This window comes from Neorhizobium sp. NCHU2750, assembly GCF_003597675.1.
Taxonomy (GTDB): Bacteria; Pseudomonadota; Alphaproteobacteria; order Rhizobiales; family Rhizobiaceae; genus Neorhizobium.
In genome coordinates, this window is record NZ_CP030827.1 from 897140 (window position 1) to 1122112 (window position 224973).

Annotated in this window: 223 protein-coding genes, 1 tRNA gene, 1 riboswitch and 1 other annotated feature (1 of these 226 running past the window's edge); of the genes, 91 read left to right on the plus strand and 133 right to left on the minus strand. The window is 61.6% G+C overall.

What is annotated here, in order from left to right:
* The first annotated feature begins 192 nt into the window (after positions 1–192).
* Positions 193–1131, plus strand: coding sequence for a diacylglycerol/lipid kinase family protein (locus NCHU2750_RS04445; RefSeq protein WP_119942927.1), 939 nt, complete (start codon positions 193–195; stop codon positions 1129–1131).
* Positions 1132–1166: 35 nt separating this feature from the next.
* Here NCHU2750_RS04445 and NCHU2750_RS04450 read toward each other — a convergent pair whose 3' ends face one another.
* The 3 genes from NCHU2750_RS04450 to NCHU2750_RS04460 all read right to left on the minus strand — a co-directional run bounded on the left by NCHU2750_RS04450 (position 1167) and on the right by NCHU2750_RS04460 (position 5935).
* On the minus strand, positions 1167–3536 hold the full coding sequence (locus NCHU2750_RS04450; RefSeq protein WP_162939488.1) for a mechanosensitive ion channel family protein: 2370 nt from the start codon (positions 3534–3536) through the stop codon (positions 1167–1169).
* Positions 3537–3674: 138 nt separating this feature from the next.
* The gene (locus NCHU2750_RS04455) at positions 3675–4418 is read right to left on the minus strand and encodes a GGDEF domain-containing protein (protein WP_119939362.1); all 744 of its coding nucleotides are present in this window, start codon (positions 4416–4418) and stop codon (positions 3675–3677) included.
* Between the two features lie 185 nt (positions 4419–4603).
* Positions 4604–5935 (minus strand): glutamine synthetase family protein, encoded by a 1332-nt coding sequence (locus NCHU2750_RS04460; RefSeq protein WP_119939363.1) that lies wholly within the window; start codon positions 5933–5935, stop codon positions 4604–4606.
* Positions 5936–6014: 79 nt separating this feature from the next.
* Here NCHU2750_RS04460 and NCHU2750_RS04465 point away from each other — a divergent pair, with 79 nt between their 5' ends.
* Positions 6015–7397 carry an aspartate aminotransferase family protein gene (locus NCHU2750_RS04465; protein ID WP_119939364.1) on the plus strand — a complete coding sequence of 461 codons (1383 nt, stop codon included), beginning with the start codon at positions 6015–6017 and terminating at the stop codon, positions 7395–7397.
* Between the two features lie 9 nt (positions 7398–7406).
* Here NCHU2750_RS04465 and NCHU2750_RS04470 read toward each other — a convergent pair whose 3' ends face one another.
* The 3 genes from NCHU2750_RS04470 to NCHU2750_RS04480 are packed head-to-tail and all read right to left on the minus strand — an operon-like array spanning position 7407 to position 11478.
* Positions 7407–8948, minus strand: coding sequence for an ArnT family glycosyltransferase (locus tag NCHU2750_RS04470; RefSeq protein ID WP_119939365.1), 1542 nt, complete (start codon positions 8946–8948; stop codon positions 7407–7409).
* Positions 8949–8969: 21 nt separating this feature from the next.
* Positions 8970–10475 (minus strand): ArnT family glycosyltransferase, encoded by a 1506-nt coding sequence (locus tag NCHU2750_RS04475; protein WP_119939366.1) that lies wholly within the window; start codon positions 10473–10475, stop codon positions 8970–8972.
* Positions 10459–11478: a glycosyltransferase family 2 protein gene (locus tag NCHU2750_RS04480; protein WP_119939367.1), complete on the minus strand. Its 1020-nt coding sequence runs from the start codon at positions 11476–11478 to the stop codon at positions 10459–10461. The genes NCHU2750_RS04475 and NCHU2750_RS04480 overlap by 17 nt, the downstream gene beginning before the upstream one ends.
* A 96-nt stretch (positions 11479–11574) precedes the next feature.
* On the opposite strand from NCHU2750_RS04480, the gene NCHU2750_RS04485 reads away from it, so the two are divergent.
* Positions 11575–12555: a lysylphosphatidylglycerol synthase domain-containing protein gene (locus NCHU2750_RS04485; RefSeq protein WP_119939368.1), complete on the plus strand. Its 981-nt coding sequence runs from the start codon at positions 11575–11577 to the stop codon at positions 12553–12555.
* 5 nt (positions 12556–12560) lie between these two features.
* On the opposite strand, the gene vapC is transcribed toward NCHU2750_RS04485, so the two are convergent.
* The 6 genes from vapC to NCHU2750_RS04515 form a co-directional block, all read right to left on the minus strand.
* Entirely contained in the window at positions 12561–12950 is a 390-nt protein-coding gene (gene vapC / locus NCHU2750_RS04490; RefSeq protein ID WP_119939369.1) for a type II toxin-antitoxin system VapC family toxin, read from the minus strand.
* The gene (locus NCHU2750_RS04495; RefSeq protein ID WP_119939370.1) at positions 12947–13186 is read right to left on the minus strand and encodes a type II toxin-antitoxin system VapB family antitoxin; all 240 of its coding nucleotides are present in this window, start codon (positions 13184–13186) and stop codon (positions 12947–12949) included. The genes vapC and NCHU2750_RS04495 overlap by 4 nt, the downstream gene beginning before the upstream one ends.
* Positions 13187–13242: 56 nt before the next feature.
* Entirely contained in the window at positions 13243–13521 is a 279-nt protein-coding gene (locus tag NCHU2750_RS30900) for a type II toxin-antitoxin system VapB family antitoxin (protein ID WP_119939371.1), read from the minus strand.
* Between the two features lie 60 nt (positions 13522–13581).
* Entirely contained in the window at positions 13582–15084 is a 1503-nt protein-coding gene (amn, locus tag NCHU2750_RS04505) for an AMP nucleosidase (protein WP_119939372.1), read from the minus strand.
* Between the two features lie 87 nt (positions 15085–15171).
* A complete protein-coding gene (locus NCHU2750_RS04510; RefSeq protein WP_162939489.1) occupies positions 15172–15342 on the minus strand; it encodes a hypothetical protein in 171 nt (56 codons plus the stop codon).
* A 174-nt stretch (positions 15343–15516) separates the two neighbouring features.
* Positions 15517–15858, minus strand: coding sequence for a DUF2147 domain-containing protein (locus NCHU2750_RS04515; protein WP_119942929.1), 342 nt, complete (start codon positions 15856–15858; stop codon positions 15517–15519).
* Between the two features lie 508 nt (positions 15859–16366).
* On the opposite strand from NCHU2750_RS04515, the gene NCHU2750_RS04520 reads away from it, so the two are divergent.
* Positions 16367–16633: an SEL1-like repeat protein gene (locus NCHU2750_RS04520; RefSeq protein ID WP_119939374.1), complete on the plus strand. Its 267-nt coding sequence runs from the start codon at positions 16367–16369 to the stop codon at positions 16631–16633.
* Positions 16634–16749: 116 nt separating this feature from the next.
* Here NCHU2750_RS04520 and NCHU2750_RS04525 read toward each other — a convergent pair whose 3' ends face one another.
* Entirely contained in the window at positions 16750–17874 is a 1125-nt protein-coding gene (locus tag NCHU2750_RS04525) for a pyridoxal phosphate-dependent aminotransferase (RefSeq protein WP_119942931.1), read from the minus strand.
* 214 nt (positions 17875–18088) lie between these two features.
* Here NCHU2750_RS04525 and NCHU2750_RS04530 point away from each other — a divergent pair, with 214 nt between their 5' ends.
* Positions 18089–18370: a sunset domain-containing protein gene (locus NCHU2750_RS04530; RefSeq protein ID WP_119939375.1), complete on the plus strand. Its 282-nt coding sequence runs from the start codon at positions 18089–18091 to the stop codon at positions 18368–18370.
* Positions 18371–18413: 43 nt separating this feature from the next.
* Here NCHU2750_RS04530 and NCHU2750_RS04535 read toward each other — a convergent pair whose 3' ends face one another.
* Entirely contained in the window at positions 18414–18761 is a 348-nt protein-coding gene (locus NCHU2750_RS04535) for a hypothetical protein (RefSeq protein ID WP_119942933.1), read from the minus strand.
* Positions 18762–19007: 246 nt separating this feature from the next.
* Here NCHU2750_RS04535 and NCHU2750_RS04540 point away from each other — a divergent pair, with 246 nt between their 5' ends.
* The 7 genes from NCHU2750_RS04540 (at position 19008) to NCHU2750_RS04570 (ending at position 27997) form a co-directional block, all read left to right on the plus strand.
* The gene (locus tag NCHU2750_RS04540; RefSeq protein ID WP_119939376.1) at positions 19008–20225 is read left to right on the plus strand and encodes an NAD(P)/FAD-dependent oxidoreductase; all 1218 of its coding nucleotides are present in this window, start codon (positions 19008–19010) and stop codon (positions 20223–20225) included.
* Positions 20226–20290: 65 nt separating this feature from the next.
* Positions 20291–21091, plus strand: a complete 801-nt coding sequence (locus tag NCHU2750_RS04545; protein WP_119939377.1) for an aldolase/citrate lyase family protein — start codon at positions 20291–20293, stop codon at positions 21089–21091.
* Positions 21092–21308: 217 nt separating this feature from the next.
* Positions 21309–21399 (plus strand) — tRNA-Ser (locus NCHU2750_RS04550).
* Between the two features lie 506 nt (positions 21400–21905).
* Positions 21906–22994: a porin gene (locus NCHU2750_RS04555; RefSeq protein WP_119939378.1), complete on the plus strand. Its 1089-nt coding sequence runs from the start codon at positions 21906–21908 to the stop codon at positions 22992–22994.
* A 1108-nt stretch (positions 22995–24102) separates the two neighbouring features.
* Positions 24103–25173, plus strand: coding sequence for a porin (locus NCHU2750_RS04560; RefSeq protein WP_119939379.1), 1071 nt, complete (start codon positions 24103–24105; stop codon positions 25171–25173).
* A gap of 303 nt (positions 25174–25476) precedes the next feature.
* On the plus strand, positions 25477–26583 hold the full coding sequence (locus NCHU2750_RS04565; RefSeq protein WP_119939380.1) for a porin: 1107 nt from the start codon (positions 25477–25479) through the stop codon (positions 26581–26583).
* A 313-nt stretch (positions 26584–26896) separates the two neighbouring features.
* Positions 26897–27997: a porin gene (locus NCHU2750_RS04570; protein ID WP_119939381.1), complete on the plus strand. Its 1101-nt coding sequence runs from the start codon at positions 26897–26899 to the stop codon at positions 27995–27997.
* Between the two features lie 220 nt (positions 27998–28217).
* Here the strand turns inward: NCHU2750_RS04570 and NCHU2750_RS04575 are convergent, their stop codons facing one another.
* Entirely contained in the window at positions 28218–30338 is a 2121-nt protein-coding gene (locus NCHU2750_RS04575) for a lytic transglycosylase domain-containing protein (RefSeq protein WP_119939382.1), read from the minus strand.
* A gap of 242 nt (positions 30339–30580) precedes the next feature.
* Here NCHU2750_RS04575 and dapA point away from each other — a divergent pair, with 242 nt between their 5' ends.
* The 3 genes from dapA (at position 30581) to NCHU2750_RS04590 (ending at position 33544) form a co-directional block, all read left to right on the plus strand.
* Positions 30581–31465, plus strand: a complete 885-nt coding sequence (gene dapA / locus NCHU2750_RS04580) for a 4-hydroxy-tetrahydrodipicolinate synthase (RefSeq protein ID WP_119939383.1) — start codon at positions 30581–30583, stop codon at positions 31463–31465.
* A 162-nt stretch (positions 31466–31627) separates the two neighbouring features.
* The gene (gene smpB, locus NCHU2750_RS04585; protein ID WP_119939384.1) at positions 31628–32104 is read left to right on the plus strand and encodes an SsrA-binding protein SmpB; all 477 of its coding nucleotides are present in this window, start codon (positions 31628–31630) and stop codon (positions 32102–32104) included.
* A 459-nt stretch (positions 32105–32563) separates the two neighbouring features.
* Positions 32564–33544, plus strand: coding sequence for a lysylphosphatidylglycerol synthase transmembrane domain-containing protein (locus NCHU2750_RS04590; RefSeq protein ID WP_119939385.1), 981 nt, complete (start codon positions 32564–32566; stop codon positions 33542–33544).
* A 102-nt stretch (positions 33545–33646) separates the two neighbouring features.
* Here NCHU2750_RS04590 and NCHU2750_RS04595 read toward each other — a convergent pair whose 3' ends face one another.
* Positions 33647–34225, minus strand: a complete 579-nt coding sequence (locus tag NCHU2750_RS04595) for a LabA-like NYN domain-containing protein (RefSeq protein ID WP_119939386.1) — start codon at positions 34223–34225, stop codon at positions 33647–33649.
* A gap of 451 nt (positions 34226–34676) precedes the next feature.
* Between NCHU2750_RS04595 and rpoZ the strand changes: the two genes are divergently transcribed.
* Both rpoZ and NCHU2750_RS04610 read left to right on the plus strand, forming a co-directional pair.
* The gene (gene rpoZ / locus NCHU2750_RS04605) at positions 34677–35081 is read left to right on the plus strand and encodes a DNA-directed RNA polymerase subunit omega (protein WP_119942935.1); all 405 of its coding nucleotides are present in this window, start codon (positions 34677–34679) and stop codon (positions 35079–35081) included.
* A 136-nt stretch (positions 35082–35217) separates the two neighbouring features.
* Positions 35218–37464, plus strand: a complete 2247-nt coding sequence (locus tag NCHU2750_RS04610) for a RelA/SpoT family protein (RefSeq protein ID WP_119939388.1) — start codon at positions 35218–35220, stop codon at positions 37462–37464.
* Positions 37465–37555: 91 nt separating this feature from the next.
* Here NCHU2750_RS04610 and NCHU2750_RS04615 read toward each other — a convergent pair whose 3' ends face one another.
* Entirely contained in the window at positions 37556–37939 is a 384-nt protein-coding gene (locus NCHU2750_RS04615; protein WP_119939389.1) for a VOC family protein, read from the minus strand.
* Positions 37940–38041: 102 nt separating this feature from the next.
* Complete coding sequence (locus NCHU2750_RS04620; protein ID WP_119939390.1) at positions 38042–38746, minus strand: helix-turn-helix transcriptional regulator; 705 nt, start codon at positions 38744–38746, stop codon at positions 38042–38044.
* Between the two features lie 90 nt (positions 38747–38836).
* On the opposite strand from NCHU2750_RS04620, the gene NCHU2750_RS04625 reads away from it, so the two are divergent.
* Complete coding sequence (locus tag NCHU2750_RS04625) at positions 38837–39235, plus strand: VOC family protein (protein ID WP_119939391.1); 399 nt, start codon at positions 38837–38839, stop codon at positions 39233–39235.
* Between the two features lie 110 nt (positions 39236–39345).
* On the opposite strand, the gene NCHU2750_RS04630 is transcribed toward NCHU2750_RS04625, so the two are convergent.
* A complete protein-coding gene (locus NCHU2750_RS04630; protein ID WP_119939392.1) occupies positions 39346–40341 on the minus strand; it encodes a YiiG family protein in 996 nt (331 codons plus the stop codon).
* A 753-nt stretch (positions 40342–41094) separates the two neighbouring features.
* Between NCHU2750_RS04630 and NCHU2750_RS04635 the strand changes: the two genes are divergently transcribed.
* From NCHU2750_RS04635 to NCHU2750_RS04675, 9 genes are all read left to right on the plus strand, one after another.
* Positions 41095–43026: a methyl-accepting chemotaxis protein gene (locus NCHU2750_RS04635; protein ID WP_119939393.1), complete on the plus strand. Its 1932-nt coding sequence runs from the start codon at positions 41095–41097 to the stop codon at positions 43024–43026.
* A gap of 427 nt (positions 43027–43453) precedes the next feature.
* Positions 43454–45403, plus strand: coding sequence for a methyl-accepting chemotaxis protein (locus NCHU2750_RS04640; protein WP_119939394.1), 1950 nt, complete (start codon positions 43454–43456; stop codon positions 45401–45403).
* A gap of 371 nt (positions 45404–45774) precedes the next feature.
* On the plus strand, positions 45775–45930 hold the full coding sequence (locus NCHU2750_RS04645) for a DUF3563 family protein (RefSeq protein ID WP_119939395.1): 156 nt from the start codon (positions 45775–45777) through the stop codon (positions 45928–45930).
* Positions 45931–46170: 240 nt separating this feature from the next.
* Complete coding sequence (locus tag NCHU2750_RS04650; protein ID WP_119939396.1) at positions 46171–46746, plus strand: DUF2062 domain-containing protein; 576 nt, start codon at positions 46171–46173, stop codon at positions 46744–46746.
* Positions 46747–46762: 16 nt separating this feature from the next.
* Positions 46763–47170 (plus strand): holo-ACP synthase, encoded by a 408-nt coding sequence (gene acpS, locus NCHU2750_RS04655; RefSeq protein ID WP_119939397.1) that lies wholly within the window; start codon positions 46763–46765, stop codon positions 47168–47170.
* A 139-nt stretch (positions 47171–47309) separates the two neighbouring features.
* A complete protein-coding gene (lepB, locus tag NCHU2750_RS04660; RefSeq protein ID WP_119942937.1) occupies positions 47310–48059 on the plus strand; it encodes a signal peptidase I in 750 nt (249 codons plus the stop codon).
* Complete coding sequence (gene rnc / locus NCHU2750_RS04665; protein WP_162939490.1) at positions 48059–48775, plus strand: ribonuclease III; 717 nt, start codon at positions 48059–48061, stop codon at positions 48773–48775. The genes lepB and rnc overlap by 1 nt, the downstream gene beginning before the upstream one ends.
* Positions 48776–48784: 9 nt before the next feature.
* Positions 48785–49759: a GTPase Era gene (era, locus tag NCHU2750_RS04670; protein WP_245480384.1), complete on the plus strand. Its 975-nt coding sequence runs from the start codon at positions 48785–48787 to the stop codon at positions 49757–49759.
* 186 nt (positions 49760–49945) lie between these two features.
* A complete protein-coding gene (locus NCHU2750_RS04675; RefSeq protein WP_162939491.1) occupies positions 49946–50470 on the plus strand; it encodes a PAS domain-containing protein in 525 nt (174 codons plus the stop codon).
* Positions 50471–50528: 58 nt separating this feature from the next.
* Here the strand turns inward: NCHU2750_RS04675 and NCHU2750_RS04680 are convergent, their stop codons facing one another.
* Positions 50529–50924 (minus strand): hypothetical protein, encoded by a 396-nt coding sequence (locus NCHU2750_RS04680; protein WP_119939400.1) that lies wholly within the window; start codon positions 50922–50924, stop codon positions 50529–50531.
* 188 nt (positions 50925–51112) lie between these two features.
* On the opposite strand from NCHU2750_RS04680, the gene recO reads away from it, so the two are divergent.
* Both recO and NCHU2750_RS04690 read left to right on the plus strand, forming a co-directional pair.
* Positions 51113–51877, plus strand: a complete 765-nt coding sequence (recO, locus tag NCHU2750_RS04685) for a DNA repair protein RecO (RefSeq protein ID WP_119939401.1) — start codon at positions 51113–51115, stop codon at positions 51875–51877.
* Between the two features lie 199 nt (positions 51878–52076).
* On the plus strand, positions 52077–53768 hold the full coding sequence (locus tag NCHU2750_RS04690; protein ID WP_162939492.1) for a flagellin N-terminal helical domain-containing protein: 1692 nt from the start codon (positions 52077–52079) through the stop codon (positions 53766–53768).
* Between the two features lie 34 nt (positions 53769–53802).
* On the opposite strand, the gene NCHU2750_RS04695 is transcribed toward NCHU2750_RS04690, so the two are convergent.
* From NCHU2750_RS04695 to NCHU2750_RS04760, 14 genes are all read right to left on the minus strand, one after another.
* The gene (locus NCHU2750_RS04695; RefSeq protein ID WP_119942941.1) at positions 53803–54699 is read right to left on the minus strand and encodes a DMT family transporter; all 897 of its coding nucleotides are present in this window, start codon (positions 54697–54699) and stop codon (positions 53803–53805) included.
* Between the two features lie 207 nt (positions 54700–54906).
* A complete protein-coding gene (locus NCHU2750_RS04700) occupies positions 54907–55755 on the minus strand; it encodes an MOSC domain-containing protein (protein WP_119939403.1) in 849 nt (282 codons plus the stop codon).
* Between the two features lie 22 nt (positions 55756–55777).
* Complete coding sequence (locus tag NCHU2750_RS04705; RefSeq protein ID WP_119939404.1) at positions 55778–56440, minus strand: HD domain-containing protein; 663 nt, start codon at positions 56438–56440, stop codon at positions 55778–55780.
* Positions 56437–59199 carry a DUF2339 domain-containing protein gene (locus NCHU2750_RS04710; RefSeq protein ID WP_162939705.1) on the minus strand — a complete coding sequence of 921 codons (2763 nt, stop codon included), beginning with the start codon at positions 59197–59199 and terminating at the stop codon, positions 56437–56439. Before NCHU2750_RS04710 ends, NCHU2750_RS04705 begins: the two co-directional genes overlap by 4 nt.
* Before the next feature lie 356 nt (positions 59200–59555).
* A complete protein-coding gene (locus tag NCHU2750_RS04715) occupies positions 59556–60401 on the minus strand; it encodes a mechanosensitive ion channel family protein (RefSeq protein ID WP_119939405.1) in 846 nt (281 codons plus the stop codon).
* Positions 60402–60509: 108 nt separating this feature from the next.
* Positions 60510–61046 carry a tyrosine phosphatase family protein gene (locus NCHU2750_RS04720; RefSeq protein ID WP_119939406.1) on the minus strand — a complete coding sequence of 179 codons (537 nt, stop codon included), beginning with the start codon at positions 61044–61046 and terminating at the stop codon, positions 60510–60512.
* A complete protein-coding gene (locus tag NCHU2750_RS04725; protein ID WP_119942945.1) occupies positions 61043–61624 on the minus strand; it encodes a YfbR-like 5'-deoxynucleotidase in 582 nt (193 codons plus the stop codon). The genes NCHU2750_RS04720 and NCHU2750_RS04725 overlap by 4 nt, the downstream gene beginning before the upstream one ends.
* A gap of 32 nt (positions 61625–61656) precedes the next feature.
* Positions 61657–62499: a CAF17-like 4Fe-4S cluster assembly/insertion protein YgfZ gene (gene ygfZ / locus NCHU2750_RS04730; RefSeq protein ID WP_119942947.1), complete on the minus strand. Its 843-nt coding sequence runs from the start codon at positions 62497–62499 to the stop codon at positions 61657–61659.
* Positions 62500–62790: 291 nt separating this feature from the next.
* A complete protein-coding gene (locus NCHU2750_RS04735) occupies positions 62791–63876 on the minus strand; it encodes a siderophore-interacting protein (RefSeq protein WP_119939407.1) in 1086 nt (361 codons plus the stop codon).
* Positions 63873–65873: a Fe(3+)-hydroxamate ABC transporter permease FhuB gene (fhuB, locus tag NCHU2750_RS04740; RefSeq protein WP_119939408.1), complete on the minus strand. Its 2001-nt coding sequence runs from the start codon at positions 65871–65873 to the stop codon at positions 63873–63875. Before fhuB ends, NCHU2750_RS04735 begins: the two co-directional genes overlap by 4 nt.
* Positions 65857–66828 (minus strand): iron-siderophore ABC transporter substrate-binding protein, encoded by a 972-nt coding sequence (locus NCHU2750_RS04745; RefSeq protein ID WP_245480333.1) that lies wholly within the window; start codon positions 66826–66828, stop codon positions 65857–65859. The genes fhuB and NCHU2750_RS04745 overlap by 17 nt, the downstream gene beginning before the upstream one ends.
* Before the next feature lie 91 nt (positions 66829–66919).
* Positions 66920–69133 carry a TonB-dependent siderophore receptor gene (locus tag NCHU2750_RS04750; RefSeq protein WP_245480334.1) on the minus strand — a complete coding sequence of 738 codons (2214 nt, stop codon included), beginning with the start codon at positions 69131–69133 and terminating at the stop codon, positions 66920–66922.
* 146 nt (positions 69134–69279) lie between these two features.
* Positions 69280–70164: a helix-turn-helix transcriptional regulator gene (locus NCHU2750_RS04755; protein WP_119939410.1), complete on the minus strand. Its 885-nt coding sequence runs from the start codon at positions 70162–70164 to the stop codon at positions 69280–69282.
* Positions 70165–70244: 80 nt separating this feature from the next.
* Positions 70245–71960, minus strand: a complete 1716-nt coding sequence (locus NCHU2750_RS04760; protein WP_119942951.1) for an ABC transporter ATP-binding protein — start codon at positions 71958–71960, stop codon at positions 70245–70247.
* Between the two features lie 113 nt (positions 71961–72073).
* Here NCHU2750_RS04760 and NCHU2750_RS04765 point away from each other — a divergent pair, with 113 nt between their 5' ends.
* Complete coding sequence (locus tag NCHU2750_RS04765; protein ID WP_119939411.1) at positions 72074–72886, plus strand: ATP-binding cassette domain-containing protein; 813 nt, start codon at positions 72074–72076, stop codon at positions 72884–72886.
* A gap of 163 nt (positions 72887–73049) precedes the next feature.
* Here NCHU2750_RS04765 and NCHU2750_RS04770 read toward each other — a convergent pair whose 3' ends face one another.
* The 6 genes from NCHU2750_RS04770 to NCHU2750_RS04795 form a co-directional block, all read right to left on the minus strand.
* Positions 73050–73844: a hypothetical protein gene (locus tag NCHU2750_RS04770; RefSeq protein WP_119939412.1), complete on the minus strand. Its 795-nt coding sequence runs from the start codon at positions 73842–73844 to the stop codon at positions 73050–73052.
* 13 nt (positions 73845–73857) lie between these two features.
* A complete protein-coding gene (locus NCHU2750_RS04775) occupies positions 73858–74115 on the minus strand; it encodes a hypothetical protein (protein ID WP_119939413.1) in 258 nt (85 codons plus the stop codon).
* 116 nt (positions 74116–74231) lie between these two features.
* Entirely contained in the window at positions 74232–74696 is a 465-nt protein-coding gene (locus NCHU2750_RS04780; RefSeq protein WP_119942953.1) for a TIGR02301 family protein, read from the minus strand.
* 111 nt (positions 74697–74807) lie between these two features.
* Positions 74808–75224, minus strand: coding sequence for an NUDIX hydrolase (locus tag NCHU2750_RS04785; protein WP_119939414.1), 417 nt, complete (start codon positions 75222–75224; stop codon positions 74808–74810).
* A gap of 11 nt (positions 75225–75235) precedes the next feature.
* Complete coding sequence (locus NCHU2750_RS04790; RefSeq protein WP_119942955.1) at positions 75236–75544, minus strand: HigA family addiction module antitoxin; 309 nt, start codon at positions 75542–75544, stop codon at positions 75236–75238.
* Between the two features lie 20 nt (positions 75545–75564).
* Positions 75565–75843 carry a type II toxin-antitoxin system RelE/ParE family toxin gene (locus tag NCHU2750_RS04795; RefSeq protein ID WP_119939415.1) on the minus strand — a complete coding sequence of 93 codons (279 nt, stop codon included), beginning with the start codon at positions 75841–75843 and terminating at the stop codon, positions 75565–75567.
* A gap of 128 nt (positions 75844–75971) precedes the next feature.
* On the opposite strand from NCHU2750_RS04795, the gene NCHU2750_RS04800 reads away from it, so the two are divergent.
* The 3 genes from NCHU2750_RS04800 to NCHU2750_RS04810 are packed head-to-tail and all read left to right on the plus strand — an operon-like array spanning position 75972 to position 77769.
* Positions 75972–76298 (plus strand): YnfA family protein, encoded by a 327-nt coding sequence (locus NCHU2750_RS04800; RefSeq protein ID WP_119939416.1) that lies wholly within the window; start codon positions 75972–75974, stop codon positions 76296–76298.
* A gap of 55 nt (positions 76299–76353) precedes the next feature.
* A complete protein-coding gene (locus tag NCHU2750_RS04805) occupies positions 76354–77118 on the plus strand; it encodes an SOS response-associated peptidase (RefSeq protein WP_119939417.1) in 765 nt (254 codons plus the stop codon).
* Positions 77119–77151: 33 nt separating this feature from the next.
* Entirely contained in the window at positions 77152–77769 is a 618-nt protein-coding gene (locus tag NCHU2750_RS04810) for a LysE/ArgO family amino acid transporter (protein WP_205583891.1), read from the plus strand.
* 5 nt (positions 77770–77774) lie between these two features.
* Here NCHU2750_RS04810 and NCHU2750_RS30345 read toward each other — a convergent pair whose 3' ends face one another.
* From NCHU2750_RS30345 to NCHU2750_RS04820, 3 genes are all read right to left on the minus strand, one after another.
* Positions 77775–77912 carry a hypothetical protein gene (locus NCHU2750_RS30345; RefSeq protein WP_162939493.1) on the minus strand — a complete coding sequence of 46 codons (138 nt, stop codon included), beginning with the start codon at positions 77910–77912 and terminating at the stop codon, positions 77775–77777.
* A 190-nt stretch (positions 77913–78102) separates the two neighbouring features.
* A complete protein-coding gene (locus NCHU2750_RS04815; RefSeq protein ID WP_119939419.1) occupies positions 78103–78927 on the minus strand; it encodes a CDP-alcohol phosphatidyltransferase family protein in 825 nt (274 codons plus the stop codon).
* Positions 78928–78952: 25 nt separating this feature from the next.
* A complete protein-coding gene (locus NCHU2750_RS04820; RefSeq protein WP_119942957.1) occupies positions 78953–79651 on the minus strand; it encodes a phosphatidylserine decarboxylase in 699 nt (232 codons plus the stop codon).
* Positions 79652–80010: 359 nt separating this feature from the next.
* Between NCHU2750_RS04820 and NCHU2750_RS31130 the strand changes: the two genes are divergently transcribed.
* Positions 80011–80136, plus strand: coding sequence for a hypothetical protein (locus NCHU2750_RS31130; RefSeq protein WP_256377701.1), 126 nt, complete (start codon positions 80011–80013; stop codon positions 80134–80136).
* Positions 80137–80586: 450 nt separating this feature from the next.
* Positions 80587–80850, plus strand: a complete 264-nt coding sequence (locus tag NCHU2750_RS04825) for a hypothetical protein (protein WP_119939420.1) — start codon at positions 80587–80589, stop codon at positions 80848–80850.
* A 73-nt stretch (positions 80851–80923) separates the two neighbouring features.
* On the opposite strand, the gene NCHU2750_RS30350 is transcribed toward NCHU2750_RS04825, so the two are convergent.
* From NCHU2750_RS30350 to NCHU2750_RS04840, 4 genes are all read right to left on the minus strand, one after another.
* Positions 80924–81076, minus strand: a complete 153-nt coding sequence (locus NCHU2750_RS30350; RefSeq protein ID WP_162939494.1) for a hypothetical protein — start codon at positions 81074–81076, stop codon at positions 80924–80926.
* 40 nt (positions 81077–81116) lie between these two features.
* Positions 81117–83021: an ABCB family ABC transporter ATP-binding protein/permease gene (locus NCHU2750_RS04830; protein ID WP_119939421.1), complete on the minus strand. Its 1905-nt coding sequence runs from the start codon at positions 83019–83021 to the stop codon at positions 81117–81119.
* 125 nt (positions 83022–83146) lie between these two features.
* Positions 83147–83815, minus strand: a complete 669-nt coding sequence (locus NCHU2750_RS04835; RefSeq protein WP_119939422.1) for a hypothetical protein — start codon at positions 83813–83815, stop codon at positions 83147–83149.
* 561 nt (positions 83816–84376) lie between these two features.
* Positions 84377–86107, minus strand: coding sequence for a LysM peptidoglycan-binding domain-containing protein (locus NCHU2750_RS04840; protein WP_119939423.1), 1731 nt, complete (start codon positions 86105–86107; stop codon positions 84377–84379).
* 174 nt (positions 86108–86281) lie between these two features.
* Between NCHU2750_RS04840 and NCHU2750_RS04845 the strand changes: the two genes are divergently transcribed.
* Complete coding sequence (locus tag NCHU2750_RS04845; RefSeq protein ID WP_119939424.1) at positions 86282–86899, plus strand: LOG family protein; 618 nt, start codon at positions 86282–86284, stop codon at positions 86897–86899.
* Between the two features lie 60 nt (positions 86900–86959).
* On the opposite strand, the gene NCHU2750_RS04850 is transcribed toward NCHU2750_RS04845, so the two are convergent.
* Both NCHU2750_RS04850 and rarD read right to left on the minus strand, forming a co-directional pair.
* Entirely contained in the window at positions 86960–87289 is a 330-nt protein-coding gene (locus NCHU2750_RS04850; RefSeq protein WP_119939425.1) for a DHCW motif cupin fold protein, read from the minus strand.
* A gap of 22 nt (positions 87290–87311) precedes the next feature.
* Positions 87312–88223 (minus strand): EamA family transporter RarD, encoded by a 912-nt coding sequence (gene rarD, locus NCHU2750_RS04855; RefSeq protein WP_119942959.1) that lies wholly within the window; start codon positions 88221–88223, stop codon positions 87312–87314.
* A 319-nt stretch (positions 88224–88542) separates the two neighbouring features.
* On the opposite strand from rarD, the gene NCHU2750_RS04860 reads away from it, so the two are divergent.
* On the plus strand, positions 88543–89169 hold the full coding sequence (locus NCHU2750_RS04860; protein WP_119939426.1) for a pyridoxamine 5'-phosphate oxidase family protein: 627 nt from the start codon (positions 88543–88545) through the stop codon (positions 89167–89169).
* Here the strand turns inward: NCHU2750_RS04860 and NCHU2750_RS04865 are convergent.
* Positions 89166–90074 carry a LysR family transcriptional regulator gene (locus tag NCHU2750_RS04865; protein WP_119939427.1) on the minus strand — a complete coding sequence of 303 codons (909 nt, stop codon included), beginning with the start codon at positions 90072–90074 and terminating at the stop codon, positions 89166–89168. The two genes, NCHU2750_RS04860 and NCHU2750_RS04865, sit on opposite strands and share 4 nt — an antisense overlap.
* Before the next feature lie 142 nt (positions 90075–90216).
* On the opposite strand from NCHU2750_RS04865, the gene NCHU2750_RS04870 reads away from it, so the two are divergent.
* Both NCHU2750_RS04870 and NCHU2750_RS04875 read left to right on the plus strand, forming a co-directional pair.
* Positions 90217–91212, plus strand: a complete 996-nt coding sequence (locus NCHU2750_RS04870) for an alpha/beta fold hydrolase (protein WP_119939428.1) — start codon at positions 90217–90219, stop codon at positions 91210–91212.
* Positions 91213–91394: 182 nt separating this feature from the next.
* Positions 91395–91976 (plus strand): hypothetical protein, encoded by a 582-nt coding sequence (locus NCHU2750_RS04875; protein ID WP_119939429.1) that lies wholly within the window; start codon positions 91395–91397, stop codon positions 91974–91976.
* Between the two features lie 281 nt (positions 91977–92257).
* On the opposite strand, the gene NCHU2750_RS04890 is transcribed toward NCHU2750_RS04875, so the two are convergent.
* The 11 genes from NCHU2750_RS04890 to NCHU2750_RS04940 all read right to left on the minus strand — a co-directional run bounded on the left by NCHU2750_RS04890 (position 92258) and on the right by NCHU2750_RS04940 (position 100786).
* A complete protein-coding gene (locus NCHU2750_RS04890; RefSeq protein ID WP_119939430.1) occupies positions 92258–92575 on the minus strand; it encodes a helix-turn-helix domain-containing protein in 318 nt (105 codons plus the stop codon).
* The gene (locus tag NCHU2750_RS04895) at positions 92572–92907 is read right to left on the minus strand and encodes a type II toxin-antitoxin system RelE/ParE family toxin (protein ID WP_119939431.1); all 336 of its coding nucleotides are present in this window, start codon (positions 92905–92907) and stop codon (positions 92572–92574) included. The genes NCHU2750_RS04890 and NCHU2750_RS04895 overlap by 4 nt, the downstream gene beginning before the upstream one ends.
* A gap of 55 nt (positions 92908–92962) precedes the next feature.
* Complete coding sequence (gene cimA / locus NCHU2750_RS04900; protein ID WP_119939432.1) at positions 92963–94579, minus strand: citramalate synthase; 1617 nt, start codon at positions 94577–94579, stop codon at positions 92963–92965.
* A 194-nt stretch (positions 94580–94773) separates the two neighbouring features.
* Positions 94774–95733, minus strand: a complete 960-nt coding sequence (gene pip / locus NCHU2750_RS04905) for a prolyl aminopeptidase (protein WP_119939433.1) — start codon at positions 95731–95733, stop codon at positions 94774–94776.
* On the minus strand, positions 95730–96233 hold the full coding sequence (locus NCHU2750_RS04910; protein WP_119939434.1) for a GFA family protein: 504 nt from the start codon (positions 96231–96233) through the stop codon (positions 95730–95732). Before NCHU2750_RS04910 ends, pip begins: the two co-directional genes overlap by 4 nt.
* The gene (locus NCHU2750_RS04915) at positions 96230–96751 is read right to left on the minus strand and encodes a GFA family protein (RefSeq protein WP_119939435.1); all 522 of its coding nucleotides are present in this window, start codon (positions 96749–96751) and stop codon (positions 96230–96232) included. Before NCHU2750_RS04915 ends, NCHU2750_RS04910 begins: the two co-directional genes overlap by 4 nt.
* Positions 96748–97146, minus strand: a complete 399-nt coding sequence (locus NCHU2750_RS04920) for a type II toxin-antitoxin system VapC family toxin (RefSeq protein ID WP_119942961.1) — start codon at positions 97144–97146, stop codon at positions 96748–96750. Before NCHU2750_RS04920 ends, NCHU2750_RS04915 begins: the two co-directional genes overlap by 4 nt.
* A 17-nt stretch (positions 97147–97163) precedes the next feature.
* Positions 97164–97424 carry an antitoxin gene (locus tag NCHU2750_RS04925; protein WP_119942963.1) on the minus strand — a complete coding sequence of 87 codons (261 nt, stop codon included), beginning with the start codon at positions 97422–97424 and terminating at the stop codon, positions 97164–97166.
* Between the two features lie 88 nt (positions 97425–97512).
* Positions 97513–98910 (minus strand): cysteine--tRNA ligase, encoded by a 1398-nt coding sequence (gene cysS / locus NCHU2750_RS04930; RefSeq protein ID WP_119939436.1) that lies wholly within the window; start codon positions 98908–98910, stop codon positions 97513–97515.
* Between the two features lie 181 nt (positions 98911–99091).
* Entirely contained in the window at positions 99092–100225 is a 1134-nt protein-coding gene (locus NCHU2750_RS04935; protein ID WP_245480335.1) for an AbrB family transcriptional regulator, read from the minus strand.
* Between the two features lie 3 nt (positions 100226–100228).
* On the minus strand, positions 100229–100786 hold the full coding sequence (locus tag NCHU2750_RS04940) for a hydrolase (RefSeq protein ID WP_119939437.1): 558 nt from the start codon (positions 100784–100786) through the stop codon (positions 100229–100231).
* A 183-nt stretch (positions 100787–100969) separates the two neighbouring features.
* Here NCHU2750_RS04940 and NCHU2750_RS04945 point away from each other — a divergent pair, with 183 nt between their 5' ends.
* On the plus strand, positions 100970–101584 hold the full coding sequence (locus tag NCHU2750_RS04945; protein ID WP_119939438.1) for a TetR/AcrR family transcriptional regulator: 615 nt from the start codon (positions 100970–100972) through the stop codon (positions 101582–101584).
* A gap of 27 nt (positions 101585–101611) precedes the next feature.
* On the opposite strand, the gene NCHU2750_RS04950 is transcribed toward NCHU2750_RS04945, so the two are convergent.
* The 3 genes from NCHU2750_RS04950 to NCHU2750_RS04960 form a co-directional block, all read right to left on the minus strand.
* On the minus strand, positions 101612–102187 hold the full coding sequence (locus NCHU2750_RS04950; RefSeq protein ID WP_119939439.1) for a DedA family protein: 576 nt from the start codon (positions 102185–102187) through the stop codon (positions 101612–101614).
* 103 nt (positions 102188–102290) lie between these two features.
* Positions 102291–103031, minus strand: coding sequence for an SDR family NAD(P)-dependent oxidoreductase (locus NCHU2750_RS04955; protein ID WP_119939440.1), 741 nt, complete (start codon positions 103029–103031; stop codon positions 102291–102293).
* Between the two features lie 146 nt (positions 103032–103177).
* On the minus strand, positions 103178–103909 hold the full coding sequence (locus NCHU2750_RS04960; protein ID WP_119939441.1) for a sulfite exporter TauE/SafE family protein: 732 nt from the start codon (positions 103907–103909) through the stop codon (positions 103178–103180).
* 121 nt (positions 103910–104030) lie between these two features.
* On the opposite strand from NCHU2750_RS04960, the gene NCHU2750_RS04965 reads away from it, so the two are divergent.
* From NCHU2750_RS04965 to NCHU2750_RS04975, 3 genes are all read left to right on the plus strand, one after another.
* Complete coding sequence (locus NCHU2750_RS04965) at positions 104031–104882, plus strand: helix-turn-helix transcriptional regulator (RefSeq protein WP_119939442.1); 852 nt, start codon at positions 104031–104033, stop codon at positions 104880–104882.
* Between the two features lie 186 nt (positions 104883–105068).
* Positions 105069–105989: a CE1 family esterase gene (locus tag NCHU2750_RS04970; RefSeq protein ID WP_119939443.1), complete on the plus strand. Its 921-nt coding sequence runs from the start codon at positions 105069–105071 to the stop codon at positions 105987–105989.
* 295 nt (positions 105990–106284) lie between these two features.
* Positions 106285–107472: an arabinose transporter gene (locus NCHU2750_RS04975; protein WP_119939444.1), complete on the plus strand. Its 1188-nt coding sequence runs from the start codon at positions 106285–106287 to the stop codon at positions 107470–107472.
* A gap of 115 nt (positions 107473–107587) precedes the next feature.
* On the opposite strand, the gene purF is transcribed toward NCHU2750_RS04975, so the two are convergent.
* From purF to NCHU2750_RS05020, 8 genes are all read right to left on the minus strand, one after another.
* The gene (purF, locus tag NCHU2750_RS04980) at positions 107588–109090 is read right to left on the minus strand and encodes an amidophosphoribosyltransferase (RefSeq protein WP_119939445.1); all 1503 of its coding nucleotides are present in this window, start codon (positions 109088–109090) and stop codon (positions 107588–107590) included.
* 135 nt (positions 109091–109225) lie between these two features.
* Entirely contained in the window at positions 109226–109813 is a 588-nt protein-coding gene (locus NCHU2750_RS04985; RefSeq protein ID WP_119939446.1) for a CvpA family protein, read from the minus strand.
* Positions 109814–109926: 113 nt separating this feature from the next.
* Positions 109927–111339 (minus strand): DNA repair protein RadA, encoded by a 1413-nt coding sequence (gene radA, locus NCHU2750_RS04990; protein WP_119939447.1) that lies wholly within the window; start codon positions 111337–111339, stop codon positions 109927–109929.
* 297 nt (positions 111340–111636) lie between these two features.
* A complete protein-coding gene (locus tag NCHU2750_RS05000; RefSeq protein ID WP_119939448.1) occupies positions 111637–111894 on the minus strand; it encodes a ribbon-helix-helix domain-containing protein in 258 nt (85 codons plus the stop codon).
* Positions 111895–111994: 100 nt separating this feature from the next.
* On the minus strand, positions 111995–113167 hold the full coding sequence (gene alr / locus NCHU2750_RS05005) for an alanine racemase (RefSeq protein WP_119939449.1): 1173 nt from the start codon (positions 113165–113167) through the stop codon (positions 111995–111997).
* A gap of 215 nt (positions 113168–113382) precedes the next feature.
* Positions 113383–114822 (minus strand): cytochrome c, encoded by a 1440-nt coding sequence (locus NCHU2750_RS05010; protein WP_245480336.1) that lies wholly within the window; start codon positions 114820–114822, stop codon positions 113383–113385.
* A complete protein-coding gene (locus NCHU2750_RS05015; protein WP_119939450.1) occupies positions 114819–116453 on the minus strand; it encodes a GMC family oxidoreductase in 1635 nt (544 codons plus the stop codon). The genes NCHU2750_RS05010 and NCHU2750_RS05015 overlap by 4 nt, the downstream gene beginning before the upstream one ends.
* 29 nt (positions 116454–116482) lie before the next feature.
* Entirely contained in the window at positions 116483–117031 is a 549-nt protein-coding gene (locus NCHU2750_RS05020; protein WP_205583875.1) for a sugar dehydrogenase complex small subunit, read from the minus strand.
* 315 nt (positions 117032–117346) lie between these two features.
* Between NCHU2750_RS05020 and NCHU2750_RS05025 the strand changes: the two genes are divergently transcribed.
* A complete protein-coding gene (locus NCHU2750_RS05025) occupies positions 117347–117793 on the plus strand; it encodes a MarR family winged helix-turn-helix transcriptional regulator (protein ID WP_162939495.1) in 447 nt (148 codons plus the stop codon).
* A gap of 45 nt (positions 117794–117838) precedes the next feature.
* Here the strand turns inward: NCHU2750_RS05025 and NCHU2750_RS05030 are convergent, their stop codons facing one another.
* From NCHU2750_RS05030 to NCHU2750_RS05085, 12 genes are all read right to left on the minus strand, one after another.
* On the minus strand, positions 117839–118201 hold the full coding sequence (locus tag NCHU2750_RS05030; protein WP_119939452.1) for an HVO_A0114 family putative DNA-binding protein: 363 nt from the start codon (positions 118199–118201) through the stop codon (positions 117839–117841).
* Complete coding sequence (locus NCHU2750_RS05035; protein WP_349509022.1) at positions 118198–118524, minus strand: toxin-antitoxin system TumE family protein; 327 nt, start codon at positions 118522–118524, stop codon at positions 118198–118200. Before NCHU2750_RS05035 ends, NCHU2750_RS05030 begins: the two co-directional genes overlap by 4 nt.
* 19 nt (positions 118525–118543) lie before the next feature.
* A complete protein-coding gene (locus NCHU2750_RS05040; RefSeq protein ID WP_119939453.1) occupies positions 118544–120046 on the minus strand; it encodes a replicative DNA helicase in 1503 nt (500 codons plus the stop codon).
* Between the two features lie 306 nt (positions 120047–120352).
* Positions 120353–120928, minus strand: a complete 576-nt coding sequence (rplI, locus tag NCHU2750_RS05045; RefSeq protein ID WP_119939454.1) for a 50S ribosomal protein L9 — start codon at positions 120926–120928, stop codon at positions 120353–120355.
* 21 nt (positions 120929–120949) lie between these two features.
* Positions 120950–121945 carry a DUF2232 domain-containing protein gene (locus NCHU2750_RS05050; protein WP_119942974.1) on the minus strand — a complete coding sequence of 332 codons (996 nt, stop codon included), beginning with the start codon at positions 121943–121945 and terminating at the stop codon, positions 120950–120952.
* A gap of 161 nt (positions 121946–122106) precedes the next feature.
* Positions 122107–122355, minus strand: coding sequence for a 30S ribosomal protein S18 (rpsR, locus tag NCHU2750_RS05055; protein ID WP_093002262.1), 249 nt, complete (start codon positions 122353–122355; stop codon positions 122107–122109).
* A 23-nt stretch (positions 122356–122378) separates the two neighbouring features.
* Positions 122379–122846, minus strand: coding sequence for a 30S ribosomal protein S6 (rpsF, locus tag NCHU2750_RS05060; protein WP_119939455.1), 468 nt, complete (start codon positions 122844–122846; stop codon positions 122379–122381).
* A gap of 347 nt (positions 122847–123193) precedes the next feature.
* Positions 123194–123610 (minus strand): beta/gamma crystallin-related protein, encoded by a 417-nt coding sequence (locus NCHU2750_RS05065; protein WP_162939496.1) that lies wholly within the window; start codon positions 123608–123610, stop codon positions 123194–123196.
* A 172-nt stretch (positions 123611–123782) separates the two neighbouring features.
* Positions 123783–124067 carry a protealysin inhibitor emfourin gene (locus NCHU2750_RS05070; RefSeq protein WP_119939457.1) on the minus strand — a complete coding sequence of 95 codons (285 nt, stop codon included), beginning with the start codon at positions 124065–124067 and terminating at the stop codon, positions 123783–123785.
* A gap of 24 nt (positions 124068–124091) precedes the next feature.
* On the minus strand, positions 124092–125102 hold the full coding sequence (locus NCHU2750_RS05075) for a M4 family metallopeptidase (protein WP_245480337.1): 1011 nt from the start codon (positions 125100–125102) through the stop codon (positions 124092–124094).
* 338 nt (positions 125103–125440) lie between these two features.
* Positions 125441–126469: an alpha/beta fold hydrolase gene (locus NCHU2750_RS05080; RefSeq protein WP_119939459.1), complete on the minus strand. Its 1029-nt coding sequence runs from the start codon at positions 126467–126469 to the stop codon at positions 125441–125443.
* A 215-nt stretch (positions 126470–126684) separates the two neighbouring features.
* A complete protein-coding gene (locus tag NCHU2750_RS05085; RefSeq protein WP_119939460.1) occupies positions 126685–127728 on the minus strand; it encodes an aldo/keto reductase in 1044 nt (347 codons plus the stop codon).
* Between the two features lie 307 nt (positions 127729–128035).
* Between NCHU2750_RS05085 and fabD the strand changes: the two genes are divergently transcribed.
* The 7 genes from fabD to gmk all read left to right on the plus strand — a co-directional run bounded on the left by fabD (position 128036) and on the right by gmk (position 134701).
* A complete protein-coding gene (gene fabD, locus NCHU2750_RS05090) occupies positions 128036–128983 on the plus strand; it encodes an ACP S-malonyltransferase (protein ID WP_119939461.1) in 948 nt (315 codons plus the stop codon).
* A 17-nt stretch (positions 128984–129000) separates the two neighbouring features.
* Positions 129001–129738 carry a 3-oxoacyl-[acyl-carrier-protein] reductase gene (gene fabG / locus NCHU2750_RS05095; RefSeq protein ID WP_119939462.1) on the plus strand — a complete coding sequence of 246 codons (738 nt, stop codon included), beginning with the start codon at positions 129001–129003 and terminating at the stop codon, positions 129736–129738.
* A gap of 285 nt (positions 129739–130023) precedes the next feature.
* On the plus strand, positions 130024–130260 hold the full coding sequence (locus NCHU2750_RS05100; RefSeq protein ID WP_003502080.1) for an acyl carrier protein: 237 nt from the start codon (positions 130024–130026) through the stop codon (positions 130258–130260).
* A 118-nt stretch (positions 130261–130378) separates the two neighbouring features.
* Positions 130379–131641 (plus strand): beta-ketoacyl-ACP synthase II, encoded by a 1263-nt coding sequence (fabF, locus tag NCHU2750_RS05105; RefSeq protein ID WP_119939463.1) that lies wholly within the window; start codon positions 130379–130381, stop codon positions 131639–131641.
* A gap of 133 nt (positions 131642–131774) precedes the next feature.
* A complete protein-coding gene (gene mltG / locus NCHU2750_RS05110) occupies positions 131775–133061 on the plus strand; it encodes an endolytic transglycosylase MltG (RefSeq protein WP_119939464.1) in 1287 nt (428 codons plus the stop codon).
* Positions 133062–133132: 71 nt separating this feature from the next.
* Positions 133133–134020 (plus strand): YicC/YloC family endoribonuclease, encoded by an 888-nt coding sequence (locus NCHU2750_RS05115; protein ID WP_119939465.1) that lies wholly within the window; start codon positions 133133–133135, stop codon positions 134018–134020.
* Between the two features lie 3 nt (positions 134021–134023).
* On the plus strand, positions 134024–134701 hold the full coding sequence (gmk, locus tag NCHU2750_RS05120; protein ID WP_119939466.1) for a guanylate kinase: 678 nt from the start codon (positions 134024–134026) through the stop codon (positions 134699–134701).
* A gap of 4 nt (positions 134702–134705) precedes the next feature.
* On the opposite strand, the gene NCHU2750_RS05125 is transcribed toward gmk, so the two are convergent.
* From NCHU2750_RS05125 to NCHU2750_RS05140, 4 genes are all read right to left on the minus strand, one after another.
* Entirely contained in the window at positions 134706–135833 is a 1128-nt protein-coding gene (locus tag NCHU2750_RS05125) for an acyltransferase family protein (protein ID WP_119939467.1), read from the minus strand.
* Positions 135834–135997: 164 nt separating this feature from the next.
* Complete coding sequence (locus NCHU2750_RS05130) at positions 135998–136771, minus strand: ABC transporter ATP-binding protein (protein WP_119939468.1); 774 nt, start codon at positions 136769–136771, stop codon at positions 135998–136000.
* Entirely contained in the window at positions 136768–137799 is a 1032-nt protein-coding gene (locus NCHU2750_RS05135; protein WP_502703821.1) for a FecCD family ABC transporter permease, read from the minus strand. Before NCHU2750_RS05135 ends, NCHU2750_RS05130 begins: the two co-directional genes overlap by 4 nt.
* Positions 137796–138815: an ABC transporter substrate-binding protein gene (locus NCHU2750_RS05140; RefSeq protein ID WP_119939469.1), complete on the minus strand. Its 1020-nt coding sequence runs from the start codon at positions 138813–138815 to the stop codon at positions 137796–137798. Before NCHU2750_RS05140 ends, NCHU2750_RS05135 begins: the two co-directional genes overlap by 4 nt.
* 144 nt (positions 138816–138959) lie before the next feature.
* Positions 138960–139168: riboswitch (cobalamin riboswitch) on the minus strand.
* 140 nt (positions 139169–139308) lie between these two features.
* Here NCHU2750_RS05140 and zigA point away from each other — a divergent pair.
* On the plus strand, positions 139309–140514 hold the full coding sequence (gene zigA / locus NCHU2750_RS05145) for a zinc metallochaperone GTPase ZigA (protein ID WP_119939470.1): 1206 nt from the start codon (positions 139309–139311) through the stop codon (positions 140512–140514).
* Between the two features lie 30 nt (positions 140515–140544).
* Here zigA and rsmA read toward each other — a convergent pair whose 3' ends face one another.
* The 6 genes from rsmA to NCHU2750_RS05175 all read right to left on the minus strand — a co-directional run bounded on the left by rsmA (position 140545) and on the right by NCHU2750_RS05175 (position 148175).
* Positions 140545–141390 (minus strand): 16S rRNA (adenine(1518)-N(6)/adenine(1519)-N(6))-dimethyltransferase RsmA, encoded by an 846-nt coding sequence (gene rsmA / locus NCHU2750_RS05150; protein WP_119939471.1) that lies wholly within the window; start codon positions 141388–141390, stop codon positions 140545–140547.
* Complete coding sequence (gene pdxA / locus NCHU2750_RS05155) at positions 141390–142418, minus strand: 4-hydroxythreonine-4-phosphate dehydrogenase PdxA (protein WP_119939472.1); 1029 nt, start codon at positions 142416–142418, stop codon at positions 141390–141392. The genes rsmA and pdxA overlap by 1 nt, the downstream gene beginning before the upstream one ends.
* Before the next feature lie 27 nt (positions 142419–142445).
* Entirely contained in the window at positions 142446–143387 is a 942-nt protein-coding gene (locus tag NCHU2750_RS05160) for a SurA N-terminal domain-containing protein (RefSeq protein ID WP_119939473.1), read from the minus strand.
* Between the two features lie 182 nt (positions 143388–143569).
* A complete protein-coding gene (locus NCHU2750_RS05165; RefSeq protein ID WP_119939474.1) occupies positions 143570–145912 on the minus strand; it encodes an LPS-assembly protein LptD in 2343 nt (780 codons plus the stop codon).
* Positions 145912–147000, minus strand: coding sequence for an LPS export ABC transporter permease LptG (lptG, locus tag NCHU2750_RS05170; protein ID WP_119939475.1), 1089 nt, complete (start codon positions 146998–147000; stop codon positions 145912–145914). The genes NCHU2750_RS05165 and lptG overlap by 1 nt, the downstream gene beginning before the upstream one ends.
* Entirely contained in the window at positions 146997–148175 is a 1179-nt protein-coding gene (locus NCHU2750_RS05175) for an LptF/LptG family permease (protein WP_119939476.1), read from the minus strand. Before NCHU2750_RS05175 ends, lptG begins: the two co-directional genes overlap by 4 nt.
* A gap of 248 nt (positions 148176–148423) precedes the next feature.
* Between NCHU2750_RS05175 and NCHU2750_RS05180 the strand changes: the two genes are divergently transcribed.
* Both NCHU2750_RS05180 and NCHU2750_RS05185 read left to right on the plus strand, forming a co-directional pair.
* Positions 148424–149911, plus strand: coding sequence for a leucyl aminopeptidase (locus NCHU2750_RS05180; protein WP_119939477.1), 1488 nt, complete (start codon positions 148424–148426; stop codon positions 149909–149911).
* Entirely contained in the window at positions 149911–150360 is a 450-nt protein-coding gene (locus NCHU2750_RS05185) for a DNA polymerase III subunit chi (protein WP_119939478.1), read from the plus strand. Before NCHU2750_RS05180 ends, NCHU2750_RS05185 begins: the two co-directional genes overlap by 1 nt.
* A gap of 26 nt (positions 150361–150386) precedes the next feature.
* Here the strand turns inward: NCHU2750_RS05185 and NCHU2750_RS05190 are convergent, their stop codons facing one another.
* The 7 genes from NCHU2750_RS05190 to NCHU2750_RS05220 all read right to left on the minus strand — a co-directional run bounded on the left by NCHU2750_RS05190 (position 150387) and on the right by NCHU2750_RS05220 (position 157926).
* Positions 150387–151262, minus strand: coding sequence for a polysaccharide deacetylase family protein (locus NCHU2750_RS05190; RefSeq protein ID WP_119939479.1), 876 nt, complete (start codon positions 151260–151262; stop codon positions 150387–150389).
* A 110-nt stretch (positions 151263–151372) separates the two neighbouring features.
* Positions 151373–151765, minus strand: a complete 393-nt coding sequence (locus tag NCHU2750_RS05195; RefSeq protein ID WP_119939480.1) for a type II toxin-antitoxin system VapC family toxin — start codon at positions 151763–151765, stop codon at positions 151373–151375.
* On the minus strand, positions 151765–152028 hold the full coding sequence (locus NCHU2750_RS05200) for a type II toxin-antitoxin system VapB family antitoxin (protein ID WP_119939481.1): 264 nt from the start codon (positions 152026–152028) through the stop codon (positions 151765–151767). The genes NCHU2750_RS05195 and NCHU2750_RS05200 overlap by 1 nt, the downstream gene beginning before the upstream one ends.
* Positions 152029–152113: 85 nt before the next feature.
* Positions 152114–154156, minus strand: coding sequence for a prolyl oligopeptidase family serine peptidase (locus NCHU2750_RS05205; RefSeq protein ID WP_119939482.1), 2043 nt, complete (start codon positions 154154–154156; stop codon positions 152114–152116).
* Between the two features lie 75 nt (positions 154157–154231).
* Positions 154232–156118, minus strand: coding sequence for an ABC-F family ATP-binding cassette domain-containing protein (locus tag NCHU2750_RS05210; RefSeq protein ID WP_119939483.1), 1887 nt, complete (start codon positions 156116–156118; stop codon positions 154232–154234).
* A 135-nt stretch (positions 156119–156253) separates the two neighbouring features.
* Entirely contained in the window at positions 156254–157288 is a 1035-nt protein-coding gene (locus NCHU2750_RS05215; RefSeq protein ID WP_119939484.1) for a GGDEF domain-containing protein, read from the minus strand.
* 125 nt (positions 157289–157413) lie between these two features.
* A complete protein-coding gene (locus NCHU2750_RS05220) occupies positions 157414–157926 on the minus strand; it encodes a DinB family protein (protein ID WP_119939485.1) in 513 nt (170 codons plus the stop codon).
* Positions 157927–158089: 163 nt separating this feature from the next.
* Here NCHU2750_RS05220 and NCHU2750_RS05225 point away from each other — a divergent pair, with 163 nt between their 5' ends.
* Positions 158090–158782, plus strand: coding sequence for a glutathione S-transferase family protein (locus tag NCHU2750_RS05225; RefSeq protein WP_119939486.1), 693 nt, complete (start codon positions 158090–158092; stop codon positions 158780–158782).
* A gap of 102 nt (positions 158783–158884) precedes the next feature.
* Entirely contained in the window at positions 158885–159307 is a 423-nt protein-coding gene (gene ndk, locus NCHU2750_RS05230; protein ID WP_112457152.1) for a nucleoside-diphosphate kinase, read from the plus strand.
* 56 nt (positions 159308–159363) lie between these two features.
* On the opposite strand, the gene NCHU2750_RS05235 is transcribed toward ndk, so the two are convergent.
* Together NCHU2750_RS05235 and NCHU2750_RS05240 are read right to left on the minus strand one after the other, a co-directional pair.
* The gene (locus tag NCHU2750_RS05235) at positions 159364–159885 is read right to left on the minus strand and encodes a hypothetical protein (protein ID WP_245480338.1); all 522 of its coding nucleotides are present in this window, start codon (positions 159883–159885) and stop codon (positions 159364–159366) included.
* The gene (locus NCHU2750_RS05240; RefSeq protein ID WP_119939488.1) at positions 159885–160427 is read right to left on the minus strand and encodes a CGNR zinc finger domain-containing protein; all 543 of its coding nucleotides are present in this window, start codon (positions 160425–160427) and stop codon (positions 159885–159887) included. The genes NCHU2750_RS05235 and NCHU2750_RS05240 overlap by 1 nt, the downstream gene beginning before the upstream one ends.
* Before the next feature lie 67 nt (positions 160428–160494).
* On the opposite strand from NCHU2750_RS05240, the gene NCHU2750_RS05245 reads away from it, so the two are divergent.
* Positions 160495–161391, plus strand: a complete 897-nt coding sequence (locus NCHU2750_RS05245) for a branched-chain amino acid ABC transporter permease (protein ID WP_119939489.1) — start codon at positions 160495–160497, stop codon at positions 161389–161391.
* Positions 161392–161399: 8 nt separating this feature from the next.
* Here the strand turns inward: NCHU2750_RS05245 and NCHU2750_RS05250 are convergent, their stop codons facing one another.
* The 4 genes from NCHU2750_RS05250 to uvrC all read right to left on the minus strand — a co-directional run bounded on the left by NCHU2750_RS05250 (position 161400) and on the right by uvrC (position 165080).
* Positions 161400–161864: a molybdenum cofactor biosynthesis protein MoaE gene (locus tag NCHU2750_RS05250; protein ID WP_119939490.1), complete on the minus strand. Its 465-nt coding sequence runs from the start codon at positions 161862–161864 to the stop codon at positions 161400–161402.
* Between the two features lie 128 nt (positions 161865–161992).
* Positions 161993–162250, minus strand: a complete 258-nt coding sequence (gene moaD, locus NCHU2750_RS05255) for a molybdopterin converting factor subunit 1 (RefSeq protein ID WP_119939491.1) — start codon at positions 162248–162250, stop codon at positions 161993–161995.
* Positions 162251–162259: 9 nt separating this feature from the next.
* The gene (gene pgsA, locus NCHU2750_RS05260; RefSeq protein WP_119939492.1) at positions 162260–162847 is read right to left on the minus strand and encodes a CDP-diacylglycerol--glycerol-3-phosphate 3-phosphatidyltransferase; all 588 of its coding nucleotides are present in this window, start codon (positions 162845–162847) and stop codon (positions 162260–162262) included.
* Positions 162848–162965: 118 nt separating this feature from the next.
* The gene (gene uvrC / locus NCHU2750_RS05265; protein WP_119939493.1) at positions 162966–165080 is read right to left on the minus strand and encodes an excinuclease ABC subunit UvrC; all 2115 of its coding nucleotides are present in this window, start codon (positions 165078–165080) and stop codon (positions 162966–162968) included.
* A gap of 658 nt (positions 165081–165738) precedes the next feature.
* Here uvrC and NCHU2750_RS05270 point away from each other — a divergent pair.
* Positions 165739–166380: an outer membrane protein gene (locus NCHU2750_RS05270; RefSeq protein ID WP_119939494.1), complete on the plus strand. Its 642-nt coding sequence runs from the start codon at positions 165739–165741 to the stop codon at positions 166378–166380.
* Between the two features lie 84 nt (positions 166381–166464).
* Here NCHU2750_RS05270 and NCHU2750_RS05275 read toward each other — a convergent pair whose 3' ends face one another.
* From NCHU2750_RS05275 to NCHU2750_RS05285, 3 genes are all read right to left on the minus strand, one after another.
* Positions 166465–167454 (minus strand): Bug family tripartite tricarboxylate transporter substrate binding protein, encoded by a 990-nt coding sequence (locus NCHU2750_RS05275; RefSeq protein ID WP_119939495.1) that lies wholly within the window; start codon positions 167452–167454, stop codon positions 166465–166467.
* Positions 167455–167847: 393 nt separating this feature from the next.
* Entirely contained in the window at positions 167848–168444 is a 597-nt protein-coding gene (locus tag NCHU2750_RS05280) for a glutathione S-transferase (protein WP_119939496.1), read from the minus strand.
* A 23-nt stretch (positions 168445–168467) separates the two neighbouring features.
* Positions 168468–169142, minus strand: coding sequence for a ribonuclease T2 family protein (locus NCHU2750_RS05285; RefSeq protein ID WP_119942978.1), 675 nt, complete (start codon positions 169140–169142; stop codon positions 168468–168470).
* Positions 169143–169279: 137 nt separating this feature from the next.
* Here NCHU2750_RS05285 and NCHU2750_RS05290 point away from each other — a divergent pair, with 137 nt between their 5' ends.
* Entirely contained in the window at positions 169280–170263 is a 984-nt protein-coding gene (locus NCHU2750_RS05290) for a lysylphosphatidylglycerol synthase domain-containing protein (RefSeq protein WP_119942980.1), read from the plus strand.
* A 29-nt stretch (positions 170264–170292) separates the two neighbouring features.
* On the opposite strand, the gene NCHU2750_RS05295 is transcribed toward NCHU2750_RS05290, so the two are convergent.
* Positions 170293–171165, minus strand: a complete 873-nt coding sequence (locus tag NCHU2750_RS05295) for a 23S rRNA (adenine(2030)-N(6))-methyltransferase RlmJ (protein WP_119939497.1) — start codon at positions 171163–171165, stop codon at positions 170293–170295.
* An 83-nt stretch (positions 171166–171248) separates the two neighbouring features.
* Here NCHU2750_RS05295 and NCHU2750_RS05300 point away from each other — a divergent pair, with 83 nt between their 5' ends.
* From NCHU2750_RS05300 to NCHU2750_RS05310, 3 genes are all read left to right on the plus strand, one after another.
* Positions 171249–173381, plus strand: coding sequence for a molybdopterin-containing oxidoreductase family protein (locus tag NCHU2750_RS05300; protein WP_119939498.1), 2133 nt, complete (start codon positions 171249–171251; stop codon positions 173379–173381).
* A gap of 40 nt (positions 173382–173421) precedes the next feature.
* Positions 173422–174033 (plus strand): NUDIX domain-containing protein, encoded by a 612-nt coding sequence (locus tag NCHU2750_RS05305; protein ID WP_245480339.1) that lies wholly within the window; start codon positions 173422–173424, stop codon positions 174031–174033.
* A 97-nt stretch (positions 174034–174130) separates the two neighbouring features.
* Entirely contained in the window at positions 174131–175300 is a 1170-nt protein-coding gene (locus NCHU2750_RS05310; RefSeq protein ID WP_119939500.1) for an alpha-D-ribose 1-methylphosphonate 5-triphosphate diphosphatase, read from the plus strand.
* 11 nt (positions 175301–175311) lie between these two features.
* Here NCHU2750_RS05310 and NCHU2750_RS05315 read toward each other — a convergent pair whose 3' ends face one another.
* From NCHU2750_RS05315 to purM, 4 genes are all read right to left on the minus strand, one after another.
* Positions 175312–175830, minus strand: coding sequence for an RES family NAD+ phosphorylase (locus NCHU2750_RS05315; RefSeq protein ID WP_119939501.1), 519 nt, complete (start codon positions 175828–175830; stop codon positions 175312–175314).
* Positions 175827–176189 (minus strand): MbcA/ParS/Xre antitoxin family protein, encoded by a 363-nt coding sequence (locus NCHU2750_RS05320; RefSeq protein ID WP_119939502.1) that lies wholly within the window; start codon positions 176187–176189, stop codon positions 175827–175829. The genes NCHU2750_RS05315 and NCHU2750_RS05320 overlap by 4 nt, the downstream gene beginning before the upstream one ends.
* 79 nt (positions 176190–176268) lie before the next feature.
* Positions 176269–176928, minus strand: a complete 660-nt coding sequence (gene purN / locus NCHU2750_RS05325; protein WP_119939503.1) for a phosphoribosylglycinamide formyltransferase — start codon at positions 176926–176928, stop codon at positions 176269–176271.
* 18 nt (positions 176929–176946) lie between these two features.
* Entirely contained in the window at positions 176947–178020 is a 1074-nt protein-coding gene (purM, locus tag NCHU2750_RS05330; protein WP_119939504.1) for a phosphoribosylformylglycinamidine cyclo-ligase, read from the minus strand.
* Positions 178021–178241: 221 nt separating this feature from the next.
* Between purM and NCHU2750_RS05335 the strand changes: the two genes are divergently transcribed.
* From NCHU2750_RS05335 to ppx, 4 genes are all read left to right on the plus strand, one after another.
* Complete coding sequence (locus NCHU2750_RS05335) at positions 178242–179423, plus strand: AI-2E family transporter (protein WP_119939505.1); 1182 nt, start codon at positions 178242–178244, stop codon at positions 179421–179423.
* A 6-nt stretch (positions 179424–179429) separates the two neighbouring features.
* On the plus strand, positions 179430–180158 hold the full coding sequence (gene hdaA / locus NCHU2750_RS05340; RefSeq protein ID WP_119939506.1) for a DnaA regulatory inactivator HdaA: 729 nt from the start codon (positions 179430–179432) through the stop codon (positions 180156–180158).
* A gap of 64 nt (positions 180159–180222) precedes the next feature.
* Complete coding sequence (locus tag NCHU2750_RS05345) at positions 180223–182433, plus strand: RNA degradosome polyphosphate kinase (RefSeq protein WP_119939507.1); 2211 nt, start codon at positions 180223–180225, stop codon at positions 182431–182433.
* 5 nt (positions 182434–182438) lie between these two features.
* Positions 182439–183959: an exopolyphosphatase gene (gene ppx / locus NCHU2750_RS05350; protein WP_119939508.1), complete on the plus strand. Its 1521-nt coding sequence runs from the start codon at positions 182439–182441 to the stop codon at positions 183957–183959.
* Positions 183960–184081: 122 nt separating this feature from the next.
* Here the strand turns inward: ppx and tehA are convergent, their stop codons facing one another.
* The 3 genes from tehA to NCHU2750_RS05365 form a co-directional block, all read right to left on the minus strand.
* The gene (gene tehA, locus NCHU2750_RS05355; protein ID WP_245480340.1) at positions 184082–185086 is read right to left on the minus strand and encodes a dicarboxylate transporter/tellurite-resistance protein TehA; all 1005 of its coding nucleotides are present in this window, start codon (positions 185084–185086) and stop codon (positions 184082–184084) included.
* Between the two features lie 136 nt (positions 185087–185222).
* Positions 185223–186002: an HpcH/HpaI aldolase family protein gene (locus NCHU2750_RS05360; RefSeq protein WP_119939509.1), complete on the minus strand. Its 780-nt coding sequence runs from the start codon at positions 186000–186002 to the stop codon at positions 185223–185225.
* Between the two features lie 154 nt (positions 186003–186156).
* Entirely contained in the window at positions 186157–186948 is a 792-nt protein-coding gene (locus NCHU2750_RS05365; protein ID WP_245480341.1) for an AraC family transcriptional regulator, read from the minus strand.
* 100 nt (positions 186949–187048) lie between these two features.
* Between NCHU2750_RS05365 and NCHU2750_RS05370 the strand changes: the two genes are divergently transcribed.
* A complete protein-coding gene (locus NCHU2750_RS05370; protein ID WP_119939511.1) occupies positions 187049–187456 on the plus strand; it encodes a DUF2000 family protein in 408 nt (135 codons plus the stop codon).
* A gap of 26 nt (positions 187457–187482) precedes the next feature.
* Here NCHU2750_RS05370 and NCHU2750_RS05375 read toward each other — a convergent pair whose 3' ends face one another.
* Entirely contained in the window at positions 187483–188487 is a 1005-nt protein-coding gene (locus NCHU2750_RS05375) for a DUF2891 domain-containing protein (RefSeq protein WP_119942992.1), read from the minus strand.
* Positions 188488–188557: 70 nt separating this feature from the next.
* Between NCHU2750_RS05375 and NCHU2750_RS05380 the strand changes: the two genes are divergently transcribed.
* Together NCHU2750_RS05380 and NCHU2750_RS05385 are read left to right on the plus strand one after the other, a co-directional pair.
* A complete protein-coding gene (locus NCHU2750_RS05380; protein ID WP_119939512.1) occupies positions 188558–188836 on the plus strand; it encodes a FitA-like ribbon-helix-helix domain-containing protein in 279 nt (92 codons plus the stop codon).
* A complete protein-coding gene (locus NCHU2750_RS05385; RefSeq protein WP_119939513.1) occupies positions 188833–189270 on the plus strand; it encodes a type II toxin-antitoxin system VapC family toxin in 438 nt (145 codons plus the stop codon). Before NCHU2750_RS05380 ends, NCHU2750_RS05385 begins: the two co-directional genes overlap by 4 nt.
* On the opposite strand, the gene rnd is transcribed toward NCHU2750_RS05385, so the two are convergent.
* From rnd to NCHU2750_RS05405, 4 genes are all read right to left on the minus strand, one after another.
* Complete coding sequence (gene rnd, locus NCHU2750_RS05390; RefSeq protein ID WP_119939514.1) at positions 189265–190410, minus strand: ribonuclease D; 1146 nt, start codon at positions 190408–190410, stop codon at positions 189265–189267. The two genes, NCHU2750_RS05385 and rnd, sit on opposite strands and share 6 nt — an antisense overlap.
* 80 nt (positions 190411–190490) lie before the next feature.
* Positions 190491–191729 (minus strand): MFS transporter, encoded by a 1239-nt coding sequence (locus tag NCHU2750_RS05395; RefSeq protein ID WP_119939515.1) that lies wholly within the window; start codon positions 191727–191729, stop codon positions 190491–190493.
* Positions 191730–191904: 175 nt separating this feature from the next.
* Complete coding sequence (locus tag NCHU2750_RS05400; RefSeq protein WP_119939516.1) at positions 191905–192360, minus strand: DUF411 domain-containing protein; 456 nt, start codon at positions 192358–192360, stop codon at positions 191905–191907.
* A 78-nt stretch (positions 192361–192438) separates the two neighbouring features.
* Complete coding sequence (locus NCHU2750_RS05405; RefSeq protein ID WP_162939497.1) at positions 192439–192786, minus strand: hypothetical protein; 348 nt, start codon at positions 192784–192786, stop codon at positions 192439–192441.
* Between the two features lie 296 nt (positions 192787–193082).
* On the opposite strand from NCHU2750_RS05405, the gene aspS reads away from it, so the two are divergent.
* Positions 193083–194873, plus strand: a complete 1791-nt coding sequence (gene aspS, locus NCHU2750_RS05410; RefSeq protein WP_119939518.1) for an aspartate--tRNA ligase — start codon at positions 193083–193085, stop codon at positions 194871–194873.
* A 207-nt stretch (positions 194874–195080) separates the two neighbouring features.
* Positions 195081–195719 (plus strand): hypothetical protein, encoded by a 639-nt coding sequence (locus tag NCHU2750_RS05415; protein ID WP_119939519.1) that lies wholly within the window; start codon positions 195081–195083, stop codon positions 195717–195719.
* Positions 195720–195770: 51 nt separating this feature from the next.
* On the opposite strand, the gene NCHU2750_RS05420 is transcribed toward NCHU2750_RS05415, so the two are convergent.
* Both NCHU2750_RS05420 and NCHU2750_RS05425 read right to left on the minus strand, forming a co-directional pair.
* Positions 195771–196766 carry a lysophospholipid acyltransferase family protein gene (locus NCHU2750_RS05420; protein ID WP_245480342.1) on the minus strand — a complete coding sequence of 332 codons (996 nt, stop codon included), beginning with the start codon at positions 196764–196766 and terminating at the stop codon, positions 195771–195773.
* Positions 196763–198226, minus strand: coding sequence for a cytochrome P450 (locus NCHU2750_RS05425; protein WP_245480343.1), 1464 nt, complete (start codon positions 198224–198226; stop codon positions 196763–196765). The genes NCHU2750_RS05420 and NCHU2750_RS05425 overlap by 4 nt, the downstream gene beginning before the upstream one ends.
* 167 nt (positions 198227–198393) lie before the next feature.
* Here NCHU2750_RS05425 and NCHU2750_RS05430 point away from each other — a divergent pair, with 167 nt between their 5' ends.
* Positions 198394–198720, plus strand: coding sequence for a DUF1236 domain-containing protein (locus NCHU2750_RS05430; protein WP_119939520.1), 327 nt, complete (start codon positions 198394–198396; stop codon positions 198718–198720).
* Between the two features lie 511 nt (positions 198721–199231).
* Positions 199232–199289, plus strand: a sequence feature (sul1 is cis-regulatory element that is thought to sense ions involved in sulfur or methionine metabolism; They are found in Alphaproteobacteria).
* A gap of 73 nt (positions 199290–199362) precedes the next feature.
* A complete protein-coding gene (locus NCHU2750_RS05440; protein ID WP_119939522.1) occupies positions 199363–200847 on the plus strand; it encodes a SulP family inorganic anion transporter in 1485 nt (494 codons plus the stop codon).
* A 63-nt stretch (positions 200848–200910) separates the two neighbouring features.
* On the opposite strand, the gene NCHU2750_RS05445 is transcribed toward NCHU2750_RS05440, so the two are convergent.
* Complete coding sequence (locus NCHU2750_RS05445) at positions 200911–202101, minus strand: aq_1923 C-terminal domain (RefSeq protein WP_119939523.1); 1191 nt, start codon at positions 202099–202101, stop codon at positions 200911–200913.
* A 195-nt stretch (positions 202102–202296) separates the two neighbouring features.
* Here NCHU2750_RS05445 and parC point away from each other — a divergent pair, with 195 nt between their 5' ends.
* Positions 202297–204552: a DNA topoisomerase IV subunit A gene (gene parC, locus NCHU2750_RS05450; protein ID WP_119939524.1), complete on the plus strand. Its 2256-nt coding sequence runs from the start codon at positions 202297–202299 to the stop codon at positions 204550–204552.
* A 93-nt stretch (positions 204553–204645) separates the two neighbouring features.
* Here parC and NCHU2750_RS05455 read toward each other — a convergent pair whose 3' ends face one another.
* From NCHU2750_RS05455 to hemB, 5 genes are all read right to left on the minus strand, one after another.
* Positions 204646–204888, minus strand: a complete 243-nt coding sequence (locus tag NCHU2750_RS05455) for an AbrB/MazE/SpoVT family DNA-binding domain-containing protein (RefSeq protein WP_119939525.1) — start codon at positions 204886–204888, stop codon at positions 204646–204648.
* 67 nt (positions 204889–204955) lie between these two features.
* Entirely contained in the window at positions 204956–205831 is an 876-nt protein-coding gene (locus NCHU2750_RS05460; RefSeq protein WP_119939526.1) for a DMT family transporter, read from the minus strand.
* A gap of 3 nt (positions 205832–205834) precedes the next feature.
* Positions 205835–206611, minus strand: coding sequence for an arginyltransferase (locus NCHU2750_RS05465; protein WP_119942998.1), 777 nt, complete (start codon positions 206609–206611; stop codon positions 205835–205837).
* 146 nt (positions 206612–206757) lie between these two features.
* Positions 206758–207216: an RDD family protein gene (locus NCHU2750_RS05470; RefSeq protein WP_119939527.1), complete on the minus strand. Its 459-nt coding sequence runs from the start codon at positions 207214–207216 to the stop codon at positions 206758–206760.
* An 83-nt stretch (positions 207217–207299) separates the two neighbouring features.
* On the minus strand, positions 207300–208310 hold the full coding sequence (hemB, locus tag NCHU2750_RS05475) for a porphobilinogen synthase (RefSeq protein ID WP_119939528.1): 1011 nt from the start codon (positions 208308–208310) through the stop codon (positions 207300–207302).
* Between the two features lie 131 nt (positions 208311–208441).
* On the opposite strand from hemB, the gene NCHU2750_RS05480 reads away from it, so the two are divergent.
* Positions 208442–208873: a DUF6163 family protein gene (locus NCHU2750_RS05480; RefSeq protein WP_119939529.1), complete on the plus strand. Its 432-nt coding sequence runs from the start codon at positions 208442–208444 to the stop codon at positions 208871–208873.
* Positions 208874–209112: 239 nt separating this feature from the next.
* Positions 209113–209625 (plus strand): transcriptional regulator LdtR, encoded by a 513-nt coding sequence (ldtR, locus tag NCHU2750_RS05485; protein ID WP_119939530.1) that lies wholly within the window; start codon positions 209113–209115, stop codon positions 209623–209625.
* Positions 209626–209751: 126 nt separating this feature from the next.
* Here ldtR and NCHU2750_RS05490 read toward each other — a convergent pair whose 3' ends face one another.
* Positions 209752–210054: a hypothetical protein gene (locus tag NCHU2750_RS05490; RefSeq protein WP_162939424.1), complete on the minus strand. Its 303-nt coding sequence runs from the start codon at positions 210052–210054 to the stop codon at positions 209752–209754.
* A gap of 76 nt (positions 210055–210130) precedes the next feature.
* Between NCHU2750_RS05490 and NCHU2750_RS05495 the strand changes: the two genes are divergently transcribed.
* From NCHU2750_RS05495 to NCHU2750_RS05545, 11 genes are all read left to right on the plus strand, one after another.
* Positions 210131–210700: an aminotriazole resistance protein gene (locus NCHU2750_RS05495; RefSeq protein ID WP_119939532.1), complete on the plus strand. Its 570-nt coding sequence runs from the start codon at positions 210131–210133 to the stop codon at positions 210698–210700.
* A 16-nt stretch (positions 210701–210716) separates the two neighbouring features.
* Complete coding sequence (locus NCHU2750_RS05500; protein WP_119939533.1) at positions 210717–212237, plus strand: ABC transporter ATP-binding protein; 1521 nt, start codon at positions 210717–210719, stop codon at positions 212235–212237.
* The gene (locus NCHU2750_RS05505; protein WP_119939534.1) at positions 212234–212908 is read left to right on the plus strand and encodes an energy-coupling factor transporter transmembrane component T family protein; all 675 of its coding nucleotides are present in this window, start codon (positions 212234–212236) and stop codon (positions 212906–212908) included. The genes NCHU2750_RS05500 and NCHU2750_RS05505 overlap by 4 nt, the downstream gene beginning before the upstream one ends.
* A complete protein-coding gene (locus NCHU2750_RS05510; RefSeq protein WP_119939535.1) occupies positions 212905–213549 on the plus strand; it encodes a phosphoribosyltransferase family protein in 645 nt (214 codons plus the stop codon). Before NCHU2750_RS05505 ends, NCHU2750_RS05510 begins: the two co-directional genes overlap by 4 nt.
* A 244-nt stretch (positions 213550–213793) precedes the next feature.
* Positions 213794–215128: a L,D-transpeptidase family protein gene (locus NCHU2750_RS05515; RefSeq protein ID WP_119939536.1), complete on the plus strand. Its 1335-nt coding sequence runs from the start codon at positions 213794–213796 to the stop codon at positions 215126–215128.
* Positions 215129–215286: 158 nt separating this feature from the next.
* Positions 215287–216123 carry a porin family protein gene (locus NCHU2750_RS05520; protein ID WP_245480344.1) on the plus strand — a complete coding sequence of 279 codons (837 nt, stop codon included), beginning with the start codon at positions 215287–215289 and terminating at the stop codon, positions 216121–216123.
* Positions 216124–216159: 36 nt separating this feature from the next.
* Positions 216160–217251, plus strand: coding sequence for a linear amide C-N hydrolase (locus NCHU2750_RS05525; protein WP_119939537.1), 1092 nt, complete (start codon positions 216160–216162; stop codon positions 217249–217251).
* Positions 217252–217379: 128 nt separating this feature from the next.
* Positions 217380–218669, plus strand: a complete 1290-nt coding sequence (glyA, locus tag NCHU2750_RS05530; RefSeq protein ID WP_119939538.1) for a serine hydroxymethyltransferase — start codon at positions 217380–217382, stop codon at positions 218667–218669.
* Positions 218670–218684: 15 nt separating this feature from the next.
* Positions 218685–219176, plus strand: coding sequence for a transcriptional regulator NrdR (gene nrdR / locus NCHU2750_RS05535; RefSeq protein WP_119939539.1), 492 nt, complete (start codon positions 218685–218687; stop codon positions 219174–219176).
* Complete coding sequence (gene ribD, locus NCHU2750_RS05540) at positions 219173–220261, plus strand: bifunctional diaminohydroxyphosphoribosylaminopyrimidine deaminase/5-amino-6-(5-phosphoribosylamino)uracil reductase RibD (protein WP_502703822.1); 1089 nt, start codon at positions 219173–219175, stop codon at positions 220259–220261. The genes nrdR and ribD overlap by 4 nt, the downstream gene beginning before the upstream one ends.
* Positions 220261–220875 carry a riboflavin synthase gene (locus NCHU2750_RS05545; protein ID WP_119939540.1) on the plus strand — a complete coding sequence of 205 codons (615 nt, stop codon included), beginning with the start codon at positions 220261–220263 and terminating at the stop codon, positions 220873–220875. Before ribD ends, NCHU2750_RS05545 begins: the two co-directional genes overlap by 1 nt.
* Before the next feature lie 19 nt (positions 220876–220894).
* Here the strand turns inward: NCHU2750_RS05545 and NCHU2750_RS05550 are convergent, their stop codons facing one another.
* Positions 220895–222049 (minus strand): HD domain-containing phosphohydrolase, encoded by a 1155-nt coding sequence (locus NCHU2750_RS05550; RefSeq protein ID WP_119939541.1) that lies wholly within the window; start codon positions 222047–222049, stop codon positions 220895–220897.
* Between the two features lie 295 nt (positions 222050–222344).
* Here NCHU2750_RS05550 and ribH point away from each other — a divergent pair, with 295 nt between their 5' ends.
* From ribH to NCHU2750_RS05570, 4 genes are all read left to right on the plus strand, one after another.
* Positions 222345–222806 carry a 6,7-dimethyl-8-ribityllumazine synthase gene (gene ribH / locus NCHU2750_RS05555; protein ID WP_119939542.1) on the plus strand — a complete coding sequence of 154 codons (462 nt, stop codon included), beginning with the start codon at positions 222345–222347 and terminating at the stop codon, positions 222804–222806.
* Positions 222806–223309 (plus strand): transcription antitermination factor NusB, encoded by a 504-nt coding sequence (gene nusB / locus NCHU2750_RS05560; protein ID WP_119939543.1) that lies wholly within the window; start codon positions 222806–222808, stop codon positions 223307–223309. The genes ribH and nusB overlap by 1 nt, the downstream gene beginning before the upstream one ends.
* A 29-nt stretch (positions 223310–223338) precedes the next feature.
* On the plus strand, positions 223339–224559 hold the full coding sequence (locus NCHU2750_RS05565; RefSeq protein ID WP_119939544.1) for an MFS transporter: 1221 nt from the start codon (positions 223339–223341) through the stop codon (positions 224557–224559).
* Between the two features lie 201 nt (positions 224560–224760).
* Positions 224761–224973: the 5' end (the start) of a sodium-translocating pyrophosphatase gene (locus NCHU2750_RS05570; protein ID WP_119939545.1), read on the plus strand. The gene runs 1929 nt beyond the window's last position; 213 of the gene's 2142 nt are visible here — the first part of the coding sequence; it begins with the start codon at positions 224761–224763; its stop codon lies off the right edge, out of view.

Here is a 224973-nt window from a genome sequence, read left to right on the forward strand (position 1 = left end):
CTGGCCTACACGCCGGCCACTGCCGTAAGGTTAGCATGCGATTGTGCGGTGCGGTAGAAGAAGATTGAATTCCGTCAATTTTTCATGGGATGATGCGTATCAGAAGATGAATCATTGATAGAGCCGTCCGGCGCAACCATTTCCTTCTGCATCCGTTTTCTTGCCGCTTTCCTCACCCTTTCAGAGCCGCCGATGAACCTTTATGCCGTATTCAACCGCGATGGCGGGACCTTCAGGACCACCGACATGGACGCCTATTGCGCCCATGCCTTGCGCGCTTTCGAAGCGGCCGGGCATGAGATCGAATGCCATGTCGTGTCCGGCAAGGATGTGGTCGAGACGATGGAAAAGGCGGCCGCGCAGTCTGGCATAGACGGTCTGATTGCCGGCGGCGGCGACGGCACGATTTCCGCGGCGTCCTCGATCGCCTGGAAGAGCGGCATCGCGCTCGGCATCGTGCCGGCCGGAACCATGAACCTGTTTGCCCGTTCGCTCAAAATCCCGCTCGACATCTGGCAGGCGCTGGATTTCCTCGCGACCGCCGATGTCCGCGATGTCGATATTGCCAGCGCCAACGGCAAGAGCTTCGTCCACCAGTTTTCAGCCGGCCTGCATGCCCGCATGGTGCGCTATCGCAATTCCATGCATTTTGCCTCCAGGCTCGGCAAGATCCGCGCCAGCACCCGCGCGGCGATCGGCGTCATGCTCAACCCGCCGGAATTCGAGGTGGAGTTCAATGCCGGCGGCAAGACCGGTCGCCGCAAGGTCTCGGCGATCTCCGTCTCCAACAACGAATTCGGCCGGGACGCGCTGATGTATGCCGATGACGTCACCGGTGGTCATCTCGGCTTCTACATCGCCGATCCGTTGAAGCCGGCCGGCGTCGCTAAGCTCACCTTCGATATCCTGCGCGGCCGGTTGAAGGAAAACGAGGCGGTCACTGCCATGACGGTGACCGAGCTGGAACTGCATTTCCCGCGCCCGCGCAAGGATGTCCGCTGCGTCATCGACGGCGAATTGCTGCCGATGGACCGCGATATCCTGTTGAAGATCCATGCCGGTGAACTGAAAGTGCTCGCCAACCTGCCGCAACACAGCCACACGGCCGAACAGCACGGCAGCGGCATCTGATCGACCCCGCGAAAGATCGGCCGCCGGGCTCTCGGTCAGGCAGATGCGACCGGTACCAGCGGCACGACGGTGGCCGCAGCCGCGTCGTCATGCAGGCCGTCGCCACGCGAGCGCACCGTGACGGCATTGGAGGCAAATTCAAGCCCCGCTGCCTTGCAGGCGGCGATCAGCCGCTTGATCGCCTCGCGCTTGATCAGGCTCGGATTACCGGGCACCGAGGTGAACTTGAAGCGAACGATGATCGAGTTCTCGGTAATGTCCTGAATACCCTGCATCTTCAGGGGCACAAGGAAATCCCCGCCGAATTCCGGATCGTCCAGCATGGCGATGCCGATCTTCTTCGCCGTCTTGCGGATGAGTTCCAGATCCGAGTCTCGCTCGAACTTGAGCTGGAACTTGGTCGTGCCCCAGTCGCGGCTGTAATTGCTGACCGAACTGATCTGGCCGAAGGGGATGGTGTGGATCGGCCCGTTATGGTGACGCAGGCGCACCGAGCGGATGGCGATCTGCTCCACCGTGCCCTGCTGACTGCCGGTGCTGATATATTCGCCGATGCGGAATGCGTCCTCGGCGATGAAGAAGATCCCCGAGACGATATCCTTGACCAGAGCTTGTGAGCCGAAGGAAAGCGCCAGGCCGAGAACGCCGAAACCGGCAAGCAGCGGCGCCACGTTGACGCCGAGCGCGCTCAATATGACGAGAGCCCCGACCGCCAGAACCGCGCCGAGCGCGAGGTTGCGCACTACCGGCATGGCCGTCGAAAGGCGGCTCGTCTGCAGCTTTTCGTTCTGGTCGTCCTTGCCCGGCAGCATGATGGCGGGTGAGGGGGCGATCGCCTCCGAATAGTGCCAGATGAAGCTCGCCACCACCCAGCAGCCGACGACGGCAAAGCTCAGCCGCTCCAGCCAGAAGGCCCAGTCGGCGGCGATCGACGTGTCGCCACCCATGAACGGCGACCAGATCGAGGCGATGAGATGCAGGCCCCCGACCCATACCGCGCCGGCACAGAGAACCCGCAGGCTGGAAAGCAGAGACGTGGCAAACCCGGCGCCATTGGTATGCTGGTGATGCCGTGCGATATCGTCGACCAGCGCATGCGCCCCGAGTGCCAGGATGGGTAGCGCCAGCAGTGCCATCTGCGTCGATCCGGCGGCAAAAACCCAGCGCGCGCTGTTCGGCGTGCCGGTGAACAGCACGCAGATCAGCCACAGTGCCAGCGCCGTCACGACATAGAATTCCGGCAGCAGATTGCCGGCCACGCGCCGGACGAGCCCGGCGCTGCCGCTGATGAAGGCGGCGCGGATATCGTGGCGACCACCGATGAACCAGAAGAATTTCAGCACCGTCAGCACGGTATTGCCGGCGAGCAGCCATCCGTCGACAATCAGCCGGTCGACGCCGAGGCCGCCGGCGAGCCGCGCCATTTCGGCCATTGCGGCACCGATCACCCCGTAGCTGACAAGCATGCGGAAATGCCATTGCGGCCGGCGGATCGGCACCAGGCTGCGGCCCTCGGCATTCTCCTTGAACAGCAGCCTTGCGAACGAAACGTAGAGCAGCGCGACCACGACCGCCGTCATCGCGCTATTGGCAACCCTGGCTGTCGTCTCCCCAGATGATCCGATCAGATAGACCGCCAGCCGGGCCAGCCCGAGAAACAGCGCGATCGATAACAGATCACCGATCAGCCGTCGGACGCTGAGCCAGACGACGGTGGAAAACCGCAAGGACACGACATGCGCGCGGGCGAACAGTTGGCCGGCGAAGTACCGCACCAGAAGCGTCAGCACGGCCGCGAAACCGACCGTCAGCAGCGCCATGGAAAGAGCCTGCCCGTAGCCGCTGCCTTCCGCCACCAGATGGTCGTCGGCCATGTCCATCGCCGAAGGCATGGCCTGGACCCCGGCAAATGCGGTCGCAACCCCTCTCTGGAAGGCTGCGGAAAACTGGTTCCACTTCGCCATCCCCATGTCGGCCGCCATCATCTCGGGCGTCGGCGTCATCGGAGCAGGGGCGGATGTGGCTGGTGCGGAGGCCGGTGCCGGAGTGGAGGCGGATGCCGCTGTCGGGCCGGTGGCGCTTGCCGCAGCGGAGGCTGCTGGCTGAACTTGTGCCGATGGTTGCACCTGCAGCTGCACGGCCGTTACTTGGCTCGCGCCATCGGCAACCGGCTGGACCACGGCGGCGGGAGCGGCTGTTGTGGCCGTGCCGTCTCCCACCTGGATTGCCACGGGGCGGCCGCTTCTGGTGGCGAAATCGAGAACCTGCTGCACATCGGTAGCACTTTGTCCGGGCCGCACGATGATCGTCAGCGGCGTGTCCTGAGCCATCGCGGAGAAGCCGCCGATCATCGTCATGGAAATCGCCGCAAAAGCTGCGCGCAGGAATGTGGAAGTCATCTTCATGGCCATTGTCCCAAACGCAGCGCCACACACCGGGCTGCGCTCCGGGTATGACAAGCCGTCCCGCAATCTATAGCAGCACTATGCCGTCTGTCGAATGGTTCGATAGAGGCCGGGGCAAGGATCGCCCGGAGCGAGCAATCACAGCGAGGCGACCGACTGGTTGCGGCCGCGCGACTTGGCTTCATAGAGATGTTCGTCCGCACCCCTCAGGCAAGCCTCCGGATCGAAGCCCGGCCGGCAGTGAAGTGCCCCTATACTGGCGGAAAGCGGTATTCTGGCGCCCGCTTCGGAGCGAAGGTCTATCGCCTCGATTGCCAGGCGAACCTCCTCGCAGTGACTTGCCAGCTCCTTCGCCGTCACCCCGGTCTTGAACAGCGCGAATTCCTCGCCGCCGAGGCGCCCGGAAAGGTCGAACTGCCCGGCATCGAGAGCGAGAACGGCGCCTGTCCGGCGCAAGGCCTCGTCGCCGGTTGCATGGCCGTGGCGGTCGTTGATCGACTTGAAATGATCAAGATCGAGGAACATCAGCCCACCCGTCACACCGTTGCGGCTGAGCGCTGCCAGTTCATCGAGAAAGGCCGCGCGATTGAAGAGCCCGGTCAGCCCGTCGCGGCGTGAAATCTGCCGCAGCTCCTCATAGGCGGCGGCGAGCTTTTCGAGTGCTTGCGCGGTTTCCGCTCTCGCGCGTTTCAGCCGATCTGCCTGCCAGAGCTGCAGCATGGAGGCGGGTATGGAAATGACAAGCGGGCAGACGATCGTCATGATCAGTCCGGCTCCGGCGACCTGTCCACCTAGATGAGGGACAATCGCAAAGGAAAGCGCAAGTGAGGCAATGACCGACATGATCCCGATCATCACGGATTTCGCCACAATATTGCGCATCGCCGCCTCGAAAGAAATTAAATATCGAGACGTAACTAGAAGGCCTAATTTTAATATAGGCTGAACAAATATCCTAAAGATATGTCCAGAATCTCTGCATTTCCCGATTCGGAATCGGATAATTTACTTTTATTTCGTTTTCTAATATTGAGATTGCCGTCGAATTGTGCGCGAACCGGCGACCATCATATCCTCGGTAGATAGGTCTGGTAGTCGAAGTCGCTCACCGTGCGCAGATAGGTGATCGCTTCCTTGCGCTTGGTATCGCCATAGAGTTTCTGGTAGCGCTCGCCGAACACGTCGCGGATGAAGGGCGAGACGGAGAAATCTTCGACGGCGGTGAGGAAATCATGCGTCAGCCGCTTGGTACCCGCCGGCGGCTCCTGGCCGGGCTCGGTCGCAAGGCCCGGATCGAGCGTCTCTTCTAGTCCGGTCAGCATGCCGCCGAGGATTGCAGTGAGCAGCAGATACGGATTGGCATCCGCGCCCGCGACCCGGTGTTCGACGCGCGCCGCCGGCCCCGATGCATCGGGAATACGCACCGCCGTACCGCGATGGCCGAAACCCCAGTCGATATCGACCGGTGCAAACGATCCCGGCTGGAAACGCCGGTAGGAATTGGCAAACGGCGCAAAGATCAGCTGCGCGTCGCGCATCGTCTTCAGCATCCCGGCCGTGACGGACTTGAGTTTCACCGGATCGCCGCCCTTGGCATCGAGAATGTTGCGGCCATCGCGGTCGATGATACTGGCATGCACATGCAGGCCAGACCCCGCCTGGTCGCCATAGGGCTTTGCCATGCAGGTGGATTTCAGCCCATGCCGGCGCGCCGCTTGTTCGGCGATCCGCTTGAGGTAGATGCAGTCGTCGGCGGCGGCCAGCGCATCGGCCCGGTGCAAGAGATTGATCTCGAACTGGCCGGGGCCGAATTCCGCCGTCGTCGCATCGGCGGGGATATCCTGCAGCTTGGCCCATGAGCGCACGGTCTGCAGATAGTCGTCGAGCGCATCGACGGCGCCCATGTCATAGAGCTGGAACCCGTTCGGCTGGTCACGATACATCAGCCTGGCCGGCGGGTGAGGGCGGCCGGTCTCGCGCCAGTCGTCCTGCATCACGTAGAATTCGAGCTCGGTGGCCACGACCGGCGTCAGCCCGAGCGCGTCGAAACGCTTGAGGAGGCTAGCGAGGATCGCGCGGGGATCCATGAAACTCGGCGTGCCGTCCATCTCGTGCATCGTCGCCAGAACCTGGGTCGAGCCTTCCGGCCCCCAGGGCATGGGAGCGGCGCTGCGCTTGTCCGGAATGCATTGTCCATCTGGATCGCCGACCGACAGTGAAAGCCCGGTAATGTCGTCATTGTCGTCGCCCCAGATATCGAGCGACTGGGTGGAGGAGGGCAGTCGAACGACGCCGTCCCAAACCTTCTTCTCCTTTGAGATCGGAATGCGTTTGCCGCGCAGGTCCCCGTTCATGCCGACGAGCAGGATTTCGATATGGGGCTCAATGCGATCGGTCATGAAGCATCATCTCTGAGGTTGCGGAACCTCGTTCGTAGCCGATAAGAATTGCAGGCACAATCTTCAGGGGAGAGACGCGATGAACGACAAGCCTGCCAATTTCAATCCTGGCATGACAAATCTTCAGGCCATCGATGCCGCCCACCACATCCACCCCTTTTCCGACATGAAGGAACTGAACGCCAAGGGCACCCGCGTCATAGAGCGTGCCGAGGGCCGGCATATCTTCGATTCGACCGGCAGGAAATATCTCGATGCCTTTGCCGGCCTCTGGTGCGTCAATGTCGGCTATGGCCGCACGTCGATCGCCGAGGCGGCCTACAGGCAGATGCAGGAACTGCCCTATTACAACACCTTCTTCGGCACCACGACACAGCCGGCAACGCTGCTCGCCCAGAAGATCGCGTCGAAGACCGGTGGCAGAATGAACCACGTCTTCTTCACCAATTCCGGATCGGAGGCGACCGACACCTGGTTCCGCATCGCCCGCGTCTACTGGAAGGCACTCGGCAAGCCGGAAAAGACGCAGGTCATCGCCCGTAAGAACGCCTATCACGGCTCCACCGTCGCCGGCGCCTCGCTCGGCGGCATGAAGCACATGCACGAACAGGGCAACCTGCCGATCGAAGGCGTCCACCATATCGGCCAGCCCTACTGGTATGCCGATGGCGGCGACCTGACACCCGCCGAATTCGGCCTGAAAATGGCGCGCGAACTCGACGCCAAGATCGATGAACTCGGCGAGGACCGCGTCGCCGCCTTCGTCGCCGAGCCGATCCAGGGAGCAGGCGGCGTCATCATCCCGCCCGATACCTACTGGCCGGAAATAGCCCGCATCGCCAAGGCCCGCAACATCTTGCTGATCTCCGACGAAGTCATCTGCGGCTTCGGCCGTCTCGGCTCATGGTTCGGCTATCAGCATTTCGGCGTCGAGCCGGATCTCGCACCGATTGCAAAAGGCCTGTCCTCCGGCTACCTGCCGATCGGAGGCGTCCTGATCTCCGACCGTGTGGCCGAGGTGATGATTTCCGAGTTCGGCGATTTCGCCCATGGCTATACCTATTCCGGCCATCCGGTGGCCGCCGCTGCCGCGCTCGAAAATCTCCGCATCATCGAGGAGGAGGGCCTCGTCGAGCGGGTGCGCGACGATATCGGCCCCTATTTCGCGCAGGCCTGGAAAAGCCTCGAGGATCACGCGGTCGTCGGCCAGGCGGAAAGCATCGGCCTGATGGGCGGCTTGCAGCTAAGCGTCGATAAAGCCACCCGCCGCCGCTACGCGAAGCCGGACGATATCGGGACCAAGGTGCGCAATCACTGCATCGAGAATGGCCTGATCATGCGCGCCACCGCCGACCGCATGCTGGCGTCACCGGCGCTGACGATTACGCGGTCCGAGGTCGACGAGATGATCGAAACGCTGCGCAAAGGCCTCGATCACCTGCGCGACACGGTCAAGGAGTGAGGTAACGCCTCACTTCCTGAGGTCGACCACCGCATAGGCGAAGCGATACTGGTCCATCGGCCGGCCCCATTGATAGGGATAGCCGACGATGGCGGTATCGCGTTGGGTTGCATCAATCCGCTGCTCGCGAAGATAGTCGCCGAACTCGTCCTGGAAGCTTGCGGGCATGCCGCCATCCTTACGGCGCCAGACGAAGACGATCCGGTCATATCCGTCGATCGGGCGCTCCGTCATGGTCACCGGCGGTGGCGTCATCGCCACCGGCAGGTCTGGCCGGTTGAAGAGGATATTGCCGGCCAGCTGGCCGTCGCTGGCGACGATCAGCGTATGCGCACTCTCGGCCTTGTCGGCCACGGTCTTCGTCAGAGCTGCGAAGGGAATGTTGACATAGCCGTAATCGCCCTTGATCCAGCCCATGCTGGCGCGCACGCTAAGCGCGATAGGCACGATGATCATGATCACGATCGCCACGCCCCAGAGGCGCTTGAGACCAGCCCCGGTAGGGATCTTCGCGGCATCGATCTTCAGCGCCAGATAGAGCGGCACCGCAAGCAGGATCGGCGTCAGCCAGCGGTCGCGGACATTCTCGAACCCGGCAAACAGGATCATCAGCACGATCAGCGCGACGGACAGGAGAAGCGTGCGGCCGATGAGCCTTGTCCATCTGTTGTTGGCCTTGATCACGGTCGTCAGATGCTCGCGATAGACGAGCCCAAAGACGATTATCGTCAGGCCGAGAAAGCTCAAGAGCCCGATCGCCAGCGAGCTCAGGCCTTCGCCGATGGCGACGATCACGCCCGCATCGTCGGTGGAGAGCTTTTTCAGCGTATGGTCGCTGGCAGCCTGGAAATTGCCGAGAAGCCAGTAGGCATGCGGCGCAACGACGACGAAGGCGAGAAGCGCTGCGGGTAACAAGCGCCAGGACAACATCGTGCGGCGCATGTCGCGGTCCATCAGCACGGCAAGCCCGGCCGCCACCGGTACCACTGCGAAATTATACTTGGTGATGCCGCCGATGCCGGTCGCGATGCCGAACAGCAGGAAGGCGAAAAGCGATGGCGCCGAAATCACCTTCAAGAGCGCATAGAGGAACAGCGATGCGCCGAAGATGGCGGCGACGGTGTGGGAGAGGTCGCGCTGCGCCTCGAACGACACCTGCGGCAAAGTGAGAAGCCCGAGAGCCGCGATAACGGCGAGCCGCTTGTCCTCGACCACCTGCCGCGCGGCGAGATAGTTGAACAGATAGGAGACGAACAGCATCAGGCCCTTGAGCCCGGCAAGCGTGCCGAGCGACATGCCGAATATGGCAAGCGCGCCGTGCTGCAGCCAGTTGTAGAACGGCGGCTGAGAGCCGTAGCCGGCCAGGAACCATTGCGACAGATAGACCTGTTCTGCCTCGTCCAGTTCCAGACCATGCGGCAGGATCAGCCGCACCGCGACATTGACGAGGAAGTAGACGGCCAGCACCGCAAGCAGCACCCGCCCGTCCCCGAGCCGCTCGCCGATGGTCTGCGTTGAAGTGCTGCGCGTGGCAGAAAGTGTCTTTGGCACGGGTGTCTCCGCAAATGACCCTTAAGGGTGCGTGATCCAGGCGTAGTGGAACCGTTCGGTGTCGCGCCCACGCGAATAAGGGTAGGGGACATCCATGGCTTTGGCATCCAGAGTGGTCGGGTCGATCCCCCGGCCGCGCAGCAACTCGGAAATCTGCTCGGGAACCGTGTTGTTGTCCTTGCCGGTCCAGACCGCGAGACCGGGGTGCTGCGGCATGATGAAGGCTGCCGATGCAGCGATCGAAGGCTGTGCCACCGGCACGTCCGGCGCTGCCAGTCGTGCGCTGCCGGCAAGGATCATCGAATCGGAGACGATATAGGCCGGTCGCCCGGCAGGTCCGGCTTCCGCCAGTACCGCCCGCACGAATGGCACGGTCGGCAGGCTGTCCTTCTGGTAGTGGCCGAGAAGCGGCGCGAAAATATTGCCGGCTGCCAGATAGAGGAGAAAGCCGAAGGCGAGCACCGATGCCGGAAGCGCAAGGATAGCAGCGCCATGCGGGCGGCGGTAAAAGCCGCCATTCGCCTCGATCTTCAGGCAAAGATAGAGCGGCAGAAGAAGAAGGAAGGGCGACAGCCATTTCTGGCTGATTGTCGTTGCTCCCATGCCGAACGAGATCAACCCGACGATGACGAGGCAGAGCAGGAACATGCGCCCCGTCACCCGCGTCCACACCGTCGAGACCTTCCATGCGGCAAGAACCTCGCGGCCGAAGGCAATCATCAGGAAGAGGACCACAGGAAAACCGCCCTTGATGGCAGCGCCGATCAGCGTCACGAACCCATCCAGCCGGTCGGTGAGGAAATGCCCGGTCGCATCGTCGCGCATTTCGTTGACGGTTCCGGCCGTCGCATCATGGAGATTGCCGAGGAACCACAGCGCATGTGGCAGGCAGATGGCGGCCGCGATCACGATCGTGGCGATCAGCCGCTTGTCGAAGAGCCGGCGCCGCAGCTCGGCCTCCGGCAGGATGGCGATTAGCGCCGCGATCGGAACGACGACGAAATTGTATTTGGAGATCGTGCCGATGCCGATCGCCACACCCGTCAGCGCATAGCGCCAGAATGCGGGGTGTCTCAAGGCACCGAGGAAGGCATAGAGGAACAGCGACACGCAGAAGAGCAGCGCGACCGCGTGGCTGAGGTCGCGTTGCGAGAGCACGGTGACGGCCGGCAGCGACAGGACGCCCAGGATCGCTGCGGCAAATACATCCCTGCGCTCGCTGAGCTGGCGAGCGGCCAGCCCGAAGAACAGGCAGCAGAGAAACAGCAGGCTGTTCTTCAGCACCGTCAGCGCGAAGATCGATGGGCCGACGAGATGCATGACCCCGTATTGCAGCCAGTTGTAGAAGGGTGGCTGGCGGCCATAGCCAAGCATCAGGAACTGCGACAGCACCACCTGTTCCGACTCGTCCGCCTGCAGTCCTTCGGTACGCAGCACGCGCAGCACCATCGCGGCCAGGCAATAGGCCGCGACCAGCCAGAGAACCCGCTCCGGCTTCAGCGTGAGGGCATCACGCAGCCGGCGCATCGGTCTGGTAGACTTCTCGGACGATGTAGCTTGAGGCTGAATCCTCGCGATAATATGTGCGGGCGATCATCTCGGCGAGGATGCCGGTGGTGATCATCTGCACCGCCGACAAAAACAGCATGACGCCGATCAGGAACAGCGGTCGCGTGCCGATATCGTTGCCCATGATGAACTTGTCGATGAACAGGTAGAACAGGATCAGCGCCGAGAGCGCGCCCAGCCCAAGCCCGAGCGAGCCGAAGAAATGCCCCGGCCGCGCCTTGAAGCGCATGAAGAACATCACCGAAAGCAGGTCGAGGATCACCCGGAATGTGCGGGAAATGCCGTATTTGGAAACGCCGTGCTGGCGCGCATGGTGCGTCACCGGCATTTCGCCGATCCTGGAGCTCGGCACGACGCCGGCCACCCAGGCCGGGATGAAGCGGTGCATCTCGCCCATCAGCTTGACCTGCTTGATGACCGCCGAGCGATAGATCTTCAGCGAGCAGCCATAGTCATGCAGCCGCACGCCGGTAATGCGGCCGATCAGCCGGTTGGCGATGAAGGAGGGAACCTTGCGCAGCAACAGCCCGTCCTGGCGGTTCTTGCGCCAGCCGACCAGAAGGTCGAGTTCGCGGCGCTCCAGTTCCGCCACCATGGTCGGAATATCCTTGGGGTCGTTCTGCAGGTCGCCGTCGAGTGTTGCGATCAGCCGGCCCTCGGCCTGGTTGATGCCGGCCTGCATGGCGGCCGTCTGGCCGAAATTGCGCTGCAGTGCGACGATCTTTAGATCGAGGCCAGGGCGTGTCAGCGACATGCGGGCATTGGTAATCGTCGCATCCGTGCTGCCGTCATCGACCAGGATCAGTTCCCATGTCTTCCCGTAGGCGGCCATCGAAGAACAGATCCGCTCGATCAGCGGCCCCACACTTTCCTCTTCGTTGAAAAGCGGCACCACCAGCGACAGTTCGACCGCATTGGGCGTCTCGACGAGGCGGCTTGCCGACTCTGCTGTTGTACGCACCTTGTGTTTCTCCTAGAAGCGGGGTCCGCAGACGTGGCCCTTGGGGGCGCTCCTGTCATTGCATCGACCCGAAAATCCTGTTGGGGCTCCTGATATATGAAGAATTATCCCGTTGCCAGCCGCAAAGCTTGGGTAATTCGCAACGCGATGACGCTGCTGACATTGGCGATCGTCGTCCTCTACGCCCTTTTCATCCAGTGGGTCTGGGGTTGGGGCAGCGTGCTGGCGCTGTGGGAGGAAGCCGGGCTCGGCTCGGCAATCATCGCACTTCTAGCGCTTCTCGGCACTTACGTCCTGCGCACCTGGCGCATCTACGATTATTTTCCGCGTGAAACCGGCGGCCATTTCGGCACGCTCCTTCGCCTCGTTCAGGTCCATAATCTCCTCAACATCATGCTGCCATTCCGGTCCGGCGAGGCGAGTTTTCCACTGTTGATGAAGCGGGAATTCGATCTGCCGCTGGCACGCGGCACCGCAGCGCTCTTCGTCATGCGGCTTTTCGACCTGCATGCGCTTCTCGCCGCGGCCGGCATCGGCCTTGTCCTCGATACCGGCGGGCCGGGAAACAACCGCGTCGGTGCCGTCTGGGCATGGGCACTCTGGGCCGCCTTCCTCATTCTCCCGGCAGCAGGCTTTGCCCTTCGCGGCACCGGGCTTCGGCTCGCGAGGAAAGTCATGCCGACCAAGGCGGAAAAGCTGCTGGCCGAGGTCGAAGCCGGCCTGCCGGTCGATGCAAACGCCTTCATGCGCGCCTGGGGCGCAACGCTCGTCAACTGGTTCACCAAGATCGCGGTACTCGCCTGGGTTCTCTGCCTGCTCGGCGGCCTGCCGGTGGGGGCCGGTTTCGGCGGTGCGCTTGGCGGTGAACTCTCCTCCGTCCTGCCGGTCCATGCGCCGGCCGGTGTCGGCACCTATCCCGCCGGCATCAGCGCCGGCGCCATCGCCTTTGGTGCTGCGGCAAGCGGCGACGCCTTCGCCGCCCTCGGCCGCGCCGCCGTCAACACCCACCTCCTCGTCATCGTCTCCTCGATGATAGGCACGGCGCTCTCGCTGTTTGCCACGCGGGGCAGGGGGTAGCGGGGTCAGACAAGGCGCAGGCCGAGATGCTCGGCCATGGGCAGATAGTCCTTGTCCTTCTGCAATAGACTGTAACCGTGTTCTATACAGAATGTGCCGATGATGAGGTCAGGCGTCTTGCTGACCGTCTTGCCATGCTCTCGTAATACCCGGTAATTGCGGGCCGCCAGAATGGCCAGCTCAGGCGAGAGCATTGGAGCGACGTTGTATCTTGCTAGTGTCCTGCGGATATTAGCGGCGTTTCGATCGTTGCGTGCGCCGCGGAGAATCTCAAGCAACACGATATCTCCGAGGATTATCTCGTCATAGTCTTCTATTTCGTCGAGCTTGCGAGTTTCTGGCGTATCGAAATTATGCAGTCTGGAAATCCAGACGGAGCTATCGACCACGATCATTCAGCGGCATCTTGGCGATCCGGCAACAACGGTGCCTCGGGATCGATGTCTCGGCGCATCTCGTCCAGATCACCTTCCCAACCCATTCCACGCAACTCCTCCCAGGCTTTCTTGCGCCCTAGGTGGCGAACGAAATGCTGAAGGGCAGCCTCGATGACTGCTTTCTTCGTCTTGAGGCCGGTCATTTCCAAGGCCTCGTTCAACAGCGTGTCGTCTATCTCGATATTGGTACGCATGTCGGCCTCATTTGTGTTGGACGCTGCAATGATGGACTAAATGCGAGTAAGTCCGGTCACTGTTCGCCACGCTCACGCATCAACTCCTCTGAGGGTGTGTGTGCCCGGCCTGCAGTCAACGCTCGGAATTCGGCTGCCAGTGTGTCGAACGACGGCGCTTTGCCATGCTGTTCGTCCCACCCGATACCTTCCAGCTTGTCGATCGCGCGTAACTGCTTCTTGATACGCACGAAATCTCGCAAGGCCTGATCGACGGCAGCCTTCTTGGTCGGCAAGCCACCAAGCTCCATGGCCTCGGCGATCAGATCGTCGTCCAATTCTATATTGGTACGCATGTCGGCCTCGTGGTGTATGGATTGGCAAAATCATACACCACGACCGGCAGGCCTACAATGTCACTGGAACGCCGTCTCGTAGAAGCTGCGCAGCTTGCGCGAATGCAGCGTCTCGATCGGCATGGCGGCAAGCTTCTGCACGGCGCGGATGCCGATCTGCAGGTGCTGGCTGACCTGGGTGCGGTAGAACGCGGTCGCCATGCCCGGCAATTTCAGTTCTCCATGCAGCGGCCGGTCGGAAACGCAGAGCAGCGTGCCATAGGGCACGCGGAAGCGAAAACCGTTGGCGGCGATGGTTGCCGATTCCATGTCGAGCGCCACCGCCCGCGATTGAGAAAGCCGCTTCACCGGGCCTGCCTGGTCGCGCAGTTCCCAGTTGCGGTTGTCGATGGTCGCGACGGTGCCCGTGCGCATGATCCGCTTCAGCTCGAAACCTTCATAGCCGGTGACTTCCTCGACGGCGCTTTCCAGCGCCTGCTGCACTTCGGCAAGGGCCGGGATAGGCACCCAGACCGGCAGGTCGTCATCCAGCACATGGTCCTCGCGCACATAGGCATGGGCCAGCACATAGTCGCCGAGCCGCTGGCTGTTGCGCAGCCCGGCGCAATGGCCGACCATCAGCCAGGCATGCGGACGCAGCACGGCAATATGGTCGGTGATCGTCTTGGCGTTGGACGGGCCGACGCCGATATTGACGAGCGTGATGCCCGACTGATCATCCTTCTTCAGGTGATAGGCGGGCATTTGCGGCATGCGGCTGATCGGCGTCGTTTCCGGCTTGTCGCGCCCGGCCAGCGTCACGACATTGCCCGGCTCGACAAAGGCGGAATAGCCGTCGCCGCCTTCCGCCATCAGCTTGCGGGCCCAGGCGGCAAATTCGTCGATATAGAACTGGTAATTGGTGAACAGCACGAAGTTCTGGAAATGCTCTGCCCCTGTCGCCGTGTAATGGCTGAGGCGGGCGAGCGAATAATCGATACGCTGCGCGGTAAACGGCGCAAGCGGCGCCGGCTCGCCCGGCAGCGCCTCATATTCGCCATTGGCGATCAGGTCGTCCGTGTTGTTGAGATCCGGCGTGTCGAACAGGTCGCGCATCGGAATGTCCGCCATCGCATTGCTGACCGAGGCCTCCACATGCGCACCTTCGCCAAAGGCGAAATGCAGCGGGATCGGCGTTGTCGATTCCGACACGGTCACCGGAATGCTGTGGTTGCGCATCAGGAGGTCGAGCTGCTCGATCAAGTAGTGACGGAACAGGCCCGGCCGGGTGACCGTCGTCGTGTAGACGCCCGGTGCCGCGACATGGCCGTAGGAAAGCCGCGTATCGGCATGGCCGAAGGACGTCGTCTCGATCGACACCTGCGGATAGAAGGCGCGGTAGCGGCCGGCGACCGCAGCACCTCTGGCGAGCCCGCCAAAACTGTCGATCAGGAATTTGGTGTTTCGCTCGTAAAGTTCCGTCAGCGCGTCGACGGCAGCCTCGGCATTGTCGAACACCTGCGGTTCGACCGGGCTCGGGCTGATGAAGGAAATGGGCGAAAGGGAAGAGATTCGTGTATTCATGAGCTATTATAGAGAGAACTCAATGACAATCAAACGGCGAACCTTCGATCTTTTCACCCAACCTTGAACGGACCCCATGGTCTCGCCTCAGAGTGAGGCCACGCAGTCGCCATTCGACTGATAGATGCACAGGCTGCCGGAGCTGATATCGATACCGATCGGACGCCTGGTCGGATGGATGGCCATCGCCGCGAACGAGATGGCGAAGATCACCATCATCAGCGTGATGATCGTCAGGCGGCGTGCAATGGTCGGCATGATCTCGTCCTCCAGCTTCGAACCAGGCATGTTCGAATGGAGGCAGAATAGTGGCGCTCACCTGTATGAAGGCTGAGAGCCACCTTCATCCGCCGTTCATGGTCGTTAACGCCCCGGCCGGCATCCTCCCCCGCCAGAAGGGAGCCGACCGAAGTCGGCGGCTCCCGTCACAACTCAGAGCCGCGTCCAGGTCTGCGACTTGCACAACACCTTCAACACGCATCCTTTCATCTTCAGCGCATTTCCTGTGACGGCACCCGATCCCGCATAGGTCTTGTCGTTTTCGGGATCGGTGATCTCGCCGGAATAGCTGTCGCCGCTGCCGGAAAGCTTGCCGATCTGCTTGCCCGCATGCTTACCCGTCTTCAGCGTCACGCAGAAGGCCGGTCCGCATTTGCCGATCTCGGCCGTCGCGCCGCTTTCCGTCTTCCAGTTGCCTTCGATCGGCTCGGCCGCCAAGCTGGTGCCGGCGAGCATCACCAAGGCCGCAGTTGCCGCCAGGATCCTTGGTGTCATTGTATTCCGCATGAAATGTCCTCCTCGGATGGTTTCGATGGCTTCGCAACTGCCCTCCCGCAGCCTGTGCCGGGCATTAAGCTAGATTACCTGCACGTAAAGGTAAAGTTGGATCATTGCCGAATGTCCAGATCCGTCATGTCCAGATGCGAAGGCTTCGGCGGCATTTTCCATCAATGCCCGCAACAACAAGCGAAAGACATGCTGAACAAATGGTTTAGGCGAAAATCCTAACGTTTCGTCAACAGAAGGCCGAAACCCTTAACAGGCAGGCGATGTGGTGCTTAACGAAAACTCAAATTTACGAAGCATTTGAACTTTGTTTTCCGCAAGTTAAGCATTCTTTTTAGTCGGATTTTGGAACCTTGGGATCATATTGGTCTCGTCAAACGAGCGGGAAAAACCGCCACCCCCGAAGGATTAACAAAGCCGCATAAGACGGTGGTCCGGAGGGGATTGATGAACAGGGTAGAAGAAGAAACCAGGTCTTAAACAGGGATCAAAACCGATGGCACGCTTTGAAATTTCGTCGACTGAAATGGCCACCATGGGTGGCGATGCCCGCGCAGAAGTGTTCTGCGACATGGGTCTGATGTATGCAACGGGCCGCGGGGTCGAGGTCGACCTCGTTGCCGCCCACAAATGGCTGAACATTGCCGCCATTAAGGGCTCTGACCGCGCCGCCGAGCTGCGTGCCGATCTCGCCCACCAGCTGAGCAAGATGCAGCTTGCGGAAGCGCTGCGCGCTGCCCGTGAATGGATGACCGTGCACTGAGCGCGGCCATCACCAGACAAAACAAGAGATAACGATATGCGGACGAAGGCTTGAGGCTTTTCGTCCGGCCATTGAACCGCGACCGGCAGGGATAATGCCGGCGCGGTTTTCTCTCGTTATCCGAGCGACTTCAGCACCTGCGGAAGTGCCTGTTCCAGAAGTTCCATGTCGGCTTCCTGGCCGGCGCTGATGCGCACACAGCGATTGAGGGGTTCAACGCCCGGCATGCGGATGAACACGCCATGGGTCAGAAGTCCGTCGACGATCGCCCTTGCATAGGCCGCGTCACGGCCGCAGTCGATGGCGACGAAATTAGTGGCCGATGGCAGCGCCTTGAGCCCGTTGGCGGCGGCGATCGCTCCGATGCGCTCGCGCGATGCCTTGATCCTGCCGACCACCTCGTCGAGATAGGCCTGGTCCTTCAGCGCGGCGATTGCGCCGGCAACGGCGATCCGGTTCATGCCGAAATGGTTGCGGATCTTGTCGAAGGCTTTCGCCGTGCCTTCGGTGGTGATCGCATAGCCGACACGCGCTCCGGCCATGCCATAGGCCTTGGAGAAGGTGCGCGTGCGGATCACGTTCGGCAGGTCGATCAGGGCCTCGATCGGCGGGAAGGCGCTGGCGGGACCCGTTTCGCAATAGGCTTCGTCGAGCACCAGCAGCGTCGTTTCCGGCAGCGCCTTTGCGAACGCCACGACGTCGTCGGCCTCCCACCAGCTGCCCATCGGGTTGTCCGGATTGGCGAAATAGACGAGCGGTGCATTTTCCCGTTTGACGGTGTCGAGCAATCCGTTCAGGTCTTCGCGGTCGTTGACGTAAGGTGTGGTGACCAGCCTGCCGCCAAAGCCGGCGACATGGAAATTGAAGGTCGGATAGCCGCCGAAGGAATTGACCACCGGCATGGGTGTCGAAGCCGCCGGATCGATCACCAGCCGCACGATCTGGCCGAGCAGGCTGTCGACGCCTTCGCCGATCGCAAGATTGTCAGGGCGACATTTCAGATGCGCGGCAAGGGCGGCCTTGAGCTCGAAATTCTCCGGGTCGGCATATTTCCAGATCCCTGCAGCCTCGTCCTTCATCGAGGCGATAACCGACGGTGCCGGACCGAACCCGTTCTCGTTGGCACCGATGCGCGCCTTGACGGCAGCGCCGCTTTTACGCTCCAGCGCCTCGGGCCCGACGAAAGGCACGGTTGCAGGAAGAGAGTTGACGAGCGGGGTGAAGCGGGAAAATGCGGGCATGGCATGAAAAGTCCGGTTGAAAGCCGGCACACAATAGAAAGGTTTGCAGTCAGCGCAAGCCTGTCGATTTCCTTCGATGACCAACTATGGCAACGGTTTTCCAACATTGCGGCCCATTGCCGTAATTGCGGCACCCGAAGGTTGCCGACATGATATATGCAACTTTAGTGATTAAATACTCTGGCCGTCAATCTGTGGCGCGCATTCTTCGGCGATGAGCAAGTTTCCCCTCATCGTGATTGCCGCCTCGGCCGCAAGCTTCCTGGCCGGCGGCGGCCATTCGCTTCTCCCCGGTCTTGGTGAGAGCCTTGAGGCGCAGCTCAGCCCTGCCTGTGACATCAAGGGGAATATTGCGATCGACAGTGGCGAGAAGATCTATCACGTCCCCGGCCAATTCTATTATCAGCAAACCCGAATCAGCCCCGAATATGGCGAACGCTGGTTCTGTTCGGAGGAGGACGCGCGCGCTGCCGGGTGGCGCCGGTCAAAGCGTTAGCGCGACGAAGGTTCTATCGGCCAAGGCTGCGGGTGCGCGGGTCTTACTGGCTGGTTTCGAAACCCAGCCGCAGCACATGGTGCAGGAATTCCGGATCGATCAGCATGTTGAACCCGACCGTGACCTTTTCTTCTTCGCGCAGCATCACCGTGCAGCCGATCTCGTCGCGGATGCCGAGAATGGCGAGAAAGAAATGCGACGGGACGGCAATATTCGGGCTGACCTCGAGTTCGGCGCCCTGCAGCGAGATGGTGCGGATCAGGCAGCGGATATTCGTCTTCGTGCTCAGGTGATGTTCGACGAGCACGATCTTGGCCGGACGGTCGACGGCAAATTTCTCGAAAACGCGACGCAGGCCGGGCTTGTCGTGGTTCTCTCCGCCATCCGTCATCGGTGCCATCGCATACTCCCTGCCGCATCGGGCAGATATGATTGTGTGCCTGCCTTTCCGCTGCAGTCTAGAGTTGATTGGTAAATTTTTCGCGCTCCATAGTATCCGAAAACTTGCAGTCGGCATCTGCGTTCGCCGATCCCGGCCGATGTCGCGTTGTTGACGGGCAGACGTCGCGGGGATACCCCTTGTCCACCTGCATTAGATGTTATGCCGATGCGGAATGGACCGATTAGGGAGTGACACGTGACAGGCAGGCTGGTGATCGTCGGGGCAGGGCAGGCAGGTTTTGCGCTGGCCGCCAAATTGCGGGCTCTCAAGGATACGCGCCCGATCACCATGATTGGCCTGGAGGACGTTTTTCCATACCAGCGGCCGCCCTTGTCGAAGAAATACCTGCTCGGCGAGATGAGCTTCGACCGACTGACCTTCCGCCCTGACGCATGGTTCGCCGAAAACGACGTCGAGGTGAGGCTCTCGACATTTGTCGAGGAGATCGACCGGGACAAGAAGACCGTGCGCATGCAGGACGGGTCTGTCCTCGAATACGAAAACCTGGCGCTCGCCACCGGCTCGACCCCGCGCACGCTGCCCGCCAGCATCGGCGGTGATCTGGAAGGCGTCTATACCGTACGCGATAAGCGCGATGCCGACCGGCTTGCCGGCGAGATGAAGGCCGGCCGCCGGCTGCTGATCATCGGCGGCGGCTATATCGGGCTCGAAGCCGCGGCCGTCGCCCGCCATCTCGGCCTCGAGGTGACGCTGATCGAAATGGCCGACCGCATCCTCGCCCGCGTTGCCGCAAAGGAGACGGCCGACATCATGCGCGGCATCCATGATGCGCATGGCGTGGTGATTCGCGAAAAGACCGGCCTTGCCCGGCTGATCGGCGAGGACGGCAAGGTTCGTGCCGCTGAACTTTCCGATGGCAGCGTCATCGACGTCGATGTCGTCATCGTCGGCATCGGCGTGACGCCGAACGACCGGTTGGCGCAGGATTGCGGTCTCGATGTCGGCAATGGCATCGTCGTCGACGAGTTCGCCCGCACCTCCGATCCTTCGATCTTCGCGATGGGCGATTGCGTCACGCTGCCCTGGCAGGGCGGCCGCATCCGGCTCGAATCGGTGCAGAACGCCGTCGATCAGGCCGAATCGGTCGCTGCCACGCTCGCCGGCGGCACGGCGCCCTATGAGCCGAAACCGTGGTTCTGGTCCGATCAGTATGACGTCAAGCTGCAGATCGCCGGCTTCAATCTCGGCTATGAAGAGACGTTGCTGCGCCCAGGTGCGCGCGAAGGTGCCGTGTCGATCTGGTATTTCCGCGAGGGCCGGCTGATCGCCGTAGACGCCGTCAACGATGCCAAGGCTTACGTCTCCGGCAAGAAGATGCTGGAAACCGGGAAGAACCCCGACAAGGCCCTGCTGGCCGATCCGGCCACCGACCTCAAGCAATTGATGGCCTGATTCCTTTATAAGGCGGGATCGGGCCCGACCAACCGGTATCGGAGCCAACCGACATAGGAGGAAGCATGCCTGCACCGAAAAACGCCTTCAAGGCAGCCATCAAGGCCAAGAGCCCGCAGATCGGCCTGTGGCTGAATACCGGCGAGCCGTTGCCGGCGGAGATTGCGGCAAGCGCGGGCTTCGACTGGCTGGTCATTGATTCGGAACACGGGCCGAACGATCTGCGCAGCATCATCGCCCAGCTGCGTGCGCTGGCGCCATTCAATGTGGAGCCGGTCGTGCGCCCGCCGGTCGGCGACGCCTGGTTCATCAAGCAATTGCTCGATGCCGGTGCGCGAACGCTTCTCGTGCCCATGGTCGATACGCCTGAACAGGCCGAGGCTCTGGTGCAGGCCGTGCGCTATCCGCCGCGCGGCACCCGCGGTCTCGGTGCCGCAGTCGCCCGCGCTTCCGGTTTCAACGCCATCCCCGATTATGCCCAGACGGCCGATGACGAGATCTGCCTTCTCGTCCAGGCAGAGACCAGGACGGCAATCGACAATCTCGATGCGATTGCCGCGATCGAGGGCGTCGATGGCGTTTTCATCGGCCCCGCCGATCTCTCCGCCGATCTCGGCTTCCTGGGGCGGATAGAGGCGCCCGAGGTTCAGGAGGTCATAGAGAAGGCGATCGGGCGAATCATCGCTGCCGGCAAGCCCGCGGGCATCCTGACCTTCAATGAGACCTTGAACCGCCGCTATCTCGATCTCGGCGCAAGCTTTGTCGCCGTTGGGGCCGATGTCACCGAACTCTCGGCGACCCTGCGTGCGCTGGCCGGCCGCTATGGCCGCGGGCCGGGTAGCGGCCCAGCCGGTTCCGGCTATTGATTCGCGCCAGGCGATTCGCCTCTGATGGAAATCGTCGGCCGACAGCCGCGCCTATTATAAGGAGGGGGCGAAATGCCCCCTTGAGATGCACTGAAGAAGCTCGGCTCCGCCAAAGAGAGGCCAGCGGCCGCAATCTTCGCCTCATCCCCAGCCTCGACCGTTCTTTTTGTTAAAAGACCTTGCATTCGAAATTCATTTTCAATAATCAGGCCGCACCGGAGAGGTGGCCGAGTGGTCGAAGGCGCTCCCCTGCTAAGGGAGTATACGTCAAAAGCGTATCGTGGGTTCGAATCCCATCTTCTCCGCCATCAGGCCTTGCCAGCCTGTCCTGATTTCCCCAAAAAAACTTGTCTCGTCGCAGTCGAAAAAAAAGAAGCTCGGGCACGAGGCGTTTCGGCTCGGTCTCTCAGCCTTTGACTTGCGTCTTTCGGCAACGGATATCCCTTTTTTAGTAACGCCTGCTGCGCCTGTCGCCCCAGCCTCTGTGTCGGTTTTGCAACGCGGCATTACACCCGGATTTTTTCGCAAAACTGTCATAAGTGGCTGTTTCTAGGCCATTTCTTAACGAACAATAAAATTGTAGCAACCTCCAGATGCGGTATTGTGCTGTTTCGGCAACAGGGGTTGGCTAAGCAGGCCGGATAGCTCGTTTCACCGCCACTTCACGATTGCATGATCGGAGGCCTTTTGTATTTTCAAATCCAGAAGCGCGGCGGTGGTTCGTCGGTTTCTGCATCGTTGGGATGGGCAGGGAACAAAAGCCTCTGGCAAAAACAGACCCAACCCTGAATGAAACTTTGACTGGAGGTCAAAAATGAACATCAAGAGCCTTCTTCTCGGCTCCGCTGCTGCCCTCGCAGCAGTCTCTGGCGCCCAGGCTGCCGACGCTATCGTTGCTGCTGAGCCTGAGCCCATGGAATACGTTCGCGTTTGCGACGCTTTCGGCACCGGCTACTTCTACATCCCGGGCACGGAAACCTGCCTCAAGGTCGGCGGCCGCGTTCGCTTCGACGCCAACTACGGTAACGTTTACAAGACGAACCGCGCTGGCGAAGGCACCTTCACCAACACCCGCGCTGAACTTTACGTCTCGTCTGCTTCGGACACCGAATGGGGTGCGCTGAAGACCAACATGACCGCGCGTTTCGACTACAACCCGCACAACACTGCCAGCTACCCGGATGCAACCCGCACCCGTCTGATGGTTGCCACGATCGATATCGGCGGCTTCACCTTCGGTCTGCAGGACTCGCTGTATGAGCAGCTGCTCGGCTACGCCGGCAACGTCATCAACGACGACGTGATCAACTACGGTCCGTCCGAAGTTAACCAGATCGCCTACACCTACAAGGCTGACGCTCTGACCGCCTTCATCTCGCTCGAAGATGACGGCCAGAACAAGCGTGATACGCTGGCCTACGTTCCTGATCACCACAACAGCGATGCTCCGAACGTTGCTGCAGGTATCAAGTTCGACAACGGCACGTTCATGGCTGGCGTAACCGCTGGTTACGACGAGTCGATGGAAGAAGGCGCTGTCAAGGCTCGCATCGGCTACAAGACCGGCGCGTTCAACCTCTTCTTGATGGGCGGCTGGAACACCGACGGCGACACCTACAACAACTACGCTCCGGGCTCGAACTACGGCGACGCGACGATCGGTTGGGGCGATTGGGCTCTGTGGACCGGCGGCGGCTACAAGTTCTCCAGCAAGCTGGCTATGAACGCTCAGGTTGCCTACACCGACTCGAAGGTCTTCGAAGCAACGGCTAACCTGGCTTGGACCCCGGCTGCTGGCTTCCTGATCCAGCCGGAAGTTACCTACGTCAACATCGACGACGTACCGGGCAAGGGCGAGCAGGACCGTTGGGAAGGCATCGTTCGCTTCCAGCGCACGTTCTAATTCCTTATGGAATGATAGTGGAAAGGCCCGGCATTGCCGGGCCTTTTTGCGTTTAGCGTGATACGAATGCGGCGGACCGGGCGGCCGAGGCTGTTCTATTTGATTCGATCTCGATCCCGTGTGCCGGCAATCTTCGTGTCTCTCGGCGTGCATTGATATGTGGCCTCTCCTGGAGGCCGCTAGCGCATCGCGTGCCGATTGATTTAACGCAGATTGCCTAGTGGTTCGCATCGGATCATCGCTGTGCGATTTCACCGTTGTTTGCGATGACTTCCGGCCCATTCGTCCTGCCGGCCTTCTGTGAGAGGGTGGGGGAGGGCTGCGGGCCGCCTAGGCTCATCGATGCGGTCTGGGTGCGGCATCCATCAGGCCGAGTGGAAGGGGTCTGTTTGCGATCGGCCTGTCGTCGGGCTTCGATGGCTCGACTGTACGCTTTTCTGCCTCCAAAAATTGCCGAGTGCCTCTCTGTTCATCGGCGATGGATCAAGGAAAAGGCATGTGCCGGATATCAACATTAGGTTGATATCATTTTTTGCATCTGTCTCCGTCTTCGGACTTCGGCTCCGAAATTCTAAAGCTACCTATGGTAGCTGGATTGCGACAGTTGGAATGTCGCTATTAGACATCGGCGTCCGTCCTGATTGGCTGACTAGACAATTAAGCCGTGTATAGACGGAAAAGTTAAGCGGAGGCGGCTACGATTATGGCGGCAGTGACGCCTGCTTATTTTTGGCCGGATCTGCGTGACCGATTGGCATAAATCAGCCGAAAATGCCGCTTTATGCCGGCGATTCGCGCTGAAGCGGCTCTTGGCCTGGTCTCCGACGCGATTTTAATCGGCACGCGCATGTGTTGCAGCGCCATATTCCTAACAAATCGTATAGAAAATGACCCGGTCTCAGGTTGATATGCGGAAAGATTGCAACACTTTGCCGCAAAGTTGGGAATTGGAAACCTCCGGTCGTGTTACGCGCTTGTCATCTTTTACAAACTTCCGGTAGCTTGAACTCGAAAGCATGACTTCGCGTGTGTTTTCTAAAAGTCGCGGATGCAGGGGAACTGGTTTTTAAAAGCCCGCATCTCATTCAACTTTGACTGGAGGTCAAAAATGAACATCAAGAGCCTTCTTCTCGGCTCCGCTGCTGCTCTCGCAGCAGTATCCGGCGCCCAGGCTGCCGACGCTATCGTTGCTGCCGAGCCGGAACCGATGGAATACGTTCGCGTTTGCGACGCATTCGGCACGGGCTACTTCTACATTCCGGGCACGGAAACCTGCCTCAAGATCGGCGGCCGCGTTCGCTTCGAAGCCGACTACGCTGACCCTTACAGCCCGAACAGCGGTGGCACCTACACCAACACCCGCGCTGAACTCTTCCTTGACACCGCTTCGGACACCGAGTGGGGCGCTCTGAAGACCAGCATCGTCGCACGTTTCGACTATAACCCGAAGAACAGCCTGTCCGGTGATGCTGGCGTAGGTTACTTCTCCGGCGGTGGTTTCAAGGACAACACCCGTACACGCCTGATCGCAGCCAACATTCAGCTTGGCGGCTTCCTTGTCGGTCTCGCTGACTCGCAGTACTCGTCCTTCATCAACTACGCCGGCGACGTCATCAACGACGACGTGATCTCTTACGGTCAGTTCGAACTGAACCAGATGACCTACACGTTCGACGCGGGTAATGGCTTCTCGGCCTACATCTCGCTCGAAGACGACGGCGAAAACAAGCGTGACTACATCGCTGCTTCCAGCGACTCCCCGGATTTCACCGGCGGTGTGAAGTATCAGACCGAAACCTTCATGGTCGGCGTTGTCGCCGGTTATGACGAATCCATGGAAGAAGGCGGCATCAAGGCCAAGGTCTCCGGCAACATCGGCGCACTCAGCCTCTTCCTCATGGGCGGCTGGAACACCGATGGCGACTCGACCAACAAGTTCGCTCCGGGTTGGGGTGACTTCGCTGTCTGGGGTGGCGCTGGCTACAAGTTCTCCGACAAGGTTGCTGCAAACCTGCAGGTTGCCTATGCCGATCTGAACGACAAGCTTGCTGTCACCGGCAACGTTCAGTGGACCCCGGTCAAGGGCTTCTTGATCCAGCCGGAAGTGTCCTACACCAACTGGGACAAGCTGGACGAAGACCAGTGGGCTGGCCTCGTTCGCTTCGAGCGCAAGTTCTGATCTATACCGAAATTGTCTAGAAAAGGCCCGGCTTTGCCGGGCTTTTTTGTGTTTTTGCCCCTGAGTTTCGCCATTGGCGCGAGTTTCATTAAATTTCGTCCATGAACTGGGGAGAGTTTGCAACACTGTGTCTCGCTCGATGGGCTGCAAGCGTTTTGTGGAGATCCCTCCGCTTGTCGTTTCCAGAATCGAGGACTATCCGTGGCTGCAGGGGATCGAGATGACTGGCTCTATCCTCTGTAATTGACGGGCCGCCTCCAACAATTTCGGGGGAGGTGCCCCTGGGGATGATTGGAGATTTCAATGAATATCAAGAGCCTTCTTCTTGGCTCCGCTGCTGCTCTGGCCGCAGTATCTGGCGCACAGGCTGCCGACGCAATCGTCGCTGCCGAACCGGAACCGATGGAATATGTTCGCGTCTGCGACGCCTTCGGTGCTGGCTATTTCTACATTCCGGGTTCGGAAACCTGCCTCAAGGTTGGTGGCCGCATTCGCGTTGATGCTTACCACGGCAACGCCTACGACTTGAGCAGCAAGGGCGAAGGCACCTTCATGAACACCCGCGCAGAGCTGTATATGCAGTCTGCGTCGGATACCGAATGGGGTGCTCTGAAAACCAATATCGTCGCGCGCTTCGACTGGAACCAGCATCAGCAGACCGGTTATGGCGGCTCCTATCCGGACCAGACTCGTACCCGCCTGATGGTCGGGACGATCGATATCGCCGGTTTCACCTTCGGTCTTCAGGATTCGCTGTATGAACAGCTGCTCGGTTACGCTGGCAACGTCATCAACGACGACGTGATCAACTATGGTCCGTCTGAAGTTAACCAGATCGACTATACCTACAAGGGCAGCAACGGTATCACCGCATTCATCGGCGCTGAAGACGACGGCCAAAACAAGCGCGATGGCGTAACCTACGGCTACGATACCCACAACAGCGATGCGCCGAATGGCGTTGCCGGTATCAAGTACGACAACGGCAAGTTCATGGCCGGTATCGTCGGTGGTTACGACGAATCGGAACAGGCGGGCGTCCTCAAGGCTCGCCTCAACGGAAACTTTGGCGCTCTCAGCCTCTTCATCCTGGGTGGCTGGAACATGGACGGCAACAAGATTAGCAACTATGCTCCGGGCAGCAAGTACGGTGGCACGACGGCCATTGGCTGGGGCGACTGGGCTTTCTGGACCGGCGGTACCTACAAGTTCTCCAGCAAGCTGGCCACCAACGTTCAGGTTGCCTACACGGATAGCAAGGTCTTCGAAGCTACGGCCGACTTGGCTTGGACCCCGGCAGCAGGCTTCCTGATCGAGCCGGAAGTCACCTACGTCAACATTGACAACGACACTCCCGCTGTCAAATCGGATCAGTGGGAAGGCATCGTTCGCTTCCAGCGCACGTTCTGATTTCCACCAATCGTGCTATCGGAAAAGCCCGGCATTGCCGGGCTTTTTTGACTCTTGATAGGTGTCGCCTTCATTTTCCCATGCAACGCAAGGGTTTACACGGTTTCGTGATACACTGCGACAAGATTGTAACAGCCTCTGGTATATGTTGCCTTATTCATACGGAGGCTGCTCCATTTTTCTTGAGACTTGCGCGATCGGCGCGTAGCCTCGGAATCAGGGTTGAGGCGTCGTCTCGATCTTGTGGCTTTCGGTCCGGCTTGGGGACGGCATGACCGGGGTTTTGTTTAAAGACTGTATCTGGAGATCTCCCATGAACATTAAGAGCCTTCTTCTCGGCTCCGCTGCTGCTCTCGCAGCAGTTTCCGGCGCGCATGCTGCCGACGCTATCGTTGCCGCTGAGCCGGAGCCGATGGAATACGTTCGCGTTTGCGACGCGTTCGGTGCAGGTTACTTCTACATTCCTGGCTCGGAAACCTGCCTCAAGGTTGGTGGCCGCGTTCGTTTCGACGCCATTTACGGCAATGCCTATGCCCGTGACTCTTCGGGTACCTACACCAACACCCGCGCTGAGCTCTACCTCGACACCGCTTCGGACACCGAAATGGGTGCCCTGAAGACGAGCATCATCGCCCGCTTCGACTACGATCCGCACAATGCAGCCAGCCGCGGTGGCGACTATCCGGATGAGACCCGCACCCGTCTGATGCAGGCAACGGTCAGCCTCGGTGGCTTCACCGCCGGTCTGCAGGATTCGCTCTATGAATCCTTCATCAACTACGCTGGCGACGTCGACAGCGACGACGTGGTCAACTACGGCCCGTCGGAAGTCAACCAGTTGGCTTACACCTACCAGGCTGGCAACGGCTTCTCGGCATTCATCGCCATGGAAGACGACGGCCAGAACAAGCGTGACGGCGTTGTCTACGCTCCTGACCACCACAACAGCGACTCGCCGAACTTCGCCGGCGGTGTAAAGTATGACACCGGCACCTTCATGTTCGGCGTCACCGCTGGTTACGACGAATCGATGGAAGAAGGCGCGATCAAGGCCAAGGTCTCTGGCAACATCGGCGCATTCAACCTCTTCCTGATGGGCGGCTGGAACACCGACGGCAACACCGTCAACAGCTACGCACCGGGTTACACCTACAACTCGGAATCTGGCGACGTTGTTGGTTGGGGTGACTGGGCTCTGTGGACCGGTGGCGGCTACAAGTTCTCCGACAAGCTGTCTGCAAACATTCAGGTTGCATACACCGACTCGAAGGTCTTCTCCGCTGTTGGTAACCTGCAGTGGAAGCCGGCAGCTGGCTTCCTGATCCAGCCGGAACTGGCTTACACCAACTGGAACAACTCGACTGTATCTGCCGACTCTTGGCAGGGCTTCCTCCGCTTCCAGCGCACCTTCTAATTCCTCACGGAATGAGACGAAAAGGCCCGGTTCTCCGGGCCTTTTTGCGTTATGGCCCGTGCCTTGCGTGCCGTTCAGGGCGATCAATAGCGCTGCGGCAGGGGCGCGAAGCGGAAAAACGCAATTATCGTTGGGGGAGGGGGAGGCGCCTTCTCTCATGCGCGCGCAAGATCGCCGCGGCGGCCAGCAAGTCAGCCACGCATAAAATACTGTACGGGATTTATCCCTCGCGGCCGAACCTGAGGTCCGAGACGATGTCGGCCTTCTGGCCAAGCCGCGTCTTGTAGACCTGGTAATTCTCCAGCACCCGCTGCACATAGTTGCGGGTTTCGGGGAAGGGGATGCGTTCCACCCAGTCGATCACCTCGTCGAGCGGCTTGCCGCGCGGATCGCCATAGCGGGCGATCCATTCCGGCACCCGCTTCGGCCCGGCATTATAGGCGATGAAGGTGAGGATGTAGGATCCGCCGAACGCGTCGATCTGCTCGCCGAGATAATGGGCGCCGAGAGTGGCGTTATAGCCGGCGTCGCTGGTCAGCCGGTCGGCCCGGAAACTCATGCCGTGTCGTTTGGCGACGCCCTGTGCGGTGCCAGGCAGAAGCTGCAGGAGGCCGCGCGCATTGGCGGCCGAGACGGCTGCCGGGTTGAAGGCACTTTCCTGCCGCGCAATTGAATAGGCGAGCGCCTTGCCGGACCCGGCAATATTGGCGCCGGCCGGGATGACGCCGAGAGGATAGGCAAGCGCTGCCACATCGATGCCGCGGGAGAAGGCTGCCTTGCCGATCTTGAGCGACAGCGCATGGTCGCCCTGTTCCTCGGCTCGCGCTGTCAGAAGTGCCAGTTCGCCGGGACTGGTGATCTGTTCGCCGAGTGCCGCGTAAAGCGCTGCCGACCGGCGGTCATGACCGACCGAATCGAGCCTTGCAATCGCCTGCACCACTTCGCGCGAGGCAAAACGCTCGCGATCCTGCGCCGTCGGAACGGGATAGCTGACATCGAGCGTGGTCTTGCCGAGGCGCGCCGCCGCCAGCTGCCCGTAGAATGTGCCCGTGTATCGTGCCGCCTGCTCGTAGAGGGAACGTGCCTGTCCGGGGCCGCCGGCCTCTGCCGCGCGACCAAGCCAGTAAAGCGCCCGCGAGGCGGAAAGCGGTTTGTTCGACGCTTCGAGGATCTTGCGGAAATGCGTCTCGGCCGTGCTCGGGTCGTTCAGAGCTCTAAGCGCATACCAGCCGGCATGGAACTCCGCATCGGCCCGGTCGACCGAGGACTGCGCCATATTGTCGGCGACGAGCTTGTAAGCTCCCCGAAAATCGCCCTGGTCAGCAAGGCCGCGCGAGACGATACGCTGCTCGTTCCACCATTCGCCGGCATTGACCAGCCTGGCGGGGTCGCGTGGTACGCGCTCGAGCAGCTTGGCGGCATCCTCGAACTGGTCCTGGCGCCGGGCATATTCGATGCGGATGAACAGATAGGCCGGATCGCTGGTGAAGGAGCCTTCCACGGCATTGATCATCTGCGGCGCATTCTTGGCGCCTGAAGAGACAGCAACCCACGCCTTGTAGAGCGATTGTGCGTTGCCGAGCATCGAAAAGCGCTTCGCCTGCGCGCTACGCCCGCGATAGAGCAGATAGTCCATCCGCGCCCTGTGGTCGGCGACCGTCAGCAGGCCGCTGAATTCGCCGAGTATCTTGTCTTCGGTCTGGGTATCCAGCGCATCGCCGAGCCAGAGCGCGCGGATCGTGCGCGCCGCATCGGCGGAGCGGCCGGTCGCCATCTGCGCCCGAGCGAGAATCATCGCGCCTTCCTGCGTCTGCGGCTTGTAGGGTCCCATCGCCGACAGGACCGCGCCGGCAGGCGGGTTTTCACGGTAGAGCGCCCGTTCTTCCTTTTCGCGCAATCCGCCGATCCCCGGCCAGCCGGAAAGCTCGCGTTCGGCTGCAGCGATCTCGCGATAGGGCACGTCCTTCAGGCCGGAGCTCGCAATCGCCCAGGTCAGGATACGGCGGTCGAGCGAACCCTCGGGAAGGCTGTTGCGCGCCGCGATCGCCTGATCCGCATCATTGTCGGAAAGCGCGTCGAGCCCGGTCTTCAGGGTCGAGGATGCAAGCGGGCGGTCGAGACGCGGGATCGAGCCGGTAATCTCGGGTGTCGGCATCGCCACGGGTGTCGGCACGGCCTGCATTCGCGGCGTCCCCGGCATCGGCATGCTGGCGGGAGCATCAGGTCGCACGAAGGGGAGCGGCACGCTGCCACTCAAGGGAGGAGCCGTCTGGCCAAGTGCCAGGCTCGATATGCTTGCGGCACCCAATCCCAAGGTGAGGATCAGAGCAGGCTTCTTCATCCGGCGACTCGCGAAAAAGACATTTACCCCTATCGGGTTCTCCCATTAGGCTCCGGCGGCCTTAACGAAAGCTTACCATGATCCTGAAAATGCGCATCTTCTAAGGATTGAGCGCAGTCAGAATCCTGTGACCCGCATGGCGTTCCGCTTTGCGCTTGTCGCCGATCTGGCTCCGCTCTATGGTGCGCCGTCTTAAATGTTGATTGCGGCCGAAGCATGGACTTGGGCCATGGGAGTTATGCATGTTCAAGGGATCGATCCCCGCGCTCGTCACGCCATTCACATCTGGCGGGGCCGTGGACGAAAAAGCGTTCGCGGATCATGTCGAGTGGCAGATCGATGAGGGGAGTTCCGGTCTCGTTCCGGTCGGCACGACGGGTGAATCGCCGACCCTGACCCATGACGAACACAAGCGCGTGGTCGAACTCTGTGTCGAGGTAGCGGCCGGCCGCGTGCCCGTCATCGCCGGCGCAGGCTCCAACAATACCACCGAGGCGGTCGAGCTCGCCCAGCATGCCGAACATGCCGGCGCCGACGCCATTCTGGTCGTGACCCCCTATTACAACAAGCCGACCCAGAAGGGGTTGATCGCGCATTTCTCGGCAGTTGCCGAAGCTACCAAACTGCCCATCATCATCTACAATATTCCCGGCCGTTCGGTCGTCGACATGACGCCGGAAACGATGGGCAAGCTCGCCGCGGCACATAAGAACATCGTCGGCGTCAAGGATGCGACCGGCAAGATCGAGCGCGTCTCCGAGCAGCGCATCACCTGCGGCACCAATTTCGTCCAGCTGTCGGGCGAGGATGCAACGGCGCTGGGCTTCAACGCCCATGGCGGCGTCGGCTGCATTTCGGTCACCGCCAATGTCGCGCCGCGCCTCTGTGCCGAGTTCCAGGCGGCAACGCTTGCCGGCGATTACAAGACGGCGCTCGAATATCAGGACCGCCTGATGCCGCTGCACAAGGCGATCTTCATGGAGCCCGGCCTCTGCGGCGCCAAATACGGCCTGAGCAAGCTGCGCGGCATGAACCGCACCATCCGCTCGCCGCTGCTCTCGACGCTGGAGCCGGCAACGGAAGCGGCGATCGACGAGGCGCTTCGCCACGCCGGCCTTCTGAACTGATCGCCCCCAACTGGTCGCTACCGAACTGATTGCATTGAACTGATAGTCCCGGCGGACACACAAGCTTCACAATCGTCCCCGGCCGCACTATATGATGCTTGAACCCCGCTCATCGCTCATGGGCGGGGTTTTGCGATTTGAGATGAGAATGGAATTGGTCAGATGGCACCCAAAGGCAGCCAGCGCGTGGTGAACAAGGTCGTTGCGGAAAACCGCAAGGCCCGTTTCAACTACGAGATCATCGACACCTATGAGGCAGGCCTCGTGCTGACCGGCACCGAGGTGAAGTCGCTGCGCGACGGCAAGGCCAATATCGCCGAATCCTATGCCTCCGACGAGGGTGAGGAAATCTGGCTGATCAACAGCCATCTGCCGGAATATCTGCAGGCCAACCGCTTCAACCACGAGCCCCGCCGCCGCCGCAAGCTGCTTCTGTCGAAGCGCGAGATCAACCGCCTGCGCAACAGCATCAACCGCGAAGGCATGACGCTCGTGCCGTTGAAGATCTATTTCAACGAAAAGGGCAGGGCGAAGCTCGAACTGGCGCTCGCCAAGGGCAAGAAGCTGCACGACAAGCGCGAGACCGAGAAGGAACGCGACTGGAACAGGCAGAAGTCGAGGTTGTTGAAGACGGGCTGAGCGTCAATCTGCCATTTTCATTCTGGCCCGCCCCTCATCTGCCGGCACCTTCTCCCCGTAATCACCAGGGCAATCGCATATGGGTGAAAGACCCCACCCCACCCTCCCCACAAGGGGGAGGGCTTAACCCAGTCGTGCCGCTGCGACCCAATCGAGGCAGGCGAGTGCCACAGGTCTTCTCCCCCCTCGTGGCGGGGTCCGAAGGACGCCGGCAGGCCAGAGAGGGTTCTTGGCCATCTGCGATTCTCTTCCCGTAATCACAGGGATAAGGCCAGACGCCTAGCCCTCTATGCCTCAAGCGGGGCACGTGCCTTCACCCCGTTTACGGGGAGAGGGTTAGGGTGAGGGGAGCCCAAATACACCCGCGCGTCATTCTGCGTCTCTTCCCGGATTTTCCCCCTCGGAACCAAACCTCACCCGCCACCGTTTCCCCGCACCTCAATGTGGACAAGGCGGGCGATGACGAAGAAGCGGATTTTCACCTCTCTTATGCTGGTCCTGGGCTTCGGCCTTGCCGCCTGGCTGCTCTATCAGGTGTTCCGCGAGCATTCGCTGTCGGAGATCGTCCGGTCGGTGAAGGATATCCCGACGGCCAATCTGGCGCTGGCGCTGCTTTTCGCCTTCCTCTCCTATCTATGCCTCACCGGCTTCGACTGGTGCGGCGTGCGCTATGTCAGGCAAGGTCTGCCCTATCCGAAGATCGCGCTTGCCTCCTTCATTGCTCTCTCCATCGGCCAGAGCGTCGGCATGTCGGGCCTGAGCAGCGGTGCACTGCGCTATCGCTATTATGCCCATTGGGGCATGACCACCGAGGATGTGGCAAAGATCGTGCTGCTTTCCGGCGTCACCGTCGGCCTCGGCATGGCGGTGCTTGCCGGCGTCGTCATGATCGCCAATCCGCAAGATGCGGCAGGCGTGCTGCATCTTGAGCAGAGCCTCGTCATGATGATCGGCATCGGCTGCCTTGCCGCCACGCTCCTTTACATCCTCGCCGCCGCCTTTCTCCGTGTGCCTGTCAGGATCCGCAGCTGGACGTTCAAGATGCCAACCTGGAGGATCGCACTGGCGCAGGTCGCGATCGGCGCCATCAACTTCGCCTTTGTCTCCGCCTGCCTGCGGGAGGTGATGGCGGCCAGCGCCGATGTCAGCTACCTGAAAGCTGCCACCGCCTTCGTGCTGGCGAATGTCGCCATTCTCGTCACCCATGCGCCGGGTGGCCTCGGCGTGCTGGAAGCGACGGTGCGTCACGTCATGGGCGATCAGGCCTCGATCGGCTCGCTCGTCGCCTTCCGGGTGATCTATTTCTTCATCCCGCTTTTCATCGGCCTGCCGCTGTCGCTCGCCGTCGAGGCCCTGTTCCGTGCCCGAAAATCTCGTTCGGATGATAGGGGGGCGAGCAACGCGGCAGGCGAGGCGATGATGCCCGCCGAACCTGCCTGACCACGTGGGGGCGGACATGAAAAAGGCGCCGTCACCGGCGCCTTCAATCTGTAGGCTTCTGCTCGTAGCTCATGCCTTTGCGGAGCAGCGGGCGTTCGCCAATCAGGAATCCGCCGGCTCGACCGGCTCGGCTGCCGGACGGGCTGGCCTTTCGCTCGGGTCACGGCCGACCTCTGCCTTCAGCGTCATCAGATCGATGAAGTGATCGGCCTGCCGGCGCAGGTCGTCGGCGATCATCGGCGGCTGCGTCTGCATCGTCGAGACGACCGAGACCTTGCGGCCGCGCCGCTGCAGTGCCTCCACCAGTGTCGTAAAATCGCCGTCGCCGGAGAAGATCACCAGGTGATCGACGGTTTCCGACTGTTCCATGGCATCGATCGCAAGTTCGATATCCATGTTGCCCTTGATCTTGCGGCGGCCGAGACTGTCAGTGAATTCCTTCGCCGGCTTGGTCACGACCTTATAGCCGTTATAGTCCAGCCAGTCGATCAGCGGCCGGATCGAGGAATATTCCTGGTCCTCGATCAGCGCGGTGTAATAATAGGCGCGCAGCAGATAACCGCGCTTCTGGAAAGCCTTCAGAAGCTTGCGATAATCGATATCGAAGCCGAGGCTCTTCGAAGCCGCGTAAAGATTTGCGCCGTCGATAAAGAGAGCTATTTTCTCTCTTGGGTCAAACATATGTCTCCATCCCTTTTTCTGCCCTTTCATGGGCCTGTCGGCAAACCAAAAGTTGAGCCGAAGATATTGGAATAATCCCCTACATTATGAATTATTCATATATCTGTCATTTATGGCACGATTCGCAATATTCCAAGCACGCATTGATTGAATTGTGGCTTACTCCCCCAGCCACTTTAGTCTTATTTCAGCGACTTGTATCCCTCGGTTGCACGCTTTCCGATTATAACAAGCCGTAATCCATTGCTGGATCACGTCGACAATTGCGCATCTCATTGTGGCGAGGCTTTGATGGAGATCACGCGCATCGTTGTTTAGCCGCAGGAAATAGGCAAATTGCTTGTATTTCGGACGGACATCCGACCTGAGGTCAGGAAAAACTTGAAATTCCCCCCCGATGGCTGTATCGGGCATGACAATTCCGGAAATTCACGACCGCAAAGGACAGGCTATGGCCCGTGTCACAGTAGAAGATTGCATTGACAAAGTCGACAACCGTTTCGAGCTGGTACTTCTCGCGAGCCACCGTGCACGCCAGATTTCCCAGGGTGCCTCGATCACGATCGACCGCGACAATGACAAGAACCCGGTCGTCGCTCTTCGCGAGATTGCGGACGAAACGCTGTCTCCCGACGACCTCAAGGAAGACCTGATCCATTCGCTGCAGAAGCATGTCGAAGTGGACGAGCCCGAGCCCGATCCGGCCGCGCTCATCGCTGCCGGCGGCGTGTCTGTTGCAGCCGATGCCGAAGACGACGACCAGCCGGAAGCCATCAACTTCGACCAGATGTCGGAAGAAGAACTGCTGGCCGGCATCGAAGGTCTCGTTCCGCCGGAAAAGAGCGACGATTACTGATAGATTGGTGCCCCAGGGCAACTTATCGTTCATCGTATCGCCCTAATCTGGTTGTCTCAATTGTGATGGCTGCGCTAACCCATGGTTGGCGCGCCATTTTCTTTTTCTCAAGGTCGGTCCAGAGGCAAATCCAAGAATGATGAGGCAGTACGAGCTCGTTGAGCGGGTGCAGAAATACAAGCCCGATGCCAACGAAGCTCTTCTCAACAAGGCCTATGTCTATGCCATGCAGAAGCACGGCAAGCAGAAGCGTGCCTCCGGCGACCCCTATATCTCCCATCCGCTCGAAGTGGCGGCCATCCTCACCGACATGCATCTCGACGAGTCGACCATTGCGGTAGCACTCCTGCATGACACGATCGAGGATACGACGGCGACCCGCGCCGAGATCGACGAACTGTTCGGCGAGGATATCGGCCGTCTCGTCGAAGGGCTGACCAAGCTGAAGCGCCTCGACCTCGTGTCGAAAAAGGCCAAGCAGGCGGAAAACCTGCGCAAGCTTCTGCTCGCCATTTCAGACGACGTCCGCGTCCTGCTCGTCAAGCTCGCCGACCGTCTCCACAACATGCGCACGCTCGACCACATGAAGCCCGAGCAGAAGGCGCGCATTTCCGAGGAGACGATGGATATCTATGCGCCGCTTGCCGGCCGCATGGGTATGCAGGACATGCGCGACGAACTGGAGGACCTGTCCTTCCAGTACATCAATCCCGAAGCCTACGAGACCGTCACCCAGCGGCTGGCCGATCTCTCCGCCCGTAACGAGGGCCTGATCAAGAAGATCGAGGACGAGCTGCGCGAACTCCTCGTCGCCAACGGCCTGAACGACACTTTCGTCAAGGGCCGCCAGAAGAAGCCATACTCCGTCTTCCGCAAGATGCAGTCGAAGTCGCTCTCCTTCGAGCAGCTGTCCGACGTCTATGGTTTCCGCATCATCGTCGATGACGTTGCCTGCTGCTACAAGGCGCTCGGCATCGTCCATACCCGCTGGCGCATGGTACCCGGCCGGTTCAAGGATTATATCTCCAACCCCAAGCAGAACGATTACCGCTCGATCCATACGACGATCGTCGGTCCCTCGCGCCAGCGCATCGAGCTGCAGATCCGCACCGAGCTGATGCAGGAAATCGCCGAATACGGCATTGCCGCGCATGCGCTCTACAAGGACGGCAGGGCAGGGGCGAAGGGCGACGAGCTTCTGCCGAAGGAGAGCAATGCCTATTCCTGGCTGCGTCACACGATCGAATCGCTCGCCGAAGGCGACAACCCGGAAGAATTCCTTGAGCACACCAAGCTCGAACTCTTCCAGGACCAGGTCTTCTGCTTCACCCCCAAGGGCAAGCTGATCGCACTGCCGCGGGGTGCGACCCCGATCGACTTCGCCTATGCGGTCCACACCAATATCGGCGACACTACCGTCGGCGCCAAGATCAACGGTCGCATCATGCCGCTGGTGACGAGGTTGAACAACGGCGACGAGGTGGAGATCATCCGTTCCGGCGTGCAGGTTCCTCCGGCCGCCTGGGAAGAGATCGTTGTCACCGGCAAGGCCCGTTCGGCAATCCGCCGCGCCACCCGCATGGCGATCCGCAAGCAATATGCCGGCCTCGGCCACCGTATTCTGGAGCGCACCTTCGAGCGCGCCGGCAAGGTCTTTTCCCGCGAGGCGCTGAAGCCGGCCCTGCACCGGCTCGCCCAAAAGGATGTCGAGGATACGATCGCCTCGGTCGGCCGCGGCGAAACCTCGTCGCTCGACGTGCTGCGCGCCGTCTTCCCCGATTACAAGGATGAGCGCGTCACCGTTAAGCCTTCGACCGACGAAGGCTGGTTCAATGTCCCGAGCGCCTCGGGCATGATGTTCAAGCTACCGGCACAGGGTGCAGCCGCTCAGGCCGAAACGGAGAATGCGCAAGGCGCGGCGCTCAGTGCCACGCTCCTGCCGATCCGCGGCCTGTCCTCCAGCACCAAGGTACGCTTCGCCAAGAGCGGTGCAGTTCCCGGAGACCGCATCGTCGGCATCATGGGAGAGGGCAAGGGCATCACCATCTACCCCATTCAGGCACCGGCGCTGCAGAAATTCGACGACGAGCCGGAGCGCTGGATCGACGTCCGCTGGGATCTCGACGAGGCCAACAAGTCGCGTTTCCCCGCCACGATCGAGATGCACACGATCAACGAGCCGGGCACGCTGGCAACCGTCGCCCAGACGATCGCCCGCCTCGACATCAATATCCGCACCCTCACCATGGGCGGCAACCGCACCGAGGATTTCTCCGACATCCTCATGGAAGTGGAAGTCTGGGACCTGCGCCAGCTCAACCAGCTCCTGTCGCAGCTGAAGGAACTCGACTGCATCTCGACGGTCAAGCGGATCTACGATTGAGGGGTGATGGCGACGGTCTCTACCGCCGCCAGCCTTCGTCACGCAGAGAGTGTCGTTTCCGAGGGGGCGGCGACGTCGATAACGGCGTTGACTACCCGGTGATCTCCACCGGCGTTCCGTCGGGCATCAGGATCACCGCCTCGTAAAATCCGTCGCCGGTCATGCGCGGCCCTGAGGATAGGCAGCCGTCCGTCCTGCAGCGCGCGGCAAGCGCGTCGACGGCCTCCCGGCTGCCGAGCGAAATGGCGATGTGATCCCATCCCGCATGTTCGTCTTCCAGCCGTTGCTTGATCCAGGGGCCGGTCATCAGCTCGATCTGGTCCGGCCCGTCCGGAAGTTCGACGAAGCGCGACACGAAGCCTTCGCGCCTCTTGCTGTGATAGGGCGCGCCGACGCGGGCGCCGAAATAGCGCTCGAAGAACGAGGCGGCGGCATCGAGATCTCTGGTCCACAGGGCAGAATGGGCGATACGCATGGTCTCTCTCAAGGTTTGCAGTGGATGGTTGTGCTTTAATTGCGTCGGGGCGATGTCACAACAACGACGTGTCCAATATGGGGCGCCGTCATGCTGTCGCGCTCACGGCCTCCGCCCGCGCGAAAGCTCCGAAGCCCGCCACTGCTGCCATTGCCGCACCAGCTTCTGCCGCGGCATGGCGATGGGCTCCTCCATGACGTCGAGCCTGACAATTCGGTCGGCGCGGAAATGGCGAAATCCCTTTCGCAATTCACACCAGCCGATCAGCAGGCGATAGCTGTCCGCATAGCCGAGGATCACCGGCCAGATCATGCGCCGGGTCGTCTCGCCGCTGCCGGCACGGTATTCGAGCGCGATCTTTCTTCCCTCGCGGATCGCCTGCCGGATCGGGCGGGTGTCGATTGCAATCTCGGCCGGGATATCGGCAGGCCTCATGCCGACGGCCGGCTCGGCGATAAATGGCAGAAGCGCGGGCGGGATCGTGGTGGAGATTTTCGCGATGAGGTCGCTCGCCGCATTGGTGAGCGCCGGGTCGCCGAGTCTTGCAACCATCTGGGCACCGAGCATCGCGGCCTCGATTTCCTCCGGGGTGAGCATCAGCGGCGGCATGTCGTATTGCGCGTCGATGACGTAACCGAACCCCGCTTCTCCCGTTATCGGAACGCGTTGCCCGATCAGGTCGGCGATATCCCGGTAGACGGTCCGCCGCGCCACCTCGAGTTCCTCGGCGATCTCGGCCGAGGTGACGGGCCGGCTCGACCGTCGAAGGATCTGGATGATCTGGAATAGCCGCTCGGCCTTTCGCATGCCTGGTGACTCCTGCTGCCATAACGCTGGCAGCATGGCTGTGACAGAACCGCAAGGGAAGAGATCGTTTCGCCCCAAGGAGAGAAAACCATGAAATTCGCGTCCACCCGCATCGTCGCTGCAGACATCCAGAGGATGGTGGCTTTCTATGAGCTGGTCACCGGTTGCAAGGCAGACTGGCTTGCTCCCGTCTTCGCCGAGATCGTCACGCCGGGCGCCGTCATCGCCATCGGAGGGCAGGAGACGGTCGCGCTTTTCAAGCCGGGCAGTGCCGAACCGGCGGCCAACAGGAGCGCGATCCTCGAATTCATGGTCTCGGATGTCGATGCCGAGTTCACCCGTCTCAAGGATCATGTCGAGGTCGTGCACGAACCGAAGGATATGCCATGGGGAAATCGCACCGCCCAGTTCGCCGATCCCGAAGGCACGCGCGTGGCACTTTTCATGCCGGTGACGGAAGCGGCGAAAAGGCGTTTCGGCAGTCGTTGAAGCGGATTGCCTTGCCCGGTCACCGCGGCACTTTTCATGAGCCGGTCTGACGGGCGGAAATAATCCCCGCCCGTCAATGCCTGTCGGCGGGTCATGACGCGCCGACTATCTCAGCACTGGTTCTCGTTCAGCTTGCTGATCATGTCGTTGTAATTCTGCATGAGCGACTTGGCATCCTCGCGCTCGCGCGACTGCATCAACTGGAACTGCGAGCCGTGCTGCTTGTCCTTCTCGTAGGAACCATCCTCGGTGCGCTGGATGATCTGCCGGCCGGTGGAAAGATAGGCATTGGCCTCGAACATGATCGCCGAGCAACCGGTCTTGTTCTTCTCGCGCATCTTGTTGTCATAGCCGGTGGCCATCTGGCCGAACTGGTCGAGCGAGGCCTTGAACGGGTCTTTCTTGTCGCCGAGGCCCTTGCCGTCGATGAAGCTTGCGGCGAGGTCCATGCTGTCCTTGATGTGATAGACCATGCCGATGCGGAAATAGGCGGCGGTGTCCTTCTCCGTCTTGTCGAATTCGGCCTTGATGCGGGCCCGGTCCTTGGCATCGATGGCATTGACGTAATCCGTCTGCGCCTGTGCCAGCGCCGTCATGGCGGAGATATAGGCGGGCTGGATCTCGCGCCCATGCGCGCCCTTGTCACTCAGATAGGTCTTCGCCCCGATATAATTGCCCATGTCACGGTCCACCGGGTCGGCCTTGCCGAGCGCCTCGCTATAGGCCTGCGCCGGACCGTCGATTTCGGCCATGTCGGGTTTCATCGCCCGTGCCTTGTCCAGATTGTCCTTGATCCTGCCCATGGTGGAGGAAGAGGAGAAGAACAGGTTGTCGTTCTTGTCCTTGCGGTCGAACACCGGCTGGATATAGCTCTTGTAGGTGGAAAGATCCTCGGCATAGGAGCGCTGCACCGAATTGGCGACCTCGACATAGGCGTTGTACTTTTGCACTTCGGCCTGTTCGGCAGAGCTTTGCGTCTCTTGCCCTTGGTCCTTCTGGCTGGTCTTGCTGTCGTCGCAGGCCGAAAGGGCAATCAGGCAGGCGGCAAAGGCGAGCGGGCGAACCAGTCGACGGGGAGCCGATCTGAAAAGGGTATTGGCGATCATCAAATTTTCCTCTTTCGAAATTCCGGGATGAAGGCCGCCTCCGGGGCGCAGTCGTCGGCAAAGTCGTCGATATTGCCTCGCGGCAGGACATGTCCCGGATGTCGCATCCGGCGCCGTCCGGCTTTCATCCATTGCGGGTGTCCTGTGTCTTGTGGACGTCCTCCTTTCCTGTGCGGCGCCGGCTTCTCCATCCTGCCCTGCAGGCAGGTTGGCGCGACCGGAAAACCGCTTCGGGCTGTCCCTGCGATCCATTGATATATCGAGGGAATTTTCGTCTGTCCGTGGATCGCTTCCTCGCGGGGAGCGAGGCTGCAGTCGCTAACTGCCGGCGGATCCGGTGACTTGAGGACTGTTCCTATTGCCGCAACGCCTGCTTGTCATGGGCAAGAAATCGCACTGCGGGCAATTTTTCCCGCGACATGCGAGCGGCCCGGATTGCTCCGGCCGTCGAAGGTGAGCGTTGTACTTGGTGCCGTTGGTTCGCGGGGGGCGCGTGTCGTGAGGTCTTCGCCGCTTCGGCTAGCTTTAGACAGCCGGTCTTACTGCATCTGCGAAAGTAAATCCGATTCTCGCGAAAACTCTAATGCAGTGCAGCAAGTGTAAGATATTTTTTATAAAAATGTCTCTAATGTTTAATCAAGGACAACGTGATCGGTCCCGATCCTCGCGCGCATGATGTGCACCGTCTGAAGACGGTTCCTGCCTTTTCCCCACCATGCGCCTCGTTTTCAGTTTTGCTGAGAAAGTCCCTCCATGCTCCAGAATTTAAAGATCAAGACCAAGTTTCTGATGGTCATCGCCATCCTCGGCGCCATCTCGCTTGCCGGCCTGCTCTACGTCACCAGCAAGTTCAGCGCCGCCAATGACGCCTATTCCGACTTCCTCCAGAACGAAAGCAATGCCGCGACCTTCGGTCCCCGCGGTGCAGCCGGCATGTGGACTGCGACGACATGGCTCAGCCGTGCCCTGGCGCAGGACCCGAAGTCGGACACGTTCAAGGATCTCGCCGGACGCTTCAACAAGGAACTCGCCGGCGCGCGTGACCGCCTGACCCAGATCCCGGCGATCGTTCCCAGCCGCAAGGCCGCGGTCGATGAACTGGTGGCCGATGGCGACAAGCTGAAGGCGATCGGCGACCAGCTGCTTGCCGCCCATTCTGCCGGCGACGAAGCCAAGGTGACCACGCTTTCGCTCGATCTCGACAAGGCGATCCTCGACCTTTCACCGAAGTTCGGCGCCAACAATGGCGCGATGGCGGAAGTCATCAAGAATGGCGCAGACCGCCTTTCCTCGGAAGTCTCGTCCACCATCCAGACTGCCATCATCGGCATGCTGATCGGCATCGTCATTGCCGTCGTGCTGGCGCTGATCATTGCCCAGAAGGGCGTCACCCTGCCGATGGCACGCCTGCGCGAGCGCATGGCCTCGCTTGCCGCCGGTGACACCGCTGCCGAAGTCGATGGCCTCGGCCGCAAGGACGAAGTCGGCCAGATGGCTGAAGCCGTCGCCGTCTTCCGCGACAACGCTCTGGAACGCATCCGCATCGAGCAGGAGGCAAACGATCACCGCAGCCTGTCGGAAAAGGAACGCATCGAGCGCGAGGCCGCCAAGACCCGCGAAGCCGCCGACGTCAAATATGCGGTCGACAATCTTGCCCAGGCACTCGCCCAGCTGTCCGAAGGCAACGTCTCCTACCGCATCGACCAGCCGTTCACGGCAAGCCTTGACGGCGTTCGCGGCGATTTCAATGCCTCCGCCACCAAGCTCCAGGCCGCCCTCGAACAGGTTGCCGAAAACGCCCGCAGCATCGAGGCGGGTTCCGCCGAGATCAAGTCGGCCGCCGACGATCTTGCCAAGCGCACCGAACAGCAGGCCGCTTCCGTCGAAGAAACGGCTGCCGCGCTGGAAGAGATCACCACCACGGTCAAGGACGCCGCACGGCGCGCCACCGAGGCCGGCAATCTCGTTGCCCGCACCCGCCAGGGTGCTGAAAAGTCCGGTGAAGTGGTGCAGAAGGCCGTTCGCGCCATGGAAGAGATCGAGAAGTCTTCGGGCGAGATCGGCAACATCATCGGTGTCATCGACGATATCGCCTTCCAGACCAATCTTCTGGCGCTCAATGCCGGCGTCGAGGCAGCCCGCGCCGGTGAAGCCGGCAAGGGCTTTGCTGTCGTCGCCCAGGAAGTCCGCGAACTCGCCCAGCGTTCCGCCAATGCCGCCAAGGAGATCAAGGTGCTGATCACCGCCTCCAACGAGCAGGTGCAGAACGGCGTCCATCTCGTCGGCGAAACCGGCAAGGCGCTGGAAGCCATCGTCGGCGAGGTTCAGGAAATCAACCGCAACGTCAACGCCATCGTCGAAAGCGCCCAGGAACAGTCGTCGGGTCTCCAGCAGATCAACACGGCCGTCAACACAATGGACCAGGACACGCAGAAGAACGCTGCCATGGTCGAGGAACAGACGGCGGCAAGCCATGGTCTGGCCCGTGACGTCGCCTCGCTCAACATGCTTCTGTCGCAGTTCAAGCTGTCGCTTCAGCATGCGCCGCGCCAGAGCGTCCTTGCAGCACGTGCCACGGAAGTGCCGGCCGCATCGCCGGCCCGTGCCTTGGGCCGCAAGCTCGCCGGCGCCTTTTCCGGCAATGCTGCAGTCGCCGTCAGGAACGACAGCTGGGAAGAGTTTTGAGCTAAACCTTTCCTGACCAATTAGGGTCAGGCCCGATTACGAGAAGTGATGGCCGCGGACATTCTGTCCGCGGCCATTTTTGTTGCTTGAGATGCGGCATTTTATCATGACTGTAGGGTTTCTGCCCTGCAACGTAAGATTTTATTATAAGGCCCGGCATTAGATTGGCGCCGGGACATTCGAGAAACCCCACTCAAACGCGCGCATGATGTGCGCCGCCTGCCATCGAACGCTTCCGCGTGACGCTGACGGACGGCTCCTGCCTTGTTCGACCCTTTCGTCTTGGGGTCGGCACTGCAGCGCCACGCGTCGAGGCTGGCCCCTCTACGACGTTGCAGCTTTCCAGAAACTGCGCATCGCAGTCGCAAACCGAGAACGGCTTGTGGAGGTGTTGCGCTGTCTTCATCGCGTTTTGGAGGTAAATCCGATGCTTAAGAATCTTAAAATCAAGACCAAATTCCTGATGGCGATCACCATCCTGAGCCTGATTTCACTGACAGGCCTGGCTTTCGTCATTGAGCGTTTCAACAACGCAAACACCGTTTACAACAGCTTCCTTCAGAACGAGAGCACTGCCGCGACCCTTGGTCCGCGCGGCACAGCGGGCATGTGGACGGCGGTCAACTGGCTGAACCGTGCAATCAGCGTCGACCCCAAGTCCGATAAGTTCAAGGATTTCTCCCAGCGCTTCGGCACCGAGATCGCCACTGCCCGAGGCCGCCTTGAGCAGATCCCGAAACTCGTTCCCGACCGCGCAGCCGCCATCACCGAGCTGCTCGGCAGCATCGACGGGCTGAAGGGCGTCGGCGAAGAGCTGATCAAGGCACATGCCGAAGGCGACAAGGATTCGTTCGACTTCATGATCAACCGGCTTGAGCAGCTGACCGTGGAGTTCTCGGCCAAGAGCGGCGCCAACAATGCTGCCATGACCGATCTGATCAACAACGGTTCGCAGAGAATGTCGAACCAGGTCGCCTCGAATATCTTCTGGGCCATCTGCATCATGCTGACCGGAAATGTCATCGCGATCGTCGTTGCAATGGTGATTGCCCAGAAGGGCGTCACCGCGCCGATGGTGCGCCTGCGCGAACGCATGGCCTCGCTTGCCGCCGGGGATGCCGCTGCCGAAATTGCCGGGCTTGAGCGCAAGGACGAGATCGGCCAGATGGCGCAGGCCGTCGCCGTCTTCCGCGACAATGCACTGGAACGCCAGCGCCTCGAGCAGGACGCCGTCGACAGCCGCAGCCTGTCGGAAAAGGAGCGCATCGAGCGCGAGGCAGTCAAGGCGCGCGAAGCCGCCGACGTCAAATATGCCGTCGACAATCTTGCTGAGGCACTCAGCCAGCTCGCGGAAGGCAATGTCGCTCACCGCATAGAACAGCCGTTCACCGAAGCTCTCGATGGCGTCCGCGGCGATTTCAATGCCTCTGCCGAAAAACTGCAGGAAGCACTCGAACAGGTCGCCGAAAACGCCCGCAGCATCGAGGCGGGTTCCGCCGAGATCAAGTCGGCCGCCGACGATCTTGCCAAGCGCACCGAACAGCAGGCGGCTTCCGTCGAGGAAACCGCTGCAGCGCTGGAAGAGATCACCACAACGGTCAAGGATGCCGCACGGCGTGCCAGCGAGGCCGGCAGCCTCGTTGCCCGCACCCGCCAGGGCGCCGAAAAGTCCGGCGAGGTCGTGCAGAGCGCCGTCAAGGCGATGGAAGCGATCGAAAAGTCGTCGGGCGAGATCGGCAATATCATCGGCGTCATCGACGATATCGCCTTCCAGACCAACCTCCTGGCGCTGAATGCCGGCGTCGAGGCAGCACGGGCAGGGGAGGCCGGCAAGGGCTTTGCCGTCGTCGCACAGGAAGTGCGCGAGCTCGCCCAGCGTTCGGCCAATGCCGCCAAGGAGATCAAGACACTGATCACCGCCTCCAACCATCAGGTCCAGAATGGTGTCCATCTCGTCGGCGAAACCGGCAAGGCGCTGGAAGAGATCGTTGCCGAGGTGCAGGAGATCAATCGTCACGTTGCGGCGATCGTCGAAAGCGCCCAGGAACAGTCATCCGGCCTTCAGCAGATCAATACCGCCGTCAACCAGATGGACCAGGACACGCAGAAGAACGCTGCCATGGTCGAGGAACAGACGGCGGCAAGCCATGGCCTGTCGCGTGATGTCTCGTCGCTGAACGGATTGCTGCAGCAGTTCAATCTGTCGCTGCGGCAGGCGCCCCGCCAGGGCGGCCGTGCTGCCCATCTGGCTCAGGCTGCCCACGCTGAACAGGCTCCGGCCGCATCGCCGGCCCGTGCTCTCGGTCGCAAGCTTGCCGGCGCCTTTTCCGGCAATGCCGCGGTCGCCGTCAGGAACGACAGCTGGGAAGAGTTCTGATCTCCATCAGCCCGGAAGTCGGAACCGATTCTCGGGCCGGTGCTCCAGAGTGAAAAGGCTGGCGCGCCCTTTGCGCGTCGACCGGACGCGGGACGCGCGAACGCCGATCCGGCAATGACAACCGGCACTTTCCACAGAGGGGGGTGCGACGATATGACCAACCGCGGAGGCTTGCCTGCTTCCGCGGTTCTTTTTTGAGCATTATGCTGAGAGAGAGGTGCCATAATACCATTTTTGATGCAGTTTGACGATAATCAATGCGCAAGCCATGCGTCTGGTGCAAATCTGTCTCGCTGCCCTGGGGTTGGTAAAGCAGCCGGCAACATCGTATTTTAGCTGCAGCAGAATGAACCCGAGAAAAGAGAACCGTCATGTTTGACACCGTACGCAAGTTTGCCCGCGCTCTGCGCGTCCCCACCGCCCAGGATCGCGAAATGGCCTATCTTAATGATGCCCGCGATCGTATCGACCTCGAATATCGCATGCGTCAGGTCGACCGCGGCATGTTCCGCAAGGGTGGCTACTGATATCTGTTCGGCAGGCCTGTTTGCATGAGGCCTGTCCCCCGTGGCGCTTCCAGGGTGGGGCGCCTTTGGCGATGGCCGAGGCCATCGCTGCGGTTTGCCTGCGATGACATCTCGCAGGGCAGGGAGGCGCAAGCCTTATCCCAAAATTTGCCATGATCCTCGGCTTCGGATAACCAATGGTTCGATAGTCATGCCAAGATGGGGCCGGTCCTGTCCGGATCGACTGGACAGGTTGATAAAATGCCGTTTCGCCGTCGCATACCTCTCACATTGCGCCAGAGGCTTTCCGGGGTATTCATCCCCAGGCGCGGGTTTCGCCGTTCGCTCGGCTATCACCGCCTGAAGGTCATGCGCATCGGCGGGTCGCCGCATGCGGTGGCAGCCGGTATCGCGGTCGGCGTTTTGAGCGCCTGGACCCCTTTCCTCGGCCTGCATGTCCTGTTTGCCATTCCGGTTGCCTGGCTGCTCGGCGGCAGCATGATCGCCGCTGCGATCGGCACCACATTCGCCAATCCCGTCACCTGTCCGATCATCTGGCCGCTCACCTGGGAAATCGGCCAGTTCATCATGGGCGGCGAGCCGACCTCTCGCCATATCGATCTCGGCGCGCTGTTTGCCCATCTCGACATGTCGCAGCTCTGGGGGCCGGTGCTTGAGCCGATGCTGATCGGCTCCCTGCCGCCGGGCATCGTCTGCGCGCTTATTTTCTACGCTGCCACCTATTTTGCCGTGCGTGGTTTTCGCAATCGCCGCCTTCACCGCTTGACGGAGAGGGCGAGGCGCATCAAGTCAGGCCACACGGGCTTGACCGCGTAAACGACAGGATATCGGCATGATCATTGGCATGGGGAGCGACCTCATCGACATCAGGCGCGTGGAGAAATCCATCGAGCGCTTCGGCGAACGGTTCACTCATCGCTGTTTCACCGATATCGAACGGGCGAAATCCGACCGCCGCAAGAACCGCGCCGCCTCCTATGCCAAGCGGTTTGCCGCTAAGGAGGCCTGTTCCAAGGCGCTTGGCACCGGCCTTGCAGAGGGCGTATTCTGGAAGGACATGGGCGTCGTCAATCTTCCCGGCGGCAAGCCGACCATGGCGCTGACCGGCGGTGCCGCCGACAGGCTCAACGAACTTCTTCCCTCCGGCCATGAGCCGGTCATCCACATCACCATCACCGACGAATATCCCTATGCACAGGCCTTCGTCGTCATCGAGGCCCGGCCGGCGGCGGGGATGTGACGATCTGATTTGCCGCTTCCTGTCGAAAGCTCTTCGCAACCACCTTGTATGAAGGATTCGTAATCTCGTGGCCATTGCCGCGGCTTTGCGAAGAGTTTAGACAGTTCAGCCACTCGCCGAGATAGAAAGATTGAAAGACGTGTCCGAAAAAGCCGATACGAAGCAGCCGAACGCCCTTTGGGAAAACATCAAGGTCATCATCCAGGCCCTGTTGCTGGCCATGGTGATCCGCACGGTCCTGTTCCAGCCCTTCACCATTCCGTCCGGTTCGATGATGCCGACGCTTCTGGTCGGCGACTATATCTTCGTCAACAAGTTCGCTTACGGCTTCTCCAAATATTCGCTGCCCTTCTCGCCGAATCTGTTTTCCGGCCGCGTGCTGGAATTCAGCGAGCCGAAGCGTGGCGATGTCATCGTCTTCCGCCTGCCGCAGAACCCGGATATCGACTACATCAAGCGTCTGATCGGCCTGCCGGGCGACAAGATCCAGATGCGTGACGGCGTTCTCTACGTCAATGGCAAGCCGGTTCCCAAGCAGGCCGATGGCAAATTCACCTCCGACTACCAGATGGATCCGGGCACCAACGTGCCGATCTTCCGTGAGACGCTCGACAACGGCAAGACCTACGACACGCTGGACGAGATGCAGAATTCGCGTGGCGACAACACGCCGGAATTCGACGTTCCGCCGGGCCACTACTTCTTCATGGGCGATAATCGCGACAACTCGCTCGACAGCCGTTTCGACGTCGGCTTCGTTCCCGCCGAAAACCTCGTCGGCCGCGCCAGCGTGATCTTCTTCTCGCTCGGCAACGACACTTCCTTCCGCGAAATCTGGAAGTGGCCGTCCAACATGCGTTGGGATCGTCTGTTCAAGGGCGTCAATTGATGAAACCGCGATCTTTGTCGACGGACGAGGTTGGGCAGCTGGAGACGGCGCTGGGCTACAAGTTCGTCGACAAGCAGTGGCTTGACCGGGCGCTGACCCATGCCAGCACCGGTAGCGCCAAGAATGCCAATTACGAACGTCTGGAATTCCTCGGCGACCGCGTGCTCGGCCTCTGCGTCGCCGAACTCCTGTTCACCACCTTCCGTTCGGCGGAAGAGGGTGAGCTGTCTGTTCGCCTGAACCAGCTCGTCAGTGCAGACAGCTGCGCCATGGTGGCCGATCAGCTGGAATTGCACCGCTTCATCCGCACCGGCGCCGACGTCAAGAAGCTCACCGGCAAGCGCATGTTGAATGTGCGCGCCGACGTGGTGGAAAGTCTCATCGCAGCGCTCTATCTCGATGGTGGGCTCGAAGTGGCGCGCGCCTTCATTCTGCGCTATTGGACGGATCGCGCCACCAAGGCGGATGCGGCCCGCCGCGATGCCAAGACCGAGCTTCAGGAATGGGCGCATGCGAAATTCGGCGTGACGCCGGTCTACAGGGTGGACGACCGCTCCGGACCGGATCATGATCCGCGCTTCACGGTGACGGTGGAAATCAAGGGCGTGGCGCCGGAAACCGGTACCGATCGCTCCAAACGGGCCGCCGAGCAGGTGGCCGCAACACGCATCCTCGAACGCGAGGGTATCTGGCAGAGCGCTTCTGCCGCAGATTGATTGGACAAGATGATCGAAGACGACAACATCGCCGGCAATGAAAACGAGCAGGGCGCCGATGCAGCGCGTTCCGGCGAGGTAAATGCCGGCCCGACCCATTCCGGTTTCGTCGCGCTGATCGGCGCCACCAATGCCGGCAAGTCGACCCTGGTCAATCAGCTGGTCGGCGCCAAGGTCTCGATCGTCAGCCACAAGGTGCAGACGACCCGCGCCATCGTGCGCGGCATCGCCATCCACGACAACGCCCAGATCGTCTTCATGGATACGCCCGGCATCTTCAAGCCACGCCGCCGGCTCGACCGCGCCATGGTCACCTCCGCCTGGGGCGGTGCCAAGGATGCAGATCTCATCATGCTGCTGATCGACAGCGAGCGCGGCATTCGTGGCGACGCAGAAGCCATCCTCGAAGGCCTGAAGGACGTCCATCAGCCGAAGATCCTGGTCTTGAACAAGATCGACCGCGTCAGCCGCGAGGATCTGTTGAAGCTTGCCGCCGCCGCCAACGAATATGTCTCCTTCGAACGCACCTTCATGATTTCGGCCACGACCGGTTCCGGCTGCGGCGATCTGATGGACTATCTGGCGAAAACCCTGCCCGAAGGCCCGTGGTATTACCCCGAGGACCAGATCTCCGACCTGCCGATGCGCCAGCTCGCCGCCGAGATCACCCGCGAAAAGCTCTTCCTGCGCCTGCACCAGGAACTTCCATACTCCTCTCACGTCGAAACCGAGAAGTGGGAAGAGCGCAAGGATGGCTCCGTTCGTATTGAACAGGTCATCTATGTCGAGCGGGAAAGCCAGAAGAAGATCGCGCTCGGCAAGGGTGGCGAGGCGATCAAGTCGATCTCGACGGCCTCCCGCAAGGAGCTTTCGGAGATCCTCGAACAGCCGGTTCATCTCTTCCTGTTCGTCAAGGTGCGCGAGAACTGGGGCGATGATCCCGAGCGTTTCCGCGAAATGGGCCTCGATTTCCCCAGGGGCTGACGGCAAAATTTCGCAACTGGAGCGATTGCTCGCGCCCTGGGTGTTTTGTGCGATATTGTTTGCCAATGGTTGTGCAACTTTGTGCAGTGCGCTTGACATGGCGCAACTCTGGAACTTTGATCAGAGTCGCGAATGAAACGATTCATTCCATTCGCGACACAAAGAGACAGGAAACGCCAAGGGACTATGAGCGGCATGGGCACCGGCAAATACATGGCAAAAGACAACGGCGTGGATCTGAAGGACGCCGTCGGGTTTTTCAGCTGGGATCTGAGTGAAAACAAGGTCTTCGCTGACCATGTCTTCGCCTATATCTACGGCATCCCGCAGCATGACCTGGAGATCGGTGCGCCGATCGAGCAGGTCATCAGGCATGTCGCCGAGGACGACATGCCGAGGGTGGCCAAGGGGCTGCACGAGACGATCATCTCCGGCAAGCCCTGCCACCAGACCTACCGGATCACGCATCCGGCGGGACGTAACATCATTGTGACGGGACAGGGACGCTGCCTGCGCAATGGCGAGGGCGTGCCGTCCATCTACACCGGAACGGTGACGGCGGAAGAGGTCGGGCTCGGCAAACGCGAAGCCGATCCGCTGGCTTCCCATTGCATGGAGGCTCTCAAACTCGCCAAGCGTCGCCGTCACGCGCTCGCCGAACGATATCTGACATCGGCATTGGGGGCTCTGGGGCGCCGCGCCGACAATTGAGCGATAATGCCGCTGCCGGCGAGGGGCTTGCCGCTTCGCCGGCTTTCGTGGCTTTGAGCTATTTCTTTGCCCGATCCATCAGCGCCTTGACCTCCTGGTAGCGGCGGCGGTTCTCGGGTTCCTGCTCGCCCGGTCCGTAGCAGGTCTGGGAAATGCAGAAGCGGGTGAGCCCGAAAGGCGGTGTCGCCTTGTCGAACTCGCAATCGATCTCGTTGGTGAAGTCGGTCGGCTTGGCATCCTCGCGGGTCGAATAGGTCAGCCTTGCACCCGGCGGATCGAGCTCGGGGAAGGATTGCACGATGCCGGTCTTGAGCGTCGGCACCAGAAGGAAGCTTTTCGCCACCGCGATACAGGCCTGCTCGAGCTGCGGCGATTGCGCGGCAGCAACCTGTGGCTGGATAAACCCGGCAAAAGCTGCGGAGACGGCAGCTGCGGCGAAAACGGCGTGTCTCATGGGAACTCCCTGACGATGTGATCGGTCGGCGGGAAAATTCCGCCAAGGGCAATTTGTTCCACAACTTGTTCCAATGAAGATGACACCTGATCGCAGTTTTGCGGAGTGTTGCCAAAGCGCAAAACAGATTCAGTTCGAGCCACTTATGGAGTAGAACTGAATCACTCTTTGAAGGTCTTCAAGCATCGATGCAGTGGCAGGACGAGGCAATCATCATCGGCGTCAAGCGGCATGGCGAAACCAGCGTCATCGCCGAATTGATGACGCGCGAGCGCGGCCGCCATATGGGGCTGGTGCGTTCGGGCCGCTCGCGGTCCATGCAGCCGGTCCTGCAGCCGGGAAACCGGGTGGAAGCCGTCTGGCGGGCAAGGCTGGATGAACATCTCGGCGAATTGAAGCTCGAACCCCTGCAGTTGAGAGCCGCGAGACTGATGGAAACCGCCACCGCCGTCTATGGCGTGCAGGCCATGGGCGCGCTCCTGCGCCTGCTTCCGGAGCGCGATCCGCACCCGCATCTCTTCGATGCGCTGGACATCATCCTCGATGCCATGGGCGATCCGGCCGATGCCGGCGAACTCTTCGTCCGCTTCGAACTCGCCGTCCTCAACGATCTCGGCTACGGGCTCGACCTTACCGAATGTGCCGCAACCGGCATGCGTGAAAACCTCACTTATGTGTCGCCGAAAAGCGGTCGCGCCGTCAGCCGCGAGGCGGGCGCTCCCTATGCCGATCGCATGCTGGCGCTGCCGGCATTCCTGGGCGAAGGGACAGCGGGCGGCGCCGCGCCTGCGGCTGATCGTGAAAGCATGGCGGCCGCCTTCAGGCTCACCCAGTTCTTCCTCCATCGCCATGTCTACGAACCGCGTGGCATTACCGCCAACGACGCCCGTGAAGGTTTCGTTCAGGCGGCTCTGAAGGCTCTGACACCACGAGCGGATCGTCAGGCCGGTTGAAGCCTATCCGGCGGCACGCCCCGTGCAGATTGTACGCTAGCGTACTATTCGATCAGAAGTTCCCCGATCCGCCTTAGTTGTTGGCTTTTGTTAAGTTCTTGTTAAGCGTGAGTGCTGAAATTCGGACTCGCGGTAAGCGCGATTCGGCTCATGACGATGCCACTTTCAATTTTTTTATTGGTTGGTCATGACGAGCATATTGACGAATATTTCCGCCATGTCGGCGCTACAGACATTGCGCTCGGTCTCGTCCGGACTGGACAAGGTCCAGAATGAGGCGTCGTCCGGCCTCAAGGTGGCAAAAGCCGCCGACAACGTGGCCTACTGGTCTATCTCCACCACCATGCGATCCGACAGGAAGGCGATCTCGGCGGCAAATGACGCGCTCGGTGTCGGCGCGGCCAAGGTCGATGCCGCCTATGCCGGCACCGAGGCGATCGTCGACATCCTCTCCGATGTAAAGGCAACCCTCGTCACCGCCAAGGAAAGCAGCGTCGACCGGCAGCAGATCCAGAACCAGATTTCCGCCTTGAGCGACCAAGCGGAAAATATCGCCCAGTCGGCGAGCTTTGCCGGCGTCAACTATCTCGATACCGAGGGCGGCGAAAATATCAACGCCATGAACACCTGGGACGATGATGTCGTCGACGGCTTTACCCGCGACAGCGATGGCACGGTCAATGTTAGCACGACCAAGGTCGACCTGCGCAAGACCAGCATGCTGAATTTCGGCGGCGGCGGTATCCTGCAGAAGGATGACCTCGATTACTACATGCCGCTCGGTACGGTGAATTCCAGCAATTACTATCATGAAGGCTATGAGGACCACACTTTCTCAGGTCCGCAGACCTTCGGCGACAACGACTATATCGACTTCAGCATGCTGGTCGACGACAGCCAGGACGATGCCGGCATTTCGTTTCCCATCCACATCGACAAGTCCGTCGTGGATGCCGCGCTCGGCAGCGCGGCCAACGGCGTGATCGCCACGGCCGTGCAGGCCCGCGCGGTCCTGCAGCAGGCCTTCGTGAATGCCGGTGCCGATCAGTATGCCGACGCTTACGGCACTGCCTCCGCCGCCGCCAACGACACCAGCCATTACGAAATCCGCACGCTCGAAACATCGGGAAAACGCGCGTCGAGCATCTATATCGGCACGGTTTCGGGAACGCTCGACGCACCGACGCTCGGTCTCAACACGACGCCGACCGTCAATTACGACAATCTCATCCCCTATGCGACGCAGAACTTCGTCGCTCCGTTCAAGGTGATGGTCGATGCGACGATCTCCTTCGATGTCGCGGTCGATAACCACGATCCGAAGACCTATGTCATCGATCGCGATGCCGTCGACAACGCGCTCGGCAGGGGCGATGGCATGATCAACGACGCCGACGATCTGAAGACGGTCATTGATTCTGTCGCCAGCACCGACGCGGGCATGTGGGTCTCCAGCAGCGGCAATTCGCTGACCTTCCGGGCCGACCAGGACCAGTTTCCCGGCTACGGCAACCAGGCCGTACCCTTCTACATCAGCCAGTTCCGTACCAACCAGGATTTCATCCAGCGCTTCGATCTCTCCGAAATCGATGTCACCAAGGACGATTTCAGCATCGACGACTATATCGATGGCGTCGACAACATGCTCAAGCAGTCGATCGATACAGGCGCCATGCTCGGTTCGGTACAGCAGCGCATCGACCTCGCCTCGAATTTCGCGCACACTATGATGAACCAGATCGACACCGGCGTCAGCCGGCTGACGGATGCTGACATGGAAGAGACCTCGGCCCGCCTAAATGCGCTGCAGACGCAGAAGCAACTGGCCGTCCAGAGCCTGCAGATCGCCAATTCCGGTCCGCAGAACATTCTCAGCCTGTTCCAGTCATAAGGCGTGATTGGCGAGGTGCCATTTCGACGGCCCGTTACAACGCCCCCGGCGGTTCGACTGGCGGCCTCTGCTTGCCGAGCTGTGCCTCGCGCAGGATGGTGAACAGGCCGGCACCGATGACGACCACGCAGCCGGCAATCATGTTCCAGGTCATCACCTCGCCGAAGATGAATGTGCCGATGATGCAGACCAGCACCGTCTGCCAGTAGAAGATCGGCTGGACCACGACGGCATCCAGCAGGTCGAAGGCGCGGATCAGGAGATAGTGCCCGCTCATGCCCGTAACGCAGAGCGCCGCCATCCAGAACCAGTAGTTCGGCGCGATCGAGGTCCAGTAGAACGGCCCGACCAGCGTCACCGCCGCAGCACCTGCAATCCCGGTATAGAAGAAGCTCGTCTGCGACGTGTCGGTGCGGCTCACCATGCGGGTGAACACCGAATAGAAGGCGAACATGATGGTGCAGGTGATCGGTATCAGCATATTGGCACCGAACGAGGCATGCGTCGGATCGATGATCAGCAGGATGCCAAGAAAGCCCACGCCGATCGCAAGCCAGCGGCGCCAGCCGACCGTCTCGCCGAGCAGCGGCACCGACAGGCAGGCGACGACAAGCGGCGTTGCTGCAAAGATCGTATGGGTCTGCGCCAGCCCCACATGCGAGAAGGAATAGATCGACACGACGATCTGCGCCACCAGAAGCGCGCCGCGGACGATCTGCAGCAAAAGCCGGGTGCTTTTTGCCGTCTGCCTGATCCCGCCCGTGTTGCGCGAGGCGAGCGCCAGCACGAAGGCGGCAAAGAACCAGTAGCGGATCATCGCGACGAACACGGCGGGATAGGCCTGGCCGAGATGTTTCGAAATGCCATCCTGGATAGCGAAAATCGAAACGGCGGTAAGCGCGAAGATGAGGCCCTGGCTGCGTGGTGTCATGAACTGCTCTTGAAGCGTTTTCCGGCCAAGAAAGCGCATTGAGAACTCAAGGCCCGATTCTTGATTGATGTGAATACAACCGTTGTGGCTGCCACTCTTGCGTGTCCACAATTGACCATTGCGCATGGCAGCCATGCGTCAAGGGCGGCCAGGCCGCCTTCGGTACGCCTGTCGCTCAAATGTTGGGTCTTGCGCCTGAAATGCTGCTCAGCCGCGGCGCTTGATCGCCCAGGCATCCCGCATGCCGATGATAGAGGCCTCGTCGCCGAGCCCGATCCGGCCTTCGCCGCGCGGCACGGCATTCCAGCCGAACAGCGGCCCCGGCACCCGCCGGTCGCCGGACATGCGGATGCGGCCCATCGCCTGCATCGGGCTTGCCACCTCGCGTGATCCCGTCTGCTGGTCCTGCGTGGTCATGATGCAGCGGGCACAGGGCTTGACGAAATCGAAGCGGATGCCGGCAATCTCGATCCCGTCCCAATTGTCCTCGGCCCAGGCCTCGTCATGGTCGAGCACGATGTTCGGCCGGAAACGCTCCATCCCGATCTGCCCCTCGCCATGCTTGTCCATGTCGGCATTGAGTGCTGCAAGCGAACCGGTCGTCGTCACCAGAACCTGATAGCCATCGGCAAATGTGACCGGCGTCTCAGGCCCCGCCCATTCGGGGCTGGCGATACGCACGGCCTTGTCATCGAAGAATACCAGCTTCACCTCGCGCCCGAGCCATGTCGACAGGATCTGATTGGCGCCGTCGTCGGCCACCGCAGCGCTCACCGGAGACTTCCACACGACGACATCCATGCGCCGCTCGCAAGGCGGCACCGCGACGAGGATCTCGCCCTTGCCGTCGATCGCGAAGCGGAAGCCGACATCGCGGGGCGCCACCTCCACCTGCGCCAGCGCCTGCATCTCTCGCTGGGTGATGAACTGGCCGGACGGATCGACGATCATCATCTGCCGGTCGCCGGGAATGCCCGATGCGGTGATCATCGCCTCGGTCAGCGGAATGCCGCGGCCGCTTTTCAGCGGATAAAAGTTCAGCTCCGATACGCGCATGGCAGTTCCCCTCAAGTCCCGTTTAGATTTCGTCCAGGAACATGTCCCGGATCTGCTTCAGCCTCTCGTGCCGCTCCTTGGCCAGCGCCCGGCCGGCCTCGGTCTGGAAACCGTCGGCGAGCTTGAACAGCTTGACCTCGAAATGGTCGATGGCAAAGCTCTTGTCGTCGAGCGCCCTTTCCTTGGCAAGGGGATCGATCGGGTCATACAGGCCGGAGGCCATGCGCCCGGCGATATAGAAGCAGCGTGCCGCCCCCACCATGCCGATCGCATCCAGCCGGTCGGCATCCTGCAATATCTTCGCCTCGATCGTCTCCGGTGGTATATTAGCGGAAAACGAGTGCGTGGTGATCGCATGCGCCACCGCCTCGATGGCTGCAGCCTTCCAGCCGAGCACGGCGAGAATGCCGCTCGCCTTTTCCGCTGCAAGCCTTGATGCCTGTGCGCGAAGCGGCGAATTCTTCTCCACCGAAACGCAATCGTGCAGGAGCACGGCCGCCGTCAGAACCTGGCCGTTACCGCCTTCCGATGCATGGATGCGCATGGCGTTCTTGAACACGCGCAGGATATGGGCCACGTCATGGCTGCCGTCGTCGCTGTCGGTCGCATGCGCAATCAGCTGGGCGGCAAGTGCTTCATGGGGTGCAAAGGCGGCGGCAAGGGCGGCTGCAGGCGAAGGCGTCATGCGGTGGCATCCGGAGAATCACGGGTATCGGGTTCGCCCCCCTTCTTCACCAATATCCGCTGATAGAAAAGCCCGATGCCGATCAGCACTGCGCCGAGCCCGATGAACGACAGCGCCCGCAATATGCCTTCGAGGTTCGCCATGTCGATGAGGAACACTTTCAGGACCGCAATCAGCACCAGCCCCGCCGAGGCAAGCCTGAGGCTCTTGGCATTGAGCTTCGAGCCGAGCGCCAGAAGCGCCACGCCGATGATGAGCCAGACGACCGAATAGGTATAGGTCTCGCCTGCGAGAAAACCCTTCCAGTCGGCAATGTTCTCGCCCTGCCAGAAGCGCCGGACCGACAGCGTCGCCCAGAGAAAGCCGAGCACGGCGCCCGATATCGCCAGCATCGCCACATAGGGCAGGGGCCGCCGCTCGCGCGCCAGATGGGCGGTGAGCGCGTAAGCCAGCGCCGGCAGGAGATAGCCGAGCAGCAGCAGGTTGACGAACGGCCACGGTCCGGTGTTTTCGCCCGAGAAGAACGGGTTCAGCGCAAACACATGCAGCGACAGCACGTTTGCGGTTGCCACCACGCCGGCGATCATCGAGCCGAAGCGGAATACAGGCGAGGGGGATTTGAGATCGAGCGTCATCAATATGCCCGAGAAGCCGATGGTGATCAGCGTATAGAGCGACTGTTCGCCGAGCGTCGGGATATCGCTCGAAAGCCGCCCGCCATTCATCGCGTGGTGAATGAGAACCGCTAGGGTGATCAGCGCCGACAGCGAGGCGAGCGCCTGCATGATGTTGCGGATGCGGAAATCCGGCGAATGTCTGAGCAGCCATGCCGAGACGATGGCAAGCAGCGTCGGAATGCCGTAGCCGGGCAGGAGCGCATTGAAAAACGGCGTCGTGCCGAGACTGTTCGGCCCGATCAGCGTCGGCTGCCAGGCGATCCGACCGAAGACGACGATCACCGCAGCCGCCATCATCCAGGGCAGCGCCGGCCAGCTGCGCAGCCGCGTCGCAAGCAGATAGGCAAAGCCTGCGACCGACACGAGGATCGTCGTGACGATGCCGTTGGTCAGCGCATGCAGCGAAAGCATCAGGCCTGCGAACGACCCCGCTACCGCGATATTCGCCGGCCAGTCGAACCCGTCCTCTTGCCTCTCCCTGTCACCACGGAACAGCCATTCGGCCACCGCCAGCATGGCGACGGCGATGCCGAGCCCGAAGAGCCCATGGGTCCAGTCGCGGAAGAAATTGCCGAAGTTGAGGAAGGAGATGAACCCGAGCCCGACCGGCATGGCGCCCATCAGAAATGCCCAGAGCATCGAGAATTCGCTCTCCAGGCGGCGGAACCGCTTGAGGAAGAAGACGCCGAGAAGGGTGAAGATGGCGCCGAGCCCAAGCGTCACGGCGATCTCGTTGCCGGATGTCGGCAAGGCCACCGGCGCCCCGCCAAATGCATCCGGCGCGATATAATCGAGCAGCGAGACGGCGGTGATCAGCGTGCCGAGCACCGCACCCGCGGCAGCGATCAGCGCCGGCCACACGGCATAGGTCCGGGACGCGCCGAGCGCGGCAAGCGGCGCAATGACCGCCGCGAAGGCAAATTGCGGATCTATGCCGGAACCGGAATTGGCCGCTGCCCCACCCGCGATGGTGATCAAGGCCCCGAGCGCAACGATGATCGACAGCGACAGGCTGATCGTGAGCGGTGGGCGGCGCAGCAGGGCTTTCCAGCCGGATGCGGCATCGGACAGATAGCGCTGGCCCGGCCACAGGAAGATCGTCCCGCCGATCATCACCAGCATGGTGAGCGCTGGCGGCAGAGGATCGAAATCGGTTCCGATCGTTGCATAGGCGAGGATCCAGGCGCCGGTGCCGAGATTGGCGAGCGTTGGAACCACCGTCCAGCCGCGGATGCGCGAGGCGGCATTGACGGCAAGCCAGGTGACGGAAAGGAAGAGGAACAGCGCATTGACGTTCGGATCGTCGCTCGACACCAGAAGCGGCGTCAAAAGCGAGCCGAGCAGGCCAAGCCCTGCCAGCGCCTGCCCATGCAGCAAGGACAGCGCCACGGTCAAAAGCGAGACGAGTGCCATCAGCACGAAGGCGGTTGCTGGCCCGATGAAATCGTAGAAGGCATAGGCCGCAAACACCGTGCCGAGCAGCGTCACGGCACCTGCCGCCGTCAGTGCGCCGGGGATCATCGCATTGGCATAGAGTTCGGAAATCCGCGGCAACGCCCTGCGCCGCACGACTTCACCGCCCGCCATCAGCAGCAGACCGAAGAGAGCGGCAAGCGTCAGCCGCGCCGCCGGACCGAGCAGCCCGGCCTCGATCGAATAGCGCACCAGGAATATGCCGCCGAAGGCCAGCGCCACGCCGCCGACCCAGACCGGCCAGCGCGCCCCGAGATAGCTTTCCAGATTGTCCCGCGATGGGCGCGCCCTTGCCGCGACCGGAAGATCCTCGGCAGCCTGCGGGGCGTCTGGGGCGGCAAGGGCTTCGTTCTCCGCCTCTTCCGTTTCCCGTTCGGCTTCCTCCGCCGTCTCCGCCTGCAATGCGGGCTCGGCAGCATCCTCCGTCACCACGTGTTCGGATCGTGTGGCCTCGGCCTGAACCCGGTCCGATCCGGCGGACATGACGGCACCATCGGCGATCTTCTGCATCACCTCGCCAAGCTGCCGTTCCAGCCCGTCGACACGCGCGGACATCTTTCTGTTCTGCGAGATCAGGAAGAAGACAAGGATGATGAGCAGGATATCGATCAGGTACACGCAGTCTCCCCCGGTTCGGCTGGCAGTCTGCGCCAATGCCGAAGACGTGAATGTAGTGGAACATGGTCTGGAGGAAAGGCCAGTCTGCGATGCTCCACAGCCTGGCGCCCATTCTGGCCGCCGGAACCGGATCATGCCGTCGCGACTATGGCAATCGAGAGGTGAAGCGACCAACGGGCGAGATATTGCCGGAAAGGTCAAACGGTATCGGGTCCGGTCCTCGTAACCGGACCCGATACATCCTTGCCATCAGCTCCGCCTGGCCCCGGCTCGTCCGCGCCTCGAAAGAGGAAGCGAAGGTCCGCTCGTACCGGGACGCGCCATGCGGTTGATGGATCGGAATTTTCTCAGGCAGACGCTCCCGTGGGGGCTTCCATAGTCGCTTCCGCCGGTGTCTCGTCGGGTACCGTGTGGAAAGCCTCCTTGACTGCCTTGGTCATGTCGCGGCTCACCTCCCACCATTGCTTGCCGCTGATCCAGTAGCGCAGCGTCACCCTTGCGCTGGCTGTATCGAATTCAGAAATGAAGGCGCTCGGTGCCGGCGATTTCAGCACCCGCTCGTCTGCCGTGGCAAGCCGCAGCAGCTGGTCTTCGGTCTGCGCCACATCGTCGTCGGCCGTGATCGAAATGGTGATCTCGTGACGGCGGGTCGCAAGCCGGCTGTAATTGGTGATCGGCACGTTCCACAGCGTCGAATTCGGCGCCAGCCGATAGACGCCTTCGGCCGTGCGAAGCTCGGTGGCGAAAAGCCCGACATCGACAACCGTGCCGCTGACCGTACCCGTCTCGATGCTTTCGCCGACGCGGAAGGGGCGCAGCACCAGCAGCATGATGCCGGCGGCGATATTCTGCAGCGTGCCCTGAAGCGCCAGACCGACCGCAAGGCCGATTGCGCCGAGCGCTGCGAGGATCGAGGCTGTCTGCACGCCGAACTGGCCGAGCACCATCACCACGACGAGGATCAGCGCCGCATAGCGCACGATATTGGAGAAGAACTGCGACAGCGTCGCATCGATGCCGTTGATATGCGACAGGCCGTTATAGACCCAGCGGCCCAGAAGCCCGGCAACCACCCAGCCGATGATGAGAAGAATGACCGCACCGACAACGGAGAAGGAATATTGGACGGCAAGCGCCATCAATTGAGCAAGCGCCGTTCGTGTCGCGACGACGAATTCGGAAGCCTGATCCATTCCGCAGAAGTCTCCTTGTTTTTCTTGCGCCCGTAATTGGCGCAATGGACATGGAGGTCAAGGCAAACGCGGAACGTTTTCTCTATTTCTCTAAAGATAATAGAATTTTCAACCGTTTGGCGAAGTCTGTTGAATCACTTCTATTGAAAACGATGCCCGGCCATCGGTCTCCGCACCACGGCCGATCGATTTCATCGCGGCGATCAATCGTCCACCGCGTCCGAGCATCTGGTCGCCGATCTCGATCAGCCGCGTATTGGGTGTCGCATGCGGCGCTGCCTTGCGCAGCCGGCGCGCAAGGTCGAGATCGTCCTCCTGCGGATTGAGCGCCAGGATGGCAATCGCTGCCGCGGCCGGCGAGCGGGAAACGCCCATCCAGCAATGCACGATAAGCGGTGCCGACTGATCCCACTGGCGCACGAAGCCGATCAGCTCGGCCACGTGTTTTTCGCTCGGCGCAATCAGCCCGCCGGTGCCGGCAAAGCCGATATCGTTCATTTGAAGCTTCAGGTGCCGCTCGGCACGGATCACGCCCGGCCGGTGAAAATCCTGCTTTTCGGCGATCAGGCTGACCATTTCGCGCGCGCCATGGCGAACGGCAGTCTCGGCAATGCTGGCAAGCGGGCAGACGACGATGGTGCTCACGAGGCGGCCGCCTTCGCTCGTTCCGCCTCGATCGCCTCGAACCGGGTCATGAACAGGGCCTGTGCCTCGATGGCCGAAAGCGGCGAAAGCGGCAGCATTTCGCGGGTAATCCCGCGCGGCTGGCCAAAGATCTTGCGGGCTTCCGCCGTGGTGAAACCGGCAAGCTCGGTCGCCTCGAAATAGGCGGCGATCGTATCGGCCTTCTTGATCAACACCTTGAGGTCTTTGGCCGGATGCGGCGGCAGGCCGAAACGCATATGGATGGCCGCCTCCAGCCGCGCCTCGACCGTCTTGTAGCCGCCGCCGACCACCGCCTTGAACGGCGAGATCATGTCGCCGATCACATATTCCGGGGCGTCGTGCAGCAGCGTCATCTGCAGCGCGTCGGCACCGGCATCGGCATTGCAGCGGCGAAAGATCTCTTCCACCACAAGGCAATGCTGGGCGACGGAAAACGCATGGTCGCCATGCGTCTGGCCGTTCCAGCGGGCGACGCGGGCAAGCCCGTGGGCGATGTCGGAGATTTCCACATCGAGCGCCGACGGATCGAGCAGGTCGAGCCTGCGGCCGGACAGCATCCGCTGCCAGGCGCGCGCACCGGTCGTGCCGCTCAAGGCTCGGCCCCTTCCGCCTCTGCCGGGAAGGTCAGCCCGGTCCAGCCGGGCAGCATGATGGAGACCGGCGTTTCGCCGGCCAGCAGCGGCACGCCATGGGCGATCGCATCGCCCACCCGGTCGATCCTGACGATCGCAAGCGCCGAATTGTCGGACACCGAACCGAGCGTGCCGACCGGCTTGCCGCCGGCGGTGATCTCGGTGCCGGAGGCGGGCAGGGGGCTCTCGGCCGTGACGGTCGCGACCCTCCGCCGCGCAGTGCCGCGATGCTGCATGCGCGAGACGACCTCCTGCCCAACATAGCAGCCCTTCTTGAAGGAAAGCCCACCGGACTTGTCGAGCAGAACATCATGCGGAAACGCATCCTGCAGGGCGAAATCCTCGCCGGAGACGGCAAGCCCCGCCGCGATCCGGAGCGCCTGATAGGCGGATGCATCGCCCTCGGCGAGGCGGCCAATGGTCCGCGACAGGGCAATGCCCGCTTTGGCAAAGCCGCCATCGACGATCGCGCCGTTTCCAGCTTCGGCGCCCCAGAATACGGTGACACCTTCCTCGGGCAGGGCCGAAAGCACCACGGCGGCGCGCAGCTTGTACATGGTCAGCCGTTTGAGGAGCGCATCCCGCTGGCTCTCGTCGGTCTCGATGACGAACCCGTCCTGCACTTTCCAGATCAGGAAATCGAACAGGATCTTGCCCTGCGGCGTCAAAAGCGCACCCGGCCGGGCTTCATGGTCGGGGAGCCCTTCGACATCCGTGGTGATCAGCGCGTGCAGAAAATCCCGCGCATCATTGCCGCCAACATGGATCAGGCGCCGGGTCGCAAGATAGGCATGTGTCATGAAAACTGTCCTCGAAGCCGATTCCATCTCATCTGCTTGGCAGATAAGTCTTCGCGCCAAACGGGGCAAGCGGCAAGGGCAAGTGACGAGGCTCATAAGTGCCTTGTCGCAAAGACCCTCTCTGGCCTGCCGGCCATCTCCCCCACAAGGGGGGAGAAGACTCGTGGCGCTCACCTACCCCGATTGAGCGTAGGCTGCGCGGCTAGGTTAAGCCCTCCCCCTTGTGGGGAGGGTTGGGAGGGGTCTTTGAGAAAAGATGAGGCGTTCTTTAGCGGTGAGAAACCACCAACCTCAATCCGTATAGCCCCGCCGCCAATACGTAATGGCGCTCATTCGTGTCCGGTCCAGTCCATGCGCCTTGAGCCGCGCCCGGATCGCCTGCGCCTCTGTCTTTTCGCAGGCCGCCCAGATGGCCGTGTCTGCCCCGAGCGTGTCGAGCCGGGCAGTGATCGCCGGTTCCAGCAGTCCGGCCGTGCCGGCCTCGACGCCGTTGCGATGCAGCCATTCCACCGTGAATTTTCCGGCACGGCAGGCAAACGCCTGTTCTTCCGCCTTGTCGGCTACTTCGAGGATCGCGTGGACCTCCATGTCAGGAGTGGCAAGCTCGATCATCCGGCCGATCGCCGGCAGCGCCGTCTCGTCGCCGGCAAGGATCAGGCTCTTCGCCGCGGGCATGCCGCCGGCACCCGGCCCGAGCAGACCGGCACGGTCGCCCGGCTGCGCGGTAAGCCCGAATTCGGCACCCGGCATCTCTTTCCCGCAATCCTCATGCAGCACGAAATCGATCGCCATCTCGCAGCGTTCGAGGTCGATGCTGCGGATCGTGTAATAGCGCACCGAAATTGCGTCCTCGCCTTGAGGCCAGCCGATGCGGCCGTCGGCAAGCGTCACCGGCCAGATCGGCGCGCGGCCCTTGGGCGGCATCAGCAGGCGCACATGCAACCCGTCCACTGTGTCGAAACGAGCGGCGTCGGCGCAGGATACGGTGATCCGGCGCATCCGCGGCGTAATATTCTCGGCGGCAACGACGGTGATTTCGCTGAGGTTCGCAAGCCGTGCCGGCTTCGGCTGGTCGGCCCATTCGAGCGTCAGCGGATCGTCGCCGGCAAACATGAAGAGATGTTCGGCAATGATCGCCCGCGTCATCGACAGCATGTCGGAGGTCGGGCAGGCAAGGCGGATATCGAGCTGTTCGCAGACCTTGGAAATATAGGCTTCGCCGATCTCGCTCGACAGGGTCACGTGGTCGCCGTCGCGAAGGACTTCGGCATGGTCGATGAAATGCTCGCAGATCTCCGCCAGCATCTCTTCGGCATCCGCCGGAATGGCCGTGCCGTTGAGGATGAAATCCCGGTGCGGAAAACTGGCAGCGTTCATGATCGTTTCTCCATGCGTGCGAGAAGCCAAAGAAGGTAGGGCCCGCCGATCAGTGCGGCAAACACACCGACCGGGACCTGATAGGGATAGATGACCACGCGCGACAGCCAGTCGGCGAGGATCAGCATCGCCGCCCCGATCATCAGCGAGGCAAAAAGCTGCTGGCGGGCGCCGGAAAAGCCGATCAGCCGGGAAAGATGCGGTGCGACGAGCCCGGCAAGGCTGAGCGGCCCAACAAGGAAGGACGCCACAGCCGTCATCAGTGCCGACAGGACCGCCAGCGCCAGCCGCGCGGCCGTAAGCCCGATGCCGACCTCCTTCGAGATCACGCCGCCGAGCGGCAGGATGGTCAGCCAGCGCCCCATGAACAGGAGCGGCAGGGTGAAGACGGCCAGTGCGCCAAGCGCCGTATAGGCCTCGAAAGTGCCTGCCCGGTTGGTCGAGCCCGCCATCCAGGTTAGAAGCATGAAGGATCGGATGTCGCCCTGGGCGATCACCATCGTCACCAGCGCCATGGAGATGGCGCTCACCGCAATACCGGAAAGCAGCAGCCGCTCGGGAGAAAGTTCTCCCCGCGCTGCGATCGCGATCATGATGGCAAAGACGACGAGCGCGCCGATCGCCATGCCGGCAAGCATCTGCATCGGCGAGGCGAACCCGACGATGATCAGCGTCACCGCAAGGCCCGCGCCGCCGCCGGCCGAAACGCCCAGCACTTCGGGACTGGCGATCGGATTGCCGGTGACCCGCTGCATGATGAAGCCGGAGGCGCCGAGCAGCGCGCCGGCCCCGCCCGCCGCCAGAATGCGCGGCAACCGGAAGGGGATGAGTTCGGACAATTGCTGCCCGATGGAAAGGGCGATGCCGGACGGCGATGGGCCGATCGTCAGTGCCGCGAGCATGACGAGCGCGATGGCGACGGCAAGTGCGATGATCCAGAAGGTCGGGCGCGATAGCCTTTTTTCGGCGGGCGAGGCGTCGGCGGTGACGGGAGAGCTGGCATGCAGCCGCGGCAAAAGCGCCAGAAGAACCGGCCCGCCCATCAGCGCGGTGGCAGCGCCCGCTGGAGCAAGATCGTTGAAGCCCGGCCCGAGCAACTGGCTCAGCCCGTCGGTGAGGAACAGCAGGGCAGCACCGGCAAAAGGTGCTGCCACCAGCACCTGGCCGGTCGTGCGCGCGCCGAGACGTCTGGCGATCGCCGGTGCCGCCAGCCCGAGAAAACCGATCACGCCGACGGTGGCCGTTACCGAGGCGGCAAGCCAGACGGACAGAAGAAGGATCGCCAGCCGGAGGGCCATGATCGACATGCCGAGGCTCCTGGCGCTCGCATCGTCGAGCGCCAGAACATTGAGCGGCCGCACGAGGACGACGGCGATCACGGCACCAGCTGCGAGCCGTGGCAAAAGCGAGATCACGCCATGCCAGTCCTGCTGGTTGAGCGCCCCGGCCCCCCAGATGCTGACAGACATGGCATATTCGCCGCGCGCCAGGATGAGAGTGATGGTGGCGGAAGCAGCGATCATGCTGACGATCAGCCCCGACACCGCCACCGTCACCGGATCGAAGGCCCGCCGCCATGACAGGGCGAGAACGAGGAAAACGGCCAAAAGCCCGCCGGCAAACGCCACCATCTCGCGCGAAAACCCGGCAAGCAGTGGCAGGAAACTCAGCGCCGCGACCATGGCAAGCTGGGCGCCCGCGGCAATCCCGAGCGTCGAGGCATCGGCGATCGGATTGCGCAGCACCCGCTGCAGAAGCGCGCCGGCAAGGCCGAGGGCCGCCCCGGAGATCAGCGCGATGGCCGACCGCGGCAGTAGGCTGTTCCACAACAGGATCTCGCCGAGCATGGCCGACGTGGTGGGGTTGCCCGGCACGGTCGGGCGCGTCAGGACGAGAAGCGCCAGCATCGCCACGCAGGCAGCGGCAATCAGACCGACCGACAGGGCAGGGCGCGCGGGCGGTGAGGGCCGGGCGGCGAGACTAGCCGTTCCAGCCATCGATCAGACCTTTCGACAGTTCTTCGGCAAACCGCCGCGCCGCTGGAAGCGCGCCATAGGGATTGACCGGATCGATCGAGATGACGCGCTTTTCCTTCACCGCCGGCAGCGCATTCCAGAAGGCGCCATCCTTGAGCTCGGCAAGCGCATCGGCGGGGCTTGGCGGGATCATCACGATCCAGGCGTCCGGCATCTGCGCCAGCGTCTCGATACCGATCGGGGCGGTTGCCGAATAGGCGGTGGCACCCGGCCAGGCATTGTCGAGCCCGAGCCGTGTCAGAACCGAGCCGAACATGCTGTCCGACCCGAACACCCGGTAGTGGCGCGCATCGCCGAGATTGATCAAGAGCACCGGCCGCCCGTCGCCATCAGCCAGCGATTGCCGGAGCTCGTCCAGCCGGTGGTTGACGCCTTTCACATAGGAGAGCGCGGTCTTCACCCCGATGGCCTCGCCGATCGCAACGGTTGCCCGTGTCGCCATGACGAACGGGTCTTCGCCGGGCACATAGATGGCGAGATTCTTGACCGGCGCGATGCCCGAAAGCTGCTTGTCGGCCCAGGCATAATAATTGGAGTTGAAGATCAGGTCCGGCTTGGCAAAGGACAGTGTCTCGAGGTTGGGCGTGCCGCGCAGGCCGAGATCGGCAACGCCATCCGGGACGACGGGTTCGACCGCCACCTCGCGGAACTGTTTCAGTTCCGGAGCCGCAACGACATTCGAGCCGAGCGCCAGGAGCGTTTCCAGATGCGCCCAGTCGAGCGTTGCCGTGCGCGGGCCAGTGGCGGCAGAGGCAGAGGCAGGCGTTGGGGCAGGAGCAGGGGTAGCGGAAGCGGGGGCAGGGGCAGCCGCGGGAGTGGTTTGGGAAAACGCGGTGAGCGGGGTCGCGGATGTGGCGGCAAGTGCTGCCGCAGCCTTCATCAGGGCCCTGCGGGAGAACGGGACGGAAGAATGCAAATCGGTCTCCGATGACAAAAAGAAAGGCCCTCTCCGGGCCTTCCTTATAAGCTTGATATGGCGTGTCAACTTAACTGTTTTGCTGACCAACTCACCAGCTGAACGTCAGCTTGCCCATGACCGTGCGTCCATCGCCATAGTAGCAACCGAAGCTGCCGCAATTGGAGACGTATTTCTTGTCGGCGATGTTCTGGAAGTTGAGCGAAGCCTTGATATTGTCGCGGGTGTAATGGATCGCGGCATCGAACAGGGTGTTGGAGCGCAGATCGTTGGAGTCAGCATTCGCATCCAGGCCATAGCGCTGGCCGACATAGCGAACGCCGCCGCCAAAGCCGAGACCCGGCACCAGCGTGTCTTCCTGCAATGTGTAGTCCAGCCACAGGCTTGCCATGTTCTTCGGCGTGTTGGCCGGCATGTTGCCATCATTGTCACCACCGACGATCTCGGGATCCATGTAGGTATAGGCGGCACGCAGGTTAAGGCCCTGTGCGAGGCTGACAACACCCTCGAGTTCGATACCCTTCACGTGGACTTCGCCGATCTGGTCGGAGGTCGTTGCGCCGCCGGGAAGCGTTGTCGTCGTCAGCACGTTCTTCTGCTTCAGGTCATAGGCGGCGGCGCTGAAGAAGCCGTTGAAGCCCGTCGGCTGATATTTGACGCCGACCTCATACTGCTCTCCGGTGGTCGGACGCAGCGGGTCCCCGGCGGCATTCGCGCCGGCAGTCGGCTCGAAAGATGTCGCATAGCTGGCATAGGGCGCGATGCCGTTATCGAACAGATAGCTCAGGCCAACACGGCCAGTCAGCTTGTGATCGTTTTGATCGAGCGAGGAGGTCGCTCCGCTACCGAGAAAGTTGGTATATTGGTCGCCGGTTGTTCCCGACCAGTCATGGCGAAGGCCGAGAGTTGCCCGCCACTTGTCGTATGAGATTTCGTCCTGCGCATAGACGCCGGCCTGCCACAGGTTCGTGTTCACATCCTGCGTGTACCAGACATCCTTCGGGATCGAGACGCCACGGACTGGATCGGTGCTGCTGAGCGAAGGCGCGTAGCCGAACTCCGTCAGGGTGCTGTTGTTGAAATAGCGAAGATCGAGGCCAACGATAGCCTTGTGCTCGACCTCACCCGTATCGAACTCGGCCTGCATCGAGGTGTCGAGGTTCCAGGTGTTCAGATTTTCCCGCTGATAGGTGGCGCCGCGGTCGAGCGTGATGCCATCGGCTTCGAGGCCGGAATAATACAGCGAGTCGAAATCCCACTTGAAATGCGAGTAGCGCATGTTCTGGCGGAAGGTCCAGACGTCGTTGAGCTTGTGTTCGACCTCATAACCGATATTGGTCAGCGTCCGGTTCGAGCTGTCGAAATCCTTGTCGCCGATGGAGAAATCACGGGACAGGCTATTGCTGCCGCTGAGCATCGACGAGGGCAGGCCCGACGGTGCATCCGGGTTGTCGTGCTGGACGCTGGCAAGCAGGGTGATCGTCGTATCCTCGTCCGGCTGCCATGTCAGGGCCGGGGCAATGAAATAGCGGTCATTCTGCAGATCGTCGGTCTGCTGGCCCGCATTGCGTGCGAGGCCCGTCAGGCGGTAGGCGAAATCGGAACCCTGCTTGACCGGGCCGCCGATATCGAAGAATGCACCATAGGTGTCGTAGCTGCCGAAGACGAAGCCGGCCTCGTTGGTCGGATTGTCGAACTGGGGATGCTTGCTGATCATGTCGATCAGGCCGCCGGGATTGCCCTGTCCGTACAGCACGGAGGCAGGTCCCTTCAGCACTTCGATCCGCTCAAGTCCATAGGGCTCGATTGCCGGGGCGCCGGACGTGCGCATGATCTTCAGGCCGTTGAGATATTCGCTCTGGGCGCCGTCGAAGCCACGGATTCTCGGGCTGTCGAAGCGGCCGTCGGAGCCATAGGGTTCGCCGACGACGCCGGCCGAATAATCCAGAGCCTCACCCACATTGGTGACGCCCTGTGCGTCCATCTGGTCCTTCGTCACGACCGAGACCGACTGCTGCGTTTCCAGGATGGGCGTGCCGGTCTTGGTCGCCGAGGCACTGGTCTTCGCCACATAGCCCTTGACGGGTCCCTTGCCGCCCTTTTCGCCATCGCCCTGAATGACGATCGGAGCGAGCGCAGTGCCGTTCTGCGTCGTTGTCTGGCCCGCAGTCTGGCCCCCAGTCTGGCCCGAAGTCTGGCTTGCTGCATCCTGCGCCTGAGCGGCCCATGCGGCGCTCATGCCGATGGCTGCGACACCGGCCAGAAGGCCTGCTTTCACGACGGAAGACTTGATCGATCTTTTCATTCTTTGCCCCACTCGCGCCGCCTTTGAATACGGCCTGATAATAAGCTGAGTGGTTAACTCAGATTTCATTCTTCCGCTTGTTGCCATCCACGGGATTTGAATGATCTTGGGCAAAGTTCACGGCTTTGCGCATCTGCCCGTAAATTTTATGCGAACTGTGACTTTTTCCACTGCGACGGCGCCACACCCACATGCTTGCGGAACACGCGCGAAAAATGCGCGTGGTCGGAAAAGCCGGTCTCGGCGGCGATTTCGGTCAGCGGCTGTTCGCCCGATTTCAGCAGGCGCTTGGCCATCTCCAGCCGCGCATTCATCTGCCAGTCATGCGGCGCCATGCCGGTCGAGGCCTTGAACGAATGCGAGAAATGCGACTGCGACAGGCCGGTGATCTGCGCCAGTTCTTCCAGCCGGATGCTGCGCAGGCAATGGGTGTCGATGAACTCCGTCGCCCGCTTCAATTGCCAGGGGGCAAGCTGGCCGCGCCGGCGCGGTTCAGCCTTGGCAAGCTTCATCACGTCGATCAAAAGCGCCAGCGCCAGCCCGTCACCATAGAGGTCGTGCAGCGGATCGGGATTGTCGAGTTCGCCGGCAATCAGCGAGGCAAGCGCCATCACCCTTCTGTCGTCAAAGGCGAGTTTCGGTTCTTTCAGGCAGCGCGGATCGAGATCTTCGCCGAGCCGCCGCGCCACCGTATCCGCGTCGAAATGAAGATCGAGATGACGGACATATTCGACATCCTTGATATGGACCCAGAGGTCCATTTCGGCGGGAATATAGGAAATCGGGGAAAGGTTGGCGCCCTGCGGCCGGCCGATCTCGCCGGGCCGTTGCCTGACCGCCGCATTGCCCGGACCGCGCTGGTCGAGAAGGATGAAGACACGCGGATCGCCCGCGACATAATAGCCACCGGCGTAATTGGCGCATTCCACATCCCACAGCTCGGCGGCAATCCCGTTCCAGCTTCGCCGGCGCAAGCCTCCGAGGACCGAAAATCCCTCGATCTGATTGCGCATTCTTGGCTGAAACGTCATGCCCCGACCCCGCGAGCCCCAAGCCTGATAAAACTCTCCTGCTTTTATCAAGTTTTTGCGATCTCTTCAACAGTGAGGAATCACATGCCCGATTGTGCCGCATGCAGCCGGTTATAGGCGCCGCGCCTTGCGATCAGCTCCTGGTGCGTGCCCTGTTCGAGAATGCCGCTGCCGTCGATGACGACGATGCGGTCGGCACCCTGGATGGTGGCAAGCCGATGGGCGATGATCAGCGTCGTGCGCCCGACCGCAAGGTCGGAGAGCGACCGCTGGATCGCCCGTTCCGTCTCCGTATCGAGCGCCGATGTCGCCTCGTCGAGGATCAGGATCGGCGGGTTCTTCAGGAACATCCGGGCAATCGCCACGCGCTGTTTCTGGCCGCCGGAAAGCTTGACGCCTCGCTCACCGACGATCGTGTCGAGCCCGGCCGGCAGGCCGGCAATCATGTCCTCAAGCCGTGCCCGGCGGGCCGCCTCCATGATCTCGGCGTCATTGGCGCCGAGCCTTCCATAGCCGATATTTTCCCGCATCGTGCCGCCGAACAGGAAGACGTCCTGCTGCACGATGCCGATCTGCTGGCGCAGCGACGTCTTGGTCATCCTGCGGATGTCCATGCCGTCGATGGTGATCGACCCGCCGCCGATCTCGTAGAAGCGCGGCAGAAGCGAGCAGATCGTCGTCTTGCCGGCACCGGACGGGCCGACAAAGGCGATCGTCTCGCCGGGGCTGATCGACAGGCTGACATCCTTCAGGATCGGCTTATTCGGCACATAGCCGAACGAGACGTTGCGGTAGTCGATCGCGCCCTTGAGGTTGTCGACGGCAACCGCATCCGGCGCATCGGCAATATCCGGCACGGTATCGACGAGTTCGGTAAAGCGGCGGAAGCCGGCAATCCCCTTCGGATAGGTCTCGATCACCGAATTGATCTTTTCCACCGGCCGGAAGAACACGCCGATCAGAAGCAGGAAGCCGATGAAGCCGCCATCGGTCAGCTCACCCTGCAGAACGAACCATGCGCCGGCGATCATCACGATCATTTGTGTGAGCCGCATGCTCATGTAGCTGAGCGAGGTGCTGGCCGCCATGATCTTGTAGGCGTCGAGTTTCACCCGGCGGTAATTCTGGTTGTCGCGCTCGAAAAGGTCGCGTTCATGGCCCTCGTTGGCAAAAGCCTGCACCACCCGCATGCCGCCGACATTTTCCTCGATCCGCGCGTTGAAGTCGCCGATCCGCTGGAAGAGCTTGCGGAAATTGCCGCTCATCCGCGCGCCGTAGCGGCTCGTCACCCAGGCCGTCAGCGGCACCACCAGCGCGGTGATCAGGGCAAGCTTCCAGTTGACCGAAATCATCAGCAGAAGCGCGCCGAAGAAGGTCATCAGCGCGATGAACAGGTCTTCCGGCCCATGATGGGCAACTTCGCCGATCTCTTCGAGATCCTTGGTCAGCCGCCCGACCAGATGCCCGGTCTTCTGGTTGTCGTAATAGCTGAAGGAAAGCTTCTGCAGATGGTTGAACGCCTCGCGGCGCATGTCGGTCTCGATATTGATGCCGAGCATGTGGCCCCAATAGGTCACCACCACCATCAGCCCGGTATTGACCGCATAACAGACGAGCAGCGCCGCGGATGCCAGAACGATCAGCGTCCATTCCTGGCTGACCAGCAGGTTGTCGATGAACAGCTTGACGGCCATCGGGAAACCGAGCTCCAGCAGGCCGGAAAGCACCGCGCAGCTGAAATCGATTATGAAAAGGCCTCGGTAAGGGCGATAATAGGAAAAGAAGCGGGCAAGCATCGGGGTCTCTTCGGGAAAGCAGGCCGCGGCCGGTGGTTGACCGCCTGACAGAAATTGGCCAAACATGAGCCGAACCCTCCATATTCGATATTGCGCCCCAGCGGAAACCCCAAATGCTCCAGAATGCCCAGCAAAAATCGGCTGATGTTGCCGAGCCGCTTCTCTCGTTGACCAACCTGACCTTCGCGGTCGAAGGCCGCACGCTGCTTCACCCGCTGACGCTGGAGCTTGCAGCCGGCCGCTCGATCGCGCTGATTGGCCATAACGGCTCGGGCAAATCGACGCTTCTGAAGCTGATCGGCCGCCAGCAGGCGCCGACCGGCGGCGTGGTCGAGTTCGAGGGCAAGCGGCTTTCCGCCTGGGGCAACCGTGATTTCGCCCGCCGGCTCGCCTATCTGCCGCAGCGCACGCCGGCCGCCCCCGGCATGCTGGTCAGGGAACTGGTGGCGCTCGGCCGCTACCCCTGGCATGGCGCGCTTGGAAGGTTCGGCGAGACCGACCGCAAGAAGGTGGAGGAGGCGATCGAGCTGACCGGTATCGGCCCGTTTGCCGATCGTCTGGTCGACAATCTCTCGGGCGGCGAGCGCCAGCGCGTCTGGCTCGCCATGCTGGTGGCGCAGGATGCCTCATGCCTGCTGCTCGACGAGCCGATCTCCGCGCTCGACATCGGCCACCAGCTGGAAGTGCTGTCGCTGGCGCAGGATCTCTGCCGCAACAAGGGCATCAGCATCATCACCGTCCTGCACGACATCAACATGGCGGCCCGCTTTTGCGACGAGATCGTGGCACTGCGCGCCGGCCGGCTGATCGCTCATGGCACGCCCGAGGAAATTATGACGACGGAGGAGCTGGCCCGCATCTACGAAGTGCAGATGGACATCATCCGCCAGCCCGGCAGCGGCAGGCTGGTCGCCATGGCGCAATAGGCATCTGGCCCTGCGTCGTCTGCTTTCCCGGATCGGTAAAGCGTCGCGATCGTCATGCCCGGCCTCGTGCCGAGCATCTGCCGACTGTCGAGATCCATATGACGGGGATGGCTCCTCGGGACGGGCCCGAGGATAACGGCAGTGCCTGGGAAAAGCCCCGGCCTCAGTCGCCGCCGGCAATGAACTTCCACTTGCCGTCCGGTGTAATCCCCAGACGGTAGAAATTGTAGTTGCCGGCCTCTTCCATGCCCATCAGGTCGCCCGCAGTGACGATCCTCAGAAGCTCGACCCGTTCCGGCGGGGTGAGGTCGGCGAGCGGCTTGCCGACGAAATAGGGCCAGACATAGACCTCGTCCGGCGTTCCGGCATCGACCCTTGCCACACCGGTGGAGAGAAGGTCGAGGATGATCGCCAGGATCTCCTGTCCGTCCGGATCGCCCGAAAAGCCCTTCAGCGTCTCGATCGGATCGTCATTGTCGCCGTCCTGCGATTTCTGCGATGTCTCCATCAACGGGCGCATGCGCTCGACATCGCCCGATGCAGCAGCCTCGATGATCTTTTCTCGCATCGCCTTGACCGGCGCGGGCAGGGTGGAGAGGTCGCGAATGATCTCGGCCGGCTTCTGGTCCGCCGCGTCGGTGGCGGCAGGCGCGTCGCCGGAAGGTTTGGCGCCAGGGGATGCGGTGCCAGAGGACGTAGTGCTAGAGGACTTGTCACTGGCGGACTTGTCGCCCGCCTGTGCCGCATCCGGCTTGGGGGCCGCGGGTGCCGTTGCCGGCGTGTTGGCGGCCGGGCCTTCGAAGGCCATTTCAAGCGACGTCGCGGGGGCGGCGTGGCGATCAGCCGACGTCGGAAATCCGGTGTCGGAAAGGGCGGAGACGGACGGCGCACAGAAAACCGATGCCGCCGATGCCAGCAGCAGGGTCATCACGGATTGGAAACGAACCGTGGTCCGCATGATGTACTCTGTCTTACTGGATGATGCGTTCGGGTGAAAACTCGCCGGCCAGCATCCGGTCGCGCAGTGATTCGAGCATCGCCTCGGCGCCCTGTTCACCGTGCAGGCGGATGGTTTCGCGCATCGCAAAGACGATCGCCGCATCGGCGATGATCTCCGGCTCGATGCCGTCCGCGCGCCCGTCTGCCCAGGCTTCGTTCTGATATTCGAGGGCGACCTGCATCTTTTCGTGGACGATCATGTCATCGATTTCGTTGCGGCCTGACTGCATACTGATACTTCCCTCGGTGCCGGTCCAAAGACCGATTTGCTTACTGCGCCGTTAAGAACTTTATCAGCCTTTTATCAAAACGACACGCTCTCATGGCGAAAGAGGTAAATAATCCGCTAATTTCCGAAGCGCGAGGCAATTTCTGCCGCAAGTGTTGCGCCTTCGTTACGGTAACGCTCCTCGGCGGTGCGTGCAGCCGCCGTGCAGGACGTGTGGACGGCGGCAAAAGAGCGGTATCCGCGATTGTAGGCTGCCGTCAACCGTTCGCGCCGCGCTTCCTCGTTTGCCGCATCGCTATCCAGCAATTGTTTCATCGATTGCCGCCAGTCCTCATGCGGCGCACCGCAGAGCTGGCGCAGATAGCTGATCGATCCGAGTACTTCCGAAAGCCGCAGCAACTGGTCGTCATAGGGTGCGGGCTTGGCCGCATCTGCCGGTGCCGGCTGCTGCACGGCCGGTGCGGATTTCTCCGTGGCCCTTTCCGAGGTCTTGTCCGGGGCAGGCTTCTTCGCCGTCTGCGCAGCCAGCGGCGAGGCGAGCGCGACGAGAAAGGCAAGGGCGAGGCAGGCTGTCGATTTCAAACGGCATTCCTTGGTGTGATATCGGGCCGGGATGTGAAGCCAGGCCGGCGGCTCCTCATGGTGGCCGCCCAATGAGGGTCCCGATTCGCCGGCGCGTCGGTCATCGCGAATCTAGCCGTCCTTCTGGATCGCCGCCAGCCTTTCGGCACATTCCAGCACGCTCGCCGGCACGGGCAGGTGGCGGATCTCCTCCACCGTGTACCAGCCGGGATCGGCTGCGTCGTCGTTGGCCACCGCCTCGATATCCTCATCCGCCTCGACCCTGAAGACGGAGAGGAAGAAATGCCGCGTATCGTCCCTGTCGCCATTGAGGTCGTAAGTGGCAAACAGCACAGGATTGCGTGCCGCAATGCCTGTCTCTTCACGCAATTCCCGAAGTGCGGTCTGATCCGGCGTCTCGCCGGGCTCTGCGCGACCGCCGGGAAAGGCAAACAGATCCGCCGATGGCGGCCGGGTGCGCCGGATCAACAGAAACCGGCCATCGCGTTCGAGAATGGCGGAAGAGGCTGCTTGCGGGGAAGCGGGCATGGTCTCTATCCTCAGGCTGCCGTCAGTGTCGGTATCCGGCTGACGTCGACATCCCGCTCGGCATGCCAGGCGTCATAGGTCGCCTGCATCCTGAGCCAGATGGCCGCCCCGTCTCCGAACATCTTGCCGAGCCGGGCGGCGACATTGGGTGAGACCGGCTTGCGCTCGCGCAGGATATCATAGAGCTGCTGCCGCGAGATCCCGAGCAGTTCCGCGATCTCGACCTTCGTCTTTCCCGTGGCCGCAATGACCTCCTCCAGCAATGCGCCCGGGTGGCAGGGGCTGCGGTCGATCGGTCTGTTTACTGCGTATTCTGTCATCGCCGCGGCCTTCTTTATCGTCAATGATACTGCTCGAAATCGACGCGGACAGCATCCTTGCCATCGAACTCGAATGTGATGCACCAGGGCCCGTTGACGTGGACGGTGTAGCGCAGCGGATCAAATCCATGCCGCGAATGAAAGTCGAAGCCGGGCAGGTTCATGTCCTGCGGTGATTCTGCCACGTCCAGACGATCGAGCCTCACCAGAATGCGCCTGTGCATCCTGGCATCGATCCTGCCCGCCTTGCCCGTTTCGAACAAGGCTGCCAATGCTTTGTTTCGAAACGATCTGATCATAGCGCATGTAAGCACTAAGCTTACATGTCATCAAGAGGCAAACGGCAATCTCACTTCGTGTCAGTCCGTTGTCGCCCGCCGGGCTCGGTGGTAGTTCGGGTACTGAAAGCAGATCCAAGGTCAGCCGAATGACAACCTACGCACTCTATGCCTTTTCAGCCCTTGCCGAAATTGCCGGCTGCTTCTCCTTCTGGGCTTGGTGGAAGCTCGACAGGTCGCCGCTCTGGCTGGCGCCCGGCATGCTGTCGCTGGCGCTGTTTGCCTGGGCGCTGGCGCTGGTGCCGGCGGAAGCCGCGGGCAGGGCTTATGCCGCCTATGGCGCGATCTATATCGTTGCCTCGGTCCTCTGGCTCTGGGGCGTTGAGGGCAGGGTGCCTGATCGCTGGGATCTGACCGGCGCCGTCATCTGCCTGATCGGCGGGGCGATCATCCTGTTCGGGCCGCGCGCTGCCTGATCGCGACGTGGCGGGCTGCTTGACCCGTCTGCCGCCCGGTGCCATCTAGAATGCCATGTGCGGACGCTATGCCCTGACCCAGTCGCCCAACGATATCCTTCATTTCGTCAGCGTCGTCGATTTCGAACCGGATTTTCCGGCGCGGTTCAACATCGCGCCGACCCAGCCGATATTGGTCGTCATGCAGGCGGATCGCCAGCCCGGTTCCAACCTGCCCGAACGCCGAGCATTCCTCGCTCGCTGGGGCTTCATTCCCGGCTGGGTCAAGGACATGAAGGAGTTTCCGCTCCTCATCAATGCCCGCGCCGAGACGGCGATCGGCAAGGCTTCGTTCCGTGCCGCCATGCGCCATCGCCGCATCCTCGTTCCGGCATCCGGCTTTTACGAATGGATGCGTCCGCCGAAGGAAAGCGGGGAGACGTCGCAGGCCTTCTGGATCCGCCCGAAGAATGGCGGCGTCATCGCCTTTGCCGGCCTTGCCGAGACATGGTCTTCCGCCGACGGGTCGGAAGTCGATACCGCGGCGATCCTCACGACAAAGGCCAACCGCACGATCCGCGGCATCCATGACCGCATGCCGGTGGTGATAAAACCCGAGGATTTCGACCGCTGGCTGGAATGCAAGACGCAGGAACCGCGCCACGTCGCCGATCTTCTTTCACCGGTGGAGGAGGATTTCTTCGAGGCGATCCCGGTCTCGGACCTCGTCAACAAGGTCTCAAACATGGGGCCGGAGCTGCAGAAACCCGTCGCCGTCGCAATGCCTGAGGAAAAGCCGCCAAAGCCCGGCAAGGACAAGTCCCAGCTCTCACTCTTCTGATCCTATCGCTTTCCGGAAACCCTCTTCGTGAACATTTTGTCTGCCGGCCTGTCCGGCCTTGCCCTCGGTGGCTCGCTGATCGTGGCGATCGGCGCGCAGAACGCTTTCATTCTGCGCCAGGGCCTGCTGCGCCGCCATGTCTTCATCCTCTGCCTGATCTGCGCACTGTCCGATGCGCTTCTGATCGCCGCCGGTGTCGGCGGCATGGGCGCGCTCGTGTCGCGCTCGAAACTGCTGATCCTGCTGGTGACGCTGGGTGGCGCGGTCTTTCTCGGCAGTTATGCCGTGCTTGCCTTCCGGCGGGCGGCAAGGCCCGCGGCAATGGCGACCGCATCGGCGCAAGGCCTATCGCTCAGGGCGGCCATAGTGACCTGCCTCGCCTTCACCTTCTTGAACCCGCATGTCTATCTCGACACGGTCCTGCTTTTAGGCAGCCTGTCGGCCGGGTTTGAAGGCATGGAACGGTGGGCTTATGGGGCCGGCGCGGCGTCCGCCTCGTTCCTGTGGTTTTTCGGGCTTGGCTACGGCGCGCGTCTTTTGGCACCGGTCTTCGCCAGACCCGCCGCATGGCGGGTGCTCGACGGCCTGATCGGCCTCGTCATGAGCGCCTTGGCGCTCGGGCTGCTGTCAAATGCCGCAGCCGGGTTGTGATGGATTTACCGGATGGGTGAAAGCTTCGGCTTGCGCTTCAGCATCATGGCGGCTGCAGCGACAGCCTTCAGGCCGATCGGGCGGTAATGTGCGGTAAAGTCCGGCTTTGCTTCCGGGGCATCGGTCTTGGCGGTATTGCTCACGTTCTGGTCCTCATCAATCCATTCCCGCGTTGATTCCGGTTGTTGCGGGGCGCCGGCAATTCACCGGCAATAGGGGCGGAATAAAGGCTTATCCGTCCGTTTTCGATGAGGTCAGTCTACGCGTGGCAACTTGCCGCAGGCGGGAGCTGCAATGCAGCAATATCAGTGCATTGCAGCAAAGGTTTTGACCCTAGAGATGCGGGCTATCGTCCTCGATGGTGATCGTGCCGTAGCGGCGGTGCCAGGCCTTGGCGCTGAAGGGCAGGACGCAGAGATAGGCAACGACGGTGACCGACAGCACTTCCCAGGTGTAGCTCATCAGCAGCCCAACATAGAGCACCACGAGAAGCAGGATCGGGAACATCAGCTCCGGGCGGATCTTGCTGGATTTGCCCGACCATACGGGCAGGCGCGACACCAGAAGATAGCCGATGGCAACCGTATAGGCGACGCTGGCATAGATGAAGAACGGCGTGCGCTCGACCCCGAGAAAACCGAGATAGACGGGCAGAAGCACCAGCATGGCGCCCATCGGCGCCGGTACGCCGACGAAGAATTCCGATTGCCACGGTGCCTTGATGCCTCGGTCTTCCATCACGTTGAAGCGGGCAAGCCTCAGGCCGGCGGCAATCGCATAGAGCAGTGCCGCGATCCAGCCGAGCGAGCGGGCGCCATCGAGCAGGAAGGCATAGGAGACGAGAGCAGGGGCCACGCCGAAATTGATGATGTCGGCAAGCGAATCCATCTGCACGCCGAATTTCGACGTCGCCTTGAGCAACCTTGCGACACGCCCGTCGATCCCGTCGAGAAAGGCGGCGAGCAGAACCATCGCCACCGCCAGCTCGTAACGTCCCTCGAAGGCGAGGCGGATGCCCGTCAGGCCGGCGCAGATCGCCAGCGCCGTGATCAGGTTGGGGACCATCAGCCGGATGGGGATTTCCCGCAAGCGCGGCCCGCGGGCCTCATCCGTCGAGTGGTGCTGATCTGCTGGTGGCACATCCATATCGGGGTCCATGTCGGGGTCCTCTGCGATGCTTCTGTCAGCTTCGGCGGCCGAGCGAAGGCCCCTTGGCCGAGCCGAATTCGGCAAGCACGGTTTCGCCGGCAATCGCCAGTTGGCCGATCGAGACGCGCGCCTGGCCGCCATGCGGCACGAAGACGTCGAGGCGCGAGCCGAAGCGGATCAGGCCGAATCGTTCGCCGGCATTCACCGGTTCGCCGGGCTTGACCCAGCAGACGATGCGGCGTGCGACGAAGCCTGCAATCTGCACGACGCCGACCTGGCCGTGACGGCTTTCGATGACGAGGCCGTTGCGCTCGTTGTCGGAGCTTGCCTTGTCGAGCTCGGCATTGACGAACTGGCCGGCGCGGTATTCGATCACCTTCACCTCGCCGCGTACCGGCGAACGGTTCACATGGCAGTTGAACACGTTCATGAACACCGAGATGCGCAGCATCGGTTCATGACCCAGGCCGAGCTCTGCCGGCGGCACGACCATCGCCACATGGCTGATCCGGCCATCGGCGGGCGACAGGATAAGATCGTCATCCTGAGGCACGACGCGTTCCGGATCGCGGAAGAAATAGGCACACCAGAGTGTCAGCACGAGGCCGATCCAGAACAGCGGCTCGGCGAAATATCCCAGGATCAGCGAAACGATGAAAAAGATCGCAACGAAGACATAGCCTTCCTTGTGAATCGGCACGAGCGTGTTGCGGATGGTGTCGAAAAGGTTGATCAACAGTTTCTCCCTGAAGGGCGCATCTTGGGGCGTATTTGGCAGCCTAATGCCCATGTCGGCCGGCACTGACTATCGAAAAACGGTAATCGCGGCAATGCGGTTCCTTCCACACCTCACTCTATCCTGGTTTTCTGCAACCATTGCGCGACGATGCCGTTCCATTCTATGATAGGGCATGCGACATTTGTTGCACTGCAGCAATCAGGCATGCTTCTTGCTTCGAGTTTCATGTCACTGTCATGAAAGTGGTTCAGGGGACGTCTGACTTACATCAAGGTCGAAGCTTTGGAAGAGGCCTATCTTATTTAGGAAGCACTTCTGGACCTAGCTTCGGCCCGAAAACGGAAGAGTTGGAAATGAATGTGACTTGGTGCCTCGTTGCAATGGCGGATATAGCGGTGGTGATCGCTGCGGTCGCCTATACGGTGTGGAGCCAGCGACGTTATCGCGAACGGAACCGCTTCGGTTCTCCGCGCCGCTAGGCTTTGATCGGCCGGTTCCCATATGCGGTGCCGGTCAACGGGAATAGTGCCCTTGAACGCCTCATGTGTGTGAGGCTGATTGCCGCGCAGATGGTGGCAATGATTTGCCGGCAGCACTCCTGCCGGCCCGGCGCGCCGGCTGTGCGTCCTCTGGTTTCACCCCACCTCCCAAAAAGCTTGCCTGCCAACGATCGTCACCGACGTCATGATGGATGCGTGCAAAAAGACGCAGAGCCGAAACACGGCGGCCCATCTGGGAGGATCACAGCCTGGCTGAGGCTTTTCCGTGTTTCTCTGCGATGTGTGCGGCATCCGTCCGCCCCGCCTTTTCCACAACCAAAATGTGTGTGGCGGCGATTTTGCCACATCGAAAATGCCCCGTTTTGGCCGTAGTTTTGCAACGTGGCTGTTGTGCAGCCTGTGTATAGGTTTTGGATGAGGAGCAAAACCATGCAACGCGACCTGACGATTGAAGACGTATTGAACGACCCCCTGATCGCCCTGTTACGGCGGGCGGACAGGATTTCCACGCCGGAATTCACGCAGCTGCTATCAGCAGCCTCGCAGACATATCTTTCCGGCAAGACGGCAAAGCCGCGCGCAGCCCCTCACGGCGCCCGCATGGCGCAGCCGCTCCACACCAATGAATTTGAGGCGGATGTCTCTTTAAGGAGAGCTACGCCCAAGGCGAGCGAAACATGTCTAGGCTGGTAGGAACACATCCCGCAGATATCCTTCATGGCGCAGGTCCGGTCGCCCGGCGCGCGCCGCTGGGAATACTCGGATGTCAGATCTTTGCCGGATCGACGATACCGAGCCAGGTGGTCAACGCCAGAAGCGGCGAGCCCCAGAGAGCCAGCGTCAGCAGATAGGCGATGACGAGCGTGCCGGCCATCAGCATACGCTTGGCCGAGTAGTTCATCCGTCTCTTGATCGTCATGGCCTAACCTCCTCTTTCGACTCTCTATTCCAACCGGCCGTCATTCCGCCGCCGGCGCGCCCCGTGTGACGATCCCCAGATCGTCGCTTTCGCGCACCTGCCGCAGGTGTTCCTCCGCCTGCGTTGCCTCGCGCTGCCGGTTCCACATCGATGCATAGAGCCCGCCCTGTGCCAGAAGATCGGCATGCGTGCCGCGTTCGGCGATTTCGCCGGCGCGCAGCACGATGATCTCGTCGGCGCCGATCACGGTGGAGAGCCGATGGGCGATGACCAGCGTCGTGCGGTTCTTCGATACCTGGTCGAGCGCCGACTGGATTTCGTGTTCGGTCGTCGTGTCGAGCGCCGAGGTGGCTTCGTCGAGGATCAGGATCGGCGGCGCCTTCAAAACCGTGCGGGCAATCGCAACGCGCTGCTTTTCACCACCCGAAAGTTTCAGCCCGCGTTCGCCGACCTTCGTCTCATATCCTTCCGGCAGCTGCTTGATGAAGCCGTCGATCTGGGCGATCTCGGCGGCGGCCTGCATCTCGGCCTCGGAAGCGCCGGTTCGGCCGTAGCGGATATTGTAGGCAACCGTGTCGTTGAACAGCACCGTATCCTGCGGCACCATGCCGATCGCGGCCCGCAGCGACTTCTGCGTCACCGCGCGCACATCCTGCCCGTCAATGGTGATCGACCCGCCCTGGATGTCGTAGAACCGGTAGAGCAGCCGGGAAATCGTCGATTTACCCGCCCCCGAAGGGCCGACGATCGCCACCGTCTTGCCGGCCGGCACGTCGAAGGAAATGCCTTTCAGGATCGGCCTTGCCGCATCATAGAAGAACTGCACGTCGCGGAAGGAGATCGCCCCCTTCTGCGCGGCATCGGCATTGAGCACCAGCGGCCTGGCATCCGGCCGGTCGACGACTTCTGCCTCGACCTCCAGGAGGTCGAACATCTGCTCGATATCGGTGAGGCCCTGGCGGATTTCGCGATAGACGAAGCCGATGAAATTGAGCGGCACGGAAAGCTGCATCAACAGCGCATTGACGAACACGAAATCGCCGATCGTCTGGTCGCCGCGCTGCACGGCAAGCGCCGACATGATCATGATGATGGTTTGGCCAAGCCCGAAGATCAGGCCCTGGCCGAAGTTCAGCCAGCCGAGCGAGGTCCACACTTCCGTCGCCGCCTTCTCGTAGCGTTCCATCGAGGCATCGAAGCGCTTCGCTTCCATCTCCTCGTTGCCGAAATATTTGACCGTCTCGAAGTTCAGAAGCGAATCGATCGCCTTGGTATTGGCGTCCGTATCGCTGTCGTTCATCGTGCGGCGGATCGAGATGCGCCAGTCGCTCGCCTTGATGGTGAACCAGATATAGGCGGCGACGGTGGCCGCCGTCACGGCCAGATACCAGAACCCGTAGGCCGTCCAGAAAATGACCGCCGTCATCAGGAACTCGATCAGCGTCGGGATCGAGTTCAATATGGTGAAACGGACGATCGTCTCGATACCCTTGGTGCCGCGCTCGATGATGCGCGACAGGCCGCCCGTCTTGCGCTCCAGGTGGAAGCGCAGCGAAAGCTCGTGCATGTGGACAAAGGTCCGGTGTGCCAATTGGCGCACCGCATATTGGCCGACCGAGGCAAACAGCGCGTCGCGCAGCTGGTTCAGTCCCACCTGCAGGATGCGGGTAAAGTTATAGGCAATGACGAGGACTACGGCGCCGAGCAGGAAGGCCGGCAGCACGCCTGCCATGTCGAACTTGCCGTTCAGCGCATCCGTCGCCCATTTGAAGAAATAGGGGACCGATATCAGCACGAATTTGGCAAGGATCAGCAGGACCGTTGCCCACAGCACGCGGGCCTTCAGGTCGGCCCGTCCCGTCGGCCACATATAGGGCCACAGATTGATCAGCGTACCGAACGGGTTGCCGGCATCCGCCGATACGATCTTCTTTTTCTCTGCCATGAAACGCTCCGGTCGCCGGCTTGAAGGCGGGCCCTCGGCACATAGGCGGCAAAGCGCTTAGTTGCAATGCATGAGCCCTGCTTTTCCGGCGAAAGCAGAGGTTCCTGGTCTTCGGCGGCGCCACCTTACGCGGCGGTACCGGCCGGCCAGCTGAGATAATAGTTGTTGTCGCCGACCATGCCGAAATAGGCGCTGTCGCCCGTTGCCTTATCGATATGGCTGGAATCGGCGTTGCGCACATAGAGCCCGTGAGAATCGCGCACCAGCCCGTTCCTGAGGAAACTGCTCCATTGCGAGGAGGCAACGCTGGTGATCTCGCCGTTGGATGTCGCGCCCGCTCCATCCGATATGGTGGCGGCGGCAGGATCCCACGCGGCGACCTGTTCGCCGGCCTCGACATTCGTCACGGTAAGCTCGCCCTGCGAAAAGGCTTGCCGCATCGTCGCCGCCATCTGCGCCGTATCGGGGCTCGATGCCAGCGTATCGATCTTCTTCTTCACCGCCTTCATGAAGGCGGCAGAAGACATGTCCTCGACCGAGCCGTCGTCGTCCGCCTCTACCTTCGCGCTCGCCATCGCCTGCTGCACGGAGGCCAGCGCGGAGGAAAGATCCGCGTCATAACCGTAATCGTCGTCCTCATCGGATGAATCGGCATAGGTCAGCGCGGCGAGTGCTGCAACGGAGGAGCCCGATGCATTGCCTCCCGATTCGCCCGAATTGTTCTGCGTGGCCGTAGTGGCCGTCGATGCTGTTTGCGGTGTCCAGAGCCGTGTGGAACTGATGCTGGAAATCATTTTGTCCTCGCGAAGAATATCGGCTTGGCGTGAAGAGAATCGGTATTTCCAATGGCGGAAACCTCTCACGGCGGTCCTGCGCGAAACTGATCACAAGTCAGGAGTTGTGATGTGGCGCGATTGCACACGCGGCTCTTGCCGCACCGGCGATGGCCGGTTCGGTGAACGGTAGGGAAGGGGCAGGCGGTGGTATTCTTGGGGTTTGGTATGTCAGGCTTTCCGCCTGCCCCGACCGCTTTCCGAAATCGTCGGGGACGTGTCAGTTCCCGTTCGATCGCGGTTGCGACCATCACCGGAAACCGGGCCCTTCAGAGCCGGGAGATGACGACCGGTTCGCGACCCGGTTTCCCATCCGATGACGCCACGATCATCGCATCGACGTTGAGCGCGGGGATAAAGTGACCGCGGAAAAAATGCCAAGTGGCTGAAATCGAAGCGGAGATTTTCCTGCCGGGCTCGAAATCGTCTCCGCGATCCACATGAATTTACCGTGCTCTGAAACGAAAAACGGCCGGCACTCGCTTTGAGCTGCCGGCCGCAATCCCTGTAGGGGGCTGAATATCAACCCTTGTGGTGCATCATCCGCTCGCGATGCAGCTCTTCCGAATCGGGGCGGAACTGGTCCGGCACGCCAAAGATCTGGCCCGGCTGGATGATGTCCGGATTGGCGATCTGCGCCTCGTTGGCGAGATAGATTGTCGTGTAGCGCACGCCCTGACCATAGACGCGCCGCGCAATCTGCCACAGCGTATCGCCGCGGCGGATGATCACCGAGTTGCTCTCGCTCTGGGTAAGCGGCGCCTGTTCGATTGTGCGCGTGCCGCCGGCAGTTCCATCGGCCGAGGCCACGGTCTGCGGTGCGCCGCCGAACTGCTGCGCAAATGCGGGGCCGACCGTATCAGCGATCAGTTTCGTCAGCTTGTCGATGGCAGCACCCACGGCGGCCACCTCGCGAGGAAGCGCATCGAGTGCCTGCCGAGCTGCGGCCGCGCGCTGGCCGGTCGTGCCGACGATCTCCGTCGCGCTGACCGAAGCGCCGGCGGGCAGACGGTATTCGGCGAGTGACTGCAGGGCGATACCGGTCGCCGAGCGGGCAGCCGCCATGTTTTCCAGGGTCGGCACCTTGCCGCCGTCATAGAGGCCCTTGAGCAGCGAGAAGGCCTTGGCGACCTGGCTGCGCAGATTGTCGAATGCGCCGCCATCGATGGCCGAAACGCTGCTTGCCGTCGACGGTGCGGCGATGGCCGCGACCTGATCGCCCGCCGGCCGGTTGAACGGCACCTCGACGCGCACGATCACCTGGCCGTTGGCAGCGAGTGTCTCGACCGAGATGCGATGGTCGCCGACCGTCAGGTTGGCATTGCCGTCGATGACGAAATGGCCGTCCTGGCCTGCCTGTGACTGCCCGATCACGGTGCCGTCGGCGGAACCACGAACCTTGAGCCCCGGACGCGAGATGCCGGCGATGAAGATCTTAGAGCCTTCGATCTCGACGGCGGAGATCTGCAACTCGCTCGACATGGTGGGCTGCGCCAATGCGGCTGCGGAGCCGGCGGCGGATGCGACATCCGTCGAGCCGACAGTTGCCGAGCCGGTGGCGGCTGGGGCCGTCGAGGGTGCAGCAGGCGTCGCAGCGGCCGTGTTGCCATCGGCAGCCGGCGCGATCTTTCCGGCGTCTTCCGGAACGGTGATCAGCCGGCTTGCCTTGCCGGGCTTGCTCACCATGGCAAGCAGCTTGCCGCTCTTGTCGGCGGGAATGGAAACGGTGGCGGTTTCTTCGGACGTCGTCACCTTGCCGTCCTTGCCAGTGGCCTTCAGCACCAGCTGGTAGTCGCCGGGCAGCAAAGGCTTGTCGAGCACGATGGCGAAATCGCCGCTCGGGCCAACCTCGGCCTTGCCGTAAACGGTATCGCCATTGGCAACTTCGAGCGTCGAATTGGGCGCCGCATGGCCGGCAATCACGGCAGATCCGTCAGGCTCGACACGCAGCACGTCGAAGCTCGGCGTATTGACGGAGGCGGCCTGGTCCGCGGGAGCGCTGCCGGCCGGAGCGTTGGCTGCTGGCGCGGCGGCAGACGGCGCCTGCGGTTCGGCCTTGGCGGTCTCTTCCGGCGTGGTGGGCGCAGGCTTCTGGCCCTCTTTCACCGCGTCCTTGACGGCTGTTCCGGCCGCGTTGATCGCCTCGCCGATAGGCTTTCCGTCCTTGTTGAGCCTCGGCATCACGACGAAGATCATCAGGAGGGATGCAATGGCAAGTACAAGCAATGCGAGCCAGCCGGCACGGTTCTTCATCGTCTATCGCCTCACGGGGCCATGTGTTACGGGGCATATGCTTCCGCTACTTTACCGATTAGCCGGTTCCACCCTTCTTAACAAGCTTTTCACACCATAAAGCCTTGCTCTTGCGGGCTTTTCCCGTCAATTTTGCGCGACGCGGACCACATTCCGCGCCAGTTGAAATGCCCAATGGAGAAAACTGTGCCAATACGATCCATCTGCGTCTACTGCGGTTCCCAGCCGGGCCGCGATCCGGCCTATATCGCCGCCGGCCGCGCACTCGGCAAATCGATTGCCGCACACGGGCTTCGGCTGGTCTATGGCGGTGGAACCAAGGGCATCATGGGGGCGGTGGCCGCCGGCGTTCTCGCCAATGGCGGCGAGGTCACCGGAATTATCCCGGAATTCCTCGTCGACATGGAGGCGACCCGCCATTCGCTGGGCCAGCTCAACGAACTGATCGTCACCAAGGACATGCATGAGCGCAAGCACAAGATGTTCGAGCGCTCCGATGCCTTCGTCACGCTTCCGGGTGGCATCGGCACGCTGGAGGAAATCGTCGAGATCATGACCTGGGGTCAGCTCGGCCGCCACGAAAAGCCGATGGTCTTCGCCAATATAGGCGGCTTCTGGGATCCGATGCTGTCGCTCGTCAATCACATGCGCGCTGAAGGCTTCATCCACCGCGCCAATCTGGTTCAGCCCCTGATCATCCCGGACGTGGACGACATCGTGCCGGCGATCATCGAACGCGACGAGATCACCGCTTCGTCGAAGGGCGAAGACGCTGTTATTTCAAGGTTGTAACGGAAATATTTCAGGGATGGTGCGCCGCCGGACGGGCGGCGCATTCTCAGCCGGCCACACTCAATCGACGATGAAAAGCTTGGCGCCGGTCTCGGTATAGGAACGGTGCGGCTCGGCCTTGTCGGCCACCTGGTAGCTCATGCCCGGCTTCAGCGTGAACACGCGCCCGTCAGCGAGTTCCGTATGCAATTCGCCTTCGAGGCAGAGCAGGATATGCCCCTTCTCGCACCAGTGGTCGGCGAGATAGCCCGGCGAATGATAGACCATGCGCACCCGGATCGAGCCGAAATTGCGGGTCCGCCAGGTGGAGGTTCCGGTTTCGCCCTTGTGCTCCGTCGGCTCCACGTCCGACCAGTCGGTCGTGCCGAAGGGAATATCTGACATCTGCATGGAATCGCTCCGTCCTGAATATCTAGCGCCCGCGTAGCTGGCGCAGCATGGCAATCGTATAAAGCACGAGCGCCGCCCAGATCAGCACGAAGCTCGCAAGCTTGATCGTGCTCAACGGTTCGCCGAAGGCGAAGATGGCGACGAGGAAGATCAGGGTTGGAGCAATATACTGCATGATGCCGATGGTCGAGAGCTTTAACAGCTTGGCGCCATTGGCGTAGATCATCAGCGGTCCGGCGGTGACGACGCCGGCAAGCGCCAGCATCACGGTGTCGAAGGTCGTCCCGCCGAGGAAGTGGCCCTGGCCTGTCGCTTCGAGCCAGATCACATAGGGCAGCATCGGAATGCTGATCAGCAGCACTTCAAGGAAGAAGCCCTGGTTCGGGCCGATCGGCAGCGTCTTGCGCAGCAGCGCATAGATGCCCCAGGTGAAGGTCAGCGCCAGCGATACCCAGGGCAGCCCGCCTGCACCCCAGGCGAGAATGGCGACGGCTACGACCGCAAGCCCGATCGCCGCCATCTGCAGTGGGAGAAGCTTTTCCCGCAGCACGACGGCCGCCAGGAAGACGCTGAACAGCGGATTGATGAAATAGCCGAGTGCCGCATCGAGCGCGTGGCCGGAGCCGACCGCCCAGACATAGATGCCCCAGTTGGCGGTGATGAAGGTCGCCGTGACGCAGGCCATGCCCAGCATGCGCGGGTTCTTCAGCGCCGCCCCGACATCCTGCGTCCGGCGAAGCAGAAGCAGGACCACCCCGGCGACCGGCACAGACCAGATCGCCCGGTGCGCCAGCACTTCCATGGCAGGAAGATGCCCGATGGCCTTCAGATAGAAAGGCAGGAATCCCCAGAGAAAATAGGCTGTCAGCCCGAAGGCGAAGCCACGCGGCGTGTCCTCGTTGGTCGCGGCGGGGCTGGCATTGTCGGTGGCCATGGGCGCGTTTCCTGCGGTGTTTCCGGCATTCTGTTTTGGTTGTCCTGCCGCAATACAGGATTGCGTGACGGCCCACCAATTCAATTCGGTGAACCTCGCATTGAGATAACTCATCCATGAGCTCAATCCGGCGGCGCATTCCTCGTCGGCGCTTTCGGTGATGATCGACGTCGGTCCGATCTCCCCATTTTTCGGAGAGATGATCTCTGCTTTCGCAGGATTATCGCCTTCGAATGGAGAAGGCATATTGGTCTGCAGAAACGGAAGCGCACCGAGCCCTCGGCCCCTTCCTGCCACTTCCATCTTGCGGAGAGCGATCATGTCCTACGGATTTCTCGATATAGCCTCTACCCCGAGCGTCAGGGCCGTGCAGGCGGAAATGGGCGTCGATCACATGTGGACCGATTTTGCCGGCGATCGGGCTATGGACCGGTTCACCGCGGGCGAACAGGCCTTCATTGCCAGCCGCGACAGTTTCTACATGGCAACGGTCTCCGAGAGTGGCTGGCCCTATGTCCAGCATCGCGGCGGCCCGGAGGGTTTCCTCAAGGTGGTCGACGACCGCACGCTTGCCTTCGCCGATTATCGCGGCAATCGCCAGTATATCTCGACCGGCAATCTGGCCGCCAACGACCGCGCCTGCCTGTTCCTGATGGATTATCCGCACCGCGCCCGTCTGAAGATCTATGCCCATGTCGAAAAGCTTGCGGTCGATGCCGATCCGGCTCTGGCGGAACTGGTGACCGACAAGAACTACCGGGGCAGGGCCGAGCGGATCTTTCGCCTTCGCCTCGAAGCCTTCGACTGGAACTGCCCGCAGCACATCACACCGCGTTTCAACGAACGCGAGGTGGCCGAAGCCGTCAGGCCACTGCAGGAGAGGCTGCGCCAGCTGGAGGCGGAAAATGCTGAATTGCGGGCAAGTGCAGCGGGAGGAACCGCCTAGCTGCCGATCGGGAAGACGGCGCGCAGGCGAGGCAGCGCGAAGTCGAGGAAGCTGCGCATTTTCAATGGCATCTGGCCCCTCGATGCATGGATGAGGTTGACCGGGAAAGGATCGGTTTCATGCTCTTCGAGGATGATGGAAAGCGCGCCGGCCTTCACCGCATCGGCGACCTGGTAATGGAACAGGCGGATGATCCCGGCATCGCGGGTGGCAGCCCTGACCGCCGCCTCCACCGTGGTGACCGAGAGGCGGGTTAGGGGCGGGATCGCCAGGATGGAGCGGTCTCCCGGATCGCGGAACTGCCAGCCCGGCTGGGATAGCGGCGCGTCGATGGTGACTGCAGGAAAACGGGCGAGATCCTGCGGCGTGGACGGTGTGCCGTGCATGGCAAGCAGTCCGGGACTGGCGCAGACCACCATGCGCACCGAGCCGATCGCGGTGGCGATCATCGAACTGTCCTGAAGGCGGCCGATCCGCACCGCCATGTCGATATGGTCGTCGATGAGTTGCAGGTTTCGGTCCTGAAGCATGAGGCGGATGTCGATCTGCGGGAAACGGGCCAGGAAGTCGGTGACCACGGGCAGCACATGCAACTGGCCGAACTGGATCGGCGCGGTGATGACGAGCCGGCCCTTTGGCACGGTGAATTCGCCCGCGGCCTCCCGTTCGGCCTCCTTCACCGCGTCGATGATCCGCCTTGCGGCGGACAGATAGGTGGCGCCGGCATCGGTGAGTTCGATCCTGCGGGTGCTGCGGATCAGAAGCCGGGCGCCGATCGTCGTCTCGAGATCGGAGATTTTACGGGTCAGCGTCGTGACCGGGACATTGAGCGACCGGGCGGCGGCGGAAAAGCCGCCCCTGTCGGCAACCTCGATCAGCATCGACATGGCTTCTATGCGGTCCATTGCCTTCCCTGTTTCCGGCCGTCCGGCGCGACTGCGCCCTCAGCCGGCTTGCATGCCGACGGTCAGGCGCCCTGCGTCAGCGTCGGAAGTTTCGATTTTAATGTCAACCGCTTGTTTAATTTCAACCACTTGGAGAACCGAAATGAAAAGCTTGCTGACCGCTCTTGCCCTGGCGCTTCCGTTGGCGCTGCCCCTGTCGCTTGCCGCCACTGCAAGCATTTCTTCACCGGCCGCCGCCGCCGACATGGTCGCGACGGCAAAGCCTGCGCCCGTCGTCGTCCATTATCGCTATGCGACGGTCGATGGCGTGAAGATATTCTACCGCGAAGCCGGCCCGAAGGATGGCCCGGTCGTGCTTCTGCTGCACGGCTTTCCGACGTCCTCGCACATGTTCCGCAACCTGATCCCGCTTCTCGCCGACCGTTATCGAGTCATTGCCCCGGATTATCCGGGCTACGGCCAGAGCGACGCGCCGGACCATACCGCCTTCGCCTATACCTTCGCCCATGTGACCGACATCATCGACGATCTTTTGGGTCAGATCGATGCCAAGACCTATGCCATGTATGTGATGGATTACGGCGCTCCGGTCGGCTATCGGCTGGCGCTCAAGCATCCGGAACGCGTCTCGGCGCTCGTCGTCCAGAACGGCAATGCCTATGAAGAGGGGCTGGCAGCCTTCTGGGACCCGATCAAGACTTATTGGGCAAGCGGCGCAACGAAGGATCGCGACGCCCTGTCTAAGCTGGTGACGCTGGATATAACCAAGTTCCAGTATACCGATGGCGTCAAGGACGTCTCGCGCATCAGCCCCGACAACTGGCTGCAGGACCAGGCCCTGCTGGACCGGCCCGGCAACAGGGACATCCAGCTCGACATGCTCTACGACTACCGCACCAATGTGCCGCTCTATCCTCAGTTCCAGGCCTTCTTCCGCGACCGTAAGCCACCGACGCTGATCGTCTGGGGCAAGAACGACAAGATCTTCCCGGAAGTGGGCGCCCATCCCTATCTGCGTGACCTGCCCAAGGCCGAGATCCACATGCTCGACACCGGCCATTTCGCCCTTGAAGACAAGCTCGACGAAATGGCGCCGCTGATCAACGATTTCCTCGACCGGACGCTGTTGAAGCGATAGGGGCTCGCGCTGAGGAGGGGCCATCGGGAAATGAGAGGGCGGCACATATCGTGCCGCCCGAAGTCGGTTCAGCCGTCGAAGCGGCAGACTGCGATTGTTCTATCCTGACGCGCACCCATATGGCAGATAGGATGGGCCATGTGGGTTCGGTGTGAAAGCGGCAGTCGCCGTGAGGGTGGGCAATGGGTAACCGAAATATTCTGTCTGTTGTCGCGATAGCCTCGGCAGCGGTGCTGTCTCTTGCGCTTCCAACCCAGGCGAAAAACGACCGTTTCGACGATCCGAGCGGTACCTCGGTCTATGATCAGACCCTCAACGATCTCATGACCCAGAGCATTGTCCGCGATCTCGCCTCTGTGCGAGCTGAATGCATGGCGGGGTCTCCCGTCTATCGGCTGGATTGCATCCGTCAGGGGCTGGAACTGACATCGCGGCGTGCGCCCTATCACGGCGACTATGGCCCGATGCGCGAAGCCTTGAGGGCCGGTGCGGCGGCGGTTGCACCGATCATCGACGCCGATGCCGATACCGACAGGGACAGGCTGGAAGTCGATCCGGGCACCAATCCGCGTTTCAAGGCGCGCCGCTATTACACCCCGACCAAGGCCGGCAGCTACGACGCGACGAAGGCCGACGCATTCAAGGCGCTGGACGCCACCCAACAGCGCCTGCTGGAGATCGGCAAGCGCTCACCCGACTGGTACCGCGCCTATACGACGGTCTCGATCGCCGTCGCCTCGCTGGCGGATGTGCTGCGGAAATAGTGGTGCGACGCTTAGAGCCTTTCCTGGTTAAATTGAAGCGCTCTGCCGGAGCAGATTTTCGACAGGGCAAAGGCGATTGGCGACGGGCATACCCTGCGGTACGTCCGAGCCGATCGCCTTTGCGCTGGCGGAAAGATGCCCGGCCCTTCGGGTTGGCTGAAGCGGGCCGCCTGATCGACCGGCCGGCTTGGCCGTAAGCTTTGGCTACGACGCGCGCCGGCCGGTCGACTATGCGACTCCGCTTGAGCCAACAGAGCGTTTCAATTTAACCAGGGAAGGCTCTAAGCCGCAGCCGTGCTGCCTGGTGACGGCATCCGGCTCACCTTCACCGTCACACGCCGGTCAAGCGCATTCAACACCCTGACCAGCCGATCGATGGAGAAACGACCGAGATCAGCATTGCGAATGCGGGACAGATCGGCCGCCGTGACGCCGACAAGTTTTTCTGCTTCGCGCGCCGTCAGCCTGCGGCGATCGAGCGTCGCGATGATTTCCGCTGCAAGCTGGGCCTTCATCAGCTTCGTGTCTGCATCCGGATCCCCCAGGTCGGCGTAGATATTGCCGCTGCCTTTGACAATGTCGAAGTCGTCTTCGGTCATCCCAGCATCTCCTTCAGTCGCTTGATCCGGGTATTGATCAGCTCGATTTCCTTCTGGGGCGTTGCAATGCCCTTTGTCGATTTCTTCTGGAAGGCATGAACGACCCAGATCGCATCACCCAACTGTACAGCATAGATGGCCCTGTAGGCGTCTGAGCGGTATGGCAGCGCGATCTCGAACACGCCCGGCCCCAAGCCTTTCATCGGCTTGGCTATATCTGCCTTCTGTCCGAAACTGGCGATCGCGAGCGCATCCTTCATGCGTTCCTGAACGGCTTCGGGAAATGTTCCGAAGTCCTTCAATGCCGCCTTGATCCAAGCGATCTCCCTCATGCTGCAATGTTGTCATATCTGACAATTCGTTTGCAAGTGGATTCGCGAGTACTCCTCACTCCGCCGCAATCTTCCCCGCCAGTTCCCGGTTCTTCATCAGCTTGTAGATGACCGAGTCCATCAAGGCCTGGAACGAAGCGTCGATGATGTTTTCCGACACGCCGACCGTCCACCAGCGCACCCCGCTCGAATCGGTGGATTCGATCAGCACGCGGGTGATCGCTTCCGTGCCGCCGTTCAGGATACGCACCTTGAAATCGGCCAGAACGAGGTCGTCGATCTCGTTCTGGTATTTGCCGAAATCCTTGCGGAGCGCGAGGTCCAGTGCATTGACCGGACCTTCGCCTTCGGCGACCGACATATGCGGCTCGCCATCGATGACGATCTTCACCACCGCTTCCGAGACGGTCTTCACCCGTCCGAAATTGTCGAAGCGGCGCTCCACCATCACCCGGAACCCGTCGACATCGAAGAAGCTCGGAATGGTGCCGAGCGTGCGGCGGGCGAGCAGTTCGAAACTCGCATCCGCCCCCTCATAGGCATAGCCCGACGCTTCCCGTTCCTTGACGATCGAGATCAGCTGGTCGAGCTTCGGATCGTCCTTCAAGACTTCTATGCCACGGCGTTTGAGGGCATTGATGAAGTTCGACTTGCCACCCTGGTCCGACACCATAACCTTGCGGAAATTGCCGACGCTGTCCGGCGTCACATGCTCGTAGGTTCGCGGATCCTTGAGCAGCGCCGAGGCATGGATCCCCGCCTTGGTGGCAAAGGCGGACGCCCCGACATAGGGCGCCTGATGGTTGGGCGAGCGGTTGAGCAACTCGTCGAAGGAATGCGACAGCCTCGTCAGTCCCGACAGCCGATCCGGGTCGATGGCGGTCTCGAAACGGGAAGCATAGGCCTCCTTCAGACAGAGGGTGGCGATCAAGGTAATCATATTGGCATTGCCGCAGCGCTCGCCGATACCGTTCAGCGTGCCTTGCACCTGCCGACAGCCGGCCTCGATGGCGGCAAGCGAATTGGCGACCGCCTGTCCGGTATCGTCATGTGCATGGATGCCGAGCGACGAACCGGGAATGCCGGCGTCGATGACGGCAGAGACGATCGTCTTGATCTCATGCGGCTGGGTGCCGCCATTGGTATCGCACAGCACGATCCAGCGGGCGCCGGCGTGATGGGCGGTGCGGGCACAGGCCAGCGCATAATCGGGATTGGCCTTGTAGCCGTCGAAGAAATGCTCGCAATCGACCAGTGGTTCCTTGCCGGCGGCCCTGGCCGCCTCGACGCTGTCACGGATCGAGGCGAGGTTTTCCTCATTGCTGCAGCCGAGCGCGACCCTGACGTGATAATCCCAGCTTTTGGCGACGAAACAGGTCGCATCGCTTTTGGCCTGCATCAGCACGGAAAGCCCCGGATCGTTGGAGGCGGACATGCCGGCACGCTTGGTCATGCCGAAGGCGACGAATTTGGCCCGCACCGTGCGCTTCTCCCGGAAAAACGCCGTATCGGTCGGATTGGCGCCGGGATAGCCGCCCTCGATATAGTCGATGCCGAATTCGTCGAGCATGGCCGAAATCGCGATCTTGTCCTCGACCGAAAAATCGACGCCTGGCGTCTGCTGCCCATCGCGCAGCGTGGTGTCGAAGAGATAGATGCGGTCGCGTGCCATGGTGTTCTCCTCCCAGAGCAATTCATTTGGTCGTTCAAAAAAGTCCCCCTCTGGCCTGCCGGCGTCCTTCGGACCCCACCACAGGGGGGAGAAAACCCGCATCAGCCGCCTACCCAAATTCAGCCTCGGCGGATCGGCCGGGTTAAGCCCTCCCCCTTGTGGGGAGGGTTGGGAGGGGACTTTTATTGTTGGTCTTAAATCTTCCCCGCAAACCCATCCGTCGCCCGGATCAGTCGGTCGGTGATGCCGGGTTCCGAGACTGCATGCCCGGCGCCCTCGACGATGTGGAAATCGGCATCCGTCCAGACCTTCGACAACTGCCAGGCATATTTGAGCGGGCAGGGCATGTCGTAGCGGCCATGCACGATGACGCCGGGAATGCCTTGCAGCTTGACCGCATCGCGCAGGAGCTGCCCGTCTTCCAGCCAGCCGTCATGGACGAAGAAATGGTTCTCGATGCGGGCGAAGGCCAGCGCGAAATGATCCTCGTCATGGTTCGATGCAAGCTGCGGGTCGGGCAGAAGCGTGATCGTCGAGCCCTCCCACACGCTCCACGCCTTGGCGCAGGCGATCTGCTGCGCCTTGTCGCTGCCGGTCAGGCGGCGGTGATAGGCGGCCATCATCTCGTGGCGTTCCTCTTCCGGAATGGGAGCAACGAAGGCCTCCCATTTGTCGGGGAACATTTCCGAGACGCCGAACTGGTAGTACCAGTCGAGCTCCGGCCTGGTCAGCGTATAGACGCCGCGCAGCAGAAGTTCGGTGACGCGTTCGGGATGCGTCTCGGCATAGGCAAGCGCCAGCGTCGAGCCCCAGGAACCGCCGAATACCTGCCATTTGTCGACACCGACCATCTCCCTGAGCCGTTCGATATCGGCGACCAGATGCCAGGTCGTGTTGGCGTCGAGACCGGCATGCGGTGTCGAGCGCCCGCAGCCACGTTGGTCGAACAGAAGAATGTCGTAAAGCGCCGGATCGAACAGTCGTGCCTGGATCGATGTGATGCCGCCGCCTGGTCCGCCATGCAGGAAGACGACCGGCTTGGCGCCTTTCGTGCCATGCCGTTCGAAATAGATCACATGCCCATCGCCGACATCGAGCCTGCCGGTGTCGTAAGGTGTCGAGACGGGGTAGAGCGTGCGCAAGATGTCGGTCACAGATGCAAGCCTTTCTCGGGCCAATGTTCGGTATCGTGGTCGGGATGCTGGAAGGAGATGATCTGCTCCTGGTTCAGCACATCCTCGCTGTCCGGGCGGATGGGGGCTGCGAAGATCTCCGTCACCCATGGAATATGGCTCCCGAAATTCACCTGGATCTTCGGCATGAGATCGTCGCGATTGTCGAAGGCGCCGATCGCAAGCTCCAGTCCGCCCGGATGGCGATAGGTCAGCGGCGTGCCGCAGCGCTTGCAGAAGCCGCGGTCGATATTGACCGAGGACTGGAACCAGGTCGGCTCGCCGCGGGTCCATTCGATGCCGGTGTCGGGCCCCTGGGGTGGCGCGGAAACCAGCGGCCCGAAAAAGCCGCCGAATGCCTTCTGGCACATGCGGCAATGGCAGATCGAGGCACGGCCGAGCGCGCCATGGGTCCTGAAACGCACCGCGCCGCACTGGCAGCCGCCGGCTCTGTCGGTTGCTGAAGTCACCGTCTCGCTCATGCATCGTCCTCCTTGGTGGCGCCATCCCTGACCGGCTTGGTCGAGGCGACGGGCTGCCATGTCTCTGTTTCGTGATCGGGATGCTGGTTGGAGACGAGATCGGCAAGGAAGGGCGCTTCCGCGATATCGTCCATGGTTTCATGCGCCGGCAATGCGCCGAGATGATCGACGAAGGGCACCTTCGCCTCGACGCCATATTGTATCGACGGCGGCAAAGCAGACGGATCGTCCAGCGCCCCGGCCGAGACGGCAATGCCGTCGGCTGCCTCATAGGAAAGCGGCGTGCCGCAATTGCCGCAAAACCCGCGTCTGGCGTGATTGGACGACTGGAAATAGCTGGGCGCCCCGCGCGTCCAGCGGAACGTCGCGCCGCGTGTCGAGACGAGCGGCGCATAATAGGCGCCGAATGCCTTCTGGCACATGCGACAGTGACAGATCGACGTCTCTTTCGGCTTGCCCTCGATGACGAAACGGATCGCGCCGCACTGGCAGCCGCCGGTATGAAGGTGATGGGTCACGGTGCCGTCCCTTCCAGCCAGTTCTCCACCTTCAGGCCTTCGACGCGGGAAAACTCGCGGATATTGTTGGTAACGAGCGTCAGGTCGAGAGAGCGGGCATGGGCGGCGATGAAGAGGTCCACCGGTCCAATCAGTGCGCCCTTCATCGTCAAATCGTTGCGGATCGCGGCGTAGTGGAATGTCGAGGCCTCTTCGTAGGGGGCGACCGCAAGTCGTTGGATCAGGGCTTCGACCAGCGCTTTCAGTCTCGATGAGCCTCTTTTCTCCGCACCATAACGAAGCTCCGAAGCAACCAGGCTACTGATGCAGCACAGTGCACGCATGTCAAACATGCGGTGTGCAACCATTCCGTCTGGACGACGGATGAGCTCCGAGGCGATATTTGTGTCGAGCATGTAGCGCCAAGCCGTTGTCACCGGTCGACATCCTTGAAGATGTCACTCTCCTTCATCGGAGGCTGATCTTCGTCTACGTTAGGGAACTCCTCATCCCAAGGCTCGATGCTCGCCAGCCATTGGCGAAAGTCATCTTTTTGACCAACCGGCTCGATCACCAGCCGGTCGCCTTCCTTGCGCATGACGGCTTCCTCGCCGGCCATTTCGAATTCGGCCGGGATGACGACCGCCTGGGCACCGCCATTGCGGAAGAATTTTACGTGATGCTCTGCACTCATGTCGTCCTCCTTCACGCCTCGGTTGAAAGCATAGGGCGGCAGGCCCCAAAGCGGCAAGCCTGAAGCAACAGGCTTGCCGCATCACCGGCTACCGCTTCAGTTCCCAGGTCGTCACCCGTTCTCCGGTCGAGGCATCCTTGCCGTCCTTCAACTGGATGCCCTTGGCCGAAAGCTCGTCGCGGATCTTGTCCGCCTCGGTGAAGTTCTTCGCCTTCAGCATTTCAAGCCGCATCTGAACCAGCGCATCGACCGCACCGGCAAGTGCATCGTCGACCTCAGTCTTTTTCGGCAGCACACCGAGAAGGGCGGCACTCGCGGCAAACATCGGCAGAAGCGACCTGTCGGCATTGGCCTCCTGCGCCAGCGCATGGATGCGCTGCACGGCGGCAACCGTGTTGAGATCGTCGCAAAGCGCATCGAGCACGATCGGGCAGGGGGCGGTGCCGGCCGGAATGTCGGAGGCATCGACGGCCGGCCATTTGGCCAGAAGCCGCTCGGCCTCTTCCAGCCGCTTCACCGAAAAATCGATCGGCTCGCGATAATGGGTCATCAGCATGGCAAGACGCAGCACCTCGCCCGGCCATTTGCGGCCGCCGAACGTGTCTGTCTCTAGAAGCTGGTTGATGGTGATGAAATTGCCGTCCGACTTCGACATCTTGCGGCCTTCGACCTGCACGAAGCCGTTATGCATCCAGACATTCGCCATCACCTCGGTGCCATGGGCGCAACGGGACTGGGCGATCTCGTTTTCATGATGCGGGAAGATCAGGTCCAGCCCGCCGCCATGAATGTCGAACACCTCGCCGAGATAGCGGCCGCTCATCGCCGAGCACTCGATATGCCAGCCCGGACGGCCGCGGCCCCAAGGGCTTTCCCAGCCGGGTTCGCTGTCGGAGGAGAGCTTCCACAGCACGAAATCGCCTGGGTTCTTCTTGTGCGCGTCGACCGCGATACGGGCGCCGGCCTGCTGCTCGTCGAGCGGGCGCTTGGAAAGCTGGCCGTAATCGGCCATCGACTTCGTGTCGAACAGCACTTCGCCGGAGGCTACATAGGCATGGCCGCGGGCGATCAGCTTTTCGATAATGTCGATCATCTGGGCAATATTGTCGGTGGCGCGCGGCTCGACTGTCGGCTCGAGGCAGCCGAGAGCGGCGACATCCGCATGGAATTGCTTCGCCGTCTTTTCCGTCACCGCATGGATGGCATCATTCAGCGGCAGATGCGGAAAATCGCGCAGCGCCCGCGCGTTGATCTTGTCGTCGACGTCGGTGATGTTGCGGGCATAGGTGACATGTGCGTCGCCATAGGCATGCTTCAAGAGCCGGAACAGCACGTCGAACACGATCACCGGGCGGGCATTGCCGATATGGGCGAAGTCATAGACCGTCGGTCCGCAGACATACATGCGCACATTGTCGGCATCGATCGGCTGGAAGGCCGATTTCTCGCGGATCAAGGTATTATATAGCTTGAGCGTGACGCTCATCGAAAAATTCTCCCAGTGTCCTGACGGCATGCCGCGACCGGTACCGGACCGGAGCGTTTGTCTTCAAGGCTTTTCGAGAGACGAAAACGGCCGGACCAGCGCGAACGCTAGCGGATAATCTTCCCACAAATGGAAATCGTCGTTTTCATGGTCTGGGTTATGGCGCGGGCGGTCGGTTTGGTCAAGACCCTTGCTCGGCCGGCCGGGCCTCATGGCCCAGCATGCGCTTTGCCACGGTGCGCGCCGTCGCCGGCCCGGTCAGCACCACGAACAGGAAACGGCCGATCTGCATGGCCATGACGAATGGCACGTCGACATTGGTCGATGCGGCAATGATCGCTACCGAATCGGCACCACCCGGACTGGTCGCAAGATAGGCCGTCAGCGGATCGACGCCGGTCGCAAGCGCCAGGATGACGGCAAACACGCCGCTGATGGCGATGAGCCCGATCACCGAGGCCAGAACCCGGAAGAAATTGCGCGCCGCATAGGAAACGACCTGGCGGGTAAAGCGTCCGCCGATCGACCAGCCGATCAGCGCATAGGAGAGAGCAAGCAGCCATGGCGGCAGCACCAGCGGCATGCCGAACAGAAGCTTCAGTGCCAGGCAGGCGGCAATCGGGCCGAGCAGGGGCGCGCCCGGCAGCCGGATCTGCATGAACACCCAAGCGGAAGCGAAGGCGACCGCAAGCGTCAGCAACACCTGAAATACGGAAAGCGCCGGAAACCAGTCGATCGCCTCGGCAGCCGCCGGCGTCACGCCGAACAGGCGGGCAACCACGGTTGCCACCAGCGCGCAGCAGACAACGCGGATATATTGCATGAAGGCGACGAGCCGCATGTCGCCGCCATAGGATTCCGACATCTGCACCATCACGGATGCGGCCCCCGGCGAGGAACCCCAGATCGCCGTCGTGCCGGGAAAGACCCGCGCCTTGACCATCATCACGCCGAGCACCAGCGCTGCAAAGGCGGTGGCCAGGATGCCCAGCACGAAAATATACCACTGATGCGCCAGCTCGGAGAAGATCGACGGCGGCATGTTGGAGGCGATCATCACCCCGATCACGCTCTGGGCGGCGCTGAACGTCACCTTCGGCAGGCGGAAACTCATGCCTGACAAGGCCATGATGATGGCCATCGCCATAGGCCCGAGCAGCAAGGCGGCCGGCAGGTTCATCAGTTCCAGCAGCCAGCCGAGGATCAGCGAGCCTATGGCAAGGATCACCCAGCGCACCGTGGCTGGCAGGGCCGCAAGGCGGTCCTGCCAGCCGGCACGTGTTTCCTGTTCGTCGGACATCAGTTGGTCAGCCATCGGTCATCCAAGGGTAAGGTCCGCAGTCGTGGTGACGCGGGCGATCCGCGGGAAGATGAATTTGAACGCCATGTCGTGCAGTTCGGCGGAAACGCCGGTCGAGGCATCCTCGACCACGACAACGTTATAGCCATGCTCCCAGCCGGCACGCACCGTCGATTCGACGCCGAAATTGGTGGCGATGCCGCCGACAACGATCGTCTGGATGCCGCGGCGGCGAAGCTTGACGTCGAGATCTGTGCCATGGAAGGCGCCCCATTGGCGCTTGGTCACCGTCAGGTCGCCCGGCTGTTTCAGCTCTGCGTCGAGTTCCGTCCAGCCTTCCGGATAGTTACGCGGAGCGCTCGCATCGGTCAGTCCGCGCGGCGCATCGCCGAAATCCGGCCCGAAATCGACATTGACGAGAACCACCGGCGCATTCGCCTTGCGAAAGGTCTCTGCAAGCGCGCGCCCCTTGGCAAGCACGTCGGCGCTCGCATGCGGCGCGGTGTTCATCGCGAGGATGCCCTTCTGCAGGTCGATAAGCACGAGGGCGGTGGTCTTGGGGTCGAGTGCGAGCATGACGGGCCTTTCTAGGTCGGATTCCAGATGCGGACAAGGCAAGGGGATGCGCAACGGTATGCACAAGGGGATGCGGTAAACGGCATGATGCAGACGGCAGGTTGACGAAAGGATGACGAGAGGTCTGCAGCATGTTATGCGAGGGGTGTCTCGCATAACTTCTATTTGAGGATTGCCTCGCAAATGTCAACAGTGTCTGAGCCGAAGGCGGTGGAACCGAAGCGCAAACGCGGTCACGAACGCGTCGCCGTCATCGTCGAGACGGCGATCGGCCTGTTCGCCGCCGAGGGTTTTCGCGCCGTTACCATGTCGGACATCGCTGCCCGCTCCGGCACCGCGATCGGCTCGCTCTACCGTTTCTTCCCGACCAAGGACGCACTCGCCCAGGCGATCATGGATCGCTACGGCACGCATCTGACCGACGAGCTCGAAAAGGTGATTGCGATTGCCGAGCGCTCCTCGGCGAAAGAGGTCGCCCATGCGCTGGTGGCGATGATGCTGGGCCTGCAGACGGAACGTGCGGCAGCGCTGGTCCTGGCGGATGCCCGCGAGGATGGGCCGCTGCGCCGCGAAGGCATTCGTCGCCAGATGCTGGAGAAACTGACGGCGGTGCTGGCTTTGATTGACCGGCAGCCGATCCCCGCCGGGATCGACCAGCGCTCCTGGATGCTTCTTTACGCGCTGAAGGCGGTCCGCCAGTTCGACCATGACCACCCGGCCTTGTCGAAACGCCTTGTCGCGGACGCCTGCCTTCTGGTCGAGCCGCTTGTCGCGGCCGGCCTCACCAAGCGTGGCTGAAGAGACGCCGAACGCGTTGAAAGTTCATCAGTTTCCAGCTGTCGGACGGCGCATCCGGCTGTGAACGAAATAGGCGAGCGCACCGACGAGAACGGCCGCTATCGCCAGCGCGATGAGCAGGTGAAGATGCAGCTTCAGCCGCCCGAAAAGCGCCTCCACCGCATTGCCGAACAGATAGCCGATCGCCGTGATCAACAGAGCCCAGACCACGGCGGCGACGAAATTCAGGACGACGAAGCGCAGCGCCGGCACCGATGTCAGCCCGATCGCGATGGGGCTGACCGTCCGCATGCCGTAGATGAAGCGGAAGGCAAGGATGAAGCCGGTCGGATGGGCCTCCAGCAGGTCGTTGACCTTGCGCGCCGCATCGGTCTTCAAAAGCCTCTGGACGATCGAAAGCCGGTTGGCATAGCGCCCGGCGAAAAACCAGGCCTGGTCGCAGGCAAACGAGCCGAGCGCCGCAGCCGTCGCCGCCTCGGGAAAGCTCAGGAAATGCCGATGGGCAAACACCCCGCCCAGAAACACCGCCGTCTCGCCCTCGAAGGCAGCGCCGAGAAACACGGCCAGCACGCCGTATTGGGAAATCAGGTGCGCGAGCGACAGATGATCGAAGGACAGGGGCAGGCTCCGAAGCGGTTGAATTGCGTCTCAGCAATGTAGCGGAGAGACGATGAAAGTCATGCCTGCTCGCCAATCAGGCCAAACCTCATGCCGGCAGCCGGTAATCGACGAAGCGGTTCTCGCGCACGACGAACAGCTTGCCGCTTTCGGCAAGATCGGGAGAGGCGAGCGGCAGGATCTTTGCCGCCACTTCGGACGGATGGGGCAGGGTGTCCGGATCTTCGCCGGGCATGGCCTGCGCCCGCATCGCCGTGCGGGTGGCGCCGGGATTGACCATGTTGATCTTCAGCGGCGTATGCGCCATCTCCTCCGCCCAGATCCGCCCCATCGTCTCGACCGCCGCCTTCGACATCGCATAGGCGCCCCAGAAGGAGCGTGGATTGGTGGCGACGCCCGAAGACAGAAGGATGGCGCGTCCGGCATCGGATTTGACCAGCAGCGGTTCGAGCGACCGCACCAGCCGCCACATCGACGTGACATTGGTCGTCATCACCCGCTCGAACACTTTTGCCTCGATATGGGCGACCGGCGAGATGACGCCGAGAATGCCGGCATTGGCAACCAGAATGTCGAGCCTGCCCCAGCGTTCGAATATCGAGGCGCCGAGCCGGTCGATCGCTTCCATGTCGGAAAGATCGAAAGGCACCAGCGTCGCAGATCCGCCTATGGCCTTGATCGCATCGTCGAGCTCTTCCAGCCCGCCGACCGTGCGGGCGCAGGCAATCACATGCGCACCGGCCTTGGCGAGCTCCAGCGCGGTGAAATAGCCGATGCCGCGCGAGGCCCCCGTCACCAGCGCAATCCTGCCTTTGAGATCGATCGTCATGTCATTCGCCCCAATCCTGTCCCATCGCCGCTCCGATGGCTTGATGTCGAGGCTTGTCACAGAGGACGAACGGAGGCAAGGGCGCCGTTGGCGCAGTAAAAGAGGATTGCCCGATGGCCGGTCGCCGCGAATGGATGGTAATCTCGTCAGGCCAGCGCAAGGACAGCCTTGGTCGTTATCAACAGGGAAACGGCAAGCAGCAGCCAAAGAATAATGCGCCGGTAGGTGGCTTCACCGGTATGGGCAAATCCTTTCGCGCCCAGCCAGATACAGCCGGTATAGATGGGGACGAGCATCAGCGACAGCTGCAGCCGGGGCGCCGTGACCATGCCGTAGCCGATATAGGTGGCCCCCAAGATCAGGCTCTCGCCGGTCAGGAATACGATCGCGTCGGCCCGTGTCGTGCGGGCATCCATATTTCTCCCAAGCAGGTAAATCATCGCAGGTGGCCCGAATATGCCGCACACGCCTCCGGCAAAACCCGACACGGCTCCGGCCGCCACACTTCTGGCCGGCCCGGTTCCGAGCCGAAATGCCGTGCTGAGCAACATATGGCCTGTGGTCAGCAACAGGAACAGACCCACGATCAGTTGGGCAAGGGACTGATCGACGATGAGCAGCACCATGACGCCCAGAGGCGAGAGCGCCATCGCGCCGACGCTCATCCAGAGAATTGTCCGTCTGTCGCATTGTGGAGCCGCCTTCCAGACGAGCGGGAGGGAGGGCAGGAGATCGATGAGGAACAATGTCACGACAGCGGTCTGAGCGTCATAGACAAGCGCAATCAGCGGAACGAAAATCATCGCCGTGCCGAACGCGGCAAACCCTCGCGAAAAGCCTGCCGCCGCTGCTGCCAGAACACAAATCAGCAATTCCATAGCCAACGATTCCTTGTCCGCTCTCGCAACGCTCTGCTGCGTCGAGGATGCGAAAAATCGGGCGTGATCAGAAGCGGAGAAGTTATGCTATCACTGGCACTATCAGGATGGGGCTGGCCATATGGCAAGTGACACGGCGCGCGCAGAGTTGGCGGCATTCCTCAAGTCGAGGCGCGGCAGACTGTCCCCTACGAGTTTCGGCCTGCCCGCCGGCGCCGGTCGACGAACACCAGGCCTGCGCCGTGAGGAGGTCGCGGCGCTTTGCGGCGTCGGTCTCACCTGGTACATCTGTCTGGAACAGGGCAAGGAAATCCAGGTCTCGGCCGCATTTCTCGATAATCTGGTGCGCGGCCTGCGTTTCAGCGAGGCGGAACGGGCACATCTGTTCGCCCTGGCGGGCCATCGCCGCCTGTCGTCATCCGGTTTGCCCTCATCAGGCCCGCCGTCATCAGGCCAGCCAGCATCCGAACAGCCGGATCAGGCATTGCAGGCCATTCTCGATGGTATCAGCAATGCCGCCTATGTCCGCAACAGCCGCTTCGACGTCTTCGCCTGGAATGCTGCCAATACCGGGTTGTTTGGCGATTTCGCCACCATTGCGCCCGGCGAGCGCAATGTCATTCGCCTGATGTTTCTCCGCAGTTATCATCGGCGCGCAATGCCCGACTGGGAGAACGATGCCCGCGCATTGCTGGCACGGTTCCGCATCAATCTCGGCCTTGCAACGGACAAGGTACCGTTTTCCTCTCTCGTGGATGAATTGACCGGCCTCAGCGCCGAATTTCGCCGCCTGTGGGCAGAGCACGAAGTGAGCAATGCCGGCGAAGGCGTCACGCTTTTCCATTCAAAGCGTCACGGCCACCACCGCTTTCGCCACCATCTCCTGATGCCGGAAGCATGGCCTGACCTACGAATCGTGGTTTACCTTCCAGACGCTGCCCCCTTGCTCTCATCGATTGATGAGAATCCCTAGAACGTGCGAAGCAGGGGGGGCAAAAATCGCAAAGGCGCCCCCTTGGTGAAAGGGTTTCCGCTACTTTGTGAGTGACGCGGCGCCTCTCGCTCCTGCTGGGAAAATTAAGATTTGGCGCCTCATTGCCAGCCGCCGCGAATTGCCTATTCTCTTCCTGCGCCCATTCGTCAAAGGCGGTGACACTTCATGTCCTGCAGATCCCTTCGTCTTGCCCTCTCTACCTGCCTTTTCTTCATCACTTCGACCCTTGCCCATGCGGATGAGAACCTGGCCTATACGTGGCAGGGGATCGAGCGCACGGCCATCCTGCATGTGCCTCCCGGTGCAGCCGGCAAGCCGGTGCCGCTCGTCATCGTCATGTACGGGTCGGACGACAAGGCGGCGAGTTTCCAGAAGACCAGCGGCTTCGATGCCGTGGCCGACCGGGAGGATTTCGCCACCCTCTATCCCGAGGCGATCGACAGTTTCTGGAGCTTTTCCGGCAAGAAGCCGCTGGTCAACGGCGTGCTTGTCGATGATATCGGCTTTTTCCGCACCATGATCGACGACCTGACAGGCCGGGGCATCGTCGATGGCGCCCGTGTCTATGCCACCGGCTTTTCGCTCGGCGCGCTGATGACCTATACGGTCGCCTGCGCCATGCCGGACAGGATCGCCGCCATCGCCACCGTGTCGAGCGCCATGAACGAGGCGCAGGTGGAAAGCTGCAAGCCCGGCCATCCCATGCCGGTGATGATGATCAACGGCACCGGTGACGAGGTGCAGCTCTATGATGGCCATATCCGCCCCTTCGGCCGTCTTCTGTCTGTCCCCGAGACGACGGAATACTGGCGTCGCATTGATGGCTGCAGCGGCGAAAGCGCCGAAAAGCTGCCGCATCTGAACGAGCATGACCTGACCCGCGCGAGCCTCGTGGAATGGTCCGGCTGCAAGGCGGATACGGGCGTGGAATTGTACCGTATCGAAAACGGTGGCCATTGCTGGCCCCATCTTGCTGCACCCGCCGGCAATATCGCCGTGGATGGCCCCCGTTTCGGCGGCTGCAGCCGCGACATCGAGACGCCGGCGGAAGTGTGGAATTTCTTCAAGCGCTACAAGATCGACTGACCGGTATCTTTCAGGGAGACGGGGCAGGGCGGGCGGCCAGCGGCCAGCCATTGGGGAGGAAGCGAAGAGGGGAAGCGGGCGAGCGATGCGGACCTTTCCTCCTCGCCGCACCACGACCTCGTGACAAACCGTATCGGGGAGTTGTGGTTGACACCGTCCCGCCTTTCTTGTTAGCGGAAGTCATGCCAGCCTTCTGGCCGTAAGCGTTTAACGTCAAGCAACGCACTTATCGATCCTTGCCGGTCGGAGTGCGTTTTTTTGTGCCCGCCGGTCGAGGACTGCCAAGAGGATACCCATGGCTTTTCAGACTGCGCGCGATCCGCAGCAGGTCCGTCTTTACCTGCTAGCCGTCATTTTGTTCATCTCCTATCTCTGCGTCGCCATCGCCCTGCCGGTCATTCCCGTGCATGTGACGACGACGCTCGGCCTCGGCAACGGTTGGGCCGGGCTCGGTGTCGGCATCGCCTTTCTGGCGACCATCCTGACCCGCGGCCATGCCGGCGCGCTCTGCGACGAGCACGGCGCCAAGGTGGCCGTCCGCCGCGGGCTGACCCTCTACAGCATCGGCGCGCTCATCTCGCTGGCCTCGGGCCTGCTGTCGGCCGAGCCCTTCATCGCATTCGCCGTACTCTCCGTCGGACGCCTGTCGATCGGCCTCGGTGAAAGCCTCGTCGCCGTCGGCACCATTTCCTGGGGCATCGGCATGGTCGGGCCGGATCGCTCCGGCAAGGTCATGGCGCTGGTCGGCGCCGCCATGTATGGCGCGCTCGCCTTCGGTGGCCCGGTCGGCCTGCTTCTTCTCGATCACGTCGGCTTTGCCGGCGCGATGGCCGTCAGCTTCGTGCTGCCACTGGCGGGCCTCGTGGCGATCCGCGCCATCCCCGCCGTCGCCCCGCCGCCGGCAAGGGAGCGCCCGCCGCTCCGGGTCGTCATCGGCACGATCTGGATGCATGGCATGATCGTCTGCCTGCAGGGCATCGGCTTTGCCGGCATCGGTTCCTTCTTCGCGCTTTACTTCCGCGACCAGCACTGGGGCATGGCAGGGCTCGGGCTGACGGCCTTCGGCTCCGGCTTCGTGCTGGTGCGCATCCTGTTCGGCAACCTGCCCGATCGCTTCGGCGGCGTCACCGTGGCGATCGTCTCGCTGGCGGTGGAAGCTGTCGGTCAGTTCCTCGTCTGGGGATCGGTTGGTCCGCATCTGGCGCTCGCCGGCGCCTTCATGACTGGGCTCGGATGCTCGATGATCTATCCCGCCATGGGGCGCGAAGTGGTGCAGCTCGTGGCGCCGCACCTGCGCGGCACCGCCCTTGGCGGCTTTTCCGCCTTCCAGGATATCGCCTATGGGCTGACCGGACCACTTGCCGGCCTGCTTGCCGACAGGTCCGGCTATGGCAGCGTTTTCCTGACCGGCGCCATCGCCGCCGTGATCGGCTTCGTCATCGCCGTCCTCCTGCGCCGTCGCCATGCCCTGATGACCGCCTAACCCGATCAGGATATCGAGACAATCAACTGAAACGCAAAACGGCCGCCCGGCATATGCCGCGCGGCCGTTTCGTCATCGGGGTGTCCGGCAGAAGAGGCTGCCGAAGTGGCTTCGATCAGCCGTTGCTGGCGAGCAGCGATACCTTGCGGCCGACGGCCTCGCCGTCCTTGTCGAGAAGACGGGTCGGGTAGTCGCCGGTGAAATAGTGGTCGGTGAACTGCGGCCGTGCATCGTTGCGGTCCTCGCCGCCGACGGCACGGTAGAGACCGTTGATCGACAGGAATTCGAGGCTGTCGCAGCCGATATATTTGCACATCGCTTCCAGGTTTTCATACTGGTTGGCGAGCAGCTTTTCCCGGTCCGGCGTGTCGATGCCGTAGAAGTCGGGATAATAGATCATCGGGCTTGCGACGCGCAGATGCACTTCCTTGGCGCCGGCATCGCGGATCATCTGCACGATCTTCAACGATGTGGTGCCGCGAACGACCGAATCATCGACCAGCACGACGCGCTTGCCTTCGATCATCGCCCGGTTGGCGGAATGCTTCAGCTTCACGCCGAAGGCGCGGATCTGCTGTGTCGGTTCGATGAAGGTGCGGCCGACATAATGGTTGCGGATGATGCCGTATTCGAACGGAATGCCGCTTTCCTGCGCGTAACCGAGTGCAGCAGGCGTGCCGCCATCCGGCACCGGCACGACGACATCGGCCTCGACCGGAGCTTCCTTGGCCAGGTTGATGCCCATGTTCTTGCGCGCGACATAGACCGAACGGCCGCCGACGACCGAGTCGGGACGGGCGAAATAGACATATTCGAACAGGCAAAGCCGCTCGGGCTGGCCATTGCCGGCCTTGCGGGCGTCGATGGTGATCGAGCCGTCGGACTGGATCTCGCAGATGATCACTTCGCCGTTTTCGACGTCGCGGACGAACTTGGCGCCGATAATATCGAGCGCGCAGGTTTCCGACGCAAAGACAGGCTTGCCGTCGAGTTCACCCATGACCAGCGGGCGGATGCCGACCGGGTCGCGGGCGGCGATCAGCTTGGTGCGGGTGATGGCCAGCATCGAATAGCCGCCTTCCATCTGGCGGATCGCATCGATGAAACGGTCTGCCGTGGACGTGTAGCGGGAACGGGCGATGAGATGCAGGACGACTTCGGTATCGGACGTAGACTGACAGATGGCGCCACCGGCGATCAGCTGGCGACGCAGCGTCAGCCCGTTGGTGAAATTGCCGTTATGGGCAATCGCGATACCGCCGACCTCGAGTTCGGCAAACAGCGGCTGTACGTTTCTGAGGGCCACTTCGCCGGTCGTCGAATAGCGGTTATGGCCGATCGAGATATTGCCCGGCAGTTTGGCGAGCGTTGCCGGATCGGTATAATGGTCGCCGACGAGGCCCATGCGGCGTTCCGAATGGAAGCGCAGGCCATCGAAGGAAACGATACCGGCCGCTTCCTGGCCGCGATGCTGAAGCGCATGCAGGCCAAGCGCCGTCAGCGTCGCCGCATCGGGATGTCCGAGGATACCGAATACGCCGCATTCTTCATGAAGCGTATCCTCCTCCCATACGTTGGAGAGTTTGACATCAAATGTCTGCGAAGCCGACTGGTCCATCGTGAGCCTGTGCCCTTGATCTAAAATGGAAAGGCCGGCCGGGGAAATGATCCCCGGAGCCAGCCCGCTCTCTACCTGAATTCAACTCATACCACAAATGGTGACGAATTGCGCTGCATCAAGCGCAACACAGCGTCAATTATTTGTACTAGGTGCATCACCCACCGGCGGCAGTTCCTGTCCCGGCTGCACATCGGTCGGCGCTTCTTCCTTGCCGGTGATCCGCGCACGGATCTGCGGCTCGATATCCGCCGGCAGAACGGCCTCCAGGCGGCCGACCAGTGTATCGATGAACGGCTTGGATTTGGCGTTGGTGACCCAGACCGGCTGCGACTTGACCGGCACCAGCCAGTTCCAGAAGGCGGTGGCGATGACCAGCAGCAGGATGCCGCGTGCCGCACCGAACAGGAAGCCGAGCGTGCGGTCCAGCGCGCCGATGCGGCTGTCGATGATGAAATCGGCGATCCGCGAGGTGATGAAAGAGATGATGATCAGTGCCAGAAGAAAGATGACGCCGGCCGAACCGGCAATCGCGATGCGGTGATCGGACGTGTATTTTTCCGCATAGGGAACGAGCAGCGGATAGAGATAGTAGGCGGCGGCAACCGAGCCCGCCCAACTCGCGATCGACAGCACTTCCCGCGAAAAACCGCGAACCATGGCGAGCACTGCGGAAAACAGGGTGACGCCGAGAACAACACCGTCGAAGATCGTGATGGGCATATAAACTCTACTCCAGGACTACCGTTTGTGCCGGCGGTGTCATGCCGGTACGCGCAGCCGGCAAGCATGTGTCGGGCGCAGTGTCTTACATCAGCCGGGTCATTAACGGAAGATCAATCATCTTCCCCAGAGGTTTCGTGCGCTTTCCCCAGTTTCTTCGCGGAACCGGCAATGCGCGAGACGAGATCGGGCAGGTCCTCTATCTCGGTCCACCTTGCGCCACCCTTCGGCAGTTCGGCCGAGCTCGATGGCAAAAGCGCGCCGGCAAAGCCGAGCTTCTCGGCCTCCTTCAGCCGCTGCGCCGTCTGCGAAACGGGCCTGACGGCACCGGACAGGCTGATCTCGCCGAAATAGACATGGTCCGACGGCAGCGCGACGCCGGCAAGCGACGAGACCAGCGCCGAGGCGATCGCCAGATCGGCAGCAGGTTCCGAGATCCGATAGCCGCCCGCGACATTGAGATAGACGTCGTGCTGGCCGAGCCTGACGCCACAATGAGCTTCGAGCACCGCAAGGATCATGGCAAGCCGCGAACTATCCCAGCCCACCACCGCACGCCGCGGCGTGCCGAGCGAGGTCGGCGCCACAAGCGCCTGTACTTCGACCAGAACCGGACGCGTGCCTTCCATGCCGGCAAACACGGCGGCCCCCGGCGCCTTGGCATTGCGCTCACCGAGGAAAAGCTCCGACGGGTTGGAAACGTCGCGTAAGCCCTTGTCGGACATTTCGAACACGCCGATCTCGTCGGTCGGCCCGAAGCGGTTCTTCACCGTTCTGAGGATTCGGTAGTGATGGCCGCGATCACCTTCGAAATAGAGAACCGCATCGACCATGTGCTCGACGACGCGCGGCCCGGCGATCTGGCCTTCCTTCGTCACATGGCCGACCAGAACCATGGCGGCGCCCGTCTGCTTGGCAAAACGGATCATCGCCTGCACGCCGGTGCGCACCTGGGTGACCGTGCCGGGCGCCGAATCCGCCGTATCGCTCCACAGCGTCTGGATCGAATCGATGATGACGAGGTCGGGCCGCTTGCCGTCCGAAATGGTGGCGAGAATGTCTTCCACATTGGTTTCGGCCGCAAGCAGCACGTCACTGTCGGCGGCACCGAGCCGCTGGGCGCGCAGCCGCACCTGGGCTACCGCCTCTTCGCCCGAGACATAGATGATCCGGTGGCCGCGGCGCGACAGCGCTGCTGCCGCCTGCATCAGCAGCGTCGACTTGCCGATGCCGGGATCGCCGCCGATCAAAACCGCCGAGCCGCGCACGAAACCCCCACCCGTGGCACGGTCCAGCTCGGAAATGCCCGTATGGATGCGCGGCGCCTGTTCGGTGTCGCCCGAGAGCGTGGTGAGCGTCACCGCGCGGCCCTTCTTCGGCGCCTTGCCCGGCCCGCCGCCGATCCCGCCCATCGGGTCTTCCTCAACGATCGTGTTCCACTCGCCGCAGCCATCGCATTTGCCCGCCCAGCGGTTATGCACCGTGCCGCAGTTCTGGCACACGAATTGGGTCTTTGTTTTTGCCATGAAGTCAGTTTTCGTCAGTCTTTGAATAGAGCGGGTGAAAGATTTTGATGGCCGTGAAGGACGCGCACAACGCGAATAGTTGTCCCGATCCGACGGAAGTAGATGCAGCGCCTGCGGTAGGGCAGCGCCCTCAATCCAGGTGAGAGATTGTCCCGAGGTGAGCCAGGAAATCGGTAACCGCAATCCACTCGATTTTCCGCAACAGATCGCGGACAAAGTGAGAGGCGGCTATCGGATCGTCAGCGGCGATATAGAGGAATATGTCCAGCAGATCCTGATCTGCGAGCGGGGCGTAGATCAGCTTCTTCGGTTCAATATCCGCATCCCCCGTTCGATGATCGAGTCGGCCTGAGCGTCTGCACTGTCGAAACTCACGAACTCGCCCCTGTCCAGCTGGGCATCGGCCTCGGCGATCATCGCCCTTAGATGTTTATCCTCGCTGCCAAGCAGGCTGAGACCCGCCGCGATGACATCCTCCGGATTGTCATAGGCACCAGACTTCACCTGCTCCTCGATGAAGGCCTTCTGTTCGTCGCTGAGATGGATCTCGGTCATTTCGATCTCCTTTTGTTCTCTTTTAGCACGAAGATTTCCGGCTTCCAAGAGGGGTCTCAAGGGAGTGAATCTCAGGGCGGATGCAGACCGTTCGACCCGCTCAGTCGTCCGGATAGATATAGCGCCGCTCGTAGCGCAGGCCGAGGCTGGTCAAGAGTTCGTAGCCGATCGTGCCGGCGGCACGCGCCACGTCGTCGACCATGATATTGGGACCGAAGAGCTCGATATAGTCGCCGGCGCGGATATCGCCCTCCGGCACGTCGGTCACGTCGAAGATCGTCAGGTCCATGGTGACGCGGCCGATCACCGGCACCCGCGTATTGGCGACGAAGCCGAAGGCGCCGGGCGTGCCGCCGGCACGGATCGGCACGCCGGAACCGGATGCGGAGCGCGGATAGCCGTCGGCATATCCGGCAGAAACGATCGCCAGCCGGCTGTTGCGAGACAGCTGGTGGGTGGCGCCATAGCTGACCGTTGATCCGGAGGGTGCCTCGCGGATCTGCAGGATGCGGCCTTCAGCCTTGGCGACCGGCTTTAGCGCCTGCATGCCGTTGACGAATTCCGCGCCATAGACGGCAATGCCGGGGCGGGTGAGGTCGAAATGATAGTCCGGCCCGAGGAAAATCCCGCCGGAGGCGGAAAGACTTGCGGGAATGCCTTCGAAAGCCACCGCAACCCGCTGAAACGACTCAAGCTGTGTGCGGTTGAGCGGCGAGGCGGGGTTGTCGCCGCTATGCAGATGCGACATGACCAGAACGGGCGAAAAGCTTGCCGGCCGCGACACGTCTTCGGCAAAGGCGATCGCTTCTTCCAGCGGCAGGCCAAGGCGATTGAAGCCGGTATCGATTTGCAGCGCGCAGGGGTGGTCGCCATGTTCGGCCGTCACCGCCATCCAGAAGGCAAGCTGTTCTTCCGACACGATGACCGGCACGAGGCCATGCTCGTAGAACTGCTTTTCCTGGCCGGGCCAGATGCCGGAAAGAACATAGATGCGGGCATCCGGCGCATAGCTGCGCAAGGTCACGCCTTCCTGCATCACGGCAACGAAGAAATCCCGCGCGCCGGCCTCGTAAAGCGCCGCGCCGCAGTCCTCCAGACCAAGCCCATAGGCATCCGCCTTGAGGATCGCCGCCGTTGCGGCCGGCCCCGAACGGCGCGCCATCTCGCGCCAGTTGTCGATCAGCGCGCCGAGATCGACGGTCAGCCGCACCGGGGCAATGTCGAACTCATCGCCAAGAAAGTCGTCGCTGTCGAAGTCGGTCGGTTCTGTCATGGGGATCTCGATCGGACATGGGAGGGAAGGCAATGATTATCAGTCGATCCTAACGTTTTTGCCGGCGGGAAAAAGCCCGCGAGCCAAGTTTCTGCCGCGCTGCACAGTCTTTTGAGGTCGAGCGGATGGGCAAGCGTGGAGGCGCGCAACGAAAAAGGGGCAGCCGATCGTCAAGATCGGCTGCCCCGTAATGCATGGTCGGATGTCTGGTTGGCTCAGGCGGTCGCAGCCTCCGCCGGGCCCGAGCGGCGGCGGCGCCAGAGCCAGACGATGATGGCGAGAACGACCACCGCTCCGGCCGCGCCCGCAGCGATGCCGATCCGGGCAAGCATCACCAGATTGGAAGCCGGCCCGCCATTGCGGATCACCTGCACGTCGTCCGGGGTCACGGTGAGCCCGGCATTGCCGTAATCCTTCATCAGGTAGTTGGCGAGCGAGGCCACCTCGCTGTTGGAGAGCGACACGGTGGCATTCGTCTGGTCGCCGAAGGGCGGCATGAACACATGGCCCTTCTCGGTGTCGCGGTCCACGCCATTGAGGATCGCCGCCACGACATTGGTCGGATTGCTCGCGCCGGTCGCCGCATTGTGGAACAGGCTCGGATAATAGCCGTCCGCGGTGCCCTGTCCGTTATAGCCGTGGCAGGAGGCGCAATTGGCGGTGAAGATCTGGGCTCCCGCGTCGGCGCCCTTCATACCCTCGGCGAAACTTTCCCCGCGGAAGGCGGAAAGGTCGTTACCCGCCTTGCCCTGGTCGAAGCGCGACGGGCCGGACGCCTGGCCGGCATCGGCCGAAGGCACGCTGCGGATATAGGTGGCGATCGCATTGAGATCGGTATCGGTCAGATGCTGGAAGGAATAGCTGATCGCCTCCGCCATGCTGCCGGCCGCTTGCGCTCTCGTGTCGAGGCGACCGGTCTTCAGATAGGTCACCAGATCCTCTTGGCTCCACGAGCCGATGCCATGGACTTTGTCATTGGTGATGTTGGGCGCATACCACGGGCCGACTTGGGCGCCGGTCAGGTTGAGGCTCTTGTCTTCCTGCATCAGCGGGCCACGCGGCGTGTGGCAGGTGCTGCAATGGGCTGCCCCCTCGGCCAGATATTTGCCGCGGTTCCATTCCGCTGACTGGTTCGGGTCATCGGCATGCACCGCATTCGGGCGGAACAGCAGGTTCCAGCCCATCATCGAGGCACGGATATTCATCGGAAAGGGCAGGCTTGTTTCCGGCGCCTTCTCATCCACCGGCGCGACACCCTGCATGAAATAGGCGTAGAGCGCGTGGATATCCTCGTCGGTCATCGCCGAATAGGAGACATAGGGCATGGCCGGGTAGAGGTTGGCTCCATCTGCGCGCACGCCGCGGCGCACCGCATCGGAAAACTGAGCTTCGCTGTAATTGCCGATGCCGAACTGCTTCGACGGCGTGATGTTGGTCGACATGATCGTGCCGACCGGTGAGGCGAGCGGCAGCCCGCCAGCCATCGGCTTGCCGCCCTCATGGTTGGTGTGGCAGGCCATGCAGTCGGATGCGGTGGCGAGATAGTGGCCCTTGTCGATCAGCTCCTTGGAGAATTCCTGGGCGGAGGCCGAAGAAAGGGCGGCAAATGCCAATGGCAGGGCAAGCGCAAGTGTCGTGACGGTCTTCATGATCATGCACCCCGCATCTGGTCGACGATCGCGTCCGCCGCCTTGAGCGCCAGCGCCGTCATGGTGATGGTGCTGTTGCCGCAGGCCGTCGATGCCATGGCGCCACCGCCGGGAATGAACAGGTTCTCGTGGTCATGCGCGCGGCAATCGATATCGACGACCGAGTTCGACGCATCGCGGCCCATGATCGTGCCGCCCATGATGTGCTTGCTGTTGGCGAATTTCGCGCTGATCTTGACGTCGGTCGCGCCCATCGCATCGGCAATCTGCTTGCCGATCGGCTGGGAATAGGTGTCCCAAGACTTGCGCACGTAATCGCCGACATCATAGTGGATCGATGGCTTCGGCAGGCCGAGCCAGTCCTTCTTGTCCGATAGCGTCAGGCGGTTGTCTGGATTGGCGAGGATTTCGTGCGCGGCGACGATATCGGCCGTGCAGGCGGTCATCCGGCGGATCTCTTCGTCCAGCGCCTTGCCGACGAGCCCCTTCTTCAGCGCCGCGAAGGTGACGAAGCGGTTGCGGCCGAAATTGTTGTAGCGGAAATAGGCGCCGGCATGTTCGGAGCGGAACGCGCCCTGCGACGTCTCCATGATCCCCGAATTGACGACCGGGCCGAGACCCGACCAGAAGGGCTCCTTGGTGGTGACCGTAAATGTGCGGGCCGGATGGTCCATCATGTTGCGGCCGACCTGGTCGGAGGAGTTGGCTACGCCGTTCGGGTTGCGCTCGTCCGTCGACATCAGGAGCAGTTTCGGGTTTTCAAGACCGTTGCAGGCGAGCACGAAGAGCTTGCCGGTGATCCGGTGCGTCTCCTTGTGCTGGTCGAGATAGTGGACCGCCTCGATCTTGTTCTGCGCCGATGTCTCGACCTTGTAGACGACGGAATCGACAAGCAGCGTCACGCCCTTCCTTTCCAGCCGGGCAAGCGAGCTTTCAGCATCGTATTTGGCGCCGACGGGACAGACGGGAACGCAATTATTGTTGGCGCAGCAGGCAGGCCGACCGTCATAGGGCATGCCGCTGTTGCGCGCCTGCGCGACCGGGATATTGGTATAGCCGAGCGTCTTGACGACTTCGGTGAACTTCTGTTCGCCCGGCGAGAACGGCAAGGCCGGCATCGGGTAGGCCGCCGAGCGGGCACCCGTCTGCGGCCATTGCAGCGCCCGGTCGGAGGGGCCGCAAATGCCGAGCTTGTGCTCAGTGCGGACGTAATAGGGCTCCAGCGTCTCGTAGTCGAAGGCCCAGTCGCGGCCGACGCCATATAGCGAGTGGAGGCGCATGTCCTCCGGCGTCAGGCGCCAGGAGGTTCCCGCCCAGTGCCAGGTCGAGCCGCCGGCATAGCGGATGAAGGTCTGGTCATAGGCATCGGGACCGGTGAACTGCAGATAGGCGGCATCCCCCTTTTCGGCGCCGGTCGGATGCGGCGCCCAAGGGCGCGGCGGATAGGCGACGGACGTATCGCCCTTCACGCCGAGCGGCGCATTGCGCCAGTTCTCGACCACTTCCGCACGGGTGACGCGCGGGCCGGCCTCGATCATCAGCACGGAATGGCCTTGATCGATGAGTTGCTCGGCAATCACGACGCCGACAACGCCCGTTCCGACGATGACGACGTCGGCACTGTTCTTGGTAACCATTGGGATAAGACTTTTCTCGGCTGATGTGTTCAGAAACGCGGCATCGGGGCGGATAGCGGCACGTTGGGTCGTGTCCACAGGTTAGGCCCGGAGAACCCGTAGGAGGGGATGGTGACGACGTCGCTCGTCGTCTTGAAGGTCAGCGCCTCTTCATAGGTAAAGACGGCTGCATCCCGCTTTTCGGAGGAACAGCCGGAATACCAGGCGAAGATCACCCAATGGGCAAAGTCCTTCAGTTCGCCATCCGGAATGTCGGCGAAGAAATCCTCGACCTGCGATCCGTTCTTCTTCTCGGCAATGGCGATGATCGCGTCGAGCATCTGCGCCAGGTTCTGGTGCTGGGTCGTCGCCGTCTCGGTGATGCGCGCCCCGACAGCCGGGTTGAGATCGTGGTTGATCAGCAGGCCGGACAATTTCATGAACCGCTCCTGCATGCCGCTGTCGACGGCGGCGAGCGAGGCGGTGGGACAGAGCGATGCCGCCATCGTCCCGGCAAACAGGGTTACACCGCCGAGCAGCAGGCCGCGCCGCGACAGCAACGGCATGTCGATCCGATGTCTTGATTGATTACGCATCATGTTCCTTGCCATGGAAAGGGGGAGGCGCATGCCTCGGGTTTGGAGCTTTCCGACGATGCTGGCGCGTTGTATGTGCTGGAAGCGTCAGGCAGGATCCCGTGCAGCACCGCAAGTGTCGGTGCTTTGATGTCCGTCGGAGCGTGATAGGGAGGAAAGGCGCCAGTATCGGTCATGCAAGGGTTACACAGGAATTGGGATGACAGCTTTTGCCGCGGTGATAGGCCGCACCTGCCTGCCCAAAAATAGTTGGATAGCTGATTATCAGCTACGCCACTAATTGATGATTGTCAATTTGATTGAGGAGGCGATTTGGCCGTGAAGTTGACTGCCGATTACATGCTGAATACCCACGGGATCCTGCTTCGGCGCTGCCAGCAGGTGGCGCAGGCTCTGTTCATGGAGGAGGCGAGGGATCTGGATTTCTCCCCGACTCAGTTCAGCGCGCTGGCGTTCATCGATATCGAGCCGGGCATTCACCAGAACCGGCTTGGCGAACAGATCGCCCTCGATCGTTCTTCCGTGACGAAATGTGCTGAAATTCTGGAGGAGCGTGGCCTGATCCGCCGCGAGGTCGACCGCAAGGACAAGCGGGCCCGGCTGCTGTTCATCACCCCGGAGGGGGAACTCATGCTCGAACAGGTCCGCGCCGCGGCGGCAAGAGCCCGAAGCCGCATCGAAAGCGCCATGGGGGCAGGGGAGTTTGCCACGTTCCTCAAGAACATGAAGGCTTTCAGCGAGATATTGGACAAGGCGCCTGTGTGACCGGCAGCTTGCAGGCCTTGTCTCCTGCTTCGGCCTTAAATGGTCTCAGGCGACGCTACGCAGGTCGAAATCCACCCGGATCACGTCATAGGGTACGTGAATGCGACCCTCGTCATTGACCTCGATAAAGCCCCATTCGATGAGCGGCACGACGTCTTCGTGGACACGCTTGAGATCACGGCCAAGGGCTGTCGCCAGAGCGCGGTAGGTTGAGGAGCCGATCGTCTGCAGCATTTCGACCAGAGCCCAGCGTTTCGGCGTCAACACAGAGAAAAGCTGCTCGGGCGAAGAGAAGCTGAAGATATGCTCCTGTTCCTCACCGGAGGTCAACGCCGCCAGGAAACCAGCTGCGGCACTACGCAGTGTTGTCTCGTCGTTGCGTTCAATTCTGACAATCGCCTTGGTCATCGGCCTCGCTGCCTCCTGACATGCACATCTTCCAGAAAATCTGCGATCAGTTTTTCCATGGTCGAAAACTGGTAATTCTCTTCTCGCCCATGAATATGCCTGTGGTCGCCTTTGCCCCTCTCGTTGTCGTAAGCGACAAGCCGCTCTCCGTCTCGGCCATAGAACAGCCTGTATTTATAACCGTGCTGACTACCCGGGACGGGCGCGGGCACTTTCCAGACCACCATTTCCACAATGGCGCCGTCGGTAAGAATGCTTTTCGACCGATAAAGCAGTTGCGCCTTCATGTTGGCGATAATGCCAACATGAAGGCGCTCTGTCAAAACCGCATGATCTTATCGCTCAATGCTCTTCGTATTGCGTGAAGCTCGGCTCGGCGAGGTCGCCGAAGCGGGTGAATTCGGACATGAAGGCGAGCTTGACGGTGCCGGTCGGTCCGTGGCGCTGCTTGGCGATGATCACGTCCGCCGTGCCCTTCACCTTGTCCATATGCGCTTCCCATTCCGGATATTTCGGATCGGAAATATCGCGCGGCTCCATGTTCTTGACGTAATATTCCTCGCGGAACACGAACAGCACCACGTCGGCGTCCTGCTCGATCGAACCGGATTCACGCAGGTCGGAAAGCTGCGGGCGCTTGTCTTCGCGGCTTTCGACGCCGCGTGACAGCTGTGACAGCGCGATGATCGGCACGTTGAGTTCCTTGCCGAGCGCTTTCAGACCCGTAGTGATCTGGGTGATTTCCTGCACGCGGTTTTCACCGGATTTGCCGGAGCCGGTCATCAGCTGGATATAGTCCACCACCAGGCAGTCGAGGCCGCGCTGGCGCTTCAGCCGGCGGGCACGGGCGGAAAGCTGGGCAATCGAGATACCACCGGTCTGGTCGATGAACAGCGGCACCTTCTGCATCATCTGGGAGCAGGCGACGAGCTTTTCGAAATCGGCCTCGGTAATGTCACCGCGGCGGATTTTTGACGAGGAGACTTCCGTCTGCTCGGAAATGATACGGGTGGCGAGCTGTTCGGACGACATTTCGAGCGAATAGAAGCCCACCACGCCGCCGTTCTTGGCCTTGAATGATCCGTCCGGATTGACGTCCGGTTCGTAGGAAGCGGCAATGTTATAGGCGATATTGGTGGCAAGCGAGGTCTTGCCCATGCCGGGGCGTCCCGCAAGCACGATCAAGTCGGAACGCTGCAACCCGCCCATCTTGGCATCAAGCGACATGATGCCGGTCGAAATGCCGGAAAGCGAGCCATCGCGTTCGAAGGCCTGTCCCGCCATGTCGATCGCAAGCGCCACCGCGTCGTTGAACGACTGGAAACCGCCATCGTAGCGGCCGGTTTCGGCCAGTTCGAACAGGCGCCGTTCGGTATCCTCGATCTGGCTCTGCGGCGGCATGTCGAGCGGCGCGTCATAGGCAATGTTGACGACATCCTCGCCGATGGTGATCAGCGCCCGGCGCAGCGCCAGATCGTAGATCGCCCGGCCATAATCCTCCGCGTTGATGATTGACACGGCATTGGCGGCAAGGCGCGCGAGATATTGCGCCACCGTCAGGTCGCCCACCTTGTCGTCGGCCGGCAGGAAGGTTTTCAGCGTGATCGGGTTCGCCGTCTTGCCCATGCGGATGATGTCGCCGGCAACCTCGTAGATCTTCCGGTGAAGCGGTTCGTAGAGATGCGGCGGCTTCAAAAAGTCCGAAACACGGTAATAGGCGTCGTTGTTGACCAGGATCGCGCCGAGCAGCGCCTGTTCTGCCTCGATATTGTTCGGCGCCTCGCGATAGTGCGGCGCCGCATCCTTGTTGCTGAGGGAGGCTACGTTGCGCGCGACTTCGTTCATGATCTTCTACCCGTCCTGTCCATTCAAGATGCCGGTTCTAGTCACAAGTGACGCGTCCCGAAACCGCGCATTTTGCCTTGGGATGTTACCCACAGCTATCCACAGAGGACGCCATATACGCGAAACAAAAAAGCCAATGAAGCGACAAATCCGGTTGACTGTGCCCATCGAGGACCGTGTCGAAATGAGTGGCGCAATGTGGGCGCGACTCGCCGGAACGATCCTCATCATAGCGATAAAAAGAGACAAAAAAACGCCCGGCCTTGAAAGCCGGGCGTTCTCGCAGACGATACTGCGAAACGTCGATTACTCGTCGTCGCCGTCGCGGTCGGCTTCCGGATCGAAGAAGTCTTCCGGACGCAGTGCATCTTCGTCGACGCCGTAGATGGCGTCAGCCGAGGTGAGGCTTTCGCCGGCAGCCTGGCGTTCTGCTTCTTCAGCCGAACGGGCAACGTTGACCGAGATCTGGATCTCGACTTCGGCATGCAGGTGCAGGGTGACTTCGTGCAGGCCGATGGCCTTGATCGGGTGGTTCAGGTCGACCTGGTTACGGTTGATGTTGAAGCCTTCGGCAGCCAGTGCGTCCATGACGTCGCGTGCAGCAACAGAACCGTAGAGCTGGCCGGTTTCGCCAGCCGAACGGACGATGACGAAGGTCTTGCCGGCAAGAGCGTCGGCAACCGTCTGGGCTTCGCCCTTGCGCTCGAGGTTACGGGCTTCGAGCGTTGCGCGCTCGGATTCGAAACGCTTCTTGTTGGCGTCGTTGGCGCGCAGCGCCTTGCCGAGCGGCAGCAGGAAGTTACGGGCATAACCGTCGCGAACCTTGACGACTTCGCCCATCTGGCCGAGCTTCGGTACGCGTTCAAGCAGGATAACTTGCATTCTAGAGTTCCTTTCTGATCTTCAAGTCTCTGAATTGGTTGTATTCTGGTCCGAGCCGTTCTTGGTGTCCCCTTTGGCCGGCGTCAGCGCGATGGTCCGTCTCGTATCGACGAGACCGAGCACCAGGACGGCAAAGAGCGGAAGCACCATCACGGCGGATAGGTAGGCGAGGATAAGGGCCGGCAACCGCCAGTCCTTGCCCTTGGAATGGAAATGCAGCGCGGCATAGCCCGCCATGACGAAGCCCGCGCCGAACGTGCCGCAGATCGTCGCGCCGATCAGCGCCGGTACGCCACCGACGAAGGTCAGCACGATGCCGGCGAGGAAAACGAAGATCGCGTGGCGGTTCATCCTGAGCGCCGACGGCATGTCCTCGCGCGGGCGAAGCGCACGGCCAGAACGGGAGACGATGCGCACGGCAAAATAGAAGGCGGCGAACAGCAGGATCACCCAGATACCGCCCTGTACCATCGGCATGCCGAACAGCAGTGCGCGTTTCCACTGGGCGATCATGGCAGCGTCGATGGCGAGGGCCGGTTCCTGCGCCTGCAGCGCGGAAAACAGCGCATCGACCACCTGGCCGACAAGTTCCGGTCCATAACCGATGGCAATGCCGAAGACGATGATGGCGATCGTCACCAGGCCGCACAGATGAAGCAGGATATCCGAAATCGGGTACCAGGCGACCAGATGGTCGGGACCGCCGAGTTCGGCTGCGGGACGCGCGAGGTTGGCAAGATGCGACAGCCAGCCGGCGGGGATAAGCGTCGCGACAGCCATTGTGATGGCAAAATAGAAGGATTGCGTCAGGGCAGCGCCAAGTATGGCGGCGGTTACGATGCCGGTGATCGCGGCAAGATTGCCCCAGCCGAGGCCGGCAATGAGAATGGGAAGTGCCGAAGCGGCAAACAGCACGGAAGCGAACGTCGACTGCGTGCCCGCACCCATCACGAGGAGGGTGGCAACGACGCCGGCCAGAATGCCGGTGGGCAGCACTGTTGAAATCTTGTTCGTCACGGTCTCGCTGTCCTGCCAGATCAAGCAGTTAGGGGACGGGCCTGAATCACTTTGACAGGCACTTCATCCCCAACATGGGGTTTTGGGTTCGTTTCCGATCCGCGCCCAACGCGGAAGGGAGAATGGACCCGCTGATGGTGATCAGCGGGTCCGGTATTCACTTACGATACGACGTAAGGCAGCAGGCCGAGGAAGCGGGCGCGCTTGATGGCCTGGGCCAGTTCGCGCTGCTTCTTCTGGGAAACGGCCGTGATGCGGGACGGAACGATCTTGCCGCGCTCGGAAATGTAGCGCTGCAGGAGACGAACGTCCTTGTAGTCGATCCGCGGTGCGTTTGCGCCCGAGAAGGGGCAGGTCTTGCGACGGCGGTGGAACGGACGGCGTGCCGGGGAGGAGGATACGTCAGCCATAGGTCTTTTCTCCTTCTATCCGATTAGGCGTCACGGGCCGGGCGCGGTGCGCGCTCGAAGCCACCTTCGCGCGGACCACGGTCCGGACGATCGCCGAAGTCACGGCGCGGCGGACGGTCGCCGAATTCGCGGCGCGGGCCACGGTCGTCACGCGGACGGTCGTCACGGTCGCGCTTCTGCATCATGGCAGACGGGCCTTCTTCGTGCTTTTCGACGGCGAGCGTCATGTAGCGAAGAACGTCTTCGTTGATGCGCATCTGGCGTTCCATCTCGTGCACGGCAGCAGCCGGTGCTTCGATATCCATCAGGGCGTAGTGAGCCTTGCGGTTCTTCTTGATGCGATAAGTCAGGGACTTGAGGCCCCAGTTCTCGATGCGCCCGACCTTGCCGCCGTTAGCTTCGATGACGCCCTTGTACTGTTCGACGAGGGCATCAACCTGCTGTGCGGACATATCCTGCCGGGCAAGGAATACGTGTTCGTAAAGAGCCATGTAAGCTTTGCCTTTTCTTGCGGTTGTTTTGTCACCCGGGTTCGGCGGCTAAGCCTCAACGACTGCTCTTGGTAGGGGCGAGCCCCGGCAAGAAAAGTGTTGTATCGAGACGGTCGAGAGCGGAGACACGGGAGGCCGGAAACCTTTTGGTTCCTGCGATCCGCGCCGGGAAATCCCGATGCCGATCGGCCCTCCGTTCAGCCACCAGCCAGAAGACCGGGTGTTTCGAACAGCGCGGCTTATACGGATTTCTGGGAGAAAGGCAAGGGGAGAACGGAAGTTTGCTCCGGAGGGATGCGTTACCTCGACCGGGATAACGCATCGACGTTGTCGGGTTCCCCGCAAGACTAGCAGAAGGATATCAGCTGGAATGACGAGATGCAGTCGTTCGGTATGCCGTTATCCTGCACCCAGCGATATTGGCCGGGTGGAAGGTCCCAGTATCGTCCTTCATAATGCCAATGCTCATAGAAGCGCCAGCGACCGCCGAGCACGACGATCGACGAGATCTTGTCGCTCCAGAAGTCGCCGGTATAGTGCCAGTTCAGGCTCGTCTGGGCTGATGCTCCACCGAAATTGATATGCTCGTAGATCACGACTTCCGCGAGGCGGATGCAATTGTCTGCACCGGCCCCGGCATCGAATTGAACGGTCTCCTCGCGTTCCGCCTTGCCGATGGACTTCGGCCAGGTGCGAATAAGCGGCCCGTTGATATCGGGTACGGCGCCGTTCGTGGGAGAGAGGGCATATTCCGGGAATGTCATTGCACTATCCTCCATTCATGGTTGTGGTCGGGTTTGACCGGCCTGGCTTCTCCGTGAAAGTCGGAATTCTCTGTTGATCTGATGCAGCCTGTCCGTCGGCTTTCGGGCACAGGTGACCGCGCCCGCCCGCCGACGGCATTCGAGGGTCTGATGTATCGGGAAGCAGTTGCAGCTAGCGCAACTGGTCCTTGACCGCGTCTCTCAGGCTTTGCGGTACAAGGGCTTCAGGGACCTCGATCGTCTTTTTGCCTGAGCTCGTTTTCCAGGTGATCCGATAGCGGAAGCCATCGGCCGGCTCCGGCCGCTTTGTCGAGGGGTCGGCGAAGAGAGTTTCCATCCGGGCCTTGTCCGAACTCGACAGCTGTTCCGACGATACTTCGCCAATGCTTCGGATGGCCGAACCGGCACCCCCGAAGCCGCCAAAGCCGCCCAACCGCTCAAGATGGATGTCACTCATGTCCTTGCCTCATGACGCAGCGTGTCAGGATGCCATTGCCTTGCGGCCGGCATAGGCCACGGTCGGTCGCAGGCCGACGCTGTCCCAGCCTTCGTGCACTGCGGCGGCAACGGCAGGCTTTTTCGGATAAAGCGCCTGTGCCGAATGCAGGGTAGCGTCCGCGAACTGTTGCATCGTCATATTCGGCGACGAGCCCCAGGTGGAGACGACATTGTACCATACCTGGCCGGCCTCGTCCCAGCTGTGACCCTTCAGGGCCATGGCGATCTTGTAGAAGGCGAGGTTCGCCACGCCGCTGCTCTCGTGCGGGTCCATGCCCGTGCGGTACTGGTCGTAATGCGAGATCTGCCGTCCGAGGCATTTCGGCGATTCCGGGTCGGCCATGTTTCTCAGGCAATCGTATCCGAGCGACTTGGCTTTCGTTCCCAATATGTCGGCCCCGATGAGCCAGTCCGCGCTGTCCACCGTTTCCTTGTTGAGCCATTGCCGGAACATGGAGCCGAACACATCCGAGAGGCTTTCATTGAGCCCGCCGGATTCGTTCTCGTAGACCAGTTGCAGCGTGTATTGCGTGACGCCGTGCATGAGTTCGTGTGCAACGACATCCGAGCCCTTGCAAAGCTCGATGAAGATCTCGCCGTCACCGTCGCCATAGGTCATCTGCGAACCGTTCCAGAACGCGTTGTTATACCCCTCGCCATAGTGGACGGAGGAGCGCAACGTCATGCCCGCATCATCCAGAGAGTTTCTGCCGAAGACATCCTTGAAGAAGGAGGCCACGCCGGTAGTGTTGTCGAAGGTGGCCCTAACCGCACCGTCCTTGGACTTTTCCGGATGCTCGATCGCCTTTCCGGGAATGGACGTGGTGTTCTGGCAATCGTAAACGGTGACTTTGGGTGACGCGGCGACATTCGCCGGCAGCCCCATCAGCCCGACGGCCGATGTCGTGAATTGCTGGGCCTGGGCGCGCAGCAACCTCGTCTGGAGATCAAGAAGTGCGGTCCTTCGCAGGCTTGCTCGTGTCTTGGAATCCACCGCTTCGTTTTCCGCGAGCCTCAGCAGCACATCTCGCGGCACAATCATGCAAAACTGGCACATGGTCGTCGCCCCTTGCTTGGAAGATTGTTCGTATTTGCCGGTCAAGCCCACACGTATCCTGCACGGCCAAGCCGTCCCAGGGTTTCAAACTCCGATGATTTGGTAAGCCTCCAGTGGGTCCAATTAATGCAACTTAAAATTACAAAAGTCAAATAAAATACACCATTCGGCATCTGTTCGAGGTCGGGCATTCGGCAGTGTGCCCCGGACGGGGCCGGGGCATTTGTGATCGCGAATGGATATCGAAGGGTCTTGGTGGCGAAGACTGCTGTCGTTTATTCGACCTTGGCCAAGCCCTTCAGCAGTGCCGCATGGAAGGCGTCGGGATCCTGGATCTGCGGCGAGTGACCGAGCGTCGGAAATTCGACGAGCGTGCCGTGCTTGAGGGCTGCCATCGTCGTCTTGGCAAGCTCGGGATAGTTGCCGAGCGTCGGACGGATATCGGCGGGGGCGAATTCTTTGGCGATCGCCGTATTGTCCTTGTCGCCGATCATCAGCAGCACCGGCATCTTCAGGTCGCCGAGTTCGTAGACGACTGGCTGGTTGAGGATCATGTCGTAGATCAGCGCCGAGTTCCATGCCACCTTCTGCTTATCCGGTCCGCGATACATGCCGGCCAGCATCTGCACCCATTTCTCGTATTCCGGCTTCCACTGACCGGCATAATAGGTGTTGGTCTCGTATTTGCGGATCGTGTCGGCACTGGTCTTCTGCTCGCGCTTGTACCAGTCGTCGACGCCGATCGGCGGCACGCCCTTGGCGAGCCAGTTTTCAAGCCCGATCGGATCGACCAGTGCCAGCTGTTCCGTCTCGTTCGGATACATCAGCCCGTAGCGGATACCCAGCATGCCGCCGGTCGAGTGGCCGATGATCGTTGCCTTGTGGATGCCGAGGCTTTCAAGCAGGCCGTGGGTGTTCCGCGCCAGCTGCTGGAACGTGTACTGGTAGTGCTCGGGCTTGGTGGACTTGCAGAAGCCGATCTGGTCCGGCGCGATCACCCGGTAGCCGGCCTTGGACAGGACGCCGATTGTCTGTTCCCAGGTGCCGGCGCAGAAATTCTTGCCATGCAGCAGAACCGCCGTGCGCCCGTTGGCGTGATCCGGCTTCACATCGATATAGCGCATGTTGAGCGATTGGTTCTGGGAATCGAACGTATAGGTCTGGACCGGATAACCGTAGTCGAACCCTTGCAGTTCGCCGCCATAGGCGGGGAGGCTCTTGTCCGTGGTCGCAGCAAACGCGGGGATGGCATTCAGCGTCAGGGCGAACGTGGAAATCGCCAAGGCGAGGGAAGTCAGTTTCATGCTCGTCTTTTTTCTCTTCTTTCGGCGCGGGGCGCGCGCTCGCAGCGCCCATATGCGTCGGGTGCTGGCTCCGATCGATGGTTTTGGCGAACACAAGATCTAACGATGCGGTGATTGTTTTCGATATCGATGCGGCGAGATTGCAAATGCCCGAAAGAGAAAGGGCAGGCTCGCTGTCGCGAGCCTGCCCTGCCAAGCCTAACGGTCGAACCGGATCAGATCGGCATCGGATAGTCCCGGTGAACCGCAGCGATCTCCTTCATCACCTCGTCGGAAAGCGTGATGTCGGCCGAGCCGATATCGGCCTTCAATTGCTCGATGGAGGTCGCGCCGATGATGGCCGCCGTCATGAACGGACGTGTCAGGCAGAAGGCGAGCGCCATCTGGCTGGCGTCGAGGCCATGCTTTTTCGCAATATCGACATAGGCCTTGACCGCCGGTTCCTGGCGCGGCTGCATGCGGCCGCCGAGATCCTTGTTGATCGTCGCCCGCGTACCCGTCGGGCGTGCGCCGCCGAGATACTTGCCGGTCAGAAGGCCGGCTGCGAGCGGCGAATAAGCGAGCAGGCCGACATTCTCGTGATGGGCGACTTCGGCAAGGTCGAGATCGAAGCTGCGATAGAGAAGATTGTATTCGTTCTGGATCGAGGCGACGCGCGGCAGGCCCTTCTTTTCGGCCATGCGCAGATACTGCATCGTGCCCCATGCCGTTTCGTTGGAGAGCCCGACGGCGCGGATCTTGCCGGCCTTGACCAGTTCGGCCAGCGTGTCGAGCTTCTGCTCGATCGCCGAAACCGACGTCTCGCGATCCTGCTTCGACACGTCGAAATCCCATACGCCGCGGAAATGGTAGTGGTTCCGGTTCGGCCAGTGGATCTGGTAGAGGTCGATATAGTCGGTCTGGAGCCGCTTCAGGCTGGCATCGACCGCCTCGCGGATCGTCTCCGGCGTGATCGGACGACCCTCGCGGATATGCGGGCGGCCGCCGCCGGCAATCTTGCTGGCGAGCACGATATCCTTGCGCTTGCCGCTCTTCTTCAGCCACGTGCCGATATATTCCTCGGTCCGGCCATAGGTTTCGCCGCTCACCGGCGTGGTCGGATAGAGTTCGGCGGTATCGAAGAAGTTGACGCCATGCTCGACGGCATAATCCATCTGCGCATGGGCTTCCGCTTCGGTATTCTGCGTGCCCCAGGTCATTGTGCCGAGGCAGATTTCCGAAACGGACATGTCGGTCCGGCCGAGTGTGTTGAATTTCATGAAGACAGTCCTGGATGCGGTGGCCGGGGAGGAGGCCGTGGGTGATGAGCCGTGGAATTCGGCTGTATCGGGGTGAGGGGGCGGACTTTAACGCCCGACTGACGAAGCGCAAGGCCGCCGGCCGATCAAATAAGCGTCGGTGGGTGCCGAACGTCTCCATTTTGCCTTCAATAGCCGCGACAAACCCGTCCGCCGCCCCGATTTGCTTGGGAATGAACGGGCCGCAGGCCGCTGCCACCCTTGACTCTCAAGGGCCAAGTGTGAATGGAGAGGCAAAACAAAGGGCCTTAAGGGAAGGAATATCCCCATGAGCAGTATCGCATTCACATTTCCCGGCCAGGGCAGCCAGGCTGTCGGCATGGGTAAGGATCTCGCCGAAAGCTTCCCCGAAGCCCGTGCCGTTTTCGAAGAGGTCGATGACGCGCTCGGCCAGAAGCTGTCCGACATCATGTGGAACGGCCCGGAAGACACGCTGACCCTGACCGCCAACGCCCAACCGGCGCTGATGGCCGTGTCGATCGCCACCATGCGTGTGCTCGAAGCCCGTGGCCTGACGCTTGCCGACAAGGTCGCTTATGTCGCCGGCCACTCGCTCGGCGAATATTCCGCTCTCTGCGCCGCCGGCACCTTCTCGCTGTCGGACACGGCAAAGCTCCTGCGCATCCGTGGTGATGCCATGCAGTCGGCCGTTCCGGTCGGCCAGGGCGCCATGGCTGCGATCATCGGCCTTGAGCATGGCGATGTCGATGCCATCTGCGCTGAAGCGAAGACCGAAGGCGTCTGCCAGATCGCCAACGACAATGGCGGCGGCCAGCTCGTCATCTCCGGCTCCAAGGCTGCCGTCGAGAAGGCAGCCGCACTTGCGACCGAAAAGGGCGCCAAGCGCGCCATCATGCTGCCGGTTTCCGCGCCCTTCCATTCCGACCTGATGGCACCGGCGGCTGACGCCATGCGCCACGCGCTCGACAAGGTGGAAAAGAAGAGCCCGGTCGTGCCGGTCATCGCCAATGTCCGCGCCGCTCCCGTCACCGATGCCGACGAAATCGCCAGGCTGCTCGTCACCCAGGTCACCGGTCAGGTCCGCTGGCGCGAGACCGTCGAATGGTTCGGCAAGAACGGAATAACCACGCTTTATGAAATCGGCTCCGGCAAGGTGCTGACGGGTCTTGCCCGCCGCATCGACAAGAATATTTCCGGTGTCGCCGTCAACACGGCGGCCGATATCGACCAGGCAATCGCCGCCATCCTCGGCTGAAGATAAAGGAACGAACAATGTTTGATCTGACCGGCCGCAAGGCTCTCGTCACCGGCGCAACCGGTGGCCTCGGCGAAGAGATCGCCCGCCTTCTCCACAAGCAGGGCGCCATTGTCGGCCTGCACGGCACCCGCGTTGAAAAGCTCGAGGCGCTGGCAGCAGAGCTGGGCGAACGCGTTCACATCTTCCCGGCCAACCTGTCCGACCGTGCCGAAGTCAAGGCGCTCGGCGAAAAGGCCGAAGCCGAACTCGGCGGCATCGACATTCTCGTCAACAATGCCGGCATCACCAAGGACGGCCTGTTCTTGCGCATGTCCGACGAGGACTGGGATGCGGTCATTGAAGTCAACCTGACGGCGGTTTTCCGCCTGACGCGCGAACTCACCCATCCGATGATGCGTCGCCGCCACGGTCGCATCATCAACATCACCTCGATCGTCGGCGTCACCGGCAATCCGGGCCAGGCAAACTACTGCGCGTCCAAGGCCGGCATGATCGGTTTTTCGAAGTCGCTCGCCCAGGAAATCGCCACCCGCAACGTCACGGTCAACTGCGTGGCTCCGGGCTTCATCGAGAGCGCCATGACCGGCAAGCTCAACGACAAGCAGAAGGACGCTATCATGGGCGCGATCCCGATGAAGCGCATGGGCGCCGGATCGGACATCGCAGCAGCCGTTCTCTATCTCGCCTCTGACGAGGCAGGCTATGTCACCGGCCAGACGCTTCACGTCAACGGCGGCATGGCAATGATCTGATTAAGTCCGTCTTTGTTCCCAAACCGGCAGAGAACAAGGCTTCTCGGCTGTGGGAGGGAACAAATTCTGGCTTTTCGGAACAGTCAAACCGTGTTAAGCGGGCCATGACTGTGAAAATGTCACCCTGAAATTCAGGTCGTCATATTGCGTGAGCAGCATGTACGGAACCGGATGAGGGGTGGTGGGGTTTGCCGGCATCGGCGCCCGTAAAGGTGCAGTTGCAGGTTTAACAGGATTTGGATGCCACACCGGCATCCTGAAAAGATAAAGGTCGAGGAAACCGACATGAGCGATATCGCAGAACGCGTTAAGAAAATTGTCATTGACCATCTCGGCGTTGATGCCGACAAGGTTGTCGAAGGCGCAAGCTTCATCGACGATCTCGGTGCAGATTCGCTCGACACCGTCGAACTGGTCATGGCTTTCGAAGAAGAGTTCGGCGTTGAAATCCCGGACGACGCTGCTGACTCGATCCTGACCGTCGGCGACGCTGTCAAGTTCATCGAAAAGGCCCAGGCCTGATCGACGACATATTCGGGACGCCGGCCTGCCTTTGAGCGGGCGGCAGTCCCTCACGACGGCCCGCTAGTTCGGGCCGTTTCAGCAACTAGAACATGAAATACAGGGTGGGGCACTGGCGATGAGGCGTGTCGTTATCACCGGTACCGGCATGGTATCACCGCTCGGATGCGGAACCGAAGTGACATGGCAGCGTCTGCTTGCCGGTCAGAACGGTGCCAAACTGGTCACCGAATTCGAAGTCGACGATTTGCCGGCAAAGATTGCCTGCCGCATCCCCGTCGGCGATGGCTCCGATGGCACTTTCAATGCCGATCAGTGGATGGAGCCGAAGGAACAGCGTAAGATTGATCCTTACATCCTTTACGGCATGGCCGCCGCCGACATGGCGCTGGAAGATGCCGGCTGGCATCCCCAGACCGACGAAGACCAGATCATGACCGGCGTCCTGATCGGCTCGGGCATCGGTGGCCTCGACGGGATCGTCGAGGCTGGCTACACGCTGCGTGACAAGGGCCCGCGCCGTATCTCGCCTTTCTTCATTCCCGGCCGACTGATCAACCTCGTCTCCGGACAGGTTTCGATCAGGCACAAGCTGCGCGGCCCGAACCATGCGGTCGTCACCGCTTGTTCCACCGGCGCGCATGCGATCGGCGACGCAGCCCGGCTGATCATCTTCGGCGATGCCGACGTGATGGTTGCCGGCGGTGCCGAATCGCCGATCTGCCGTATCGGCATGGCAGGCTTCGCCGCCTGCAAGGCGCTGTCGACCCAGCACAACGACAATCCGGAAAAGGCTTCGCGCCCCTATGACCGCGACCGCGACGGTTTCGTCATGGGCGAGGGCGCCGGCGTCGTGGTTCTCGAAGAACTCGAACATGCCAAGGCGCGTGGCGCCAAGATCTATGCCGAAGTCGTTGGCTACGGCCTGTCGGGCGATGCCTATCACATCACCGCGCCCTCGGAAGACGGCGATGGTGCCTTCCGCTGCATGACCATGGCGCTCAAGCGTGCCGGTCTTTCGGCGTCCGATATCGACTATATCAACGCCCACGGCACCTCGACCATGGCCGACACGATCGAGCTCGGCGCCGTCGAGCGGCTGGTCGGCAATGCCGCCTCGAAGATCTCGATGTCGTCCACCAAGTCGGCGATCGGTCACCTTCTCGGTGCCGCCGGTGCCGTCGAGGCGATCTTCGCGACGCTTGCGATCCGCGACAACATCGTGCCGCCGACCCTCAATCTCGACAATCCCGATGTCGAGACGGCGATCGATCTCGTGCCCCATACGGCCCGCAAGCGGGACGTCAATATTGCCCTGTCGAACTCCTTCGGATTCGGCGGAACCAATGCGTCGCTCGTTCTGAAGCGCTACGACGCATAGGCCAAAAGGTTGTGGAGCCTCCATTGCCGGCTGGACATCGCGTCCGGCCGGTACCATTTTCTGAACCTGCTTTTGCCGCATTGATTAGGCAAACAGCAGATTGGATTCCAAGTGATGCAAATGGGGGGTGCGGTTGAGCAATTCCAATAACGTAGGCGAGCTTCCACCTGGTGGACAAGCTAACGGACAACCGAATGGCCAGCCCGCAGGCACGACAGGCAACGGCACACACCGCGGCCCGATCATTCCGAAATCGCCCAATGAGGCACTGAAGCCCGAACGCGTTCCCGACCCGCCGAAGCGCTCGCGCAAGGCACGCAGCCAGGTCATCATCTTCTTCAACTTCCTGATGACCTCGCTTGTCCTGGTCTGCCTTGCTGCAGCCGGCGTCTTCTACTGGGCGATGTCGACCTACAGCGATCCGGGCCCGCTTGCCGCCAACACCAATTTCGTCGTCCGTGAAGGCGCCGGCATTGCCGAGATCGCCAGCAATCTCGAGCGCAACGAGATCATCGAGGATGCCCGTATCTTCCGCTACATAACCGCAGCCAACCTGGGTTATGCGGTATCCTCCGACAATCGCCGCAGCCTCAAGGCCGGTGAATACGAGATCAAGGCGCATGCCTCGATGAAGGAGATCGCCGAACTGCTCGAATCGGGCAAGTCGATCCTCTATTCGGTCACCTTGCCGGAAGGTCTGACGGTGCGCCAGATGGTGCTGAAACTGCAGGAGGACCCGGTCCTGGAAGGCGATCTGCCCGCCCAGCTTCCGGCCGAAGGCAGCCTCAGGCCCGATACCTACAAGTTCTCCCGCGGCACCAAGCGCGCCGAAATCCTGTCGCAGATGCAGGCTGCCCAGCAGAAGCTTGTCGACCAGATCTGGGAGCGCCGCGACCCTGACCTGCCGATCAAGACGAAGGAAGAATTCGTCACACTCGCCTCGATCGTCGAGCGCGAGACGGGCAAGGACGACGAACGCGCCCATGTGGCCTCGGTCTTCATCAACCGTCTGCAGAAGGGCATGCGGCTGCAATCCGACCCGACGATCATCTATGGTCTGTTCGGCGGTGACGGAAAGCCTTCTGACCGTCCGATCTACCGCTCCGACCTGCAGAAGCAGACGCCCTACAATACCTACCTGATCAAGGGCCTGCCGCCGACGCCGATCTCCAATCCCGGCCGTGCGGCACTTGAGGCCGTTGCCAACCCATGGCGTACCAAGGACCTCTATTTCGTTGCAGACGGCACTGGCGGTCACGTCTTCGCCGCCACGCTGGAAGACCACAATGCCAATGTGAAGCGTTGGCGCCGGATACAGACCGAAAGCACTACCGGCACGTCCGGTGGCAGCAATGCGGAAGAAATCATCGACGGCCAGCCGGATGGTGACGAGGCCGAGAAGCCGCCGAAGGGCAATTGAACGTTTTCGCAAGACTTTGGTCCGGCAGTCCGCCCATCCTCCCGAGCGGCGGCTAATCTGGGGTAAATTGAATGACATTGCAGTCGATGACCGGGTTCGCCCGCGCAGAAGGTGCGAGCGGACGCAGCCGCTTCGTCTGGGAACTGAGATCGGTCAATGGCAAGGGGCTCGACCTGCGCCTTCGCCTGCCGCCCGGTCTCGAACGGCTGGAGCCGGATGTCCGCAAGCTTACCGCCGAGGCGCTCGCCCGCGGCAATATCCAGGCGACGCTCTCGGTCTCGGTGGACGACACGCGGATGGAGGCGGTGGTCAATCGCGATGCGTTGACCGCCGTGCTGGCTCTGCGCAACGAACTCAAGGACGTCATCGATCCGGCGCCGCTGCGCCTCGATACGCTGATCTCGATCCGCGGCCTCGTCGATATCCGCGAGCAGGAGGATGGCGAGGATGCGCTTCTCGCCCGTGACGCGGCGATCCTGTCGGGTCTGTCCAAGGCGCTCGCAAATCTTAGGGAGATGCGCGAGAGGGAAGGGGCAGCCCTTCGCTCCGTGCTTGCCGCCCATGTCGCCCGTATCGCGGAACTCACCCATCTCGTGGAGGCGGATCCGGCCCGCACGCCGGACGAGATCGCGAGGAAGCTCACCCAGCAGGTCGACCAGCTGCTGCAGGACAAGGCCGGGCTCGACCGCGACCGCCTTTATGCCGAAGTAGCGCTTCTCGCCACCAAGGCGGATCTGCGCGAGGAGATCGACCGGCTGAAGGCGCATGTGGCAGCTGTCGGCGAGTTGCTGCAGAATGGCGGCCCGATCGGCCGCAAGCTGGACTTCCTTGCACAGGAATTTAACCGGGAATCGAATACAATCTGTTCCAAATCCAATTCCGCTGCTGTAACGGCTGCAGGCATCGAACTGAAAGTGGTCATCGACCAGTTCCGCGAACAGGTCCAGAATCTGGAGTAGAAGATGAGCCCGGCACAAGCGACCCCGTCCGACAAGGCAGACACGAAGATTGCCCGGCGGGGCTTGATGCTGGTTCTGTCCTCACCGTCCGGCGCCGGCAAGTCGACCATCGCCGGCAATCTCCTGCGCGACGACCACAGTCTCGAAATCTCCGTCAGCGTCACCACCCGTGCCAAGCGGCCAAGCGAAATCGCCGGCAAGCATTATCACTTCATCACCATCCCGCAATTCGAGCGCATGCGCGACAATGGCGAGCTTCTGGAATGGGCTGAGGTCCACGGCAATTTCTACGGCACGCCGCGCGAGCCGGTGGAACAGGCGATGGCCGAGGGGCGCGACATGCTGTTCGACATCGACTGGCAGGGTGCGCTGCAACTGCAGGACAAGATGAAGGCTGACATCGTCTCGATCTTCGTCCTGCCGCCGACCATGACCGAGCTCCAGTCGCGCCTGCACCGCCGTGCGGAGGATTCAGAAGAGGTCATCCGCACCCGGCTTCTCAATTCCCGCGCCGAGATCGAGCATTGGCGCGAATATGACTATGTCATCGTCAACGACGATCTCGACGAGGCCTTCGGCCACGTCAACTGTATCGTCAATGCCGAGCGGGTGCGCCGCGACCGCCGCCACGGCCTGTTCGATTTTGTCGCCAATCTTCTGACCGAAGAGCCGAAGCTCTGACCATTCAGGCGAGTTGCGGGCGGGCGAGGAGCCCGTTCAGCCGGCGCCATCCTTCATAGACTATCGCACAGGCGGCCAGCGTCAGCGCCACGATCGGCACGAATGCGGCGATGTTGAACATGCCCATCCGGTCCAGCCAGAAGGCGATCAGCAGCATCAGCGTCTGGTGCAGGACATAATAGGTCAGGATCGCCTTGTTGAGATATTGCAGGGCCCTGGGGCGCCAGTCGCGCAGCATCTGGGCATAGCCGAGGATCGCGACGATCATGCACCAGCGGAAAGGCCCAAGGACCAGATTGCCTGCAATCGAGTTCCACGTGTCGTGATCTCCGAGTGGAGCCATGCTGAACTGGTAGAGCAGCGCCGGCACACAGCAAAGCGCGACGATCAGCGCCGGCCTGCGCATCCTGCCAAGCTGCTGCCAGAATTCCTCCTGCCGGCCGAGGAGAACTCCGCCCAGGAAGCAGGACAGGTAGAGCCCGTGGGAATACCAGTCGTTGACGAGATTGGTCGTCGGCGGGAAGTGTGGGCGCAGGACAACGCGAAGCAGCACGAACAATGCTGCCGGCCAGAACAACAGGCCTGCGCCCCGGAGCAAGGCGGCCAGCCATGTGCCTGCGGCCGGTATTCTGTCGTGCGCCATTGAGACCAGCAATGCAAGCAGCGCCGTATAGACCCACAGATAGGCGAGATACCACAGATGCTCCATTCTGACGATCACATGCTGGCCACCGTCCGGCAGATCGAAAGGTGACAGCGTCAGATAGCGGGCGAATACCTCGAAAATTCCGATCTGCATCCCGGCCACGCCGTTGAAATAGACGTAGAGCTGCGGCGGGATGAGCAGGGCGATGCCGATGAGAAGCGGAAATAACAACTGCCTCGATCGCCGGCTTCTCAACTCCGTCGCCGAGATGCGCTCCAGGGCGAAGGCCGTCGCCACGCCCGAAATCAGGAACAGCAAACTCATCCGCCATGGATGACTGAGAAGATGAATGATGTCGAAATAAATATTGCTGTCGGGCGCCTTCAGGAAAAACTCCCTGCTACCGTACATTAGGCTTACATGATAAATGATTAAAAGCAGAAAAACGGAAATACGCACCAGATCAAGCTCGTGTCGACGTGCCATTTGATCTACCCCAGTCCAATATTAAGTCCCCAAGCTGGAAGTATCATGGGTGGGTTTTATTAGTGTGAATCTATATCGCGTCTATGTACATTAGTAATTGCTAACTGTCTGGGCGGCGCTACTGATATCAAGGGGAGGCGGCCACCGATGGCCGGTCTCTTCGTTTACATCAGGTATTGGATGTGCAGCCGGCCGTGATGCGTCGAGACCGAGACATGTGCCTCGACACCGAACACGTCGGCAATCAGCGTCTCGGTCAGGATCTCGAAGGGCGGGCCGCAGGCCACCAGTTTTCCCGCGGACAGAACCGCGATCCGGTCGCAGAAGCGGGCGGCGAGGTTGAGGTCGTGGATCGCGACCACCGTGGTGACCGGTAGCTCTGCCACGAGCCGCAGGATGTCGATCTGGTGCTGGATATCGAGATGGTTGGTCGGTTCATCGAGGATCAGCACGGACGGAGACTGCGCCAGCGCCCGCGCCAGCTGCACCCGCTGGCGCTCGCCGCCGGAGAGCGTGTGCCACGATTGCTCCCGCCGGTCCTGGAGGCCGACGCGGGACAGTGCCTCATCGACCTGCCGGTCGTCCTCCTGCGTCCAGGGCGAGAGTGCCGAGCGATGCGGCGTGCGGCCGAGCTTCACCACATCGACCACGTTGACATGTGCCTCCGTCATCGAATGCTGCTCGACGACCGCGACGCGCCGGGCAAGTTCCCGCCGCCCGAAACTGCCGATCGCCCGGCCGTCCAGACTGACGTTGCCTTCCGCCGGGCCGCGCAGCCCCGCAAGCAGCCGGATCAGCGAGGATTTTCCCGAGCCGTTGGGGCCGATCAGCCCGAGCGTCTGCCCGGCCTCGACGGACACGGAAATGCCGTCGACGATCACCTTGCGGCCGGCCAGGAAACGGACCGCATGGGCGGCAAGTATCGCCTCGGCGCTCATGCGGGTCTCCTTGCACGGTAGAGGATGACGGAGAAGAACGGCACGCCGACCAGTGCTGTGACCACACCGATCGGCAGCACCTGCGGCGCGATGATGATGCGCGAGACGATATCGGCAACCACCATGAACAGTGCGCCGGTCAGCGCGCAGGCGGGCAGCAGCCGCATATGGCCGGGCCCGACGACGAAGCGGGCTGCATGCGGAATGACGAGTCCGACGAAGCCGATGGCACCGACCATGCTGACCATGGTGGCCGTCATCAGCGCGGTGACGAGAAGCAGCAGGGCGCGTACCCGGCCGACAGCGATGCCGAGCGAACGGGCGGCATCCTCGCCGAAGGTGAAGGCATCGAGCGCCCGCGAATGCCAGATGCAGACGACGAGCCCGACGGCGACGACGATCGCGGCAAGCGCCACGTCGGGCCAGCGGACGCCGGAAAAGCTGCCGAGCAGCCAGAACATCACGCTGCGCGCCTGTTCGGCATTGGCCGAGGTCGAGACGATATAGGAGGTGAGCGCATTGAACAGCTGCGAGGCGGCGACGCCCGCCAGAATGGTGCGGTCTGCCGTCTGTCGCCCGGTCGTCAGCACGATGACGAAGGCGAAGGCGAGGATCGCCCCGGCAAAAGCGCCGGCCGAAAGCGAGATCGCCCCGCCGCCAAGCCCCAGCAGCATGACCGAAACCGCGCCTGTGGAGGCACCGGCCGAAACGCCGAGCACATAGGGTTCGGCCAGCGAGTTGCGTAAGAGCGACTGCAGGATCGCACCCGACAGCGCCAGCGCCGCGCCGCAGAAGGCGGCAAGCAGCGAGCGTGACAGGCGGTAATCCCAGATCACCGCTTCCTGGATGCGTGGCACCGCGATTGCGGTCAGGCCGAGCCTGTTGGTGACGGCCGCAGCCGCCGTCTTCATCGGGATCGCCATCTCGCCGATTGCAATCCCCGCCGTCATGGCGAAGAGCAAAGCGATGAGGACGAGGAGGGCGCCGGCAGTGCCGGCAGCCCAGACTCTGGTCCGCGATGGCGTCACTGCGACAGGCCGAAGGACTTGATGCCGCGGGCCAGCGTCTCGATGCCGTCGATCGTGCGGATCGTCGGGTTCATCGACTGCGCGTCCATCATCACGAAGCGCCTGTTCTTCACCGCGTCGAGCTGGCTGACGACCGGATCATGTTCGAGGAAATCGATCTTCACCTTTGGGTCGTCGGCGGCATAGCGGCGGCGGTCCATCGTGGCGATGACGATGACGGCCGGATTGGCCTCGGCGATCGTCTCCCAGCCGACCAGTGGCCATTCCTCCTCGGTCGACACGACATTTTTCGCGCCGATCGTCTTCAGGATATAGGCGGGCGCACTGTTCTTGCCGGCGATGAAGGCATCGCCCTTGGTCTCCTTGCTGGAGAACCAGAAGACGATCGGCAGGTTCTTCGCCTCGGCCCCCTTGATCGAGGCGACCGCTGCCGCCTCGCGCGCCTTGAGATCGGCGGTGAGCTTGTCGCCGCGGTCCTGTACGTCGAAGATCTCGGCCAGTTCATCGATCTCCCGATAGATCAGGTCCATCGTGAAGAGTTCCTTGCGCACCCCGTCGCCGCCATCGGTATTGGTCTTGGCGACGCAATCGGCCGGCGAGATATAGGTGTTGATACCGAGATCGGAAAACTGCTCGCGCTTGCCGACCGAGCCCATCGGACCGACATGCCATTCGAATTCGGCGGCAACCAGATCCGGCTCCAGCCCGACGACCGACTCGAAGCTCGGATCGTTGTCGGCAAGCCGTTTGATCTTCGCATTGGCCTCGGCATATTGCGGCAGTACCGGGCCGACCCAGACGGCGGTGCCGGCGACCTTGTCGGCGAGCCCGAGCGAATAGAGGATTTCGGTCATGCCCTGGCCGATCGAGACGATCTTTCGAGGTGTCTTGTCGAATGTGACCTTCTGGCCGCAATTCTCGATGGTCAGCGGATAGCTGGTCGAGCCTGCGAAGGCGGTGGCGGGAAGAGCCGATGCGGAAAGCGCAAAGAGCGCGGCAATCAAGCCGAGTTTCATGTCCTGTCCTTTAAGAGTGAATGGCTAAGCCGGGATGAAAGGCAGGACGTTGCAGTGCCGCGACCGCGGATTGCATCGGAAACGGCGGGCGACGGCGTCGCTTGCGTCATAAGTCTCTCCCTGCCGGAACACCTCGTCCGGTACTGGTTGGCCTAAGCTGCGGCAGGTCTCCTGACTTGCGGCTCATACGCCCTGTCGTCTCCTTCCCGGCCGGTGAGGCCAGTGGCTGTGACGAAGGGCTCGCCGCTTACAGTTGCGAGGGCAGTCGCGGAATTGGTCGGGGCTGATAGCCCGAAACCTCACCGCATTCCCTTTTCATCTGCGAATGCAGAACCGTAGCGTGTCCTTGATAGGAGACCGTCTGGTGCTTGTCCAGTGATCTTGACTGCACGGCAGGAAGGGGGACCAAAACTCCCGCAGGAGGCTTGACGACCCGCCGTGCATGTGCTGACGTAATAGTATAACGTAACGCGCAATGCAATGGACATCTGTTATGAAAGAGAGACTCCCCGTCACCGTGCTTTCCGGCTTTCTCGGCGCCGGCAAGACGACGCTGCTCAACCATATCCTTGCCAATAGGGATGGGCTGCGGGTGGCGCTGATCGTCAACGACATGAGCGAGGTCAATATCGATGCAGCGCTGGTGCGTGATGGCGGTGCCAACCTCTCCCGTACCGAGGAGCAATTGGTGGAGATGACCAATGGCTGCATCTGTTGCACGCTGCGCGATGACCTGTTGACCGAGGTTCGGGCCTTGGCGGAGCAGGGCAGGTTCGACTATCTGCTGATCGAATCGACCGGTATCGCCGAGCCGCTGCCGGTTGCCGCCACCTTCGACTTCCGCGACGAGAACGGCATGAGCCTGTCCGATGTCGCAAGGCTCGACACGATGGTGACGGTCGTCGATGCCGCCAATCTTTTGAAGGATTACGGTTCCGGCGATTTCCTTGCCGATCGCGGCGAGACGGCGGGCGAGGGCGACAACCGCACCATCGTCGATCTTCTCGTCGAACAGATCGAGTTTGCCGATGTGGTGATCCTCAACAAGATCGGCACGGCAACCGAGGCTGAACGCGACGCCGCGCGAAAAATCATCGTCGCGCTCAATCCGGATGCCAGGCTGATCGAGACCGATTTTGGCAAAGTGGAGCTGAAGGAGATCCTCGGCACGGGGCGCTTCGATTTCGACAAGGCGCAGGAACATCCGCTCTGGTTCAAGGAACTGCATGGCTTCAAGGATCATGTTCCGGAAACCGAGGAATACGGCATCCGCTCCTTCGTCTATCGCGCCAGACAGCCTTTCGAGCCGGAACTCTTCCAGCGCTTCATCGATCGCTCATGGCCGGGCGTGGTGCGGGCGAAAGGCTTCTTCTGGCTGGCGACGCGGCCGAATTTCGTCGGCGAGATCAGCCAGGCCGGTGCGCTTGTCCGCACCGGTCGGATGGGCCTCTGGTGGTCGGCCGTGCCGAAGGAGCGCTGGCCAGACAGCCCGGATTTCCGCCGAATGATGCAGCCCTATCTGCACCCGGTCTGGGGTGACCGGCGCCAGGAGATCGTCTTCATCGGCGCCGATCCGATGGACGAGCGAAAGATCACCGCCGAACTGGATGCATGTCTCGTCGACGCGCCGGCGTTCACACCGGAAAGCTGGAAGAAACTGGCTGATCCCTTTGCCAACTGGGATCGGCAGGCCTCGTAGCGATGATCCGCTCAACTCGCCAGCGTGCCTTCAAAGCGCGTTGGCGAGCGACACGAATTCTTCGACCGAGAGCGTCTCTGCTCGGCGCTGCGGGTCGATGCCGGCCTTGGTAAGCAGTGCCTCTCCGCCGACAGGTTTCAGGCTCTGGCGCAGCATCTTGCGACGTTGGCCGAAGGCGGCATGGGTGATGCGTTCGAGCTTGGCAACGTCGCAGGGCAGGGGATTGGTGCGCGGCGTCAGATGAACGACGGTGGACGTCACCTTCGGCGGCGGAGAAAATGCCTGCGGCGGCACGTCGAACACCATATGCGCATCGGTGCGCCAGCCGGCCAGCACCCCGAGCCGGCCGTAATGGTCGTCATCCTCGTCGGCGACGATCCTGAGGCCCACTTCCTTCTGGAACATCAGCGTCAGGCTGTCCCAGAACGGCGGCCAGACGCCGTCTTCCGGCAGGAGCCAGTTGATCAGCAATTGCGTGCCGACATTATAGGGCAGGTTGGCGATGATCTTCACCGGCCCGCCTTCCGCCCTCTCGGCTGCAAGCGCCTTGAAATCGGTCTTCAGCGCATCGCCTTCGATGACGTCCAGCCTGCCCAGATAATAGTCGGAGACTTCCGCCAGCACCGGAAGCGCACGCGGATCACGCTCGACTGCAATCACCTTTTTCGCACCGAGTGCCAGAATCGCCCGCGTCAGGCCGCCGGGACCGGGGCCGACCTCGAACACGGTGACGCCTTTGAGCGAACCGGCCGAACGGGCAATCTTCTGGGTGAGGTTGAGATCAAACAGAAAGTTCTGCCCGAGCGCCTTTTTGGCATCGAGCCCATGGCGCTGGATGACATCGCGCAGTGGTGGCAGGCCGTCGAGTGTTGCCATCAGGCGGCTCCGCTTTCAGGCTGGGTATTGGTGGCAAGCTGGGCTGCCAGCTTCAACGCCTCGACGAGGCTCGTCTCCCGCGCGATACCCTGGCCGGCAATGCCGAAGGCGGTGCCATGGTCGGGCGAGGTGCGGATGAAGGGCAGGCCGAGCGTCACATTCACCGATGTGTCGAAGCCGAGCGCCTTGGCCGGGATCAGGGCCTGGTCGTGATACATGCAGATGGCCACGTCATAGCGCGACCGCGCCTCGTCGTGGAACATCGTATCGGCCGGCAGCGGGCCGAAGACATGCAGGCCTTCCTCGCGCAGCTTGACGATCGCCGGATGGATGACGTCCTGGTCTTCAAGCCCGATCGCGCCGTCTTCGCCCGCATGCGGGTTGAGCCCGGCGACGGCGATCCGTGGCCGCTCGAGGCCGAACCGGGTCTTCAGGTCGTGGTTGGTCACGCGGCAGGTCTCAAGGATCAGTTCTTCCGTCAATGCGGCCGGAACGGCGCTGAGCGGTATATGGATCGTCACCGGAATGGCGCGCAGCTTCGGGCCGGCCAGCATCATCACCGGCAGAACGTGACGGCCCGTCTCCTTCATCGCCAGATCGGCGAGAAATTCCGTGTGGCCGGGAAACTGGAAGCCGGATTGATAGAGGACCGACTTGGCGATCGGATTGGTGACGACGGCCGAAGCGCGGCCTGCAAAGCAGAGGCTGACTGCCGTCTCTATGGCCGAAATCGTGCCGGCCGCCGTCGCAACATGCGGCTCTCCGGCGGCAACCTCAATGCCGGCCGGCACGGAAAATACGGGCACGGCCTCTTCGAAGATCGATAGGGCATTCTCCGGCGTCGCCTCGCGAACGGGCACATCGAGCCCGAGAAGGGAAGCGCGTGCTGCAAGCACGTCGGCATCGCCGATGAACAGGAAAGGCGGCAGGCCGGTTTCCCGTCTTGCCGCCCAGGCAGAAAGGGTAATGTCGGGGCCGATCCCGGCGGGATCGCCCTGGGTCAGCGCAAGCGGGCGAACGGGCGCCATGAATACTCCGGCAGGGCGGTCAGCCCATTATTTCAGATCGATTTGTGCCTTGGAGCGCAGATCATCGAGATATTTCTTGCTGTTCGGATCGGCACCCGACTTTTCCGCCTTGGTCAGGTCTTCTTCGCGGAAGACGGCTTCTGCAGCAAGGTCGTCGGAAACCTGACGCTGGTTGCAGACGGCAAGGAATTCCACGCCGCGGTCGGTCACCTTCGTCGCCGTCGTGCCGTTCTTGGCATTCTCGATCAGCGGCTTCCAGTCGTCCGGCAGGTTCGGCGTCATCACACGGCCGAGGTCACGCACGGAGACGTCGAGCATGGTGGCCGCAAAATCCTTGGCCTGGTCGCAGCCCGGGAAACGTGCTCGCGAAGCCTCGGCCTCAGCCTTGCGCTTGTTGAGGATGGCGTTCCGCTTGGCGGCAGGCACGACGAAGATGATCTGCTTCAGCATATATTCGGTCGTAACCGGCTTCTGCTTGTTTTCCATCATCCGGGTGACCAGTTCTTGGTCCGACATGCGGCTGCCGCCGCTGCCATAACGGGCGTTGAGAAGTCGCGGCCAGCTCATCTGCACGGCGATGAAGGCTTTGAAATGCTCGGCGGTAACGCCCGCCTTGTCGAGGATCTGCGTCATCTGAGCAGGCGTCATCTTGTTGCTCGCCGCAAAGCGGGCAAACGAGGCGTCGACGTCATCGGTGCTGACCGACATTTTCACGCGGGCGATTTCCTGACGCTTCAGCATCTCGTCGACCAGCTGGTCACGGGCAACCTTGGCATCCGGCTTCTGCCGCTGCAGGCGCAGAAACGCCATGCGATGCGCCACGTCGGCGCTGGTGATCGGCGTGCGGTTGACGACGGCAACCACGTCGCTCGTGGTCTGCGCTGTCGCAGCGATCGGGCTGACGACAAACGAAGCCGCCAGTGCGGCTGCGGCGATTGCCAGCCTGCGCGTTCCGGTTACTTCAAACATCAGTCCACTCCTCTTGCGCTCGGACGTCCTATGCGGCGTGTGGGCCGCCTCTTACTATATGCCAGCCCGCATGCGCAATCGTTGCGGCAAAACCATGACGCTGCGACATCTGCATCGTCACATCTATGCGATCGGTACCGACCGGCAATCTGCGCCGGCCAGAATGACGATACCAGCCGGGATCAATACTGGTAGGTTTGCCTCTGGTCCTTGTCGTAACCGGACGTCGAGCCGATATTGACGTCGCCGAGCGTCCTGAAGCTCAGGCGGGCGCCGACGCTCCAGCCGTTTGCATCGGTCGTATCGTCGGTCTTGCTCGTGTAGCCGATCGTGAAGATCGTGCATTCGTCCGCATAGCTGAAGCCCAGGCCCTGGCGGATCACCTTGCCCTCGTCGATATCCCAGGTGGCGCGTCCGGCGATCGACCAGTTCTCGTTGATCCGGAAGCTCATCTGATTTTCCAGAATATTCGTCGACGAATCGTCGCCATATTCCGGCTGGGCTGCGACCTTGGTGTAGATCAGCTTGCCGCTGACCCGCGGGGTCTTGTAATCGAAGGCGACATCGGTGCGGCGGACATCGAAATCATCCTTGTCGAAGCGGCTGTTGGTCGACAGGCTGAAGCCCTGCGGCAGATCGATCGCGGCCATCGCGACGAAATCCGACACGTTATCTTCCAGGCCTGAATTGGCGCCGGCATTGACCAGATCGGCGGTCGCGAACGAGTTCTGACCCGCAATCTGATAGGATTGGCCGAAGATGCCGCGCAAGCCCACGCCATTGTCGAACGAACCGGTATAGCGGAAGCCGACATTGGCGCGCGTGCCGCCTTCAATCCGGTCGTAACCGGAGAATTTGTCACGTTCGAAAAGATTGGTGGCGTCGAACACGAAGCTCTGTGCGTCCTCGTTCGGCAGGCGACCGGCAAGCTGCTCGTCCGGACGCACGTAAAGCTGTGCGATCGGCTCGATGATGTGGCTGCTGCTGCCTGCGGTGATGAGGAACGGATAGCGTGCCTCAAGACCGGCGGTCGCCATGTAACGGGCGCTCGTACCATCCTCGAGGCTTTCCGAATATGGCACACCGGCGCCGGACGAGGTGCTGTTCACACCATCTCCGCGCAGTGCCAGAAGCGGCGTGAGCTGCAGGCCTTCATCGGTCGTGAAGGTGCGCTTCCACTCGGCCTCGGTGGTGATGCGGCTGTAGCTGCCCTCAAGACCGGGGATGCGATAGTCGCTGCCTTCGAAATAGTTGTCGTCGGAACGGCGCGACAGGTTGGTCAGGTTCGACGTAATCGACAGCTGGCCACCAGCCACGGGTTCGGGCGCATACCAGCTGTAATCGATGACCGGATAGACGATCGCCTGCTGGCGTTCCAGAAGGCTGGTCTTGGCGTCGTCCTGCACGTCGAAATAATAGCTGTGCAGGTCGAAATAGTTACGCGTGCCAAGACCGGTCAGATAGGCCTCGTTCTTGAACGTTTCTTCGTTCACATCCTGCAGATTGTAGGTGCGCGAGAAATTGTTGTCGCTCTGCACCATCGCGTTCCAGCCGAACGTCCAGCGCGGATTGATCTGGAACTCGCCCTTGGACGCAGCCATCACGCGTACATCCGCCGAGCGGTCTGCCGTGTTGGCGTCGAAGGCTCCGGGATTTTGCTGGTCGATGCCGGCAAAGCGGAACGTATGATCACCATTATCGAACCGGTTGCGCAGCTCACCTTCGACGAGCAGACCCTGGTTGGAATAGTAGGTCGGCGTGATCGTCGCATCCATGCTTGGCGAGAAGACATGGTAATACGGTATGCTGACGCCGAAGCCGAGATTGTCCGATGCGCTGAAGCGCGGGAACAACAGACCGGATTTGCGCTCGACGGTTTCATCGGGAACGGTCACCGGGAAGGGCAGCTTGCCGAGCGACATTCCGAACAGTTCGAACTGTGCATTTTCCAGCCGGATCGTGTGGGTCTGGCCGTTACGGATGACGCGCTGGGCCTTGACTTGCCAAAGCGGCGCCTTGCCGGGCGTGCTCATGCAGGGCAGGCATGCCGTATAGACGGTGTTGTTCAACACCATCACATCGGTACTCTGCCGCTCGGCGCTCTCGGCAACCAGACGGGTATTGTCGGTCGTCTCGACGCGCAGCGAATTGAGGAAGCCCTGGCCGAAATCGTTCGTCACGTCCAGCTGGTCGGCATAGACGCGCGTACCCGCCGGCTCGATCACTTCGATATTGCCGGTCGCCATCACATGGCCGGTCTTCTGGTCGTAATCGACCTTCTGCGCCACCATGCGGTACTTATTGTAATAGATCTGCACGGCGCCACGCGCGGTGACGACCTGAGTGTCCTTATTGTAGATGAGCTCGTTGGCACGAAGCAGCATCTTCGCATTGTTATCTGCCTGCACGGGAAGGATATCCTTCGCGTAGACGACATCGGTCGTCACGCCGGATACGATCACAGACACACCTGTCAGCAGGGCGGCGGCAAGCCGTCTTATATTTCCGCGGTTACTGACCGCCACTAGCCGTCCTCCTGATGAAGCAAAATCGTTGCCCCCACTGCCGTTGCGACGATGACCGGAATCCAGACCGCCACCAACGGAGGAATCGCTCCGCTGCTTCCGAACGCCTTTACCAATACGCTGACGACATAAAGCACGAAGCCAGAAACTATTCCACCCAGAATCATAGACCTGGACTGGGCGAAGCGACTGAATTTTAACGACACTGTTGCAGCAATGAGAGTCATGGCCACGAGCAGGATCGGCAACGACAGAAGCGAGTGGAACTGTGTTTCCAGCGCTTTGGTTGAGATGCCGTATGACTTGCTGACCTTGATTTTCCGGGAAAGATCAAGAAACGCAACACTTTCCGGCTGCTCGAGGCTTTCCTGGATATATTCCTGTTTCAGATTGGTACGCACCTGCGCCGTCGGTTTGCGAACCGGAATCTCGCCCGGCCGATTCTCGAGCACGTCGGTAAGAAGCCAGTAACCATGTTCGAGCTTTGCTGTGCGTGCATCCTGTCGCAGGATCACCGAACCGTCCTTGTCGAAGTGGAAAACCACGACGTCGAGAAGCTCGGTTCCCTTGTCCTGATAGCTCTTGCCGCCGATGATCACATCCTCGTCGCCGCTGATCTGGCGGATCCACGGAACGAACTTGCTCGACTTTGCCCGGTTGCTCGACTGGCGCCAGGAGGTCTCCATCGACACCGATTCGCGCTGTCCCCACGCACCCAGCGGATTGATGACGAACAGTGTCACGAGCCCGATCAGGAACGAGCCGACGATGATCGGGAAGATGAACTGCCAGACCGATATGCCGGCGGCGCGCGTCACCACAAGTTCATAACGGCGGTTGAGCGCGATCAGGACGGTCATGCCGATGAACAGGCTGAGCGTCGGGATCGTCTGCTGCAGGATCGAGGGCAGGCGCAGTGCCGTCATCGCCAGCGCGCCGAGCACGCTGTACTGATCGAGACCCGACAGGCGGCGCGTCGTCTCACTGAAATCGGCGAGGAAGATGATCGCGCTGACACCGACCATGAACCAGAAGGCCGTGATCATGTAGCGGCGGAAGAAATAGCGGCCGAGCGTGGAGAAGATCATGCGGCATTCTCCCCGGACTTCTGCGAGCGCGTTAACCGGCGCCGCAACAGGCTGCCGAGGCGATTGAAGCCCTGCGTGACGAAGCGCGGTATATGAAGCTGGCGATGGGTGGCCAGCATGTAGATTGCGACCGCCGAGGTCCCCAACGGTACGGCATAGACGAACGGGACATAGCTGGCGCTGCGTTCCGACAGGTTGGTGACCGAAAAGCCGGCCCAGCGCAACGCGAAGGCGATAACCAGTGCCCAGATCATCGGATGGACGCGGGCCTGGCGGTGCGAACGGCTGCTGCCGGCAATCACCAGCGAGACGAATGCGAAAGCTATCGGATAGAGCCAGTCCGTCAGGCGACGATGCAGTTCCGACCGGAAGCTGCCCGGCGAACGCTTGACGATTGCGTCATCCGTGTCGGGATCGAGCAGGAAGCTCAGCGGCCGGTCGGCAGCATAGAGAGGCGGGCCGCCATCATCGGATTTGGTCATCGCCGAGAGGTCGAACGCATAGGAATCGAACTTGACCACCGAGATGCGGCCGTCCTGCGTCTTGCGATCGACTTCACCGTCGCGCATCGTCAGCGATGTTCCGCCCGGATCAACCAGGCCTTCCTTGGCGTAATAGATGAGATCTGAGGTCGGGTCGCGATAATCGACCACGACCAGGCCTTTCAGCAACCGTCCGGAATGGCGCTCGGATATCTGCACATAGAGGCCCGGCTCGATGCTGCGGAACGTTTTTTCCTCGATGACCGACGAGAGCAGGTCGGCATAGGCGGCGGCGGCCAATTGTCGGACGCCCAGTCGCGATTCCGGTTCGACGAAATTGGTCACTGCAAAGGAGAACATCCCGAGCAGAACGGAAATGAGGATGACGGGACGGTAGATGATGCTGCGGCTGGCACCCGCCGCGTCGATCACCGGCAGTTCCGAGTCGTTGTTCATCGCCGTCAGCGTCTGGGTGATGCCGATGACCAGGGCAAAAGGCAGAACGACGGGAAGGATCGTCGGCAGGATGAGGCTTGCAAGCACCATGAACGAGCCCATCGACTGGCCCGTATCGGTAACCAGGTTGATGCGCCCGAGCACCTGGATGGTCCAGATGATGGTCAGCACCGGAACGAGTGCGACCAGAAACATCTGGAAGATCCGGCGCAATATGTAAGTTTCGAGAAGCTTCATTCCCGTCCGACATCTTTGCTGCCCGTCATCCCGTGATGACGCCGAGCCTATCTAAGTGATCCAAGTGGCCTTTGCGACAGATGCCACGTCACAAAAATGTTGGCTAGCCGCCTTTTATTTTTTGTTGTGACATTTCAAATCGCCGAAGGATGGTGCCTATCCCTCACCGATATTGCCTCGGGCTTGCGTTGACCGCCGAAAGGGTGAAGATCAGCAGCCTGTTGTGAATGAAAATGCGTGGAGTGCCAATGTCTGTCCAACTGAATATCTCTTTTGCAAAATCATCCCCCCTCACCAATGCTCTGGCCATCCAGCTCGCCCTTGCCGGCGGCGAGCCGGCATCAGGTATAGCCGAAGCCGATCCGCAGGGTGTCGGTGCGCGTGCGGCCGGGATCGCAAAGTTTTCCGCAAAGGCGATGACGGTGCTGGACGTGATTGCGCCTCACGGTTCCGATGCCGACCGGCTGGCGGTGATCGGCCTTGGAAAGGCCGATGCGCTTGTCGCCTATGACTGGCTGCGCGCCGGCGGCACGGCCGCCGCAAGCCTGAAGGCGGCAAAGAAGGCGGTGGTCTTCCTCGACGTGCCCGGTCTCGACGTCACCGCCGAACAGGCTGCCGATTTTGCCCTCGGCATGCTGCTGCGCGCCTATGCCTTCGACGCCTACAAGACGAAAAAGAAGGATGATGACGAAAAGCCGAATGTGGTGGATGTGAAGATCGTCATGGCAGGCCATGCTGCCGCCAAGAAGGCCTTCGCCAAGGCAGAGGCTGTAGCCGGTGGTGTGGTACTCGCCCGAGATCTGGTCAACCTGCCGCCGAACGTGCTCGGTCCGGTCGAATTCGCAGACAAGGCCAAGGAGCTGGAAAAGCTCGGTGTGACGGTGGAAATTCTCACCGAAAAGGAAATGAAGAAGCTCGGCATGGGTGCGCTGCTCGGCGTCGCTCAGGGATCGGTGCGGCCGCCGCGGCTTGCCGTCATGCACTGGAACGGCGGCAAGGCCAAGGAGCAGCCGGTCGCCTTCATCGGCAAGGGTGTCGTCTTCGATACCGGCGGCATTTCGATCAAGCCCGGTGCCGGCATGGAGGACATGAAGGGTGACATGGGCGGTGCCGCCGCCGTCATCGGCCTGATCCACACGCTCGCCGCCCGCAAGGCCAAGGTCAACGCGATCGGCGTCTTGGGCCTTGTGGAAAACATGCCGGACGGCAATGCCCAGCGTCCCGGCGACATCGTGACCTCCATGTCGGGTCAGACGATCGAGATCATCAATACGGATGCCGAGGGACGCCTCGTGCTCGGTGATGCGCTGTTCTATACCAAGGAGCGCTTCAAGCCACGCTTCATGGTCAATCTCGCGACGCTGACCGGCGCGATCGTCGTCGCACTCGGCAATGCCCATGCCGGCCTGTTCTCCAATGACGATGCACTCTCCGCTCAGCTGACCGCCGCGGGCGAGGCGACTCAGGAAAAGCTGTGGCGCATGCCGCTCGGCAAGGAATACGACAAGATCATCGATTCCCGCTTTGCCGACATGAAGAATAGCGGCGGCCGCCAGGCAGGTTCGATCACTGCGGCGCAGTTCCTCAAACGCTTCGTCGGCGATACCCCGTGGGCGCATCTCGACATTGCTGCCACCGCACTCAATTCGCCGCAGAGCGAAATCAACCAGTCCTGGGCATCCGGTTACGGCGTGCGCCTGCTGGACGAATTGGTCCGGGCGAATTACGAGGGCTGATGACCGAAGTTCTCTTCTACCACCTGACCGAATCGAAGCTCGAGGACGCGCTGCCGGCGCTCCTCGAAAAAAGCGTCGAGCGCGGCTGGAAGGTGGTGGTCCAGACCAATGATGAAGCGCGCCGGGACATGCTCGACGCGCATCTATGGACCTTTCGCGATGAAAGCTTTCTGCCGCATGGGACAGATGCCGCTGCGATGGCAGAGGCCCAGCCGGTGCTTTTGACGGCAGGGGCGGAAAACGGCAATTCAGCCACAGTCCGCTTCCTCGTCGACGGCGCCGAACCGCCGCCGCTCGAGCCCTACGAGCGTGTCGTCTTCATGTTTGACGGCTACGACCAGATCCAGCTGGAATCCGCCCGCGCCGAATGGAAGCGCCTGAAGGGTGAGGGGCATGCGCTGACCTACTGGCAGCAATCGCCCGAAGGCCGCTGGGTGAAGAAGGCCTGACAGGCCTCCTTCTAAGGCCGCTCTGTTCAGTTCGTCGCAGCGAGCGGCTTGGTAACCGTCGAGGCAACCAGCATGTCGGTCGACGGCTTGCCGTATTTCAGCTGTACCACCTTGTAGCCTTCGGAGCGCAATTGCGTCAGCAGTGCCGGCAGCATGGCGGCGGTGCGCGGATGAATGTCATGCATCAGGATGATGCCCTTGCGATGCGCGCGCAGCGCGTCCATCGTGCGTGTCGCAACGGCCGCCGGCGTGTCCCTGAAATAGTCCTTCGAATCGACCTGGACATCCATCACCACCATCTGGTGGCTACCGACCCACTGCCTCAGCTTCTTCGAATCGGCAAGATAGGGGAAGCGGAAGAAGTCTGCCTCGACGCCGGTCGCCGCCTCGACGGCCTTGCGGCCCTTCTCGATCTCGGCCACCGCATTGTCATACGACATATGGGCGAGGTCGGGATGCGCATAGGTGTGGCTGCCGATCGTATGGCCTTCGGCCACCACCTCGCGGGCGATTTCCGGATGCGCCTTGGCCATCTCGCCGACCATCATGAACGAGGCCTTGACCCCGAACTGGTCGAGCGTGGCGAGAACGCGCTCGGTCCTCTTCGGCATCGGGCCGTCATCGAAGGTCAGAACCACTTCCTTGTCGCGCAGCTTGATGTCGGAAATCGACTCCACCGTCATTTCGCGACCGGCAAGCCCGCCTATCTTGCTGAGCCTGCCCCAGGCCGCCGGGGTGAGGGCTACCGGAGACTTCGGATCATCCTTCGGTCTCAGCGAGCCGCCGGCATCGCCCGCCGCAAAGGCGGTCTTCAACGCCGCGCCGTCGACCGGAGGCTTGCTCGCGCAGGAGGAGAGGAGGCTGACGACAAGAACAGCGGCACAGGCAGCACGGACCGGCATGAAAAGCTTCTCGATGAAAAATGACGCGGGAATCGGTTACCGCGATCTTTCGTCGAACATGGTTAACGGCCGGTTATCGCGACGCCGCTCCGGCCTTTGCCGGCGAGGTTTCAGGCGAGATCTGTCTGAACGAAATCGGCCCCGACATAAATCAACGGCACGCGTGCCGATCTCGCGCCAGCATAGGAAAAGCAGTCACCGAAATTGAGCTTCGCCGGATGCCGCCCCTTGCCGTAACGAGCAAAGGCGTCGAGGGCGACGGAGGCGGTCTCGCGGGTTGCCGGAACGACCTCGACTTTCAATTCTTCCAGAAATCTTTCGACCAGCGAAGCGGCCTCCGCCACTTCGATGCGGCGTTTACCCGCAAGCACCGTAGTCGCCTCGAAGATCACCGTCGGAGACACATAGAACGTCGTCTCGGTGGAGGCGAGTGCTGAGGCGATGCGGGCGAAATCGGGACCATTGATGAAATACTCAATGATTGCCGAGGTTTCGAGAAACATCAGTTGCCCCACATATCGTCGAGAAATTTCTTCTCGTTGAAGTCAGGGTTGAAACTCCCCATCGACTGGTATTCCCGCTGCAGTGCTTGGAGCCTATCCGCGCGTGTCGCCCGATTCTCTGCCTGCTCGGCTTCTTTTGACGGCTCACCCACCACCCGCTCCAATGCCTGTCGCACGGCATCCTGCTTGGTCGGCGCGTTCAAAACCTTGCGTGCGCGTTCTGCAAGTGCGTCGAGTTCTTCATTGGTCAGGTCGAGAGCCATGACGGTGCCTCAGCGAGATAGACCTTCAAGATAGTGTATCTCGCTGGAGGCGACAACCGGAGCGGCGGAGTTCTGACGCTTGCCTCTAACCCTTCATGATCGTCTGGCGCAGGAAACTGTAGCCCATTGCCCGGCGCTCGGCCATTTCGGTCGTGTCGCCGGCACCACCATGGCCGCCCGAGCCGTATTCGCGGAAGAAGGGCTCATGTCCGGCATCGATCAGCCGCTTGGCAAACCGCCTTGCATGGGAAGGGTGCACCCGATCGTCGTTGGTCGAGCTTTCGATATAGATCGCCGGATAGCTGATCTCGCTCTTCGGCTTCACCTGATGCAGCGGCGAATAGGTGAGCATGGCGTTCAGCTCGTCGGCCACGTCCGGATTGCCGTATTCGTCCATCCAGGCCCGCCCTGCGGGAAACACATGGAAGCGTGACATGTCGATTACCGGCACCGAGGTCCACACCGCGCCGAAATCATTTGGGTAACGTGTCGCCATCACGGCCGTCAGCAGCCCGCCATTGCTGCCGCCATTGCAGGCGATCCGCGATGGCTTGGTAAAGCCGCGGGCGACGAGATCGCGGGCAACGGCGACGAAATCCTCGAACGCCTTGTGGCGGCCCGAACCCTTGGCGACCGTATGCCAGTCGGGACCAAGTTCGCCGCCGCCGCGGATATAGGCCTGCACGAAGGCGCCGCCCTGGTTGAGCCACAGGCCGAAGGCGCCGGAATAGACCGGCGACAGCGACACGCCGAAGCCGCCATAGCCATACATCAGCACCGGCAGTTCGCCCTTGGTCCAGTGCTTTGGCAGCACGATGTGATAGGGCACCTTGGTGCCGTCCTCGGAGACCGCCTCGAAAAGCTCCGACACCATGCCATCGGCATCGAAATAGGCCGGCGACGTACCGATCGGCACCAGGTCAAGCGGCATGTCGTGGCGGGTCAGGTCGAGCCGGTAGGCGGTGGCGGGAAGCAGGAAGCCCTGGCCGACGACGGTCAACACCTCTTCGCCGAGCGTCAAATCGGCATCGAGCTGGCGGAAGCTGACGGTCTGGAGTTCTGCCGGAAGAGCGAGCTCCTGCGCAGACGGATCGGTTTTCGTCAGGTCCACGAGAAAGAGCTTCGGCACCATCCGGTCGGAGACGATGAACACCGCCCAGCTCTTCAGCAGGATGAACTGCGATACCGACTGGCCGTCCTTGGGTGAAAACAGCACGCGTGCATTGGTGAGCGGTTCTTCTCCGAACGGATGAAAATCCTGCAGGACGAGCGTGCCTGTCGGATAGCGCTCGTCGGTCTTCGCCCGCCAGAGCGCGTGGGTGTGGTTGAAATCGCTGTCGCTCTCCACCGGCAGGTCGAGGCGCACGATGTCTCCGGAGGTGTTTCGGATATGCACGCTCGCCTTGCCGATCTCATGGCCGACGGTGAAAAACTCGATCTTTGCCTCATCCGGCTTGCCGCCCCAGAACAGCGGGTCGATGAAGCTTGCCGCGCCATAGACATCGTCCATGCCGGCCTGAAACAGGATCGGTGCATCCTTGGGGTCGACACCACGCTTGAGGACGCGGCCGACGCGCGGCCAGCCGGAGCGCGTGGCGGAAAATTCGTCGATCGAGCCGAAATAGGCGATCTCGTCGGGCGAAATCCACGAGGCATGCGCCCGCGCCGGCGGCGTGTCGAAACCGCCTTCGACAATCCTTTTCGCTTCCGTATCGAATTCGACCAGCCGCAATTGGTCCGAACCGCCATCGGAGAGGATCATCATTACGCGGGTCGGCTCATAGGGCGAGGTGATGGCACCGGAATAGATCCAGCGCTTGCCTTCGCTGAGACAGAAGGCGTCGAAATCGAACACGGTTTCCCAGGCCGCATCGTGGCGCGGCTCCTGATCGGCCGGCAGCCGGCGCCAGATGCCGAGCGGATTGTCCTTCGAACGGTGAAAATCGAACAGCCACCGGCCGCGCCGCGTCGGCACGATCAACCGGTCCTCGCGCTCGATCATCGCCTTCAACTGATCGCGGTCGGCGGCAAATTCGGGTGTACGGAATTGTCGGTCGGACCTGTCATTCTGTTCGCTGACGAAGGCGATCGTGTTTGGGTCGTTGTCGGTTTCGAGAAACAGGTTCATCGCGGGCTCCGCCTGGGTAAGGGAAGCCTCTACCTAGGGATCACGAAGGGCGGTGGCAACCGTGATCGAGGGCAATCACCCCGCCATCGCCTCTTCATATTCGGAGGAGAGCATCAGCCATTCTTCTTCGGCAGCGGAAAGCTTTGCCGCCGCTTCGCCGCGTTCCTTGGCCTTGGCTGCTGCCTTGGCAGGGGCCTTCTCGTAGAGCGCCGGGTCTGCAAGTTCCTTATCAAGTCCCTGAATCTGCTTCTCAAGCTTGGCCGTCAAGGATTCGATTTCGTTGATCTTTTTCTTCAACGGCGCAAGCGAGGCGCGTCTGTCGGCATTCGCCTTGCGCTGGTCGGCCTTCGACACGCTGTCGTCGCCAGCCGTCGTAACCTTCTCGTCTTTCTTGCGGCCGGCCGCCACGATCAGGTCGCGATACTCTTCCAGATCGCCCTCGAACGGCTTCACCGTCCCTTCGTTGACCAGCCACAGCCGGTCGACGGTCGCTTCGATCAGATGGCGGTCGTGCGAGATCAGGATGACGGCGCCGTCATAGTCGTTCAGCGCCTCAATCAGCGCCCGGCGGCTGTCGATGTCGAGATGGTTGGTCGGTTCGTCGAGGATCAGCAGGTTCGGCGCATGGAAGGCGGCAAGCCCCATCAAGAGCCGCGCCTTTTCGCCACCCGACAGATCCTTGGCGGCCGTCGCCATCTTTTCAGTCGCAAGCCCCATCTGGGCGACGCGGGCACGCACCTGCGCTTCGCCTGCCAGCGGCATCAGCCGACGCACATGATCGACCGGCGTTTCGTTGGGAACCAGATCGTCCAGCTGATGCTGGGCGAAGAAGCCGATCGACAGCGACGGCGCAAGCTTCATCTCGCCGCCATCGAGCCCGAGCCGGCCGGAGATCAGCTTGGCGAAGGTCGATTTGCCGTTGCCGTTCGAGCCGAGCAGCGCGATGCGGTCGTCATTGTCGATGCGAAGCGTGATGTTCTTGAGGATCGGCTGGCCGGGCGTATAGCCGACAGCGCCCTTGGAGATCGACACGATCGGCGAGGCCGGCTGCTTTTCCGGTGCGGGAAACGTGATCGGCTGCACATGGTCCTCGACCACGGCCGCGACGGTTCCCATCCGCTCCAGTGCCTTGATGCGGCTCTGCGCCTGCCGCGCCTTGGTCGCCTTCGCGCGAAAACGGTCGATGAAGCTCTGCAGGTGCTTGCGGGCGGCGTCGTTCTTCGCCTTCGCCTTCATCTGCAATTCGTCGTTCTCGGCCTTCTGCCGCTCGAACTGGTCATAGCCGCCGCGATAGAAGGTGAGCTTCTTCTGGTCGAGATGGACGATCGAATTGACCGCGTTGTTCAGCATGTCGCGGTCGTGGGAAATGACGATGACGGTGTGCGGGTAGCGCCGCACATAGTCTTCCAGCCACATCGTGCCTTCGAGGTCGAGATAGTTGGTCGGCTCGTCGAGCAGCAGAAGATCGGGCTCGGCAAAGAGCACGGCGGCAAGCGCCACGCGCATCCGCCAGCCGCCGGAAAACGACGATGCCGGGCGAAGCTGGGCTGCCGCATCGAAGCCGAGACCGGCAAGAATGCTGCCGGCCCGCGCTTCCGCCGAATGCGCGTCGATATCGACGAGCCGCATCTGGATCTCGGCAATGCGATTGGGATCTGTTGCCATCTCGGCTTCTGCAAGCAGCGCTGCGCGTTCCTTGTCGGCGGCCATGACGATGGTGATCAGCGAATCTTCCGTTCCCGGTGCTTCCTGCGCCACCTGTCCGATCCGGGCATTCTTGGGGATCGTCACCGATCCGCCTTCGGAGGCGAGGTCGCCGGTGATGATCCGGAACAGCGTCGATTTTCCGGCGCCGTTGCGGCCGACAAGGCCGGCCTTCGTGCCCGCCGGAAGCGTCACGCTGGCATGGTCGAGGAGAAGGCGGCCGGCAATGCGGGCGGAGAGGTCATTAATCGTGATCATGGCGGCGGTTTTGGCCGAAACTGCCCGCGAAGGCAAGCGCCCGCAGACAGGCAGACGCTCGTGAGCAAAGGCTAGCCGATGGTGCGCGAAGGGCAGGGCGCTGAGGCTGACGCCTGAAGGCTGGCGCCGGACGCGTCAGGCACCCGGCCTTGCGGTATCGCCGTGAACGATGATGTTGCTGCGCGGGTTGGCCTGCGCGGCCTCGGCGGCCATTACGGCCTGCTGGCGCAATTGCTGCGGCGAGAACGCGTCCGTTGCCAGTGCCGCGCCCATCGAGAGCCGTAGCGGGGTCTGGCCGTCGGACGTGGCGAAGGCAAGGTTCTCGGCGATCGAACCTGCCAGCCGGGTCGCGATCGGGCGGATTGCCTCGCGGTTGACGTGGCGGAACAGGATGGCGAATTCGCCCTTGCCGATACGGGCGAGGAAATCGTCCTTCTTGATCGTCTTGCGGAAGATCGCGGCCGCCTTCTTGACGATCTTGGTGGCGGTGGCCTCGCCATAGGTGTCGGCAATGTCGGAAATATCGGCAATGGCGACGAGAAACAGCGCCGTATCGCGGTTCTCTGTCTCGTCTGCATAAAGCGCTTCCAGCCGCTCGATGAAGGCGGCATGGTTCGGCAGGTTGGTCATCCGGTCGCGCAGCATCACGTTGCGCGCGGAAGACACTTCCTGTTCCGCCCCGATCAGCATGCTGGCGCCGTTGCGAAGCGCGGTTTCCAACTCGGCTTCCGCCACCACGGCATCGGATAGCGAAACGCTGAGATATTCGATTTCGGCCAGGATATCGCCGGGCCCGGCGCCATTGTCCTCGCGCAGGCTCTTTGCCACGGCTTCCAGCGCCTTGGCGAAGCCGCGTTTCTGTTCGGCGCCGCTCGCCATTTTTTCGCGCAGACCGGCAAGCAGCTGGATATCCGGCTCGCGTGATTTCGGCAGGCCGGCGGTGACGAAGCCGCCCAGTTGATAACGTGTGCCAATTTCATCCAGCAGCGCCTGGCGCGGTGCGACCGGCAGGGTCATGACGTCGCGGGTCAATCCTGCATCGGAACCGGACAGGGCTTCATGGAACAGTTCGTAATTGCGCGGCAGGCCGGCCACTTCCAGCCGCGCCATGTGCTGGCTCACCGCCTGTAACATCCTGTCCTGAACTGTTTTTCGGGCCTGGGTCGGCATCCGTCATCTCCCGGTCGTTCGCTGTTGAAGACCAGTGATCGCCAAGCTGAGTTAACATCTGCTGAAATACCGCCCTAGATTGCAGGCGCTGGAGCGATTGATCGAAGAGAGGGTTAAGGACCGGTTCACGCCAGCCACTGTTTTCCCTCGTTGCGCAGGAAGGCGATCATGTCGAGCACCACCGAGGGTTGGCCGAGCGAGGTGAGGATCGTGTGCGCCTGGCCGCGGTGATGGGTCTGGTGGTTGAAGACATGCGCCAGCATGCCGCCAAGCGGCTCGTTCATCTCCTTCTGCACCGTAATCGGCGTATAGCGTACCGTCCGGGCGAACGCGTCAGGCTCGAGCGAGCCCATGAGGGTGACAAATCGCTCGTCCTCTGCCTCGCGGGCGCGGCGCAGCTCCGCCAGATCTTCGTACAGGATGACGTTCAGTTCCATCGGCGCGGTGCCCGTGCCGGTAATGCGCCGCAGCCAGATCCGGTCGGCGACGAGGAGATGATTGAGCGTCCGATGCGCCGAGCCGAAAAAGGCGCCGCGGTCGCTGCGGTAATCCTCGTCCGCCAGAAGCGCACAGGCGTCATAGACGCGCCCGTTCGCCCAGCGGTTATAGTCGGCAAGCATCTGGAAATGGCGCTGCATCGGTCTTTCCTCCACGTCGCTTGAAGCGATGTTCATCTGTGCGGCAGAGCGGCACTAAAGTCGACGTCCGGGATTGATGCAATTCATGAAATCTTGTGATTGGATCGCCAGGCCATTCATGATCATCATCACGTCGACAACGACCTGATCTGGAGCATCCTGCATGACGACACGCATCCTCTACTCGCTTTGTGGCGCCGACGAAAGCCGGCCGTTTTCTCCCCATTGCTGGAAGGTGGTGCTGGCGCTTAAGCACAAGGGGCTCGATTTCATCGAAAAGCCGACCCCTTTTACCCAGATCCCGGCTCTGGAAAACGGCTTCTCCAAGACAGTGCCGATCCTGCGCGACGGCAACGAACTGATCCGCGACAGTTTCGACATCGCGCTCTATCTGGATGAACGCTATCCCGATCGGCCGACGCTGTTTGGCGGCGAGGGGGGCAAGGCACTGTCGCGCTTCGTCGAGCGTTTTTCGCAGTCCATCGTGCATCCGGCGGTCACCGGCATCGCGGTGGCCGATATCCATGACATGCTGGGCGAGACCGATCAGGTCTATTTCCGCACCACGCGCGAAAAAATGCTTGGCCGTACGCTGGAGGATCTTCGCTCCGGGCGTGAGGCGGCGGTATCGGGCTTTGCCGCAAAGCTTGAGCCGGTGCGACAGACGCTCGGCTTCCAGCCCTTCCTCGGTGGCGACAGCCCGCTCTTTGCCGACTACATCCTGTTCGGCGCGCTGCAATGGATGCGCATCACCGCAGGTGCCCAGGTCTTCGATACCGCCGACCCGGTCGGCCAATGGTTCGAGCGCTGCCTCGATCTCCATGACGGCATCGGGCGCAGTGTGACGGCGGCGTGAAATTCGCCATCGTGACCTGACAATAGCCAGGACCCCCTTGTTTCCGGCGAAAGGGGCGGGTAAACACCGCCCACTTTCCACGGGAATTAAAGGATTAGACACATGGCGATTGAACGCACGTTCTCGATGATCAAGCCGGACGCCACCAAGCGCAACCTGACCGGCGCCATCACCAAGGTATTCGAAGACAACGGCCTGCGGATCATCGCATCCAAGCGCGTCTGGATGTCGAAGCGCGAAGCTGAAGGCTTCTACGCCGTTCACAAGGAACGCCCTTTCTTCGGCGAACTGGTTGAAGGCATGACCTCTGGCCCGACCATCGTTCAGGTTCTCGAAGGCGAAGGCGCCATCCTGAAGAACCGCGAAATCATGGGCGCGACCAACCCGGCAAACGCCGATGAAGGCACGATCCGCAAGCAGTTCGCCCTGTCGATCGGCGAAAACTCGGTTCACGGTTCCGACGCTCCGGAAACCGCTGCCCAGGAAATCGCCTACTGGTTCGCAGAAACCGAAATCGTCGGCTGATTGCCGGATTGATCTCTGAATCTTAGGAAAAGCCGGGGTTGTCGCCCCGGCTTTTTTCATGCGTGGCAGCTGCTTTCCGGCGCCATGTCCACGCTTCCGTCGGCCTTGAACACATCAGGGTTCGGCGCATAGCCCGGCCCGACCGTCAGCGGCTTTGCCGGCATCACCGTCTGGTCGACATCCGAGACAAGGCTGGTCTTAAGCGTCTGCAGCACCGCACCGGAAGCAGAGACGATGCGGATCGTCACCGCATAGGGGCGATCCTTGACCACGCAATGGATCGGTGGGCTCTGCAGCGTGATCTTGTCGTCGACGGCGAAGATCCTTTCCCGCGTCTTCAAAACGTCGCCGCCCTTGGGGTTCTCGAACTCCGCCTCGGCCTGGCTGCCCTCCGGTATCGATTGCAGCTTGCGCAGCGTCACCAGGTAATGGGCCATCGCCACCCGATAGTTGAACACGACGAGCCGCCCCGAAACCTCGACCAGCCTGCCATTCGTCTCGCGCTGGCAGCCCGCCAGCGCCATTAGGGAGGACAGCGCCAGCAGGCAGCATAAGGCGGCGGGCATCCTCAAAGTCATCACGCCTTTGCCTTTCCCGAACGATAATGCCGGGCAGCCTTCACCCGGTTGCCGCAGATCGCCATGTCGCACCAGATCCGGCTGCGGTTCTTGCTGCGGTCGATGAACAGCCAGCCGCAATTGCCGCAGATCCTGATCCGCTCGGCCGTCTCGTCGGATAGAAGCCTGAGCGCCGAATGCGCCGTCGCCATTTCCAGCGACGCCTGATTGCCGAGCCGCAGCATGGCGGCAATCGCTTCCAGCAACCCGGCAAGATCATCCGCGTCCTCATGGCTCTCCACGCGGGCGCGAAAATAGCGATCGATCGCCTCGCGCAATGCGATGAACGAAGCCCGGTTTTCCCCTCTTGCCGGCTGCAGCGAACCGAACAGCGCCCGCTCGGCGGAAAATGCCTCGGCCGCTTTTGGGAAGGCATCCATCTGCCCCCTGTCGGCAAAACGATCGATGCTGCGGGCCGGATCGAACCGCAGGATCACGCTGTTGGCGACGTCGAGCGCCAGGGCGCCGCCGGCAAAACGGTGCTGTGTCCATGTAAAGGTCATGTATCATTATAACTGGTAAAGCGCCGTTTAACAGTTATATTTTGCGGTAGGAAACCGGAGCGCCCGCATGGCCTATTTGCTGCAGCAGATTGCCAATGCCCTGCCGATCGCAGCACTCTACGCGGCGTTGGCGTTCGGCTATGCCATCGCCTTTGCCGTTACCAGGCGTGCCGATATCACCTATGGCGCGATTTTCGCCTTTTCCGGCCATCTCTATCTGCTGTTTGCCCATGTCGGCTGGGATCGGCTGTGGCTGGTCCTGCCGGCAGCGCTTGCGCTCGGCGTGACGGCCGCGATCGCCGGCGGTGTCGGGACGGGCGGCATCGTCGGGCAATTCGTGATGCGGCCGCTGCTGGCCGTCTCGCCCAATGCCGTGATCGTTGCCTCGCTCGGCGTGCTGGTCGTGTTGATGGAGGGGGCAAGGCTTGCCGCCGAAAGCCGCGAACTCTGGCTGCCGCCCTTGCTTGATCAACTGCTGTCGCTGGACCTCGGGGCAGGGGGTGCCGTGACCCTGACGCGTCTGCAGGTCGTCAATATTGTGCTGATGCTGGCGATGATCGGGGCCGGGCATATCGGCCTTTCCGCAAGCCGGTTCGGCCGCTGGTGGCGGGCCGTGGCCGATGATCCGCGCGCCGCCGAACTTTGCGGCGTCAGCCCGTCGCTCGTCTTCGTTCTGTCCTATGTGCTGGCCGCCTTCTACGCCTCTGCCTGCGGCGTGCTGTCGACCTCCTATTACGGCACGATGGATTTCGGCGCGGGCGTCGTCTTCGGGCTGAAGGTCGTGTTGATCGCCGCCGCCGGTGGCCATGCCCACCCCTTGCGCGCTGCAGCCGGGGCCGCCTTGGTCGGCCTCGCCGAAACCCTCTGGTCCGGCTACGGCCCGGTCCTCTGGCGCGATCTGGTGATAATGTCGGGCCTCGTCTTGCTCCTCGTGCTGAGCCGAAGAGAGCGTGTGGTGGTGTGATAAATGGCTTACCGCCACTTCTCCCGAGCCGTGTCATCGGCATCCTTGGCCGCAACCCAGTCGCCTGCATTGCCGTCGGTACCATGTTCCTTCTTCCAGAAGGGGGCGGCGGTCTTGAGGAAGTCCATGACGAAATTGGCGCCGTCGAAGGCCGCCTGCCGATGCGGGGAGGCGGCGATGACGAGCACGATATTTTCGCCCGGCGCGATCTTGCCGTAGCGGTGGATGGCCGTGAACCCCATCAGCGAGAAACGCTCGACCGCCAGATCGGCGATACGGCTCATCTCGGCCTCCGCCATGCCGGGATAATGTTCCAGTTCGAGCGCCGAAAGCTTTCCCTGTTCGCCACGGCAGAGGCCGACGAAGGAGACCACGGCGCCGATATCCATGCGCCCGGCCGTCAGCGCGTCGACTTCGGTCTGAAGGTCGAAGTCCTCAGCCTGGACGCGGATCGTGGGGATGGGAGATGTCATCTATCGTCTCTGGAGCTTTTGGTCGAGCACGCCGCACCTGTTCCGGCCCTTCGCTTCGGCGCGCCTTTGTCTTGGTTAAGTGCGTTCGAGGCTCGAAACGCTCCACTGGAGCGTTTCGCCGTCGCCTCTCAGCCACCCGTCATCGGCGGAAAGATGCCGATCTCGCGGGCGCCGTTCAGTGGTTCGTCATGCTCGGCATGTTCCTGGTTGAGCGCCACACGGATCACGTCGGGATATTGAAGCGCATTCTCGTATTCCTCGCCCAAGCCTGCGAGATGATTCAACAAATCGCGGACGGTGACGACCGTCTCGGGAAGCTCGATCTCTTCCTGCGGCTTGCCGATGCGCTCGCGCACCCAGGCAAAATAGACGAGATTGGCTTTCATCTCAAAACCTCAGTCGGCATCCACCAGATGCTTCACGCCGGCCTTGAAGTAGTCGTAGCCGGTATAGAATGTCAGGATGGCAGCGATCCACAGCAGGCCGATGCCCATTTCGGTCGTGTAGGGCATCACCTTGTCGCCGGCAGGTCCGGCCAGCAGGAAGGCGATGGATACCATCTGGATCGTTGTCTTCCATTTGGCGACCCGTGTCACCGGCACCGAGACTTTCAGCGCTGCGAGATATTCGCGCAGGCCCGAGACGAGGATTTCACGGCACAGGATTGTGATCGCCGCCCAGAGCGACCAGCCGGCGATCGTGCCGTCGGCAGCCATCAACAAAAGCACGGACGCGACCAACAGCTTGTCGGCGATCGGATCGAGCATCCGCCCGATATTCGACGTCTGGTTCCAGATGCGGGCGAGATAGCCGTCGAGATAGTCGGTGATCGATGCGGCAATGAAAATCCACAGCGCCGTCCAGCGGGCGGTATCCGAACTCTCGAGCTTTCCCTCGACATAGAAGCAGAGCACGATGACCGGCACGGCAAGGATGCGGGCATAGGTCAGGAGATTGGGGATATTGTATGCGCGGGAAGCCATATCGGACCTGTGCTGAGGATTTGTTCCTAGTTGATGTTTCTAGGCCGAAGCGTCAACCGGTTTCGCGGCTTTTTTACAGACGATTGTGACAGTATGGCTGTTGTCTTTGCGGCGTCCGTCAGCTTGGCCTCGTCTCATGGAAATGATTGTAGACTTGCTTCGCCACCGCTTCTGAAATGCCTTCCACCGCCATCAGGTCTGTCAGCCCGGCGCGGGAGACGGCCTTGGCGGTGCCGAAATGCTGCAGAAGCTTGCGCTTGCGGCCCGGCCCGATGCCGGAAATCTCGTCGAGCGGGTTCTTCACCATCTCCTTCTTGCGCCGTGCCCGGTGCGAACCGATGGCAAACCGGTGTGCTTCATCGCGCATGCGCTGGATGAAATAGAGAACCGGATCGCGCGGCGGCAGTGAAAAATCGCTCTTTCCGTCGGCGAAGAAGCGCTCCCGTCCCGCATCGCGGTCGACACCCTTGGCGACGCCGATCGCGGTCACGACATCGCGGATGCCGAGTTCGTCGAGGATCGCCCGTACCGCCGTCATCTGCCCCTGGCCGCCGTCGATCAGGATCACGTCCGGCCATGCCGGGAAGGCTGCATCGTTGATATCGTCCGGGCCTGTGTCGGTATCCGCCTCGACGACGGTCCCCACCGGCGCCCCCAACTCTGCCCCCCGTTCGGTCCCCATTGGCGCCTTCGCCGAAATGCTGCGCTCGGGAATGCCTTCCTCCTTGATCAGGCGGGAAAAGCGCCGGGTCATCACTTCCTTCATCATGCCGAAATCGTCGCCGGGGGTGATGTCGGTCGATTTGATGTTGAACTTGCGATACTGGCCCTTCACGAAGCCTTCCGGCCCCGCCACCACCATGCCGCCGACGGCATTGGTGCCCATGATATGCGAGTTGTCGTAGATCTCGATCCGGCGCGGCACCCAGGGCAGCACGAAGGTTTCCGCCAGCCCCTTGAGCAGCCTTGCCTGCGACGAGGTTTCGGCCAGCTTGCGGCCATGCGCCTCGCGGGCATTGGCAAGCACATGGTCGACCAGATCGCGCTTCTCGCCCCGCTGGGGAACGGCGATCGTCACCTTGTGCCCGGCCTTCTCGGAGAAAGCCAGCGCCATCAATTCCTGTTCCTCGACGGTTTCCGATAGAAGGATCTGCTTCGGCACCGGCTTGTCGTCGTAGAACTGCGCAAGGAAGGCATTGAGGATTTCCGCGCCCGACATCTGCGGATCGGCCTTGGGGAAATAGGCGCGGTTGCCCCAGTTCTGGCCGGTGCGGAAGAAGAATACCTGGATGCAGGACAGCCCGCCTTCGTGATGGATGGCGAAGACATCCGCCTCCTCGACCCCGGCCGGGTTGATGCCCTGATGGCTCTGGACATGGGAAAGCGCTGCAAGCCGATCGCGATAGATCGCCGCCCGCTCGAAATCGAGATCCTCGGACGCTTCCTGCATCTGGCTGGCGATCGACGATTTCACCGTCTGGCTCTTGCCCGACAGGAAGTCTTTCGCCTCTTTCACCAGCCCTGCATAGCCCTCGTCGCTGATCTCGTGGGTGCAGGGCCCGGAACAGCGCTTGATCTGGTAGAGAAGGCAGGGGCGGGTGCGCGTCTCGAACACGCTGTCGGTACAGGTTCTGAGCAGAAATGCTCGCTGCAGCGAGTTGATCGTCCGGCCGACGGCGGCAGCCGAGGCGAAGGGGCCGAAATAGTCACCCTTGCGGGCGCGCGCACCGCGATGCTTGAAAATCGCCGGTGCCCGATGGTCGCCGGTGATCATGATATAGGGAAACGACTTGTCGTCACGCAGCAGCACGTTGAAGCGTGGACGAAGCCGCTTGATCAGGTTGGCTTCGAGCAGCAGCGCTTCGGTTTCCGTCCGCGTCGTGACGAATTCCATATGCGTCGTCTCGCGCACCATCCGGGTCAGCCGGTTGGAATGCAGCCGGCCCTGCGCATAATTGCTCACCCGCTTCTTCAGGCTGCGCGCCTTGCCGACATACATCACGTCGCCGGCCTCGTTGAACATCCGGTAGACGCCCGGCGCATTCGGCAGGTGCTTGACGAATTCGCCAATCAGGTCGGCGCCCTTCAGCCCGCTCTCGTTCTTGACTGCCTCGTTCCAATCGATCGATGCGGTGATGGCATCGGCGGCCGTATCCGGCGCCAGCGCGTCATCGTCATCATCGTCGATCTCGTCATAGAGAACGCCGCCATCGGGCAGCTTCTTGTCGTTCATGCCGTCGTCTCTCCGCCGCATCGAATCAAGGCGGCCTATCTTCAGCCACAGATAGTGTCAGGCATCGATGTTTGGAAGCAGGGCAGGCGCGGACGGCAGCAATCGGAGCGCCGGCCAAATGAGGCGACAATCGGACACCCGCATCCATGAGAGCTCGCGTCTGCAACCCCCGGCAGGTATTTCGCAGGTTTAGATGATGCTTATCTGGTGAGCAAGGTATGGTCTAAGCTTGCACAGAAAGTGTGCGCGAGATTATTTGCGGTCGAATTCTAAATAAAAAGTGGCGATTGACCGAAGAAATATCTCTTGGTAAGAAATAAGAAAGAAAGATGAAGTGGCGAATGATCGAATTAGTATTTCGATAAGGTTAATAAAATACATGTTGCGATGAAGCAACATCGAAATTTAGCCGCCTGACCGCCGCAATCAATTCACAATTCGGCTCTTTCAATTCCTCAATTGGATTCCAAATTTCTCCTCAGCCAGCAGGGAACAAAGCTGTCGCCAACGATGTTGATGTGACGCCTTTCCCGGCAGGACTGCAGCGCCAGGCGCCCATGAGGGTTTCTGTAGGACGCTGTGGCACTTGTGAGACTACGCATCGTGATTTCCGAAAGCCCGAAAGCTTCCGGGGCGATGCGCCTAAAGGAGAAAATATATGCGTATCCTCGTCGCAACTCTTATGGCTTCGGCTGCCAGCTTCATCGCAATCTCTTCGGCAAACGCTGCCGATGCCGTAGAACAGGTTCCCCAGGCCCCCGTAGCCGTTGACGAGCCGGCTCCGGCCGTCGGCAACTGGCAGGGCTACTACCTCGGTGCAACCGGCTCCTACGACTGGGGTCGTTTCGGCGGCGGCGACCACAAGGCCGACGGTGCAGGTGGTGGTCTCTACACCGGTTACAACTGGCAGAGCGGCAAGATCGTCTACGGTATCGAAGGTGATGTTGCCTATAACGGCGAAAAGCACGGCACGAGCCCGGATCTCGAAGGCAAGGCTGGCTGGAACGGCTCCGTTCGCGGCCGTATCGGTTACGACCTCAACCCCTTCCTGATCTATGGTACGGCCGGTGTTGCCCTGCAGGACAACAAGCTGTCTGACGCAACCTCGTCGGAAAGCAAGACCGCCGTCGGTTACACGGTCGGTGCCGGTGCTGAAGCCATGATCACCAACAACATCACGGCGCGCCTCGAATACCGCTACACCGATTTCGGTGCCAAGGACTACAACCTCGATAGCGGCTCCTTCTCCAAGGGCTACGACGACAACAGCGTCAAGCTCGGTATCGGCGTCAAGTTCTGATCCTGAACAGAGCCTTCAAAGGCTGGGGAAGCCCGCGGCGCAAATGCCGCGGGCTTTTTTCGTGTCTGAGGCAAGACCCGCCGGTCAGTCCATCTGGATATTGGCGCTCTTGACCACCGGTCCCCACTTGGCGAGTTCCGCGGTGACGTGTTTCCCGAGTTCCTCCGGCGTCGAGCCGACGATCGTGGCGGAAAAATCCTTCATCCGCGCTGCGACGGCCGGGTCCTTCAATGCCGCATTGGCCGCCTCGTTGAGCTTTGCCACGACTTCGGGCGGCGTACCTGCCGGCGCAAACAGGGCATTCCAGGTATAGGTCTCGTAGCCCGGCACGGTCTCCGCCACGGTCGGCACGTCGGGGAAGGATGGTGCGCGCTCCTTGGTCGTCACACCCAGCGCCTTCAGCGTGCCGGCCTTCATGTGGCCGGAGGAGGAGGGCAGGTTGTCGAACATGATCGAGATCTGGTTGCCGATCAGGTCGTTCAGCGCCGGCCCGGCCCCCTTGTAGGGCACGTGCTGCATCTTCACGCCCGCCATGGCGTTGAACAGCTCGCCCGAAAGATGCAGCGGCGTGCCGTTGCCGGAAGACGCATAGGAATATTTGTCCGGTTCCTTCTTCAGCAGTGCGATCAGTTCCGCAACGCTGTTGACCCCGAGCTTCGGATTGACCACCAGCACGTTGGGCACCACGACGAGCAGTGATACAGGCGCGAAATCCTTTTCCGGATCATAGGGTTTCTGTTTCAGGATCAGAGGGTTGAGCGCATGTGTTGCGACGGTGCCCATGAGGATCGTGTAGCCGTCCGGATCGGCGCGCGCCACTCGGTCGGCGCCCAGATTGCCGCCGGCACCGGCAACGTTTTCCACCACCACCTGCTGGCCGAGGATGTCGCCCATCTTCTGCGCCACCACCCGGCCGACCACATCGGTCGAGCCGCCGGCGGCAAACGGAACCACCAGCGTGATCGTCCGGTCCGGGAAATTCTGCGCCAAGGCCGGCTGACCGAGCGAAAGGGCCGACAAAGCGCTGCCGGCCAGAACGAGCGCGGCGCGCCGCGTCAGTTGCGTAAGTTTCATCCGATTTCCTCCATCACGGCCTCCCGCCGCTCGTCCAATAGTAGCGGAGCAAGGAGCGAGGGCAAGCAATTCAGGCGCTTGGAGGAGTAGGAGGAAAGTCTAAGTGCCGCAGAGGTTGAGCTGCGGCGGAGGATTGCCTTTGGTCTTTCTTGTTTCGCGGGGCAAAGTCCCCCTCTGGCCTGCCGGCCATCTCCCCCACAAGGGGGGAGAGGACAAGCGGCGAACTCCTGCCCAATCCGGGAGCAGACAGTGCGGCTGGGTTAAGCCCTCCCCCTAGTGGGGGGTCCGAAGGACGGGTTGAGACCCGTGGCTCAACCCCGGCATGGTGGGGAGGGGACTTTCTTCTATTCGCGCCAGCTTAGAGAAAGGAGAGGCCTGCGCCTGCTAGACAGATCAGGCCGCAGCCTTCATCTCCGCATAGTGATAGAACTTCTTGGCGAACGTATCCGGCCAGGAGGCGAGTTCCGGCCGGCCTTCGGCCCATTGGCCGTTGAAGCGCAGGTCGAGATAGCCGATCATTGCGGCAAGCGCGAAATGGCCGCCATGCAGTTTCTTGCCTGTCTTCGGCAGGTTCTTTTCCAGGTAATCGAGGGCGCGGACCACCTTGGTCCATTGCCGGTCGATCCACGGCTGATGCACCTTGTCCTCGTCGCGAAAGCGATGCTCGTAGACGATTGCAAGCAGGCAGTCCGTCACGCCGTCGCACAGAGCCTCCAGCACCTCGGCCTCGGTCCGCTTCTCCTCCTTCTTCGGATAGAGCTTGCCGCCAGACATGCGGTCGAGGAAATGCATGATCGCGACACTGTCGTAGATCGGTGCCTCGCCATCACGGATCAGCACCGGGATCTTGGCGAGCGGGTTGTTGTCGATCAGTTCCGGCGGGGCATTGGTCGTATCCGTCCTGACTTCGGTCAGGGCAATGCCGAGATGGCGGGCCGCCATGCGCACTTTCGCTGAATAGGGCGAAGCGGGCGAATAGAGAATTTTCATCGGATGTCCTCTTTCGATTTGTCTCAGCGCGCCGCCGGCAGCGTGATCTGGCCGATACGGCAGCCGCTCCGGTCGACTTCCGCGCAGTCTCGGAACTGCAGGTCCTTGGTCATGCAGATGCGGATCTCCTCGAGGCGCTGGCCTCCGCAGCTTGCGGCGATCCCCTGATGCGTCATGCCGGGATTGGCGGCAATGAACTTGTTCTCGATATCATTCGGCGAAAGACTGAGCGGCCGGTCGCCACGCGCCAGATCGGCGGGAATGGCGACATGTTCGAAGGCCCGTCGCACGGTGTCGAAATAGGCCTTCTGGTCAAGGCCGGAGCAGCTTCCATGCCTGCGCCATTCATGGCCGACAAGGCTCATCGACGGCATGATGTCGAACATGGTCTGGCCAAGTCCGCGAGGCACGCGCTCCGGCTCGGAAGTGCGGCAGAAATCCGGGCTGCCCTTCTCATATTGCGGCCACAGGCCATGAACGACGAAGCGGAAATGCTTGTCGAGGCCGCATTGCTGGCCATTACGCTCGCCGTCATCGCCGGCGCAGAAGGTCGGCGACCAGGACAGGGAAAGCACATAGAAATCGAACACGCCTGCGCGGTCCTGATCGGCGCTCGCCGGGGTGAGGGCGGATATCAACCCGATCAGCAAGCCCGCTGCGGCAAAAAGCAACTCGCGGATGGCTGTCGATTTCTTCATCATGGTCACGAATCCCCATCTCTGGAACACGAGAGCGTTGTAAATGTTGAATGTTCAGTGTCCAGCCGGATAAACTGTAAATGCGCCGAGCGCTGCATGCAGTGATCGAGGTGGGGAGTGAAGAGAAAAACGGCTTAATGACATTCAAGAAATACCTGTGGCCGACGATAGGCGGCCTGACGATAGCGCTTTCGGCCTGGCTTCTCTACAAGGAATTGAGGGGGCTTTCGCTCGATGACCTGTGGGGTAGCCTTGCTGCCATCGCCCCGCGGCACTGGTTGTTGGCCGCCGCCTCCAGCCTGCTGGCCTACTGGGCTCTGGCCGCCTATGACCGCATCGCATTGATGCATCTCGGCCGCAAGATCGACTGGTTCTTCATCACCGTCTGCTCCTTCACCACCTATGCGCTGTCGCACAATGTCGGTGCCTCGGTCGTCTCCGGTGCGGTGGTCCGCTACCGGGCCTATTCGACCAAGGGCATGGCGCCGGCCGAGATCGGCGTCCTCATTGCCATGTGTTCGGTCACCTTCATCCTCGGGACGATGATGCTGATCGGAATCATTCTGGTGATCGAACCGGAGCTGATCGACCGTTTCGGCGATCTGATACCGGTCGAGGCGACCGCAGCGACCGGCTATGTCCTGCTGTTCTTGATCGCGCTTTATGTGCTGGCGAGCTTCATGAAACTGAAGCCGCTGACCCTTCGCCTGTCGAAACTCGGCAGCGTCAATATCGTCTATCCGGCCCCGCGTGTCGTGCTGCCGCAATTGCTTGTCGCTCCGGTCGAGCTGATCGGCGCTGCCGGCATCATCTATTTCGCCCTGCCGGAAGCGGGTAACCCCGGCTACATGATCGTGCTCGGGATCTTTCTCGTCTCCTTTTCGGCAGCGCTTCTGTCGCATGCGCCGGGCGGGCTCGGTGTCCTGGAACTGGTCTTCGTCATGGGCCTGCCGGACATGAACCCTGCAGACGTGATCGCCGCACTTCTGGTGTTTCGGCTGTTCTACCTGATCCTGCCCTTCATCATGGCGCTGGTGGTGATCTTCGTCTTCGAACGCTCCCAGTTTCATCGCCAGGAGCCGCTCGACATGCAACGCGCAAAGCCGCCGGAAAAGGCATGATGCGAAGGCGTGATGTAAAGGCCTGATGCTCAGTCGTCGCCGCGCTGCCCGCTCTCTTCGCCGCGCAGCCAGAAAGCGCGCTGCGAGGCAAACCGGTCCTGCGCAAGAAGCGTCTTCAACACCGGCAGAAGCGCATGCAGCTCGTCCTTCAGCGTGAAGGGCGGATTGACGATGATGAGGCCGGTGCCGGAGAGCCCCGTCGTCTCGCGATCGCTTTTGACCGAAAGCTCGGCACAGAGCATTTTCGGGATTTCGAGCGCCTGCAGTTCCTCATGGAACGCCTTGATCGGCGCGCCCTTCTTGATCGGATACCAGAGGCAATAGGTGCCGCCGGAAAAGCGCCGGTGCGCGTGTGCCACCCCCTTCACCAGCCGTTCGTACTCGCCGGCCTCTTCAAACGGCGGGTCGACCAGCACGATGCCGCGCTTTTCCTTCGGCGGCAGATGCGCCCCGAGTGCCAGCCAGCCGTCGAGTTCGGTGACGCGAACCTGGAAATCACCCTCGAACAGATTGTGCAGGCGATTATAGTCGTCCGGATGCAGTTCCATCGCCGACAGGCGATCCTGCGGGCGAAACAACATGCGGGCGAGCTTCGGCGAGCCGGGATAGAGCTTGATGCCGCCCTTGGGGTTCAATTCCCGTACGGACGCCAAATAGGGTTCGAGGATCTCGGCGACATTCTCCGGCAGTTCCGCCTCCATCAGGCGGCCGATGCCATCCACCCATTCGCCAGTCTTCTGCGCCTCTTCCGACGACAGGTCGTAGAGCCCGATCCCCGCATGGGTGTCGAGCACGCGAAACGCCTTGTCCTTGTTCTGCTGGTAGCGGACGAGCCGCGCCAGCACGGCGTGCTTCAGAACATCGGCAAAATTGCCCGCGTGGTAGATATGCCGGTAGTTCATCGGGGCTCGTGTCTCGCGTGAATTAAATTGATACCTGCCAAATGACGCTTTTGGCTGTCTCTTGGTTGCAATATAGAAAAGCCATGAACATCGCGACCCCCATCACCGCCAAAAGCAAGCCTGGCCACAATTCCGTTGGCCATACCGTCTGTCCGCATGACTGTCCGTCGTCCTGTGCGCTCGATGTCGACCTGACCGAGGACGGCAAGATCGGCCGGGTGCGCGGCTCTTCCGACAACAGCTACACGGCCGGCGTCATCTGCGCCAAGGTCGCGCGTTATTCCGAGCGCATCTACCATCCCGGCCGCCTCATGGTGCCGCAGCGCCGCAAGGGCGCCAAGGGTGAAGGCGCCTGGCAGCAACTCTCCTGGGAGGCAGCACTCGACGAGATTGCCGATGCCTTCGTCAAGGCGGAGGCCAAGCATGGTTCGGAAGCCGTCTGGCCCTATTTCTATGCCGGCACGATGGGGCAGGTGCAGCGCGACAGTATCGAGCGCCTGCGTCATGCCAAGAAATATTCGGGCTTCATGGGCACGATCTGCACCAACATGGCCTGGACCGGCTATGTGATGGGCACCGGTGCCCTGCGCGGTCCCGATCCGCGCGAAATGGCCAAGTCCGATTGCATCGTCATCTGGGGCACCAATGCGGTCGCCACCCAGATCAATGTCATGACCCATGCGGTCAAGGCCCGCAAGGAACGAGGCGCCAAGATCGTCGTCGTCGACATCTACGACAATCCGACGATGAAACAGGCCGACGTCAAGATCGTCCTGCGTCCCGGCACCGACGCGGCACTTGCCTGCGCCCTGATGCATATCGCCTTCCGCGACGGCCATGCCGATCGTGACTATATGGAAAAATATGCCGATGACCCTGCAGGTCTTGAAGCGCATCTGAAGACCCGCACGCCGGAATGGGCATCCGCTATCACCGGTCTGCCTGTCGAGGAGATCGAGGCCTTCGCCAAACTCATCGGTACGACGAAGAAGACCTTCTTCCGCCTCGGTTACGGTTTCTCCCGCCAGCGCAACGGCACGGCGGCCATGCATGCAGCACTCTCCGTCGCAACCGTGCTCGGCTCCTGGCAATATGAAGGCGGCGGCGCCTTCCATAACAATGGTGGGATCTTCCGGCTGAACAAGTCCGAGCTGATGGGCACGGCCTATATGGACCCGGACATCCGCATGCTCGACCAATCTCAGATTGGCCGCGTGCTGACCGGCGACGCCGTGGCGCTGCGTCATCGTGGGCCGGTGACGGCCATGCTGATCCAGAACACCAATCCGATGAACATCGCCCCCGAACAGCGCCTCGTGAAGCAGGGTTTTCTGCGCGATGACCTCTTCGTCGCCGTCCACGAACAGTTCATGACCGACACGGCCAAGGTTGCCGATATCGTCCTGCCGGCCACCATGTTCCTCGAACATGACGACCTCTACCGCGCCGGCGGTCAGCAGCATATCCTGCTCGGGCCGAAGCTGGTCGAGCCGCCGGAGACGGTGCGCACCAATCTCTTCGTAATCGAGGAACTGGCAAAACGCCTCGGCGTCGATCATTTCGCCGGTTTCGGCAAGGACGAGCGCAGCCATATCGACCGGATCCTGGCCGATAGTGGCTGGGGCTCCTACGACGACCTGAAGGCCGACAAATGGATCGATGCCCAGCCGGATTTCGATACCGCCCATTACATCAAGGGTTTCGGCTATCCGGATGGAAAGTTTCGTTTTTCTCCGGACTGGCTGAATGGCCCGTCGCCGGATCGCACGCCGGAAAGCGTTGGCCCCCTCGGCCCCCACGCCGAGTTGCCGCGCTTTCCCGACCATGTCGAGGTGATCGAGACGGCGGATGAAGAACATCCGTTCCGGCTGGCGACCTCGCCGTCGCGCAGCTTCCTGAATTCGAGCTTTGCCGAAACCAAGAGCTCGATCCAGAAGGAAGGCCGCCCGGAAGTGATGATCGAACCCTCCGATGCTGAAGGCCTCGGCATCGTCGATGGCGATGTCGTCCGCCTCGGCAACGGGCGCGGCGAAATCCGCCTCCACGCGAAGTTGGTGCCCGGTGCAAAGCCCGGCGTGTTGATCGCCGAAGGCCTCTGGCCGAACGACGCCCATCTCGACGGGGAGGGGATCAATGTCCTGACCGGCGCCGACCCTGTCGCACCCTTCGGCGGTGCCGCGGTGCACGACAACAAGGTATGGCTTCGCAAGACCTGATCCTGCATCATCGCCGCGAATCACAATGACAGGAACGGACATGATCGATATCGACACTTCCGAAACCGAGCGGGTGCGCCTTGTCTCCAGACGAACCCTCTGGAAGGGCTTCGTCCATCTGGAAATGATGACCTTCGAACAGCGCCTGCGCGATGGTTCGGTCGTCACCGTCGATCGCGAGGTTCACGATCACGGAAGTGCGGCGGCCATTCTCCTTCACGACGCAGCAGACGACACGGTCGTGCTCGTCCGCCAGTTCCGTTTCGGCGCCTTTGCCAATGGCGATCCGGCCTATATGCTGGAAATCCCTGCAGGCCTCGTCGATCACGGCGAAGAGCCCGCCGATGCGGTGGTGCGCGAGACGATGGAAGAGACCGGTTTCAGCATCGAAAAGGCGAGATATATCTGCGAGGTCCATGCAAGCCCCGGCGCCCTGACGGAAAAGCTGTCGCTCTTCGTCGCCACTATCGATGCCGGCAAGAAGGTCGGCCTCGGCGGTGGTCTCGAAGGCGAGGCGGAAGATATTGAGATCGTCACGATCGGGCTCGATGCCGCCTATCTATTGATCGGTACCGGCGAGATCACCGACGCCAAGACGATCATCGCTCTGCAATGGGCCATGCTGCATCGGGCGGAACTCGCCGCCGCCTGAGCAGACGGGCTGAATGAAATGCGATAGCTTCATACGACTGTCACGAAACACGCCTATCGGCTCCAGCCTTGCAGTACCGAAGCATTAGGAGATGATCATGTGGCTCGGCAATTTCACCCTCGTTTTGCCGGACCAGACCGTCGAGGGTGGATCGGTGAGGATCGAGGACGGAGCGATTGCCGAGATCCGCGATGAGCCGGTCGCCGATGCCGTCATCGACGGCGGTGGCCGCTATCTCATGCCGGGCTTCGTCGACCTGCATGGCGACATGATCGAGCGCGAGATTTCCCCGCGCCCCAAGGCTGACATGCCGATCGATTTCGGCATTCACGAGCTCGACAAGAAGCTTGCCGCCCATGGCGTGACGACCGCCTATGCCGCAGTGTCATTTGCCACCGAAAGCGTCTATGGCAATGTCCGCTCGCTGGAAACGACCTCGGCCGTCATCGAGGGGATCAACCGCCTGCGTGACGATCTGTTGATCGATCACCGCGTCCATGCCCGCTACGAGATCACCAATGTCGGTGCGGCGGCAACACTGGAGCGCCTGCTCGAGGCTGGTGAGATCGACATGGTCTCGCTGACGGATCACACGCCGGGCCAGGGCCAGTACAACAATATCGAGGCCTATGTGCTGAGCATGTCCGAGCGCCGCTCGATCTCGATCGAGACGGCCAAGGAGATGATCGACAGGCGCATCGAGATGCGCAGCAACCCGGATATCGACGCGCGGCTGAAGGAAATCGTGGCGCTGTCGCAGAAACACGGCCTGTCGCTGGCGTCCCATGACGACGACAGTGTCGAGAAGGTCATCGAGATGTTCGAGCTCGGCGTCACGATCAGCGAGTTTCCGGTGACGATGGCCGCCGCCGAGGAAGCCATACGCCGCGGCCTCTTCACCCTGATGGGCGCGCCGAATGCGCTGCGCGGCCAGTCCATGTCGGGAAACCTGAGTGCGCTCGATGCCGCCAGCGCCGGTCTGTTGTCCACCATCGCCGCCGACTATCACCCGGCAGCCTTCGTTCCGGCCATCTTCAAGCTCGCCGATATCGTGACCATCGGATTGCCCAAGGCCGTGGCCATGGCAACCTCGAATGCCGCCCGTGCGGCAGGTCTCACCGACCGTGGCGAGATTTCGATCGGCCAGCGCGCCGATCTGGTCGTCATCGAGACCGGCGACGTCGACCGCATCCGCGCCACCTTCCGCGACGGCCGCTTCGTCTACAGCGACGGCACGCTGCACCCGCTGCAGATCATGGCGGCTTGAGGGCCAGGTGATCAGTCATCCCAGGACTTCTGGTTTTTCGGCAATCGTCCCGTCGGGTCGATAACCTCGACTTTATGCGGCAATTCGGCCGACCATTGCCAGAGCACGACATTGCGGACCGACGGCTCTGCCCTATGCGCGAACGAGGGCACGAGAATGCCGGCATGAGACTTGGACAGTTGGTCGTAGATTGTCCACGAGAGGGGGCGCTCGCCGTCCGCGATGGCACTTGCCCATGCGCAGGACATGGTGCTGAGTGTAATGCCAAGCTCCTGCCTGACATTGTCATCGGCAAGATCGGCGATCCCGCCGCAATCGACATCGTAGGAGCAGATCGTCAGTGGGTGGATCTTATGCCCGAAACCCTGGCTTGCCTCGGTGATCGCTCCTTCGATCGATGTGGAAAGATAGAGAGCCGGCACACCTTTGGGATTGAAACGGGCACCGCGGATTGCCGCGCCATCCCCCGAAACCGGGCTGATCGCCCAGCGCGGATCATGGGCGCGATAGCAGACGCCCTGAAATCTCAAGCGAAGCCGCCAAGTGCCAGATGATCGAGATAATCCCGTACGGCAGCGGCCTTGCCGCTCTTGACCAGGCTTTCCGCTGTCCGGCCGCCAAAAGCCGGCAGCGGTTCGGCACGGTACCATGCGAGCGCTTGCCGTTCGCTTCCGGCCCAATCAGTCACGCGATGAATGATCTCGGCCATCTCGCCGATGCGCGCAACGACGGCCGGAGCCTGTGCCCGTTCTTTTCGCTGCAAGCTGTTGGCCGATAGGCCTGCGGTTTCGGCAAGCTCGCGCTTGGATACCCCAAGACGGAGCGAGACCGCATCGATATCCATCGACGGCATTTCCGTGACGCTGCGTGCTGTGGCATGCTTGTTCATGATGGCAGCCTTTTTGTACGCCTTATGCGTACAAAAATACGCGCCACGCGTAACCTTGTCGAGTCAGTCACGCTGTGTTTTAGAGCGCCGGCGAAATGAGCTTGGCGTCATCCTTTGACAGAAGGCCGGAAAACTCTGCCCGTCCATCCACCATCCTCACCTTACCCTCGGAAAGCAGCGCAAGCGCCAGCGGATAGAGCTTGTGCTCGACGGTCAGCACCCGGCCAGCCAGCGTGTCGGCCGTATCGCCGGCAATCACCGGCACGGCCGCCTGTGCCACGATCGGTCCTTCATCCATGCCTTCGGTGACGAAATGCACGGTGCAGCCGGCGATTTTCATTCCGGCATCGATAGCGCGCTGATGCGTGTGCAGGCCGGGGAAAAGCGGCAACAGGGAAGGGTGGATGTTGAGGATGCGGCCCTCATAGGGGCGGATGAAATCGCCCGATATCAGCCGCATGTAGCCGGCAAGGCAGATGATGTCCGGCTTCAGGTCCGCGAGTGCGGCAAGGATCGCTGCCTCATGCGCCACCTTGTCGGCATAGGCCTTGCGCTCGAAGACAAAGGTCCTGATGCCACGGGCTTCCGCTTTGGCGAGCCCGCCAGCGGTCGGCTTGTCGGAAATGACGGCGACGATTTCGGCCGGAAAATCTTCGACGGCGCACGCATCGGCCAGTGACACCATGTTGGAGCCGCCGCCGGAAATGAAGACGACGAGGCGCTTCCTGGCCGAGTCCATGATCTCACCCTTCGCGAATTACAGGCCGAGCGTGCCCTTGTAGATGACGCCGGCGCCGCCCTCGGCGCGCTCGACCATGCGGCCGAGCTGCACCACGGTTTCGCCTTCGGCCGAAAGCACCTCGGTGACCGCCTTGGCATTCTCTTCAGCCACGACGACGATCATACCGACGCCGCAGTTGAAGGTGCGCAGCATTTCCTTCGGCTCGACGCCGCCGGTCTTCGCCAGCCACGAAAACACGGCCGGGACCGGGATATTGCCAAGTTCGATCTCGGCAGCGAGATGCTTCGGCAGGACGCGCGGGATATTTTCCGGGAAACCGCCGCCGGTAATGTGGGCAAGTGCCTTCAGCGCATGCGTCTCGCGGATCGCCTTCAAAAGCGGTTTCACATAGATGCGGGTCGGGGTCAGCAGAGCCTCGCCGAGCTTTTTATCCTCGGCGAACGGGGCAGGGGCGTCCCAGGAAAGGCCGGAAAGCGAGACGATCTTGCGCACCAGCGAGAAACCGTTGGAATGCACGCCGGACGAGGTGAGGCCGAGAATGACGTCTCCGGAAGCGATGTCGCCGGCCGGCAGCAGCTGGCCGCGTTCGGCAGCGCCGACGGCAAAGCCGGCAAGGTCATAATCGCCGTCGGAATACATGCCCGGCATTTCCGCCGTTTCGCCGCCGATCAGCGCGCAGCCGGATTCGACGCAGCCCGCCGCAATGCCTTTGACGATCGCTGCACCCTGGTCGGGATCGAGCTTGCCGGTGGCGTAATAGTCTAGGAACAGAAGCGGTTCGGCGCCCTGCACGACGAGATCGTTGACGCACATGGCGACGAGGTCGATGCCGACCGTGTCGTGGAAATCGGCGTCAATGGCGATCTTCAGCTTGGTGCCGACGCCGTCATTGGCGGCAACCAGGATCGGGTCGTTGAAACCGGCAGCCTTGAGGTCGAACAGGCCGCCGAAGCCGCCGATTTCGCCATCGGCGCCGGGACGCCGGGTGGAACGAACCGCCGGCTTGATCTTCTCGACCATCAGGTTGCCCGCATCGATATCGACGCCTGCATCGCTATAGGTGAGACCGTTCTTGCCTGCCTCGCTCATATTCCATCTCCAGTCCGGACCCAAAGGGAACTATAAGCTGCCGCCAATTGCACGATGCGCCCGGATATGCAAGCGTTTCGGCCATGTTTTGACGGCATTTCACAGGCATGACCATAAGCCTGACATGTAACCTGAGGCCGCGCTTGACCTCGCAGGCCAAGCCCCTCATATGCCACAGTAAAGCGCAATCCGTCGACAAACGATCCGATCAAGGAGCAGACATGCCATACCACGTCAGTGGCGCAAGCCTGAAGCGCCACATCCTGTTCTGGATCGGCGTCCTTGTCGGCTTCATCCTGTTCCTGTGGTTCTTTTCGTCCATCCTTCTGCCCTTCGTGGCAGGCATGGCGCTCGCCTATTTCCTCGATCCGGTGGCGGACTGGCTGGAGCGCCGGGGCTTGAGCCGCACCATGGCGACGGTCGTCATCCTCGTCTGCTTCGTCACCATCTTCGCGCTCGCCCTGATGCTGGTCATCCCGATCATCATCAGCCAGTTCACCCAGTTTGCCGCTGCCGTCCCCGGTTATATCACCGAATTGCAGCAGATCATCTCCAGCCCGCAGAATTCCTTCCTGCCGCCCTGGGTGTCGAGCCAGATCGAGACCGTGAAGGAGAATTTCTCCCAGGTCCTGAGCCAGGGCGCTGGATTCATCGGCTCGCTGCTGGCGCAGATCTGGAATTCCGGCAAGGCGATCGTCGACGTCATGTCGCTTCTGGTCGTCACCCCGGTCGTCGCCTTCTACATCCTGCTCGACTGGGACCGCATGGTCGCCCAGGTCGATAGCTGGATCCCGCGCGACCAGGTCGTGGTGGTCCGCCAGATCGCCCGCGAGATGGATCAGTCGGTGGCAGGCTTCATTCGCGGCCAGGGCTCGCTCTGCCTGATCCTCGGCATCTATTACGCGGTCGGTCTGTCGCTGGTGGGCCTGAATTTCGGCCTGCTGATCGGCTTCGTTGCCGGCATGATCTCCTTCATCCCCTATATCGGCTCGCTGCTTGGCCTGGTGATGGCGATCGGCGTGGCGGTCGTGCAGTTCTGGCCGGATTATCCCTGGATCATCGCTGCCGCCTGCGTGTTCTTCACCGGCCAGTTCCTCGAAGGCAATGTGCTTCAGCCGAAACTGGTCGGTCAGAGCGTCGGCCTTCATCCGGTCTGGCTGATGTTTGCGCTGTTTGCCTTCGGCGCCCTGTTCGGCTTCGTCGGCCTTTTGATGGCCGTTCCGGCGGCTGCGGTGGTTGGCGTGCTTGTCCGCTTCGCCCTGAAGCGGTATCTTGACAGCGACATCTATTATGGACGATCCGCCGATCTCCCCTGGGAAGAAGCGCCGCCGCATGTGGTCGAGCATCACACGGCCGACGCGGCAGCTCCCGCCCGCGAGATCGAAGGCCCGAAGAACAGCTGAACGTTGATGACCGAGACGAAAGACCGCCCGGCAGGCAAGGGCGAACAACTGCCTTTGCAATTTTCCCATGCGACCGCACGTGGCCGCGACGACCTGCTCGTCTCGGAGCGGCTTGCCGCTGCGGTTTCGCTCGTCGATGAATGGCCGAACTGGCCGTCGCCCGTCGTCGTGCTGGCCGGTCCGGTCGGATCCGGGAAATCCCATCTCGCCCATATCTGGCGCGAGCATTCCGCGGCCGTCGAGATCCACCCGACGGCAGGCTCGAATGCATCGCAGGTCGCAGCATCCGGTCCCGTCCTGTTCGAGGATGCCGATCGCCGCGGTTTCGACGACACCGAGCTTTTCCACGTCATCAACGCCGTGCGCCAGCATGGCCACACGCTGCTTCTCACCTCGCGGCTCTGGCCGATCTCCTGGCCGGTCGAGCTGCCGGATCTGAAGTCGCGGCTGAAGGCCGCGACGGTGGTGGAAATCGGAGAGCCGGACGAGGATTTGCTGGCCCAGGTCATCATCAAGCTTTTTGCCGATCGTCAGCTTAACATTGATGACAAACTGGTGGGCTATATCGTCACCCGGATGGAACGGTCGCTGGAAGCTGCCCAGCGCGTCGTCGACCAGCTGGACCGACTGGCGCTTGCCCGTGGAACCCGCATCAACCGCGCACTCGCGGCCGAAGTGCTGGAAAACTATGGTCAGGCGGATAGTCGTGCAGATGGCGGCGACGACGGCAGTTGACTGTCACAGTTCCGTCGTCAAAACGTTATACCGCCGAGAGGCTTGAAGGTAAGAGGACGGAGCCATGGACCAGATCGCCGAACCGCAGGAAATCAAGGACGTCAAGGAAGTCAGGGAAGTCGAGGCGGTGCCCAGCTTCGAGGAGCAGCTGTCGAGTTCGGACCGCTTCATCAACCGAGAATTTTCCTGGCTGCAGTTCAATCGGCGCGTTCTGGAAGAAACGCTGAATACGGCTCATCCTCTTCTTGAGCGGGTTCGCTTCCTGTCGATCTCGGCCGCCAACCTCGATGAATTTTTCATGGTCCGCGTCGCCGGCCTCGAAGGCCAGGTCCGTCAGGGCATCGTCATCCGCAGCCCCGACGGCAAGACGCCGGCCGAACAGCTCGATTCAATCCTTCAGGAAATCGACAACCTGCAGATGGAGCAGCAGGCTTCGCTCGCCGTCCTGCAGCAATATCTGGCGCAGGAAGACATCCTCATCGTTCGCCCGAATGCTCTGTCCGCCGAAGACAAGGCGTGGCTCGCGACCGATTTCGAAGAGGATCTCTTTCCGGTTCTGACGCCGCTTGCGATCGATCCGGCGCACCCGTTCCCCTTCATCCCCAATCTCGGTTTCTCCATGGGCCTGCAGCTTCACAGCCTGCACGGCAAGGAGCCGATGACCGGCCTGCTTCGCCTGCCCACGACGCTCGACCGTTTCGTTCGCCTGCCGGATGAGGGCACGACGATCCGCTACATCACGCTCGAAGACGTGGTCGGCATGTTCACCGACCGGCTTTTCCCCGGCTACGAGGTCAAGGGTGCCGGCACGTTCCGCATCATCCGCGACAGCGATCTTGAAGTCGAGGAAGAAGCCGAAGATCTGGTGCGCTTCTTCGAGACGGCATTGAAGCGCCGCCGCCGCGGCAAGGTCATCCGCATCGAGACGGACAGTGAAATGCCGGCATCGCTGCGCCAGTTCGTGGTGCAGGAGCTCGGCGTGCCGGATAACCGCGTTGCGGTTCTGCCCGGCCTGCTCGCCTTGAACACCATGTCGGAAATCACCAAGGCGCCGCGCGAGGACCTGCGGTTTGAAAGCTACAATGCGCGATTTCCGGAGCGCGTTCGCGACCATGCTGGCGATTGCCTTGCTGCCATCCGCGAAAAGGACATGGTGGTCCACCATCCGTATGAGAGCTTCGACGTGGTTGTGCAGTTCCTCCTGCAGGCCGCCCGCGATCCCGACGTGCTTGCCATCAAGCAGACCCTCTACAGAACCTCCAACGACAGTCCGATCGTCCGGGCGCTGATCGACGCGGCCGAAGCCGGCAAGTCGGTGACGGCGCTGGTCGAGCTCAAGGCCCGTTTCGACGAAGAGGCGAACATCCGCTGGGCACGCGACCTCGAGCGCGCCGGCGTGCAGGTCGTGTTCGGCTTCATCGAACTGAAGACCCATGCCAAGATGTCGATGGTCGTGCGCCGTGAAGACGGCAAACTTCGCACCTATTGCCACCTCGGCACCGGCAACTACCACCCGATCACCGCCAAGATCTATACCGACCTGTCCTTCTTCACCTGCAATCCGAAGATCGCCCATGACATGGCGAATATCTTCAACTTCATCACCGGTTACGGCGAGCCGAAGGAAAGCATGAAGCTGGCGGTTTCGCCCTATACGCTGCGCCCGCGCATCCTGCGCCATATCGAGGAGGAGATCGCCCATGCCAAGGCCGGTCGTCCAGCCGCGATCTGGATGAAGATGAACTCGCTCGTCGATCCGGAAATCATCGATGCGCTCTATCGCGCAAGCCATGCCGGCGTCGAGATCGATCTCGTCGTGCGTGGCATCTGCTGCCTGCGTCCGCAGGTGAAGGGGCTTTCCGACAAGATCCGCGTCAAGTCGATCGTCGGCCGCTTCCTCGAACACAGCCGCATCTTCTGCTTCGGCAACGGTCAGGGCCTGCCGTCCGACAAGGCGCTCGTCTATATCGGCTCGGCGGACATGATGCCGCGCAATCTCGATCGCCGCGTCGAGACCCTGGTGCCGCTGCTCAACCCAACGGTGCATGAACAGGTTCTATCACAGATTATGCTGGGCAATCTGATTGACAACCAGCAGAGCTACGAGATACTGCCCGACGGAACGTCAAGGCGCATGGAGGTGCGGCAGGGTGAGGAGCCTTTCAACGCCCAGCACTACTTCATGACCAACCCCAGCCTGTCCGGCCGCGGGGAAGCCTTGAAGTCAAGTGCACCGAAACTGATTGCCGGGGTTATGTCCGGTCGTAAGAAATAGGCAGTATGGTACGTTCTGAAGCTCAGGGGCGGCTCCAGGGAATCGCCCCTGTGACCGTTATCGACATCGGCTCGAACTCGGTTCGCGTGGTCATCTACGAAGGTCTGACGCGTGCCCCGACGGTTCTCTTCAATGAAAAGGTATTGTGTGGCCTCGGCAAGGGGCTCGGCGCCAACGGCCGGATGGACGACGAAGGCGTCGCCCGTGCGCTGGCTGCCCTGAGGCGCTTCAAGGCGTTGTCCGACCAGGCACAGGCCACCGATATCTACGTTCTGGCAACCGCTGCCGCCCGCGAGGCGAGCAACGGCCCGGATTTCATCCGAAGTGCCGAGGAAATCCTCGGGCAGAAGATTTCGGTCCTTTCCGGCGAGGAAGAGGCGAAATACTCCGCTCTCGGCGTGATCAGCGGCTTCCATGACGTCGACGGCATTGCCGGTGACTTGGGCGGTGGATCGCTCGAGCTGATCGACATCAAGGGCCATGAATTCGGCCGCGGCATCACGCTTCCGCTGGGCGGCCTGAGACTGTCGGAATCCTCCGGCAATTCGCTCGCCAAGGCGCGCAACTTCGCCCGCAAGCAGGTCAACACCGCGCGTTTTCTGGAAAAGGGCGAAGGGCGAACCTTCTATGCCGTCGGCGGAACCTGGCGCAACATCGCCAAGCTGCACATGGAGATGATCGACTATCCGCTGCACATGATGCAGGGATATGAGCTGTCGTTTCAGGACATGCAGAAATTCCTTGAAGAGGTGATCGACGCCAAGGATTCGAAGGATGCCGCCTGGCAGGCGGTGTCCAAGAACCGCCGCTCGCTTCTGCCCTATGGCGCGATTGCCATGCAGGAAGTCCTGAACGTCATGAAGCCGGCCAGGATCACCTTCTCGGCCCAGGGCGTGCGCGAAGGCTATCTCTATTCGCTGCTGCCGGACGCGGAGCGCGAGGCCGATCCGCTTCTTGTCGCAGCCGACCATCTTGCCATCCTGCGTGCCCGCTCGCCCGAACACGCCCGCGAACTCGCCGACTGGACCGGTCGCATGGTGCCCTTCTTCGGCGTGGCCGAGACGGAAGAGGAAAGCCGCTACCGGCAAGCTGCCTGCCTTGTGGCCGATATCAGCTGGCGTGCCCATCCCGATTACCGCGGTGCCCAGGCGATGAACGTCATCGCCCATTCCTCCTTCGTCGGCATCACCCATCCCGGCCGCGCCTATCTGGCGCTTGCCAATTACTACCGCTTCGAGGGCGTCGGCGACAACAACGCCACGGATGCGCTGGCAACGATCGCCACGCCGCGGCTTCTGGAACTCGCCAAGCTGCTCGGTGGCCTGCTGCGGGTCGTCTACCTGTTCTCCGCCTCCATGCCGGGATTGGTGCACCACCTGACCTTCCGCCAGTCGATGACGCCGGACCTTGATCTCGAATTCGTCGTGCCGCACGAATACGCCAATTTTGCCGGAGAACGCCTCGATGGCCGCCTGCAGCAACTGGCCAAACTGACCGGCAAGCGACTGGCCTTCAGGTTCGAATAGGGGCGGGCGGCGCCAAAAGGCTCCGCTACCCTTCTATATTCGGCTCTACCAGTCTCGCGAGATTGGCGAGGCATTGCTGCCAGGCGGAATCCGACGCCTTGCTCTCAGGAAGACGGTGTTCCTCAGGCCGCCGAAAACATCCTGCCCCGCACCAGCAGCGAAAGCGTCATGATGCTCAGTCCTGCAATCACGAGATTGGCAAGCGTGAACAGCACCAGCGCGAGCGTTGGGATTGCGCCGCCATCGCCATGGGCGGCAAGCAGGGTCGGCGCCGTGGCAATCGCGGTCATGCCGAAGCTGAAGGCCCAGAGACCCGGCACCGCACCCGCTTCGCCGATCCAGCGCCAAAGCCGCGCGAGAATGAGAAGCTGCAGCACCCCGTAACCGATCAGCGCATGGGCGAAGAGATCGGGCGTGCCGCCGCTGACGGCGATATAGGCAACCGCGCCGACCGGCGCCGGGGCAAGCTGCACCCCGATCGTCGGCCGCATCGGCACGGCGAGCGTCGGCCCGGTCAGGAGCCGGTTGAGCAGCACGGATTCCATCGCGAGCCAGGCGAAAAGGCCCGCGCCGAAGGCAAGCTGGCCGATCTCGGGATGGCCGAGGGCCGAGATGACCGTGGCCGAGACATAGCTTCCGGCAACCGTCGGCAGGTAGAGCACCGCCGTTGTCGTGGCGGGATCGCGTTCGCCATGCCACAATCCTCCCGTGCGCCAGACACCGAAGGCCAGCGTGAAGGCAAAACCGGCGGCAAACAGGATAGAGGCGCCGACAGCCGAGTAGGGCACGAGGCCGCCGGCCATCAGCATGGTCGAGACCCCGGCAAGGCCGATGAAACAGCATTGCACCGGATGGGCGGCCTCGGCGGCAAGCTTTGCCGGTGCCGTCACCGCCTTGATCCCGTAAAGCATGACCAGTGCAGCCCAGACCAGCGCCGCAACAAAATAGATAACATCGCCGATGATCGCCGGCATCGCCCAGGCGCGACCGGCCGCACGCCATGCATTGCCGAGGCCCGCGAGCCCGAGCACGATGCCGAAATAACTCGCCGGCATATTGGCGGCGATCAGGCGGATACCGCCCGAAGGGGCGGTGCTCGGCTGCAGCTTTGATATTGTTTCGACCACGGCGACCCCCAGGCGGCGCGATGAAGAAGCAACCGACTCAACTCTTGATAATCGAATTGGCCGGTGGCGACTGGGAGTAGGTGCGCGAGGGCGGGCCGTTGTCAACCGGATCTTTTATGCCGTCTGCAGGCCTGGCCTATCGCCTCGACCACTCGCTCCGCTCCTTCGCCTGGGCAAGCACCGCCTGCCTTATATAGGCGAGATCGCTGCCGGTTGCGACCAGCTGGAACCCGTCGTCAAACAGGGCCTGCCAGGAGCGGCCGTCGCGCGGCACGGTAGCGGCCGGCTTCCCGGCCTTTCGGATCGCTGCATAGGCCTCGGTGATCAGCGCTTCGACCTCTGGTGCCCCGGTCTGGTCGGGAAGGCCGATGCTGCCGGAAAGATCCGACGGCCCGATGAATACGACGTCGACGCCCTCGACCGACGAGATCGCACTGGCATTCTTCACCGCCTGTGCCGTCTCGATCTGCGGGATGATCAGCATCTGCTCATGCGCCCGCGCCACATAGTCGCCGACAAGGCCGTAACGCGACGCGCGCACGACGCCGGCAGCATTGCCTCGCTTGCCGTGCGGCGGGTAAAGGCAGGCATCGACCACCGACTTGGCCTCTTCGGCGCTATCGACCATCGGCACGAGAATGGATTGTGCGCCGGCATCGACGATGCGCTTCAGATAGGTCGGATCGCTGGAGGCAACCCGGACGATCGGGGCGGTGTCGGTGCCGAGAAGGGCGCGCATCATCGCGATCGCATTGTCGAGGTCGCCGACGCCGTGTTCCTGGTCGATGATGACGAAATCGAGTCCCGCATGGGCGACGATCTCGGCGACAGCCGGCGAGGCCGAATGCAACCACATACCAAAGCATTTGGTGCCGTTGTTGATCTTCGTCTTCAGCACATTCTCGATCGGATCCATGCCTGCCTCCCTGCTGGTGTTCCTGCGTCGTCACCCAAGATGCCGACCGGGAAAGCCTAAAGCTTTGCGAACCATCGACAAGTCCAATTGGGCGATGTCCGGTACGCAGGTAGCCGGTCAAACCGTGTCGTGCCGGTTGCCCTCTGTTGCCGGCTCACCTGGCAGAACGTCCGAGCGCCAGCCACCGGCCGGGCGGCATGCCGAAGGCTCCGCGGAAATGGCGGGTGAAATGCGCCTGATCGGCAAAACCGGCATCGGCCGCGGTGTCGGCCAGCGTGCCGCCCTGCGCCAGAAGCCGCTTTGCCCGTTCCAGCCGGCGCATGACCAGATAGCGATGCGGGCTGGTGCCCATCAGTCGGCGGAACTGCCGAGCGAGTTCGTAGCGGTCGAGGCCCGTGATCGCTTCCAGCGTTTCGGATCGCACCGCTTCCGTGCAGTTCTCGTCGAGGAAGTCTCGCGCCCGCAATACGGCCGATCGTGCCGCTGCGGCGATGGCCCTGCATGAGGACCCGGCCTGACGGTCAAGCCCGGCGGCAACCCGCATCACCACGTCGTCCATCACCAGTTCGTCGGGCTCGCGCTCGAGATCGCCGAGAATGTCCGCCAACGCCTGCCACAGACCGGTATCGGCAACGACTGGATCGGCGACGAAGGGCAGGGCGCTGCGATGGCCGCTGACAGCGCCGATCAGCTCCGGCGGAAGATAGATCATCCGGTAGATCAGCCCGTCTTCCGTGCCCGCAGCTCCGTCATGCACCTCGTCTGGATGCAGCACGATGACATTGCCCGGATTGCTGAAGCGCGAGGCGCCCCGATAGCGAAACGTCTGCACCCCGTGCAGCGTCAGGCCGAGCGCATAGGTATCGTGCCGATGCGGCGAAAATCCGTTGCCGTGAAAGCGCGCCTCGATGCGTTCCACACCCCGGCCGGGCAGGGCGACGCGCATTCCATCCGTGAAGTCCGGCTTGCACGAACGTTCAAGACCCGCCGTCCCGGCACTCGCTAAGTGCTCGGCTCTTTCGAGACCCTGAATGGAGTTGCACCGCATGTTCGACACCAAGATCGCCATCGTCATTCGCGATGATCTCGCCACCTGGCAGAAGCTCAACGTCACCGCCTTCCTGACGAGCGGCATCGTCGCCCAGCAGCCGGCGATCATCGGTGAACCATACCGGGACGCGGCGGGCCATGTCTACAATCCGATGAGCATCCAGCCGATCGTGGTGCTCGCCTGCGATCAGGAGACATTGAGGACGATCCACAAGCGTGCGCTCGATCGCGAGGTGACGATCTCCGCCTATATCGAGGAGATGTTTTCAACCGGCCACGATGCCGCCAATCGCGAGGTCTTCTCACGCTTCGGGCCGGACGATGCCCGGCTTGTCGGCATTGCGCTTCGGACCGACAGGAAGATCGTCGACAAGATCACCAAGGGCGCGAAAATGCACGCCTGATCATAGGAACCCACCTACAGCCGCCCTTACGCCTCCAGCGCAAGCGTTGCGAAACTCGCCAGCCAGTGCTCGCCCATATAGTCGCCGGCGACATGGGCAAGTGCGCTGGCGATATGGGCTTCGGCGGTCTCTTCCAGGACCGTTCGCCGTGGATCCGCAGCCGGAAGGGCGGCACAAAGCGAGCGCCAGCACCAGGCGCGTGACAGGTTGAGCCCGTCGAGATGGGCGATCTTGCCGTCGGTTCTGTCCGAAATGGTTGCCGGGACAAACAGCGTGGCAGGCTTTTGCCGGCCGATTTCGGGCAGGAAGCGGTCGAACCATTCGCCGAATGCGGTTTCCGGCATAAGCCTGCGCATGCATTCCGCCTCAATCAGCGCTGACGACAGAAAATCGTCGCCGGAAGGTTCACCCCAGGCCGGGCAGGCCTCGTCGGCGCCATACCAGCGATGAGCCGTATCCCGCAGCAGCGCCATCAAGGCCTTGTCGCCCACCGTTTCCGCGTAGTCGGCCGCCAGCCTCAGCGCAAACGCCGTGTTGAAATGCGTACCGACCCTCACTGGATAGGTGGCGACCGGCAGGAAATCGGTAAACCTTGCGACGACGATGTCGGTGAGCGGCTGGAGGATGCGGGCGAAACGGCCACCGTCCAGTCCCTCGAGTTCGGCGGCGAGCTTGAGCAGCCAGCCCCAGCCATAGGGCCGCTCGAAGCCGCGCATCAGCGGCGCGCTCATCGTGGCGCATTCACCCGCGACCTTGTCCGGCGTCAGCATCGTGTCGAACAGGGCGCAGATCTCACCGGCAACGGCAAGCTCGGGAAACCGCTTGAGCATATAGGCGAGCATCCAGTAGCCATGGACGCAGGAATGCCAGTCGAAACTACCGTAGAAAATCGGATAAAGCGCCCGCGGCGTTTTGGCATCCGCATCGCTTGCCAGCACATTGGACGGTTTGTTGGGATAGTCCCGGCCGACATGCCCGAGTGCGATCCTGGCAAACTTCTGGGCGATATCGGCGGTGAGATGAGGGCGCATGGAGGTCTCGTTGAAAAGGTTCAGGTGAGCGAATATCATTGACGAACGGAGACTATCAGTCGGAGGTGCGATGATGAATGCCATCACCATAAGAAACCTGTCCGATGAGGCAACGCGGGCACTGGAAGCGCGCGCTGCGGAAAACGGCACCACCGCGGAGGTGGAGGCCGAGCGCATCCTGCAGGAGGCGTTGGCAGTGGTCGATATCGGAGAAGAGACCGAGAAAAAGGAAGAGCCCAAAGTAGGGTTGGGTACGGCCCTGCGACAGCTAGGGGAGAGATTTCCCGAGCTTGCGGATATCGATTTCTCTCGCGATCAGACGCCGGCATGGAGCCCGTCATCCGAATGATCGTCGTCGATACGAATGTGATTTCCGAAATACCGAAGACGGATATTCATCGCACAGTACAGGCTTGGCTGGATAATCAGCGCGGGCCCTCACTCTATGCCACTGCAATCAGCCTTGCAGAAATAACTTTCGGTATCGAAAAGCTCCCATACGGGCGGCGGAAGGATGTGTTACGGGAAAATATGGAAACTGTTTTCGGCACCTATTTCCCTGGCCGCATCCTCCCTTTTGATGAATACGCCGCACGAGCCTATGGTCGCCTGGTGGCGGAGGCGCGTGCCAACGGCAGATCGATCCTCATCGCCGACGGCCAGATCGCGGCCATCGCAAAGGTCCACGGCTTCACCATCGCCACGCGTGATACCGCCCCGTTCGAGGCGGCCGGCATTCCCGTCATCGATCCCTGGATCTTGTCGTCGGGCGCAAGCCTATAGCTCGACCGCCTCGACCTTCTTGTTGACGAAGCGAAGCGCCACGCCGCCATCGATCAGTTTCAGCGCCGTTTCGCCGAAAAGTTCGCGCCGCCAGCCGGAAAGTGCGGCGACATTGGCTTTTTCGCCTTCGGATGCGATCTTTTCCAGATCGTCGCTATTGGCGATCACCTTGGCGGCAACGCCCTGCTTGTCGGAGATGAGCTTCAGCAGAACCTTGAGAAGCTCGACGGCTGCGGCCGTTCCTTCCGGAACATGGGTATGCTTTGGCGGGTGCGGCATGTCGGCCTTTGGCAGCGCCAGGGCTGCATTGACGGCCTCGATGATCGCAGCACCGGAGGAGGAACGCTCCCAGCCCTTCGGAATTGTGCGCAGGCGGCCGAGCGCTTCGGTATCCTTTGGCTGCTGCTGGGCGATCTCGTAGATCGCATCGTCCTTCAGCACCCTGGAGCGCGGCACGTTGCGGCTGCGCGCCTCGCGTTCGCGCCATGCGGCGACGAATTTCAATACGGCGAGTTCGGTCGGCTTTCTGAGCCGTGCCTTCAACCGCTGCCAGGCATCGTCCGGATGCAGGTCATAGGTGGAGGGGCTTTCGAGGATCGCCATTTCCTCGGTCAGCCACAGGGCGCGGCCTTCGCGCTCGAGCTGCTCCTTCAGCGACAGATAGACGTCGCGCAGGTGGGTGACGTCGGCCAGCGCATAGTCGAGCTGCTTTTCCGACAGCGGCCTGCGGCTCCAGTCGGTGAAACGCGACGACTTGTCGATCTGGATATTCTTGATGCGGCTGACCAGCTGGTCATAGGAAACGCTGTCGCCGAAACCGCAGACCATGGCGGCGACCTGCGTATCGAAGATCGGATGCGGCACCAGCTTGCCGAGATGGTGGATGATTTCGATATCCTGGCGGGCGGCATGGAAAACCTTGACCACCGCGGAATTCGCCATCAGCTCGAAGAAGGGCGCAAGATCCAGCCCTTTTGCCAGCGGATCGACGAGCACTTCCATCGTCGGGCTCGCCATCTGTATGAGGCAGAGTTCGGGCCAGAACGTCGTCTCCCGAAGGAACTCCGTGTCGATTGTGATGAAATCCGATTGCGCCAGTTGGGCGCAGGCTTCCTGAAGGGCTGCGGTTGTGTCGATCATCGGTCCGTTCGCGTGCGGTGATCAACCTTCCTTTCGCTTTAAGGCCTTGATGTCAATACCACCATGCAGCGGCGAAGGCGTTAGTCCCTGCGATCTTTCTCCGGCGGTGCGGCGAGCTTGGCGAAATAGGCCGATGTGCGCAACAGAGCCCGGAAACGTGAGCGTCGCTCGGAGGGCGGCACCGGCGGCCTCACCCCCATGCGCCTTATGGTGAAGATCAGGAAGCCGACGAAGATGAACGAGGTATAGCCGAAAAAGGCCCGCGGCCCGCAATATTGCAGAAGGGTTGCCGCAAGCAGCGGCCCGACGATTGCGCCTACCGACCAGAAGAACAAAAGGCCGGACGCGACGAGCGCATACTGTCCGGGTTGCGCATGATCGTTTCCATGCGCCGAACACAGCGAATAGAGCGGCATGGAAAAGGCACCGAACAGGAAGACGGCGATGATATTGGCCGTCTGGTTGTTGCCGGCGCCGAACGAGAGATAGGCGCCCGTCAGGATCGACCCGACCGTCGCCCAGACGATCACGCGGCGCCGGTCGAGCTTGTCGGAATAGACGCCGAGCGGATATTGCAGCACCACGCCGCCGATGATGCCGGCGCTCATGAAGGTCGCGATCGAGGTGATGTCCATGCCGAGCTCATGCGCATAGATCGGCCCGATATTGCGGAAGGCGGCCATCGACAGGCCGACCGCGACGACACCGACGACGGCGAGCGGCGAAATCTGCCACACCGCCTTGAGATCGAAGGAAATCGTCGCCGGTGGCGCTGGGCCGGATTTGTCGGCGATCGAGATCGGCACCAGCGACAGGGTCATGGCGATGGTGATGATCGAGAAGATAGCCTGTCCGTCGATGCCGACCGTCGGAATGAGATATTGCGCGAAGGTCACCGAGCCGAGGTCGACGAAGCGGTAGATCGACAGCGTCCGCGCCCGGTTGTCGTTCGTCACCTTGGCATTGATCCAGCTTTCGACAGTGGCAAACAGGCTTGCGACCGAAATCCCGATCAGGAAGCGCATGATCGCCCAGGAGACCGGATCGATGACCTGCGCCATTACCACCGAGCAGGAGGCGCCGATCGCCGCCATTGCCGCGAAGGTGCGGATATGCCCGATTGCCCGCAGAAGCCTTGCCACATAGATGCAGCCGATCGCAAATCCGACGCTGTAGCCCGCGCCGATCAGGCCGATGACGGAGGGCGAAAACCCCTCGGCCGTGCCGCGAAGCGCGATATAGGTTCCCTGCAATCCGTTGCCGCCGATCAGGATGCCGGCGGTCACGAGCAGGGGCACAAGCGGTCTGATATGGCTCATCGTCGGACGGGGATGGGGAATCTCTGGTTTGACGTTCCCATAGCTGTAACCCGCATGGCGCGGCGGTGACAGGGCCTGTGCGACGAAAGATGACGCTGTTAAAGGAAAACATGAACACCCCCGACTGAAGCCGCAGACGGGGATGTCTGGTCATGGCCGTCAGGCCATCGGATGCTTACGGCGTGACATGCCTGTAGAGGGACTGGCTGCCGTCCTTGTTCAGCGCTATGATATCATAGGCCTCGTGGCTGTCGCCCCCCATGCCGAGCGCCCCGGACGGCATGCCGGGCACCGCAAAACCGGCAATGTCGGGATGTTCGGCCAGAACCTGCTTCACCACGTCGAGCGGAACATGGCCTTCGAAGACATAGCCGTCGGCCACCGCCGTATGGCAGCTCTGTGCCTCTTCCGGCACGTGATAGCTTGCCTTCACGGCATCCATGTCCTCGGTGTTTTCGATGCGAAGCGGAATGCCGGCCGCTTTCAGTGCGGCCACCCATGCCTCGCAGCATTGGCAATAGGGGCTCTTGTAGACCACCATCTCGGCGGCTGCCGCTCCGGTGGCGATGACGGATGCTGCGCAAAGCATGATGAAGGCGAGCGATCTCGCCGCGAATAGACGTGTGTTCACGGATAATCTCCTGGATTTTCGAATTAAGGATCGTCGAACGAATATTTCGTCGGGACCGTCAGCCTGCCCTTGGGGCAGTCAGACGTTCAGCGCGACGAGTTCGGGAGATTTCGGTGGCGGGGAGGGAGGGCTGGCACGCAGCGATGATGCGGTTGTGTCCTGTGGCATGGCATGGGCCGGTGAGATGCGCTTCGCACTGAAAGCCGAACCTGTGGGCAATATGGCGAGTGCCGTCATCTGCAGCGGGCAGGGCGCAATCGCGCAGCCAGCCTTCGAACATTGCCGCGTCTCGATAAGATAGCCATGTCCGGCTGCATGACCGAGATGCATGGTGATTTCGCTATGCGCCATGTGAATGTGGTCGGGCATCGATGGATCGCCGTAGCCAACCGGTCCGCGCGACAGAAGCAGCGCGGCGACAAGCATCAGAACGATCCGGCAAAATTTGACCATGGGCGCATGATCGCATGGACCATCGGGACAATGAAGAGGTGGCCCAAGGGACATAAGCACGCAGCTGCAGTTTCAAAGGATCAGCGCCTCCATGGTGCGTCCGAACGGGCGCACGGCGCGCTATCGTGTGTTAAGCCGGCCCGGATCGGCATTGCAACCTTGACAAATCGGAGCGCGCATGCGCTTTTCGCGCCGATTTTCCATGCGATCGGTGGCCGTGCTTCGCACGCCCGAAAAGCCGCTCCCAGCATCAGTCCAGGATTGAAGTCATGCATCGTTACCGCAGCCACACCTGTGCAGCCCTCCGCAAGTCGGATGTCGGCTCCAATGTCCGCATCTCCGGCTGGGTCCATCGCGTACGAGATCACGGCGGCGTCCTGTTCGTCGACCTTCGCGACCATTACGGCATGACCCAGGTCGTCTGCGACCCGGATAGCCCGGCCTTCAAGACGGCCGAAGTCGTCCGCGGCGAATGGGTCATCCGTATCGACGGCACCGTCAAGGCGCGCTCGGACGAGACCGTCAACAAGAACATGGCAACCGGCGAGATCGAGCTTTACGCCCGCGAAATCGAAGTTCTGTCGGCTGCCAAGGAACTGCCGTTGCCGGTCTTCGGCGAGCCGGACTATCCGGAAGACGTGCGCCTGAAGTACCGCTTCCTCGACCTGCGCCGCGAAACGCTGCACAAGAACATCGTCAAGCGCACCCAGATCATCGCCGCCATGCGCCGCGAAATGACCAAGGGCGGCTTCACCGAATATTCGACGCCGATCCTGACCGCATCCTCGCCGGAAGGCGCCCGCGACTTCCTCGTGCCGTCGCGTATCCACCCGACCAAGTTCTTCGCCCTGCCGCAGGCGCCGCAGCAGTACAAGCAGCTCCTGATGGTTGCCGGTTTCGACCGTTACTTCCAGATCGCGCCCTGCTTCCGCGATGAAGATCCGCGCGCCGACCGCCTGCCGGGCGAATTCTACCAACTCGACCTCGAAATGAGCTTCGTCACCCAGGAAGAAGTCTGGGAAACGATGGAGCCGGTCATGCGCGGCATTTTCGAGGAGTTTGCCGAAGGCAAGCCGGTCACCCAGCAGTTCCCGCGCATCCCCTATGATGTCGCGCTGCGCAAATATGGTTCCGACAAGCCGGACCTCAGAAACCCGATCGAGATGCAGGCTGTCACCGAACACTTCGCCGGCTCCGGCTTCAAGGTGTTTGCCGGCATGATCGCATCGAACCCGAAGGTCGAAGTCTGGGCGATCCCGGCCAAGACCGGTGGTTCGCGCGCATTCTGCGACCGCATGAACGCCTGGGCGCAGCAGCAGGGCCAGCCGGGCCTCGGCTACATCTTCTGGAAGGAAGAAGAGGGCAAGGTTGCCGGCTCCGGTCCGCTCGCCAAGAACATCGGCGAAGAGCGCACCGCAGCGATTGCAGCCCAGCTTGGCCTTGAAGCGGGCGATGCCTGCTTCTTCGTTGCCGGCGAACCGGAAAAATTCTACAAGTTCGCAGGCGAAGCCCGTAACCGCGCCGCCGACGAACTGAACCTGTCCAACAAGGACCAGTTTGCCCTGTGCTGGATCGTCGACTTCCCGTTCTTCGAATATAACGAAGATGAAAAGAAGATCGACTTCGCCCACAACCCCTTCTCCATGCCGCAGGGCGGCCTTGAGGCGCTGGAAAACCAGGATCCGCTGACGATCAAGGCCTACCAGTACGACATGGTCTGCAATGGCTTTGAAATCGCGTCGGGCTCGATCCGTAACCAACTGCCGGAAGTCATGGTCAAGGCCTTCGAAATGGTCGGCCTGTCTCAGCAGGACGTGGAAGACCGCTTCGGTGGCCTCTACCGCGCCTTCCAGTACGGTGCGCCTCCGCACGGTGGCATGGCTGCCGGCGTCGACCGCGTTGTCATGCTCCTGACCGGTGCGAAGAACCTGCGCGAAATAACACTGTTCCCGATGAACCAGCAGGCACAGGACCTGCTGATGGGCGCACCGGCCGAAGCGACGCCGACCCAGCTTCGCGAACTGGCGATCCGCCCGATTCCGCCGGTCAAGAAAGACTGATCGTCCTTTACCGGAAACCGCTCGAAAGCCGCTGTCACCCTGTGATGGCGGCTTTTCTCATATTTACACATTCGCGTGCGAACGCCGTGTACGCCGGCCTTTGCCACAATTTCGGCACCCGTCGGGCGCTGGTTGGCAATGTCGATACCGTCAGGCTTACCCCCGGGCCGGGCGGCGATCGTTTCCCCTCAACGGTTGGAGACAATCATGTCCAAAGTTCGCAATCTTCTTCTTCTCGGCGCAGCCGTGGCCGCCACCACCGCCGGCGCTGCCTTGGCGCAGGATCGCATGCACCAGATGACCGTTCGCCTGCCGGACGGCGAGCTCGAAACCATTCGCTATGCCGGCGACCAGGCCCCCAAGGTCAGCTTCGACAGCGACGAAGTGGATCTGGCGTCGATGAATGACGACTTCTTCTCCTCGCCATTTGCCGAAATCCAGCAGATCTCTGCGCAGATGGAGGCGCAGGAGGACGCCATGATGCAGGCCTTTGAAGGGGCAGGCGGGCCGATGAACATCGATATGAAATCGCTGCCCGCCGGCACGACCGGTTATTCGACCGTTTCCATCATCTCCGATGGCCATGGCTGCACCGAAAGCGTCCGCTATTTCGATGGCGCAAATGGCAAACCGGAAGTGCAGAAAGCCTCGTCCGGCGACTGCTCGGCTGCGATGAAGACCGGTCGGCCGACAGCCGTGCACGCGATCGAGCCGCATGCGCCGGCAGCCCACGCACCGGCTCCACAGGAGCCAGCGTTCCGCAAGCCCGGCGGCGTGATCGAGGCCAATTACGTCCAGAAGCCGAAGCTCGACAGCCATTCGGTCGAACTGGCCGGCCTCTTCTAAGAGCTTTTGAACAGACGCGTGCCCGGAGTGGCGACCGCTCCGGGCGCCGCATCACGCGAGCCGGCTGTCGAGAAAATACCACTGCGCCGGATGCGCCTTGATGACCGGCTCGACGACGGCGTTGATCCTCGTGACATCGGCGAGCAACTGCGCCTCGCTGTCTGCCTCACCGTCCAGGACGAAGGGTTCAAGCGCGTTGAGCGTGAATTGCGTGCCCCGCTCGCGTATCATGTAGACCGGCCAGATCAGCGCGCCGGTCTTGCGGGCAAGGCGGGCCACCAGCGCGTAATTGCCTTTGAGATGCGGAGGTTTCCCGAGAAACGGCGCCCGCATCCGTCCTTCGAAGGCCTCGTCGCAGAAGATCAGCACATTGCCGTTCTGCTCAAGCAGGCGAAGGGCAGGGCGCACGGCCGCCCGTCCGGGCGAAAACAGCTTGAGGCCGCCGCGCCTGCGTATATGCCGTACGATGAAGTGATGCGACCGGCTGCCCGGCGGATCATAGTTCAGCGTTACATCGAGGCCGAGATCGACCAGGCACTGATCCATGATCTCCCAGTTGCTGGTATGGATGCCGACGAAAATGACCGGGCGGCCCGCGCTCCGGGCCAGGATGTCGCCGGTCCCGACATGCCTTATAGCGCCGTGCCTGCGGGCAAGCCGCTGCACGACGGAATATTCCGCCTGCTGCCGCCCTTGCGATTCCATGTATTCGACGAGCCAGCGATCGATCGTCGCGTCATCGGCATCCGGGCGAAGTGCAACGAGGCTCGCACGGGCACGTTTCAGCGCGCCCTTGTGGGCACGCGGGATCAGATGCCGGCCGAGAAAGGCACCGATATCGGAGACCGCTTTCGCGGGCAGCAGATGAAACAGCCCGAACAGCAGCATCTGTCCCGCATCCGAGGCCATATCGCGCAGCCAGTATTGGATGAAGCGTTGTCGTCCCGCCGGTCCCTCGCGCATCAGTGCGGACAGGCCCGGTCTTGCCGTCGCCTCGTAGGTCCACGCCTTGCGCTTCAGGTCCGGCCTGTTTCCCGGCTTTTTCACGCAGCACGCCGATGCAGGGTGACGGGCAGGCCGCCCTTTGGGCGAAGCGTCAGGCGGCAGGCCGGCTCCACCTTATGGCCTTCGGCCACGCGGATCCGGAAACGTTGCGCCAATACGGCGAGGCAGAGAATGGCCTCGGTCAGGCCGAACTGCAGGCCGGGGCAGACGCGGGGGCCGCTGGCAAAGGGGATGTAGCTGTAGGGCGTTGGCCGCTTGCCCTCCATGAACCGTTCCGGCCGGAACCGGTGCGGATCGGCAAACAGCGATTGCGTGCGATGCAGCGTCCACGGCACGATCATCACGAGCGAGGCCGGCTTGACGTCGATAGTGCCGATGCGGTCCGCCTGCTTCGCCTGCCGGGCAAGGATCGGCACCGGCGGATAAAGCCTCAGCGTCTCCTCGATGACGGCCTGGCACCATTTGAGATTGGGCACGTCCTCGACCGTCGGCGCCCGGCCGCCGCAGACTGAGGCGATTTCGGCATGCACGGCCTCTTCGATCCATGGCGCCTTGGAGAGCAGATACCAGGCCCAGGTCAGCGTCGCCGCCGTGGTCTCGTGCCCGGCCATGAAGATGGTCGCCGCCTCGTTCCGGAGCGCCACCACGTCGAGCTTGAGTTCCGGATTTTTCTGCTGGCGCCGGATCAGCAGGTCGACCATCGAATTGTCGTCGCCCTTGCCGGCCAGATGATCCTCGATCACCCGGTCGATGATCCGGTGGATGCGATTGACCGAGCGCCGGAGCGACGGCGTGCGCACCAGCGGCAGGCCTTCGTCGAAACCGAGGAAATAGCCGATATTGATGCTGTCGATCAGCGACTGGTAAGAGGTGAAACCCTCCGTCACCGCATCGGCGCTGTCCTTGCCCAGATCGTTGCCGAACACGCTGCGGGAGATGATCTCAGCGGTAAGCCCGGCCATTTCATAAAGCGCGTTGACCTGCGCCCCGTCACCGAGTTCCTCCCAGCGGCGCACGAGTTCCAGCGACGTATCGGTCATGATCGGGCCGAATGTCGGAAGCCGCCCCTTGTGAACGATGTCGTTGACCAGCGGACGGCGCTGCTTCCAGGTCTCCCCGTCGGAGATGAACAGCCCGTCACCGAGAAGAAATTCCAGCGCCCGGCGCATCTGTGGCGTCTTGCGCTCGAAATTCTCATGACGCGTGGCGACGACGTATTTGATCGCTTCGGGCGAATTCACCAGCACCACTTGCCGGCCGAAGATCTTCACTTCGCTGATCCGTTCCTTGAAGTCCGAGCTGCGCCAGACCGCCAGGAAATCCTTGCGTGCAGTCAACAGGCGTTGAAGCGATCCACCCTTCTTGCCGCTGTAATAGTCTGCCCGCGCCGGCTCGAAAGTCTTTTTCGCAGCGTTCAGCCGTTCGACGGTGGTGATGCTTGGGTCGAGCCAGGACAGCATGAAATAACCTCGTGGGCGGTATGAAAAGTCTATGATGGCCATGGGGCCCGCTGTCCTCCCAGCGGCGCAATTCATCGCGCCTGCCATGGCTTTCGTCAAGCTTTCGGCTGGCGTTTACAGCAATTCATGCACGCTGGGGTGGAGGGGTATTTCGGAACCATATGCGTCCCGTTGTGTTGTTGAGCCAGAAGCAACACAGGGAGAGTGATATGCTCAAGAGTGTCATTGCCGCTGCGGCCCTGACGATGGTGTCGGGCGCAGCTCTTGCCCAGACCACGGTCATCACCCAGGATCCGATGGTGACCAATTCAACTGTCGTGATGCCGGGAGAAGTGCGTACCTACGTGATGGAGCAGCCTATCGACTCCGTCCCGATCGTTCCGTCCGAGGGCGACGTGCTGGTCGGCGAAGTCCTGCCCGAAGGCGTCGAAGTGCGCCCGGTTCAGGGCTATGACGATTACGGCTACACCGTCGTCAACGAACACCGGGTCATCGTAAATCCGCAGACACGCACGGTGATCCAGGTTCTGGAATAGTATCGGTTCATTCGCAGATGTGATGCAAGGCCGGGCCGCTCAGCGGTTCCGGCCTTCTTTGTTTATGACCCTTGCGAAGTAGAGGGCCCAAAGGCCAATCAAAAGCCCGCCGACAGGCGCCACCAGATAGGGTGCAATCTCGATGAGGTTCATGGGCGCAATCCCTTCAGCACCGAACTCGCTGCATAATATAGAGAACAGGCTCCCACAAAGCAAATCGCGCTCGATGTAGCAGTAAGCCTCGTGAGGCCGATAGGTCCGCCAAGCGCCGTAAAAATTGGAGCGAGGCTCCCCACGGCAAAGACTGCGATAGCAGCACCGTTCACAAACGTGGCAAGTAACTTCAGTCTTTCGTTGCCAACCAGCTTCGCCTTATCGTCGTCTCTCATTCGCACCCCACACGGATATTGCGACAAGTTATCATGTTTATGTTGGCTGGCAACGAGTTGGCTATGTGGTAAAGTCGCTCTGTTGCAGCGAAACGCTTTCCCCGCTATAGCTCGCTGATCCACAAGGACTTGGGTGCAATTCCCGAGTGGCTCTTCCGGCCGCCGATCCGCCGGACAACCGCAAAACCTGCAGATACCCAAGATCGCTTCGCCTCCCGTTGCGATTTTTACAAGCTTTGCGAGATCACCAGACATGTCGACTTTCTCTACCCTTCGCCGGGATTGGTCCGCCAATCCCGTCCGTGAAATGCTGGCGGGCGCCGTGGCGACCTTCGCCCTCATCCCGGAAGTCATCGCCTTTTCCTTCGTCGCCGGCGTCGATCCCGAGGTCGGCCTCTTCGCCTCCTTCGTTATCGGCATCGTCATCGCCTTTACCGGTGGTCGTCCTGCGATGATTTCGGCCGCTGCCGGTTCCGTCGCGCTTGTCGCAGCGCCGCTCGTCCATGCACACGGCCTGCCTTATCTTCTGGCTGCCGGCCTGCTTGCCGGTATCATCCAGATCGTCTTCGGCTTGCTCAAGCTCGGGGTCTTGATGCGCTTCGTGTCGAAATCGGTGCGTACCGGCTTCGTCAATGCGCTGGCGATCCTGATCTTCTGGGCGCAGACACCGCATATTTTCGGTGCCAATACCGCGACCTTCGCTGTACTCGCCGCCGGCCTCGTCATCATCTATCTGGCGCCGCGCATCACCACCGTAATCCCGTCGCCGCTGATCTGTATTCTCGTACTGACGGTGGCAAGCGTCAGCCTCGACCTGCCGGTCGAGACAGTGGCCGATCTCGGCAAGCTGCCGGACAGCTGGCCGGTCCTAGCCTGGCCGACGGTGCCCTTCACGCTCGAAACCCTGGAGATCATAATCGGGCCGGCGATCGCAATCGCCATGGTCGGCCTCTTGGAATCGATGATGACGGCAAGCGTGGTCGACGAGCAGACAGATACGCAAAGCTCCAAGAACCGCGAATGCACCGGCCTCGGCATTGCCAACGCAGCGTCCAGCCTGTTTGGCGGAATTGCCGGTTGCGGCATGATCGGCCAGACGGTCAGCAATGTGAAATACGGGGGAAGAGGGCGCCTTTCGACGCTTTTTGCCGGCGCGCTTTTGCTCGTCCTGATGGTCTTCCTCAAGCCTTGGGTCTCTGAAGTTCCGGTCGCAGCGCTGGTCGCGATCATGGTCATGGTGTCGATCGATACGTTCGACTGGTCGTCGCTCGGCAAGCTCGTCGTCCATCCGCGCGCCTCCAGTTTCGTCATGCTGGCAACCGTGGTCGTCACCGTCTTCACCGCCAACCTTGCGCTCGGCGTCACGGTCGGCGTTCTCCTCTCCGGAGTGTTCTTCGCCGGCAAGGTTGCCAAGCTCTTCCGTGTGGAAAAGCGCGAAGGTGCGGCCGGAGAGCGGATCTATCAGGTGGAAGGCCAGATCTTCTTTGCCTCTGCGGATGCCTTCGTCGACGCGTTCGACTTCGACGACCTACCCAAGACCCTGGTGATCGATGTCGGCAGCGCACATCTCTGGGACATCACGGCCGTCGATGCGCTCGACAAGGTCGTGCTGAAATATCGCAATATGGGCGTGGAGGTCGAGGTGCGCGGCGTCAACGAGGCGAGTACCGACATGCTTGACCGCTTCGCGCTGCATGACAAGCAGCACGCATCGCTGTCCAGCACCGCGGCCCACTGAAACACCGAAACGCAAAAGCCCGGCAGTCACCTGCCGGGCTTTGTTCATGGCGGGAGCGCCGGATCAGTCGTTGGCCGTGACCTTGACGCCGAGCACCTGCGGCAGGGTGTTCGGCGCGCCCATGCCGGCGCCGAGAACCATCGGGAACGGGACCGGGTTCTGCGGCTGCGCGGTAATGGTGAAGCTGCCCGGTTTGTCGAGATAGCTGTTGACCGCCTGGCTCAGCATGTTCTGCAGTTCCGGCATGTTGTACTGGGCCAGAACCAGCGGCGTCATCGCCTTGATCATCTGGGCCATCTGGTTGCCGGTCGTGTTCTGCTGCTTGCCGACCACATCGAGCGCCTTCTCAGTGATCCCGTCATCGTCGAAACGGATCTTCGCGCTGTTGAAGGTCAGCCGCTGCATCAGGCCGAGCATGGCGAGGTTGGCCGCCTGCTGTGCCTCTTCCTTGTTCGGATTGGCTTCCATGGCCCGCGCCGTCTCGTTGGCCGAGCGAACGAAGTCGGGCGTATAGCCGGACAGGCTGAAGGCCATGCTGAGCTTGCCGACATGGTCGAAGTCGAGCGAATAATCCTCGACCGCGATCGTGCCGGGTCCGAGATCCCAGCTGCCGTTCATGCTGACCTGGCCATCGAGCGTGTTGACGCCGAGATCGGAGATCGTCTGGCGCGTCTTCGGGTCGTCGATCGTCGAGAGATCGGCCTTGATGTCTGACACCTTGAGATCGAAGCCGACGGTCTTCTCGTCTTCCGAGACATCCGTCGTGATCTTCGATGAGCCGACCGACATCACGCTCTTGCCGTCGACCTTGACTTCCAGCGGACCGGTCGTCGCCTCGTCATAGAGCAGCACGGAATCGAGCGTATTGCCGCTCGTGTCTGCCGGGACGGTGAGGCCGCTGATGGCGATGTCCGACGCACGAACCTCGGTCTTGTCCTGGTGCATGTCGACATTGTCGAATGTCACGCTGTCGATCGTGTAGCCGCCGCCATCCTCCTCGACGCCTTCCATCTCGATCGTGCCGAGCGGCAGGCTGCCCTGGCCCTTGGCCGCGTTGAAACGGCTGTCACGCAACGTTACCGTCGAGCCATCGACCTCGATGGAGCCGGGAACCAGGCCTGCACCCGGCTCCATGTAGAGCGCGTTGTTGATCTTCTTGACGAGGTCGGCTCCATCCAGCGCAAAGGCCGGGGAACTGATGGCGAGAAGGGCGGTTCCGGCTGCAAGCAGGCGAGCCGTTGAAGCGTGACGCATGAATATCCTCCTGGAGGGACGGGTTCTGCCCGTTAAATCAACCGCTTTTATAGGTCGACTGAATGAAAGGTCCATGGCTTTGTGCATGTGGCGCTGAGCCATTTTTGTGACGCCCTTATCAAAGGGTAAGTTTCTCCACAGCCTGATTTCCGGCCTTTATTGCCGAAAACCGGGCTTTGGGCTAGGCAGGAAGCCATGGGACAGATCGTGAATCCGCCCGGCGACGACGGCGGCGACAATATTTTACCGGTGGACCTCAAGGCAGCGCTCGAAGAGCGCTATCTCGCCTATGCGCTGTCCACCATCATGCACCGCGCGCTGCCGGACGTTCGTGACGGGCTGAAGCCCGTCCACCGCCGCATCGTCTATGCGATGAGCGAGATGGGCCTTCGCCCCAACACCGCCTTCCGCAAATGCGCCAAGATCGTCGGCGAGGTGATGGGTAACTATCACCCGCATGGCGACCAGGCGATCTACGACGCGCTGGCGCGTCTGGCGCAGGATTTCTCGCTGCGCTATCCGCTGGTCAACGGTCAGGGCAATTTCGGCAATATCGACGGTGATAGCCCCGCCGCCATGCGTTACACTGAAAGCAAGATGACGGCGGTGGCCGAACTCCTGCTGGAAGGTATCGATCAGGACGCCGTCGATTTCCGCGATACCTACGACGAGAGCAATTCGGAGCCCACGGTCCTGCCGGGCGCCTTCCCGAACCTGCTCGCCAATGGCGCAACCGGCATCGCGGTCGGCATGGCGACCTCCATCCCGCCGCACAACGCCCACGAACTCTGCGACGCCGCTCTCCACCTGATCAAGCATCCTGATGCGACGGTGGAGAAACTGATCGAATTCGTTCCCGGCCCGGACCTGCCGACCGGCGGCATCATCATCGACAGCCGTGAATCGATCATCGAGAGCTACCGCACCGGCCGCGGCGGTTTCCGCGTCCGCGCCAAGTGGGAAGTCGAAGATCTCGGCCGCGGCGGCTATCAGATCGTCGTTACCGAAATTCCTTATCAGGTGCAGAAATCACGCCTGATCGAAAAGATCGCCGAGCTGCTAATCGCCCGCAAGCTGCCGCTTCTCGACGATATCCGCGATGAATCGGCCGAAGACGTGCGTATCGTCATCGTGCCGAAGAGCCGCACGGTCGATGCGACGCTTCTGATGGAATCGATGTTCAAGCTGACCGAGCTTGAAAGCCGCATTCCGCTCAACATGAACGTGCTGTCCATGGGCCGCGTGCCCAAGGTCATGGCGCTGAACGAGGTGCTGGTCGAATGGCTGGCGCACCGCAAGGACGTCCTCATCCGCCGCTCGCGCCATCGTCTGGCCGCGATCGACCGGCGCCTTGAAATTTTGGGCGGCTTGCTCGTCGCCTATCTCAACATCGACGAAGTCATCCGCATCATCCGCGAAGAGGATGAGCCGAAGCCGGTCATGGTGGAGCGCTGGTCTCTTACCGATCTCCAGGTCGAAGCGATCCTCAACATGCGGCTGCGCAATTTGCGCAAGCTCGAAGAGTTCGAGATCCGCACCGAAAACGACAAGCTGACCAAGGAAAAGGCCGATATCGAGGCGCTGCTTAGCTCCGACGACAAGCAGTGGCGGATGATCGAGGTCGAGATCCAGGACGTCAAGAAGACCTATGCCAAGGCAACCGAACTCGGCCGCCGCCGCACCCAGTTCGCCGAAGCGCCGGAAGCAGATATCGAGGCGATCCAGCAGGCGATGATCGAAAAGGAACCGATCACCGTCGTCATCTCGCAGAAGGGCTGGATACGCGCGCTGAAGGGTCACGTGGCAGATACGTCCGGCCTTACCTTCAAGGAAGGCGACGGACCGAAGATCGCGTTTACCGCACAGACGACCGACAAGCTTCTGCTCGTCACCACCGGCGGCAAGGTCTATACGCTCGGCGGCGACAAGCTGCCCGGCGGACGCGGCCATGGTGAGCCGATCCGCATCATGGTCGACATGGAAAACGATCAGGACATCCTGACCGCCTTCGTCCATGATTCAAGTCGCAGGATGATCATTGCCTCGACGTCGGGCTACGGCTTCATCGTCGCCGAAAGCGAGATGGTCGCCAATACCCGCAAGGGCAAGCAGGTGATGAATGTCGGCATGCCGGACGAGACCAAGCTCGTCGTGCCGGTCTCGGGCGATCATGTCGCCATCGTCGGCGAAAACCGCAAGATGGTGGTCTTCCCGCTCGAACAGCTGCCGGAAATGACCCGCGGCAAGGGCGTTCGCCTGCAGCGCTACAAGGATGGCGGCATTTCCGACATCAAGTGCTTTGCCATCGATGCCGGTCTTTCCTGGGAAGACAGCGCCGGCCGCGCCTTCAACCGCACGAAGGACGAACTCGCCGAATGGATGGGCGACCGCGCTTCTGCCGGACGCACGGTCCCGAAGGGTTTTCCGCGCAGCGGCAAGTTCGCAGGGTGACACGTACCTTCCGAAAGTCGCTGGCGGCTTTCGTCAACGCAAATGACGGCGCCGGTGATTGAGACGTGAGGCTGTCTCGACGGCGCCGTCTTGTTAATGCTTCCCAAGCTCCTTGAGGGCGACATAGTATTTTCGCATCGCGGTTTTGGCCGCGCTCATCTGGCGCTGAAAATCCTCGTCTGCAATTGCTTTCGGGGAGAAAAGTTCGAGGCCAGTGTCGTCTGAATGCAGTTCGACGATATCGCCCTCTTTCCAGCCGAGACGATGCAGAACATCCTGCGGCAGCACGACGCCGCAGCCTCCGTCGACTTTCTGAATGGTGACTGCCCTGTCCATCAGCAACCTCCCGTTGGCGAGTGAGTAGGATAGCACGACTTAAGGTAACTCGAAGTCACATTTTCTATCAGGTTTCGACGGTGGCCTTCGGCCGTCCGCGTCGCACCTGCCATGCCGCATGGCCGACCAGCGAAAGGATCAGGATCGCGCCGCCGAGCAATGTTCTTGCATGCATCTCCTCGCCGAAGATCATCCACACCCAGATCGGTGCGAGCACCGTCTCGAGCAGATAACACATGCCGACTTCGGCGCCGGTCAGATATTTGGGACCGGTCGCCAGGCACCAGAAGGCGAGCGGCAGCGTCACCAGTCCGTCGACAAGGACCCAGAATGAGGATGGGACGGTGGTGAAGCCGCCTGGCTCCATCATCGAAAGACCGACGATTGCCGGTATGATCGTTGCGACAAGCGGGACGAGGCCGATATCGGCCTTGCTCCTGCGTCCAATGATGATTGCGCCGGCCAGCAGCAGCGCCGTTGCGAGTGCCGACATATTGCCGAGCATGTCTCCGGCCGACAGCCCGCCGGAGACGATCAGTCCGACGCCGAAGACCATCAGTACCATGGTCACCCAGGTTGCACGCGAAGGCTGTTCACGTAGAAAAAGCCAGCCGAAAACTGCCGCAAGCATGGGCGTGAAGGCGACGATGAAGACGACATTGGCGGTTGCCGTATTGAAGACGCCGCCAAGGAAGGTGATGGTCGAAAGGCCGTAGCACAACCCGGCAAGAAGCCCGGCTCTTCCGGGTTTCAGTGCTCTGTCCGCCGGATGCAGTCGCCAGACGACAATCCAGACGATCAGGCCGAGCGCGAATGTCGAGACGCTGCGCAGTGCCAGCGTTTCCCACAGATCACCACCACCCAACCGGACCAGCGGTACGTCGAAGGAAAGCGCGACGCCACCGGTGATCGTCAGCAGCAGTCCCTTGCTGTGATGCCGCATACGTTATCGCTCTGAACGGGGATCGATGGCCGGCGGCAGAAACCGTTCCCATCCGCGCGCAGTCAATTGTTCCTGCGGCTGGTAGCGCGTCTTGTAGTCCATCTTGGAGGAACCCTTGACCCAATAGCCCAGATAGACATGCGGCAGACCGAGCGATCGCGTCCGGTTGATATGGTCGAGGATCATGAAGGTTCCGAGCGACCGCTTTTCCAGCTCCGGATTGAAGAAGGAATAGACCATCGACAGGCCGTCGCTCATCATGTCGGTCAGCGCCACGGCGATCAGTTCGCCCTTGGCCTCTCCACTGATGCCATGACCGGGCTCGCGGACGCGGTATTCGATCAGGCGGGTATTCACATGCGTGTCTTCCACCATGATCGCATAATCGAGCGCCGACATGTCCGACATGCCGCCATGCTGGTGGCGATCGTCGAGGTAGCGGCGGAAGAGGGCGAATTGTTCGGTTGAAGGCTGTGCCGGCTGAACCACCGAAACGATATCCCGGTTTGCCGTCATCACCCGCTTCATCGATTTGGTCGGCTCGAATTCACCGGCCAGGATGCGCACCGAGACGCAGGCGCGGCAGGCCTCGCAGGCCGGCCGGTATGCGATATTCTGCGAGCGGCGAAAGCCGCCCTGGGTCAGGAGGTCGTTCATTTCCGCTGCGCGGGGTCCGACGAGGTGCGTGAACACCTTGCGTTCCATTTCACCCGGTAGGTAGGGACAAACTGCCGGAGCCGTCAGATAGAACTGCGGGGAAGGCGTCGTCTGGGTATTCATCGAGTTGCGGCCGATCCCGTCATGGAGTGGGAAATGTCCTACCATGGCGCATAAATGGAAAACGTCAACCAGGAGCTTTGCAGCCCTTGGTTCCAGAAGCGGGCAATCAGCAACAATCCTGTGACTTTCCGCTCCGCCTATGCCCTTCAGCCCGTCCGCGCCACGACTGTTCCAAGCAGCATGTCATGCACCAGTCGCGACCTGTCGGTAAACAGGCCTGCCAGCAGAATGAGCGGCGTCAGCACCGAGTTGATCAGCCAGAACAGCACCGTGTGCACCATGGCGGTCATGAAATCCATCCGCCGCCCGTCGAGCCGCATCAGTGTGATCCCCATCGCGCGCATGCCGGGCGACGCCTGTGCAGGGCCGCCGAGCGTCATGCCGAAATAGAGAAGCGCGACGATGACGAACAGCGCCGGATAGAGCATGAAGCCCAGCCCCAGCGTGATGATGCCGAGGAAGAACACGACGATCGCGGCCGGAATGCACAACAGAAGCACGATCAGGTAATCGAGGATGAAGGCGAACACCCGGCGCAGAAGAACGCCGCTATAGGCGCGCCAGTCCTGCGGTGCCGCATAGGTGGGGTTCGGGTCGAGGCTCATCGATTTGGGGTCTCCTGTTTCTCCCCAACCATATGGGGAGATATTGCAACCTTAGCAAGTCTCGACCCTTCGGGGCCCGGCCGTCAGCCCTTGGCGAGCTTCTTTGCGACATCGACTGCGAAATAGGTGAGGATGCCGTCGCAGCCGGCGCGTTTGAAGCAGAGCAGCGTCTCCATCATCACTCGTTCGCCGTCGATCCAGCCGTTCATCGCCGCTGCCTTGATCTGCGCATATTCGCCCGAGACCTGATAGGCATAGGTCGGAAGCCCGAAAGCCTCCTTCACCCGCCAACAGATATCGAGATAGGGCAGGCCGGGCTTGACCATCATCATGTCGGCGCCTTCTTCGACGTCGAGGGCTGCATCGCGCAGCGCCTCCGTGCCATTGGCCGGCGATACGTAATAGCTGTTCTTGTCCCCCTTCAGCAGGCCCCCGGTATTGATCGCCTCGCGATAGGGGCCGTAGAAGCCGGACGAAAATTTCGTCGCGTAGGCCATGATGCCGACATCCTGGTGGCCGCTCGCATCGAGCCCGCGGCGGATCGCGCCGATGCGGCCATCCATCATTTCCGATGGCGCAATGATATCGGCGCCGGCATCGGCCTGCATGATCGCGGCCTTGACCACCTGATCGACGGTCTCGTCATTGACGATGATCCCGTCGCGCAGGATGCCGTCATGGCCGTGGCTGGTGAACGGGTCGAGCGCCACGTCGGTGATCAGGCCGATATTGGGCACAGTTTTCTTCGTAGCGGTCACGAACCGGTTCATCAGGTTGTTGGGATTGAGGATCTCCGAACCGGTCTGGTCGCGCAGGTCCATCTCGATATCCGGAAAGGGAGCGATCGCCGGAATGCCGAGATCGGCGGCTTCCTTCACCGCTTCCACCGCCATGTCGACGCTCATCCGGTTGACGCCGGGCATTGCCGCCAGGGGCTCGCAGACGCCGGTGCCGTGAGTGATGAAGATCGGCCAGATCAGGTCGTCGACCGTCACCCGGTTCTCCTGCACCATGCGGCGAACCCAGTCGGCCTTGCGATTGCGCCGCATCCTGCGGTGCCCGGTGATCTCGTCGACGAGATGCGTCTTGTCCATGACGGTGTCTCCGTTATTCTTGTTGTGGCGGTCCTTAGCACGCGACAAGTTGTTTATGAATGACCCCGATAGGTCATTGCTGCCATGCATGCGGCTGGCGGCTCGCGCCATGCCCCTATATATCAATCGGCATGGAACCTGATTCACCTTCGGCGCCGAGGCGCACGCTGACCGAGCTCCTGTTCATCCTTTTCCTGAGGATGATAGCGATCACCTGTTTCTGGTTCGGAATGCAATATTGGGCGATGCTCGTCGGCTACTCGCTGGATGGCCGGGCACGCTTCGATCTCCTGACCTTGCCCTGGCGGGCCGCGGCCGCAACGCTCGCCGTGCTTTTCCCGGTCGCATCGCTCGGCCTGTGGCTCACCGTCTCATGGGGAGCAGTCCTGTGGGCGCTCGCCGCCATCATCCAGATTCTGATGTATGTCGTGTGGCCGGCAATCTTCGGCACCAACCATCTCGTCCCGTTTCTGCACGTGCTCGTGGCGGCACTCTATATCGTTTTCCGACTGTCTTTATGGTTCGAAAGCCGCCGCAAGGAAGAGCGGGTAAGCACTGATTAACCACGAAGCTAAAGGGAAATAGCTCGTATTTTAGTGAAATTTTCGACGTAAGTGATTGATTTTTATAAGCGGAATTGGCTGCCGCAGGCTGGGCGCCACAGTCTCGCCGAAATCGGAAAATGCGGGTAGGTATTTGTTAGCCACGTGTTTTAAGTCGAATTTTATGTGCATTCGATAGGGTCTGTCTCAAGGCGGGAAGAAACAAACACACCGCCAAACAAAACAGTGAGGCAGTCATCATGAACACCAAGCTCAAGCCGCAGGCACCGGCAGTCGTAGATATCCACGAAGACACCATCCGCTCGCTCTACATGGAGTCGCTGCATCTGGTCGAACGTCTTCACCGCCGTCTCCTCGATGTCATCAAGGACGAGTTCGACCGTCAGGGTCGTGACGACGTCAACGCCGTTCAGGCGCTTCTTCTCTTCAACATCGGCAATTCCGAACTGACCGCCGGTGAACTTCGCTCCCGCGGCTACTATCTCGGCTCCAACGTTTCCTACAACGTCAAGAAGCTGGTCGACCTCGGTTTCATCAATCACTCCCGCTCGCGCATTGACCGTCGCTCGGTCCGCATCAGCCTGACGCCGGAAGGCCAGGCGATCGCCGAGACCGTCGCACGCCTCTACGAGCGCCATATCGGCTCGATCGAAAAGGTCGGCGGCATCGGCGAGGGCGAGTTCTCGCAGATGAACAAGCTCCTGCAGCGCCTCGACCGTTTCTGGAACGACTCGATCGCCTACCGGATGTAATCCGCACGGAAAGATAATGCGCCTTTAAACCACTAAAGGCTTGGCGTTACTCATTTCCTCCAGTCATGCGGTGACGCACAAAGACACGGCGGAGCGTACCCCTACGCTCCGCCGTGCGTTTCTGTTTCATTCTTCCGAAAGGCTCTGCGCGGCCGAGCCGCCGCCGATCGCCTTGATCCTCGTCAGGTCGACGATCACGTCCTGCCAGCCCGTCGGGCGGTAGCCGCGAACCTTGTCCGGCCACTCGCAGATGCCGTCCTCGTTGACATAGCCGACCCAATGCGCACTCGCGAGGTGATCGAAGAGCAGCAACACCAGTTTGTTGGCGGCAAGCGTTGATGTCGGCTTCCAGTTCATGAGCTCCCCCAGCAGGTTTTCTGAAGCGAGGAAAATAATCCGGTCAGCTTGCTTGAGGCTGGCGCCCTTCAATTTCCTGTGCGCAAGGCAGGGCAGGGATCGGCACACATCTTGCTTTGCTGAACCCACCGAATTTAAGGGGTCATTCATGCAAAACACAATCGCCAAACCCGAGGGCAATGCTCTCTTCCCGATCGTCCTTTCCATCGTCGCGGCAGCTGCCACCGGCGTGCTCTGGGCCTATGCCAACCCGATCCAGCTGGTGCCGGGCGTCATCCAGTGGCGCATCTTCGCCTTCCTGCCGCCGCTCGTCGGCATTCTGCTCGGCTGGAGAAGCGGCTTCATCTGCGGCTATCTCGGCACCATCGTCTGGTCGCTGCTGGCCGGCGCCTTCATTCCGGCCCATTCGCTGCTCGTCGATGGCGTCATGGTGGGCCTGACCGGTCTCTTCCCCGGCCTTCTCTTCGATCCTGCCAAGACCACCTTCGATCGCGCCGCGCTGATTAAAATCGCAGCAACCTGCCTTATCGTTGGCCTTGTCATGGTTGTTGCTGTTTCCGCCAGCTTGGCCTATCTCGGCATCTTCCCGTTCTGGTGGGCTGTCGGTTATCTCGGCCTGTCGGATATTGTTCCGATGCTGATCGGAACGCCGCTGCTGGTTGTGCCTGCCCTGAAGATCCTCAAGAGCGCACATCCGGCCGGGTTCACCCGCTTCTGAAGGTCAGCCAAGTTCAGTGTTTGATATCGATAATCTGACTGTCGGCTTCGGTGGTGACGTATCCGTCATCGCCGGGGCCGATCTGCATCTCGAAAAAGGGGCAAGGCTTCTCGTCTGCGGCGCAGCCGGCTGCGGCAAGTCGACCCTGATGAATGTCATTGCCGGCATCGTGCCGACACTTGTGACGCCGCCTGCCTATTCCGGCGAGGTCAAGCTGAACGGCAACACACTTGCCGAACTCGGCAAGGATCGCTGGTTCACCATGGTGGCGAGCCTTGCCCAGAATGCCGAGGACCAGCTCTGGGATCTCGGCGTCGAAGACCTGATTGCCTTTCCGCTGGAAAATCGCGGCGTTGCGAAGGCCGAAATCCGTGCCCGCGTCGCCGAATTGATCGTCGAACTCGATCTCGGCCAGTTGCGTGGCCGCCGGGTGCTGACACTGTCCGGCGGCGAGCGCCGCATGGTGGCGATCGCGGCTGCCATCGCGGCAAGGCCTGAAATCCTCGTGTTGGACGAGCCGACGACCGGGCTCGATCCCGCCGCCCGCCAGCGTCTCGTCAGGCTCATCGAAAAGCTCTCCCGCGATCTCTCGGGTGTTGTCATTGCCGAACAGGACCCGGCTTCCCTGCAGGCCGTGGTCGACCAGGTTTCGCTGCTCGACGCGGCCTCCCTTTCCACACCGGTCGATGCGGCTGCGATCATGTCCGAAACCGCGCCCTGGGAGGCCGCCGGCATTCTTGCGCCGCGCCGCCAGCGTCCGGTCAAGCTTGAGACCGAAGCAGGGCGGACGCTGCTTGCCGTCGAAGGCGTGAAGACCGAACTGAAACGCGCCGATGGCCAGCCGGTTCTGGAAAACGTCGCCCTTGATCTCAAGGCGGGCGAAGTGGTCGGGCTCATCGGCCGCAACGGCGCGGGCAAGACGACGCTCTTCCAGTCGATCCTCGGTCTGGCGAAGATGAAGGCCGGTACGATCACCATCGATGGGGAGGCGGCAAACGGCTGGACGCCGGCACGCCGTGCCCGCTCGATCGCCTACCTGCCGCAGAACATGCGCCGGATCCTGTTCAATATGACGGTGATCGATGAAGTGCTGTTTGCCATGACAGGAGGGGCGTCTGGTGGCACATCCGGTGGTGACCGCGCCAAGGCGGCGGAGATGCTTGCGCGCTACGGGATCGGCGATCTCGCCGAGGCCAACCCCTTCGCGCTCTCTGCCCGCCAGCAGGCGCTGCTCGGACTTGCCTGTGCTGAAGCCGCCTCGGTCAAGATTGCCATTCTCGACGAGCCGCTTCTGGCGCGCGATCTCGAAGGACGTCGGATGCTGCAGAATTTCCTCGCCACCATGACCGGTTCCGGTTGCTGCGTTCTGCTGATTTCCCACGATCTGGAACTGATCGACGATGTCACGTCGCGTTCGCTGATCCTCGAAAAGGGCCGCATCGCCTTTAACGGCAAAACCTCGGATGCATGGGGCAGCGAGGCCTTTGCTGCACTTGGCTGGCCGGCACCCTATGCCGAACACGAGGTGCTGGCATGACCAGGCTTCACGACCTCAATTTCTTCGTCAAGCTCGCTCTCGCCTTCCTCGTCATGCTGGCTGCATGGCTCGTGCCCGGCTGGACCTGGGGTGTTCCGCTCGCAATCCTCGCGGTTCTTTTCCTCTGGCTGTCCGGGACGCCCGGCTTTCGCGCCTATCTGAAGGGCGCGTCGCTCCTGACACTGCTCGTCATGGCAAGCTGGATCCTGAACCTTCTGATCCAGGGCATGGGCATCGGCGGGGCCGTCCTCGTCGCACTCGGCATGGCGGCTCGCCTGATCACCACCACGGCCGCCTTCTTCTTCGTCATGGAGACGAGCACGCCGGGCTCGATCCTCGCCGCCTGCAGTGCCGCACGTCTGCCGCCGATCGTAACCCTTGTCCTGTCGCTGACCTTCGGCATGATCCCGATGTTGCGCGAGGATTTCGATCGTATCGCCGACGCCCAAAGGGCGAGGGGGATGGAAATCGACGACGTGCCGCTGCCGACGCGTTTGCGCTTTGCGCTGGCACGCGGCGTGCCCTTGCTGGTACAGGCGATCCGCACCGCCCACGCCATCTCGCTGTCGCTCTCCGTCTACGGCTTCGACCTGAAGAAAAAACGCACGACCTGGCGCAATGTCGGCCTGCTCGTCGAGCCGCGCCTTCCAATCAAGGATCAGAAATCATGACCTTAGAACTCTCTCCGATCACCGGCGAAACCTGGAAGCTCGATGTCGATGGCTATGAGGTCGAGCTGCCGATCGTCGCCATCAAGCCCGATTTCGCCATCTCGCTGATGATGGTCATCGATCTCGGCGTCAAGTTCGGCGAACATGTCGGTGCAAAGCTTGCCGAAAAGCTCGCGCCGCTGAAGCCGGATGTCATCGTCGGGGCCGCCACGCTGGGCATCCCGGTCGCGATCGAGGTGACGCGGGCGCTCGGGCTCGACCACTATGTCATCCTGCAGAAATCGCCGAAGATCCATCTCGGCGACGCCCTGGTGCAGACGATCTCCTCGATCACTTCGAAAGGCGAGCAGCGCCTGCTGCTCGATCGCCAGGCGATCCCGCTGATTGCCGGCAAGCGCGTGGTCGTGGTGGACGACGTTGTCGCCTCCGGCTCCAGCATCAAGGGGTCCGTCGATCTCGTTCGCGCGGCAGGCGGAGATGTCGTCGGTATCGGCGTCATCCTGACCGAGGCGCGCGACTGGCAGGACGTGCTCGGCGAGGACGCCGGGCTCATCCGCAGCCTTGCCCATATCCCGCAATTCACAAAGGTTGAGGGCGGGGAAGATGCCGAATGGACGCCGATCCCTGAGACCTTTCTCTGAAGGCACCCGCAGGCGTTCTCGCGCCGACAGAAAAGTCACACTTTAACACTGCCTTGTGACCTTGGGATAGCTGACACGAATTGGCCATATTGCTATGTGACCGGCATCTCAAGCACTTGGTGGAATGGGCGTTGCCAGTTGCGGCAGACACGGGCCTGTGAAGGCGTACTGCGTTGCTTTTGCGCCTTTTTTAACCATATCCCTGTAGCGCTGTCGTGTTGACCGGGATCAGATGGATAGAATGATGTCGAAAAAGATCGAATCTGCAACCTTCTCTCGTCGCTCCCTCCTGCGCACGGCCTTGTCTGCAGGGGTGGCGGCCGTTGCCGCCCCGGCGCTCGCCCAGCAGCAGAGCCCGATCGACTCGCTCATCAATGCGCCCGGTCGTGGCAGCTGGGATGACCAGTTCGATGCACGCGGTTCGCGCGCAGCCGTCGGCGTCATCTCCAACAACCCGATCCTTGGCCCCGAAGGCCCGGCCAACATCCAGCAGGCGATCGCCGCCTATCAGCAGATCGTCTCCAATGGCGGCTGGCCGGAGGTCAATCCGACCAATCGCCTTCAGCTCGGCGTCGCCGATCCGGTCGTGCAGCAGCTCCGCCGCCGCCTGACGATCTCCGGTGACCTTGATGAATCTGCCGGCATGTCGAATGCTTTCGACAGCTATGTCGATGGCGCCGTCAAGCGCTTCCAGGCTCGCCACGGCCTGCCGTCGGATGGCGTTCTCGGCGAGTTCACTGTCAAGGCGCTGAATATTCCCGCCCAGACGCGCCTGATGCAGCTGCAGACCAACCTTGTGCGCCTTCAGTCCATGTCGGGCGATCTTGGCCAGCGTTATGTCATGGTCAACATCCCGGCCATGTATATCGAGGCCGTCGAGAACGATCGCGTCGCGCTGCGCACCAACGCCATCGTTGGCCGCATCTCCCGCCCGACGCATGCGATCAACTCGAAGATCTACGAAGTCATTCTCAATCCTTACTGGACGGCACCCCGCTCGATCATCGAGAAGGACATCATGCCGCTTATGCGCAAGGATCCGACCTATCTGACGCGCAACAATATCCGTCTTCTGGACAATCGCGGTCAGGAAGTGTCGCCGGAAACGATCGACTGGAATGCGCCGAAGGCGCCGAACCTGATGTTCCGTCAGGATCCGGGCAAGATCAATGCCATGGCTTCGACCAAGATCAACTTCCACAACCCGAACAACGAATATCTGCATGACACGCCGGAACAGGGCCTGTTCAACAAGATGATGCGTTTCGATTCCTCCGGCTGCATGCGCGTCCAGAACGTGCGTGACCTGTCGACCTGGCTGTTGAAGGACACGCCCGGCTGGCCGCGTCAGGAAATCGAACGCGTCATTGCCACGCGCCAGAACACTCCGATCAAGCTGACCCAGGAAGTGCCGGTCTATATCGTCTACATCACCGCATGGTCGGCGAAGGACCGCGTCGTCCAGTTCCGTGACGATATCTACCAGAAGGACGGCGACCAGGAACTGGCATTGCAGACCACCAACGGCATGGAGCAGCCGGCCGGCGCCATCACCGACAGGGACATACTGCCGCAATAAGCGTCCGATCTCGATTTCTACAAAAGCCGGGCAACAGTCCGGCTTTTCTCGTTTTGGCCTCAACTCTGCCGGGCCGGACGTAATCCCGTCTCCGCTTTTCCATTGCTTTCACATCAGTCGGCGCTAATCTGAAATTTCCGAGAGGGCGGAGATTGCGGATGACCCGGTGCTTGATGCTCATCGGCAGCGTCTTTATTGCGCTTGCCGGCTCTTTGCTGGTGCCTTTCACGGCACTTGCCGCCGATTTCGACCAGACGAGGATGAGCGCCGGGCAAAATGAACCGGAGCGGGCATGGTCCGTCATCGTCAGCCCCTATGCATGGGCCGGTTCGCTCAGAGGCAATGCATCGCTCGCCGGGCTCGATACTGATGTCGACGTGCCCTTTTCCGACATACTTCACCACCTCGATTTCGTGTTGATGGGCAATGTCGAGGTAACCAACGGCCAATGGGGTTTCTACATCGATGCCGAGCATGTCCGCACCAGCCAGGACGAGGAGATCCTGTCCCACGAGATCGGCCTCAAGATCCGCACCACCTGGCTTTCGGCAGGGGCATTCTTCCAGGCCTACGAGCTGGACCTCGGTGGCAACACCGTGTTCGGCAAGCCGAGGACTGTCTCGATCGAACCGACGGCAGGCCTGCGCTGGACGAAGCTCGATGCCGACGCCTCTGCATTCGGCCTTTCCACCAACAAGAGCGCCGACTGGACGGACCCCTTCGTCGGCCTGCGCGTCAATGCCGATCTGACCGAGCGCTGGAACCTGTTTGCAGAAACCGATATCGGTGGTTTCGATGTTGGGTCGCGGCTCAGCGTCAATGCCCAGGCCTATCTCGGCTATCGCACGGTGATGATGGGGCGCCCGACCATTCTGCGCGTCGGCTATCGCGCACTCTATCAGGATTATGAGGGCGACGATTTCACCGGGGTCAACAAGTTCCGCTGGGATGTGACGCAGCACGGTCCCGTCGTCGGCTTTTCCATGCGTTTCTGATCGTGTTGCGGGCCGTTCGCCCAGGGAGTAGAGCAGATGCCAGTATCCCGCCTTCCACTTTTCTCTCCACTCGCCGCCCGCAGTTGCGCTGCGGCTCTCCTGTCGGCGGGTCTCGCCGTCTCGTCCGTCGCCGAGGCCTGCACGCGGATCGTCTATCACGGTGCCGATGGCGAGGTCATCACGGCCCGCTCGATGGACTGGAAGAGCGACGTGATGACCAATCTCTACGTCCTGCCGAAGGGCATCGAACGCAATGGCGAGGCGGGGCCGAACTCGATCCGCTGGAAGGCGAAATACGGCAGTGTGGTTGCCACCGGCTATGACGTGTCGACGACCGACGGCGTCAACGAGGTTGGGCTGGAGGCAAACCTGCTCTGGCTGGCCGAATCCCAGTACCCGCCCTTCGGCAAGGACAGCAAACCGGGCCTGACGATCGCCGCCTGGGCCCAATATGTCCTCGACAACTTCGCCACCGTGGACGAGGCGGTGGCGGCGCTCGAAAAGCAGCCCTTCACCATCGTCACCGACAATGTTCCGGGTGAAGACCGCCTGACGACCCTGCATCTGTCCATGTCGGATGCCTCCGGCGATAGCGCGATCGTCGAATATGTTGACGGCAAGCAGGTCATTCATCACGGCCGTCAGTATCAGGTCATGACCAATTCGCCGCTCTTCGACCAGCAGCTGGCGCTCAATACCTATTGGAAGCAGATCGGCGGCACGGTGATGCTGCCGGGGACCAACCGGGCAGCGGACCGGTTCGCCCGCGCATCCTTCTACGTCAATGCCATTCCGAAGGACGAGGATCCCAACCGCGCCGTGGCAAGCGTCTTCAGCGTCATCCGCAACGTCTCCGTTCCTTACGGGCTGACCACGCCGGAAGAACCCAATATTTCCTCCACCCGCTGGCGCACCGTCTTCGACCACAAACGAAAACTCTATTTCTTCGAATCCGCGCTGACCCCAAACACGTTCTGGGTCGATCTCAAGGCAATCGATTTTTCCGCAGAAACCGGCAAGGTCATGCGGCTCGATCTCGGCAAGGACCAGGATCACACCTATTCGGGCAATGCCACGAAGGACTTCAAGCCCGCACCGGCCTTTCCCTTCCTCGGCCTGAAAACCTGAACCCAGCGCAGATCGGATTGCGGTGAGCGCGGCGGGGCGTGCAAATGTCGCTCTCCGTATTGCCCTTGTGCGGACGGGGCGCTAAGACGCGTCACACCGCTTTTCATCCTCTTCCAGGAGCCTCGCTCATGTCGAATACCGAAGCATTCTTCTCCCGTCCGCTGGCCGAAACCGATCCGGAAATCTTCGGCGCGATCGAGAAGGAACTTGGTCGCCAGCGCCACGAGATCGAACTCATCGCATCGGAAAACATCGTTTCCCGCGCCGTGCTCGAAGCCCAGGGCTCGATCATGACCAACAAATATGCCGAAGGCTATCCGGGCAAGCGCTATTACGGCGGCTGCCAGTTCGTCGATATCGCTGAAGAGCTTGCCATCGAGCGCGCCAAGAAGCTGTTCGGCGTCGACTTCGTCAACGTCCAGCCGAATTCCGGTTCGCAGATGAACCAGGCCGTCTTCCTCGCACTGCTGCAGCCGGGCGACACATTCATGGGCCTCGACCTGAATTCGGGGGGACACCTGACCCACGGTTCGCCGGTCAACATGTCCGGCAAGTGGTTCAACGTCATCTCCTACGGCGTGCGTGAAGACGATAATCTGCTCGACATGGAAGACGTTGCCAAAAAGGCACGCGAACACAAGCCGAAGCTGATCATCGCCGGCGGCACCGCCTATTCCCGCATCTGGGACTGGCAGAAGTTCCGCGAAATCGCCGATGAAGTCGGCGCTTACCTGATGGTCGACATGGCCCACATTGCCGGTCTCGTTGCCGGTGGCCAGCATCCGTCGCCGTTCCCGCATTGCCACGTTGCCACCACCACGACCCACAAGTCGCTGCGCGGTCCGCGGGGTGGCGTCGTCATGACCAATGACGAGGCAATCGCCAAGAAGATCAACTCGGCCGTATTCCCCGGCCTGCAGGGTGGCCCGCTGATGCACATCATCGCCGCCAAGGCCGTCGCCTTCGGCGAGGCGCTGCAGCCGGAATTCAAGGAATACGCCGCTCAGGTCGTCAAGAACGCCAAGACGCTTGCCGAAACGCTCATCGCCGGCGGCCTCGACATCGTCTCGGGCGGCACCGACAACCATCTCATGCTGGTCGATCTGCGCAAGAAGAACGCCACCGGCAAGCGCGCCGAGGCAGCCCTTGGCCGCGGCTACATCACCTGCAACAAGAACGGCATCCCCTTCGACCCGGAAAAGCCCTTCGTCACCTCGGGCGTCCGTCTCGGCACTCCGGCCGGCACGACCCGTGGCTTCAAGGAAGCCGAGTTCAAGGAAATCGGCAATCTCATCGTCGAGGTTCTCGATGGCCTGAAGGTTGCCAATTCCGACGAGGGCAATGCAGCCGTCGAGGCTGCTGTGCGCGAGAAGGTCGTGGCTCTCACTGACCGTTTCGTCATGTACCCCTACATGTAAGACAAAGGAAACGGCATGCGCTGCCCGTTTTGCGGTTCCGAGGATACCCAGGTCAAGGATAGTCGCCCGGCGGAGGATTTCACCTCTATCCGCCGGCGGCGCATCTGCCCGGATTGCGGCGGCCGCTTCACCACGTTCGAACGCGTCCAGCTGCGCGAGCTGATGGTGGTCAAGAAGACCGGCCGCAAGGCACCCTTCGACCGCAACAAGCTCGTCCGCTCATTCCAGATCGCGCTGCGCAAACGGCCGGTCGATGCCGATCGCATCGAGCGTGCCGTTTCCGGCATCGTCCGCCGGCTGGAAAGCTCCGGCGAGGCCGAGATCTCCTCCGAGCAGATCGGCCTGCAGGTCCTCGAGGCACTGAAGAGCCTCGATGACGTCGGCTTCGTCCGCTACGCCTCCGTCTATCGGGATTTCTCCCATGCGGAGGATTTCGAGAAGGTGATCGAGGAGATCAATGCCAAGATCGGCCGTGACCCGGGCCTCGATCCGGATCTCGACAAGTGACGAGCGCGGCACAGGACCGGCGTTTCATGGCGGCAGCCCTTCGGCTGTCGCGATGGCATGACGGGCTGACGGCCACCAATCCTTCTGTCGGATGCCTCGTCGTCAAGGATGGCGCCATCGTCGGCCAGGCCGTGACGGCGATCCGCGGCAGGCCTCATGCCGAGACCCAGGCACTGGCCGTGGCCGGCGAGAAGGCGAGGGGAGCGACCGCCTATGTCACGCTCGAACCCTGCTCGCATTATGGCCGCACTCCGCCTTGCGCCAACGCGCTGGTGGCGGCCGGCGTGTCGCGTGTCGTGGTCTGCCTCAACGATCCCGATCCGCGCGTATCCGGCCGCGGCTTTGCCATCCTGCGGGAAGCGGGCATCACGGTCGATACCGGCATTCTGCAGGAGGAGGGGCAGCGGGTTCTGGCCGCATATCTTTCGCGCCAGACGAACAGACGCCCCTATGTGACTCTCAAGCTTGCCGTTTCCGCCGACGGCATGCTGGGGCGCCCCGGCGAGGAATTGCTGATCACCGGGCCGCAGTCGCGTGCCCAGGTTCATATGATGCGCGCCGAAAACGACGCGATCCTGGTCGGCGTCGGCACGGCTCTGGTGGATGATCCGGAACTGACGGTAAGGCTGCCGGGGCTGGAAAAGCGCTCGCCGCTGCGCATCGTGCTCGATCGCCGGCTGCAACTGCCGCTGACCTCGAAACTGGTTGCTTCAGCGCCGGTCGTGCCGGTGGTGGCCGTCACCGATCCCTTCTGCCGCCAGCAGCCGGCCAGCGAGGAAAAGATTCGTGCGCTGATGTCTGCGGGCGTGGAAATCCTGCAGGCGGCCGATCTTGATGATCTTCTTTCCAACCTTGCAACGCGCGGCATCTCGTCGCTGATGGTGGAAGGTGGGGTACAGGTTGCCCGCAATTTCCTGCAAAGCGGGCTGGTGGACCGGCTTGTTTTGTCGCAGTCGCAACTCGTGGTCGGCGATGGCGGGCTTGTATCGCCCGTAACGCCATCCGATATTCCGCCGGAGTTTCATTGCGTTCGCGACGAGCATTTCGGCAGCGACCGCTGGCTAGAATATGAAAGAGGCGTCTGATGTTTACCGGAATTGTCACCGATGTCGGCACCGTTGCCGAGACGACGGCTCTCGATGCGGGTGTGAAGCTGCGCATCGCCACCAATTATGATCCGAAGACGATCGACATGGGGGCGTCCATCGCCCATGGCGGCGTTTGCCTGACCGTGACCAACCTGCCGGCCGAAGGCAGCAACGAGCGCTGGTTCGAGGTCGAGGCCTGGGAAGAGGCGCTGCGTCTGACGACGATTGCCTCCTGGTCCAAGGGCACCCGCGTCAATCTCGAGCGTGCCTTGAAGATCGGCGACGAACTCGGCGGTCATATTGTTTCCGGCCATGTCGACGGACGCGCCGAGATCCTGGCGGTCGAGCCGGAAGGCGAGGCGGTTCGCATCACCCTTCGTGCGCCCGAAGACCTTGCTCGCTTCGTCGCGCCCAAGGGCTCTGTCGCACTCGACGGCACGTCTCTGACGGTCAACGCGGTCAACGGCACCGACTTCGATATCCTGCTGATCCGTCATACGCTTGCCGTCACCACCTGGGGCGACCGCAAGCCCGGTGACTTCGTCAATTTCGAGGTCGATACGATGGCCCGCTATGCGGCCCGCCTGGCGGAATTCCCGGCCAAGGCCTGAAACGTCTCGTCGGCAGGCCTCAATTGACCTGACCGAAGCGCTCGTGGATCTGGGCAAATTGGGTTGCGACCTCATCGAAGGCCGCGACCACGGCCGGGTCGAAATGCTTGCCGCTCTCACCATTGATGAGGTCGACGGCCTCGTTGTGGCTCATCGCCGGCTTGTAGACCCGTTCCGAGACGAGCGCGTCATAGACGTCGGCGACAGCCATGATCCGGCCGGCAAGCGGAATGTCCTCGCCCTTCAATCCGCGCGGGTAGCCGGTCCCGTCCCATCTTTCGTGATGGCAATGGGCAATTTCCTTGGCGAGGCTGAGGAACGGATTGCTCTCGCCGATATAGCGCTCCGCCGTGGCGATTGCTGCGCGGCCGAGGTCCGCATGGGTTTTCATGATGTCGAATTCAGCCCGGTCGAGCCGGCCGGGTTTCTGCAATATGCGGTCGGGAATGCCGACCTTGCCGATATCGTGCAGCGGTGCCGACTTGTAGAGAAGGTCGACGAACTCGCCGTCCAGCCCTTCCGTCTGCGGTTCGCGGCGGTTCAGGGCCTCGGCCAGAACCTTCACATAATGCTGCGTGCGGCGGATATGGTCGCCGGTCTCGTGGTCGCGGGTCTCGGCCAGCGAGGCCATCGCGAGGATCATCGCGTCGCGGGCGCGGGACGCCTCGTCGCGAGCCTCGGCAAGCGAATTGGCAAGCGCCACATTGGCAATCGCAAGCGTTGCGGCATTGGCGATCCGCTGGAGGCGGCGGACGCTTTCTTCGGGTGGTGATCCCGGCTTCGACCAATAGGCTCCGATCGCGCCCAGCGCATCGCCGGGTCGCAGCGGCACGATGACGAGGCTCTTGACGAAGGCGGGGCGCTGGGCAGTCTCGGGCATGCGCGGGTCGGTATGGATGTCGTCGACGACGACCACTTCCGAATTGCGCATCGCCCAACCCGAGATGCAGGCATCCATGGGAAAACGCTGTCCCTTCCAGAGCGGACGGGCGGCATCTTCATCGATATAGAAGCACTCACCGCTTTCCCGCAGCAGGAAGGTCAGGCCATCCGCGCCGATCAACCGGCGCGCAGATTGCCTCAGCACGGTCATGATCTCTTCCAGATCGCGGGCCGTGGATATGTTCAGCAGCAGGTCGTCCATGTCATCCATCTGGAAGCGGTGATTTTCCATTGTCCACCTGCATCGGAGCCGAGGATAATAAAGGCCTAATAAAGTGGAAGTGACAAGAATGGTACGCGCTGTTTCTTTAGTTTAACAGATAATTCATCATAAGACATGGCGATGATCCAAAACTGCACCGGCGAAGTATTGTCGAGCGACCTTGCGACGCTCCTATTCCTCAGGCGCAGACCTTGTTCCTGCAAAATCGCTTGCCAACCGGCTCAGGGCGTGTTTTGACCCGCCCATGCAGAATGGCCCGCTTTGTTGGCCTTACGATTGCGCAAGATATTTCCGAAGGTGATCCATGTCGCTCGAAACCGCCCCCCATATCCTGATCATCGAAGCACGCTTCTATGACGACATGGCCGACGCACTGCTTGATGGTGCAACGACCGCCATCAAGGAAGCTGGCGCAACCTATGATGTCGTGACCGTTCCCGGCGCGCTCGAAATTCCGCCGACCATCGCCATGGCGCTTGATGCGGCCGAAGAGGGCGGCACCGAATATGACGGCTTTGTCGCGCTCGGCATGGTCATCCGCGGCGAGACCTATCACTTCGACATCGTCTCCAACGAATCCTCGCGCGCGCTGATGGATCTTGCCGTGTCGGAATCGCTCGCCATCGGCAACGGCATCATGACCGTCGAAAACGACGATCAGGCCTGGGCCCGCGCCCGCCGCTCCGACAAGGACAAGGGTGGCTTTGCTGCGCGCGCAGCGCTGACCATGATCGCCGTGCGCGAAAAACTGAATGGTGCACGCTGATGGCCAACGAGCAGGAAAAGCAGGCTCAGGACAAGACGACCGATAAACAGGTCAAGCCGGTCAACCAGCGCGGCGCCGCACGTCTCGCAGCCGTCCAGGCACTCTACCAGATGGATATCGGTGGTACCGGCGTGCTGGAAGTCGTTGCCGAATATGAGGCCCATCGTCTCGGCCAGGAACTCGACGGCGAAACCTATCTGAAGGCCGATCCGTCATGGTTCCGCTCGATCGTTTCGGGCGTCGTCCGTGACCAGCAGAAGATCGACCCGATCGTTCGCTCGTCGCTGCAGGAAGACTGGCCGCTGTCGCGTCTCGATTCCACCCTGCGCGCGATCCTGCGTGCCGGCACGTTCGAAATCCTCGAGCGCAAGGATGTCCCGGTGCCGGTCATCGTCACCGAATATGTCGAGATCGCCCGCGCCTTCTTCGAGGAAGACGAGCCGCGTATCGTCAACGCCGTTCTCGACCGCATCGCCAAGCAGGTCCGCGGCGACAGGAAATAACAGCCTAGGGAAATAGCGGGGCAGGTCGCATGGACGGTGTGGTGGACGGTTATCAGACGCAGATGCGCACCGCCCGCCGCAACGTCTCATTGCTGGCCGCAACCCAGGCCGTGATGGGCGCCTCGTCGCCACTCTCGATCTCGATCGGTTCGCTCGCCGGCTACGAGCTTCTGGGCGACGACAAGTCGCTCGCGACAGCCCCGATCACCGCCTTCAATGTCGGAACGGCCTGTGGTGCTGTTGCGATTGCTCTCATCTCCCGCCTGCTCGGACGGCGTGAAGCCTTCATCCTCGGGGCACTGACCGGCGCCTGCGGTGGTGCACTGGCGGCAATCGCCCTGTTTCGCGCCGATTTCTGGCTGTTTGCTGCCGCACTCGTGCTGATCGGCACGTCGGCCGGCTTCACCCAGAAGCTTCGCTTTGCGGCAGCCGATACCTCGCCATCATCCTACAAGCCCAAGGCGATTTCCTGGATCCTCGGCGCCGGCATCGTATCTGCCGTACTCGGTCCGCAGATATCCATATGGGCCAAGGATCTGCTGGCACCCGTCACCTTCGCCGGCGCCTTCATCTGCATCATTCCACTCGCCCTGGTCTCGATCTGTATCCTGTCCTTTCTGAAGCTCCCGGCGGCAAAGTCTTCAGCCCATGGTCTGGAACCGGCCCGGCCGCTGAAGGAGATCGTGCTTACTCAGCGCTTCCTCACCGGGATGGCCTGCGGCATTTGCATCTACGCACTGATGACCTTCGTCATGACCGGTGCGCCGCTCGCCATGGTCATCGGCTGCGGCTTCCCGACCGAGATGGCGACCCTCGGCATCCAGTGGCACGTGCTTGCCATGTTCGGCCCGAGTTTCGTCACCGGCAGGCTGATTTCCCGTTTCGGCGCCGAGAAGATCGTCGCTGCCGGGCTGTTCATCCTCATGGCCTGCGCCATCGTCGCCCATCTCGGCATAGAGCTGTGGAATTTCTGGGGAGCGCTGGTTCTGCTCGGCGTCGGCTGGAATTTCGGCTTCATCGGTTCGACCGCCATCGTCGCGTCGAGCTATCGTCCGCATGAGGCCGACAAGGTGCAGGGTTTCCACGATATTGTCCTCTTCGGAACGGTCGCTCTCTCGTCCTTCTCCTCGGGCAGGATCTTCGTCGCCTGGGGCTGGTCCTTCATCAATCTGGTGATCTGGCCGGTCACGTTCATCTGCCTCGCGCTGATCGCGGCATTGCTGTTCAGGCGCTCTTCCGCAAGAGCCTGAGGCGAGTTATCGCAAAATTACAATCTGCGTCCATTTGAACCCTTGTCGCGCCGGGGCTTGACGTCATTTCATCTCCACCGCAATCTTGCCTCCGCATGCGGAAATGCTTCCTTGGGAGGGGAGGGCGCCGCCGGGAAAATGCGCAGCCGGGATTTGTCCCATCGGGACGTGTCTCCCGGCGATTTGGGAGAGGAAAACAGAATGACGGTGATTTTGAGTGTGATCGTCTGCGGTCTGCTGTCGATCATTTATGCCGTGTGGGCGACGCGATCGGTGCTCGCCGCCGATCAGGGTAATGCGCGTATGCAGGAGATCGCGGGCTATATCCGCGAAGGCGCACAGGCCTATCTGACGCGCCAGTATCTGACCATCGCCACGGTCGGTGTCGTCGTTGCCATTCTTGCTTGGCTGCTT

Excerpts from the sequence above, each read along its gene's own strand:
- NCHU2750_RS04445 (WP_119942927.1), top strand. The coding sequence starts at position 193 with ATGAACCTTTATGCCGTATTCAACCGCGATGGCGGGACCTTCAGGACC.
- NCHU2750_RS04450 (WP_162939488.1), bottom strand. The coding sequence starts at position 3,536 with ATGAAGATGACTTCCACATTCCTGCGCGCAGCTTTTGCGGCGATTTCC.
- NCHU2750_RS04455 (WP_119939362.1), bottom strand. The coding sequence starts at position 4,418 with ATGCGCAATATTGTGGCGAAATCCGTGATGATCGGGATCATGTCGGTC.
- NCHU2750_RS04460 (WP_119939363.1), bottom strand. The coding sequence starts at position 5,935 with ATGACCGATCGCATTGAGCCCCATATCGAAATCCTGCTCGTCGGCATG.
- NCHU2750_RS04465 (WP_119939364.1), top strand. The coding sequence starts at position 6,015 with ATGAACGACAAGCCTGCCAATTTCAATCCTGGCATGACAAATCTTCAG.
- NCHU2750_RS04475 (WP_119939366.1), bottom strand. The coding sequence starts at position 10,475 with ATGCGCCGGCTGCGTGATGCCCTCACGCTGAAGCCGGAGCGGGTTCTC.
- NCHU2750_RS04485 (WP_119939368.1), top strand. The coding sequence starts at position 11,575 with ATGAAGAATTATCCCGTTGCCAGCCGCAAAGCTTGGGTAATTCGCAAC.
- vapC (WP_119939369.1), bottom strand. The coding sequence starts at position 12,950 with ATGATCGTGGTCGATAGCTCCGTCTGGATTTCCAGACTGCATAATTTC.
- NCHU2750_RS04495 (WP_119939370.1), bottom strand. The coding sequence starts at position 13,186 with ATGCGTACCAATATCGAGATAGACGACACGCTGTTGAACGAGGCCTTG.
- NCHU2750_RS30900 (WP_119939371.1), bottom strand. The coding sequence starts at position 13,521 with ATGCGTACCAATATAGAATTGGACGACGATCTGATCGCCGAGGCCATG.
- amn (WP_119939372.1), bottom strand. The coding sequence starts at position 15,084 with ATGAATACACGAATCTCTTCCCTTTCGCCCATTTCCTTCATCAGCCCG.
- NCHU2750_RS04510 (WP_162939489.1), bottom strand. The coding sequence starts at position 15,342 with ATGCCGACCATTGCACGCCGCCTGACGATCATCACGCTGATGATGGTG.
- NCHU2750_RS04515 (WP_119942929.1), bottom strand. The coding sequence starts at position 15,858 with ATGACACCAAGGATCCTGGCGGCAACTGCGGCCTTGGTGATGCTCGCC.
- NCHU2750_RS04520 (WP_119939374.1), top strand. The coding sequence starts at position 16,367 with ATGGCACGCTTTGAAATTTCGTCGACTGAAATGGCCACCATGGGTGGC.
- NCHU2750_RS04525 (WP_119942931.1), bottom strand. The coding sequence starts at position 17,874 with ATGCCCGCATTTTCCCGCTTCACCCCGCTCGTCAACTCTCTTCCTGCA.
- NCHU2750_RS04530 (WP_119939375.1), top strand. The coding sequence starts at position 18,089 with ATGAGCAAGTTTCCCCTCATCGTGATTGCCGCCTCGGCCGCAAGCTTC.
- NCHU2750_RS04535 (WP_119942933.1), bottom strand. The coding sequence starts at position 18,761 with ATGACGGATGGCGGAGAGAACCACGACAAGCCCGGCCTGCGTCGCGTT.
- NCHU2750_RS04545 (WP_119939377.1), top strand. The coding sequence starts at position 20,291 with ATGCCTGCACCGAAAAACGCCTTCAAGGCAGCCATCAAGGCCAAGAGC.
- NCHU2750_RS04555 (WP_119939378.1), top strand. The coding sequence starts at position 21,906 with ATGAACATCAAGAGCCTTCTTCTCGGCTCCGCTGCTGCCCTCGCAGCA.
- NCHU2750_RS04560 (WP_119939379.1), top strand. The coding sequence starts at position 24,103 with ATGAACATCAAGAGCCTTCTTCTCGGCTCCGCTGCTGCTCTCGCAGCA.
- NCHU2750_RS04565 (WP_119939380.1), top strand. The coding sequence starts at position 25,477 with ATGAATATCAAGAGCCTTCTTCTTGGCTCCGCTGCTGCTCTGGCCGCA.
- NCHU2750_RS04570 (WP_119939381.1), top strand. The coding sequence starts at position 26,897 with ATGAACATTAAGAGCCTTCTTCTCGGCTCCGCTGCTGCTCTCGCAGCA.
- NCHU2750_RS04575 (WP_119939382.1), bottom strand. The coding sequence starts at position 30,338 with ATGAAGAAGCCTGCTCTGATCCTCACCTTGGGATTGGGTGCCGCAAGC.
- dapA (WP_119939383.1), top strand. The coding sequence starts at position 30,581 with ATGTTCAAGGGATCGATCCCCGCGCTCGTCACGCCATTCACATCTGGC.
- smpB (WP_119939384.1), top strand. The coding sequence starts at position 31,628 with ATGGCACCCAAAGGCAGCCAGCGCGTGGTGAACAAGGTCGTTGCGGAA.
- NCHU2750_RS04590 (WP_119939385.1), top strand. The coding sequence starts at position 32,564 with ATGACGAAGAAGCGGATTTTCACCTCTCTTATGCTGGTCCTGGGCTTC.
- NCHU2750_RS04595 (WP_119939386.1), bottom strand. The coding sequence starts at position 34,225 with ATGTTTGACCCAAGAGAGAAAATAGCTCTCTTTATCGACGGCGCAAAT.
- rpoZ (WP_119942935.1), top strand. The coding sequence starts at position 34,677 with ATGGCCCGTGTCACAGTAGAAGATTGCATTGACAAAGTCGACAACCGT.
- NCHU2750_RS04610 (WP_119939388.1), top strand. The coding sequence starts at position 35,218 with ATGATGAGGCAGTACGAGCTCGTTGAGCGGGTGCAGAAATACAAGCCC.
- NCHU2750_RS04615 (WP_119939389.1), bottom strand. The coding sequence starts at position 37,939 with ATGCGTATCGCCCATTCTGCCCTGTGGACCAGAGATCTCGATGCCGCC.
- NCHU2750_RS04620 (WP_119939390.1), bottom strand. The coding sequence starts at position 38,746 with ATGCGAAAGGCCGAGCGGCTATTCCAGATCATCCAGATCCTTCGACGG.
- NCHU2750_RS04625 (WP_119939391.1), top strand. The coding sequence starts at position 38,837 with ATGAAATTCGCGTCCACCCGCATCGTCGCTGCAGACATCCAGAGGATG.
- NCHU2750_RS04630 (WP_119939392.1), bottom strand. The coding sequence starts at position 40,341 with ATGATCGCCAATACCCTTTTCAGATCGGCTCCCCGTCGACTGGTTCGC.
- NCHU2750_RS04635 (WP_119939393.1), top strand. The coding sequence starts at position 41,095 with ATGCTCCAGAATTTAAAGATCAAGACCAAGTTTCTGATGGTCATCGCC.
- NCHU2750_RS04640 (WP_119939394.1), top strand. The coding sequence starts at position 43,454 with ATGCTTAAGAATCTTAAAATCAAGACCAAATTCCTGATGGCGATCACC.
- NCHU2750_RS04645 (WP_119939395.1), top strand. The coding sequence starts at position 45,775 with ATGTTTGACACCGTACGCAAGTTTGCCCGCGCTCTGCGCGTCCCCACC.
- NCHU2750_RS04650 (WP_119939396.1), top strand. The coding sequence starts at position 46,171 with ATGCCGTTTCGCCGTCGCATACCTCTCACATTGCGCCAGAGGCTTTCC.
- acpS (WP_119939397.1), top strand. The coding sequence starts at position 46,763 with ATGATCATTGGCATGGGGAGCGACCTCATCGACATCAGGCGCGTGGAG.
- rnc (WP_162939490.1), top strand. The coding sequence starts at position 48,059 with ATGAAACCGCGATCTTTGTCGACGGACGAGGTTGGGCAGCTGGAGACG.
- era (WP_245480384.1), top strand. The coding sequence starts at position 48,785 with ATGATCGAAGACGACAACATCGCCGGCAATGAAAACGAGCAGGGCGCC.
- NCHU2750_RS04675 (WP_162939491.1), top strand. The coding sequence starts at position 49,946 with ATGAGCGGCATGGGCACCGGCAAATACATGGCAAAAGACAACGGCGTG.
- NCHU2750_RS04680 (WP_119939400.1), bottom strand. The coding sequence starts at position 50,924 with ATGAGACACGCCGTTTTCGCCGCAGCTGCCGTCTCCGCAGCTTTTGCC.
- recO (WP_119939401.1), top strand. The coding sequence starts at position 51,113 with ATGCAGTGGCAGGACGAGGCAATCATCATCGGCGTCAAGCGGCATGGC.
- NCHU2750_RS04695 (WP_119942941.1), bottom strand. The coding sequence starts at position 54,699 with ATGACACCACGCAGCCAGGGCCTCATCTTCGCGCTTACCGCCGTTTCG.
- NCHU2750_RS04700 (WP_119939403.1), bottom strand. The coding sequence starts at position 55,755 with ATGCGCGTATCGGAGCTGAACTTTTATCCGCTGAAAAGCGGCCGCGGC.
- NCHU2750_RS04705 (WP_119939404.1), bottom strand. The coding sequence starts at position 56,440 with ATGACGCCTTCGCCTGCAGCCGCCCTTGCCGCCGCCTTTGCACCCCAT.
- NCHU2750_RS04715 (WP_119939405.1), bottom strand. The coding sequence starts at position 60,401 with ATGGATCAGGCTTCCGAATTCGTCGTCGCGACACGAACGGCGCTTGCT.
- NCHU2750_RS04725 (WP_119942945.1), bottom strand. The coding sequence starts at position 61,624 with ATGCTGTCCGGCCGCAGGCTCGACCTGCTCGATCCGTCGGCGCTCGAT.
- ygfZ (WP_119942947.1), bottom strand. The coding sequence starts at position 62,499 with ATGACACATGCCTATCTTGCGACCCGGCGCCTGATCCATGTTGGCGGC.
- NCHU2750_RS04735 (WP_119939407.1), bottom strand. The coding sequence starts at position 63,876 with ATGAACGCTGCCAGTTTTCCGCACCGGGATTTCATCCTCAACGGCACG.
- fhuB (WP_119939408.1), bottom strand. The coding sequence starts at position 65,873 with ATGGCTGGAACGGCTAGTCTCGCCGCCCGGCCCTCACCGCCCGCGCGC.
- NCHU2750_RS04750 (WP_245480334.1), bottom strand. The coding sequence starts at position 69,133 with ATGAAAAGATCGATCAAGTCTTCCGTCGTGAAAGCAGGCCTTCTGGCC.
- NCHU2750_RS04755 (WP_119939410.1), bottom strand. The coding sequence starts at position 70,164 with ATGACGTTTCAGCCAAGAATGCGCAATCAGATCGAGGGATTTTCGGTC.
- NCHU2750_RS04760 (WP_119942951.1), bottom strand. The coding sequence starts at position 71,960 with ATGCTTGCCCGCTTCTTTTCCTATTATCGCCCTTACCGAGGCCTTTTC.
- NCHU2750_RS04765 (WP_119939411.1), top strand. The coding sequence starts at position 72,074 with ATGCTCCAGAATGCCCAGCAAAAATCGGCTGATGTTGCCGAGCCGCTT.
- NCHU2750_RS04770 (WP_119939412.1), bottom strand. The coding sequence starts at position 73,844 with ATGCGGACCACGGTTCGTTTCCAATCCGTGATGACCCTGCTGCTGGCA.
- NCHU2750_RS04775 (WP_119939413.1), bottom strand. The coding sequence starts at position 74,115 with ATGCAGTCAGGCCGCAACGAAATCGATGACATGATCGTCCACGAAAAG.
- NCHU2750_RS04785 (WP_119939414.1), bottom strand. The coding sequence starts at position 75,224 with ATGCCCGCTTCCCCGCAAGCAGCCTCTTCCGCCATTCTCGAACGCGAT.
- NCHU2750_RS04790 (WP_119942955.1), bottom strand. The coding sequence starts at position 75,544 with ATGACAGAATACGCAGTAAACAGACCGATCGACCGCAGCCCCTGCCAC.
- NCHU2750_RS04795 (WP_119939415.1), bottom strand. The coding sequence starts at position 75,843 with ATGATCAGATCGTTTCGAAACAAAGCATTGGCAGCCTTGTTCGAAACG.
- NCHU2750_RS04800 (WP_119939416.1), top strand. The coding sequence starts at position 75,972 with ATGACAACCTACGCACTCTATGCCTTTTCAGCCCTTGCCGAAATTGCC.
- NCHU2750_RS04805 (WP_119939417.1), top strand. The coding sequence starts at position 76,354 with ATGTGCGGACGCTATGCCCTGACCCAGTCGCCCAACGATATCCTTCAT.
- NCHU2750_RS04815 (WP_119939419.1), bottom strand. The coding sequence starts at position 78,927 with ATGGACCCCGATATGGATGTGCCACCAGCAGATCAGCACCACTCGACG.
- NCHU2750_RS31130 (WP_256377701.1), top strand. The coding sequence starts at position 80,011 with ATGAATGTGACTTGGTGCCTCGTTGCAATGGCGGATATAGCGGTGGTG.
- NCHU2750_RS04825 (WP_119939420.1), top strand. The coding sequence starts at position 80,587 with ATGCAACGCGACCTGACGATTGAAGACGTATTGAACGACCCCCTGATC.
- NCHU2750_RS30350 (WP_162939494.1), bottom strand. The coding sequence starts at position 81,076 with ATGACGATCAAGAGACGGATGAACTACTCGGCCAAGCGTATGCTGATG.
- NCHU2750_RS04830 (WP_119939421.1), bottom strand. The coding sequence starts at position 83,021 with ATGGCAGAGAAAAAGAAGATCGTATCGGCGGATGCCGGCAACCCGTTC.
- NCHU2750_RS04835 (WP_119939422.1), bottom strand. The coding sequence starts at position 83,815 with ATGATTTCCAGCATCAGTTCCACACGGCTCTGGACACCGCAAACAGCA.
- NCHU2750_RS04840 (WP_119939423.1), bottom strand. The coding sequence starts at position 86,107 with ATGAAGAACCGTGCCGGCTGGCTCGCATTGCTTGTACTTGCCATTGCA.
- NCHU2750_RS04845 (WP_119939424.1), top strand. The coding sequence starts at position 86,282 with ATGGAGAAAACTGTGCCAATACGATCCATCTGCGTCTACTGCGGTTCC.
- NCHU2750_RS04850 (WP_119939425.1), bottom strand. The coding sequence starts at position 87,289 with ATGCAGATGTCAGATATTCCCTTCGGCACGACCGACTGGTCGGACGTG.
- rarD (WP_119942959.1), bottom strand. The coding sequence starts at position 88,223 with ATGGCCACCGACAATGCCAGCCCCGCCGCGACCAACGAGGACACGCCG.
- NCHU2750_RS04860 (WP_119939426.1), top strand. The coding sequence starts at position 88,543 with ATGTCCTACGGATTTCTCGATATAGCCTCTACCCCGAGCGTCAGGGCC.
- NCHU2750_RS04865 (WP_119939427.1), bottom strand. The coding sequence starts at position 90,074 with ATGGACCGCATAGAAGCCATGTCGATGCTGATCGAGGTTGCCGACAGG.
- NCHU2750_RS04870 (WP_119939428.1), top strand. The coding sequence starts at position 90,217 with ATGAAAAGCTTGCTGACCGCTCTTGCCCTGGCGCTTCCGTTGGCGCTG.
- NCHU2750_RS04875 (WP_119939429.1), top strand. The coding sequence starts at position 91,395 with ATGGGTAACCGAAATATTCTGTCTGTTGTCGCGATAGCCTCGGCAGCG.
- NCHU2750_RS04890 (WP_119939430.1), bottom strand. The coding sequence starts at position 92,575 with ATGACCGAAGACGACTTCGACATTGTCAAAGGCAGCGGCAATATCTAC.
- NCHU2750_RS04895 (WP_119939431.1), bottom strand. The coding sequence starts at position 92,907 with ATGAGGGAGATCGCTTGGATCAAGGCGGCATTGAAGGACTTCGGAACA.
- cimA (WP_119939432.1), bottom strand. The coding sequence starts at position 94,579 with ATGGCACGCGACCGCATCTATCTCTTCGACACCACGCTGCGCGATGGG.
- NCHU2750_RS04910 (WP_119939434.1), bottom strand. The coding sequence starts at position 96,233 with ATGAGCGAGACGGTGACTTCAGCAACCGACAGAGCCGGCGGCTGCCAG.
- NCHU2750_RS04920 (WP_119942961.1), bottom strand. The coding sequence starts at position 97,146 with ATGCTCGACACAAATATCGCCTCGGAGCTCATCCGTCGTCCAGACGGA.
- NCHU2750_RS04925 (WP_119942963.1), bottom strand. The coding sequence starts at position 97,424 with ATGAGTGCAGAGCATCACGTAAAATTCTTCCGCAATGGCGGTGCCCAG.
- cysS (WP_119939436.1), bottom strand. The coding sequence starts at position 98,910 with ATGAGCGTCACGCTCAAGCTATATAATACCTTGATCCGCGAGAAATCG.
- NCHU2750_RS04935 (WP_245480335.1), bottom strand. The coding sequence starts at position 100,225 with ATGGCTGACCAACTGATGTCCGACGAACAGGAAACACGTGCCGGCTGG.
- NCHU2750_RS04940 (WP_119939437.1), bottom strand. The coding sequence starts at position 100,786 with ATGCTCGCACTCGACCCCAAGACCACCGCCCTCGTGCTTATCGACCTG.
- NCHU2750_RS04945 (WP_119939438.1), top strand. The coding sequence starts at position 100,970 with ATGTCAACAGTGTCTGAGCCGAAGGCGGTGGAACCGAAGCGCAAACGC.
- NCHU2750_RS04955 (WP_119939440.1), bottom strand. The coding sequence starts at position 103,031 with ATGACGATCGATCTCAAAGGCAGGATTGCGCTGGTGACGGGGGCCTCG.
- NCHU2750_RS04960 (WP_119939441.1), bottom strand. The coding sequence starts at position 103,909 with ATGGAATTGCTGATTTGTGTTCTGGCAGCAGCGGCGGCAGGCTTTTCG.
- NCHU2750_RS04965 (WP_119939442.1), top strand. The coding sequence starts at position 104,031 with ATGGCAAGTGACACGGCGCGCGCAGAGTTGGCGGCATTCCTCAAGTCG.
- NCHU2750_RS04970 (WP_119939443.1), top strand. The coding sequence starts at position 105,069 with ATGTCCTGCAGATCCCTTCGTCTTGCCCTCTCTACCTGCCTTTTCTTC.
- NCHU2750_RS04975 (WP_119939444.1), top strand. The coding sequence starts at position 106,285 with ATGGCTTTTCAGACTGCGCGCGATCCGCAGCAGGTCCGTCTTTACCTG.
- purF (WP_119939445.1), bottom strand. The coding sequence starts at position 109,090 with ATGGACCAGTCGGCTTCGCAGACATTTGATGTCAAACTCTCCAACGTA.
- NCHU2750_RS04985 (WP_119939446.1), bottom strand. The coding sequence starts at position 109,813 with ATGCCCATCACGATCTTCGACGGTGTTGTTCTCGGCGTCACCCTGTTT.
- radA (WP_119939447.1), bottom strand. The coding sequence starts at position 111,339 with ATGGCAAAAACAAAGACCCAATTCGTGTGCCAGAACTGCGGCACGGTG.
- NCHU2750_RS05000 (WP_119939448.1), bottom strand. The coding sequence starts at position 111,894 with ATGACCGAGATCCATCTCAGCGACGAACAGAAGGCCTTCATCGAGGAG.
- alr (WP_119939449.1), bottom strand. The coding sequence starts at position 113,167 with ATGACAGAACCGACCGACTTCGACAGCGACGACTTTCTTGGCGATGAG.
- NCHU2750_RS05010 (WP_245480336.1), bottom strand. The coding sequence starts at position 114,822 with ATGATCATGAAGACCGTCACGACACTTGCGCTTGCCCTGCCATTGGCA.
- NCHU2750_RS05015 (WP_119939450.1), bottom strand. The coding sequence starts at position 116,453 with ATGGTTACCAAGAACAGTGCCGACGTCGTCATCGTCGGAACGGGCGTT.
- NCHU2750_RS05020 (WP_205583875.1), bottom strand. The coding sequence starts at position 117,031 with ATGATGCGTAATCAATCAAGACATCGGATCGACATGCCGTTGCTGTCG.
- NCHU2750_RS05030 (WP_119939452.1), bottom strand. The coding sequence starts at position 118,201 with ATGACCAAGGCGATTGTCAGAATTGAACGCAACGACGAGACAACACTG.
- NCHU2750_RS05040 (WP_119939453.1), bottom strand. The coding sequence starts at position 120,046 with ATGAACGAAGTCGCGCGCAACGTAGCCTCCCTCAGCAACAAGGATGCG.
- rplI (WP_119939454.1), bottom strand. The coding sequence starts at position 120,928 with ATGCAAGTTATCCTGCTTGAACGCGTACCGAAGCTCGGCCAGATGGGC.
- rpsR (WP_093002262.1), bottom strand. The coding sequence starts at position 122,355 with ATGGCTGACGTATCCTCCTCCCCGGCACGCCGTCCGTTCCACCGCCGT.
- rpsF (WP_119939455.1), bottom strand. The coding sequence starts at position 122,846 with ATGGCTCTTTACGAACACGTATTCCTTGCCCGGCAGGATATGTCCGCA.
- NCHU2750_RS05065 (WP_162939496.1), bottom strand. The coding sequence starts at position 123,610 with ATGACATTCCCGGAATATGCCCTCTCTCCCACGAACGGCGCCGTACCC.
- NCHU2750_RS05070 (WP_119939457.1), bottom strand. The coding sequence starts at position 124,067 with ATGAGTGACATCCATCTTGAGCGGTTGGGCGGCTTTGGCGGCTTCGGG.
- NCHU2750_RS05080 (WP_119939459.1), bottom strand. The coding sequence starts at position 126,469 with ATGAAACTGACTTCCCTCGCCTTGGCGATTTCCACGTTCGCCCTGACG.
- NCHU2750_RS05085 (WP_119939460.1), bottom strand. The coding sequence starts at position 127,728 with ATGAAATTCAACACACTCGGCCGGACCGACATGTCCGTTTCGGAAATC.
- fabD (WP_119939461.1), top strand. The coding sequence starts at position 128,036 with ATGAGCAGTATCGCATTCACATTTCCCGGCCAGGGCAGCCAGGCTGTC.
- fabG (WP_119939462.1), top strand. The coding sequence starts at position 129,001 with ATGTTTGATCTGACCGGCCGCAAGGCTCTCGTCACCGGCGCAACCGGT.
- NCHU2750_RS05100 (WP_003502080.1), top strand. The coding sequence starts at position 130,024 with ATGAGCGATATCGCAGAACGCGTTAAGAAAATTGTCATTGACCATCTC.
- fabF (WP_119939463.1), top strand. The coding sequence starts at position 130,379 with ATGAGGCGTGTCGTTATCACCGGTACCGGCATGGTATCACCGCTCGGA.
- NCHU2750_RS05115 (WP_119939465.1), top strand. The coding sequence starts at position 133,133 with ATGACATTGCAGTCGATGACCGGGTTCGCCCGCGCAGAAGGTGCGAGC.
- gmk (WP_119939466.1), top strand. The coding sequence starts at position 134,024 with ATGAGCCCGGCACAAGCGACCCCGTCCGACAAGGCAGACACGAAGATT.
- NCHU2750_RS05125 (WP_119939467.1), bottom strand. The coding sequence starts at position 135,833 with ATGGCACGTCGACACGAGCTTGATCTGGTGCGTATTTCCGTTTTTCTG.
- NCHU2750_RS05130 (WP_119939468.1), bottom strand. The coding sequence starts at position 136,771 with ATGAGCGCCGAGGCGATACTTGCCGCCCATGCGGTCCGTTTCCTGGCC.
- NCHU2750_RS05140 (WP_119939469.1), bottom strand. The coding sequence starts at position 138,815 with ATGAAACTCGGCTTGATTGCCGCGCTCTTTGCGCTTTCCGCATCGGCT.
- zigA (WP_119939470.1), top strand. The coding sequence starts at position 139,309 with ATGAAAGAGAGACTCCCCGTCACCGTGCTTTCCGGCTTTCTCGGCGCC.
- rsmA (WP_119939471.1), bottom strand. The coding sequence starts at position 141,390 with ATGGCAACACTCGACGGCCTGCCACCACTGCGCGATGTCATCCAGCGC.
- pdxA (WP_119939472.1), bottom strand. The coding sequence starts at position 142,418 with ATGGCGCCCGTTCGCCCGCTTGCGCTGACCCAGGGCGATCCCGCCGGG.
- NCHU2750_RS05160 (WP_119939473.1), bottom strand. The coding sequence starts at position 143,387 with ATGTTTGAAGTAACCGGAACGCGCAGGCTGGCAATCGCCGCAGCCGCA.
- lptG (WP_119939475.1), bottom strand. The coding sequence starts at position 147,000 with ATGATCTTCTCCACGCTCGGCCGCTATTTCTTCCGCCGCTACATGATC.
- NCHU2750_RS05175 (WP_119939476.1), bottom strand. The coding sequence starts at position 148,175 with ATGAAGCTTCTCGAAACTTACATATTGCGCCGGATCTTCCAGATGTTT.
- NCHU2750_RS05180 (WP_119939477.1), top strand. The coding sequence starts at position 148,424 with ATGTCTGTCCAACTGAATATCTCTTTTGCAAAATCATCCCCCCTCACC.
- NCHU2750_RS05185 (WP_119939478.1), top strand. The coding sequence starts at position 149,911 with ATGACCGAAGTTCTCTTCTACCACCTGACCGAATCGAAGCTCGAGGAC.
- NCHU2750_RS05190 (WP_119939479.1), bottom strand. The coding sequence starts at position 151,262 with ATGCCGGTCCGTGCTGCCTGTGCCGCTGTTCTTGTCGTCAGCCTCCTC.
- NCHU2750_RS05195 (WP_119939480.1), bottom strand. The coding sequence starts at position 151,765 with ATGTTTCTCGAAACCTCGGCAATCATTGAGTATTTCATCAATGGTCCC.
- NCHU2750_RS05200 (WP_119939481.1), bottom strand. The coding sequence starts at position 152,028 with ATGGCTCTCGACCTGACCAATGAAGAACTCGACGCACTTGCAGAACGC.
- NCHU2750_RS05205 (WP_119939482.1), bottom strand. The coding sequence starts at position 154,156 with ATGAACCTGTTTCTCGAAACCGACAACGACCCAAACACGATCGCCTTC.
- NCHU2750_RS05210 (WP_119939483.1), bottom strand. The coding sequence starts at position 156,118 with ATGATCACGATTAATGACCTCTCCGCCCGCATTGCCGGCCGCCTTCTC.
- NCHU2750_RS05215 (WP_119939484.1), bottom strand. The coding sequence starts at position 157,288 with ATGCCGACCCAGGCCCGAAAAACAGTTCAGGACAGGATGTTACAGGCG.
- NCHU2750_RS05220 (WP_119939485.1), bottom strand. The coding sequence starts at position 157,926 with ATGCAGCGCCATTTCCAGATGCTTGCCGACTATAACCGCTGGGCGAAC.
- NCHU2750_RS05225 (WP_119939486.1), top strand. The coding sequence starts at position 158,090 with ATGACGACACGCATCCTCTACTCGCTTTGTGGCGCCGACGAAAGCCGG.
- ndk (WP_112457152.1), top strand. The coding sequence starts at position 158,885 with ATGGCGATTGAACGCACGTTCTCGATGATCAAGCCGGACGCCACCAAG.
- NCHU2750_RS05235 (WP_245480338.1), bottom strand. The coding sequence starts at position 159,885 with ATGACTTTGAGGATGCCCGCCGCCTTATGCTGCCTGCTGGCGCTGTCC.
- NCHU2750_RS05240 (WP_119939488.1), bottom strand. The coding sequence starts at position 160,427 with ATGACCTTTACATGGACACAGCACCGTTTTGCCGGCGGCGCCCTGGCG.
- NCHU2750_RS05245 (WP_119939489.1), top strand. The coding sequence starts at position 160,495 with ATGGCCTATTTGCTGCAGCAGATTGCCAATGCCCTGCCGATCGCAGCA.
- NCHU2750_RS05250 (WP_119939490.1), bottom strand. The coding sequence starts at position 161,864 with ATGACATCTCCCATCCCCACGATCCGCGTCCAGGCTGAGGACTTCGAC.
- moaD (WP_119939491.1), bottom strand. The coding sequence starts at position 162,250 with ATGAAAGCCAATCTCGTCTATTTTGCCTGGGTGCGCGAGCGCATCGGC.
- pgsA (WP_119939492.1), bottom strand. The coding sequence starts at position 162,847 with ATGGCTTCCCGCGCATACAATATCCCCAATCTCCTGACCTATGCCCGC.
- uvrC (WP_119939493.1), bottom strand. The coding sequence starts at position 165,080 with ATGAACGACAAGAAGCTGCCCGATGGCGGCGTTCTCTATGACGAGATC.
- NCHU2750_RS05270 (WP_119939494.1), top strand. The coding sequence starts at position 165,739 with ATGCGTATCCTCGTCGCAACTCTTATGGCTTCGGCTGCCAGCTTCATC.
- NCHU2750_RS05275 (WP_119939495.1), bottom strand. The coding sequence starts at position 167,454 with ATGAAACTTACGCAACTGACGCGGCGCGCCGCGCTCGTTCTGGCCGGC.
- NCHU2750_RS05280 (WP_119939496.1), bottom strand. The coding sequence starts at position 168,444 with ATGAAAATTCTCTATTCGCCCGCTTCGCCCTATTCAGCGAAAGTGCGC.
- NCHU2750_RS05285 (WP_119942978.1), bottom strand. The coding sequence starts at position 169,142 with ATGAAGAAATCGACAGCCATCCGCGAGTTGCTTTTTGCCGCAGCGGGC.
- NCHU2750_RS05290 (WP_119942980.1), top strand. The coding sequence starts at position 169,280 with ATGACATTCAAGAAATACCTGTGGCCGACGATAGGCGGCCTGACGATA.
- NCHU2750_RS05295 (WP_119939497.1), bottom strand. The coding sequence starts at position 171,165 with ATGAACTACCGGCATATCTACCACGCGGGCAATTTTGCCGATGTTCTG.
- NCHU2750_RS05300 (WP_119939498.1), top strand. The coding sequence starts at position 171,249 with ATGAACATCGCGACCCCCATCACCGCCAAAAGCAAGCCTGGCCACAAT.
- NCHU2750_RS05305 (WP_245480339.1), top strand. The coding sequence starts at position 173,422 with ATGATCGATATCGACACTTCCGAAACCGAGCGGGTGCGCCTTGTCTCC.
- NCHU2750_RS05310 (WP_119939500.1), top strand. The coding sequence starts at position 174,131 with ATGTGGCTCGGCAATTTCACCCTCGTTTTGCCGGACCAGACCGTCGAG.
- NCHU2750_RS05320 (WP_119939502.1), bottom strand. The coding sequence starts at position 176,189 with ATGAACAAGCATGCCACAGCACGCAGCGTCACGGAAATGCCGTCGATG.
- purN (WP_119939503.1), bottom strand. The coding sequence starts at position 176,928 with ATGGACTCGGCCAGGAAGCGCCTCGTCGTCTTCATTTCCGGCGGCGGC.
- purM (WP_119939504.1), bottom strand. The coding sequence starts at position 178,020 with ATGAGCGAGGCAGGCAAGAACGGTCTCACCTATAGCGATGCAGGCGTC.
- NCHU2750_RS05335 (WP_119939505.1), top strand. The coding sequence starts at position 178,242 with ATGCCATACCACGTCAGTGGCGCAAGCCTGAAGCGCCACATCCTGTTC.
- hdaA (WP_119939506.1), top strand. The coding sequence starts at position 179,430 with ATGACCGAGACGAAAGACCGCCCGGCAGGCAAGGGCGAACAACTGCCT.
- NCHU2750_RS05345 (WP_119939507.1), top strand. The coding sequence starts at position 180,223 with ATGGACCAGATCGCCGAACCGCAGGAAATCAAGGACGTCAAGGAAGTC.
- ppx (WP_119939508.1), top strand. The coding sequence starts at position 182,439 with ATGGTACGTTCTGAAGCTCAGGGGCGGCTCCAGGGAATCGCCCCTGTG.
- NCHU2750_RS05360 (WP_119939509.1), bottom strand. The coding sequence starts at position 186,002 with ATGGATCCGATCGAGAATGTGCTGAAGACGAAGATCAACAACGGCACC.
- NCHU2750_RS05365 (WP_245480341.1), bottom strand. The coding sequence starts at position 186,948 with ATGCGCGTCGCCCTGCCCGGCCGGGGTGTGGAACGCATCGAGGCGCGC.
- NCHU2750_RS05370 (WP_119939511.1), top strand. The coding sequence starts at position 187,049 with ATGTTCGACACCAAGATCGCCATCGTCATTCGCGATGATCTCGCCACC.
- NCHU2750_RS05375 (WP_119942992.1), bottom strand. The coding sequence starts at position 188,487 with ATGCGCCCTCATCTCACCGCCGATATCGCCCAGAAGTTTGCCAGGATC.
- NCHU2750_RS05380 (WP_119939512.1), top strand. The coding sequence starts at position 188,558 with ATGATGAATGCCATCACCATAAGAAACCTGTCCGATGAGGCAACGCGG.
- NCHU2750_RS05385 (WP_119939513.1), top strand. The coding sequence starts at position 188,833 with ATGATCGTCGTCGATACGAATGTGATTTCCGAAATACCGAAGACGGAT.
- rnd (WP_119939514.1), bottom strand. The coding sequence starts at position 190,410 with ATGATCGACACAACCGCAGCCCTTCAGGAAGCCTGCGCCCAACTGGCG.
- NCHU2750_RS05395 (WP_119939515.1), bottom strand. The coding sequence starts at position 191,729 with ATGAGCCATATCAGACCGCTTGTGCCCCTGCTCGTGACCGCCGGCATC.
- NCHU2750_RS05405 (WP_162939497.1), bottom strand. The coding sequence starts at position 192,786 with ATGCTTGTCGCCGCGCTGCTTCTGTCGCGCGGACCGGTTGGCTACGGC.
- aspS (WP_119939518.1), top strand. The coding sequence starts at position 193,083 with ATGCATCGTTACCGCAGCCACACCTGTGCAGCCCTCCGCAAGTCGGAT.
- NCHU2750_RS05415 (WP_119939519.1), top strand. The coding sequence starts at position 195,081 with ATGTCCAAAGTTCGCAATCTTCTTCTTCTCGGCGCAGCCGTGGCCGCC.
- NCHU2750_RS05425 (WP_245480343.1), bottom strand. The coding sequence starts at position 198,226 with ATGGCCATCATAGACTTTTCATACCGCCCACGAGGTTATTTCATGCTG.
- NCHU2750_RS05430 (WP_119939520.1), top strand. The coding sequence starts at position 198,394 with ATGCTCAAGAGTGTCATTGCCGCTGCGGCCCTGACGATGGTGTCGGGC.
- NCHU2750_RS05440 (WP_119939522.1), top strand. The coding sequence starts at position 199,363 with ATGTCGACTTTCTCTACCCTTCGCCGGGATTGGTCCGCCAATCCCGTC.
- NCHU2750_RS05445 (WP_119939523.1), bottom strand. The coding sequence starts at position 202,101 with ATGCGTCACGCTTCAACGGCTCGCCTGCTTGCAGCCGGAACCGCCCTT.
- parC (WP_119939524.1), top strand. The coding sequence starts at position 202,297 with ATGGGACAGATCGTGAATCCGCCCGGCGACGACGGCGGCGACAATATT.
- NCHU2750_RS05455 (WP_119939525.1), bottom strand. The coding sequence starts at position 204,888 with ATGGACAGGGCAGTCACCATTCAGAAAGTCGACGGAGGCTGCGGCGTC.
- NCHU2750_RS05460 (WP_119939526.1), bottom strand. The coding sequence starts at position 205,831 with ATGCGGCATCACAGCAAGGGACTGCTGCTGACGATCACCGGTGGCGTC.
- NCHU2750_RS05465 (WP_119942998.1), bottom strand. The coding sequence starts at position 206,611 with ATGAATACCCAGACGACGCCTTCCCCGCAGTTCTATCTGACGGCTCCG.
- NCHU2750_RS05470 (WP_119939527.1), bottom strand. The coding sequence starts at position 207,216 with ATGAGCCTCGACCCGAACCCCACCTATGCGGCACCGCAGGACTGGCGC.
- hemB (WP_119939528.1), bottom strand. The coding sequence starts at position 208,310 with ATGGACAAGACGCATCTCGTCGACGAGATCACCGGGCACCGCAGGATG.
- NCHU2750_RS05480 (WP_119939529.1), top strand. The coding sequence starts at position 208,442 with ATGGAACCTGATTCACCTTCGGCGCCGAGGCGCACGCTGACCGAGCTC.
- ldtR (WP_119939530.1), top strand. The coding sequence starts at position 209,113 with ATGAACACCAAGCTCAAGCCGCAGGCACCGGCAGTCGTAGATATCCAC.
- NCHU2750_RS05495 (WP_119939532.1), top strand. The coding sequence starts at position 210,131 with ATGCAAAACACAATCGCCAAACCCGAGGGCAATGCTCTCTTCCCGATC.
- NCHU2750_RS05505 (WP_119939534.1), top strand. The coding sequence starts at position 212,234 with ATGACCAGGCTTCACGACCTCAATTTCTTCGTCAAGCTCGCTCTCGCC.
- NCHU2750_RS05510 (WP_119939535.1), top strand. The coding sequence starts at position 212,905 with ATGACCTTAGAACTCTCTCCGATCACCGGCGAAACCTGGAAGCTCGAT.
- NCHU2750_RS05515 (WP_119939536.1), top strand. The coding sequence starts at position 213,794 with ATGTCGAAAAAGATCGAATCTGCAACCTTCTCTCGTCGCTCCCTCCTG.
- NCHU2750_RS05520 (WP_245480344.1), top strand. The coding sequence starts at position 215,287 with ATGACCCGGTGCTTGATGCTCATCGGCAGCGTCTTTATTGCGCTTGCC.
- NCHU2750_RS05525 (WP_119939537.1), top strand. The coding sequence starts at position 216,160 with ATGCCAGTATCCCGCCTTCCACTTTTCTCTCCACTCGCCGCCCGCAGT.
- glyA (WP_119939538.1), top strand. The coding sequence starts at position 217,380 with ATGTCGAATACCGAAGCATTCTTCTCCCGTCCGCTGGCCGAAACCGAT.
- nrdR (WP_119939539.1), top strand. The coding sequence starts at position 218,685 with ATGCGCTGCCCGTTTTGCGGTTCCGAGGATACCCAGGTCAAGGATAGT.
- NCHU2750_RS05545 (WP_119939540.1), top strand. The coding sequence starts at position 220,261 with ATGTTTACCGGAATTGTCACCGATGTCGGCACCGTTGCCGAGACGACG.
- NCHU2750_RS05550 (WP_119939541.1), bottom strand. The coding sequence starts at position 222,049 with ATGGAAAATCACCGCTTCCAGATGGATGACATGGACGACCTGCTGCTG.
- ribH (WP_119939542.1), top strand. The coding sequence starts at position 222,345 with ATGTCGCTCGAAACCGCCCCCCATATCCTGATCATCGAAGCACGCTTC.
- nusB (WP_119939543.1), top strand. The coding sequence starts at position 222,806 with ATGGCCAACGAGCAGGAAAAGCAGGCTCAGGACAAGACGACCGATAAA.
- NCHU2750_RS05565 (WP_119939544.1), top strand. The coding sequence starts at position 223,339 with ATGGACGGTGTGGTGGACGGTTATCAGACGCAGATGCGCACCGCCCGC.